A 230,686-nucleotide genomic window follows, 5' to 3' on the forward strand; every position below is an offset into this window, starting at 1 on the left:
CGTCCTGTGCGGCATCAACACGACGCGCCGCGGGGAGGGCCTTGGCGCCGACATCCGCCGTGCGGATTGCCAAGTGCTGCTGGTGGATCCGGTTCACCAGCCCCTGATCGAGGCGCTCGACCTCGCGGACGTCACGGTGATCGACGTGACGTCGCGCGCCTACGCCGATGTGGTCGCGGCCGCGCCGCCGCTGGTGCCGTACCGGGAGGTCACCGCCACCGACCCGCTGATGCTGATCTTCACCTCGGGAACCAGCGGCGACCCCAAGGCGGTCCCGTTCGCGCACGTGATGGCGGTGCTCAGCGGAAGCAGCCTCGTGCTCCAACTCGACGTCACCCCCGACGACGTCTGCTACCTGTCGATGCCGCTGTTCCACTCCAACGGCGTGGCGGCCGGCTGGGCCGTTGCCGTCTGCAGTGGCGCGGTCATGGTGCCTGCCAGGTTCTCGGCATCGGGCTTCCTGCAGGATGTTCGGCGTTACGGCGCCACCTACATGAACTACGTCGGCAAGCCACTCGCCCTGCTCCTCGGCACCCAGGCTCGGCCCGACGACGCCGACAATCCGCTGCGCGTCGCGTTCGGCAACGAAGCCGCCGACCGCGACATCGACGAGTTCGCGCGTCGCTTCGGCTGTCGGGTGATGGACGGTTTCGGTTCCAGCGAGTTCGCCGTGATCGTGGTCCGCGAGGACGGCTGCCCGCCCGGGTCGATCGGGAAGGGGTGGGACGGCGTAGCGGTCTACCACCCCGACAGCGTGACCGAATGTGCCACCGCGGTCTTCGACGACACGGGTGCACTGACCAACTTCGACGACGCGGTGGGCGAACTGGTCAACACCACCGGGGGCGGCGCCTTCGGCGGTTACTACAACGATCCCGAGGCGACGAATGAGCGGATGCGCCACGGCATGTACTGGTCCGGTGATCTCGCCTACCGCGATGCCGATGGCTGGATCTACCTCGCCGGCCGCACCGCCGACTGGATGCGGGTCGACGGCGAGAACATGGCGGCGGGACCGATCGAACGAATCCTGTTGCGGCTGCCGACACTCAATCAGGTCGCGGTGTACGCGGTACCGGACGCCAACGTGGGTGACCAGGTGATGGCGGCGGTGGTGTTGAACGACGGGGCGCACCTCGAGCCGGCCGAGTTCGAAGCCTTCCTCGCCGACCAGCCGGATCTCTCCCCGAAGGCGTGGCCGCGGTTCGTGCGGATCGAGACCCGGCTGCCGCAGACGGCCACGAACAAGATCCTCAAGCGCGAGCTCATCAAGGCGGGGGTGACCGCCGACTCGGGTGTGCTGTGGGAGCGGGCGGCGCGGGCGCGGTCGTATGTGCCGGTGCCGGTCCCGAGGGCGTCGGTGTCGGCATGAGTACGGTCGATGCGCTCCTCGAGGGTCAGCGCGCCGCGTTCCTTCGCGACGGAATACCCGACGCGGCAACCCGTTTCGACCGGGTGACGCGCCTGCAGGCTCTCGTGCTGGAGCACGCCGAGGAATTCGCCCTCGCGCTGGCGCAGGACTTCGGCACCCGGCCGCGTGAAGTGTCCATGCTGACCGACGTCATCGGCTGCATCGGCGATCTTCAGTACCAGAAGAAGCACGTCGCCAGGTGGATGAAGCCCGAGCCGCGGGCACCGGGGCTGGCCCGCACGGGACTGCGCCAACGGCTCCGGCACGATCCGCTCGGCGTGGTCGGTGTGATGGGACCGTGGAACTTCCCCCTCCAGTTGACCGTGTTGCCGGCGGGAACCGCGTTGGCGGCGGGCAACCGCGTGATGCTGCGACCCTCCGAGGTGACCGCCCGCACCGCGGCGTTGTTGGCCGCGCTCGCGGGCCAGTACTTCTCACCCGAGGAACTGGCCGTCGTCACCGACGAGCAGGCCGACGGCCCGACCTTCGCGGCGCTGCAGTTCGACCATCTGTTCTTCACGGGCTCACCCGACGTCGGCGCCAAGGTGGCCGAGGCGGCGGGGCGCAATCTGGTTCCGGTGACCTTGGAACTCGGCGGCAAGAACCCGGTGGTGGTCGATCGCAGCGCGGACCTGGTGCGCGCCGCCACGCGGATCGCGGCGTCCCGGATGGTCAACGGTGGCCAGGTGTGCATGTGCCCGGACTACGTGCTGGTTCCGGAGGAGTTGCAGGACGGGTTCGTCGACGAGGTGTTGGGGGCGTGGCGCCGAAGCTTCGCCAGCGTCGCCGACAACGCCCAGTACACGTCGTCGATCAACGAACGCCACTTCGACCACGTCACCCGACTGATCGACGACGCGGCTGCGCGTGGTGCCCGGGTGAGATGTCATGTGCCGGAGGGGGAGTCGCTGCCGGATCGGGAGCGTCGCAAGGTCGCGCCCACCGTCCTGACCGGTGTGCCACCGGACGCGGCGATCAACCACGAGGAGATCTTCGGCCCCGCCCTGGTCGTCCACCCGTACCGTCGGCTCGCCGACGCCATCGCCCATGTCAACGCCCATCCGCACCCGCTGACGGTGTACTGGTACGGCGCCGACAACGACCGCTACCGGCAACTCCAGGCGCAGACCCGCTCGGGATCGGTCAACGGCAACGACTTCACCGCCAACTTCCTCGGCAGCGCCCTGCCGTTCGGCGGCGTCGGCCGCAGCGGCAGCGGCGCCTACCGCGGGCGCGCCGGTTTCGAGACGTTCACCCATGCCCGGGCAGTCGCCTACTCGCGCTGGCCGCTGAGCCTCGCGGAGGTGATGGCGCCGCCGTACCTGGGCCGGCACGCGCGGGCCGTCGACGTGCAACTGGCCGTCCTGCGTCGACGGATCCGGCGCGACCGCGCGAGGGCGCCACGGTGAAGACCGTCGGGGCGTTGTCATGGGGCCCGGGGGAGCCGTGGTCGGTCGAGGAGATTTACCTCGGCGATCCGCGCCGCGACGAGGTGACCGTGCGCATGGAGGCCGCCGGGCTCTGCCACTCCGATCACCACGCCGCCACCGCGTCGATGCCGGCTGACGGCTTCCCGATCCTCGGCGGGCACGAGGGAGCGGGTGTCGTCGTCGAGGTCGGTGCCGACGTGGACGACGTCGTCGTCGGTCAGCATGTCGTGCTGTCCTGCATCCCGTCCTGCGGGAGGTGTCACCACTGCTTGGCCGAACAGCCGAATCTCTGTGACCGCGGGGCGTTCCTGCAATCCGGGCGGGCGATCAGCGATGCCTCGTTCCGGGTACGGGCCCGAGGACGCGGCGTTCGGCCGGTGGCACTGCTGGGTGCTTACTCCCCCTATGCAGTGGTGCACCGCGCGTCGGTGGTGCCCATCGATCCGGCGGTGCCGTTCGAGGTGGCGTGTCTACTCGGTTGCGCGATCGTCACGGGCTGGGGCTCGGTGACGCGGGTGGCCAGGGTCCGGCCGGGGGAGGACGTCGTGGTGATCGGGCTGGGCGGGGTGGGCATGGCCGCGCTGCGTGGGGCGACGGCCGCCGGGGCACGATCGGTCGTCGTGATCGACCCTGTCGAGTGGAAGCGCGATCTCGCGCTGGAATGGGGTGCCACGCAGGCGTATCCGGACCTCGAGTCCGCCACGGCCGGGCTGGCCGAACTAACCCGAGGGCTGATGGCCAACGCGGTGATCGTGGCCGTCGGACGGCCGCGTGGGCAGGACCTGGATGCCTGGATGACGTTGACGGCCAAGGGCGGGATGTGCGTGCTCGCCGCCGTGGCCGACATGCACTGTCACGACGTCAACGTCAACCTCGTCATTCACATACTGATGCAGAAGCGTCTGCAGGGCAGCCTGCTGGGCAATGGTGACATGCGCCATGACATCGGGCTGCTCGCCTCGATGTACCTGGCCGGGAAGCTGGACCTCGACGGGTTCGTCACCGCCCGGTATCGGCTCGACGAGATCAACGAGGGCCATCGCGACATGTTGGCCGGCAGAAACATTCGCGGGGTGATCCGCTATACCGAGGCCGACTGGGTGCGTTGATCCACCCCCGAGTAGTCCACCTGCCAGTGCTTGATGCCGTTGATCATGCTCGATCGCAGACGTTCTGGCTCACCGATCGGACGTAGATTGGGCAGGTGGTCGGCGATCGCGTTGAACATCAGGTCGATGGTCATCCTGGCGAGGCTGGCGCCGATGCAGTAGTGAATGCCCGTGCCGCCGAATCCCAGATGGGGGTTCGGACTTCGCCGAATGTCGAAGCGCAGTGGGTCCTCGAAGACGTCCTCGTCGAAGTTCGCCGAGCGGTAGAACAGCACCAGGCGCTGGCCCTTCTCGATCGCGACGCCGCCGAGTTCGGTATTCGTCAGGGCCGTGCGCTGAAATGCGTTGACCGGCGAAGCCCATCGGATGATCTCGTCGGCAGCGGTCTTGGGCCGTTCGGCCTTGAACAGCTCCCATTGCTCGGGAAAGTCGGTGAACGCCATCATCCCCTGGGTGATCGATTGGCGTGTCGTCTCGTTGCCGGCGATCGCCAGGGTGACGACGAACATCCCGAATTCGGCGTCGGTGAGCTGCCCATCGTCATCGGCGTCGATGAGGGTGCTGACGATGTCGTCGCCCCTCCTACCGCTCTTATCGGCGGCCAATTGCATGGCGTACCAAATCAACTCGGCGGCCGAGCCCAGCGAGTCGTACTCGGCGAACTCGGGATCCTCGTTCCCAATCATTTGATTGCTCCAGTCGAAGAGCTTGCCGCGGTCCTCCAGCGGCACCCCGAGCAGCCCGGCGATGGCTTGCAGCGGGAGCTCGCAGGCGACGTCGAGAACGAAGTCACCGGAGGGTCTCGTGGCGGCGTCGGCGGCGATGCGCTGTGCGCGTTCGTCGAGTTCGGCACGTAGTCGCTCGATGGCCCGCGGGGTGAAGCCGCGCGAGACGATCTTGCGAAGGCGGGTGTGTTCGGGCTCGTCCATCATGATCATCGAGGCGCGGCCTGCTTCGATCTGTCCGCCTCCGCCGGTCACCTTGTAGCGCGGGACCACCGACTTCTCGGCCGAGGAGAAGACGTCGTGGCGCCGCGATACCTCGCGCACGTCGCGGTGCCTGCTCACCACCCAGAAGCCGCCGTCACCGAAACCGCCTACGTCGGTCGGCTGGGCATTCCACCACAGGGGCGCTGAGCGGCGTAGCTCGGCCAGCTCGTCCATCGGCATGCGGTGCGCATATACGTCGGGATCGGTGAAGTCGAAGCCGGGCGGCAGTAGCGGAGAAGGCATGTGGGCGTTCCTTTGTCACTCGTCTACACAGGCATACCGCAGACCGCCGACGACGGTGGCTGATTGGCCCGTCCCACCGCCGGGTAGTCGCACCTTCATGACGCAACCCGCTGGAGATCGGCGCGAGGAGCACCTCGACGCCTCCGAGGACGACGGATCGGCCCAACTCGAGCCGGAGGACGGGGGCATCGAGTCCGCCGCACCCGAAGGCGGTGCCACCCAGGGGCAGCACTGAGTCCAGAACTCAGGCAGGCCCGTCGGCCGGGTAGGCGTGGACGAGCGCCGAGGACAGCTTCGGCACCGCGTGGGTGAGCGAGTGTTCGGCGTCGTGGGCGATGCGGTGCGCGTCGGAAAGGCTTACGGCGGGATCGATGTCGAGCTCGGCGTCGGCGTGCAAGCGGTGTCCGATCCACCGCATCCGCACGCTGCGGACCGCGGTGACGCCCGGTTCTGCGGCCAGCGCGGCTTCGGCGGCGTCGACGAACGCCGGGTCGATGCCATCCATGAGCCGGCGGAAGACGTCACGGACGGCGGTGCGTAGGACCGCGAGGATGGCGACCGTGATGACGAGGCCAATGATGGGGTCCGCCAAGGGAAACCCCAGGGCGACACCGCCGGCGCCGATCAGCACGGCCAGTGAGGTGAAGCCGTCGGTGCGGGCGTGCAGACCATCGGCGACCAGCGCTGCCGAGCCGATCCGCCGTCCGACTCGAATGCGGTAGACGGCGACCAGTTCGTTTCCGATGAAGCCGATGAGCCCGGCCACCGCCACCCACCCGACGTGTTCGATCGGCACCGGGTCGACGAGACGGCGGACGGATTCGACGCCGGCGACGATCGCGGACAGCGTGATCATGGCGACGACGAACAGCCCTGCGAGGTCTTCGGCGCGTCCGAAGCCGTAGGTGTAGCGCCGGGTTGCCGCCTTGGTGCTCAGGGCGAAGGCAATCCACAACGGGATGGCAGTGAGTGCGTCGGAGAAGTTGTGGACCGTGTCGGCGAGCAGCGCGACCGATCCGGACACGGCGACGATGACGATCTGCGCGGTGGCCGTGACACCAAGTGCGACCAGGCTGATCTTGACGGCCCTGATGCCGGCGGCGCTGGATTCCAGTGCGCCGTCGATGCTGTCGGAGGCGTCGTGGCTGTGCGGGGCGAAGACTTCGCGAAGGGCCGCGCCGAACTTGCCGCCACGGGCGTCGTGGATGTGATCGTGGCCGTGGATGTCGTCGTGGTCGTGGTCGTGTTCGTGGGCCATGGTCAGTGCTCCGTCTGTCGTCGCGCGGCTGTCGGCGCGGTCTCGGGATGAAGGGCTCGCAGTTGACCGTTGGTGGCGTGGTGTCCGGGTACGCCCGGGCCGGAGTGTTCGGCGTTGAACACGGCGTCGGTCACCAACTGGGCGATGTGGTCGTTCTCCAAGCTGTAGAAGATCGTCGTGCCGTCGCGACGGGTGCGAACCAACCGAGCCATCCGCAGCTTGGCCAGATGCTGCGACACCGACGGCGCCGGCTTGCCCACGTGGACGGCGAGCTCGTTGACCGACATCTCGCGGTTCACCAGCGCCCAGAGCACCTGCACGCGGGTCGTGTCGGCGAGCATGCGGAACACCTCGACGACGAGGCCGACCTGATCATCGGGCAGCCGGCGCCGGCATCCGCCGTTATCTGCATTCATACGCAGATACTCTACGGGCTTCGACCGGGAGGTGTGGAGGTGCGGAGAGAACCGAGCGCCCCCGGCAGGGATCGAACCTGCGACCAACCGCTTAGAAGGCGGCTGCTCTATCCGCTGAGCTACGGAGGCAGTCCGCATACCTTAGCGGAATGACGCGACCGGTGGACGAGTCATCCCTTACTCTGAAGCCAATGGCCATGCACCCTACGAAGGAGAAGGGGGACCTCGGTGTCGCGAAGGCGCATGCCGACTTGGCCGGTAAGGGCTTCATCGTTCTCTTCCCCGTCACGGAGCATGCCCCGTTCGATCTCGTTGCCTACGCGAGCGGCGAGTTCCATCGCCTTCAGGTGAAGTACCGATCAGCGCGGTCAGGAGCGATCAAGGTCCAGTTCCGGTCGATGTGGGCGGACCGGCATGGGACTCATACGACGTTGATGGACAAAGCGGCGATCGATGTCGTCTGCATCTACTGCCCAGAGACCGACCGGTGCTACTACGTGCGACCCGACGAATACGGCACGTCGGTCACTCTCCGGATTGCGCCAAGCAGGAACCGCCAGCAAGCCGGGGTGTTGGACGCAGAAGCATTTCGGCAACTACCGACCTCAGCCAACGACTAAACCCCACCTGGCAACCGCGGCACAACAGGGGTATTGCAACCCGCGGTACCGGTCGTCGGACTAGCGTGGACTCCGCACTCGGCGACGACGGCAGGAGATCGAAAGACGATGAGCGACGTGCCGGGGACCGAGGCGTCCGGGCTTCCCGAAGAACTGAGTGCGGTCGACCAGCTTTTGCACCGCGGGGAGGCCAATCCGCGTACCCGCTCGGGAATCATGGGCGTCGAGTTGCTCGATGCGACGCCGGACTGGGACCGCTTTCGGGCACGCTTCGAGCACGCATCGCGCAAGGTGCTGCGGCTGCGGCAGAAGGTCGTCATGCCGACGCTGCCGACGGCCGCGCCGCGGTGGGTCGTCGACCCCGACTTCAACCTGGACTTCCACGTCCGTCGCGTCCGCGTGCCCGCGCCGGGCACGCTGCGCGAGGTGATGGATCTCGCCGAGGTGGCTCTGCAGTCGCCCATGGACATCTCGCGGCCGTTGTGGACGGCGACGCTCGTCGAGGGGCTCGCCGGTGGGACGGCCGCGACGATGCTGCACCTGAGCCATGCCGTCACCGACGGAGTCGGCGCCATCGAGATGTTCGCCAACATCTACGACGTCGAGCGCGACCCCGCACCGACCCGCGAGGCACCGCTGCCCATCCCGGAGGATCTCTCGCCGAACGACCTGATGCGGGAAGGCTTCACCAAGCTCCCCGGTTCGATTGCGAGCGGCGTCCTCGGCGCGATCGGGGGAGCCGCGTCCCTGTTCGGCAAGGCCGTCAGCGATCCGTTCTCCGCATTCGGCGGCGTCGTCAACTACGCCAGATCGAGTGCCCGCGTGATGGGGCCGGTGGCCGACCCGTCGCCACTGCTGCGCAGGCGCAGCCTGTCGTCGCGCACCGAGGCCATCGACATCAAGTTCAGCGATCTGCACAAGGCATCCAAGGCGGCCGGCGGCTCGATCAACGACGCCTACCTCGCCGGGCTGTGTGGCGCCCTGCGCCGCTACCACGAAGCCAAGGGCATGCCCATCGCCACGCTGCCCATGGCAGTCCCGGTCAACCTGCGCTCTGACGACGATCCCGCGGGCGGCAACCGTTTCGCCGGAGTCAACCTCGCGGCGCCCGTCGGCGTGGTCGACCCGACGAAGCGCATCCTGAAGGTGCGGGCGCAGATGATGATCAAGCGCGAGGAGCGGGCGATCGACATGGTGGGCGCCATGGCGCCGTTGATCAGTCTCCTGCCGGACAGCATCCTCGAATCGGTGGCGGGATCGGTCGTCAACTCCGACGTGCAAGCGAGCAACGTGCCCGTCTACCCCGGCGACACCTTCATCGCGGGCGCGAAGATCTTGCGCCACTACGGAATCGGGCCACTGCCCGGTGTGGCCATGATGGTGGTGCTGGTCTCGCGGGCAGGGTACTGCACGATCACCACCCGCTACGATCGCGCGGCCATCGCCGACGAGGCGCTGTGGGCCCGATGTCTGCAAGCAGGATTCGACGAGGTGCTCGCGCTCGGGGGTGAGGGACGGTCGACGCCGGCCTCGTTCGCCCCCGAGCCCGCCGCCAGTACTACTACTTCGGTGTCCACCTCGGCCAATGGGAGTGCCACGCAATGAGTTCGCAGAACGGACAACCCACCCGTCCGGGTAACAACGTAATCCTGCGGTTGCCCGGCTCGGTCGCCGAGATCGACGCCAGCCCCGAGGGGCCCGAGGTCGGCGCGTTCTTCGATCTGGACGGCACGCTGGTCGCGGGTTTCACCGGCGTGTTGATGACGCAGGACCGCTTGCGGCGCAGGCAGATGAGCGTGGGCGAGTTCATCGGAATGGTGCAGGCCGGGTTGAATCACCAACTCGGCCGGTCGGAGTTCGAAGACCTCATCGGCAAGGGCGCCCGCATGCTGCACGGCAACTCGATCAGCGATCTCGACGAGCTGGGAGAGAGGCTGTTCGTCCAGCACGTCCAAAAGCGCATCTACCCGGAGATGCGCGCCCTGGTCCGCGCCCACATGGCGCGCGGCCACACCGTCGTGCTCAGCTCGTCGGCGCTCACGGTGCAGGTCGAGCCCGTAGCCAGGTTCCTCGGCATCGACAACGTGCTGAGCAACAAGTTCCAGACCGACGACGACGGCCTGATCACCGGTGAAGTGCGCACCCCGATCATCTGGGGACCCGGGAAGGCGCGCGCGGTCCAGGGTTTCGCCGCCAAGAACGGTGTCGACCTGGCCAAGAGCTACTTCTACGCCGACGGCGACGAGGACGTCGCGCTGATGTACCTCGTCGGCAACCCACGGCCGACCAATCCCGCAGGGAAGCTGGAAGCGGTTGCGGTCAAACGTGGTTGGCCGATCCTGAAGTTCAGCAGTCGCAGCGGCAGCAGCCCGGTCTCGCAGATCCGCACCGTCGCTGGAATCGCCTCGGTGTTACCTGCCGCAGCCGGCGCGATCGGGCTCGGGTTGTTGACCCGCAACCGCCGCACCGGGGTCAACTTCTTCACCGCCACGTGGACCCGGCTGCTGATGACGTCCATCGGCATCGACCTCAACGTGCTCGGGGCGGAGAACCTCACGGCCAAGCGTCCCGCCGTCTTCCTGTTCAATCACCGCAACCAGGCCGACCCGTTCATCGCGGGCCGACTCATCAGCGACAACTTCACCTCGGTCGGCAAGAAGGAGCTCGAGAAGGACCCGCTGATGGGGACGGTCGGCAGGGCGTTGGATGCGGCCTTCATCGACCGTGACGATCCCAAATCCGCCGTCGAGAGCCTGCGCAAGATCGAAGAACTTGCGCGCAAGGGTCTTTCGGTCCTCATCGCCCCCGAGGGTACCCGGCTGGACACCACCGAGGTCGGAGAGTTCAAGAAGGGCCCCTTCCGCATTGCCATGGCAGCGGGTATTCCGCTGGTGCCCATCGTGATCCGCAACGCGGAAGTCATCGCCGAGCGCAACTCGAGCACGTTCAATCCGGGGAGCGTCGACGTCGCGGTGTTCCCGCCGATCCCGATCGACGACTGGACGACCGAGAACCTCGGCGAACGCATCGCCGAGGTCCGCCAGCTCTACCTCGACACGCTGAAGGACTGGCCGACCGGGAAACTCCCCAGCGCTCCGCTCTACGAGCGCAACGCCAAACCGAAGAAGGCTGCCGCGAAGAAGGCACCCGCCAAGAAGGCACCCGCGAAGAAGGCTGCCGCGAAGAAGGCTGCCGCGATAAAGGCACCCGCCAAGAAGGTGCCCGCCAAGAAGGCTGCCGCGAAGGTGCCCGCCAAGAAGGCTGCCGCGAAGAGGGCGCTCGCCAAGAAGGGGCGTCCGTGAAGGTCACCGCCGACGCGCTGCACAGCTTCACCCCCACCGACGACGCGCTGGTGCTCGCGTCGGTGGAGACGCCCGCTGAGGTCGAGATGCTCGACGACTGGCTGGCCGTTCAGCGACAGGCCCACCCCGACGCCCGCATCGAGGTGCTACAACTCCCGACCGAGGGCGATCCGCCGCCCGCCACCCTGGCTCGCCTCGTCGAACTCCTCGACGTCGACGAGGACCGCTCCGTCGTCCCGGTCCGCGTGTTCTGGGTCCCCGGCGGTCTGCCCACGCGGTCGAAGGTGGTGTCCTTCATCAGTGGTCGGGATACCTACCGGCCACCGAAGCTATTGCAGCGCAACATCCTTCACAAGGACCCGTCTCGCGCGCGGGTGGTGGCCGGTGAACCGGCCAAGGTGTCCGAGCTGCGCCAGAACTGGAGCGACACCACCGTCGCCGAACACCCGCGCGACTTCGCGCACTTCGTCGTGCGGCGGGCGGAGCTGGCGATCGGACGCGTCGAGCTGCGGCTGCTCGGCCCGGAGTACAAGTCACCGCGGTTGATCAAGCCGGAGATGTTGGCGTCGGCCCGTTTTCGGGATGGCCTCGAGAAGATTCCCGGCGCCACGCTGGAATCGGCGGGGGACATGCTCGACGAGCTCTCGACGGGCTGGAGTCGGTTCTCCGTCGACCTGATCCCGTCGCTGGGCCGGGCGATCTTCAGTCGGGGATTCGATCCCAACATCGACTACGACCGCGCCGAGATCGAGTCGATGCGCACGGCTCTCGAGAATCATCCTGCGGTACTGCTGTTCTCGCACCGGTCCTATCTCGACGGCGTGATCGTACCGGTGGCGATGCAGGAGAACCGGCTGCCGCCCGTGCACACTTTTGCCGGAATCAACCTGTCGTTCGGGTTCATGGGTCCACTGATGCGCCGATCGGGTGCGATCTTCATCCGCCGCAAGCTGGACGACCCCACCTACAAGTACGTGCTGAAGGAATTCGTCGGCTACATCGTCGAGAAGCGGTTCAACCTCAGCTGGGCCATCGAAGGTACCCGCTCGCGTACCGGAAAGATGTTGCCGCCCAAGCTGGGTCTGCTCGCGTACGTCGCCGATGCCTACCTGGCCGGCCGCAGCGACGACATCCTGCTGCAGCCCGTCTCCATCAGCTTCGACCAGCTCCACGAGACGGCGGAGTACGCGGCCTACGCCCGCGGCGGTGAGAAGACACCCGAGGGAGTGTCCTGGCTGTACAACTTCATCAAGGCGCAGGGCGACCGCAACTACGGCAAGATCTACGTCCGCTTCCCCGAAGCGGTCTCGATGGCCAAGTACCTCGGTGAGCCGCACGGGCCCATGACCACCGACGAGGCGGCCAAACGTCTGGCGATGCAGAAGATGGCCTTCGAGGTGGCCTGGCGCATCCTGCGTGTAACGCCGGTCAACGCAACGGGTTTGGTGTCGGCGCTGTTGCTGACCACCAATGGCGTGGCGCTGACCCTCGGGCAGCTGCACCACACGGTGCAGGACGCGCTGGACTACCTCGAGCGCACGAAGACCCCGATGACCAACAGTGCCATTCGGTTGCGCACCACCGAGGGTGTGAGGGCCGCCGTCGACGCACTGTCCGGGGGTCATCCCGTCACGCGGGTGGACGGTGGCCGGGAGCCGGTGTGGCGCATCTGCCCGGACGACGAACACGAGGCCGCCTTCTACCGCAACAGCTTGATCCACGCGTTCCTCGAGACGTCGATCGTGGAGCTGTCGCTGGCCTTCGCCGGACGCGCGGCGGGTGATCGGATCGGTGCGTTCTGGGCGCAGGCGATGCGGCTCCGCGACCTGTTGAAGTTCGAGTTCTACTTCGCCGACTCGGCGGCGTTCCGCGAGCACATCGCGGAGGAGATGTCGTGGTTCGACGACTGGGAGCAGCACGTCACCGCCGGGGGTGACGAGGTCGACGCGATGCTGCGGGCCAAGAGGCCACTGATCGCCGGCGCCATGCTGCGGCCCTTCATCGAGGCCTACGAGATCGTCGCCGACGTGCTCAGGGACACGGCACCGGAGATCAGCGAGAAGGACCTGACCAAGCTCGCGCTCGGAGTCGGTGGTCAGTACATCGCCCAGGACCGGGTCCGCAGCAACGAGTCGGTGTCGGCGCTGCTGTTCGCCACCGCGCGGCAGGTGGTCGCCGATCAGAATCTGCTCAAGCCCGCAGCGGACCTCGAACCACGCCGCTCGGCGTTCCTCGCCGAACTTCGCGGCGTTCTCGGCGACATGGACAAGGTCGAGCAGTTCTCCCGGGAGCAGTTCTTCGTCCGCGAACTGATGAAGCGCAAGGACGGCGCATAGGCGGTCGGTCGGGAACGCGCCATACGCTGTTGTCATGACCACCACCGAGGCGCCGGCCACGACCCGCGCCAGCGCGGTCTGGCCCATCCTGGTCGGCGTCGGTCTGCTGGCCGGGGCGACCGCCGCCGGCATCGCCGGGCTGTCGTTGGCCGACGCGCTCACTGCGACCGGCTTGCCCAACCCCGGCCCCGTCACCAACTACGGACTGCCGTTCGTGCGCGCGGCGGGGGAGATCGCCGCGGTCGTGGCGGTCGGGTCGTTCCTCCTCGCCGCCTTCCTGGTGCCACCGCAGCGCAACGGTGTGCTCGACGCCTCGGGCTACCGGGCGCTGCGGTTGGGCACTGTCGCTTCCGGTGTGTGGACCGTGTGTGCGGCGCTGCTGGTCCCGTTGACCGTCTCCGACATCACGGGCCAACCGCTGACGAGCCGCCTCGACCCGTCGGCGATCTGGTCGGTGGCGAGCCTGATCGACGTCGCGGGGTCGTGGCGCTGGACCGCCCTGCTCGCCGCGATCGTCACGGTGGTGAGCATCCCGGTGCTGCGCTGGTCGTGGACCCCCCTGCTCTTCGCGGGCGCGCTGGTCACCCTGCTCCCGCTGGTGCTCACGGGCCATTCGTCGTCCGGCGGGTCGCATGACCTCGCCACCAACAGTCTCTTCATCCACCTGGTCGCGGGCGCGGTCTGGGCGGGTGGTCTGCTCGCGCTGCTCGCCCATGCCCTCCGCGGGGGCGAGCACGCCGACCTGGCCGCGCGTCGCTTCTCCGCCATCGCGCTGTGGTGCTTCCTGGCGATGGCCGCCTCCGGCGTGGTCAACGCCCTGGTCCGCATCCGGCCCGAGGACCTTGTGCACACCAGTTACGGGTGGCTCGTCGTCGGCAAGGCGCTGGCGCTGTCCATCTTGGGTGTGCTCGGTTGGCAGCACCGCCGCCGCGGTGTGGCCGCCCTGCACGCCGATCCGGAAGAGCGCGGCCCCTTGATCCGGCTGGCCCTCGTCGAGGCCGCCGTGTTCGGCCTGACGTTCGGCATTGCCGTCGCGCTGGGGCGCACCCCGCCTCCGCCTCCGACGGACGTCAATCCGTCGGTGACGGCCGTCGAGATCGGTTACGACCTGCCGGGTCCGCCGACGGTGGCCCGGATCCTGTTCGACTGGCGGTTCGACCTCCTCCTCGGCACGGCCGCCCTGGTGTTCGCCGGGCTGTACCTGGCCGGGGTGTGGCGATTGCGCCGCCGCGGTGACGCGTGGCCGACGGGGCGCATCGTGGCCTGGCTGTGCGGGTGCGCCGTGCTGCTGTTCGCGACGTCGTCCGGCATCGGTCGCTACATGCCTGCGATGTTCAGCATCCACATGGCGGCGCACATGCTCCTGTCGATGCTGGTGCCGGTCCTTCTGGTGCTCGGCGCGCCCGTCACGCTCGCCCTGCGGGCCCTGCCCGCCGCGGGCCGCGACGGTCCGCCCGGCCTGCGGGAGTGGCTGTTGGTGGCGCTGCACAGCCGGGTGTCGAAGTTCCTCACCAACCCGATCGTCGCGACGGTCATCTTCGTCGCGGGCTTCTACGGCCTGTACTTCGGCGGCATCTTCGACGTCGCAGTCGACAGTCACGCCGCTCACGTGGCGATGAACGTGCACTTCCTGCTCACCGGCTACCTGTTCTACTGGGTGGTCATCGGGGTGGACCCGACGCCGCGGCCGATTCCTCCGATCGCCAAGCTGGCGGTGGTGTTCGGGTCGCTGCCACTGCACGCCTTCTTCGGGGTGGTGCTGATGGGAACGAAGGCCGTGCTGGCCGGTGACTTCTACCAGTCGTTGCAGTTGAGCTGGCACTCCGACCTGCTGGCCGATCAGCGGCTCGGGGGCGGAATCGCTTGGTCGGCAGGCGAAGTCCCGCTGGTGCTGGTACTCATCGCGCTGCTGGTCCAGTGGCGCCGCAGCGACCAGCGCACGTCCGTGCGGATGGATCGCGCCGCCGACCGCGACGAAGACGCCGATCTGGCGGCCTACAACAACATGCTCGCCAGACTGTCGAAGATCGAGGACCGCTAGCCGCCGTGATCGAACTCAGGACCGCTCACGAGCTGGACCAGATGGCGATCACCGGCGCCTTCGTCGCCGAGACCCTGGCCGCGTTGTCGACCGCCGCGCAGCCCGGCGTGAACCTGTTGGAGCTTGAGCATCAGGCCCGCGACTTGGTCAGCGCTCGCGGGGCGACCTCGTGCTACTGGGACTACGCGCCGTCCTTCGGCCGTGGTCCGTTCCGCAACGTCATCTGCCTGTCGGTCAACGACGCAGTGCTGCACGGGATGCCGCGTCACCACGTGCTGCGGGACGGAGACGTGTTGAGCCTGGACTTCGCGGTGTCGATCGACGGTTGGGCGGCCGATTCAGCGGTGACGGTCACGGTGGGCCAGAATCCCGACCCGGCCGACATCGCGCTGATCTCCTCGACGCGCCGAGCGCTCGACGCGGGTATCGCCGCCGCGGTGCCCGGTGGTCATCTCGGTGACGTCTCGGCGGCGATCGGCGAGGTCGCTGAGGCGGCCGGCTACCGCGTGAACGTGGAGTTCGGCGGCCACGGGATCGGGCGCACCATGCACGAAGACCCCCACATCCCCAATCGCGGGCGCCGCGGTCGCGGCATGACGTTGAGGCCCGGCATGACGTTCGCCCTCGAACCGTGGTGGTCACGGGGCAGCGACCGGCTGGTCCTCGATGCCGACGGCTGGACGCTCCGGTCGGCCGACGGCTCGAATACCGCGCACTCCGAGCACACCATCGCCGTCACCGAGAACGGGCCTCGCGTCCTCACCCGCGTCTCCTAGGGCCTGCCCTTCATCCACAGTCCGCGGTTCATCCACAGGCCGCTGCCCGATCGCTCCCCGTGGTCGATCCATGTCGGCGGCCGGACGGTGAATGGCTTCAGCAGCGAATCACGCGCTGCCGAACCGAAGAACCGATGAAGGGACACGAAATGTTCGAAACACCGTTCGCCTTGGTGGGCACCATCGTCACCGACCCCATCCACCGCCGGGTCGGCGACCAGCAGGTGGTCAAGTTCCGGGTCGCGAGCAACTCTCGCCGCCGCACCGCCGAGGGCACCTGGGAGGCGGGCAATTCCCTGTTCGTCAACGTGAACTGCTGGGGGCGACTGGTCGGCGGCGTCGGCGGTGTGCTGACCAAGGGTGATCCGATCGTCGTGGTCGGCCACCTCTACACCAGCGAGTACGACGACAAGGAAGGCAATCGGCGTTCGTCGGTGGAGGTCCGGGCCACCGCCGTCGGGCCGGACCTCGGTCGGTGCAACGCCAGCATCGTGCAACGCAGGCGCGCCGACACCGACACCGACACCGAAGCCGAAGCCGGATCCGTCGGTGTCGATGCCGACACGACGTCCACCGGTGACGAGGCCGACGACGACGGCGATCTCGGGGACGGCGGCCTGCCTCTGACGGCGTAGCCGTAATCGGCCACCCCTAGGATGGATGCTTGAGCAGTACCCCAAGACCGGAAAGGCACTACCCAAAGCATGGCTGAGTTCATCTACACGATGAAGAAGGTCCGCAAGGCGCACGGTGACAAGGTCATCCTGGACGACGTCACGCTGAACTTCCTCCCCGGAGCCAAGATCGGCGTCGTCGGTCCCAACGGTGCAGGCAAGTCGAGCGTCCTGAAGATCATGGCCGACTTGGACAAGCCGAACAACGGCGACGCGTACATCGCCACCGGCGCCTCGGTCGGCATCCTCATGCAGGAGCCGCAACTCGACGAATCGAAGACGGTGAGGGAGAACGTCGAAGAGGGTGTGCCGATCAAGGCCAAGCTCGCCCGGTACAACGAGGTGGCCGAGTTGATGGCCACCGACTACACCGACGAGCTCATGGAGGAGATGGGCCAGCTGCAGGAAGAGCTGGACGCCGCCGACGCCTGGGATCTGGACTCGAAGCTCGAACAGGCGATGGACGCGCTGCGCTGCCCGCCACCCGACGAGCCCGTCACGCACCTCTCCGGCGGTGAGAAGCGCCGGGTGGCGCTCTGCAAGCTGCTGCTGTCGGAACCCGACCTGCTGCTGCTCGACGAGCCGACAAACCACCTCGACGCCGAGAGCGTGTTGTGGTTGGAGAAGCATCTCGCCGACTACAAGGGCGCCATCCTGGCCGTCACCCACGACCGGTACTTCCTGGACAACGTCGCCGAGTGGATCCTGGAGCTCGACCGCGGCCGGGCCTACCCGTACGAGGGCAACTACTCGACGTACCTCGAGAAGAAGGCCGAGCGGTTGGCGGTCCAGGGACGCAAGGACCAGAAGCTGCAGAAGCGTCTGGTCGAGGAGCTCGCCTGGGTGCGTTCCGGTGCCAAGGCGAGGCAGGCCAAGAACAAGGCTCGCCTCGGTCGGTACGAGGAGATGGCCGCCGAAGCGGAGAAGACGCGCAAGCTCGACTTCGAGGAGATCCAGATCCCGACGGGCCCGCGGTTGGGCAACATCGTGGTGGAGGTCGAACACCTCGACAAGGGCTTCGACGGACGCATTCTGATCAAGGACCTCTCATTCACGTTGCCGCGCAACGGCATCGTCGGCGTCATCGGCCCCAACGGCGTCGGCAAGACGACGTTGTTCAAGACCATCGTTGGCCTGGAGGCGGCGGACAGCGGCATCGTGAAGGTCGGTGAGACCGTCAAGTTGAGCTACGTCGACCAGAACCGTGGCGGCATCGACCCGAAGAAGAACGTCTGGCAGGTGGTGTCCGACGGTCTCGACTACATCGAGGTCGGCCAGAACGAGGTGCCGTCGCGGGCCTATGTGTCGGCGTTCGGATTCAAGGGTCCCGATCAGCAGAAGCCGGCCGGCGTGCTGTCCGGCGGCGAGCGCAACCGGCTCAACCTCGCGCTCACGCTGAAGGAGGGCGGCAACTTGATCCTGCTCGACGAGCCGACCAACGATCTGGACATCGAGACCCTCAGCTCGCTGGAGAACGCGCTTCAGCAGTTCCCCGGCTGCGCCGTGGTCATCTCCCACGACCGGTGGTTCCTCGACCGCACCTGTACCCACATCCTGGCGTGGGAGGGCGACGTCGACAACGAAGCGAAGTGGTTCTGGTTCGAGGGCAATTTCGGTGGCTATGAGGAGAACAAGCTCGAACGGCTGGGTGCGGACGCGGCCCGACCACACCGGGTCACGCACCGCAGGTTGACGCGCGACTGATCCGGCGGGTTTGACCGCAGCGGCTCGGGGGCCAACTAGTGTCACATCCGCGCGTGCCAGCGTCGGTGCGCGGGCGTGAGGCAGGAGCGATCGGCATGACGACGGTGAATCCTGGGGCTCCAGGTCGGCAGCACGGCGATGGTCCGTCCGAGACCGCCGTGATCGACACCGGGGGCACCAGAGACCTCGCGGAGGCGTATCTCGCGACGCGTCGGGGGCCGCTCGGTGACGCCGCTGTCGTCGACACCACGCTCTCGGTGCCGCTGGACTCCTCGAGTCGATCCGTCTCGTCTGCGCTGCTCGCCGCACACGCACGCGTTGGCAGGCAACGCTCCACGGGTGACACCAAGGTCGAGGTCTACCCGGCCGGGGATGCCGACGGGGTCGGCCCGGCCATCCAGCTCGTCACCGATCAGGACGCGATGCTGATGGACACCGTCACGGTGCTCCTGCACCGGCTCGGCGTCGCGTACACCGCGATCATGAACCCGGTCCTCCGCGTGCGCCGCAACCCGGCCGGGGGACTGCTGGACGTCCGTCCCGCGTCTGCTCCGGACGCACCGACGGACGGCATCGACGAGACCTGGATTCACGTGCAGCTGTCGCCGTCGGCGGATCCCAAAGCCGTCGCCGAGGCGGTCGCGCTATTGCCGAGCGTGCTGGGTGACGCCCGTCAGGTGGCGCTGGACTCCGCGGCTCTCAACGCCGCGCTGGTCGTCCTCGCCAGCCAGTTGGACTCCGACCGCGACGGGCACTTCCCGTCCTACGACCGGCGGGACGTGGCGGCGCTGCTGCGCTGGCTCGCCGCCGGCCACTTCGTCCAGCTCGGATACCAGCGTTGTTCGGTCGCCGACGGCGTGGCCACCGTCGAACCGTCCAGCCGGCTGGGCGTACTCCGGCTGCGGACCGACGTGCTCCCACAGCTCACCGGGCCCGACGATCTGCTGGTGCTGGCCCAGGCGACCATGCCCAGCTATCTGCGCTACGGCGCGCATCCCCACATCGTGGTGGTCCGCGAGACGGTGCCCGGCGAGACCACCGCCATCGAGCACCGGTTCGTCGGGCTGTTCACCGTCGCCGCCTCCAACGCCAATGTGCTCGAGATACCGCTGATCTCGCGTCGTGTCCACGAGGCCCTCGCCCTGTCCCACGGCGACAGCAGCCATCCCGGTCCACTGACGCTCGACATCATCCAGACGATCCCGCGCTCCGAACTGTTCTCGCTCAGTTCCCGGCAGCTCCTCGACATGGCCACCGCGGTCGTCGACCTGGGGTCGCGCCGCCGCGCACTGCTGTTCCTGCGTACTGACCAGCTCTCGCACTTCGTCTCGTGCCTGGTGTATCTGCCCCGCGACCGATACACCACGGTGGTCCGACTCGGGATGCAGGACATCCTCGTCCGGGAACTGGGTGGCGAGAGCATCGAGTACACCGCGCGGGTCAGCGAATCACCTTGGGCCGTGGTGCACTTCACGGTCCGGCTCCCCGACGCCACCAGAGCCGGTGACGTCGACACGTCGCTGGACAACGAGACCAGAATCCAGAATCTGCTGACGGAGGCCTCGCGCACCTGGGCCGATCGCCTGATGGGCGCGGTCCCGACGGGCGCCATCGCCCGCGCCGATGCCGAGCATTACGCGGCGGCCTTCCCCGAGGTCTACCGCCAGGCGTTCAGCCCGCACGACGCGATCGGTGACATCGCGATCATCGAAGAGCTGCACGATGATTCGGTCAAGCTGGTCTTCGCCGACGGAGGTGAGGGCCAACCGGCGAACCTCACGTGGTATCTCGCCGGCAGATCGGCGTCGCTGAGTGTGCTGCTGCCGATGCTGCAGTGCATGGGCGTGGTCGTGCTCGAGGAGCGTCCGTTCTCCGTCACCCGGGCCGACGGGGTGCCGGTGTGGATCTATCAATTCAAGATCTCGCCGCAGAAGTCGATGTCGGAGGAACGGGACCCGGCCGAGCGCGAAGCGACCGCCACGCGTTTCGCCGATACGGTCACCGCGATCTGGCACGGCAGGGTGGAGATCGACCGGTTCAACGAGCTGGTGATGCGCGCCGGCCTGACCTGGCAGCAGGTCACGGTGCTCCGGAGCTACGCAAAGTACCTGCGGCAGTCGGGTTTTCCCTACAGCCAGTCCCACATCGAGGCCGTGGTCAACGACAACCCGAAGACGGCGCGGGCGCTCGTCGAGCTCTTCGAGGCACTCTTCGATCCCGAGGACGCCGCCCCCGATGGAGACAAGAAGCGCGATGCCTCGGCAGCCGCCAACGCCGTCGCCGTGGGCATCGACGCGCTCGTCAGCCTCGACACCGACCGCGTGCTGCGGGCGTTCGCATCGATGATCCAGGCCACGCTGCGCACCAACTACTTCGTCACCCGACCCGGGTCGGCCCGCAGTCAGGACGTGTTGTCCATCAAGGTGAATCCCGGCCTGATCGACGAATTGCCGCTGCCGCGGCCCAAATACGAGATCTTCGTGTACTCACCGCGGGTCGAGGGCGTGCACCTGCGGTTCGGAAACGTGGCCAGGGGTGGTCTGCGGTGGTCCGACCGCCGTGAGGACTTCCGCACCGAAGTTCTCGGATTGGTCAAGGCGCAGGCCGTGAAGAACGCCGTGATCGTGCCCGTCGGCGCGAAGGGCGGCTTCGTCCTGAAGAACCCGCCGGCCCCGACGGGCGATGCCGCCGTCGACCGCGACGCGCACCGTGACGAGGGCGTGGCCTGCTACCGGCTGTTCATCTCCGGACTCCTCGACGTCACCGACAACGTGGACACGGCATCCGGGGTCGTGACGCCGCCCGCCGGTGTCCTCCGTCGCGACGGCGATGACGCCTACCTGGTCGTCGCCGCCGACAAGGGCACCGCGACCTTCTCCGACATCGCCAACGAGGTCGCCAAGTCCTACGGCTTCTGGCTCGGCGACGCCTTCGCCTCCGGCGGGTCGGTCGGCTATGACCACAAGGCGATGGGCATCACCGCCAAGGGCGCGTGGGAGTCGGTGAAGCGGCACTTCCGCGAGATGGGGCTCGACACCCAGACCGAGGACTTCACCGTGGTCGGCGTCGGCGACATGAGCGGTGACGTCTTCGGCAACGGCATGTTGCTGTCCAAGCACATTCGACTCGTCGCGGCGTTCGACCACCGTCATGTCTTCCTCGATCCGAATCCCGATGCGGCTTCGTCGTGGGCAGAGCGGGAGAGGATGTTCGCGCTGCCACGGTCCAGCTGGGACGACTACGACCGCAGCCTGATCAGCGAGGGCGGCGGCGTATACAGCCGGGAGCAGAAGTCGATCCCGATCAGCGCGCAGGTACGCACCGCGCTCGGCTTGGCGGACGACGCCGAGGAGATGACGCCGCCCGCGTTGATGAAGGCGATCCTGCAGGCGCCGGTCGACCTGTTCTGGAACGGTGGCATCGGCACCTACGTCAAGGCGGAGATCGAGTCGGACGCCGACGTCGGCGACCGCGCCAACGATGCGGTTCGCGTCAACGGAAATCAGATGCGCGCCAGGGTAATCGGCGAGGGCGGCAACCTCGGGGTGACTCAGCGCGGCCGCATCGAGTTCGAGCTCAACGGTGGTCACATGAACACCGACGCCCTCGACAACTCGGCCGGGGTGGACTGCTCCGACCACGAAGTCAACATCAAGATCCTCGTCGATTCCCTCGTCACCGGAGGGCAGGTGGGTGCCGAGGAGCGCACCCCGCTGCTGATGTCGATGACCGACGAGGTCGGTGCGCTCGTGCTCGAGGACAACGCCGCCCAGAACGACCTGATGGGCACAAGCCGGGCCAATGCCGCCCTTCTCCTGCCGGTGCATGCCCGGCAGATCAGGGCACTCGCCACCGAACGCGGGTTGAACCGGGAGCTGGAGGCGCTGCCTCCGGAGAAGGAGATCCGCAGGCGCCGCGAGACCGGGTTGGGGCTGACGACGCCCGAGCTCTCGACCCTGATGGCCTACGTGAAGCTCGCGCTCAAGGATCAGTTGCTGTCCAGCGAACTGCTCGACCAAGAGGTGTTCGCCGCCCGGCTGCCCGAGTACTTCCCACGACAGCTGCGGGACCGATTCGGCCCCGAGATTCGTACCCATCAGCTGCGCCGGGAGATCGTCACGACGATGTTGGTCAACGACCTCGTCGACACCGCGGGCATCAGCTACGCGTACCGCGTGGCGGAGGACGTCGGGGTCGGACCGGTCGACGCGGTGCGGGCCTACGTCGCCACCGACGAGATCTTCCGGGTGGGCGACGTCTGGCGGCAAATCAGGGCCGCGGGCGCCGCCGGGGTGCCGGTCGCCGTGACGGACCGGATGACGCTCGATCTGCGCCGCCTGATCGACCGCGCCGGACGGTGGCTGCTCAACTACCGGCCGCAACCACTGGCCGTTGGCGCGGAGGCCAACCGCTTCGCCGCGAAGGTGGCCGACCTGACCCCGCGGATGATGGAGTGGCTGAGGGGTGACGACCGCGCCATCGTGACCAAGGATTCGGGCGACTTCATGGCGCAGGGCGTCTCCGAGGAACTGGCGATGACGGTCGCGACGGGGCTGTATCAGTACAGCCTGCTCGACGTCATCGACATCGCCGACATCGTCGATCGGGATCCCGTCGAGGTCGCGGATACGTACTTCACGCTGATGGATCATCTGGGGGCCGACGGCCTGCTCACCGCGGTGTCTCGCCTGGCCCGAGACGATCGTTGGCATTCGTTGGCGCGCTTGGCAATCCGCGATGACATCTATGGCTCGCTGCGGGCCCTGTGCTTCGACGTCCTCGCCGTGGGTGAGCCCGACGAGACCGGCGAGCAGAAGGTCCAGGAGTGGGAGTTGTCCAACAGTTCCCGAGTCGCCCGGGCGCGTCGCACGCTCAACGAGATCTACGAGGACGGCGAGAAGGACCTCGCGACGTTGTCGGTCGCTGCCCGACAGATCCGCAGCATGACCAGGACGAGTGGAACGGGAACGACGGGTTGATGGATGAGCCGCTTGCGCGAAGACAAGACGGCCCCGTGAGGTTCACGACGCCGGTGCCCGTGCGCTGGTCGGATATCGACATGTACCAGCACGTCAACCACGGCACCATGGTGACGATCCTCGAAGAAGCGCGGGTGCCCTTCCTCACCGAACCCTTCGCAGATGACTTCGACACCATTGGGTTGTTGATCGCCGAGGTCCGCGTCATCTACAAGGGTCAGCTACGACTCGCGGATTCGCCTCTCCAGGTGACGATTTGGGTGAATCGCCTGCGTGCCGTCGACTTCACCCTTGGCTATGAGGTGCGGTCGGTGCTGGCCGATCCCGACTCCAAGCCCGCCGTGATCGGTGAGTCGCAGCTGGCGGCGTTCCACATCGAGGAGCAGCGCCTGGTCCGACTGGCGCCGCACCACCGCGAGTATCTGCAGCGTTACCAGCGATGAATGGCGAGCGCGGGCTGTGGCTCGACGATGCCGCCCACCGGGAGGACCTGGCGACGTTCGTCGAGAGGGCGATCCGTCTCGACACCGCCAGCGTGGTGCGATTGCGTGAGCGCGAGGCCGGGCAGGTCGTCGCTTGGCTCGCAACGGGTTTCGACGTGCTTGCGAGTCGCGTGGTGGGGGGCCGGGTGTCGCCCGCCGATCTCTCCGCCGGCGCCGATGCGCTCGCGTTGGCGCTGCAGTCGATGGACCGCTCCGGATACGTCGATCCAGGCTTCGCGATGGACTCCGCCTGGCGCGGAATGCTGCCCCCGGCAACGGGCTTCGTACACCTGGACGACGTCCCCGCGCGCGTGGTGCTCGATCTCGCGCAGCGCGGCGTCGCACTGGCCAAGGAGTACGGCAGCGCACATGGACCGCCCGCGTCGTTGCTCGACCAGGAAGTCGTCTCGGTCAGCTCCGGGGACACCCAGGTCGGCATCCCAATGCGCTGCGTCTTCACCTTGACCGCAATGGGCTTCCTGCCTCAGGCGAAGACGGCCGACCAGTTCGCGCCCGAGTCGGTGGCTCCCGACGAGGTGGTGCGGGTGCGGGTGCACCCGACGTGGCTGCGCGTCGACGCCCGCTTCGGTACGGTCTACCGCCGTCGCGGCGACCCCGCCGTCGTCCTGCGCTAGCGGGGCTGGGGCGTCAGAACGGCGAGTTGACCATCGAGTGAGCGGCCATCTCCAGGTAGTTCAAGAGCACCTGGCGGTGGGCTTCGTCGAGGGTCTGGGCATCGATCTCCCCGACGGCGGTGTGCATGCACCTCAGCCAGGCGTCGCGCTCGAACGGACCGACCTTGAACGGCGCGTGGCGCATGCGCAGACGCGGATGGCCGCGTTGATCGGAGTAGGTCCGTGGCCCACCCCAGTACTGCTCGAGGAACATGCGAAGTCGCTCCTCGGCACCGTCGAGATCGTCGTCCGGGTACAGCGGTCGCAGGATCTCGTCATCACGCACGAGTTGGTAGAACCGCGACACGAGGGTCCGGAACGTCTCGGCACCGCCGACTTCGTCGTAGAACGACGTGGTTTGTTCCGTCACGGGTCCATTGTCCCTTCCGGTGGGCAGGAGCGTAGCGACCGGGGCGATGGCCGCACGAATCGCGGGGCGTGTCATCGGATGTTCACCGAGGTGACCAGCGAACACGGGCAAAATTGTCGTGCGGTCGGCGCCAAATCATGGTGCACTGTGTCACGGAGGATCTATGTCGCAGCGAAGGAGGAGCCGCGGACATTTGACCGCGGCGGGTTCAACTGGCGCCTCGGTGCTTGCTGCGCAGACCCTGCCCCTCGCGGGCGTCGATACCCGTCCGCCGACCCATGACAGCAGCGTTTGGGGCCGACGCAGGGTCTTGTTGCTGAATTCCACCTACGAGCCACTCGCGGCGTTGCCCGCTCGGCGCGCCGTCGTCATGCTGCTGTGCGGCAAGGCCGACGTCGTCCACGCCGACCCGACGGGTCCGGTCATCCACTCCGCGACGCGGGCCATCCCGTTGCCCTCGGTGATCCGGTTGCGTTCCTTCGTGCGGGTGCCATACCGGGCGCGGGTGCCCATGACCCGGGCGGCCCTGATGCACCGCGACAGGTTCCGCTGCGCGTACTGCGGAGCCAAGGCCGACACCGTCGACCACGTGGTCCCGCGCAGCCGCGGCGGGGCCCACTCCTGGGAGAACTGCGTGGCCGCGTGTGCGGGGTGCAACCACCGCAAGGCCGACAGGATGCTCTCCGAGTTGGGCTGGGCGCTGCGGACGACACCGCTCCCGCCGAAGGGCCAGCACTGGCGACTGCTGTCGTCGGTCAAGGAACTCGACCCCGCTTGGGTGCGATATCTGGGTGAGGGCGCGGCCTGAGGGCCCCTTGCGATACGGTTTGCGACGTGAGCACTGCACTGACCCACTCGCTGCTCGGCGGAGTTCCGCTGTTGGTCGCGCTGGTACTGGCCGCACTGATATATCGGCGCAAGGGTCCGCACCCCGTGACCTACAAGCTGTCCGAAGAGTGGACCCACGAACCGATCCTCTGGGCCGCCGACGAACCGGCCGATCACGGCCATGGATCTCATCTGACCGTGGGAGGTGGCGCAAGTGGTAAGTGGTAGTGAGTCCTCGACCGAGATTGCGAAGAGGGAATCAGAGGTCCTTCCCTACGGATACGCCTACACCTCGAGTGGGCGGATCTCCGGCGTCACCGAACCCGGTGAGCTGTCGGTGCACTACCCGTTTCCCGTCAAGGACCTCGTGGTCCTCGACGATGCGTTGAAGTACGGCTCGCGTGCGGCCCAGGCCCGGTTCGCGGTGTACCTCGGCGGACTCGGTGACGACACCGCCGCCACGGCCAGGGTGATCTTGGCGAAGGTGCCCACGCCCGACAACGCGGTGCTGCTCGCCGTGTCGCCGAACCAGCGGGCCATCGAAGTGGTCTACGGCTCCGAGGTCAAGGGCCGCGGAATCGAAGAGGCGGCCCCGTTGGGCGTCTCAGCCGCTGCCGCGTCCTTCGCCGAAGGCAACCTCATCGATGGGTTGATCAGTGCGGTGCGGGTGCTCAGCGCTGGCGTCTCGCCCCGCTGACCGGCACCCTGCACGCTCAGCGACTGCCCCGGAGACGACGAAGCCGGTGACCTCGGCGGTCACCGGCTCGGAAGAACTCGTCGTATCTCAGGCGTTCGCGTCGTGGCGCTGTGCGATCGCCAGCAGTTCTTCGCGAACCGTCGAGTCGGGAAGGGCGTAGATCCGCGCGTAGAGGCGGCGCCGGTTCATCGTGCGGGTCAGGTCTTCACGAATCTGCGCGAAGGACATCGTTTTACTCCTTTGTTGTGCTCCGGATCACAGAGCAGGGTTTGCTGTGTGCCAGCCGACATGGGATCGTCCTACCGGCTGACTACTCGATGATCCCGTGTTAACTCCATGTAAATCAAGCCCTGACGTGTGATCTTGCGCTCACTCGGCGCGCTCGAGGCGACGGCGCGTAGCTCCTCGGCCGCGAAAGTTGCCTGAATTGAGCAGGTTGGGACGTTTGCTAGAAGTCCGTCGCAGTCAGGTCGGTTGGTGTCTGCGCGAGTAAATCGGCCCTGATCCGCACATAGCGTTCGAGGAACGCGCGCTCGTCGAGTCGCTTGCGGCGGAGCCACCCGGTCACCTCGTCGTTGCACTTGCTGGCATTGCAGGCAGCGCAGGCGGGTACGACGTTGTCCACGGTGTACCGCCCACCACGGGAGATCGCCATGACGCAGTCCCGCTGCAACGGACGATCGGTGGCACCGCAGTAGGCGCAACCGCCCCAGGCCTCCTTGGCGGCGGTCCACTGCGCGGGGGTGAGGTCGTTCACCACGGCCGCGACGCGTCGGGTCCGTCGGCGCGCGGCACGCGCCCTGCGACTATTGGTGGCCGCCATGGCGCGAGCCTAGGCGACGAAACGCCGAAATCCGGTTAGGCCAACCGTCTCAGGCGATGTCGAACGCGCGCGCCCGCAGCGCCCGCTCCACTCCTGCCCGTCCCTCTACGACGAGTCGACGCAGCGCAGGCGGCACCTCACCGGCGAGGAAGGCCTCGGCGGCGTCCAGCCCGGCTTGGCTCACGTCCGACGAGGGATACAGCCCGATCACCACGGTCTGGGCGACCTCGCTGGATCGCCGCTCCCAGACGCCGAGGATGGCGTCGAAGTACTTGGCGGTGAACGGCTGCAGCAACGCGGCCTGGCCAGGCTGGCCGAACCCGTTGACGATGGCTCTGGTGGTGATGTTGGCCAACGTGTCGTCCTCGATCACCTGCTCCCACGCCGCGTTCTTGACCGCTTCCTGCGGGCGTGCGGCCGACGCCGCTGCCGCGTTGCGCCGTCCGGCAGCGGTCGGGTCACGCTGGGCCTCGGCGTCGATGAACGGTGTGGCCGTTCCGTCGTCGTCGATGTCGCCGCCGGCGGCCAGCGCGGTCACGATGCGCCACCTGAGGTCGGTGTCGATGGTCAGGCCGGGGAGACCGCTGTCCGCGGGGTCGGTCACAGGCTCTTCGCGCGAGCGCTCATCGACGTCGAGCAATCCCGCCAACACCGCGGTGTGGCGCAGCGACAACGCCGACGTGCACAGGGCATTCACGTATGCCAGCTGGAAGTCCGAACCCGGCTCGGCCGCGCGGGCCAACTCGAGGAGCCGGTCGGCGAACGCCGGCCAGCCCTGCGAGCAGGCCCAGTCCGGGTCGGCGTAGGCGTTCAGCGCGGTCTGCGCCTGCAGCAGCAATCGCTGGGCCACCCCGACCTCGGTCTCGGCCTGCACGCCGCCCTTGACCAGTTCGACGAAGTCGCGGGCCTTCATCTCGGCCTCGCGGGTCATCTCCCAGGCGGCCGACCACGCGAGCGTGCGCGGCAGGGAGTCGGCGATGTCGGCGACGCGGGTCAACACCGTCTGCAGCGACTCGGGGTCCAAGCGCAGCGAGCAGTACGTCAGGTCATCGTCGTTGACCAGGATCAGCTGACCCCGCGAAACTCCTTGCAGTGCAGGGACATCAGTGCTCGAACCTTCGACGTCGAGCTCCTCGCGGTGGGTGCGAACCAGCTTTCCCGAGCCGTCGTCGTCGTAGATGCCGACCGCGAGCCGGTGCACGCGGGTCTCGCCAGCACCCGGCGCCGCGCCGCTCTGGTTGATCGCGAACCGGGTGAACCGACCGTCGCCGTCGACGTCGAAGTCTGCGCTCAGGGTGTTGAGGCCGGTGGTCTTGAGCCACTGCCGGCCCCAGTGCGAAAGGTCGCGTCCGGACGACTTCTCCAGCGCGCCAAGCAGATCGCCGAACGTGGCGTTGGCGAACGCGTGGTCGCGGAAGTAGTCACGCAGGCCGGCGAGGAATGCCTCGAGGCCGACGTACGCGACGAGTTGCTTCAGGACGCTCGCGCCCTTGGCGTAGGTGATGCCGTCGAAGTTGACCTCGACGGCGTGCAGGTCCGGGATGTCGGCAGCCACCGGGTGGGTCGACGGCAACTGGTCCTGCCGGTACGCCCACGACTTCTCGACGTTGGCGAAGGTGGTCCACGCCGCGGTGTATTCCGTTGCCTCGCTTTGGCACAACACCGAGGCGAAGGTCGCGAACGACTCATTGAGCCACAGATCGTCCCACCACTGCATCGTGACCAGGTCGCCGAACCACATGTGCGCCATCTCGTGCAGCACGGTCTCGGCCCGCCGCTCATAGCTGTAGCGCGTGACCTTGCTCCGGAAGACGTAGTCCTCCAGGAACGTGACGGCGCCGGCGTTCTCCATGGCGCCCGCGTTGAACTCGGGAACGAACAACTGGTCGTACTTGCCGAAGGCATAGGGCACGCCAAAGTTCTGGTGATAGAAGCCGAATCCCTGCTTGGTCTCGGTGAACAAGCGCTCGGCGTCCATGTATTCGGCGAGTGACCCGCGGCAGAAGAGGCCGAGCGGGATGTCGCCGTGCTCGTCGGTGTAGACGTCGTCCCACCGGGCGTACGGACCGGCGATCAGGGCCACCAGGTAGGTACTCATCCGCGGCGTGGTGGCGAACGTGTGCACTGAGACATTCCCAGCCGACTCGACGTCACTGGTGGCGCCGTTGGAGATGACCTGCCAGTGCGCGGGCGCGGTGACCGCCACGTCGAAGGTGGCCTTCAGGTCGGGCTGGTCGAAACACGCGAACATCCGCTTGGCGTCGGCGGTCTCGAACTGCGAGTAGAGGTACACCTCCTCGTCGACCGGGTCGACGAAGCGATGCAGGCCCTCACCGGTGTTCGAGTAGCGGCAGTCCGCCTCGACGACGAGCACGTTGTGCTCGGCCAGGCCCACCAACGGGATGCCCGTGGCTTCGTCGTAACCAGAGACGTCGACGTCGATGCCGTTGAGCGTCGCACTGCGCACCGCGTCGGCGGAGATGTCGATGACGGTGTCCGCGCCCACGAGCGCGTCGAACGTCACTGTCGTCGTCGATCGGAACGTCCGCTCACCAGGCCCGCCGGAGCCATCGGTCAGATCGAGCCCGATCCGGTAGTTGTCGATGGTGAGGAGCGCCGCGCGCTCGGCCGCCTGGTCGCGGGTGAGGTTGGGAAGTGCCACGTCGAACAACACTAGCCGGGGTCCGACCTGCACCCGCGTCGTCAACCGACACCGGGCCAACGCCGTCGGCCTGCGGCCGGAGACGTGGGCGGCGTTCGCGCGGGTCTACCGGCCCTTGGGGCGAGCACGTCGCCCGCAGCGCCGCGCATCTCGACGAGCCGACCCGAGCGGCCGTCATCGTTGCGCTCGACGCGATGGCCGGCGCGTTCGACACGGTGCGGGCCGCCGTTGACGGTGAGTAGACGCAAAACGGGAACACAGTCGGGGAGTGCATGGTTACGCCAGACGGAAGTCTGTCCCCGTGCCTCCCGAGAGGATCTGATGATGGCCAAGAAGGATGTCGCCGGTTTCTGGTTCGACCCCCTGTGCCCGTGGTGCTGGATCACCTCACGGTGGATCCTCGAGGTCGAGAAGGTGCGTGACATCGACGTCGAGTGGCACGTCATGAGCCTTGCGGTGCTCAACGAGGGGCGCGACCTGCCCGACGAGTACAAGGAAATGATGAAGACCGCGTGGGGCCCCGTCCGGGTCGCGATCGCAGCCGAGCAGGCCAGGGGCAGTGAGATCCTCGCGCCGCTATATACCGCTATGGGCAGCAGGATTCACGACCAGGGCTACCGCGAGTCCGATCCCGACTTCTCCTGGGTGATCCTCGAGTCGCTCGAAGAGGTGGGATTGCCCGCCGAGCTCGCCGAAGCCGCTACCAGCGAGAAGTTCGACGACACCCTCCGCAAGAGCCACCACGCCGGGATGGACGCGGTCGGCGATGACGTCGGCACGCCCACGATCCACGTCAACGGCGTGGCGTTCTTCGGCCCCGTGCTGTCGCGCATCCCGCGCGGCGAGGAGGCGGGCAAGCTGTGGGACGCGTCGGTGACCTTCGCGGCGTATCCGCACTTCTTCGAGCTGAAGCGCACCCGGCACGAGTCGCCCGAGTTCGACTGACGCGCCTCGGGTCAGCGTCAGGCGACGGTGAAGATGATCGACTGCCATCCGGTCGAACCGTCCGGCACGGGCCCGGGGTTGATCAGCCGGAGGCGTTCCTGCGCTTGGGGCACGCCGTCCCCGTCGTAGGCGCGGCAGGTCACGGTGTGCTGCCCGGGTGACAGCGGGGTCGTCAGCCGGAACATGCGCCACGTGTAGGGATTCACCTCGGTGGCCAGTTCGGCGGGGCGCCAGTCCGTCGAGTCGAACTTGATCTCGACACGGCTGATTCCACGGCCCTGCGCCCACGCCGTGCCAGCGATCGTGACCTCGGGCCCGGACACCTGTTGGAACGATCCGGGTGCGTCGATGCGCGAGGAGATCTTGATGGGGACGACGCCGGGTGGCTGGCCGTCCCAGCCCCTCTCCACCCAGTACGGCTTGACGTCGTAGGTCGCCAGTTCCAGCTCCTCGACCCACTTCGTGGCCGACACGTACCCGTAGAGACCGGGGACGACGGTGCGCATCGGGAAACCGTGTTCGGGCAACAGCGGTTCCCGGTTCATGCCGATCGCGAGCATCGCGTCCTTGCCCGTGGCGCGCAGGAGGTCCAGCGGGGTGCCGAGGGTGAAACCGTCGGCGGAGTGCCCGACCAACTGCTGCGCCCCGCCCTTAACCCCGGCGCGGTCGAGCAGGTCCAGCAGCGGCACGCCGATGAAGTTGGCCGTCGAGACGTAGGGCCCGCCGACCTCGTTCGAGACGCACGTCATCGTGATCGTCTTCTCCACCAACGACATCGAACGGATGTCGTCGAAGCTGAACTCGAGCGGCTCGTCGACCATTCCCGAGATGCGCAGCGTCGCGTCCTCGGCCCGCAGCTGTGGCACCTCGAGGTTGATGTCGATGCGGTAGAAGTCCGCCACGGGCGTGATGAACGTCGGTGTCCCGAGTTCGGGGAAGGCCGCGCCGTTGGGGATCGCGGGGGCGGGCGTCGTCGGGACGAGGGCGCCGACACCGCGCCGGGACGCCGCCACGTCGATCCGTCGCGTCAACGCGACACCCCCGGCGCCTGCGACGAGAGCGCCGAGCGCGGCCACCACCGATCCGAGCACGAAGCGTCGCCGTCCCAGCGAGGCGCGGGGCGCCTGCTCCGCGTCGGGTTCGACGGACGCCGGCCGTGGCCGCGCGAGCCGGTGCAACCACCAGAACGTCCCCACTCCGGCGACCACCGAGGCCGCGGGAGCCAGCAGGCTCAACGAGCCGGTCGATTGTTCGTGCACGGCAAGCGCACCTGCGAGTCCTACGACCACCACGGCGATCACCCCCGGCACCGGGCTGCGCCGGGAGATGAGCCCGACGCCGATACCGACGAGCGCAAGCACCACAGCCATGCCGATGAGGAGGGCGGGCTTGTCGTTGGTCCCGAAATTCTCCACGGCGAAGTTCTTCAACGACGTGGGTGTGCGGTCGATGAAGGCGTTGCCGACCGCGAAGAACGGCGACGCCGCCGGCAGTAGAAGCGCCCCCGCCATCAGGTGCCCAGCACCCAGAGCAGCGGTGACCGCGAGGAATCCGGCGGCTGCGGCCCGGGCTGCGGGCAGGTGCGACGTCGTGGTCATGACAGTGATTCGTTGCTGAGGCTCCTTCGGACGTCAATCCAGAGCTCGATTCCGGTTGCGGAGAGGCGCACCTCGGGCGACGGTGTACCCATGACGACGGCCGAGCCCACCACTGACGGTTCCTACCGCGACAAGATCGTCGCGGTCGAACCAGGCGGAAACGAGTTCATCGCCGAGGCCGATCGCCACGGCAAGCCGAGCCAGCTGTTCTGGACGTGGACGTCGCCCAACCTCGAGTTCGCGACGATCTTCGTCGGGATGCTGGCGGTCCTGGCGTTCGGGATGAGCTTCTGGCAAGCGGTCGTCGGCATTGCAATCGGCACCGGGCTCGGGGCGATCGCGCACTTCCTGCTGTCCGCGCGCGGTCCACTGCACGGCGTCCCGCAGATGGTGCTCGGCCGGATGGCGTTCGGCTTCAAGGGCAATGCCGTGCCCTCGGTGCTGATGTCGGTGACCGCCGGCGTCGGCTGGTTCGCCACGAACAGTGTCAGCGGCGCTTTCGCGCTCTCGACGCTGTTCGGCTTCGGACCTCTGGTGGGCCTGATCATCATCGTGCTGCTGCAGACCGGGTTCGCCTTCTTCGGTCACAACCTGGTGCAGGCGTTCGAGAAGTACTCGTTCCCGTTGCTCGCGGTGGTCTTCATCGCCGCCTCCGCGGCCATCTTCATGCACGCCGACCTCGGTGCGCCCGTGGGCGCCGGTGGCGTCGGCGGCATGGGCGGCTTCCTGCTCACGGTCGGCACGTCATTCGGCTACGCGGCGGGCTGGACCCCGTACGCCGCCGACTACACCCGGTACCTGCCGTCGACCGTCTCCACGGCGCGCACCGGCATGTTCGCGTCCGCAGGGCTGTTCATCTCGTGCTTCGTGCTCGAGATCGTCGGCGCGGCATCGGTGACCACCGGTGAGGCCAACCTCGGCGATCCGACCGGATCGTTCACCAGCGAGCTGGCCTCACCCCTGGCCAAGGCGACGCTGCTGGCGATCGCGATCGGCGCCATCGCCGCCAATTCGATCAACATCTATTCCGGCGCAATGGCTTTCGTGACGATCGGGATCAAGCTGCCCGCGCACGTGGCCCGAGCCCTGGTCACGGTGTTCTTCGGGGTCGCTGGGTTCCTGATCGCCTGGTGGGCGCTCCCGGACGCCGCCCACAGCTACGAGGCCTTCCTCTTGATCATCGCCTACTGGATCGGGCCGTGGCTGGGCGTCGTCTTCGCCGACCAGTACCTGCGGCGCGGCCAGAAGATCGCCGGGTACCTGTATGACCGTTCCTACGCCAACTGGGGTGGGTTGGCGTCGTTCCTCTTCGGGCTCATCGTGTCGGTGCTGCTGTTCTCCAACCAGGAGAAGTTCGTCGGTCTGGTGGCGAAGGGCTTACCGGAACTCGGGGACATCACGTTCTTCGTCGGCTTCGTGCTGGCCGGAGGGGCGTACCTGTTGGTCTGCCGCTCCAAGATCGCAGCCGAGCGCGCCCTCGCCACCACATCCGTATGACGCCGCAGGAAATGCTCGACGTTGCCGTCGAGGAGGCTCGAAAGGGTTTGGCGGAGGGCGGTATTCCCATCGGCGCCGCACTCTTTCGCGCCGATGGCGTCCTGCTGGGCAGCGGCCACAACCGGCGGGTGCAGGACGACGACCCGTCGGTACACGGGGAGACCGACGCCTTCCGCAGAGCGGGTCGCCAACGTGACTACCGGTCAACGATCATGGTGACGACGCTCTCGCCCTGCTGGTATTGCAGTGGTCTGGTGCGACAGTTCAACATCGGCGCCATCGTCATCGGCGAGGCGCAGACGTTCAGCGGCGGGCATGATTGGCTGGCCGAGAACGGCGTCGCCGTCACGCTTCTCGAAGATCAGCGCTGTATCGGGATGATGACGGACTTCATCGCGGCGCAGCCGGAGCTGTGGTTGGAGGACATCGGGGAATGATCGGGTGGGCGAAGCTGGATGGGCGACGATGATTGCGACAGTTGATCTCTCGCGTTGGCATGAGGGGGGAGCGGCCGCCGACGCGGTCGCCGCCGAGGTGGACGAAGGTCTGCAGCAGGCGGGGTTCATCCTCGTCACCGGTCACGGCGTCGACAAGGGGCTGGCAGGGGCGGTGCGCCAGGCCAGCCGGGACTTCTTTGCGCAACCCGAGAACGTCAAGCAGCGCTACGGCGTGCCGGTCGGCGGTCACGGCTGGATCGGGCCCGGTGCCGAGGCCAACGGCTACGCCGAGGGCACCGAGACGCCGCCCGATCTCAAGGAGAGCTACAGCCTGGGGGCCGAGACGGCGACCGGTGATCCCGATGTCGACCGAATCTGGTTCGCGCCCAACGTCTGGCCGGCCGAGGTCCCGCACCTGCATGCACTGGTGACCGAGTACACCGCCGCGGTGCGCCGACTCTCCGACGAACTGCTCGCGCTGTTCGCTCGTGCGCTGGGTATGCCGGCCAATCCGTGGGCACTGCTGGCGAACCGACCCACCTGGACGATGAACATCAACCACTACCCGCCCGTCAGCGTCGTCGGGACACCGGAGCCCGGGCAGTTCCGGATTGGTCCGCACACCGACTTCGGCACCGTCACCGTGCTGGACCGTGAACCGGGAGCCGGTGGCCTGCAGGTGTATTCGGAGGTCGGGGGATGGGAGGACGCCCCGTACGATCCCGACGCGCTGACGGTGAACATCGGCGATCTGCTCGAGTACTGGAGCGGGCGACGATGGCCGTCGGGTCGGCATCGCGTGCTCCCGCCCCAGCCCGAGGCGCCCGAGGAGGATCTGGTCTCGCTCATCTACTTCTACGAGGCCAACCATGACGCGATCGTGGCCCCGCTGGAACCGCCGATCGGGAAGGTCGCGGGGTTGCCGCCCGTCACCACGTCGGACTTCATCAAGGAACGGCTCGACGCCATCACGGTCGGCTGAGTCGCCCAGTAAGGTGACCGCCATGCGCGTCTACCTCGGCTCCGATCACGCCGGTTTCGAACTCAAGCAGGCCGTCATCGAACACCTCGAGTCCAGCGGCGACGACCCCGTCGACTGCGGTGCCTTCGCCTACGACGCCGAGGACGACTACCCGGCGTTCTGCATCGCCGCGGCGGAGCGCACCCTTGCCGACCCGGACAGCCTCGGCATCGTCATCGGCGGCTCCGGCAACGGAGAGCAGATCGCGGCGAACAAGGTGCCCGGCGTGCGGTGTGCCCTGGCCTGGAGTGTCGAGACGGCGTCTCTGGCCCGGCAGCACAACAACGCCCAGGTATTGAGCATCGGCGGCCGGATGCACACCGTCGCCGACGCCCTTACCTTCGTCGACGCGTTCCTGACCACCGCGTGGTCGGAGGCGCCGCGGCACCAGCGCCGCATCGACATCCTCGCCGAGTACGAGAAGACGCACGTCGCACCGCCCGTGCCAGGCGCCTAGCCGATGCCCGAGGGGCACACTCTGCACCGGTTGGCACGCTTGCACCAGAAGCGGTTTCGCAAGGCGCCGGTCATCGTTACCAGCCCGCAGGGCCGCTTCGGTGACGCCGCCGAAGCGGTCAGCGGCCGGGTGTTGCGCAGCGCGACCGCCTGGGGCAAACACCTGTTCCACCACTACGAGGGCGGCGCGGTCGTCCACGTCCACCTCGGCCTGTACGGCAAGTTCACCGAGCGTCCGGTACCGATGCCCGACCCGGTCGGACAGGTGCGGATGCGGATGGTCGGCGCCGAGTACGGCACCGACCTGCGTGGGCCCACCGTCTGCGAGGTGATCCACCAGGTCGAGGTCGACGAGATCATCGACAGACTAGGACCCGATCCGTTGCGACGCGCCGCCGATCCGTCCCGCGCCTGGGTGCGAATCAGCAAGTCCCGCAGGCCGATTGGCGCCCTGATGATGGACCAGAAGGTCATCGCCGGGGTGGGCAACGTGTATCGCAGCGAACTGCTGTTCCGCCACCGCATCGAGCCGCACCGGCTCGGCACGGACATCGGCGAGGACGAGTTCGACGCCGCCTGGACCGACCTCGTCGCCCTGATGAAGGTCGGCGTCAGTCGCGGCAAGATCATCACCGTGCGCCGCGAGGACGACAAGGGTCCGCCGGCGAGCCGCCCCGGCCGACCGCGCAGCTACGTCTACCGACGGACCGGTGAACCGTGCCGGGTGTGCGGCACGCCGATCCGCACCGAGGTGATGGAGGCGCGCAACCTGTTCTGGTGTCCCACCTGCCAAGAATGAGTGGCGCGCATCGCCGGCGCTTTGACGGGACAATCAGCGGGTGGAACTCATCCTCGTCGTCGTCGGGGCGATCGTCGTCACTGCCATCGCGCACCGACGGGGGCTCGAACCGGCGCTCATCATCGTCCTCATCGGCATCGCGGTGTCGTTCCTGCCCGGTTTCGAGGCGCCCGAACTCGACTCGCACATCCTGCTGACGGTGGTGTTGCCGCCGCTGCTGTACTCGGCGGCGCTGGACTTCTCGTTCCCGACGTTCCTGCGGAACATCCGACCGATCCTCGGCCTGGGTGTCGGGCTGGTCGTGGTGACCGCGTTCGCCGTGGCCGCGGTCTCGTCGTGGTTGGTGGTGGTACCTCTGACCTTCGGCACGGCGCTGATCCTCGGTGCCATCGTGGCGCCGCCCGACGCCGTGACGGCCGTCGCGGTCGGACGCAAACTGGGGCTGCCGAAGAAGGTGATGGCAATCCTGACCGGGGAGAGCCTGATCAACGATGCCGCCGCCCTGACGCTGTTCTCCATTGCAGTGGCTCAGGTGGCGGGAAGTCACACGTTCATCGGCAACCCATTCCTGCTGTTCGGGTACAGCGCCGTGCTGGGCCCGATCGTCGGTGCGGCGCTCGGATTCGTGACGCTGTGGATCCGCAGGCGGCTGGCCAACCCCGGGTTGGAGACCGTCCAGGGTCTGGTGGTGCCGTTCGCGGCGTTCATCATGGCCGAGGAGTTGCATGCCTCGGGGGTGCTGGCCGTCGTCGTCGCGGGTTTCGTCGTCGGCAACGGCACCCTCGGCGCCGGGTATCAGACCCGGCTGCAGGAGCGATACGTGTGGAATTCGGTGGACGTGCTCCTGGAGGCGTTCGTGTTCGCCTACATCGGTCTGCACCTGCGGTTCGTGCTCGAGGACCTGCGCGAGGCGCACGAATCCCTCGGTGAGGTCGCGGTCGCCTCGTTGATCGTGCTGGCCCTGGTCATGTTGATCCGACCCCTTTCGGTGCTGGCGATGTTTGGTCGCAGCAAGCTGTCCGACCACGTCGAGAACCGGCTCAGCGTGCCGATCCCCGCGAGCGGTGGTCGGGGCGCGCTGGGCACCCGTCGGCGCGCCAAGCCGCCGGGCAAGTGGCGTTCGGTCATCGACCGGCGATCGTTGACGTGGCAGGAGAACGTCGTGGTGTCGTGGACCGGCATGCGCGGAGTGGTGACGTTGGCCGCGGCCGCGGCCATCCCCGTCACCACGGCGGCAGGGGAACCGTTTCCCGAGCGCGCCACCATTCAGGCCATCGCGTTCGTGGTCAGCGTCGGCACGTTGTTGATCCAGGGCGCCACCCTGCCCCTGCTGATCAGCCGGTTGCACCTGTCGGAGGACGAAGTCGCCTACGAGCGGGAGCAGACGCTGAAGGCCGAACGCGTCGTGTACGACGCGGCCGACAGTGTGCTCGCCGAGTTCCGGGCCAATCCGCCGGAGGGGCTGGATCCGCGCGTGTCGGCCGAGATCCGCAGCATTGTCGCCAGGCACTCACAGGATGCCGACGAGATGCCCGACCCGGCGACGCACACGTTGCGCGCCGAGGTCTTCGCATCGCTGTATCTGGAGGTGCTGCGGGCCCAGCGAGCCGCCCTCATCGCCGAACGCGACGAGGGTCGGATCGAAGACGAAGCCGCCCGCGCGATGCTCGAAAGACTCGACCTGCAGGAGGCTGGCGTGTCAGCCCGGTTGGAGAGCCGGCTCTAGCTCCTGCTCACGGGTGATTCCGGCTGGAAGGGTTGGTACCACCACCAGTCGGCGCGTTCGCCGGTCGGTCCGCGACAGGGCGCGACCCGTGGTGGGGGTCGGGTTGGTGGGCGGGCCAGCGATCCCGCGGTGAGCGTTCGGCCCTGGGCGTCGGTGACGACGAGGTGGTGGGCGGGTCCGGTGAGGGTGATGATCCCCCGGTGATGGAGGCGGTGGTGGTGGGGGCACACCAGGACCAGGTTGGCCAGCTCGGTGAGCCCGCCGTCCTCCCAGTGCTGCAGGTGGTGGGCGTGCAGACCGCGGGTGGCCCCGCAGCCGGGGACCACGCAGCAGCGGTCACGGTGCTCCAACGCCCGACGCAGCCGGCGGCTGATCAGCCGGGTCTCGCGGCCCGCCCCGATCGGCTGGCCGTGGCGTTGGAACCAGACCTCGCAGGTGGCGTCACAGGTCAGGTAGCGGCGGTCGGCGTCAGACAGCAGCGGACCCAGATGCAGCGCCGCGATGCGCTGCTCGACGTCCAGATGGACCACCACGGTGGTGCGCTGTCCGTGCGGGCGCCGCGCCACGTCGGCGTCCCACCCCGCCTCGATCAGGCTCAGGAACCCGTCGATGGTGCTCGGCACCGGCGGGCACTGCCCCCCGGCGCCGTCGGGGTGGTCGCGTTTCCACTGGGCGATCAGGGCGTCGGTGTGCGACTGCACCGCCGCGTCGAACGTCGCGGCCTCGGCGTGGGGCAGGGTGATCCGCCAGGTGGTGGATTCCTCGTCCTCGGTCTTGCTGAACGACCGCGGCGGTTCGGGGCGAGGCTCGGGCTCGGCATCGGCATCGGGATCCGGGTCGGGGTCGGGTGAGGGTTCGGGGTCGGGTCGGGGTTCCCACTTGACCGCGGTGCGGAGCTGGCTGACCGTGGCACTGGCCGCCAGCTCGGCGTAGTGCTCATCAGAACCTGCGGCGGCGCGGCCGGCGATGACGCCGACCTGATCCAGGGACAGCCGGCCCTCTCTCATGTCGGCCGCGCAGCGGGGGAACTCCTCGAGCCGGTGCGCGACCGTGGCGATGGTCTCCGCGTTGGCCGGGGTCACTCCGGTCTTCCAGGCCACCAACGCCGGAACCGAGCGGCACCCGGTGGCACCCCACAACTCGTCGCGGTCGATCTCGGCCACGACCTCCACGATGCGGCCATCGATCGCATTGCGCTGACCGGTCAACTCCGCCAACTCCTCGAACAGCACCTCCAACCGCTCACAGGGAGCGAGAACGGGTGCGGTCGAAGACATGACGTCATCATCACAGAGGGGTACGACAAGTCTCGTTGGCGACGTTTAGCGAGAAGGAGAGCCGGCTCTAGAAGCCGCCGAAGTCCCCGCCACCGAAGTCGCCACCGCCGCCGAAGTCCCAACCGCCGCCGCCACTGTCGCCGCCCCAGCCGCCGCCGTCGCCTCCGCCGCCATCCCAACCGCCGCCGCCGTCTCCGCCGCCGTCGCCGCCTCCGCCGTCGAGCTGACCCTGGTCCATGCCGTCCTGGAACCCGTCGCCGTAGCCGTTCTCGAAGCCCTGGGCGTCATATCCGACGCCGCCCATACCGGAGAACATCGCGCTGAACAGCAGTACCGAGCCGACGCCCCAGGCGCCTGCCACCAGAGCCGGCTTCCACCACGGCTCGGAGTACCAGCCGGCGGGCACGGGACGGCCTGCGACGCGTCCACCCGGGTAGTAGTTCGGGGTGCGTTCCGACGGCGTCGGCGAGGCTTCGATGTCGCGGCCCTCGTACTGCACGCGGCGATCCTCGGTGACGGTGCCGGCCGAATTCTGGCCCGAGAGCGTCTCGAGTTCGGGTCCGGGATCCATGCCCATCGCGACTCGTGCCGCGCGGACGTAGTACAGGCCCTCCATCGCGCTCTCCTTGGCGAGCTGCGCCTGCTTGGCGGTGGTGGCCTGCTCGATCTGCGACCCCGCTGCGGTGAACCGCTCGGACGCGTCGGCGAGGGCCTGACGCGAGGCGTCGTCGGTTCCGGTCAGGCTGAACACCTGGCCGCCGAGGCGGTCGATGGTGCGGCGCGCGTCGGCCTTCGCGTCCTCCAGTGAGGCGGCGTTGCGCTTGCCGGACGCCTTGGACGAGGCGTAGACGGCGAAACCGATCACGGCGACGAGGACAACGATGAGCACCAGCAGAAAGCTGTTCATGGCGTCCAGCGTACCGACAGGAAAGTGCGTCGACCGGGTCGGATGAGGGCCTTCTCAGGCAAGGGCGCGCACCCCGGCCTCGGCGCACGCAGCGTCGTCCTCGGCGCTGGCACCGCTGACGCCGACCGCTCCTACGATTCGGCCCTCGGACGTGATCGGCACCCCGCCGCCGAAGATGACGAAGCGGCCACCGGCGTTGGCGTGCAAGCCGAACAGTTCGCCGCCGGGTGCGGCGAGGACGGCGAGTTCGGCGGTGGAGATGCTGTTGGCGACCGCCGTGTAGGCCTTGTCGATCGCCAGCACTGGGCCGGCGATCTCGGCGCCGTCCATCCGGCCGAAGGCGATGAGGTGCCCGCCCGAGTCGACGACGCCGGCCGACACCAGGATCGACCGCTCGACCGCCTCGGCGTGGGCGGCGGCGATGATGCGGTGGGCGGTGGCGAGGTCGAGGGTCACCTCGTCATTCTGACCTAGCTGTCGGTCCCGGTCCCGGCATCGTTCGGCGGTGCGACTGCGGTCGGCTCGGTTTCGGCTGCCGGACCGGGGGCCTCCATGTCGTTGGCGTTCGGTTTCGGATGCGTCGTGTCTGCGACATCGGCTGGCTCGACCTTGTTGCCGGTCTTCATGACATCGGTGTCCGACGTGTTCTTGGGTTCGACGTCAGCTACGGGCTTGGGTGTGGCCTCTTGCTCGGAAAGACGTTGTGCGACCGGCCTTTCGGGCATCGTCGGGGCCGGTTCTGACACCGTCACGGCATGCGGGGGAGCGACCGCCGCGTCCGGGGTGATCGGTGGCAGCTCGCTGAGCGGTGTCCCGATCAGCGGCCCGCCTCCGATCAGGTGCTGAACCGCCACGACGGCGGGGTTCTCGAAGATTCCGTTCACCAGACCGATGGCGACGGGATTTCCCTTGGCGGCCGCAATGAGTCGCCGTTGCACGACGGCGATGGGTCCGCCGCGGTAGTCGGTGACCTCGTCGGGGAAGAACGCGATGATGGCCGCGCGCTGGTCGGGGTCGTTGGTTCCGTCGAGCAATCTGTTCCGCACGACCTGGACCAGACCTCCAGTGACGAAATCGCTGATGAACTGATGCTGATCGGCGTCGGCGAACAGTTGAAAGAATCGGTGCGCCTCCGACTGGAACACCCCGCCCTCGAAGAAGTCGTCGAGGATCTGGGTCTGGTCGGGGCTCTTCAGTCGCGACGTCGCCTGCTTCTTCAGTACGCCGGCGATCCCGCCGTGGAAGAAGTCGGTCAGCACCTCTCGTTGCTGCGGGTCTCCGAACGCGGCGAACAGCTGTACGTAGATCGCGCTGGAGACGTGCGCCAAGACGGGATTGACCCGAGGATCGAACAGGGTGCTTCCGGGGGCGGCGAGCACTGGCTGTAGTGCTGGCGGTGGCGTGAGTCGGGTCGACTGGGCGGCCAGTGCCACCCGGGTGGAGTCAACGATGCTAAGGGCATTGGGCGTCAGCGGGTTTGGTAGAGCGGTTGCCGACGCGACCGTCACGGAAGCGACGACGAGGCAGAGCCAGCGCGGCGCAGCACCGCCCGCGGCGGGGTATCGGTGGCGCGCGGTGGACGTAGTGCGGGCCTGTGTTGGACGGCTCACGATGGGCTCCCTCGCCGACAGATGTCAACAGTTGGTGACTTTACGGTAGGCCGACCCGACGGCCGTGTCGACGGTCGGTGACTTAGTCCCGAGGGAGTCATGGGCGATGGCGATCTGCCGACCACACCCTGGTAGTGGGCCGTGCCGACGCTCGTCGAGCGGCGACTACTGCATTTCCGCCCATGGACGGCCAACGGTACCTTCGAGCCTCGCTCGGACGGTGCCTTCACCTACGCGCCGGCCGCCAACTACAACTGCACCGATTAATTCACCTAACAGGTCAACGACGGGACCGTCGACAGCGCGATTGCGACTGTCACCCTCAACGTCAGCTAGTTAGGCGGCGTTGGCTTCTCCGGCTCCATCGTCGCCACCGGACTCGCCGGCACCGGTCCCCGTGGTCGATCCGTTTGTACCCGTCGTCGTCGTGGTGGTCGCGCCGCCGGTCGCCGGACCCGCCGGGTCGGTTCCGCCGCCGGGGACGGCCATGTTGCCGTCGGAGGTCACGGTCGGATGCAGACCGTCGCCGGTCGGCCCGGGACGCGATGTCGTCGAGGGCGGGTTCGACGCCGTCGTGGGGGGAGTGGCCGAAGCTGTCGACGACGGAGTGGCCGAAGCTGTCGACGACGGAGTGGACGACGTCGACTCGGTGCCCGTGGCGACGCTCGAATCCGGCGTGACGGTCGGGGTGGCCGTTGGAACGGACGACGCCGTCGGTGTCGGCGAGTTCTCGTTGCCCACCAGCGTCATTCGCGATTGGGCGCCCTGGATTTGTGGTGCGACCAACGGTGTCGGCGCGGCAGGCACCAGGTTGCCGAGCGGATCGGGCAGCGTGGTGGGCGCAGTCCCGCCCGACAACAGATTGGTTACGCCCTGGCTGATCGCTCCGGGCAGCCCGAGGAAGGCCCCGATGACGTTCTGCGGCGGGACGATCAGCGAGAACGCGATGGGTGTCGCTGGATCGGCGTTCACACGATCGGTGTAGCCCATGTCGACCAATAGGCGAAGCAGCGGTTCCACGGCGCTGATGAAGGGTTCGGCGAAGGGGGAAGTCCCTGTCTGCCTTGCCAATTCCCGCAGTGGTCCGAGCAGCGGGAGAGCCCTGTAGTAGAGAACGTAGGTGTCGGTACCGCCGGCGGTGTTGTGAACCTGAGTCACGTAGGCGGGGCTGGTACCGGGCACTAGCGGGTCATAGGCCTCGTCCGGATGCGAATACCGGAGCGACAGAACGGTGTTGAGCAGTGATAGCGGGTTGAAGTACGCGGGGAAGTCGCCGTAGGGGTCGTACTCGTTCGCGATGTAGGTCGTGTCGTACCTCGTCGCCTGGCCGGGGCACATCGCGTCGATGAGGCCTGGAATCGCGATGCCGGGGAAGCGTTGAAACAAGCCGCCATTGGGAGCGAAGGGATTTGCGATCTGGACGAAGCTGAGCTGAGTGGGCAACGGGGCCAGGGACGGATCGAGTTGCTGTAGGTTGCGTCGCACCTGCTCCACGGTCAGTGTCCCCGCCGAATAGGCCGTGACGACGATCAACGGTTCCGTGGCATACGTGTCGACGATTGCCTGGTTGAGCAGCGGTGTGCCGGCATCGCGGCTGGCCGCCAGATTGAGCCCGGAGTCGTACTGCAATCCGGCGTACTGGTAGCCCGCGGGCACGACAGTTCCGCTCAGCTTGTTCGGCAGGCGAACACCAGTGTTATCGCCGAGGCCCCCAACGCCGATCACGGTGTTGGCCAATTCGACCGCGGAGCTGGCGGCGGTGGTGTTCGTTGCGTGCCCCAGAACCAGTGCGCTGGAGATCCCCGCAGCGGCCGCGCCGGCCAGAACGGCCTTGCGCGCGCGACGCGACTTCGTCATCCGGTGCTTTGCCATGAGTACCCCCTAGTGCTCACACGGTGAGCGTCAGTGCGTCCACCTAGGACGGTAACTGCATAGCTGCCAAGATCACTACATCTTTCGATGATCGTCGTCATCCGGTACCAAGTAGCTGAGCACTCCGGCCACGGGGTCTGCGACCGTTGCCAACCAAGGACCCGGGAACGGCGGGACGACTACGCAACTTCATCCCTACCTCTTCTAAAGACCCCTCAGCCTCGTCAACATCGAGATCTCCGCCACCTACTCGCATACCCGGGCGAGTGCACACACCTTCTCGCAGGCGCTCACGACCGCCGTCAAGGGTGGGTACGCCTCGGCCCCTGACGTCCCGTCATTCGAGCGGCTGGACACGGAGCCGCCGGCGCGGACGTCTGACGTAGAAGTGTCAGTGTCGGAGCTGTCCGGCTTCTCCGCGGTCGCGGCGGGTGAACGTGGGTCATACGGCTGGTAGCCGGCGGCGGCGGCGTTCTCGCGAGTGGCCCACCCCGTGGGCGAGGCGTCCTTGGCCCGAAAAACAGGTGCGCAAGATCGAGCGGAGAAAAAGTGTGCGAAACGGATTCGCTCGCTTCCCTATTCGGTGAACGCAGCCCAAGAGGGCCGCGATTACCCAAGGAGACCAGCGTGACCACCAACCTCACCACCCCGCGCCGCCGGGCCATCGTCGCCAGCATGCTCGCCGCCGCAGCCGTCACCGGCGTACTCGGCTCCACGGCGCCGGCCGCCGCGGCCTCCGACAAGTACGTCGCTCTTTCCTACTCGCCCTCCTACCGGCACTACGCCTTCGGGATCAACGAGAACAAGGACGCCGCCGTCGGTCGATCGATGTTTGCGTGCAACGAACGTGCCGGAGCATGCCAGCTGTTGGCCTGGTCGAAGAACGGGTGCGTTGCGTTGGCGCAGGGAAATGGCGGCACCTACTACGGCTGGCACGGCGCGACCAAGACCGAGGCGCAGCAGGGGGCCAAGCAGCGGTCGGGTCCCGGAAGCTACGTGATCGACACCAAGTGCGTGTGAGTTTTCGGGCGTCGGCTCACCGTCTATGGACGGTGGGCCGACGCGTCATTCGACCCTGGCCTGCGTCGACGCGACTGAGGGGGACCCGTTTGGTGGTCCAGTCGCTATGCGACTTGGGGTTGGTGGGTCGTGGTCCACTGTAGAGCGAACTCGGCTGGAGTGCGTTCGCCGTGGGCGGAGTGCGGCCTGTTGGCGTTGTAGTCGCAGCGCCAATCTTCGATGATCACGCGAGCCTCCAGCAGCGAGTAGAAGCGCCACGAGTTGAGCAGTTCATCACGTAGCCGACCGTTGAACGATTCGATCCAGGCGTTCTGCCACGGCGAACCGGGATCGATGAAAAGCGAACCGGCACCGTTGAATCGGCACCAATCACTGACCGCGTGCGCCACGAACTCGGGACCGTTGTCGAAGCGCACGTAGTAGGGCGCCCCGTGGGCGAGGACCAGGCGATCCAAGACCTCGACGACACCGTCGGCGTCGATGGAGCGGTCGACTTCGATCGCGAGCGCTTCGCGGGTGAACTCGTCGATCACGTTCAACATCTTCATGGTGCGGCCATCGGCGGTGGTATCGAACTGAAAGTCCATCGCCCAGATCACATTCGGACGGATCGGTGACATCGCGCCCACGGCGACACCGATACCGGTCAGACGCTTCTTCTTGCGGCGTTGCGGGACCCGCAGACCCTCCTCACGCCACAGACGACGGATTCTCTTGTTGTTGACCTGCCAGCCAGCTCGGCGGGCCATCTTGGCTGCGCGCCGCCACCCCCAGCGAGGCCGGTCGGTGGAAAACCGGCGCAGCCAGGCACGTAACTCGGCCTCCTCCTCGGTGATCGGCGGTGGCGTCAGGCGCATCGTGGAGCGGTGGATGCCCACCACCGTGCACGCTCGGCGTTCGGATACCCCGAACCGGTCGCGCAGCACCTGGACGGCGCGGCGCTTGCGGTTCGGGGTTAGAAGTTTCCCGCCGAAAGGTCCTTGAGCATGTCAATGTCGAGGGCCTGGTTGGCGACCAGCTTCTTCAACCGGGAGTTCTCCGACTCGAGTTCTTTGAGCCGTTTGGCCTCGTTCGCCTTCATGCCGCCGTACTGGGCAAGCCAGCGATGCCACGTCGACTCAGCGATCTCCAGATGCCGGCACACCTCGTCGAGTGCCTGACCGCCGGCGAGGAGCTTGTGGCCCTCGGCGAGCTTGCGAATGATCTGATCCGGCGTATGCCGCCGGCGCTTGTTCGATGCCATGTCGTCGTCGATTCTTCCTGCCCGAACACTCGGGCAACAGAGTCGCACAACAACTGGACCACTACGACGGGCTCACCTCACGACGACCTGGTGGAGCGGGCGACGGGAATCGAACCCGCGTAGCTAGTTTGGAAGACTAGGGCTCTACCATTGAGCTACGCCCGCGTTAGCACTGCACTTCGAGACTGTACCGGCGCCGACGTAGTCAAATCCAATTGATGTCGTCGGAAGCTAAGCCCGTAGTATCTCGGCAGTGAAGCACGGGGTGTAGCGCAGCTTGGTAGCGCATCCGCTTTGGGAGCGGAAGGCCGCAGGTTCAAATCCTGTCACCCCGACCGGAACACGAACACCCCTCGAACGAACGACACAGACATGCAAGGAGCGCAGCAGTGAAGAGCACCGTCGAGAAGTTGAGCCCCACCCGGGTTCGCATCAACGTGGAGGTGCCCTTCACCGAGTTGAAGGGTGACTTCGACCAGGCGTTCAAGGAAATGGCCAAGACGATCCGCATGCCAGGCTTCCGGCCAGGCAAGGTTCCGGTCAAGCTGCTGGAGTCGCGCGTCGACAAGCAGGCCATGTTGGACCAGGTCGTCGGCGAGGCCGTCCCTGCCCGCTACAGCGAGGCCCTCGCGAGCTCGGACGTGCAGCCCCTCGGGCAGCCCGAGATCGAGGTGACGAACAAGGAGTACGGCGGGGACCTGAAGTTCACCGCCGAGGTCGACGTCCGGCCCGAGATCGAGCTGCCCGAGCTGTCGACGCTGGCGTTCTCGGTCGACGCGATCGAGGTCACCGATGAAGAAGTCGACGCCGAGCTGCAGAACCTGCGCGCCCGCTTCGGCACGCTGACGGGTGTCGACCGGGCCGCTGAGGACGGCGACTTCGTCTCGATCGACCTGTCGGCGACCGTCGACGGCGAGGACGTTCCCGAGGCCAAGACCGAGGGCCTGTCGCACGAGGTCGGCTCGGGTCAGCTGATCGACGGTCTCGACGACGCGATCAAGGGCCTCGTAGCCGATGAGACCCGCGTCTTCCCGACCACGCTGGTCGCCGGTGATCACGCCGGCCAGGAGGCTCAGGTCACCGTCACCGTCAAGTCCATCAAGGAACGCGAGCTTCCCGAGCCCGACGACGAATTCGCCCAGCTTGCAAGCGAATTCGACACAATCGACGAACTCAAGGAAAGCCTCGTCGAGCAGGTGCGCCAGACGAAGCGCGTCGGCCAGGCCGAGCAGATCCGCGACAAGGCATTGGAGGCCCTGCTCGAGCAGGTCGAGGTGCCCCTGCCCGAGGCGATCGTTCAGGCGCAGGTCGACGACACCGTGCACAACGCCATCCACGGCCTCGACCACGACGAGACCAAGTTCGAGGAAGCGCTGGTCGCCGAGGGCAGCACCCGCGAGGAGTTCGACGCCGACAACCGCTCCAACGCGGAGAAGGCCGTCAAGACCCAGCTGTTGATGGACGCCATCGCCGACAAGCTGGACATCCAGGTCGGCCAGAACGACCTCACCGAGCGACTGGTGCTCATGTCCCGGCAGTACGGCATCGAGCCGCAGCAGCTCCTGCAGGTGCTGCAGCAGAACAACCAGCTGCCCGCCATGTTCGCCGACGTCCGACGCGGCCTGACCATCGCCGTCGTGGTGCACGGTGCGACCGTCACCGACTCCGAGGGCAACGAAGTCGACACCACGGAGTTCTTCGGACCGTCCACGCCGCCCGCGACCGACGAGGTCGAGGGCGCCATCGAAGACGCCGAGGATGCCGGCGACGACGATGCCGACGAGGTCGAGGCCGACGAATCCAAGTGACGCTGTGAGCGAACGCCCCTCGTCCGAGGAGTGCTCGCCGCGCAGGTTTGGTTAGTGTCAGTTGAAACGAGTACGCAAACTCGAGAAAGCAGGTATTTCAGCCGTGACTGACATGCGTTCGGGCGCGTCGGGGCTCAACCTCATCGATTCCGTCTATGAGCGGTTGCTGGCCGAGCGGATCATCTTCCTGGGAACCCAGGTCGACGACGACATCGCCAATCGCCTCTGCGCGCAGATTCTGCTGCTGTCCGCCGAGGACCCCACCAAGGACATCAACCTCTACATCAATTCGCCCGGCGGATCAGTCACGGCGGGCATGGCCATCTACGACACGATGGTGCTCGCGCCATGCGACGTCGCGACGTACGCGATGGGCCTCGCTGCATCGATGGGTGAATTCCTGCTCGCCGCAGGAACCAGGGGCAAGCGCTACGCCCTACCGCACGCGCGCATCATGATGCACCAGCCCAGCGCTGGCATCGGCGGTAGCGCCGCGGACATCGCGATCCAGGCCGAGCAGTTCGCGCTCACCAAGAAGGAGATGAACCGGCTCAACGCCGAGTTCACCGGTCAGACTCTCGATCGCATCGAGACCGACGCGGACCGCGACCGCTGGTTCACGGCTCCCGAAGCGCTCGAATACGGCTTCGTCGACCACATCATCACCCACGCCAACTTCAACGGGAGTGCCTCATGACGCAACCTCAGGCGCGCTACATCCTTCCGTCGTTCATCGAGCACTCCAGCTTCGGCATGAAGGAGTCCAACCCGTACAACAAGTTGTTCGAGGAGCGCATCATCTTCCTCGGCGTGCAGGTTGACGATGCCTCGGCCAACGACATCATGGCGCAGCTGCTGGTGCTCGAGTCGCTGGATCCCGACCGCGACATCACCATGTACATCAACTCGCCGGGTGGCTCGTTCACCTCGCTGATGGCGATCTACGACACCATGCAGTACGTCCGCGCCGACATTCAGACCGTCTGCCTCGGCCAGGCCGCGTCGGCCGCCGCGGTGCTGCTCGCCGCGGGCACGCCGGGCAAGCGGCTGGCACTGCCCAATGCGCGGATCCTGATCCATCAGCCCGCGGTGGGCGGGGCGATCCAGGGCCAGGTTTCCGACCTGGAGATCCAGGCCGCCGAGATCGAGCGCATGCGCACGCTGATGGACACGACGTTGGCCCGCCACACCGGCAAGGACGCCGCGGTCATCCGCAAGGACACCGACCGCGACAAGATCCTCACCGCGGCGGAGGCCAAGAACTACGGCATCATCGACACGGTGCTGGAGTACCGCAAACTGTCCGCCCAGCCCGCCTGATCAACCGCCGCGCCCCGCGAGATTCGTGCCGGTCGCGCCTCGCTGGGCGCGAGTACGGTGGTCGCAGAACGTCTCATGTTGGTTGCGACGGCGACACGCCAGTGGCGCGAGGTGCGTTCCGGAGGGTCGCTGGCGATGGCAGGAGATATGTTCTCCATCAACGCAGGCAAATATCAACGGCGCGAATCGGCTTTATCGGTCGCAAGGTGCCGGAACATACGGGTAGCGTCGGGTCCACACCCGAGGTGAACCACCCAACCCAGACTTACCGACGGCGATCAGGAAAGTAGGGCCGCACGACAATGGCGCGCATCGGAGACGGCGGTGACCTGCTGAAGTGCTCTTTCTGCGGGAAGAGTCAGAAGCAGGTCAAGAAACTCATTGCCGGACCCGGCGTGTACATCTGCGACGAGTGCATCGATCTGTGCAACGAGATCATAGAAGAGGAACTCGCCGACGCCGACGACGTCAAACTCGACGAGCTGCCCAAGCCTGCCGAGATCCGCGAATTCCTCGAGGGCTATGTCATCGGACAGGACACCGCCAAGCGCACCCTCGCGGTCGCGGTCTACAACCACTACAAGCGCATCCAGGCACAGGAGAAGTCCCGCGATTCGCGGGCCGAACCCGTCGAGCTGGCCAAGTCGAACATCCTGATGCTCGGCCCCACCGGTTGCGGTAAGACCTACCTCGCGCAAACGCTCGCCAAGATGCTCAACGTCCCGTTCGCGATCGCCGACGCCACCGCGCTGACCGAAGCCGGCTATGTCGGTGAGGACGTCGAGAACATCCTGCTCAAGCTGATCCAGGCGGCCGACTACGACGTCAAGCGCGCCGAAACCGGCATCATCTACATCGACGAGGTCGACAAGATCGCCCGCAAGAGCGAGAACCCGTCGATCACGCGCGACGTGTCCGGTGAGGGCGTGCAGCAGGCGCTGCTGAAGATCCTTGAGGGCACGCAGGCGTCGGTGCCGCCCCAGGGCGGCCGCAAGCACCCGCATCAGGAGTTCATCCAGATCGACACCACGAACGTGTTGTTCATCGTGGCGGGTGCGTTCGCCGGCCTGGAGCGCATCGTGTCCGACCGGGTTGGCAAGCGTGGCCTTGGCTTTGGCGCCGAGGTCCGCTCGAAGGCCGAGATCGACACCCAGGACCACTTCGCCGAGGTCATGCCCGAGGACCTGATCAAGTTCGGGCTCATCCCGGAGTTCATCGGCCGCCTTCCGGTCGTGGCGTCGGTGACGAACCTCGACAAGGAGTCGTTGGTCACCATCCTGTCGGAGCCGAAGAACGCCCTGGTGAAGCAGTACAACCGGCTGTTCGAGATGGACGGCGTGGAGCTGGAGTTCACTCCCGACGCATTGGATGCCATCGCCGAGCAGGCCATCCACCGGGGCACCGGCGCCCGCGGTCTGCGTGCCATCATGGAAGAAGTCCTGCTCCCGGTGATGTACGACATCCCCAGCCGGGACGACGTCGCCAAGGTCGTCGTGACCAAGGAGACCGTCGAGGACAACGTGCTCCCGACGATCGTGCCCCGCAAGCCCCCGCGCACCGAGCGTCGCGACAAGAGCGCCTAGCTCTCGACTGCCGGCGTGCACTCGGTTCACTCGGGTGCGGAGTTCCACTCATAGCCGAGGAACTTGCCGTCCAACGTCACCACGACGCGGTCGCCGCCGGGATGCGGTTTCCGCTCGACGTCGATGCTGAAGTTGATCGCGCTCATGGCCGACGTCGTCCACACCACGGGGCGGTCGACCGCGTCGGCGAGCTGTTGCCAGGTGAGGCCCTTCACCAGCCGGGCCTCGATGATCTGGTTCGTGATGTCGTCTCGCGTCATGCCTCCAGCATCCGCTGTGGCTGTTTCAACGATGTGACGGTTCGTACCGGAATTCACCACCAGCATGCAGAATTGGCGGGACCTTGCGCGGCCGCGCGTTCGGCGATGACTTCGTCGAGCAGGGCGGCGACTTCGGCGACACCGTCACGACGGGCGTAGGCCTGCTGAAGGTTTCGCGCGGCGGTGCGGTAGGCGTCGTCTTCGAGTACCTCCCGTACCGCGCGCCGCACCACACCCGCGGTTGGGACACCGGTCCTCAGATTCACTCCGGCGCCGAACCATTCGACGCGTGCGGCCACCTCGGGCTTGTCCTCGGTGTTGCCTGCCACGATCAACGGGACTCCGGTCATCAGTGCCCGCTGCACCGCGCCGTAGCCACCGTTGGTGATCATCACGTCCACTAGCGGCAGGAGCACGTCGTGGGGGATGTACTCCGCGACGAAGGTGTTCGAGGGCACCGGCCCGCGCAGCTGCGAGACTGGTCGCCCGCCGGTGCTCACCACGACGGTCACGTCCTCGTCGGCCAGCGCCTCGATGGTCGGTTCGATCAGCCGGCCGAGGTCGGCGTTGTCGATGGTGCCCTGCGTGACGTGGACGACCGGACGGTCGCCGGTGAGCTCGTGCCACCACGGCGGCGGGACGAAGCCGTTGGCCGGCTCGGGGGTTACTGCACCGACGAACCGCACGTGCTCGGGCAGGTCGCTGCGATGGTATTCGAATTCCGGAATGGTGGGAACGATCAGTCGATCCGCGAGGATGGCCGAATCGAGCAGGAAGACGGGCAGTTTCGGCAAGATCAGCGCCTCGAGCATGGTCTCGGCGGCGCGATGGGAGGCGCGCAGCAGGACCTTCTGGGCAACGACGTTCAGCGCGCGGTTGCGTAGGCGTCCCAGCGCACCCGTGCCCGGCAGCATGCCGGTGCCACCGGGTGCGGTGTCCCGGCTGGACAGGAACAGCGGCGTCGTCGTGTAGGTGAGCACCGGCGGCCGGGAGGCATTGTCGTCCAACAGCATTGGAAGAATGCCGAGAAAGAAGGCGTCGGCGAGGATGGCGTCGAACCGCGTGACGGCCATCAGTTCGTCCAGCGCGGCGGCCTGATACGGCAACGGTCGGACGAATACGTGCCTGACGTCGAAGTTGACGCGGGCGACCCCCGACGTCTCGGCGCGTCCGGGCAGATCGTCCAAGGAGTTGTCGTCGTAGTCGGCGCTCAACGGCAGGGGATGTGGTGTCGCGCCCGTGGCACGGACCCGGTCGGCGTGCCGCGCCGAGGTGAGGAAGGTGACGTCATGGCCGCGGCCGACGAGGTCGCGCGCGACGTTCAGCAGGGGGGCGACGTGTCCGATGGGTGGGCAGGCGGCGATCAGGATGACTGACACGGTGGTGGCTCCTCGTTGATGGGTTCGACGGGAGTCGATGTTTCGCCACGAGGAGGCGTGCGGCTTGGAGGTTGTGTGGAGATTGGGTGGAGAACGCGGGCAGACGGGTCAGTGCTCCACGCGGTCGGGCCGGGTGTAGACGTTCATCGACTCACCGCGCAGGAAGGCGACCAGGGTCAGACCCGCCTGCCCCGCGAGGTCGACGGCCAGGGAGGACGGTGCGGACACGGCGGCGAGGATGGGGATGCCTGCCATCACCGCCTTCTGCGTCAGCTCGAACGAGGCGCGCCCGCTGACCAGGAGGACCGCGCCCGTCAACGGAATGCGATCGTTCTCCACCGCCCAGCCGATGACCTTGTCGACGGCGTTGTGTCGGCCGATGTCCTCGCGGACGACGAGCATGGTGCCGTCCGCATCGAACAACGCGGCCCCGTGCAACCCGCCGGTGGCGGCGAAGATCCGCTGCGCACCGCGAAGTCGATCGGGCATGGCGCACAACGTCTCCGAGGTGACCACGGTGGGGTCGTCACCGGGGGAGTGCCGGCTGATCAGCCGGATGGCATCGATCGAGCCCTTGCCGCACACTCCGCAGGACGACGTGGTGTAGAAGTTGCGGGTGACGTCGAGACTGGGCATCGGCACGTCGTGCGCCAGACGGACGTCGAGGACGTTGTAGGTGTTCATTCCATCATCACCTGCACCGCGGCAGTATTCGACCCGGGCGATGTCCGCGCGCCCGCCGATGACGCCCTCGGTGAGCAGGAACCCTTGGGCCAGTTCGACATCGGAGCCGGGGGTGCGCATCGTGACGGTGATCGCGGCGCCGTTGATGCGAAGCTCGAGCGGCTCCTCCACCGCCAGGGTCTCCGGCCGGGTGGTCGTGGAGTCGGCGGCGATGTGACTAGCACGCCGCCGCGTCGTCACTCGTCCCATGACGCCCCACTGACGAGATCCTGGGGTGGCGTGGCGGGCTCGAGTCGGATGACGACGGCCTTCGACACCGGCGTGTTCGACTTGGTGGCCACGTTGTCCAACGCGACCAGCGCATTGGTCTCCGGGTAGTAGGCCGCGGCGTTGCCGATCGGCGTCGAGTACGGCACCACCATGAAGTCCCTGGCCCGACGCTCCTGCACTCGGCCGTCGGCGTCGGGAAACTCCGAGACCAGGTCGACGCGGGCGCCTTCGGTCAGGCCGAAGGTCTCGACGTCGGCGGGGTTGACGAACACCACCCGACGGCCACCCTTGACTCCGCGGTAGCGATCGTCGAGGCCGTAGATGGTGGTGTTGTACTGATCGTGGCTGCGCATCGTCTGCAGCACCAGTCGGCCCTCGGGCACTGGAACCCATTCAAGGGGGTACACCGAGAAGTTGGCCTTGCCCGTGTGCGTGGGGAATTCGCGCGAATCGCGCGGTCCGTTGGGAAGCTGGAAGCCGTCGGGTGCGCGCACTGCGGCGTTGTAGTTCGCACACCCTGGCACCACGGCAGCGATCGCGTCGCGGATGGTGTCGTAGTCGTCGGTGAACTGCTCCCAAGGCACGGGGTGCCCGGCGCCGAGCAGTTCGCGGGCGAGCTGGCAGACGATGGCCACCTCGCTGCGAACCTCTTCTCCGGGCGGGTGAAGGCTCCCGCGCGACAGATGCACCATGGACATCGAATCTTCAACGGAGACTTGTTGTTTGCCGGTGGCCTGGACGTCGCGGTCGGTCCGTCCCAGCGAGGGCAGGATGAGGGCGTTCCTACCATGCACCACGTGGCTGCGGTTGAGCTTGGTCGACACCTGAACGGTCAGCGAGCAACTGCGCAGAGCGTCTTCGGTGACGGCGGTGTCCGGTGTCGCGAGCGCGAAGTTGCCGCCCATGCCCATGAAGACCTTCGCCTTGCCGTCGCGCATGGCCCGAATGGCGTCCACGGTGTCGAGGCCGTGCTTGCGGGGACTGGTGATGCCGAATCGGTGATCCAGTGCCGACAGGAACGTCTCGGGCATCTGCTCCCAAATGCCCATCGTGCGGTCGCCCTGGACGTTGGAGTGTCCGCGGACGGGGCACAGGCCGGCGCCGGGCTTGCCGATCATGCCGCGCATCAGCAGCAGGTTCGTGACCTCGGCGATCATGGCCACCGCATGCCGGTGCTGGGTCAGTCCCATGGCCCAGCAGGCGATGGTGCGCTCGGAGTCGATCAACATCTGAGCGACCCTTTGGAGTTGCACCGCGTCGATGCCGGTGGCTTCCATCACCGTATCGAGATCGACTGCGCGCGTTCGCTTCTCGTACTGTTCGAAGCCGGCGCAGTGGGTGGCGATGAAGTCGCGGTCCACCACCGTGCCCGGTGCGCGATCGTCGGCCTCCAGCAGGAGCCGGCCCAGACCGGCGAATAACGCCATGTCACCGCCGAGGCGGATCTGGACGAACTCGTCTGCGATGGGGACGCCATGGCCGATGACGCCGTTGACCTTCTGCGGGTCCTTGAACCGTATCAGTCCGGCCTCGGGCAGCGGGTTTATCGCAATCACCTTGGCGCCGTTGGCCTTCGCCTTCTCCAGCGTCGACAGCATTCGCGGATGGTTGGTGCCGGGGTTCTGGCCGGCGACGATGATGACGTCGGCCTCGGTGAGGTCGGCGACCGTCACGGACCCCTTGCCGATGCCGATGCTCTCGGTCAGCGCGGCACCGGAGGACTCGTGACACATGTTCGAGCAGTCGGGCAGGTTGTTCGTGCCGAAGCTGCGCACGAACAGCTGATAGAGGAAGGCAGCCTCGTTGCTGGTGCGCCCCGAGGTGTAGAAGACGGCGCCGTCGGGATCGCCGAGGCTTCGCAACTCGTCGGCGATCAGCCGGTAGGCGTCGGCCCAGTCGATGGGCCGGTAGTGGTCGTCCCCCTCGCGCAACACCATCGGGTGGGTGAGGCGGCCCTGCTGCGACAGCCAGTACTCCGGCCTGCCCTCGAGGTCGTCGATCGAGTGCCTGTCGAAGAAGTCGGGGGTGACGACGCGTTTGGTGGCCTCCTCGGCGACGGCCTTGGCGCCGTTCTCGCAGAACTCGGCGAACTTGCGGCCGTCGTGCTCCTCGGGCCATGCGCAGCCCGGGCAGTCGAAGCCCTTGCGTTGGTTCAGCCGCACCAGCGCAGCGGCGGTTCGGAACGGACCCATGGACTTCAGGCCGCGCTGCATCGACACCATGACGGCCTTGACGCCCGCCGCCTCGTGTTCCGGCCCGGTCGCCGTGGCCTCGTGCTCGTCGTAATCGACTTCGATGTCCCGCGTCACACCGCGTCCCCGCCGCAATCGAAGTGCCATGGCTCGAGCCTAGGCCGCGTCGCGTGGGTCGATGATCTGCACCACCCCTGCGGTGACACCCGCGATGAACAATCGTCCGGTCGTGGAATCGACGCCGACGGTGTACGGGTTCTGCACCGTCGCAATGCGCTGCACTTCGCGGGGCGTGTCCTGCGTCATGTCGTAGCCGACGACTTCGTTGGTGGCCGACGACGCGACCCACAGCAGGTCGCGGGTGGCGTCATAGGTGATGCCGTACGGGCCACCGGGCTGCGGCACGCTGGCCACCTCCCTGGGCTCGGTATTGAAGACGCGGACGGCGTCACCGCGGGTGTCGGTGGCGATCAACCGGCCGTGCTTGTCGGCGACGAGGTGGGTGGGGCCGGCCCCGGCGGGTGTGGTGCCCACGATGGTGAGCTTGTCCGCGTCGTAGACCGTCAGATCGTTCTTCCGTACGTCGAGCATGCCCATCAACTCGCCCACCGGCGCCATACCGGCGGGCTGCACGCTGTCGGTGAACACCTTGACGATCTCATCGCCACGCAGCACCGTCGTCGTCCCGCCCAGTTCGTTCGCGACGAAGACGGTGCCGCCGGGTGTCTCGGACGCGTCGTGAGGGACGGTGCCGGTGATGATCTGCGGTTCGGCGGCCCCGCCAGGGAGTTCGACGCGGACCAGCGCATTCGCGCTTTCGACGGGCACCAGGACGGGTCCGCCGGGCTTGGCCAATTGCAAGTGGCGGACGAATCCCGGTAGCGGGACGCGTCGTACGACGTCGCCGGTGTCCGCGTTGAGCAGCACCAGTTCGTTCGGGTTGCGCTTGGCGACGGCGACGGTCCGGGTGACCGCGTCGACGACCACGCCCTCCGGTGCATCGCCGACCGGCACGATGCGACCGGGCGGAGTGCCGGTCGGTGCGGGCGCGCGGCCCGGTTCGGCGGGCGGGGGAAGGGCGTCCGCAGGGGGCCGGGTGCCTTCGGTGGGGACACCGGTCGGCAGCAGTCCTGTGGTGGTGGGTGTCGCCTGCGGTGCTTGCGTCGGTTGTGTGGGTTGCTCCTGTGGCGAGGAACATCCAACGGCCAGGAGGGCGGCGGCTACCAGTGGCACCATGCGGTTCATACAGCCCTGCTTACCCCTCGCGCCGAGTGTGAACTCCCCGGCGACGGAGAGGTAAGAATTGCGCCACACCGCACACACTCGGCGCTCCTAGATAGGGCAACCGGCAGCGCGCAGTTTGGCCAGCACCCGCTCGACGATCACGTGCGGCCGCGCGAGCATCTCGGCGCTCACGCGGACGACCGTCCAGCCCGACGCCTCGAGCAGCGCGATCCGCTCGATGTCCCATGACCGTTGTCGAGGGTCGGTCCAGTGCTGCACACCGTCGTATTCGACCGTGACCTTCCACTCGCGCCATCCCATGTCCGTGCGCACACAGACCCGTCCGCGCTTGTCGCGGAACTCGATCTGCGTCTCCGGGCGAGGCAGTCCGGCATCGACGAGGATCAGTCGAAGCCGCGTTTCCTGCGGCGACTCGGCCCCGCCGTCCACCCGCTCGAGAATCGACCGTAGCTGCCGTACCCCGCGGGCGCCTGGCCGAGCGTGCGCGACCGCGAGTATCTCCACCGGCGTTACTCCCGTAGCGCCAAGCAGTGCATCGATGATCGGAATTGCGTTGTCTGGCGGACGGCTTCGCCCGATGTCGAACGCCGTCCGTGCCGGTGTCGTCAAGCGGATGCCACGCACGTCGCAGACCTCGTCGTCAGTCAGGTCGAACGTGTGCACGACGACGCCGGGCTGATGACGACGGTTGACGCGGATGACCTCGGCGGGCGCGGCCGGACTCAGCCACTTTGTGCCGTACACGGCTGCTGCCGAGACACCCGCCAAGGTCGTGCCCTCGCCCATCGACAGCCGTGCGGCAATGGCCCGCATTGCGGCGTCGACGACATCTTCGCGCTTCACGTATACGTCGCGATACAGCGTTCGGTAGTTGGTGCGCAGCTGGTGTCGGGTGAGCTGCCCGCAGGCCATCGCGGCGCTGCCGGAGAAGGGTTCCATGACGTCACGATGCGACCGCGGACCGACGGATTCGGAGCGCCGAGACCGGGTTCTCCACAGATGCGGGTCTCGAGTGTGTGCCCTGTGGATGAATGTCGGAGGTTCTGGCGCCACACGGCACACACTCGGCGGCCGACGCACCCGACTTCTGTCCTTGACGCGCGCGTAACAGTCCCGGAACGTGGCATTTCTAGTGTGGGCCGGTCTAGCCCACGATTCCGAAGTGGGCTCACAGGAAAAGAGAAGTCCTTTGAGCGGAAATGCGGCCCGGCTGCAAGCGATCAACGATGTCGAGGCCTACGTGCCTCCTCCCATCAGCTTCGATCCGGGTGAAGCGCCGGGCGAGATCTTCGGCGCCAACGTCTTCACCCTGGCCGAGATGCGTCTGCGGCTGCCCAAGTCCGTCTACAAGTCCGTGGTGGCCACCATCGAGAAGGGCGCCAAGCTGGACCCGGCCGTCGCCGACGCCGTCGCCTCGGTCATGAAGGACTGGGCGCTGTCCAAGGGTGCGACGCACTACGCCCACGTCTTCTACCCGATGACCGGCCTGACCGCCGAGAAGCACGACAGCTTCCTCGACCCGGTCGGCGACGGAACCACCCTGGCCGAGTTCGCGGGCAAGACGCTCATCCAGGGCGAGCCGGACGGCTCCAGCTTCCCCTCGGGTGGCCTGCGCAGCACCTTCGAGGCGCGGGGCTACACCGGGTGGGACGTCACCAGCCCCGCCTACATCCTGGAGAACCCGAACGGCAACACGCTGTGCATCCCGACGGTGTTCGTCTCGATGACCGGTGAGGCGTTGGACTACAAGACCCCCCTGCTGCGGAGCCAGCAGGCGATGGGCGGCCAAGCGGAACGCATCCTCAAGCTGTTCGGGCACGAGGACTTCGACCACATCGTGTCGTTCTGCGGGCCCGAGCAGGAGTACTTCCTGATCGACCGGCACTTCTTCCTGGCGCGTCCGGACCTGATCAACTCTGGCCGGACGCTGTTCGGCGCCAAGCCCCCGAAGGGGCAGGAGTTCGACGACCACTACTTCGGGGCCATTCCGGACCGGGTGCTGGCGTTCATGATGGACACCGAGCGTGAGCTGTTCAAGCTCGGCATCCCGGCCAAGACGCGGCACAACGAGGTTGCGCCGGGCCAGTTCGAGATCGCGCCGATGTTCGAGCGGGCCAATATCGCCGCCGACCATCAGCAGCTGCTCATGACGACGTTCAAGAACATCGCCAAGAAGCACGGCATGGAATGCCTGATGCACGAGAAGCCGTTCGCCGGCGTCAACGGCTCGGGCAAGCACGTCAACTTCTCGCTGGGCAACTCTCAGTTCGGCAGCCTGTTGGTGCCCGGTGACACCCCGCACGAGAACGCGCAGTTCCTGGTGTTCTGTGCCGCTGTCATCCGTGCGGTCCACAAGTTCTCGGGCCTGCTGCGGTTGTCGGTGGCATCGGCCACCAACGATCACCGCCTCGGTGCCAACGAGGCTCCGCCCGCGATCATTTCGATCTTCCTCGGCGATCAGCTGGCCGATGTCTTCGAGCAGATCGCGAAGGGCGCCGCGACGTCGTCCAAGGGCAAGGGCACCATGATCATGGGTGTCGACACGCTGCCGACCCTGCCGACCGATCCGGGCGACCGCAACCGCACCAGCCCATTCGCGTTCACCGGCAACCGCTTCGAGTTCCGCGCGCCGGGTTCGGGGCAGACCATCAACGTGCCGATGATCATCATCAACACGATCATGGCCGACTCGCTCGATTACATGGCCACCTCGCTGGAGAAGTCGGTCAGCGAGGGTGAGGACTTCGACGTGGCCGTCCAGAAGCTGCTCACCGAGATCATCACCGAGCACGGCGCCGTCGTGTTCAACGGTGACGGCTACTCGGACAACTGGCAGACCGAGGCGGCCTCCCGGGGCCTGCCGAACCTCAAGACGACCATCGATGCCATCCCGGAGTTGGTCAAGCCGGAGGCGATCGAGGTCTTCGAGAAGTACGGCGTGTTCAATTCGCGGGAACTGCACAGCCGCGAAGAGGTCCGCTACGAGACGTACATCTTGACCGTCGGCGTCGAGGCCAAGCTCACCCTGGAGATGGGCTCGACGGTGATCCTGCCGGCGGCGATCCGCTACCAGACCGAGTTGGCCGCCAACGTCGCGACGCTCAAGGCGGCCGGCATGGAGCCGGACACCACGCTGCTGGAGACGGTCTCGGCGCCGATCTCCGAGTTGACCGGTGCCCTGACCGCGCTCAAGACCGCGATGGGTGAGCACGGTGGCGAGTCCGCTGCCGAGGAGGCTGCGCACGCCCAGAGCCTGCTGCCATTGATGGATGCGGTGCGGGCCGCGGCCGACACGTTGGAAGGTGTTGTGGCCGACGACCTCTGGCCGCTGCCCACCTACCAGGAGATGCTCTACATCCTCTGATCGGCCGTGGCATTCCCTCCTTGCGCGAGCGTGCGTGTTTGCAGCCGACACGCCGAGTAGCGGTCGCAGTCTGCGCACGCTCGCGCCAGGTGGTTTCGTCGCTCTAACGACCGGTGTAGGTGGCCTTGCCCGGTCCGACGTCGAGAAAGCTGACCACCGCGCGCTGGAGATCGTCGGTGGCGAACAACGCACCGGACACCTCCGGGGTGACGCCGTCGGCGTGACCGACACCGCCGGAACGCCACGCCGCGATGATCTCCTTGGTCGCCGCGTGCGCCTTGGTCGGTCCATCGGCGAGCCGGTCGGTCAGGGTGCGCGCGGCGGTGTCCACGTCGTCGTGGATCGCATTGACCACACCCCACGCAGCCATCGTCGCGGCGTCGTACACGTCTCCGGTCATGACCAGTTCGCGGGCGCGACCCGATCCCGCGCGCTCGGCCAGCCGCTGCGGCCCGCCCATCGAGGGCGTCAGGCCGACGACGGTCTCGACCAGCCCGAACTTCGCCCGCGGGGACGCCAGGATGAGGTCGCACGCCAACGCGATCTCGAATGCCGCGGTCAGCGTGAGGCCGTGCGCCGCGAAAACGACCGGGCACGGCAGGGCCTCGAGCGGATCGACGATCCCGGCGAACAGCGTGCGCCACAGCTCGGCGCCCTGTGTCGGGGTCAGCCCTTGGAACACGTGCACGTCGACGCCCGCCGAGTTGACCTTGCCCTCCGCCCGGAGCAGCAGGGCGCGGGGCGGGTGGGCCGCGAGATCCCCGATCCCCGCGGTCAGCGCGTCGAACATGGCCTGATCGAACAGGTTCAGCGGGCCGTGGTCGAAGGTGAGGGTGGCAACCTCGGCGCCCGCGGGAGTCATGGAGCGCGTGACGGTGATCGGTTCACTTTGCATGGCGCTCAGCGTGTCATGAGGCCGGCATGCCTTGGCTGCGACCCGCCTCATCGCCGGGTGAGGGCGAACACCCGAAGATCGCGTGCCGTCCGAGTGCGATATGACTGGTACATCGGATAGGCCAGGAACCGCTGCAGCGCGCGATCTCCCTCCGGACCCGTCAGATGTGTTGCGGTCACTGGGATCTCGATGCCGTTGATCGCGACCGTCGCCTCGGGTTCTGCCAACAGGTTCGACGACCACTCGGGATGGTGCTGCTGGCCAAAGTTGCTGCCGATCACCAGAAGCCGGTCACCGTCGCTGAGGTAGCTCAGCGGCGCCGTGCGCTGCCGGCCTGTTCTCCGACCGGTGGTGGTCAATAGCAGTTCGGGCAGCGAGGTAGGTCCAAACAGGGTGTACTTGCCCTTGGTCGCCTGAAGGACGCGCCGGTCCAGCGGCACCAGCAGCCGGATGAAGCGCGAGCCGACTGGCGAGGAGATCGCGGCGTAGAGCGGTTTGAAGATGGGCGAGATGTCTTCTTTGCCCCAGTGGGGTTCTGGGAAGGTCGGCGGCACGAATGCCATAGTGCCCGATTCCGGCAGATCGCTCAGGGGCTCGCCGATGTTCAAAACCGGTTTCGCAACAGCGTCGCTTCGTAGCTGAATGGGATACGAGAACCTACGGTCACCCCGAACGTCGATGAGGGCACAATGAGGCGGATGCGGAGTGAACGCCTGCGCACGTGGTTCTTCTGGGTGCTGCAACACACCATCAACCCGTTGGCGACCGCTGCCGCTCGGTCGGGGCGTGGCCCGTTCTCGTTGGTGCGGCACGTCGGGCGCAAGACGGGCAGGGTCTATCAGACGCCCCTGATCGTGGCGCGCGTGCCCGGCGGTTTCGTCGCCGAGTTGACCTACGGGCCAAACGTGTCCTGGTACCGGAACGTCATGGCCGCCGGCCGTTGCGTGCTGATCGTCGAGAACGTGGAGTACGACATCGGCGCGGTGCGCGCGTACTCCACCGAGGCCGGCTTGGATGCCTTCGGGTATCCGCAGAAACTGATCTTGAAACTGTTGCGACGCCAGGAGTTTCGCCTTCTGGAGCTGGCACGGGCCTAGTCGTCAGAGGGGCGAACGAAGGGCCGCTGGATCTTCTTCCAGTCCGTATAGGTCTGATAGGCGGTTTGCGTGGATTCCAGCGTGGACGTCTCGGATACCGGTACGTCCCACCACGACTCGCTGTCCGGTGCGGCGATCAGCGGGTCGGTCTCGACGTGGATCACGGTGGTCCGATCGCTGGCCTTGGCCACCTTCACCGCATCGGTGAACTCGGCGGCAGTGACGACGCGAATGACGTCGGCCCCGAGGCTGGCGGCGTTGGCGGCCAGGTCGACCGGCAGCTTGTCGCCGTCGAGGCGACCGTCGTCGCTGCGGTACCGATAGGCGGTGCCGAACCGCTGAGAGCCCAACGCCTCGGACAGCCCGCCGATGGAGGCGAAGCCGTGGTTCTGGACGAGCACCACGATGACCTTGACGTTCTCCTGTACCGCGGTGACCAGTTCGGTGGCCATCATCAGGTAGGAGCCGTCGCCCACCATGACGAAGACGTCGCGATCGGGCTCGGCCATCTTGGCGCCGATACCGCCGGCGATCTCGTATCCCATGCAGGAGAAGCCGTATTCGACGTGATAGCCCTTGCGGTCGCGGATCCGCCACAGCTTGTGCAGATCGCCCGGCATCGAGCCGGCCGCGCAGACCACCACGTCACGGGCGCCGGACAGCGTGTTGACCAGCCCGATCACCTGGCTCTGGTTGAGCGCGGCACCGTCGTCGAGCTTGTAGGCGGCGGCCACGGTGTCCTCCCACTCGGCCGCGAGTTCTGCTGTCCGGGTACGGTATTCGTCACTGACCGAATAGTCGCCCAGGGCGACTCCCAGGGCTTCGATCGCCTCACGCGCGTCGGAGACGACGCTGACGCCGCCCTGCTTGACGGAGTCGATGGAGGCCACGTTGACGTTCACGAAGCGGACGCCGGGATTGTTGAACGCCGTTCGCGACGCGGTGGTGAAGTCGCTGTAGCGGGTACCGATTCCGATGACGACGTCGGCCTCGGTGGCCAGCGCGTTCGCCGCGGTGGTGCCGGTGGAGCCGATCGCGCCGACCGACTGCGGGTGGTCGTAGGGGAGTGCACCCTTGCCCGCCTGACTCTGTCCGACGGGTATGCCCGTCTTCTCGCAGAAGGCGGCGAGCGCGTCGGTGGCGTCGGAGTAGATGACGCCGCCGCCAGCGACGATCAGTGGCTTGCGTGCGGTGCGAATGACGTCCGCCGCTCGGGCAATGACCGAACGCTCCGGGAGCGGGCGAGAAACGTGCCAGGTGCGTTGCGCGAACAGCGATTCCGGCCAGTCATGAGCCTCGGCCTGCACGTCCTGCGGGATGGCGACGGTCGCTGCCCCTGTCTCGACGGGGTCGGTGAGCACGCGCATCGCGCCGAGCAACGCGGCGGGCAACTGCTCGGGACGCCACACGCGGTCGAAGTAGCGTGACAGCGGCCTGAACGCATCGTTGACGGTCACGTCCCCGGACGACGGCAATTCCAGTTCCTGCAGCACCGGTGAGCTCACCCGGGTGGCGAAGGTGTCGGCGGGCAGCAGCAGGACCGGCAACCGGTTGATCGTCGCGAGCGCCGCGCCGGTCAGCATGTTGGTCGACCCCGGTCCGACGCTGGCGGTGACGGCCCAGGTTTGCAGTCGGTCCTTCTGCCGGGCGAAGGCGACTGCACTGTGCACCATGGCCTGCTCGTTGCGGCCGAGGACGTAGTGCAGCGAGGGCTCCGTGCCTGCTTCGAACGCGGTGATCTCGTCCTGAAGCAAGGCTTGGCCGAGCCCTGCCACATTGCCGTGTCCGAAGATGCCGAAGGCGCCCGCGAAGAACTTGGTGCGCACCCCGTCATGTTCGACGTACTGGTTGCCGAGGAACCGAATCGTGGCCTGCGCGACGGTGAGTCGCACGGTCGCCTCGGTCTCGGGTGTCTTCTCCGCCTTCTTGGGCGCGGTGGAAACCACGGTCATGCTCCCGTCTGGCGGAGGGGTAGGCGGGGGTCGACGGCCTGGCCCTCCCAGGTACCGCGAAGCCAGGCGTGTTCGGGGTCGTCGACGATCTTCCAGGCGCGTTCGATACCCGGTCCGGCCATCACGTTGAGGTAGTACATGTGGTAGCCGGGTGCGGCGACCGACGGGCCGTGATAGCCGTGCGGCACCAGCACCACGTCACCGGTCCGAACTTCCTCGAGGACTTCGATCGGGCGGTCTGGTGTGCCATACACGCGGTGATAGCCGAAGCCGCGCGAACCGTCGGGGCCACCGTCGATCTCGAAGTAGTAGATCTCCTCGAGCTCGGACTCGGTCGGGGTGTTCTCGTCGTGCTTGTGGGCGGGGTAGCTTGACCAGTTACCGCCGGGGGTGATGACCTCGCAGGCGATCAGCGAGTCTGCCTCGAACACGCCTGCGGTGCCGAAGTTGTGCACCTGTCTGCTGCAGTTGCCCGCGCCGCGCAGTTCGACGGATACGTCGGCCGCGGCCACACGGCGGTTGGGGAACGAGTTCTTCGCCCGCGCACCGCAGATCGCGAACCGGCCCTCGCCGGAGAGCGTGTACGTCTGGTCGATGCCGAGGTACACCATGTCGGACGGTCCGTCGAAGACCGAAGCGCGCGGCGCCAATTCGAAGGTGTCGCGACCACTTTCGACGGTGCCGCCACCGGTTAGCGGCAGGATCATCACCTCGGTGGCGCCCGTGGCGAGTTCAGCGCTCTGGGTGTCGTCGAGTTCGATTACCTGCAAGGAGGATTCGGACCAGCCGGCCGACTCGGGTGTTACGTCGACGGTGAACGGCAGGGTGGCACTGCGCGCCGGTATGTAGAGCTTGCTGTGCATGTCAACGCACCATCGAGACTGCGGTGGCGACCGCCGAACTCACGTCGTCGTCGGCGGGATACAGAAGCGTGCGGCCGACGATGAGGCCGCGGACGGACGGTAGGCCGAGCGCCTTCTCCCAGGAGGCGAAGGCCTCATCCGGATCGGGCGGATCGCCACCGAGGAGCAGCGTCGGCAGCAAGGTCGCATCCATCACCCTGTCCATTTCGGGGACCACGGGCAACTTCATCCACGTGTATGCCGAGGTGGAGCCAAGGCCCTGCCCGATGTGGACTGACTTGATCACCGCATCGGGGCTGAGGTCGTTGCGCACCTTGCCGTCGACGCGGCTGGACATGAAGGGCTCGACCATGGCGATGAGGCCACGCGCGGCCAGCTCGTCGACGGCCTGGGCGCAGGCGGTCATGGTGTTGACGGTGCCTGGGTCGTCGAGGGCGATGCGGCACAACATCTTTCCGCCGTTCATCTTGGCGGCGGCCGTCGATTCGGCGGTCGCGCCGGTCATCCGGTCGTCAAGTTCGAAGGCCGCGCCCGCCAGTCCGCCACGATTGAACGAGGAGAAGACCACCTTGTCTTCGAGCGCTCCAAGGAGCAGAAGATCGTCGAGGATGTCCGAGGTCGCGAGCACGCCGTCGACGCCGGGATCGGCGAGCGCGGCCCGCAGGCGGTCGAGCAGATCGGTACGGCTGTTCATGGCGGTGGGACGGTCGCCGACAGCCAGCGCGCCGCGGGCGGCATGGTCGGCGGCGACGATCATTAGCCGTCCGTCGCCCCGGATGGTCGGGCGGGTGGTGCGGTCGTTCCAGGCGCGGGCGACGGCGCCCGGATCAGCGGCCCGCAGGTCGGTGACCGCGGCGTAATCGGAGCACTTCGCGGTGAGCGAAGCGACGGGGGAAACGTCTGCGCTAGACATTGACGGCCTCCACTGCGGTCTGTTCGGCCAACGTCGCCACTTCGGCGGCGGTGGGCATGGCGGTCGAGCATTCGAGTCGCGATGCGACGATGGCCCCGGCGGCGTTCGCGTAGCGCAGTGTCTTCTCCAGCGGCCAGTTGCGCAGGAGTCCGTGAATCAGGCTGCCGCCGAAGCTGTCTCCGGCACCCAGCCCGTTGACGACGTCCACGTCGTTGGGTGCCACGGTGACCGACGAGTGCTTCGTCTTGCCGAGCACGCCGCGGGGGCCCTGCTTGACGATCGCCAACTCGATGCCGAGGTCGAGCAGGGCGTCCGCGGCCTTGTGGGGGTTGCTCTCGCCGATCGCGATCTCGCACTCCTCGCGGTTGCCGACCGCGACGGTGACGTGTTGCAGGGCGCGCTGGACCTGTTCGGTCGCGGCCGCGGGGTTCTCCCAAAACATCGGCCGGTAGTCGAGGTCGAGGACGGTCAAGGGAGCGCGGCGTGGTCCTTCCCCCGTCGCTTCGCTCGCCCCACGGGCCTCCCAGGCGGCGAAGTGCGCACTGCGGCTGGGCTCTTCGGATAGACCCGTGACCGTCGACCAGAACAGCCGTGCCGACCGGACGGCGTCGGCGTCGATCTCGCCCGGCGTGATCTGGAGGTCGGGCGCGCTCGGCTTGCGGTAGAAGTACAGCGGAAAGTCGTCGGGCGGGAAGATCTCACAGAACGTCACGGGCGTCGGGTACTCGTCATGGGTGAGGACGTATCGGTTGTCCACGCCCAGGCGCGCGAGCTCGGCTCGGACGAACCGCCCGAAGGGATCGTCGCCGACCCCTGAGATCAGGGCGGTGTCGTTGCCGAGGCGGGCTGCCGCCACCGCGACATTTGCGGCGCTTCCGCCGAGGAACTTCCCGAAGGACTCGACGTCCTCCAGTCCGACACCGACCTGCAGTGGGTAGATGTCGACGCCGCTACGCCCGATGGCGAGGACGTCGAACGGCTGTGTGGTGGGCAAGTCAGCTCCCGGGGCGGTAGTCGATGGGCTTGCCCAAGACTGTGCCCCCCGTCGCGCGGCTCTGTCAAGAGTTTGTCCTGACATTCTGACTTGCGGTCATGTCGGTGTTACCCTAGGGCAAATATTGCCTGGTCACCCGAGATCGGAGGCGACGTGCCACTGGAGGTCGAGCTCGACCGATCGAGTCCCGTCCCGCTGTATTACCAACTCGCGCAAGCAATCGAGGCGTCGATCAGGGATGGCCATCTGGTTCCGGGTGATCGATTCGAGAACGAGTTGGACTTGGCCAAGCGGCTGACCCTGTCGCGGCCGACGACCAGACGTGCCATCCAGGAGATCGTCGACAAGGGCCTGTTGGTGCGCAAGCGAGGTGTCGGCACCCAGGTGGTGCAGAACCCCGTGCACCGTCGGGTCGAGCTGACCAGCCTCTTCGACGATCTCGCCCGTGCGGGCCAGGAGCCGACCACCGAACTGCTCGACTACCGGGTCGGTCAGGCCGACGACGAGGTTGCGACCCAGCTGAGCCTGGCCGACGGCCACGAGATCGTCACCATCCAACGCCTTCGGCGCGCCAACGGTGAACCTCTTGCCGTCATGGTCAACTACCTTCCGGTCGAGTTGGCACCGGAAGCCGACGAGCTCGAGCGCAGTGGCCTGTATCAGGCGTTGCGCGCCCGCGGCGTGCACATCCGACTCGCACGGCAACGGATTGGCGCGCGACCGGCAACCAAGGCCGAGGCAAAGCTGTTGAGCGAGAAGCCTGGTGGCCCTCTGCTCACGATGAGCCGCACGGCGTTCGACGACTCGGGCAAGGCCGTGGAATACGGCGACCATTGCTATCGTGCCTCGCGCTACTACTTCGAGACGACGCTCGTCGATCGTTAGTCGATGCGGCAGCAGCCACCCGTTCGGCGGGTGGCCAACTTCTACGCGCCGTTACATATGACTTGCAGTCCTAATGTCCAGACAAAGTCTTGACTTTCTTCTGTGACCCGTATTACATCTTCTTCAGGGCCGTGTCCTACGGCATCCGCAGACGGGAGAGACGATGAAGTTTGTTCGGCTGGCAGCCGCCGCTGGAGCAGGGGTAATCGCCCTTGGCCTCGTGTCGTGTTCGAGCACGGGTGGAAAGCCTGCCGACGCCGGTGGCGCCGGTGGAAGCGGTGGCGGAGTCAACACCCCACGCGTCACGATCGCCATGGTGACCCATGCTGCCCCTGGAGACACCTTCTGGGACCTCATCCGCAAGGGCGCGCAGGCCGCTGCGGACAAGGACAACATCGAGCTCAAGTATTCCTCGGACAAGGAAGGCCCGAATCAGGCCAACCTGGTCCAGAATGCGACCGACAGCAAGGTGGCCGGCATCGCCGTCACGCTGGCTCAGCCGGACGCGATGGAAGGCGCAGTGAAGGGTGCCGTCGCCGCTGGCATCCCCGTCGTCGCCCTCAACGCCGGGATCGAGCAGTGGCAAGCCATGGGCGCAATGGAGTACTTCGGCCAAGACGAGCGGATCTCCGGGGAGGCAGCCGGTAAGCGGCTGGCCGCCGATGGCGCCAAGAAGGCGATCTGCGTGGTCCAGGAGCAGGGTTCGGTATCCCTCGAGGCGCGCTGCGCCGGCGTGAAGGCCGGAATGGGTGGAGGTTCGGTAGAGAACCTCAACGTCAACGGGACGGACATGCCCTCGGTGGAGTCGACCATCACCGCGAAGCTGCAGACGGACCCCGCCATCGACCACATCGTGACGCTCGGCGCCCCGTTCGCCCTGAGCGCCGTGCAGTCGGCCAAGACGGCGGGAAGCAGCGCCAAGGTCGCGACGTTCGATACGAACGCCGCGCTGGTTGCGGCCATCAAGGACGGCAGCGTGCAGTGGGCCATCGACCAGCAGCCCTACCTGCAGGGCTACCTGGCCGTCGACTCGCTCTGGCTGTACCTCAACAACAAGAACGTCATCGGCGGCGGCCAGCCGACGTTGACCGGCCCTTCCTTCATCGACAAGACCAACATCGATTCCATCGCGGCGCTGGCTGAGGCCGGAACCCGCTAGTCGGGCTCGAAAGGTAGAACATGACAACTCAAGCAGATCTCGACCTCGGGACCCACAAGGTCGTCACCGATGAGCGGGTCAAGGAACAGAACAAACTGCAACGCTTGCTGATTCGCCCCGAGATGGGTGCATTGGTCGGCGCGATCGGAATCTTCATCTTCTTCGCGATCGTCGCACCGCCGTTCCGCAGCCCCGAGGCATTGGCCACGGTGCTGTACGCCAGTTCCACGATCGGCATCATGGCGGTTGCGGTGGGGCTGTTGATGATCGGCGGCGAATTCGACCTCTCCGCCGGTGTCGCGGTCACCACCAGCGCGTTGGCAGCGTCGATGATCTCCTACAACCTGCACCTCAACCTTTGGGTAGGGGCCGCGCTGGCGCTGGGCGTGTCCTTGGGGATCGGCTTCCTCAACGGCTATCTCGTGATGAAGACCAAGATCCCATCGTTCCTGATCACGTTGAGCTCGTTCCTGATGTTGACCGGTATCAACCTGGCGGTGACCAAGCTGATCACGGGTCAGGTGGCGTCGTCGAACGTGGCCAACATGCAGGGCTTCGATTCCGCGAGAACGGTGTTCGCGTCATCGTTCAACATCCTCGGAGTCTCGGTCAGGATCACCGTGCTGTGGTGGATCCTGTTCACCGTCATCGCCACCTACGTGTTGTTCAAGACCCGGGTGGGCAACTGGATCTTCGCCGTCGGCGGCAATCTGGAGAGTGCGCGCGCCGTCGGGGTCCCGGTGAACAAGGTCAAGATCGGGTTGTTCATGTGCGTCGGCTTCGCGGCCTGGTTCGTCGGCATGCACGTGCTTTTCTCGTTCAACACGATTCAGTCCGGCCAGGGTGTAGGCAACGAGTTCCTCTACATCATCGCCGCGGTCATCGGTGGCTGCCTGCTCACGGGTGGGTACGGCACCGCGATCGGCACCCTGATCGGTGCCTTCATCTTCGGCATGACCAACCAGGGCATCGTCTACGCCGGTTGGAATCCCGACTGGTTCAAGTTCTTCCTCGGCGCGATGCTCCTGTTCGCGGTCATCGCCAACAACGCCTTCCGTAACTACGCGGCGAAGAAGTAGGGACACGACCATGACCACGACCACTGAAGCTCCCATCGCCGAGACTCCATCGGGTGGCGAGGCGCCACTGATCGAGCTCAAGTCCGTCGGGAAGAGCTACGGAAACATCATCGCGCTCAAGGACATCAACCTCTCCGTGAGTGCCGGACAGGTCACCGGTGTGCTGGGTGACAACGGTGCGGGCAAATCCACCCTCATCAAGATCATCGCCGGCCTGCACCAGCCCACCGAGGGCGAGCTGCTGGTCGATGGGCAGGCCATGACGTTCAACTCTCCGAAGGACGCGCTGGCCAACGGGATTGCCACGGTGTACCAGGACCTCGCGGTCGTGGCGCTGATGCCGGTATGGCGAAACTTCTTCCTGGGTCAGGAACTCCGGAAGAAGGGGATTCTGAAGTCGTTGGACATCCACGCGATGCGTGCGACCACGATCTCGGAGCTCAAGAAGATGGGCATCGATCTGCCTGACGTCGACGCCCCCATCGGCTCGTTGTCGGGTGGCCAGCGCCAGTGCGTCGCGATCGCACGCGCCGTGTTCTTCGGGGCCCGGGTGTTGATTCTCGACGAGCCGACGGCGGCATTGGGTGTCAAGCAATCCGGTGTGGTGTTGCGCTACATCACCGCAGCCAAGGAGCAGGGGTTCGGCGTCATCTTCATCACGCACAACCCCCACCACGCGCACATGGTGGGCGACCACTTCGTGTTGCTCAACCGCGGCAGGCAGAAGCTGGACTGCACCTACGACGAGATCACCCTGGAGCACCTCACGCAGGAGATGGCCGGCGGCAACGAGTTGGAAGCCCTCAGCCACGAACTCGGTCGCAAGTAGCACGTCCCCGGACTCAGAACCCCGTCGGCTGCACAGTCGGCGGGGTTCTGTCACGCGGGCCCGGCTGCTAGCCGCGGCGAGAGCTCCTCGCGACGACGTCACTCGCGGCCAATTACGTAGTCTCGTACGCCTTCGGGATCCTCTGCCCCGCGCAGATCTGGCAATTGCGGAACTCAGCGGCGGGATATCGTCCGCCCGCGGCATGACGACACGGCTGTTCGAGTGGGAGTCTTGACCCAGCACACGGCCCTAGGCCGAGGGCGCCGAGGTCAGGGGGCGCGCCGCTTACTCAGCCCAAGCCGAGTGAGCGGGCGCTGTGCTCCCGCATCTCGACCTTGCGGACCTTGCCAGTCACGGTCATCGGGAACTCGTCGACGATCTCGACGTAGCGGGGGATCTTGTAGTGCGCCAGCTTGTCCGTCGCGAAACCCCGGACCGCATCTGCACTCAACGGCGGGCGACCCGGTTTCATTCGGATCCACGCGCAGATCTCCTCGCCGTAGCGCGGGTCGGGCACCCCGATGACTTGGGCGTCATCGATGTCCGGGTGGGTGTGGAGGAATTCCTCGACCTCTCGCGGATAGACGTTCTCGCCGCCTCGGATGACCATGTCCTTGATACGGCCAACCACGTTGCAATAGCCGTCTTCGCGCATGACCGCCAGGTCGCCGGTGTGCATCCAGCCCTCGTCGTCGATCGCCTCGCGGGTCCTGGCGTCCTCGCACCAGTAGCCCAACATCACCGAATAGCCGCGCGTGCAGATCTCGCCGGATTGCCCGCGCGGCAAGACCTTCCCGGTCTCCGGACTGATGATCTTGATCTCGACGTGCGGATGCGCCCGACCGATGGATGCGGTGCGTCGCTCCAAGTCGTCGTCGATCAAGGTTTGGCAGGACACCGGCGAGGTCTCGGTCATCCCGTAGGCGATCGCCACCTCGGACAGGTGCATCTCCTTGATGCAGCGCTTCATCACCTCGACCGGACAGACCGCGCCGGCCATGATGCCGGTGCGTAGCGAACCCAGGTCCCTCTCGTGGAACTCGGGATGACCGAGCATTGCGATGAACATGGTCGGCACGCCGTACACCCCGGTGCAGCGTTCGGTTTCGATGGCGGCCAGGGTGAACCCCGGATCGAAGCCGGGTGCCGGGATCACCATGGTGGCCGCGTGCGTGACGCAACCCAGGTTGCCCATGACCATGCCGAAGCAGTGGTAGAACGGCACCGGGATGCACAACCGGTCGTCCGGGCCGAGGTTGATCAAGTCGGTGACGAAGAACCCGTTGTTGAGGATGTTGCGGTGTGACAGCGTCGCGCCCTTCGGGAATCCCGTTGTACCCGAGGTGTATTGGATGTTGATCGGGTCGTCGTTGCGCAATGTTGCGATTCGATCGCGCAGTTGGTCATCGGTCACGGACCGTCCGGCGACCATTAGCGAGTCCCAGTCGCCGCTGTCGAGCAGGATCACGTCGCGCAGGGCGGGTGCGTCGTGGCGCACCTCCTCGATCATCGTCACGTAGTCGGAGCTCTTGAACGCCGTCGCCGAGATCAGGGTGCGAATACCCGACTGCGCCAGTACGTAGCCGAGTTCATGGCTGCGGTAGGCGGGATTGACGGTCACCAGGACGGCGCCGATGGTTGCGGTGGCGAACTGCACGATGGTCCATTCGGCACAGTTCGGCGCCCAGATGCCAACCCGGTCTCCCCGCTGTACGCCGAGGTCCATCAACCCTCGAGCGATCGCCTCGACGTCGGCATTCAACTCGCGGTATGTCCAGCGCCTGCCGGTGGCCACCTCGACGAGCGCCTCGACATCGGGATGAGCGGCTGCCGCGGCCCGAAAATGCTCGCCGATGGTGTGCTCGAGGATCGGCGTATCGGTGGGACCCGCGTCATAGGACTCCATCAAATGCCTCCGGATGTCTGCGTGACGCCGTACGCGAGGCGTAACTGGGCCTTGAGCACCTTCCCGCTTGCGTTGCGCGGCAACGCATCGACGATCACCACATGGCGCGGCCGCTTGTAGGCGGCAAGGTGCGCGCGGCAGTGCGTCTCGATTTCGGCGTCGGTCGGTGGGGCGGTGGGGTCGTGCGCGACGATCACCGCCATCGGTGTCTCCCCCCACTTCTGGTCGGGCACGGCGATGATCGCCACCTCGCTGACGTTGGGATGGGCCGCCACGACGTTCTCCACCTCGGCACTGTAGATGTTCTCACCACCCGAGATGATCATGTCCTTCTTTCGGTCGACCACGTAGATGTAGCCGTCTTCGTCCTGCCGGACGAGGTCACCGGAGTGGAACCATCCGCCGTGGAAGGCCGCGGCGGTCTCGGCAGGTCTGTTCCAGTACTCCCGCATCACCAACGGACCGAGATACACGATCTCGCCGACCTCACCGACCGCGACGTCGGTCATGTCCTCGTCGACGATGCGGACCTCGACGTTGAGCATCGGGGTACCGACGGAACCGATCTTGCGGATCGAGTCCGGCCCGCGCAGCAGGCAGGTGATGGGACTGCACTCGGTCTGGCCGAACGCCGCGATGATCTCGGCGCCCTCGAACGCGCTGGCCATGGCGCGAAGCAACGTGGAGGAAGCGGGCGCCGCACCCCACCACACGCGACGCAGGCGGGACAGGTCGTAATCGGCCAGATCCGGTAGCTCGCATACCAGCTGCCACTGCGCCGGGGTCATCCAGCAGGACGTGACCCGCTCCTCGGCGATGGTGTTCAGCGCGGCCGCCGGGGCGAACCCGCCCGACGGCGGAATGACGACGGTGCCGCCGGTGAGGAACGTCGGCAGCATCCCCGAGACGCCCGCGGTGTGGAACAGCGGCGCCATCGCCATCCAGCAGTCGTCGTCGGAACGGTGCCCGAGGGTGGCGATCGAACTGAACGCATGCAGATACAGATTGCGATGGGTGATCACAGCGCCCTTGGGCATGCCCGTCGTCCCCGAGGTGTACATGAGGAACGCGGGCTCCTCGTCGCCGACCGACACCTCGGTGGTGTACCCGGGGTCGGCGGCGCGGGTCAGTTCGTCCAGGTCGTCGCCGATGGTGAGGACGGTGTAGACGTCCTGGGCGCGGGTGAGCGCCCGTGGCACCGCGTCTTCTAGCGCCGTGTCCACCACCACCGCGGTGGCGCCGCAATCGGCGAGCACCCCGGCGATCTCGTCGGGAACCAGTCGGAAGTTGATCGGAACTGCGATCGCGCCCAATGTCAATGTGGCGAACCAGGTCTCGACGAGTTCCAGGCTGTTGACGCCGAGAGTGGCCACCCGGTCACCGGGCCGGACACCGCGGGTTGCCAGGACGCTCGCCAGTCGCCTGACGGAGGCGTTCAATTCGGCGAAAGTGCATCGTCGCCGGGGATCGACGAAGGCTATCTGGTTCGGCCGGATCAGCGCGTGCCGGGACAATGCATCGGGGAGTGAGATGCCCGCATGCGGCAGTGCCGAGCCGTCCGCAAGCGCTGCGCCGGAGAAGGTTTCGGTGAACACGGCTGGCTCCTCGGGGTTTCAGATTCCGACGCGGTCGGCGAGTAACGCCCGGTGTTGGGCGCTGCTGCCGAACAGCGCTGCGGTGGTCCTGGCGCGTCGGAAGTACAGGTGCAGGACGTGTTCCCAGGTGAAACCGGTACCGCCGTGCACCTGGATCGCCGATCCCGCGCATGCCAGGTAGGTGTCGGTGGCCTGCGCCTTCACCAGTGGGGCCACGGTCGCCAGCTCGGGGTCGCGGCCAGCGCTCATCGCCGCATACATGACCGCGGCACGGGTCGCATCGATCTCGATCATCATGTCGGCACACGAATGCTTGACTGCCTGAAAGGATCCGATCGGCCGGTTGAACTGGCGCCGGTTCTTGGCGTGATCGACCGCCAGCGTCAGGCATGCCTCGGCGCCGCCGAGCATCTCGGCGGCCAACAACACTCGCGCCACGTCGAGTACCCGCTCGAGGCCCTCGGTCGAGGAGGCCGAGAGCACCTCGGCGCGCGCGTCCTTCAACCGCAGTCTCGCCACGGGGCGGGTGTGATCGAAGGATTGCAGCGGCTCGACGACGACGCCGGGCTGGGCTGCCGTGACGATGCAGACGACGACGGTTCCGTCGAGCACGGCGGGCACCACGAACAGGTCGGCGACGTGGCCGTGCAGGACGGGGCAGCACTCGCCGGTCAGGATGACGTGACGGCCTTGCCCAACAACCCAGACCGTAGCTGCCGACGGGTCGGCCGCACCGGGTCCGGTGGCTGCGAACGCGCCGATTCGTCTGCCGCAGAGCAGCTCTGGAAGCAGTCGGCGGCGCTGCTCGTCGTCACCCATCCGCAAGACGGCCTCGATGGCGAAGGCCGTCGTCGCCAGGGGAACGGGTGTGAGTGCGCGGCCGAGTTCGGTGAACACGAGGGTTGTCTCGACCAGCGTCGCTCCTTCCCCGCCATATTCCGCGGGCACGCCGAGCCCCGGCAGGTCCAGTTCGCCGCACAGTCGCTGCCATAGGCGGGGGTCATGCCCATCGGAGTCGGCCACCTCGCGCAGCGCCGACGGCGGCGCGTGATGCTGCAGGAACTGGCGCAACGACGCGCGGAACTCCTCCTGCTCGACGGTGTAGCGGAACTCCATCTCAGTGCTCCGCGCGCGCGACGGCAGGCTCCTTGGGGAGCCCCAGCAGCTGCTCGCCAATGACGTTGCGCTGGATCTGCGAACTACCGGCGTAGATCGTCGCCGCGCGCGCGTACAGCAGCTCGTCCATCCAGCACGCGGCGGAGTTCGGCGTGCCCGCGTCTGCAGCCATGAGTGCTGCACCGTTTCCCGGGCCGTCGGGATGCAGCGCCTCCAACCCGAGGATCTCGGCGGCGAGCTCGGTGTATCGCTGGAAGTACTCACTCCAGATCACCTTGGAGATGGCGGCGTCGGCCCCCGGTCGCTGCCGGTTCGACAACGTCGTCAGTTCGCGGTACCCGCGATAGCGCATGATCTGTACGCGGGAATGGCACCAGGCCAACTCGTCCCGGATTCGCGCGTCGGCGTTCAGTCCGCGGTCCCTGGCCAGATCACACAGCCGTTCCAGGTCCCGGCCGAAGTCGATCGCGGCCGTGGTGACCTGCGATCCGCGCTCGAAGCCGAGCAGTGCCATGGCAATCGGCCATCCGTCACCTGGGTCGCCAACCACGTTGCGGGCTGGAGTGCGGGCATCGGTCAGGAACACCTCGTTGAACGAGGCGTGCCCGGCGGCGTTGACGATCGGCCGGACCGCCACGCCGGGCTGGTCCATCGGCATCAGGACGAGGGAGAGCCCCCGATGTTTCGGTGCCTGCGGGTCGGTGCGTGCCAGCAGGAACATCCAGTTCGCGGTCCCGCCGGCCGATGTCCAGATCTTCTGACCGTTGATGACCCACTCGTCACCTTCGAGCACCGCCCTGGTCCGCACGGAAGCTAGGTCCGATCCCGCCTCCGGCTCGGAGAAACCCTGGCACCAGCGATCTTCCGCGCTGAGAATGCGAGGCAGGAAGACCGCCTTCTGTTCGACTGACCCGAAGGCGATCAAGGTGTTGCCGAGCAGATCGATGCCGAATCCGTCGTGCTCCGCCCGGGCCGGTGCGCCGACCTTGGCGAATTCCTCTGCGAGCACGACCTGTTCGATGGCCGATAGTCCGGGCCCGCCGTATTCCCTCGGCCAGGAGACCGCGACCAGGCCGGCCGTTGCCAGCGACTGCCGCCACTGGTGGGTCATCAGCTCTCGTGCCCCCGCCGCCAACGCCCCGACCCCAGTCCAGTCGGCGGGAAGGTTATTGGCGAGGAAGTCGCCTATCCTGCTGCGGAATACCTCGGCTTCTGGTGGGTAATCGATGTCCACGCCGGCCCGCCTATGGATGCCGCTTCGCGGCCGGCCGGATCTCGGGCGAGATCCGCCAATCCTCGAGCCCGTTCTCGACGGTCCCGTAGCACAATTCGCCGCCGGTCACCTCACTCCAGTACGCATGGTTGAGCTGGTGCAGGGAGAAGCAGCTGTCCAATGCGGTCGCGAACCCCATGGCGTCGACGCTCTTGTTGACCGAATCCTTGATGAGGAGTGCCGCCATTGTCGGCAACTTTGCCACCCGCCGGGCGAATTCAATTGTGCTCGAGGATAATTCATCGTTGGGGAAGACCTTGCTAACCATGCCGAGGACGTGTGCTTCGTCGGCACCTAGGGAGTCGCCGGTGAAGAGGAGTTCCTTGGCCTTGCGCGGGCCGAACTCCCAGGGGTGGCCGAAGTATTCCACGCCGCACATGCCGAGTCGGGTGCCGACGACGTCGGCGAAGATGGCGTCCTCGCCGGCGACGATCAGATCACAGCACCAGGCCAGCATCAGGCCCGCCGAGAGCACCTTCCCGTGCACCTCGGCGATGGTGACCTTGCGCAGATTGCGCCACCGCTTGGTGTTCTCGAAGAAGTAGTGCCACTCCTGGCGGTACCGCGATTCGACACCGCCGTACGTGGCGCCGTTGCAGCCGTAGGTGGGGTGCTGGCCCGGCCCGGCCGTGCGTTCTCGCACGTCGTCGAAGGAGCCCAGGTCGTGTCCGGCCGAGAATGACGGGCCCTCTGCCCGCAGGATCACCACCCGCACGGTGTCGTCGGTCTCGGCGCGTTCGAATGCCGCGTCCAGCTCGACCAGTAGCCCCCGGTTCTGCGCATTGTGCTGCTTGGGGCGATCGAGGGTGATGACGGCGATTCGGCCGTCGTCCACGCGCTCGTACCCGATGTAGTCGAAATCCTGCACAGGATGCTCCCTTCTCACTCGGCTACACCTGCGAAGCTACGCGGCTCCAGACCATTATGTCCATAGACGATACGCACGGAAGGACCATTAGAGCAGGCGATGTATCGAGTAAAATGCAACTTGTGTTTGAACTATGTATCTTGCTAGTACTGTGTTGTACATTACTAATTGACGGCCAGCGGATACCGTCGCGGTCGCCTTCCTGGCGACGGTTTCGCCGCTGGTGCCCACCACCACCGAGGAGTGTTGAAGATGGAGATCGGGTTGTTCCTGATGCCGGCGCATCCGCCGGAGCGAAGCTTGTACGACGCGACCCAGTGGGACCTCGACATCATCGAGCTGGCCGACCAGCTGGGCTATGTGGAGGCGTGGGTAGGCGAGCACTTCACCGTGCCGTGGGAACCCATCTGTGCGCCGGATCTACTGCTGGCGCAAGCACTGTTGCGCACCACCAACATCAAGCTGGCCCCCGGAGCGCACCTGCTGCCGTACCACCACCCGGTCGAGCTCGCCCATCGGGTGGCGTATTTCGACCATCTCGCTCAGGGCCGGTTCATGCTCGGTGTCGGAGCCAGTGGCATCCCCGGCGACTGGGCGCTGTTCGACGTGGACGGAAAGAACGGCGAGCATCGCGACATGACCCGCGAAGCGTTGGAGATCATGCTGAAGATCTGGACCGAGGACGAGCCGTGGGAACATCGCGGCAAGTACTGGAATGCCAACGGAATCGCCCCGATGTTCGACGGGCTGATGCGGCGCCACATCAAGCCTTTTCAGAAACCGCACCCGCCCATCGGTGTCACGGGATTCAGCGCAGGATCGGAGACCCTCAAGCTGGCCGGTGAACGGGGCTATCTCCCGATGAGCCTCGATCTCAACGCCGAATACGTTGCCACGCATTGGGATGCAGTGCTGGAAGGTGCCGCCCGTAGCGGCCGCACACCTGACCGGCGCGACTGGCGGCTGGTCCGCGAGGTCTTCGTCGCCGAGACCGACGAGCAGGCCTTCCGCCTCGCCGTCGACGGCATGATGGGGCGCAACATGCGCGAGTACGTGCTGCCCACCTTCAAGATGTTCGGCATGACCAAGTTCTACAAGCACGATTCGGACGTCCCCGACGCCGATGTCACGCCGGAGTACCTGGCCGAGAACACCTTCGTCGTCGGATCGGTGGACACCGTCATCGACAAACTGGAAGCCACCTACGACCAGGTCGGTGGTTTCGGACATCTCCTGACACTGGGCTTCGACTACAGCGACAACCCGGGCCCGTGGAAGGAATCGATGCGGCTGCTCGCGGAGGAAGTCATGCCCCAGCTGAATGCCCGTCTCGCCAAGAAGCCCGCCGGAATCGCGCTCGTCTAACCGATCGACCGTCCTGGGAAGGGAACGTCGTGGTTGTTCATCAGGTCACCGTCCGCTACTCGGACGGGACGCACAGGCAGATGCCGGTCACGTCCGATCAGACCATTCTCGAGGCGGCCGAAGAGCACGGTGTCGCGATCGTCAATGAATGCCAGAGCGGGATCTGTGGAACGTGCGTTGCCACCTGTGCGCTGGGCGACTACGAGATGGGGCGCACCGAAGGCCTCTCCGACGTCGAGCGCGACGAGCGAAAGGTTCTGACCTGTCAGACCTTCACCGAATCCGATTGTCTGATCGAACTGCAGTACCCGGCCGACGACAACGCGGCGCGGCTTGTTACCGGGACCGGTGTGGTGGCGTCCGTCGAGCACGTCTCGGCCAGCACCGTGCTCCTGCGCGTCGACGTGTCGTCGATGGCCGACGCTCTGGTGTACCAGGCGGGCCAGTTCGCCCAGTTGAAGGTGCCCGCCACCACGTCGTGGCGCAACTACTCCTATGCCCATCCGGCCGACGGTCGCAGCGAAGTCGAGTTCATCATCCGGTTGCTGCCAGAAGGCGTGATGTCGGACTATCTGCGGGACCGGGCCAAGCCAGGGGATCGGATCGCGGTGCGTGGGAGCAAGGGCAGCTTCCACCTTCGTCAGGTCGTGCGGCCGGTGGTCTTGGTCGCCGGCGGCACGGGCCTGTCGGCCATCTTGGCGATGGCGGAGGAGTTGGCGGCCAATGCCGACGGCGGGACCTCCGGGCTCCCGGTCCATCTGCTCTACGGGGTCACGGCCGTCGAAGAGCTCTGCAAACTCGACGAGTTGGAGTCGCTGACACGTCGGGTGCCCGGCCTGCAAGTGCGAACGATCGTTGCTCGGGCTGATGAGAACTGGGATGGGCCAGTCGGATTCGTGACCGATCTGCTCGATGACGACATCCTCAACGGCGGTGACGCCGACCTCTACCTCTGCGGCCCGAGTGCGATGATCGAAGCCACCCGGAGCTGGCTGGACGACCATGACGCCCAGCGGGCCGGTCTGTACTACGAGAAGTTCGTGTCAAGTGGTGCGGCCCGGCGGTGCATCCCGCCCTTTCTGGACTACGCCGACCTGGACCTTCCGCGACTACGCGAACGCGGTCGGGGCACGGCGGTGGTCATCGGCGGCAGCATTGCCGGCATCACCGCGGCCAAGATGCTCACCGGGGCCTTCGATCACGTCATCGTCCTGGAGAAGGACGGTCCGCACACGCGCCGGGAGGGCCGCCCGGGTGCCGCGCAGGGCTGGCATCTGCACCACCTGCTCACCGCGGGTCAGCTCGAGTTGGAACGGTTCCTTCCTGGCATCGTCGACGACATGGTCCGCGAGGGTGCGTTCAAGGTCGACATGGCCGCGCAGTACCGCATCCGGTTGGGCGGAGCCTGGAAGAAACCGGGCACCAGTGACATTCAGATCGTGTGCGCGGGGCGTCCGCTGCTCGAATGGTGTATCCGGCGCCGACTCGACGGCGACCCGCGCATCAGCTTCCGCTACGAGTCCGAGGTGGTCGACCTGGTCTACGACCGCGACGGCAACGCGGTGATCGGCGTGGCTCTGGCGAATCCGGACGCCGGCCCGGCCGAGCCGGCGTTGGAGATCGTGGCCGCCGAATTCGTCGTCGACGCCTCCGGCAAGAACACCCGGGTGCCGGAGTTCCTGGACCGCATCGGCATCGGCGCCCCGGAGCAGGAGCAGGACATCATCAACTGCTTCTACTCGACCATGCAACACCGGGTACCGCCGGATCGCCAATGGCAGGACAAGGTGATGGTGATCTGCTACGCGTACCGCCCCTATGAGGACACCTACGCCGCGCAGTACTACGTCGACAGTTCGCGCACCCTGCTGTCCACCTCACTGGTGGCCTACAACTGCTACTCACCGCCGAGAACCGAAAGGGAATTCCGAGAGTTCGCCGACCTGATGCCCTCACCGGTGATCGGTGAGAACATCGACGGGCTCGAAGCCGCCTCGCCGATCTACAACTTCCGCTATCCGAACATGCTGCGGCTGCACTATGAGAAGAAGCGCAACCTGCCTCGCGGGCTGGTGGCGGTCGGTGACTCCTTCACCAGCGCTGATCCAGTATCCGGGTTGGGAATGACGTTGGCGCTCAAAGGAGTCCGTGAATTGCAACTGTCGCTGGCAAAGTATGGGCCGGGCCATCCCGACCTGCCCCGGCGCTACTACCGGGCGATCTCGAAGTTGGCCGACACCGCCTGGTTCGTCATTCGCGAACAAAATCTGCGCTTTCCGTGGATCAAGGACGTCGGCAAGAAGCGTCCGTTCTACTTCGGCGTTCTGACCTGGTACATGGACCGCTTGTTGGAACTCGTACACGACGACCTAGATGCCTATCGCCAATTCTTGGCCGTCGTCCATCTGGTGAAGCCGCCATCGGCGCTGATGACGCCCAGAGTCGCCGGCCGGGTGATCGGCAAGTGGGCGCGGACACGACTGTCGGGTCAGCAGACCCTCATAGCCCGCAACTACGCGAACCGTTCCGGGCCGCCGCAGGAAGTGTCGACCCGCTCCGAGATCATCCAGGCGGCCACCCACACGGAGATGTTCACGCACTGAGTGTTCGGTGAACACCGAACGGAGAGAGGCGAAGATGACCCAGCTTCATCGAAACCTGAACTGCCGGGGCACGCGCATCCATGCCGTGGAGGAGGGTGAAGGCCCGCTGGTGGTTCTGATCCACGGTTTCCCGGAATCCTGGTATTCCTGGCGCCACCAGATTCCGGTGCTCGCCGCGGCGGGCCATCGCGTGGTAGCCATCGATCAGCGCGGATATGGACGGTCGTCGAAGTTTCGAGTCCAATCCGCTTATCGCATCGGTGAATTGGTCGATGACATCTGCGGTGTGCTGGATGCCTACGGTGCCGACGAGGCCGTGGTGATCGGTCATGACTGGGGCGCCCCGGTGGCCTGGACGTTTGCCTGGTTGCATCCGGAGCGCTGCACCGGTGTCGTCGGGATCAGCTGTCCCTTCGCCGGCCGCGGTGTGATCGCACTGCCGGGCAGTCCGTTCGGCGAGCACCGTCCCAATGACTACCATCACGCGCTTGCCGGGCCCGGCAAGGTCTGGTACCAAACCTATTTCTCCGAGCAGGACGGGATCATCGCCGAAGCGGAGGAGGACGTGCGCCGCTGGCTGCTCGGGCTGACCTACACCGTCTCCGGGGACAACATGATCGCCGCAACCCGGGAAGCCGCTGCGGCGGGCGTCGACCTGGCAGCCATGGATCCGATCGACGTGATCCGGGCCGGCCCGCTGTGCATGGACGCCGGCGCACGACTCAAGGATGCGTTCGTCTATCCCGAGCGGATGCCCGACTGGTTCACCGTTGCCGATCTCGACTTCTACGCAGGGGAATTCGAGCGTTCCGGCTTCGGCGGCCCGTTGAGTCTCTATCACAACATCGATGCCGACTGGCACGACCTCGCGGATCAGGCAGGTAAGCCATTGACGCCGCCGGCAATGTTCATCGGCGGTCAATACGACGTCGGCACCACATGGGGCGCCGAGGCTGCGGCTCGCGCTCACGAGGTGATGCCCAACTATCGCGGCACCCACATGGTGGCCGACGTCGGGCATTGGATACAGCAGGAAGAGCCCAAGGAAACCAACCGCCTGTTGCTCGACTTCCTGGCCGGGCTCGGTTAGTGCGGACCACCGACGTCCGGGTGCGCCGCGCGGTCGCCGCGGTGGCGGCGGGCCGGCCCGTCGTGGTCACCGCTGGTACCGACGGTGCCGGGCAGGGCTATCTGGTCTTCGCGGCCGACGCGGCCACGCCGAGACTGCTTGCCTTCACCGTCCGGCACACCTCGGGCCTGGTCCGTATCGCGTTGCCCGTCAGCGAATGCGAGCGCCTGAACCTTCCGGCAATGTGCCTGCGGCCGGCAGCGGGCTCCGACGCCGCCGCGCAACGGGTGACCGTGGACTGGCGAGGCACCGGTACCGGGATCTCGGCGACTGACCGGGCCCGAACGATCGCGGCGCTGTCCGCACCGCAATCCGACGCCTCGGATTTTCACCGACCGGGCCACGTACTCCCCGTGATGGCCGAACTCGGGGGAGTGCTCGCTCACCCGGGACCGGCCGAGGCTGCGTTCGACCTGGCCCGGCTCGCTGGTCGGGGGAGGGCAGGGGCGTTGTGCGACATCGTATCCCGCGATCACCCCACCGAGATGGCCGGTCGCGCCGAGTCGGCCGAGTTCGCCGATGAGCATGGACTTGCCCACGTTTCGACCGCGGACCTTGCGGCGTACCGGCGGCGCACCGAACCGCAGGTCACTCGGGTAGCCGAGACGATTCTGCCGACCCGCAGCGGTGACTCCCTCATCGTCGGCTTTCGCGGTGTGTCCGACGACCGCGAGCACTTGGCGATCGTCGTCGGGGCGGTGGGCGTCGACCAGCCGTTGCAACTGCATGTCCACGTCGAGTGCCTCACCGGGGACGTATTCGGCTCGACCGCGTGTCGATGTGGCGGCGACCTCGATGGTGCGCTGGCGTCGATGGCGGCTCACGGCGGCGGTGTGGTCATCTACCTGCGCCCGCAGGGACCGGCACGCGGCTGCGGACTATTCGAAGGTGAAGCACCCGCGGCAGACCTCGTGGCGGAGACGGTGGAATGGATTCTCCGCGATCTCGGGCTGTACACGATCAAGCTGTCCGAGGACGCCCCTGCGCTTGGTCTGGTGATGTTCGGGGACATTCGAGACACGAAATGGCACAACGGGTATCGAGGTCTTCCCGCCATGGCCGCAGAAGGGGCATGACCTGATGACGCATGAAGACCTAGCCGGCAAGGCCGCGATCGTTACCGGAGTCGGCGCGGGGATCGGCCTGGCGGTGGCGCAGCGACTCGCCGGCGAGGGCTGCCGCGTGCTGTGCGCGGACATCGACGGTGCCGCGGCCGAAGCCGCGGCGGCGAAGATCGGTGGTGGCGCGGTCGGCCACACGGTAGACGTCAGCGACGAAGGGCAGGTAATCGGCATGGTGGCGGCCTGTGTCGCCGAGTTCGGTGGACTCGACAAACTGGTGTCGAATGCGGGCATCGTGCACTTCGCCTCGATTGCCGACACGACGGTGGAGGATTTCGACCGGGTGTTGCGCGTCAACCTGCGCGGTGCCTGGCTGTGCACCAAGCACGCCGTACCCCGGATGGTGGAGCGCGGCGGCGGCGCCGTCGTGAACATGTCGTCGTTGGCGGGGCACATCGCGGCAGCGGGCAGCGCCGCCTACGGTATGTCGAAGGCGGGGATCATCCATCTAAGCCGGATCACCGCCGCCGAATTCCGTTCTGTCAACGTGCGATCCAATGCGCTGCTACCGGCCTTCGTGGATACACCAATGCAGCAGACCGCAATGGCGGCATTCGACGAAGTGCTCGGCGACGGGGGTGCGGCCACGATGGTCGATCGTCTTCAGGGCCGGATGGCCAGTCCGGACGAGATGGCGGGTGTGGTGGCGTTCCTACTGTCCGATGACGCGTCGATGGTGACCGGCACCGCCCAGTTCGCCGACGGCGGGACCAGTTGCGCGATTTGGTGACGATGGCGTCAGGACGGTTCGCCCGCCGGCGATCGGCTAGTCAGAATCGACAGCGCGATGGCGGTGATCTCCTCGGCCACCCCGACGTTGCGGGTCAGGTGCCAGGTCCGGGCGACGTCCTCGATGAAGCTGGTCGCCGCCGCGACGAGCAGTCGCGCCTCGGCGACCGTCGTCCGCGGGACGAGCTCCCGGATCAGGTTGAGCCACTCGGCTTCCCGATCGGCCCGGTTCCTGGCAAATGCTTCGCTGACATCCGCAGAGGCGTGCGACAGTTCGGTGATCGACACGGCGACGAGATCGGGGTCGTCCAGACTGATGCGGACGTGGCCCTCGACGAAAGCGCGGAGCCGTTCCGACGGTCCTAGACTTGCGCGCAGGACGCGGATGCACTCCAGGCTCCGCCATTCATCGAGGCGCCGGATGAGCGCGTCGAGGATCGCCTGTTTGGAGGCGAACGAGCGATACAGTCCCGGGCCGGCTATCCCGGCTCCCTTGCCGATGTCACTGGTGCTGACCGCGGGGTAACCCCTGGCGCGGAACAGGTGCGCACCGGTGGCCAGCAGAGTCTCCCGTCGGGAGTACGGCGAAGAGTCACCAATGGGCAGTCGATCGTCGGCGTTCAGCTCGCGCACTGGCGGCGTGCGGGCGGCTGCCATACATGCTTGGTAGAGAAGGGCATTCAGCTCCTCGCCCGGCAGGCTCAGGTTGTGCAGTCCCAAGCTGGTGACCGTGCTGGACACCGCCCAGGCCCGCAGTTCGGAGTGCTGGGGACTTAGGTCCGGTATCTCCAGACAGACGGCGTCGTCCATGCCCGCGACGATCGCATTGATGCGACGTCGGACGTCGGCGCGCTCGCCGTCGTCGAGGTAGCGGGCTTCGCGCTGCCACAACACCGTCAACGACCGTGTGGCGATGGCCGCGGCGATCAAATTGGGTAGCTCGACACTGAGCGGCGGTGTTGGCGAGTCCGTTTCGTGGTTCCTGGGCCGGGTGGCGTTCTGGTACTCGTTCTGTCCGGCGAGGATCGCCGCCGCCAGCAGTGCCTGTTTGTTGTCGTAGTGGCGGTACAGCGCACGCGCGGTGACGCCGGCCGCCTCGGCGATCTCTTCGAGCGTCACCGAATGGAAGCCGCGGTCGATGAACAACCGAACGGCCTGTTCGAGGATCTGGTCCTTGCGGTCTTTCGGCCGGCGTCGGACGCGCGGTACGACGGTCTCCGCCACCGACGTCACCTCCCCTCCGGCCCGCTCCGAACCCTCCGACGAATCCTGCCAGAACCATCCCTGGGCGCCGCCCTGGGTGGCCGCGCGCCGCACACCTGTTTCAGCCCGGTCCTGAAGTCCCGAACAATCCGGCAACCAGCCACATCCAGGTAGTCGTGAAATACATGATGAGCTGAGAATAGCCGCTGGCGTGCGGGCGGGAGCAGGATTGCGCAAAATCAACCCGTATCGGCTATGGACATAGATCAGGCCGTCGGCGTACTCTCGTCGACGTCGACCATTGCGCGTCAAGGAGCGGCCCATGAAGCAGTCGGGCTCGGCTAGCAAATTCCGAGTCAGGTGCGGGAGCCAAGCCAACGGCTAATACCAAGGGAACAGTTACGTACCTCGAAGGGGAGATAAGCAGGCCTAAGGGCGCAGAGTTCACCACCGGCAGGGGTACGTTCCGTCCGAATCGGCAAGGTCCAAACCGTCATCTTCATCGTCGTGAGCAATGCGATCACGGCCACGTCTGGTGGGAGGAGCGATCCGTGTGCAATGTCCTCGATCGTCCAGCAACCTCACTGGCAGGAGTGATGTAGTGACGACCGGTGTACGGACAGCTTCCAAGCCGTTGGTGGCCGTGGGCGGATTCTTCGCCATGTCGCTCGACACCTTCGTCTTCATGGTCAAGCCGCCGTTCGCGTGGCGTGAATACGTGCTTCAGTCCTGGTTCGTCGCGCGGGTCTCGGTGCTCCCGGCGTTGATGCTGACGATGCCGTATTCGGTGTTGCTGGTGTTCACGTTCAACATTCTGCTCAAAGAGTTTGGCGCCTCGGACTTCTCGGGTACCGGGGCAGCGATCGGCACGGTCAATCAGATCGGTCCCATCGTGACGGTGCTGGTGGTGTCGGGGGCCGGTGCGACCGCGATGTGCGCCGACCTCGGAGCGCGCACCATCCGCGATGAACTCGACGCGCTGCGGGTGATGGGTATCAACCCGATTCAGGCGCTGGTAGTTCCGCGTGTGCTGGCAGCGACGACGGTGGCCTTGGCGTTGTCGGCAACGGTGATCATCGTCGGGTTGGCGGGGGCGTTCTTCTTCTGCGTCTTCGTGCAGCATGTGTCCGCAGGTGCGTTCATCACCGGGATGACGTTGTTGACCGGCGCGGGTGATGTCATCGTATCCCTCACCAAGGCAACCCTCTTCGGGCTATCTGCGGGGTTGATCGCCTGCTACAGGGGCATTTCGGTGCAGGGCGGGCCTGCTGGCGTCGGCAACGCGGTCAACGAGACCGTCGTCTTCACCTTCATGGTCCTGTTCGCCATCAACGTCATCGTGACCGCCGTCGGCATTCAGTTCACGGTGTAGAGGTCGAGATGAGCCTGACACTTCCCAGCACGCAGCACCCGCGATTGGCGCGGTCGGTGAACCACATCGTCGGAGGGTGGAACCAGATCGGCGCTCAGGCGCAGTTCTACGCCAAGACGGTCGGTGCGATTCCCGACGCCGTCATCAACTACCGCACCGAGCTGCTGCGCTTGATCGCCCAGATGGGTTTGGGCACCGGTGCTCTCGCGGTGGTCGGCGGAACGGTGGCGATCGTCGGCTTCCTGACGATGACGACCGGCGCCTTGGTGGCGGTGCAGGGTTACAACCAGTTGGCGTCGGTGGGGTTCGAAGCGCTGACCGGTTTCGCCTCGGCGTTCTTCAACGTCCGACTCATCGTGCCGGGGACCACCTCGGTGGCGCTGTCGGCCACCATCGGCGCAGGCGCCACCGCGCAATTGGGGGCGATGCGGATCAACGAGGAGATCGACGCGCTCGAGGTGATCGGCATCCGCAGTGTGTCCTACCTGGCGTCGACGCGCGTGGTGGCCGGTGTGATCGTGGTGATCCCGCTGTACTGCATCGCCGTGATGATGGCGTTCCTGGCGGCACGGCTGGGCACCGTCGTGGTCTATGGGCAGGGCTCGGGAGTCTACGACCACTACTTCAACACGTTCCTGAACCCGACGGACCTGATCTGGTCGTTCGGGCAGTCCGTGGCGATGACCGTCGTCATCATGCTGGTACACACCTACTACGGCTTTACGGCGAGCGGCGGACCGGCTGGCGTCGGGGAGGCCGTCGGTCGCGCCGTGCGCACTTCGATGGTGGTGGCTTCCGTTGAGATCGTGATGATTTCGTTGGCCGTCTATGGGCAGTCCGGCAACTTCAACTTGGCGGGCTGACGTGTTGCCACCCAGAGCCGGCGAGGCACGCATCCACACCGCCTGGTGGACCGTGATCCTGTTGGCGGTGATCGTCGCGTTCCTGGTCGTCACGGCTGGGGTCTTCGCTGGAGTGGGCAAGTCCTACGTGCCCGTGACGCTCGAGTCGGACCGGTCGGGTCTGGTGATGGAGACCGACGCCAAGGTCAAGATGCGCGGTGTCGAGGTCGGCCGGGTCCGGGACATCGTCGGTCGCCACGGGACCGCTGAGCTGCAGTTGGACATCTATCCGGGACAAATTCAGTTCATCCCCGCCAACGTCGACGCTCGGATTCAAGCCACGACGGCGTTTGGTGGCAAGTTCGTCGACCTCGTCTACCCGGCCGAGCCCAGTACCGAGAGCCTCACGGCGGGTGCGGTGTTGACGTCGGCGAACACCAGCACCGAAGTGAACACGGTGTTCGAGAACGTGGCCGATCTGCTGCAGATGGTCGATCCGGCCAAGCTGAACGCGGTGCTCACCGCGGTCGCCGAAGGGGTGCGCGGCAAGGGCGAGCGGATGGGCGAGGCCATCACCGCACTCAATCAGGTTCTCGCGGCGTTGAACTCGCGAAGCGACACCATCCGCGAGGATTGGCGCTCCTTCGCCGACTTCAACGCGACCTACGCCGCGGCGGCCGACGACATCGTCGAAGTTCTAGATGCCACGAGCACGACGGCGACGACCGTGGTAAACCATGCGCAGCAGTTGGATGCTCTGTTGCTCAACGCCATTGGCCTGTCGACCTCCGGTACGAGTCTCCTGGCAGCGAGCAAGGATGACTTCGTCGGGGCGATCAACACCCTCGCTCCCACCACGGATCTGCTGCTGAAGTACAACCCGGTCTACACCTGTTGGCTCCAGGGCTCGACGTGGTTCCTCGACAACGGCGGCTTCGATGTGTGGGGCGGCGCCAACGGTCGTTCGATTCAACTCGACGTCGGATTGCTTCTGGGCAACGACCCGTACAGTTACCCCGACAACCTGCCAAGGGTGGCGGCGAAGGGCGGCCCTGGCGGACAGCCCGGCTGCGGATCGCTACCCGACGCGACGAAGAACTTTCCAGTGCGGCAACTCATCACCGATACCGGCTTCGGCACCGGCCTGGACATTCGGCCCAACCCCGGGATCGGCAGGCCGTGCTATGCCGACTACTTCCCGGTGACACGGGGCACCCCGCGGCCACCGTCGATCCGCCAGTGTCTACCGGGACCCGCACCGGGGCCGATTCCCCATCCGGGTGCGCCGCCCTTCGGTGCCGCGCTCTACGGACCGGGTGGTGTCCCGCTGTGGCCGGGTGTGCCGCCTGCCGAACCCGGACCGGCAGCGCCACCCCCGGCGCCGTGATCGCCGAGCGCTACCAGGAGAGAGGACGGACACCATGAAGGACGACTTCAAGGGAGCGGCGTGGCGTCTCGCCGTCTTCCTGACGGTGTGTGCACTCGGTGCGTTTTTGCTGTTAACGGTGTTCGCCCAGTTTCGATTCGACGGCGGCAAGAGTTACTTCGCGGAGTTCACCAGTGTGTCGGGCCTGAAGGACGGTGACATGGTGCGCGTCGCGGGCGTGGAGGCAGGTCAGGTCAAGGAGATCTCCTTCAACCCGGATGCGACTCTGCGGGTCGAGTTCTCGGCCGACGACACGCTCGTCATCACCGAGGGGACCCGCGCGGCCATCCGCTACGACAACGTGATCGGTGGCCGGTACCTGGCGCTCGAGGAGGGGCCGGGCGGAATGCACGCGATGCAGGCGGGCCAGACCATTCCGGTGGCCCGCACGGCGCCGGCACTGGACCTGGACTCGGTGATCGGTGGATTCAAACCGCTGTTCCGGGCGCTGAATCCCGAGCAGGTCAATGCGCTCAGCGGTCAGTTGACGGCGGCGTTGCAGGGCCAGGGACCCAACATCGGGTCATTCCTGAATCAGGCTGCGGCCGTGACCAACACGTTGGCCAACCGGGATCAGCTGATCGGTCAGGTCATCGACAATCTCAACGTGGTACTAGGCTCTCTCGGTAGTCAGAGTGACCGGCTCGACACAGCCGTGACGTCGCTTTCGGAGCTGGTTCACGGACTCGCCGACCGCAAGGCCGACATCTCCAACGCGGTCGCCTATACCGACGCCGCCGCCGAGTCGATCGCCGACCTCCTGGCGCAGTCGCGGGAACCCCTCACGAAGGTGGTTCACGAGACCGACCGGGCCGCGTCAATCGCGGTCGCCGATCACGAATATCTGGACAAGATCCTGAACACGCTGCCGGACAAGTATCGAGCGCTCGCGCGCCAGGGGATCTACGGCGACTTCTTCAGCTTCTACCTGTGCGAGATCGTGCTGAAGGTGAACGGCAAGGGAGGTCAGCCGGTGTATGTGAAAGTGGCGGGCCAGGACTCGGGGCGGTGCACACCGAAGTGAAGTCATTCAGCGAGCGCAATCCACTCATCATCGGGGCGATCGGCGCCGCCCTGGTGGCCGTGCTGGTGCTGGGTGCACTGAACTACCAGAAGCTTCCGATTCTCAACCAGACCAAGAGCTATTCGGCCTACTTCGCCGATGCGGGCGGACTGTTCACCGGTGCTGGCGTCCAGGTGTCGGGTTACCCCGCAGGCAAGGTGTCGAGCATCAGCCTCGACGGAGCGCAGGTGCTCGTCACGTTCACCGTCGACGACAGCGTACGGATGGGAGAGGACTCGGAGGCCGCGATCAAGACGAAGAGTCTGCTCGGCACCAAGGTCCTCGACGTCACGCCGCGTGGCGGTGGGTCGCTCAACGGGCCGATCCCGCTGAGCCGGACGGTGTCGCCGTACCAATTGCCCGACGCCCTCGCCGATCTCGCGAAGACGATCAGTGGTCTCGACACCAATCAGCTATCCGGTTCCCTGTCCACCTTGTCGGACACGTTCGCCGACACGCCTGACGAACTGCGCAATGCGGTGCAGGGAGTAGCCCGGTTCGCCGAGACGATCAACACCAGGGACTCGCAATTGCGTTCGCTATTGGACAACGCCGCGAAAGTCACCGGTGTGCTGGCGAAGCGCACCGATGCGATCGTGAGCCTGGTCGGGGACACCAACGCGTTACTCGCGCAGCTTCGCATCCAGAGCGCGGCGGTGGACCGGCTATGGGACAGCATCTCGGCGGTGTCCCAACAGCTCAAGGCGTTCATCGGGGAGAACAGGGAGCAGCTCCGCCCGGCACTGGACAAGCTCAACGGCGTGTTGGCGATCGTCGACAATCGCAAGGGACGCCTCCAGGAGGCCGTCAAGCTCCTCAACACCTACGCGATGTCGCTGGGGGAGTCGGTGTCCTCCGGGCCGTTCTTCAAGGCATACGTGGCGAACCTGCTGCCGGGCCAATTCGTGCAACCGTTCGTCGACGCGGCCTTCTCCGATCTGGGTCTGGATCCCAACGTGCTGTTGCCCTCGCAACGGACCGATCCGCAAACCGGCCAACCGGGTACTCCGCCGCTCCCCGTTCCGTACCCGCGGACCGGTCAGGGCGGAGATCCCAATGTGACTCTGCCGGAGGCGATTACAGGCAACCCCGGTGATTCCCGCTACCCGTATCGCGAGCCGCTACCCGCGCCGCCCCCCGGCGGGCCGCCGCCGGGACCACCGGCCGATGTGCCGCCCGCACCGACTCCGTCAGCCGTGTTCGTTCCCGCCCCAGGCGAAGTCGGTCCGGACGGTCAGCCATGACGACGCGCCCCAGACTGGCCAGGGCCGCCCTGGCGATTGCACTGACCCTCACCCTGATCGGCGGGGTCGCCATCACGGTGCGCGGGATGGACCGCGAGGCGCGGACCTGGGTCGTCGCCTACTTCGAGAACAGCAACGGACTATTCGCCGGCGATGACGTCCGCATCCTCGGGGTGCCGGTGGGGCAGGTCGAGAAAATCGAGCCACAGCCGCAGCGGGCCAAGATCACGTTCTGGATCGACTCTGCCTATGAGGTTCCCGCGGATGCCAAGGCGGTGATTCTCTCGCCGCAGTTGGTCACCGGTCGCGCCATCCAACTGACGCCGGCCTATGCCGGCGGACCCGCGATGGCGAGTGGCACGGTGATACCGCAGGATCACACCGCGGTGCCCGTCGAATGGGACGACGTACGCGTGCAACTCGAGAGGTTGACCAAGCTGTTGGCGCCCACCGAGCCCGGCGGGGTGAGCACGCTCGGCGGCTTCGTCGACACCGCTGCCGACAACCTGCGCGGCCAGGGTGCCAACATCCGCGACACGATCGTCAAACTGTCACAGACGATTTCGCTACTGGGCGATCACAGCGACGACATCTTCACGACCTTCCGCAACCTGTCGACGTTGGTGTCGGCCCTGCACGACAGCGCGGATGTGCTGGAGTCCCTCAATGAGAATCTGGCATCGGTGACGTCTTTGATGGCCGACGACCCGCAAGAGGTCGGACAGGCCTTCGAGGACTTCAACGGCGTCGTCGATGACGTGAAGGACTTCGCCGCCGACAACCGGGACGCCATCGGCACCGCCACCGACGAGTTGGCCTCGATCTCCACGGCGCTGGTCGAGAGTCTCGACGACGTCAAGCAGACGCTGCACATCGCGCCGACGACGGTGGGCAACTTCTACAACATCTACGAACCCGCCAACGGCTCCCTGACCGGAGCGCTGGCGGTGAACAACTTCGCCAACCCGATCTCGTTCATCTGCGGGGCCATTCAGGCGGCATCGCGGCTCAACGCCGAGACGTCCTCGAAGCTGTGCGTGCAGTACCTGGCACCGATCGTAAAGAACCGGCAGTACAACTTCCCGCCGATCGGCGAGAACTTCTTCGTCGGAGCCCAGGCTCGACCGAACGAGGTGACCTACAGCGAAGATTGGATGGCGCCCGACTTCGTCCCGCCCGCCGTCACTGACGTCTCTGCGAGCCCGCCGTTGGCCGCCGAAGGGCCCACACCCGACAGCGCCGCTGTCGCCACGGATCCGGCGGCGGGTCTACCCGGCCTTATGCTTCCTCCTGGCGGTGGATCATGAGGTGTCGGCGCGTCGTGATCGCGCTGGCCGTCGCGGTTCTCACCGCAGCGCTGGCCGGTTGCGCCGATTGGCGTGGCTTGAACACGCTCCCGATGCCCGGCACGAGGGGCGATGGTCCCGGCGCGTTCGTCATCACTGCAGAGATGCCCGACGTCAACAACATTCAACCGAACTCGCGGGTGCGGGTCGCCGACGTCACCGTCGGCACGGTGACCAAGATCGAGCGGCAGGACTGGCACGCGCTGGTCACGATGCGCCTCGACGGTGACGTCGACGTACCAGAGAACGCGACGGCGAAGATCGGTCTCACCAGCCTGCTCGGTTCGCTGCACATCGAGCTCTCGCCACCGGTCGACGAGCCGCCGCACGGGAGGCTACACGAGGGATCGGTCATCCCGCTGTCGCACGGTGCTGCGTACCCGAGCACGGAGCAGACCCTGGCCGCCCTCTCGATGGTGCTCAACGGTGGCGGCCTGGGCCAGGTTCAGGACATCACGGAGGCATTCAGCACCGCGTTCCGCGGTCGCGAGCAAGACTTACGCGGACTGATCGGCCAGTTGGACACCTTCACCGCCAACCTCGACGACCAGACCGGCGACATCATCGCCGCCGCAGAGCAACTCGACGTTCTGGCCGGTAAGTTCGCCGCTCGGCAACCCGTTCTGGACCGTGCCTTGGAGACGGTTCCGCAAGCCTTGGCCGTGCTCAACGACGAGCGGAGCAATCTCGTCGAGGCCGTCGACAAGCTGGGGAAGTTCAGCGCGTTGACGGTCGACACGGTCAACCAGTCCAAGGAGAACCTGGTCAAGGAGCTGAAGGACGTCGGCCCGGTGTTGGAATCGCTGGCCAACGCCGGCCCGAGCATGACTCGTGCGCTCAGTCTGATCCCGACCTTCCCGTTCCCCAACGAGACCATCGAGAAATGGCAGCGGGGCGATTACGCGAACCTGACGGCCATCGTCGACCTGACGCTGAGCCGGATCGACAGCGGTTTCTTCACTGGCACTCGGTGGGAGGGCGACCTGACCGAGCTGGAATTGCAGTGGGGGCGCACGATTGGTCAATTCCCGAGCCCGTATACGGCCGGCAATCCCCTTACGGTGCCCTACAACCCGAACCAGGGCCGTTAGATGCGACTCAACGGACGGATGAAGTTCCAGCTCGCGCTGTTCACCGTGATCGCACTGGCCGCGGTGTCCCTGATGGCACTTCACTTCATGAAGTTGCCCGCCAAGTTGTTCGGCGTCGGTCGCTACACCGTGACCATGGAGCTCGACCAGGCCGGCGGCCTCTACAGCGGCGGAAACGTTACCTACCGGGGTACCGAGGTGGGCCGGGTCGAATCCGTGCGGCTGACGCGGACGGGTGTGGAGGCGACGCTGTCACTGAAGTCGGGGATCGCGATCCCGTCCAATTTGCGTGCAGAGGTGCACAGCCAGTCCGCGATCGGGGAGCAGTACGTCGCTCTGCTGCCTCGCGGTGACGCACGACCGCTCCGGGGCGGCGACGTGATCGCGCTGCCCGATACCTCCGTCCCGCCGGACATCAACTCCCTTCTCGCCGCCGCCAATACCGGGCTACGTGCGATCCCGCACGACGACCTCAAGACCGTCGTCGACGAGTCCTACACCGCTGTGGGTGGACTCGGTCCCGAGCTGTCGCGCATCGTGACGGGCACGTCGGATCTGGCGATCGACGCCCGTAAGAATCTCGATCCGCTGCTCACCCTGATCGATCAGTCCCAACCCGTCTTGAACTCTCAGGCCAACACCTCAGATGCCATCCGGCAGTGGGCCTCTCACGTGGCGACGGTGACCAGCCAGCTCAAGACCCACGACCAGGCCGTCACGGGGTTGATCACCAACGGCGGGCCCGCTGCCGCCGAAGTTCAGCTACTCCTCGAGCGGGTGCGACCCACTCTGCCGGTCTTGATGGCCAACCTGGTCAGCATCGGTCAGGTCGGCATCACCTACCGCAACGACATCGAGCAGCTACTGGTGCTGTTCCCCCAGGTCGTCTCCGCGGGACAGGCTGGACTGGTGGCCAACCTCGACACCAAGCAGGCCTACAAGGGGCAATACCTGAGCTTCAATCTCAACATCAATCTGCCTCCGGCCTGCACCACCGGCTTCCTGCCCGTCCAGCAGCAGCGCACCCCGACCTTCGAGGACGCGCCCGAACCGGTCGACGGCAGCCTGTACTGCCGGGTGCCGCAGGACTCCCCGTTGAATGTCCGTGGTGCTCGCAACATTCCATGCGAAGCCGTGCCTGGCAAGCGGGCACCGACCGTGAAGATGTGCGAGAGCGAGGAAAGCTATGTGCCGCTGAACGACGGCTTCAATTGGAAGGGTGACCCAAACGCCACGCTGTCTGGTCAGGCCGTGCCGCAGTCCGACCCGGGATCGCCACCGAGTGTCGCGGCGCGACCGGCAGCACCGGAAGTTGCGGTGGCACAATATGACCCGGCCAATGGCGGCTTCGTCGGTCCGGACGGGAAGGTCTATTCGCAGACGGACCTCTCCGTAGGAGCTCAGGGAGGAAAGACGTGGCAATCGATGCTCATACCGCCGACGGGTTGACGTGATGGCTTCGCAACCCAACGCCTTCCGTGTGGCCGCAACGGTGGCGGCGGGCACTACGCTCGTGCTAACCGGCATGGCGATCGCGCCTCCCGCCGGTGCCGACAACGCGCGGCTAAACAATGCGGTGGTCTCCAACTTCTACACGGTGCAGCACCGCGCCGGATGTACCAACGACGTTCGCGTCAACCCCCGGTTGCGGCTCGCCGCACAGTGGCACACGGACGACGTCCTGAACGACCGGACCCTCGACGGAGACATCGGTTCCGACGGCAGCACGCTTCAGGATCGCGCCGCGCGCGCAGGCTTCGGCGGAGTGGTCGCCGAGACGGTCGCCATCAACCCCGCCCTCGCCATCAGCGGCGTCGAGCTGATCAACCAGTGGTACGGCAATCCGGCCTACCTGGCGATCATGCGTGACTGTGCCAACACGGAGATCGGGGTGTGGTCGGCGAACAGTGTGGATCGCACGGTCGTCGTCGCGGTATACGGGCAACCGCGCAAGACCTAAGAGTGTCGCCCTCGTCGTCGGCGGGTATGGGTACCGACATGGCAATTGCAACTGTGTCCAAGGTCGACGTCGGTCCAAAGCGCGTCGGGCGACGGGTCCTGGTGACGGCACCCGCGGCCGAGATCTTCGCACTCGTCGCCGATCCTCACCGCCACCCCGAACTCGACGGCTCCGGAACGGTGCGTGACGTGGAGGTCAAGGGGCCGCATCACCTCGCGGTGGGTGACAAGTTCACCGTGGGGATGACGCAGTACGGCCTGCCCTACAAGATCACCTCGACGGTCACCGAGCTCCAGGACGGCAAGGTCATCGAGTGGCAGCACCCGCTCGGGCACCGCTGGCGCTGGGAGCTGACCGAGGCGACGCCGGGGGACACCACGGTCACCGAGGTCACCGAGATCTTCGATTACAGCACCGCCAAGGTGCCGTTGATGATCACCGCCTTCGGCTTCGACAAGAAGAACGGCGACGGCATGGCCTCGACGCTGGAGCGACTCGCGGGCCGTTTCAGCTCCTAGCGACAGGCGCGAGCGTGCGCATTCTCCGCTTTTGCGTCGGCGTGTTGTCCGCAGACGCGCACGCTCGCGCGAGAGCGGGGGGACGGGGGGCGGGGGGACGGGGCCGCTAGAGCGAGACCGTCCCGTACGAGCCGAGGCCGTCCATCAGCGTGTGCAGTTGGTCGTCGGCTGCCCCGAGCGTCTGATCGATCGCGGTGAGGCGGGCGGCGTAATGGCCGACCGGATACTCCGCAGTGACGCCGATACCGCCGTGAAGCTGGATCGCCTCCTGCGCGATGTGTCGACCCGACCGGCTGATCTGCAGCTTGGCGCGGGCGGCGATGAGGGGATCGAAGTTCCCGTCGGCGATCGAGATGGCGGCGTAGAAGCTCATGCTGCGGGCCAACTCGAGCGAGACGTACATGTCGGCGGCACGCTGCGTGAGCGTCTGGAAACTGCTGAGCGGCACGCCGAACTGCTTGCGGCTCTTGAGGTATTCGGTGGTCAGGCGCAGGGCCTCGTCCATGGCGCCGACTGCCTCGGCGCACAACGCGGACTGGTACCGGACCAGTGCGTTCCGCAGCGGCAGCGTCGCATCGCCACCCGCGCCGAGCGGCTGCGCGGCCGCCGCATCGAGGGTCACCTGTGCGCCGCGTTGGCCGTCGAACGTGCGGAAGGCGCGCCGGGTGACGTCACCGGCGTCGACGAGGAACAGGCCAACCCCGCCGTCGGGTAACGAGGCGCTGGTGACGAGGACGTCGGCGCAGTCGCCGAAGAGTACGGGGTTCTTGATCCCGGTGATGGTCCACGAATCACCTTGGCGCTCAGCGCTCGTCGTGACACGCGTCGACAGGCCACGGACGGCGGGTTCCTGATGCGCCAGGGCGAGTAGCGTCTGGCCCTCCGCGACGGCGTCGAGCAGGTCGCGTTGTCCGTCGTCGCCGTACTCGGCGATCAGACCGCCTGGAATGAGGGCGGCCTGGGCGACCGGTTCGAGGGCCAGCCGCCGACCGATCTCGGTGAGGACCACCATCAGCTCGATCTGACCGGACTCCTCCGGAGCGAAACCCAGACCGAGTATTCCGGTTTCGGCCAATTGCGACCAGACGTCGCGGCTCCAGCCGAGGTCGGTGTCGGCGAACTTCAGTCGCGTGTCGACGTCGTAGGTGCGTGCGAGTAGTTCGCGGGTGACGTCGCGCAGCAGGCCCTGCTCGTCGGTCAGGTCAAAGTTCATGGCGCGTCCTCACAGTCCGAGAATCGTCGAGGCGATGATGGTGCGTTGCACTTCGTTGGTGCCGCCGTAGATCGAGGTCTTGCGGTAGTTCAGGTACTTCGGGGCGGCGAGCTGCGCCCACGAGGGTGAGCTGATGTCGTCACCGGCACCGAACGGGAGTGCGTCGGGACCCGCCACGTCGACGAGCAACTCGGTGACCGTCTGTTGTAGCTGGCTGCCCTTCAACTTGAGGATCGACGACGCCGGGTTCGGCTTGCCGTCGGCCTCGGATCCACTGACCCGCAGCTGCGTCAATTCCAGTGCCAGCAACTCGTTCTCGGCCACCGCCACGCGGGCAGCGAATAGCGGATCGTCGAGCAGGGTGCCGCGGTCGGTGAGTGTCTTCGCGGCCCGTTCCTTCACCTGCGACAACCACACCTTGGTGGTACCGATCCTGGCGATGCCGGTGCGCTCGTTGCCCAGCAGGAACTTCGCATACGTCCACCCGTCGTTCTCCTCGCCGACGAGCTGATCAGCGGGGACGCGGACGTCTTCGAAGAACACCTCGTTGACCTCGTAACCGCCGTCGATCAGTTTGATCGGGCGCAACGTGATGCCTGGCGTCGACATCTCCGCGAGCAGGAACGAGATGCCCGCCTGCCGCTTGGGGGCGTCCGGATTGGTGCGGGCAAGGAGGAAGATCCAATCGGCGTGCTGACCGAGCGTGGTCCACGTCTTCTGCCCGTTGATCACGTAGTCGTCGCCATCGCGGACTGCCGTGGTGCGCAGAGACGCCAGATCCGAGCCGGCTTCCGGCTCGGAAAACCCCTGGCACCACCAGATGTCGAGGTTGGCGGTGGCCGGCAGGAACCGCTCCTTGAGCTCTTGGGAACCGAAACGGGCGATCACCGGGCCGACCATGCTGGCGTTGAAGGCCAGAGGTTCGGGCACGCACGCCAAACGCATCTCGTCGGACCAGATCTGCCGCTGAAGCGGAGTCCAGTCCTGGCCGCCCCATTCGACCGGCCAGTTCGGAACGGCGATGCCGCGCGCGTTCAGGAGACGCTGTGCGGTGACGATGTCCTCTGGCATGCGGAGCTCGCCGTCGCGCATGCGACTGCGGAGGTCGGCCGGTATCTGCGTGGTGAAGAACTCGCGCATCTCGTCACGAAATGCGGTTTCGGCGTCGCTGAGCGCCAACTTCACGGTGAAACCTCCAAGGACGTGCGTGCACGGCGCCATCGCCGGTACCGGGAGTCCCCGGTACCACTGAAACTACCGCGCCGCTCTGACGCACCGTCCGCAGCTAGACGGTGAACGCCGCCCGGAACGCCTCCAGCGCATCGACGTCGTCGCCCGAAGCGTAGCCCTCCAAACCAACGGTGCCGCGATAACCCATGTCGTGCAGTGCCTTTGCGACAGCGGGGTAGTAGATCTCGCCCGTTCCCGGTTGGCACCTGCCCGGCACGTCCGCGACCTGAATCTCGCCGATGGCGGGCCCGCAGCGGCGGACCAGCTCGATGAGGTTCCCCTCGCCGATCTGGGCGTGGTAGAGGTCGAGCATCATCTTGACGTGGGGGTGTCCCACTCCTTCGATCAGCGCGAGGACGTCCTTGGCCCGTGCCAGCGGTACGCCCGGGTGGTCGACGATCGTGTTGAGGTTCTCGACGACGAACGTCACACCCGACGACGCGCCCAGTTCACCCAGCTTCTCGAGTGTCCGCACCGCGGTGGTCCACATCGCCCCCGTCGCGCGAAGTCGAGGACGCGCAGGTAGGCCGTCGACCAGCTCGGCCGTGTGCAGGTTCAGGCGCGTCACGCCAAGTGTCTCGGCGGCCTTGACGCTCAACTCGGCGGTGCGAACGACCTCGTCGGCGGTCTGCGGGTCGATCAGGTCGCCATGGAGGTAGCCGGTCATCGAGGTAAACGTCGCACCGGTGGCGGCGAGGGCGTCGAGGTCCTTGTCGTGCCAGCTCCAGATCTCGGCGGCAAAGCCCAGATCGTGGATCCGCCTGACCCGCTCGACGATCGGCAGGTCGGTGAACACCATCTCGGCGCTGACCGCCAGTTCGAACTCACTCATACGCGTCAGTCTCGTGGAGATCTGCACCGGTTTCAACAGCGAAAACGCGGCAAAAACCCCTCATCGGGACATCGGCGAAACCGCCCACGTTGGTCGCCCATTCACCGGGACGACGCCGGATGGTGGCGCGCGCCACCATGCTCGATGTCCGGTTGCGCGGCACAATCGACACGTGGACATCGATCGCGAACGAGCGGCGCGCACGTCGGCCTGGCGTGACCCGTTGAGCCTGTCCTTCCGCGCACACCGCCAGGTGCTGCTGCTGCGCCTGCGCTGGCACGAACGCTCCACGGCGACGCGACCGCCGACCAGGCGCAGCAGGCGGCGGCCCTAGCGCCTGGTCAGTTGAAGGTGAAGATGCAGTGCGCGTCGCCGCCGACCGGCTGCTCCACGACGACCGTGCCATCTACCTTGATCCGGCAGCCCGGAGCCGTGTCGCCCCTAGCGACGGCGACGACCTGCAGCATGTCCTCGTCGGCCGTGACGTTCATGGTGCGTGACCACGGGATCTTGGTGTGGTCGGGCACCAATGGGCCCCCCGGATCGGTGTCGATGCTGAACACCTCGCCGGACCCGGTGACCTCGAAGACGACCGAGTGCCCGCTCGGGCCGTCGGCGGGCTTCTGCGTCACTGAACCGGGCTGGTTCGCTTGCTTGCGGGACGCGGCTGCTGCGTTGTCGGCCAACGTCGCAGACCGGACCGCAGGGGTGACGCAGATGGTGTCGCCGTCGAACGCCTCACGCCAGACGTAGCCCTGTGAGCAGGACTCTGGTCCGGAGGCTTGGCTGGGGTCCTTGTTGGCGCCGGCGTTGGCGTTCTGCGCTGCGATCTGGCCCCGGGTCGCGGGCGTGACGCAGACGGTGTCGCCGCTCCTCGCCTCGCGCCACACGAAGCCGTTGACGCAGGTGTCCGGACCATAGGGGAGTGGATCGGCGAACACCGGCGCCGGGAGGACGACGGCGAGGATGCCGAGTGTTGCGGATAGTGGAAGGGCTGACATGGCTCTCATCGGGGTTCCTTCGTGCGGGTTGGAGTGCTGCGAACACCGCAACCCTGGCCCGATGTGCACGCGCTCGGCGCGAGTAGTCGACTACCCGAAAACAGCGGAGGTTGCCACGGTTCGCCTCGTCAACGCGGTTGCATGCGCGCCGCGCGGTACGCGTCGTCCACGAAGGCCATGTTGGCCACCGCGTCGGCGATGCCGAACGGCAGTGCGGCGCCATGTTGCACGTGTGCGGCGAAGGCCTCGAGCTGGTACGTGTAGGACGCCCGGGTGCCGAGGTGTTCGACGGTGGTGCCGTCGGGTGTGTCGACCGTCAGACGGTCGTCGCTGCTCGGGCTGATGAAGTCGTGCACCACGACCTGACCCTTGGCGCCCGCGATGCGGATCGTGAACGAACGGTGATCGGCCACCATCGAATTGGCGGCGAGGCCCGTGGCGCCACCGGGGAAACCGATCTCGACGTCACACCAGGCGTCCACTCCCGGAGTGCGCTGCTCGGCGTGCGCGCGCACGACGGACGGCCGCCCCTCGATCCCGGGTGGGGCGAGGCGCCCCAGCGAGCGCATGACGTGCAGTCCGTAGCAGCCCAGGTCCATCAGGGCACCGCCTGCCAGATCGAGGGACCAGCGGGGGTCGTCGTCGGCGGGTGGCGGCATCGCCATCCGCACCTCGACGTGGGTGATCTCGCCGATGGTGCCGTCGGTGGCGAGTTCGAAGGCCCGCTTGGTGACGGGATGGAAGAAGTAGTGAAAGCCCTCGAGCACGCTCACGCCGGATGCACCGGCGGCCTCGGCGACGCGACGCGCCTCGGATTCGTTGCGTGCGAAGGGCTTTTCGCTGAGCACCGGCTTGCCCGCGGCGATCGCCGCAAGGTTCCACGGCGCGTGCAGCGAGTTGGCCAACGGGTTGTAGACGACGTCGACTTCGGCGTCGTCGATGACCTCCTGATAGCCGTCCAGCACCCGCTCCACGCCGTATCTCTCGGCGAATGCCTCGGCACGCGACCGGTCCCGCGCCGCTACCGCCACCAGTCGGTGGCCGAGGTCGGCTGCGGGGCCGACGAAGGCCGCTTCGGCGATTCGCGACGCGCCGAGAACTCCGATGCGGAGGGGCTCGAAGCTCATGCGGTGACGGAGCGAAGGTAGGCGACGCTGGCGAGCACATCGCGAACCGGACCTTCGCCGGTCGGCTCACCGTCGAGAATCGTGTCCTGCTCCAAGACGAACCACCCGTCGAAACCATTGTCCCGCAACACCGAGACGATCCCGGCGATGTCGACGTCACCGGTGCCGAGCGGGGTGTACATTCCTGCCTTCACGGCCTCGGTGTACGTCAGCTCACCGGACTGCACCTTCGCCGCCAACGCCGCGTCCACGTCCTTGAGGTGAGTGTGGGCGATGCGATTCGGGACGGCCTTGGCGAGCTCGAGCGGATCGGTGCCACCGATGAGCAAGTGCCCGGTGTCGAGACACAGCGGAATTGACGAGCCGTTGAGCACCCGGTCCACCTCGGAGCGAGTCTCGACAAGAGTGCCGACGTGTGGATGGAGCACGGCCAGCAGACCCCGGTCCGCGACGATGGCCGCCAGCCGGTCGAGGTTGGCCAGCAGCGTTGCCCACTGGGCCTCGTCGAGGACTGGGCGAGAGTCGTAGCCGTCGGATCCGGTGGTTGCGGCGAGCACGACGACACCGGCTCCCGCGGCGATGAGCGACTCGAGTGGACCGGCGAGGTCGTCGGCGGGGTCATGGTCGTCCTTGAACAGCACGGCTGGGACGAATCCGCCGACACACGTCAGATCCTTTTCGTGCAGAACCGATTTCAGTTCGTCGGTGCTGGTTGGCAGGAAGCCCTCGGGGCCTAGCTCGGTAGCGGTGAGCCCCGCGCCACGCATCTCGGTCAACACGCGGTCGGGGTCTAATTGATGGCCCCAACCGGGCACCTCGCAGACGCCCCACGAGATGGGTGCACCGGCAATGCGAATGGCGCTCATTCCCCTTCCCGACTCGCTTCGCTCCTGCCCGCCGCTCATGCGTTGCGCACTTCGTCGATGCGCACCGGGAGGCCCCGGCGGAGGGACTCGGTGGCGGCCTCGGCGAGGTAGGCCACCTCGACGGCATCGGCGACGGTGGCGCCCAGGATCGGGCCGCCCTTGGCGACCTCGACGAACGCAGCCAATTCGATCCGGAATGCATCGGTGAAGCGGTCCATGAAGAAGTGGTGCGGGGGTCCGGCGGGGAAGTCCTCCGCAGATCCGAAGCGCGGATCGGTGTTTCGCACCGGAACGCCCTGATCCCAGCCGGCGGCGACGCTGTCGTCGAATCCGTGGACCTCCAGGCGGCAGTCGTAGCCGCGGGCGTTGTACCTGGCGGCCGAGACGAGACCCATTGCGCCACCATCGAACGTGACGATGGCGGCGGCGGTGTCGACGTCGTCGTACTCGGCGAACAGCGGGTCACCCTGGACGGTTCCGGTGGCGTACACCTCGACGGCGCGCTGTCCGGTGATCCAGTTCAGCACGTCGAAGTCGTGCACGGCGCAGTCGCGGAAGATGCCACCCGATCCCTTGATGTAGGCCATCGGCGGGGGAGCGGGGTCCATCGTCGTGCTGCGCACCGTGTGCAAGGTGCCGAGCGAGCCGTCGTCGACCGCGCGCTTGGCCGCCGCGAATGCCGCGTCGAACCGGCGCTGGTAGCCGACCTGGACCGGCACCCCGGACGTGAGGATCACCTCGGCGACGCGCGCACTCTCGGCGGCCGTGGCGGCGATGGGCTTCTCGCAGAAGGTCGGGATGCCGCGTTCGACCGCGGCCAGGGTCAGCTCCGCGTGGGCGGGGGTGGCGGCGGCCACGACGACTCCGTCGACGCCGGAGGACAGCAGCTCCTCCACCGTCGCGACGAATTTGACGCCGTGCTTGGCGGCGACGGCCTCGGCCACGTCGGTGCGCTCGTCGGTGATCACCAACCCATCGAGACCGTCTAGGGCACTGAGGGTTTCGGTGTGGAAGGCGCCGATGCGGCCCAATCCGATGACGCCGAGGGTGGTCATGGGTTTCTCCTTGTCGTGTGGTTCGCGAGTGCGATGTCTAGTGCGTCGGGGGTGAGTCCGTCCGCCAGGGCGGCGAGGACGGTGTCGACCTGGCTCGGCGGCGCCAGGCTGCCGATGGGTTGGTCGTGGTCGAGGTTGGTGGGGAAGGCGTAACCCTCTGCCGTCGCGTTCACGGCGTTGCGGATCTCGCGGTCCGAGCGTCCGGCGGCCTGCATCGCCTGGAGGGCGGGATAGATGGCCCGCACCATCGCCGTGCGGTCCAGCGATTCCATGGCCCGCCCGAACGGCGATGAGACCTGCAACAGGTTCGCCATCCGGCGGATGTCGGTCGAGGTGTTGACGCCCGCGCCGTGCATGAGGGCGGGGTTGAAGAACACCGCGTCGCCCGTGCGCAGCGGTACCTGCACCTGCACCGTGGCGAAGAAGTCGATGAACTCTTTGCGGTAGAACGCGATGTAGCCGCCCACGAACTTCTGCGAATGGGGCAGCAGCATCGTCGGCCCACTCTCCACTGGCATGTCGGAGTGCGCGACGGCGCCCTGCAGGGTTAGGGCCGCCGACATGCGGTGCATGTGCGCCGGGTAGGCCGTCAGCTGGTCCTCGTCGACGAAGCCGAGGTGGTAGTCGCGGTGCGGAACCTGAGCGGCGCCACCGGGATTGACGACGTTGACCTGCGACGTGACCTGGTAGCGGGGACCCAGCCAGGCCTGGCAGACCAGCGCCAGCGCGTCGTTCGAGTAGTACTCCGCGAACACCTCCGGGGCGCGCAACGCAAGCTTCTGCGCGGCATTCCAGACCCGGTCGTTGGCGCCGGCCTTGCCAAAGTGGTCGCCGGCGGCGGCGCCCGTCGCGAGCTGCTCCTCGATGATCGCGGTGAACGCGGCGCTGGCCCGGTCAACGGTGTCGTGATCGAACGCGTCCTCGAACACCACGACACCGGGTCCGTCGGCAAGCGCGTGGATCAACTCCGTCTGCAGCGCGTGCCGGTCGGCGCCCGAGACGGTCCGCGCGGAGTAGACGAGGGCGCCCAGGCGAACGTCGCTGGCGAGCGGATAGTCGGCGAGATGGGTGTCAGCCGAGACGAGGGTGCGGAAGTCATCGAGATCGCAATCCCGCGCTTCGATCCACGCGCGGTGCGTATGTGAGATCGGCGCGGCCATGCCCGTTAGTCTTGTTGTGACTTGCGCCGCAATCAACACCAAAAAACCGTCAAAATAACCTCACCTCCGGGCGATTTCGGCGCGTTAACGTTCGGCCAGCGATCGTTTTCGCGCCGAAATCGCGAGAGGGAAGGAGGGGCATGCCGCACCGGTACAAGGTCCGCGAGATCGCACAGCAGTCGGGCCTGAGCGAGGCGACGGTGGATCGCGTGCTCAACGATCGCCCCGGCGTGCGGGAGAACACCCGCGCCGAGGTCGCCCAGGCGATCGACGACCTCGACAAGCAGCGAGCACAACTGCGACTCAACGGCCGCCGCTTCTTGATCGACGTCGTCATGCAGACCCCGCAACGGTTCTCCGATGCCTTCCGCGCCGCCGTCGAGGCCGAACTGCCCGCCTTCGCACCCGCGATGCTGCGGGCGCGGTTCCATCTGTGGGAATCGGGTTCCACCCGGCAGATGGCCGACGCATTGTCGAAGATCCGCGGCAGCCACGGCGTCGTGCTCAAGGCGCAGGACGCCCCCGAGGTGGCCGAGGCCGTCGACCGACTCGTGGGTGCGGGCGTACCCGTCGTGACCTATACCACCGACGTGCCCACCAGCGCCCGCTGCGCCTACGTAGGCATCGACAACCATGGTGCGGGCGTCACCGCCGCGTACCTGATGGATCAGTGGCTGGGCGCGGCGCCGTCAACCGTTCTGATCACGCTGAGCGGCACCGTGTTCCGCGGTGAGGGTGAGCGCGAGGTCGGCTTCCGCTCGGCGCTGCGGGGCTCCGGCCGGGAGGTCATCCGAGACGTCGTCGAGGTGAGCGACAGCGACGGCATCGATGCGACCACCGAGCGACTGGTGCTCGATGCGCTCGAACGGCACCCGTCCGTCGAGGCCGTCTACTCGCCGGGCGGCGGCAACACCGCGACCGTCGCCGCGTTCGAGAAGATCGGACGGGTCTGCAGGGTCTTCATCGCCCACGACCTCGACGCCGACAACCGCCGGCTGCTGCGTGACGGACGGATTTCGGTGGTCCTGCACAACGACCTGCGGGCCGACGCGCGCCTGGCCATGCGGCAGATCCTGCAGCGCCACGGCGCCCTGCCCGCGGAGGCGGTGCGACCCACGCCCATCCAGGTGATCACCCCCTTCAACCTGCCCGCCTGAGCATCAGGTCGTCGATTCGCGACCTCGCCGGATACCATTTCGCCTCACGGCGACTCCGGCGCGCCGACCGACAGCAGGAGACTCGAACGGTGCGGCCAGGGCTCGTCAATGGTGTGACCGTGCTCGGCAACCTCGCGATTGACGTCATCGACGGGGCGGCGCCGAGCCCGGGTGGCTGCGCGTCGTTCGCCGGTGTGGCCCTGGAGCATGCCGGCGGGTCCGGCCAGATCGTGGCGATGGGCGCCCCGCAGGACCACCAGTTGTTCGCGGGCGTGCTCGAACGGTTCGGTGCCCTCGTCAGGATCATCGACTCGGACCGGACGGCGGGGTTCCGGCTGGATTACGTCGACGTCGACCACCGGGCGATGTCGGTCGCAGCACTCGGACCCATCTGGGGTGCACCGCAGATCGAGGCCGCCGACCCGCAGACCACCTGGGTGCACCTGGCCCCGCTGCTGCGGGCGGACTTCCCCGCGAGCACGCTGGCGCTGCTGGCGGAACGCGGGCATCGCGTCGCCTACGACGGCCAGGGGCTGGTCCGCGCTGACCAGCTGGGTCCGCTCGTCGTGGACCGGGACTACCCGCACAGCCTGTTGCGGGACCTCAGCGTTCTCAAGCTGGCCGAGGACGAAGCCGTGATCGTGGCCGACGGCGAGTTCGACGAGGCGACGGCCGAACGGCTCGGCGTGCCGGAGATCCTGGTGACGCTGGGCTCGGAGGGCTGCGACATCTACACCGACGGCGCCGTCGTGCGGGTACCCGCCGCGTGGCGGGTCACGGGCGTCCAGGCGACGGGCGCGGGGGACATGTTCACGGCCTGTTACGTCGCCAACCGGGCGGCCGGGGCCGAACCCGTGGCGGCAGCCGAACGGGCCAGCGAACTCGTCGCGCGCGAGCTTCAGAAGCGCGTGACGATCACCTCACCCGACCGGGTATAGGCGCAGCTACCGGCGCGGCAGTCGACACGTGTCAACTCGCGGTCCGCGAGCGCTGGCCGCTCGCCTACCGGCCGGTAGCTTGGTTCTTGGTATTTGTGCCCCAGCGAACGTGATGAAGACCACAAATCCGGTGATCGTTCATCGCCGCTACGTCGTTGATCTGCGCGTTTGAAAGCACTTAACATGCAGGACACGCGGCCGCGCGGTAAAGGACACCCTAAGGCCAGTGCAATAATCGGTACTGCCAGTGACAGATAAGGACAGGTTGCCGTCCATCAGGTGGCGCGGGCGCGAGAAGCGCCCTCCTGCGACACGGATTCACCCCGCAACCTCGTGATGCGTGAAAGGCAGGGGTCGTGACGTTGAGCGGCAGCGAAGCCGGGACCAATTCCACCCCGCAGAAGCTCGAAAAGGTCGTGATCCGGTTCGCGGGCGACTCGGGTGACGGCATGCAGCTGACGGGCGACCGGTTCACCACCGAGGCCGCACTCTTCGGCAACGACCTTGCTACCCAACCGAATTACCCCGCCGAGATCCGCGCACCACAGGGCACGCTGCCCGGTGTGTCGTCGTTCCAGATCCAGATCGCCGACTTCGACATCCTCACCGCGGGCGACCGTCCCGACGTGCTCGTCGCCATGAATCCGGCCGCACTCAAGGCCAACGTGGGCGACCTGCCGCGTGGCGGTCTGGTCATCGCCAACTCCGACGAGTTCACCAAGCGCAACCTGGCGAAGGTCGGCTACGACTCGAACCCGCTGGAGACCGACGAGCTCTCCGACTACGTCGTGCAGGCCGTGCCGATGACCACGCTGACGCTGGGAGCCGTCGAAGAGATCGGTGCCTCGAAGAAGGACGGTTCGCGAGCCAAGAACATGTTCGCGCTCGGACTGCTGTCGTGGATGTACAGCCGCGAGCTCCAGCACAGCGAGAGATTCATCCGCGAGAAGTTCGCCCGCAAGCCCGAGATCGCCGAAGCCAACGTCCTCGCGCTGAAGGCCGGCTGGAACTACGGCGAGACCACCGAGGCGTTCGGCACCACCTACGAAGTGGCACCCGCCAAGCTGAAGTCCGGTGAGTACCGCCAGATCTCCGGCAACACCGCGCTGGCGTACGGCATCGTCGTCGCCGGTCAGCTGGCCGATACGCGGGTGATGCTCGGCAGCTACCCGATCACCCCGGCGTCGGACATCTTGCACGAGCTGTCCAAGCACAAGAACTTCAACGTGCTCACCTTCCAGGCGGAGGACGAGATCGCCGGTATCGGCGCGGCCCTCGGGGCGTCCTACGGCGGCGCGCTCGGCGTCACCAGTACCTCGGGTCCCGGCGTGGCCCTCAAGGCGGAGGCGATCGGCCTCGGCGTGATGGCCGAACTCCCGCTGCTCGTCGTCGACGTCCAGCGTGGCGGACCGTCCACCGGCCTGCCGACCAAGACCGAGCAGGCGGACCTGCTGCAGGCGCTGTACGGGCGCAACGGTGAATCGCCGGTGGCGGTGCTCGCACCGCAGTCGCCGTCGGACTGCTTCGAGATCGCCGTCGAGGCGGCCCGGATCGCCCTGACCTACCGCACGCCCGTGATCCTGCTGTCGGACGGCGCAATCGCCAACGGCTCGGAGCCGTGGCGCATCCCGGACGTCACTGATTCGTCCACGTTCGCACCGATCGACCACACCTTCGCCAAGCCGGACGAGCCCTTCCAGCCGTACGCCCGCGACCCCGAGACGCTGGCGCGCCAGTTCGCGGTTCCCGGCACGCCGGGCCTGGAGCACCGCATCGGCGGTCTCGAATCGGCCAACGGCTCGGGCAACATCTCCTACGAGCCCAAGAACCATGACCTGATGGTCCGTCTGCGCCAGGCCAAGATCGACGGCATCACCGTTCCCGATCTGGTGGTCGACGATCCGAGTGGTGCGGCGGAGCTCCTCATCGTGGGCTGGGGCAGCTCTTACGGCCCGATCGGCGAAGCGTGCCGACGCGCCCGGCGCCAGGGCATCAAGGTCGCGCACGCCCAGATCCGCCACCTCAACCCGCTGCCCGCCAACGTCGGCGACGTCCTGCGGAGTTACTCCAACGTGGTCGTGCCGGAGATGAACCTGGGACAGCTCGCCTTGCTGCTGCGGGGCAAGTTCCTCGTCGACATCCAGTCGGTGACGAAGGTGGAAGGCATGGCGTTCCTCGCCGAGGAGGTGGAGGGCATCATCGAATCCGCCCTCGACGGGACGCTGCGCGAAAAGGAAAGTGACAAGGCCAAGTTCGCCCGGTTGGCAGCCGCCACCGTGGAGACGGGCGTAGGAGCGGAACAATGACTGACCTAATCGGTACCGACCTGGGTCTCACGAAGGTCAGCGGCGTGCCGACGACCAACGAGCCGCAGAAGTCCAAGGACTTCGCCAGCGACCAGGAGGTGCGTTGGTGCCCGGGTTGCGGTGACTACGTCATCCTCAACACCATCCGCAGCTTCCTGCCCGAGCTTGGGCTCAAGCGCGAGAACATGGTGTTCGTCAGCGGTATCGGCTGCTCCAGCCGGTTCCCCTACTACCTCGAGACCTACGGCCTGCACTCCATCCACGGACGCGCCCCGACCTTCGCGACCGGCCTCGCGCTGGCCCGCGACGACCTGTCGGTCTGGGTCGTCACCGGTGACGGCGACGCGTTGTCCATTGGCGGCAACCACCTGATCCACGCCCTGCGGCGAAACGTGAACATCACGATTCTGCTGTTCAACAACCGCATCTACGGTCTGACCAAGGGCCAGTACTCACCGACCTCCGAAGTCGGCAAGGTCACGAAGTCGACGCCGATGGGTTCGCTGGACTACCCCTTCAACCCGGTGTCGCTGGCGCTGGGCGCGGAGGCGTCGTTCGTCGGTCGCGCGTTGGATTCGGACAAGAAGGGCCTGACCGAGGTGCTGCGGGCCGCGGCCAGCCACCGCGGCGCTGCGCTCGTCGAGATCATGCAGGACTGCCCGATCTTCAACGACGGTTCCTTCGACGCGCTGCGCAAGGAGGGCTCCGAGGAGCGGTTGATCAGTGTGTCTCACGGTCAGCCGATCACGTTCGGGATCGACGGCGAGTACTGCGTGGTGAAGTCCGGGTTCGGCCTCGAGGTCGCCAAGACCGCCGATGTGTCCGTCGACGAGATCGTCCTGCACGACGCGACCACTCAGGATCCGGCCTACGCGTTCGCGCTGTCGCGGTTGAGTGAGCAGAACCTCGAACACACCGTCATGGGTATCTTCCGTCAGGTGAGTCGGCCGACCTACGACGAGATGGCGCACGATCAGGTGACCTCTGCGAGGGAATCCAAGCCCCATGACACCGAAGCTCTGCAATCCTTGCTTCGTGGCAAGGACACCTGGAACGTCGAATAGCAGCGAGGTTCTCGAAACCTCCACCGCTCCGCTGGCAGCCATCGTGCTGGCGGGTGGTGCCTCCCGGCGCATGGGCCGAGACAAGGCGATGCTCGAATTCTCCGGGCGGACGTTCGTCGAGCAGATCGTCGCGACGCTGGCCGGCCGCTGCGCGCCCGTCTTCGTCGTGGCTGCGCCGGGGCAGCCGCTGCCTGCCCTCGACGCCGAGGTGCTGCGCGACGACGTCCGTGGTGTCGGCCCACTGCTGGCGACGGCCAGGGGATTGCGAGCCGCAGCCGACGCCGGCGTGGAACGGGCCTTCGTCTCCGCCGTCGACATGCCCTACCTGACCGCTGATCTGATCGACCTGCTGGTCGGTCCCTCGGTGCGGTTGGGGGCCGACGTGGTGTTGCCATGGGACGGGCGCGATCACTATCTGGCCGGCGTCTACCGCACCGATCTCGCGTCCCGCGCCGAGGAACTGGTCGCTGCGGGGGAGCGCAGCATGCGTGCCCTGGTGGATGCCGTCGACACGCAGCGCATCGTATTGCCGGAACAGCGCTCGCTCACCAACGTGAACGCGCCCTCCGACTGGGGTTAGTCGCAGCAAACGGCCGCTGTCATCGTCGCTCGACGCCAGTCGACGGGTGACCGGCAAGTCGACGCCAACGAGACGGTATCGACCTTCGAACATGCTGTCGCACAGCTGATCTCATCGGTGCCGATGGGGGGATCTCGGAGATGCGGACAGCGAAAACGGTTTTCACGCGGCGCCATGCTCCTGGGCCGGCGACAGCACCAAATCTGTGAGCCAATCAGTCAAAGTCATTGCGGGACAACAACGTGCGTCGACTGCCGCAGATCCTCCACTTGCAACTCGGTTTGCCGCCACCGCGGCGTGCCATCGATGAAGCGTTGTAGGACAACACGTGTCATTCAGGGCGACCGGGACGGCCCCGTCGGCTGCGCGTAGCAACTTGCGGTCGGTGAACGGTGCCGGTGGTCAATATTGCTGTCAGAGAACCGAACTCAGTTAAGGATGTGGCGCATGTGGTCACTCCATCGTGGGTCGGATCACATTTTAACCGTGAGATGGCTCACCATGGCGCGGGCTAGCCGCACCCTCGATTCGCCAGCTGAATACCCGGGATGACCTGGGTAAACAGTGAACGACGGCACCGTTATCCGTCCGTTACCAAATCGCGACTTACCCATTTCGGCATGTGACTTTCCTGAGAAGGGTTTGTACCTTCCATATGACTCCTCAACCGGAGCAAACAATTAAAACCACGAACCTGCGTGTGAGTGGGGCGGCCACCGGCCCGGCAACTGATCCGGAGTCGGGGCTGCCGTCGGGCGATGCGCCCGACGTGGTCTGTCTGGCCACCCGCTGCCGTACCCGACCGAGACGGTGCGGCCCAAAACTCTCCCGTCTGCTCTTGCAGGCTTCACGCCCGCCTATGCGCGGGTGTCCTTGGTGCGCGCTTGGCGAAAGGATCGACATTGAAGAACATCCGCAGAACCTGTGGTCTGGCCACCATCGCCGGGGCGCTCGTCGTGGCCCCGATGGTTTCGACGGTGATGGGCGCCGGCATCGCTCATGCGGACGGTGGCGTGAACTGGGATGCCGTTGCGGCCTGCGAGTCGGGCGGCAACTGGAGCACCGCGACCGGGAACGGTTACTACGGCGGCCTGCAGTTCGCGATGGGCACCTGGCGAGCCAACGGTGGCAGCGGCTCGCCGCACCACGCGAGCAAGGAAGAGCAGATCCGCGTTGCCAACAACGTGTTGAAGTCTCAGGGCATCGGCGCATGGCCGGTGTGTGGCCGACGCGGCTGATTTCCTCAGACTCAGAGAGAACGGCGCCGGGCGACACGCCCGAGCGCCGTTTTCTCTTTCACCCCTTCTACCTCAGCATTCCCTTGATTCCGTCACGCCCCGATAAAGAACTTTCGTCGCTTGTGTAACACGTGAGATCGATCACCCGAATTACCGGTTGACCGCGTCAATTTTCTCAGGAGTAGCCGCGGTCCTCGTGTCAACCGGTCGGGGAAGGACCGCACTCATGAAGATCAACGGCATCGCCAAGACCATCGCCGGCAGCGTCAAGCTGATCGTGCTCACCGGCGCCTTCGCCATCCTCGCGATGGCCATGGCGACCGGTATGTCGACGGGCACCGCGCACGCCGACTCGATGAACTGGGATGCCGTGGCCAAGTGTGAGTCGGGCGGCAACTGGGCCGCCAACACCGGCAACGGTAATTACGGCGGACTCCAGTTCAAGCCGGCCACCTGGAGCTCGCACGGCGGCGTCGGATCGCCCGCGACGGCCTCACGTGAGGAGCAGATCCGCGTGGCCGAGAACGTCCTGGTCAGCCAAGGCCCCGGCGCATGGCCGACATGCGGCGCCAAGGGCGGCACTCCGACGATCTGGAACGCCTCGACGACGACCGCCCCGACAGCGCCGGCCGCGACCGGCTGCCAGGCGATGCCGACCAAGGGACTGCTCGGCTTCATCAACCCCCGCCAGATGTGCACCGCCTTCCTCAACCCGCTGGGCGCCCTGACCGTTCAGCGCTGACGCCGCGGCACCTCGGGCAACGCGAAGGCCGAGCGCCCGGCGACCGACGCCAGATGGCGCATCAAGACCACCTCCGGCACGAGTGACGAGGCCCGTACGGCTGCCGCCCCCAGCAGGGCGGGTCGCGCGTTGACGACCCGGCCCACGATCCGCGACTCCCGCGCCAGTGCACGCGTCCGCGGCTTCCGAAACTCCGCGTAGCGGGCGAAGGCTGCGGACAGATCGTCACCCGAGGCGACGCAGTGCGCCAGGACGGCGGCGTCCTCCAAGCCCTGACAACCGCCCTGGCCCAGGTGCGGCCTCATCGGATGGGCGGCATCACCCACCAGCACGACGGGTCCGCGGGACCATCGTCGAGCCGCCTCGCGGTCGTACAGGTCGTTGCGCAACACGTCGTCGGGTTGAGTGGCGGCCAAGAGGGCGGGGATGGGATCGGCCCAGCGGCCGTACTTCGTCCGGAGGTGGGCCAACTCGCCGTCGGGGGAGGCGGTGCCCTCGGGCCGGCGTTCGGTGCCGAACCAGTAGGTGTGGGAGGGGCCGAGCGGTACGTGACCGAACTCGGTTCCGGTGCCGACGGTCTCGCCGGCCAACTGAGGATCGAGGGCGTACTCGGCGACTCCCCGCCATGCGGTGTAGCCCGCGTAGCGGTGGCGCAATGCGCCATTGAGATGGCGTGCCACCATCGACCCCACGCCGTCCGCGCCGACGACGGCCGCCGCCTCGCGTGTGCTCCCGTCCGTCAGGGTGACCCGGACCCCGGCGGCGGTGACCACGAGTTCGCTTGCTGCCAAACCGGTTTCGATGGTGCCCGGCACCAGCGCCTCGGTCAGGAGTTTCGTCAGCGTGGAGCGGCGCACCACCACCAGCGGCTCGCCGAGCGCCGTGACGATGCGTTCGGCTTCCGGACGGCGGAGCCATGCGCCGTCGGACCACCGCATGGCCCCCGCTGCGACCCGGCCACCCGAGGCGCGGACGGCGTCGCCGAGGCCGATCTCGTCCAGCGCGGCCAACGCGTTGGGCCAGAGGCTGATTCCCGCGCCCGACGAGGTGTCCGCCCGCTCCTCGACGATGGTCACCCGATGCTGGCGGCGTTGCAGGGCCACCGCGGTCGCCAACCCCGCGATGCCCGCCCCGACGACGAGGATTTCTGACGTCACCACACGACGCTAGCGTCGCCACCGGTGACCCGGGTTTCACACCCGCGAAACGCATCTGTGGTTTCCTCGGAGGAGATTCCCATGAGAACCGCCATCGAGTTGACCAGTGTGCCTGCCTGGGCGATTGCGCCCAGTCATCCGGACGTCGACCTGTCCGGGCGGTACTGGACGATCGTGGCCTTCGACGGGGACGCCGAGACCGCGCAGATCGTCGCCGGCTGGCTCACCCGAATCGCGGCGCACCGCCCCGCGGCGACTCCGCGCGTCCACCATGTTCGCGACGACGCCGCGGCGCGTTCCGAGGTCTCCGAGGACATGGCCACCGCCGTCGTCGGATGGCGGCTGATGATTGCCGGGCCGGCCGACGCGTGCCTGCGCCTGCGGGCGCACGCCGTCGGGAATCACGTCGGCGACGACGAGATCACGGTGGCCACCACCGGCATCGCGGACCGTGACGTGCAGTGTGCGCATTGCCGTGCGGTGACACGCGCTGCGGTCGAACTCGACGGTGTCCTGCCGTGCCGGGGCTGCGGACGCCAGCTCGTCGTCCAGCGACATGTGTCACGTCGCCTCGGCGCGCATCTTGGGACCATGGCGTGAGCACCGCGGAGTTGGTGGTGGTCGCCCTCGACGACCGGATCCCCGGTGTCCGGAGTCTGCGATTGGCGCGACGCGACGGCGGACCGTTGCCGTCGTTCACACCGGGCAGTCACCTCGTCGTCGAATGCGGACCCGTCCTCAACGCGTACTCGCTCACCAGCGACGGGGTCGCACCGACCGGCTATGAGATCTCGGTCCTGGAGCGCCCGGACGGTTCCGGTGGGTCCGGATGGATCCACCAACTCGACGTGGGCGACACCGTCGCCACCCGCCCACCCCGCAGCGCCTTCGCCCCCGTATTGCGGGCCACCAGGCACCTGCTGGTGGCGGCGGGAATCGGCATCACGCCGATGGTGTCGCATCTGCGCAGCGCCCGCCGCTGGGGCAGGGACGCCGAACTGCTGTACGTCCACCGGCCCGGGCGCGGGGCCCACGTCCAGGACGTCGAGCGGCTGACCGCAGCCGTCTCGATCTTCACCGACCGTGCGGCGTTCACGTCGGCGCTTGCCGGTGCGCTCGCTCGGCAGCCACTCGGCACACACCTCTATCTCTGCGGCCCCGCAGCCTTCATGGACGACGTGACCGCCATGGCCACCGATCTCGGATGGCCTCCGAGCCGTGTGCACGTCGAGCACTTCGGGACCGCCGCGTTCGACCCCGGCGAGCCGTTCGAGGTGCATCTGACCATCTCCGGTGACCGATTCACCGTCGACGCCGGGGTCTCGCTGCTCGCGGCGCTGCAGGCGCGCGGCCACGCCGTTCCCCACCTGTGCAGGCGGGGTGTGTGCGGCGAATGCCGGATCGCGGTGACCGGCGGCGAGATATTGCACCGTGACCTCTACCTGAGCGAGTCCGAGCGCGACATCGGGGACTCCATGATGTGCTGCGTCTCCCGGGCGGCCGGAGACCGATTGGAGTTGGCCCTATGACCGTCTCGGCTCCAGACCTGTTGGCCACCTTCCCCTTTCCGTTCTCGGCCGACAGCTACCGGTACAGCACCAACCTGGCGCCCGCGGGCACCGCGGTGACGACCTCCACCGGACAATGGGGCGACCGGATCGTCGACGTGGATAGCGAGTACGAGGCCGAACTCGCCGAGCGGGCCGCGATCCTGGCCGTAGATCCCACCCGCCACGCCGTCCTGCCCCACATGCGGCCCGCGGCCTGGGACACGATGCTGACCCTCATGCGCGAACTGGCGACCGCCCATCCGGAGAGCATGTCGCTGGATCGGAACGGCGCCACCTGGCACTGGCGCAACTCCCGACTCGGGGTGAGCCAGGACTTCGTGTACGGCGACGAGTCGACGCTGCCGGTCGAACCGCTGCTCTACATCGCGGGGCAGGTGCAGGAGGACATCGTCCTTCTGGATCAACGCGGCGGCGAGTTGTTCGTCGATGCCGGCGTGGTCACCTTCGCCGCGGCCTGGTCGTTCGGCTTCGACCTCGGGATGGAGTTCCTCGAGGTCCACGGCCCCGTGCCGCGGCTACGCGAGAGCGGCGTCATCACCCGCGCCCGTGACTTCATCCTGCGATTGCAACCGAACGACGCCTTCCGGCGCACCAACTGGTCGATGGCGATCGGCCGCCGCCTCGACCTCTCGCTGGAGCGCTATCCCGAGTGGGCACCCGATCGGGACCTGGCCGCCGCCGCCGACGACGACGAGTTCGGGCGGCTCATCCACCTTCGGGTCGAGGCGCAACACCTGATCAGGCTGCCGGAGTCCGGCGCCGTCTGCTTCTTGATCCGCACGTACATGCTGCCGCTGTGCGACCTCGCCACCGTCGAGCCGTGGCGGCTGCGCATGGCGGCGGTGCTCGCCGAACTCCCCGAGGACCTCGCCGACTACAAGGGCATCACCGCTTACCGCGACCGCGTCGTGCAGTGGCTGCGATCGCACGGACCGTCGTGACGGGCCACCCCTTCGCCGATCTCGACGCGTTCCTCGCGTGGCCGCGGCTGTCCGGTCTCGCCGTGTCCGCCGACGGGACCCGTGCGGTCACCACGGTCAGCGAACTCGACGCGAAGCGCACCGAATACGTCACCGCGATATGGGAACTCGACGTCACCGGGGAGCGGCCGGCCCGGCGCCTGACGCGAGGCGTGAAGGGTGAGTCATCGCCGGTGTTCAGCGCCGCCGGTGACCTCTACTTCGTCGCCACGCGCGACGTCGCCGGTGCCGATCCGGGTGACGAACCGACCGCATCGCTGTGGCAGCTGCCCGCCGCCGGGGGCGAGGCGGTGTGCGTGCTGGAACTCCCGGGCGGGGTGGACGCCGTGCACACTGCGCGTACGGCCGACGTCACGCTGGTCACGGCGGCGCTGATGCCTTCGGCCAGCAGCGTCGAGGACGACGAGCGGATCCGGGCGCTGCGCAAGGACGGCAAGATCACCGCCATGCTCCACACGGGTTATCCGGTGCGGCACTGGGATCACGACATCGGGCCGGCCGAGCCGCATCTCATCGACGTCGCCGGTGTCCACGACCTCGTCCCCGGCCCTGGCCAGGGTCTTCGCGAGGCAGGGGTCGACGTCAGCGCCGACGGCCGGTTCGCCGTGACGTCCTGGTCGGTGGCCGGGCCCGGCGCCTCGCTCCGCAACGTGCTGATGCGGATCGACATCGCCACCGCCGAGCGCACGACGATCGCCGACGATCCGCTGGCCGATCTCGGCGCCCCGGCGATCTCACCCGACGGCACCACGGCGGCATTCATTCGCGAGACGCATTCGACCCCAGTGCAGGCACCTCGAATGACGTTGTGCCTCATGACGTTCGGGCACGACTTCGTCGAGATCATCACCGACTGGGACCGCTGGCCGTCCTCCGTGGCGTGGACGGTGGACGGCTCGCGGCTGATCGTCACCGCCGACGACGCGGGTCGCTGCCCGGTGTTCCTCGTCGATCCCGCCGACTCCTCGGTGACCCGGCTGACGCCCGACGACTTCAGCTACTCCAACGTGTGCCCCGCGCCAGGTGGGGTGATCTTCGCGCTGCGCAGCTCCTACCGGTCGCCGTCGCACCCCGTGCGCATCGATCCCGACGGCGCCGTCACACCGCTGCCGTGCCTCGACGCGCCGCCGCTGCCGGGCGAGCTGACCGAGGTCACCGCCGTCGCCGACGACGGCAGCCGGGTCCGGTCCTGGCTGGTGTTGCCCTCTCGCGACCAGCTCGCCCCGCTGGTGCTGTGGATCCACGGCGGGCCGCTGGCCAGTTGGAACAGCTGGCACTGGCGCTGGAACCCCTGGCTGCTGGCGGCGCGCGGGTACGCGGTGTTGTTGCCCGACCCGGCGCTGTCGACGGGCTACGGCCAGGAGTTCATCCAACGTGGCTGGGGTGCTTGGGGATTCGCGCCGTATACCGACCTGATGGTGGCCACCGACGCGGCGCTGGAGCATCCGCGGGTCGATGCGACCCGCACCGCGGCGATGGGCGGGTCGTTCGGCGGCTACATGGCCAACTGGATCGCCGGCCACACCGACCGGTTCGAGGCGATCGTCACCCATGCCAGCCTGTGGGCGCTCGACCAGTTTGGGTCGACCACCGACGCCGCCTACTGGTGGGCTCGAGAGATGTCGGCGGAGATGGCCGAACTCAATTCCCCGCACCGAAGCGTGGGGAAGGTGTCCACCCCGACGCTGGTGATCCACGGGGACAAGGACTATCGCGTGCCGATCGGCGAGGGCCTGCGGCTGTGGTTCGACCTGCTGACGGCGTCGGGCTTGCCCGCCGCCGACGACGGCACCAGCCCGCACCGGTTCCTGTACTTCCCGACCGAGGGGCACTGGGTGCTCGCGCCGCAACACACCAAGATCTGGTATCAGGTCGTCCTGGGTTTTTTGGGCCAGCACCTAATGGGCGACGCCGTCGAGCTTCCGGAAGCGCTCGGGTGAGGCACCGGTAGCTTGGGTTCATGACCGAACCGCAGCGTGAATTCGACATCGTGCTCTACGGGGCGACCGGCTTCGTCGGCAAGTTGACGGCCCAGTACCTGGCCGCGGTCGGCGGCCAGGCCCGCATCGCCCTGGCCGGCCGATCGGTGGCCAAGCTCCGCGACGTCAAGGAATCACTCGGGCCTGCAGCGCAGTCGTGGGAGCTGATCGAGGCCGAGGCCGGCCAGCCGTCCCAACTCAACGACATGGCCGCGCGCACGCGGGTGGTCGTCGCCACGGTCGGGCCGTACACGAAGTACGGGTTGCCGGTCGTCGCGGCGTGCGCCGCCGCCGGCACCGACTACGCGGACCTCACCGGTGAGACGATGTTCATCCGCGACAGCATCGACACCTACCACAAGGAAGCGGCCGACAACGGTGCCCGCATCGTGCACTCATGCGGATTCGATTCCGTCCCATCGGATCTCACGGTCTATGCGCTCTACAAGCGGGCGCTGGCCGACGGCGCGGGCGAACTCGGAGAGACCAACTTCGTGCTCCGCGGCTTCGCCGGTGGCGTGTCGGGTGGCACCGCCGCCTCGATGGTGGAGGTGATGCACACCTCGTCGACCGACCCCGAGGCGCGGCGGGCGATGAGTGACCCCTACACGCTGACGACGGACCGGGGCGCCGAACCGGAGTTGGGCCACCAGTCCGACACCCCGTGGCGGCGTGGCCGCGACATTGCCCCCGAACTCGACGGCATCTGGACGGGTGCGTTCGTCATGGGCGCGCCGAACGCCCGCATCGTGCGACGCAGCAATGCACTGCTCGACTGGGCGTACGGCCGCACCTTCCGCTACACGGAGAACATGAGCGTGGGGTCGTCGGTGGTGGCGCCCGTCGCCGCCGCCCTAGGCACCGCGGCCAACGCCGCCGTGCTGGGGCTCGGCAGCCGGTACTTCGACAAGCTGCCCCGCAGCCTTGTCGAGCGCGTACTGCCCAAGCCCGGCAGCGGTCCCAGCGAGCAGGCCCGGGAGAACGGCCACTACCGGGTGGAGACGTACACCACGACGTCCAGTGGCGCGCGGTACCGGGCCGTCATGGCGCAGCGTGGTGACCCCGGATACAAGGCGACCTCGGTGTTGTTGGGGGAGTGCGGGCTGGCGCTCGCGTTCGATCGCGACGCCCTCTCCGAGCTCCGCGGCGTGCTGACACCCGCGGTGTCGCTCGGTGACGCGCTGCTAGCGCGGCTTCCCGTCGCAGGCGTGACGATGACGACCGAACGGCTGTAAGTCAAGATCATTCGCGTTAATGTCGCAACGCGATCGTGCACACCCAACGACGAAGGCGGACAGGCCATGGCTGGTCTCGATGAACTCCTCAACGAGATTCCCACACAACAGATTGCCAGCAAACTAGGTGCCGACGAGGGCGAGGTGAACAGCGCGATTCAGACGCTGGTGCCGCTGCTCGTCGGTGGCCTGCAGCAGAACGCGCAAGACCCGGGCCACGCCGCCCACATCGAGAGCGCGGCCTCCAATCACGCCGCCAGCGGTCTGCTCGATGGAGGGGTCAGCGTCGACCAGGTCGACGAGGCCGACGGCTCTAAGGCGGTCGCGAGGATCTTCGGTGGCAACGACACCGGCCAGGTCGCGGCAGCGCTTGCCGGCGGCGGCGCAGGCAACGGGGACCTGATCAAGAAGTTGCTGCCCATCCTCGCGCCGATCGTCCTCGCCTACCTTGGCAAGCAGCTGACGAAGGGTTCGGCGCCCGCCGCACAGCAGCCGCAGGCCGCCTCCGGTGGCGGGATCGGCGACATCCTCGGCAGCATCCTCGGCGGCGCGGCCGGCGGCGGTGGCGGTGGCGCTGCCAACAACAACCCCCTCGGCAGCATCCTCGGGAGTGTGCTCGGCGGCGGCAACAGTGGCGGCCTCGGCGACATCCTCGGCGGCTTGCTCGGCGGCAAGAAGTAATCCCGCGAGCAGTCCGCGAGCAGACGCAAATGGCCCTGAAATTCCGCGATCGAGGGCCTTTTACGTCTGCTCGCGGGTAGTTCCTAGACTGTCGAGGTGACCGTCAGCCCGATATCTGCAGAGAGCCCAGGGGTGCAGTCCCTACCGAAGTCGTGGGATCCGGCTGCCGTAGAGACCGAGCTGTATCAGGGCTGGGTCGACGCGGGTTACTTCACGGCCGACGCGTCGAGCGACAAGCCGCCGTATTCGATCGTGCTGCCGCCGCCGAACGTGACGGGCAGCCTGCACATGGGGCATGCGCTCGACCACACGTTGATGGATGCCCTCACCCGGCGCAAGCGCATGCAGGGCTACGAGGTGCTGTGGCTGCCGGGCATGGACCACGCGGGTATCGCGACCCAGAGCGTCGTCGAGAAGCAGCTCGCGGTGGACGGCAAGACCAAGGAGGACTTCGGTCGGGAGCTGTTCATCGACAAGGTGTGGGACTGGAAGCACGAGTCCGGTGGCACCATCGGCGCGCAGATGCGGCGTCTCGGTGACGGCGTCGACTGGAGCCGGGACCGCTTCACCATGGACGAAGGGCTGTCCCGCGCGGTCCGCACCATCTTCAAGCGTCTCTACGACGCGGGTCTGATCTACCAGGCCGAGCGGCTGGTCAACTGGTCGCCGGTGCTGGAGACCGCGATCTCCGACCTCGAGGTCAAGTACTCCGACGTCGAGGGTGAGCTCGTCTCGTTCCGGTACGGGTCGATGGATGACGCGCAGCCGCATCTGGTGGTGGCCACCACCCGGATCGAGACCATGCTCGGTGACACGGCGATCGCCGTGCACCCCGACGACGAGCGCTATCGGGCGCTGGTCGGCCAGAGCCTGCCGCATCCGTTCCTCGACACGCAGGTAATCATCGTCGCCGACGCGCACGTCGACCCCGAATTCGGTACTGGCGCAGTCAAGGTCACGCCCGCGCACGACCCCAATGACTTCGAGATCGGCGTCCGTCACGACCTGCCGATGCCATCGATCATGGACACCAAGGGCCGCATCGCCGGCACCGGGACGCGCTTCGACGGCATGGACCGCTTCGAGGCGCGCGTCGCGGTGCGTGAAGCGCTGGCCGCGGAGGGCCGGATCGTCGAGGAGAAGCGGCCCTACCTGCACAGCGTTGGCCATTCCGAGCGCAGCGGCGAGCCCATCGAGCCTCGGCTGTCACTGCAATGGTGGGTCAACGTCGCATCGCTGGCGACGGCCGCGGGTGACGCAGTCCGCAACGGCGACACAGTGATTCACCCCGCCAGCCTCGAACCGCGGTGGTTCGGCTGGGTCGACGACATGCACGACTGGTGCATATCGCGGCAGCTGTGGTGGGGGCATCGCATCCCCATTTGGCACGGCCCGAACGGCGAGAAGGTGTGTGTCGGCCCGGACGAGACCCCGCCCGACGGCTGGGAGCAGGACCCCGACGTGCTGGACACGTGGTTCTCCTCGGCGCTGTGGCCATTCTCCACCATGGGCTGGCCCGATCGGACACCTGAGCTCGAGAAGTTCTATCCGACCAGCGTTCTCGTCACCGGGTACGACATCTTGTTCTTCTGGGTGGCCCGGATGATGATGTTCGGCACCTTCGTCGGAGACGATGACGCCATCACCCTCGGCGGCAACCGCGGGCCGCAGGTGCCATTCGAGAACGTCTTCCTGCACGGCCTCATCCGCGACGAGTTCGGCAGCAAGATGAGCAAGTCCAAGGGCAACGGAATCGATCCGTTGGACTGGGTCGACGCGTACGGCGCGGACGCACTGCGGTTCACCTTGGCGCGAGGGGCCAGTCCCGGCGGCGACATGTCGATCGGCGAGGACTACGCACGGGCCTCGCGGAACTTTGCGACGAAGCTCTTCAACGCCACCCGGTTTGCGTTGATGAACGGGGCGGCACCCGCGCCGCTGCCCGGGCTCGACGAGCTCACCGATGCCGACCGCTGGATCCTGGGCAGGCTGGAAGAGGTTCGGGCCGAAGTGGATTCGGCGTTCGACGGTTACGAATTCAGTCGGGCCTGCGAATCGCTCTACCACTTCGCCTGGGACGAGTTCTGCGACTGGTACCTCGAGCTCGCCAAGGTGCAGCTGGCCGAGCAGCCCGACGGGCCGACCAACGCCGTGTTGGCGGCCGTCCTCGACAGCTTGCTGAAACTGCTGCACCCGGTGATGCCGTTCGTCACCGAGACGCTGTGGAAGACGCTCACCGGTCGCGAGTCACTGGTGATCGCCGAATGGCCGCATCCCTCGGGCATCGGACTCGACGCCCGGGCGAGCAGTCGCATCGCCGACATGCAGAAGCTCGTCACCGAAGTCCGTCGCTTCCGCAGCGATCAGGGGCTCAACGACAGGCAGCGCGTGCCTGCGCGGCTCGTCGGCATCACCGAGGCCGATCTCGGCACCCAGGTCGCCGCCACCACGTCGCTGGCCTGGCTCACCGAACCGGCCGACAGCTTCACCCCGTCGGCCGCCGTCGAGGTCAGGCTGTCCCACGGGATGGTGCTGGTCGAACTCGACACCTCCGGCACCGTCGACGTGGCTGCCGAGCGGAGGCGCCTGGAGAAGGATCTCGCCGTTGCGCAGAAGGACCTGGCGCAGACCGCCGCGAAGCTCGGCAACGAGGAGTTCCTGGCCAAGGCGCCCGACGCCGTCGTCGACAAGATCCGTACCCGGCAGCGGGTCGCGGGGGAAGAGGTCGAGCGGATCACGGCCCGGCTGGCGTCCCTGTCGTGACCGAGCCGCTGCCTGATCTGACACCCGAGCCCACACTCGACGAGATCGCCGCCCTGCTGCAGGTCGAGCATCTTCTGGATCAGCGCTGGCCCGAGACGAAACTCGAGCCGAGCACTACGCGGATCGTGGCGCTGCTGGAACTCCTGGGATCGCCGCAGCGCGCCTACCCGAGCATCCACGTCGCAGGCACCAACGGGAAGACGTCGGTGGCGCGGATCATCGACGCGCTGCTGACCGCCCTGCACCGGCGCACCGGGCGCACCACCAGCCCTCATCTGCAGTCGGCGGTGGAGCGCATCTCCATCGACGGCAAGCCGATCACCCCGGCCGTTTACGTCGACACCTACCGCGAGCTGGAGCCATTCATCGAGCTGGTCGACCGGCAGTCCGAGTCGGCCGGTGGTCCGCGGCTGAGCAAGTTCGAGGTCGTCACGGCGATGGCCTTCGCGGCGTTCGCCGACGCGCCGATCGACGTGGCCGTGGTCGAGGTCGGCATGGGTGGCCGATGGGACGCCACCAACGTCGTCGACGCTCCCGTCGCAGTCATTACGCCCATCGGCGTCGACCACACCGAGTATCTGGGCGATACCATCCCCGAGATCGCCGCGGAAAAGGCAGGCATCATCGTCAAACGAGACGGCGCCGGTCCGGGCACCGACACGGTGGTGATCATCGGACGACAAGTCCCCGAGGCAATGGAAGTGGTTCTAGCGGAAGCGGTTCGGGCTGATGCGGCAGTGGCTCGCGAGGGTTCGGAGTTCGCGGTGCTCCGCCGCCAGGTGGCCATCGGCGGGCAGCTGCTCGAACTACAGGGCCTCGGCGGCGTCTACCCCGAGGTCTTCCTGCCGCTGCACGGTGAGCACCAGGCGCACAACGCCCTGCTCGCGCTCGCCGCGGTGGAGGCGTTCTTCGGCGCGGGTGCACAGCGGCAGCTCGACGTCGACGCGGTGCGCGAGGGTTTCGCTTCGGCGATGAGCCCGGGCCGGCTGGAACGCATGCGCAGTGCCCCTACGGTATTCATCGACGCGGCGCACAACCCCGCAGGCGCCGCGGCGCTCACCCAGGCCCTGGCCGACGAGTTCGACTTCCGGCACCTGGTGGGCGTCGTCTCGGTGATGGGCGACAAGGACGTCGACGGCATTCTGGCCGCCCTGGAACCCGCCTTCGACCAGATCGTGGTGACGCACAACGGTTCTGCGCGAGCGATGGACGTCGAAGGGCTGGCCCTGCGCGCCGAGGACCACTTCGGGCCCGACCGGGTCCTCACCGCGCCGACGCTGCCCGACGCCATCGAGACGGCGACCGCGCTGGCCGAGGAGAGCGTCGACGACGGGGCGTTCCCCGACGGCTTCTCGGGAAGCGGCATCGTCATCACCGGCTCGGTGTTCACCGCGGGTGCCGCCCGCACCCTCTTCGGACGGGATCCCTCGTGAGCGAACCCGTGACACCGCAACCGGCCGGCCCCGATCCGTGGAAGAGCTTCCGCGGGGTGATGGCGGGCACCCTCATCCTCGAAGCGATCGTGGTTCTGCTTGCGCTGCCGGTGGTTTCGGTCTCTCAGGGCGGCCTGACGTGGGTCAGTGGCGGCTTCCTCATCGGCATCACGGGAGTGCTGATCCTGCTCGCGGGTGTCCAGGGCAAGCCGTGGGCGCTGAAGGCGAACCTGGCCGTACAGGTAGTGCTGATCGGCGGGGTGGTCATCTCCGGGGCGATCGCCTTCATCGGGGTGGTGTTCGCCGCGGTGTGGGGGCTGATCGCGTATCTGCGCGCCGAGGTGAAGCGCCGTCAGGACCGTGGGCTGCTGCCCGGTCAGCAGCCCCCGCCTACTGACGGGTAGGCTTCCTCGCCGTGACTGAGCGGACGCTGGTGTTGGTGAAGCCCGACGGCGTGAAACGCCTCCTGGTGGGGGAGATTCTCAGCCGTATCGAACGCAAGGGCCTGACGATCGCGGCCCTGGAACTGAAGGACGTCAGCGAGGACGTCGCGCGGCAACACTATGCCGAGCACGAAGGCAAGCCCTTCTTCCCCTCGCTGCTCGAGTTCATCACCTCGGGACCCGTCGTGGCCGTCATCGTGGAGGGCCCCAGGGCCATTGCGGCGTTCCGGCAGATCGCCGGCGGCACCGATCCGGTCGAGAAGGCCGCGCCCGGCACCATCCGCGGTGACCTGGCCCTGGTGACCCAGGACAACCTCGTCCACGGCTCCGACTCGCCCGACTCCGCGGCCCGCGAAATCGAGCTGTGGTTTCCCGGACGCTGACTGTTCGAGGGGCCTAAACCGGCACCTCGTCCGGGATTGCCGCTGCGGTATGGGATACTGGCTGAGGGTGACCTGCTTCATAACGGAGCGGGACACCCGGATGAAGACTTGGGCGAGCGCGACCACCTAGGACGTTCTCCGAGTGCGGCGCGGAGTCCAGTCGTCATTCAGCCAGGCACTGAGGGTTCGTCACGAGCCGCTCGGAGCGAGACCATGACAAGCCCGGGAAGAGTTCCACGGGTCCATAGCGAGAGCCCTCGCGTGGCCGCGTCACCACGACGCGCCCGGGGGCTTGAGGAGAGTACGTGGCTGACCGTGATATTTCCGCCCCATTCGATCTGTCTGAAGACGCGCGGCGCAACGAGGACCCTCCGGCGCAACTGAACCGCGATCCCGGCGCGGTCTTCACCGAGACCGTCGCAGCTACCGTTCCGGCGGCCGCCGAAGCGCTCGAAGTGGATCCCGAGCCGCCACCGGTGCCGGAACCGCTGCCCGAGACGGCAACGCCTGCTCCCTACATGCCGCTGTTCGTCGCGCCGCAGCCCGTCGCGTTCGTCCCACCGAAGCCAGTCGTCATCGCCGAGGACGACGAGGATGAGGACGACGAGGACGACGAGGACGATGACGACGTCCAGGGCGAGGGTGACGACGAGCAGGGCGATCGCCCCGCCAACCGCCGCCGCCGCCGCGGGCGACGCGGACGTGGGCGTGGGCGTGGTGAGCAGAGCGCCGACGACGATGGCGACAGCGAGGCGTCCGACCAGGGCGACTCCGATGACACCGCGGACGACGAGGACGCCGACGACGACGACGGCTCCGACGACGAGAACGCGGGCGGGGACGGTGCCAACCGTCGCCGCCGGCGCAGGCGTCGTCGCAAGACCACCGGCGCGGACGGCGACGAGCCCAGCTCGCCCGACGACCCCCCGAACACCGTCGTCCACGAGCGTCAACCGCGGGCCGCCAAGGCGGCGAAGGCCGAGAACAACGAGATCCAGGGCATCGCGGGGTCGACCCGTCTGGAGGCCAAGCGCCAGCGCCGTCGTGACGGTCGCGACGCAGGCCGGCGTCGTCCGCCGATCCTGAGCGAGGCCGAGTTCCTGGCCCGGCGCGAAGCGGTGCAGCGGATGATGGTGATCCGCGACAAGGTCCGTTCCGAGCCGCCGCACGAAGGCGACCGCTACACGCAGATCGCGGTGCTGGAGGACGGTGTGCTCGTCGAGCACTTCGTGACCAGTGCGGCGTCGGCGTCCCTGGTCGGCAACGTCTACCTCGGCATCGTGCAGAACGTGCTGCCCTCGATGGAGGCGGCGTTCGTCGACATCGGTCGCGGGCGCAACGGCGTGCTGTACGCCGGCGAAGTCAACTGGGAGGCCGCCGGCCTCGGGGGCGCGCAGCGCAAGATCGAGCAGGCGCTGAAGCCCGGCGACTACGTCGTCGTGCAGGTCAGCAAGGATCCCGTCGGCCACAAGGGCGCCCGATTGACGACGCAGGTGTCGTTGGCGGGGCGCTATCTGGTCTACGTTCCCGGTGCCTCGTCGACGGGCATCAGCCGCAAGTTGCCCGACACCGAGCGTCAGCGGTTGAAGGAGATCCTCCGGGAGGTCGTCCCGGCGGACGCGGGCGTGATCATCCGCACCGCGTCGGAGGGTGTCAAGGAAGACGACATCCGGACCGACGTCAACCGACTGCAGGAACGCTGGGCGCAGATCGAGGCGAAGGGCGCGGACATCACCGCGAAGGCGGCGGGCGCTGCCGTTGCCCTGTACGAAGAGCCCGACGTCCTGGTCAAGGTCATCCGCGATCTGTTCAACGAGGACTTCACCGGCCTCATCGTCTCCGGTGAAGACGCCTGGAACACCATCAGCGACTACGTGACGTCGGTGGCGCCGGAACTCCTTCCGCGGATGAGCAAGTACGAGCCCGCCGCGACCGAAGGCCCTGACGTGTTCGCCGTGCACCGAATCGACGAGCAGTTGACCAAGGCGATGGATCGCAAGGTGTGGCTGCCGTCCGGCGGCACCCTGGTCATCGACCGCACCGAGGCGATGACCGTCGTCGACGTCAACACCGGCAAGTTCACCGGTTCGGGCGGAAACCTCGAGCAGACCGTCACGCGCAACAACCTCGAGGCCGCCGAGGAGACCGTCCGGCAGCTTCGGCTGCGCGACATCGGCGGCATCATCGTCATCGACTTCATCGACATGGTTCTGGAGTCCAACCGGGACCTGGTGCTGCGCCGACTCACGGAGGCCCTGTCGCGCGACCGCACCCGACACCAGGTGTCCGAGGTGACCTCGCTGGGCCTCGTCCAGTTGACGCGAAAGAAGCTGGGCACCGGCCTCATCGAGGCGTTCTCTACCACGTGCCCGCACTGCGCCGGGCGCGGAATCATGCTCCACGGCGATCCCGTCGACTCGAACTCGACGGCAGGGCGCAAGAACGAGCCGGGGACCGGCCGTCGCAGCAAGCGCGGCAAGAAGGGTGGCCGCACCGAAGAAGAGGTTCAGGTCGCCAAGGTCCCTGTGCACGCTGCCGGTGAGCATCCGATGTTCCGGGCCATGGCCGCGGCGACCGGCCGCGAAGAGGGCGATGAGGACGAGGTCGCCGAAGACGTCGAGGGTGCCGAAGACATCGTCGTCGAGGGCGCCGAGGGCCTGGCGACGCGTGAGCCCGTCGAAGAGGTGCTGGCGGAGGAGTCCGACGACTCCGACGACGACGAGGACGATGAGGACGACGACCTCGAAGACGAGGACGACGAGGACGACGAGGACGACGACATCGAAGTCATCGACGTGAATGCGGACGACGACTCCGATGACGAGGACGACGAGGATGACGACGAGGACCTCGATGACGATGACGACGACGACTCTGATGACGACGATGACGAGGATGACGAAGACGACGACGAGGATGAACCCCTCGTCGCCGTGACCAGCCGTCCCCGGCGCCGTCGTGCGGCCGCTCGCCCCGCAGGTCCACCGGTTTCATGATGGCGGTTTGACCCTCTACCCGCTGGTCACGTAACCTTGCACAGTTGTCTGCAGGCCCCTTGACGACGGGGGGTCGGTGACAGGCGGGCATTCGACCCCGCACCCCAGATCCGCGTTCGCAGCCTTCGGGTGGCGCGCGCCCGCAAGTGAAGCAGAGGAAGACGACAACGATGGCGACATACGCAATCGTCAAGACCGGCGGCAAGCAGTACAAGGTCGCGGTCGGTGACATAGTCAAGGTCGAGAAGCTGGAGCTCGAGGCGGGCGACTCCGTCTCGCTGCCGGTGGCGCTGGTCGTCGATGGCGCGAACGTGACCACCGCGGCCGATGCTTTGGCGAAGGTTGCCGTGACGGCCGAGATCCTCGAGCACACCAAGGGCCCGAAGATCCGCATCCACAAGTTCAAGAACAAGACCGGCTACCACAAGCGGCAGGGCCACCGGCAGAAGCTGACGGTCGTCAAAGTCACCGGAATCAAGTAGTAGAGGGAGCGAACCAACATGGCACACAAGAAGGGCGCTTCCAGCTCGCGCAACGGTCGCGACTCCAACTCTCAGCGCCTCGGCGTGAAGCGGTTCGGCGGTCAGGTCGTCAAGGCGGGCGAGATCATCGTTCGCCAGCGTGGTACTCATTTCCACCCCGGCACGAACGTCGGACGTGGTGGCGACGACACCCTGTTCGCCACGGCTCCCGGCGCCGTGCAGTTCGGTGAGAAGCGCGGCCGCAAGACCGTCAACATCGTGCGCACCGTCCGCGCGGAGGCCAACGTCACCGCCGGAGCGGCTCCGGAGGCCTAACTCCAAGTCGAGATCGACGTTTTGCAGCTCGGCTCTCGCACAAGCTCTGCAAAACGTAGATTTCTTCATGGGAAGGACGTCCGATGCCTCGATTCGTCGACCGCGTCATCATTCACGCGCGGGCTGGTAACGGCGGTAGGGGCTGCGCCTCGGTACACCGCGAGAAGTTCAAGCCCCTCGGCGGGCCCGATGGCGGCAACGGTGGGCGCGGCGGCAGCATCGTCTTCGTGGTCGATCCGCAGGTGCATACGCTCCTCGACTTCCACTTCCACCCGCACGTCGATGCGCCGTCCGGCAAGCAGGGGATGGGCAACAACCGCGACGGCGCGTTCGGTGCCGACCTGGAACTGAGGGTGCCCGACGGCACCATCGTCCTCGACGAACAAGGCCGGCTGCTCGCCGATCTCACCGGAGAGGGCACCCGCTTCGAAGCTGCCGCTGGCGGACGCGGCGGGCTTGGCAACGCCTCGCTGGCATCGCGGGCGCGCAAGGCCCCTGGCTTCGCCCTGCTCGGCGAGCCGGGCCAGGCCCGTGACCTCACCCTCGAGCTCAAGACCGTCGCCGACGTCGGCCTGATTGGGTTCCCGTCAGCGGGCAAGTCCTCACTGGTCTCGGTGATCTCGGCGGCCAAGCCGAAGATCGCCGACTATCCGTTCACCACCTTGGCGCCCAACCTGGGCGTCGTGGCGGCCGGCGAGAACACGTTCACCGTCGCCGACGTGCCCGGCCTGATTCCCGGCGCCTCGCAGGGCCGCGGCCTCGGGCTGGACTTCCTGCGCCACATCGAGCGCTGCGCCGTTCTGGTGCACGTCGTCGATTGCGCCACCATGGATCCCGGGCGTGACCCGATCTCCGATATCGACGCGCTGGAGGCTGAGCTGGCCGCCTACACCCCGACGCTGCAGGGCGATTCGTCGTTGGGCGATCTCGCCGACCGGCCGCGCGCGGTCGTGCTGAACAAGATCGACGTTCCCGATGCCCGCGAATTGGCCGACTTCGTCCGCGACGAGGTCGCCGCCAAGTACGGCTGGCCCGTCTACGAGATCTCCACGGTAAGCCGAGATGGGTTACGGCCGTTGATCTTCGCGCTGTGGGACATGGTGGCGGCCTACCGTGCGGCCCAACCCGTGGCGCCACCCCGGCGGGCGGTCATCAGGCCCATCGCGGTCGACGAGAGCGGCTTCACCGTCACCTCAGACGGCGAAGGCGGCTTCGTGGTCCGGGGTACGCGGCCCGAGCGCTGGGTCGGCCAGACCGACTTCGCCAACGACGAGGCCGTCGGATACCTGGGCGACCGGTTGGCGCGCCTCGGTGTCGAGGACGAACTGTTGAAGCAGGGCGCGAAAGCGGGCTGCGCGGTGACCATCGGCACCATGACCTTCGACTGGGAGCCCCAGACCCCGGCGGGTATCGACGTCACCATGTCGGGACGCGGGACGGACCTGCGCCTCGAGCAGGACGACCGGGTCCGCGCGGACGAGCGCAAGATCGCCCGCAAGCAGCGACGGGAGAGTCGCGAACACCTAGGTTCTGCGGGCGACGAGCCGTCGTGACCAGCCCGCACCGCGATGCCATCCGAACGGCCCGCAGCGTGGTCGTCAAGATCGGCACCACTGCGCTCACCACGTCGTCGGGCATGTTCGACGCGAGCCGGCTGGCGTCGTTGGCCGAGGCCATTCAGGCCCGGATGAAGGCGGGCTCGGACGTGGTGATCGTCTCGTCGGGGGCGATCGCGGCGGGCATCGAACCGCTAGGCCTGACCCGTCGGCCCACCGATCTCGCCACCAAGCAGGCCGCGGCCAGCGTCGGACAGGTGGCCCTGGTGAACGCGTGGAGTGCGGCGTTCGGCCGGTACGGCCGCACGGTCGGGCAGGTGCTGCTCAGCGCCCATGACATCTCGATGCGCGTCCAGCACACGAACGCCCAACGCACGCTGGACCGGTTGCGTGCGTTGCACGCCGTCGCGATCGTCAACGAGAACGACACCGTCGCCACCAACGAGATCCGGTTCGGTGACAACGACCGCCTGTCGGCCTTGGTGGCCCATCTCGTCGGAGCCGACGCCCTGATCTTGCTGTCGGACATCGATGGGTTGTACGACGGTGATCCGCGAAAGGCGTCCTCCGACAACCCAGCCCGCTTCATCTCCGAGGTCGCGGGCGCCGACGACCTGGACGGTGTCATCGCGGGCGGTGGCAGTCGGCTGGGCACCGGCGGCATGGCGTCGAAGTTGTCCTCGGCGCTGTTGGCGGCCGATGCCGGGGTGCCCGTGCTGTTGGCGGCAGCCGCCGACGCGGCCGACGCGCTGGCCGACGCATCGGTGGGAACGGTGTTCGCACCCCGGCCCGAACGCATGACGTCGCGCCGGTTCTGGGTCCGCTATGCGGCCGAGTCGACGGGAGCGCTGATGCTCGACGACGGCGCCGTGCGCGCGGTCGTCGACCGGCGACGCTCGCTATTGCCCGCAGGCATCACCGAGGTGTCCGGTCGCTTCCATGGCGGTGACGTGGTCGAACTCCGCGGTCTGGACGGCACGGTGGTGGCCAGGGGCGTAGTGGCCTATGACGCAACGGAATTGGCCACCATGGTGGGTCGCTCGACGTCTGACCTACCCGCCGAGATGCGCCGACCCGCGGTGCACGCCGACGATCTCGTCGCCGTCTAGGGCGTTTCGAGATACAGGGCGCCCCAGACGATCTGGGTCAAGGTGGCGGCTAGTTCCTGGTCATATGACGGCGGTCGGCCCGGCAGGCTCTGCTGGCAGGTCCGCTCGGTCATCCACGTCAACGTGGAAGCGACGACGTCCGCCGACAGCTCGCGCCGGATGGAGCCGTCGGCTTGGCCCGCCTCGATGACGGTTTCGAGGCGGCCCGCGATCGACTCCAGGGCCTCGCGGTAGGTGGCGCCGACCTGTGGGTCGTAGGCGGCCATCTCGTTGAGCGCCACCAGCAGTGGTTGATGCGTGCGATAGCCGGCGACGAGGGCGGTCATGCACGCCAGCACGTCGGCGGGGTCGCGTCGTGAGGAGACGCCCCACCAGAGTTCGGCGGCCGCCCCCAGATCATCGAAGATCTGGCCGGTCAAGCGCCGCAACAGATGGCCCTTGTCCTCGAAGTAGATGTAGAAGCTCGCGCGGGAGATGCCCGCCTCGGTGGCCAGCCGGTCGACGCTGAGCGCGGTGAAGCTGGCCCCGCCCGCCATCAGGCGCTCCGTCGCGTCGAGCAGGCGGCGTTCGACCTGCTCGCGCCGCTGCTGCCGGTTGGCCTGCGGTTTCCTGGTGACCGACGGCATGGGCAAAGCGTAGCCGGACCGTCGGCACCTTGACTAGACATAGTGTCTAGACTTATCGTCACTGTCATGTTTGTGTCGCCGCTCACACCCGCTCCGCCGCGCCCGTACGATTCCATCGACCTGTCCTCGCGCGCGTTCTGGTCCACGACCGCCGCCGACCGCGAGAGGTCGTTCGCCGAACTGCGCAAGAGTCGACCGGTCAGTTGGCATCCACCCGTCGAGGACGCGCTGATGCACGATCCCGCCGACCGCGGCTTCTGGGCGGTGACCCGCCACGCCGACATCGTCACCGTCAGCCGCGACAGCGACACCTTCCTCTCGGGTAGGGGTGTGCTGTTCGAGAACGTGCCCGAGGAACTGCTCGAGGCGTCCCAGTCCTTCCTCGCCATGGACCCGCCGCGTCACACCATGATTCGCAAGGTCGTGCACGCCGCCTTCACCCCGCGGCAGGTCCGCCGCATCGAAGATTCGATCAAGGCCAACGCAGCCGCCATCGTCGACGAGTTACGCGACGCGGGCAGCGGTGCCGACTTCGTCGAACACTGCGCCAAGGAACTGCCGATCCGCACGCTGTCGGACATGGTGGGCATCCCCGAATCCGAGCGGATGCAGGTAGCCGACGCCGCCGACGCGATGGTGTCATGGGGTGACCCGGTGTACCTGGACGGACGAAACCCGTTGGAGGTACTGGTCGGAAGCCAGATGTACCTGCACCAGGTGGCGGGTGAACTGGCGGCCGATCGGCGCGCGCACCCCGGCGACGACCTCATCAGTGCGCTGGTTCAGGCGGAGGTCGACGGGAACCGGCTCACCGACGCCGAGATCGCCGCCTTCTTCGTGCTGCTGGCCGTGGCGGGCAACGACACCACGCGCCAGACGGCGAGCCATACCGTGAAGGCGCTCAGCGACTTCGGGGATCAGCGATCGTGGCTGATGGCGGACTTCGAGGACCGCATCGGCGGCTCCGTCGAGGAGTTCCTCCGCTGGGCCACCCCGGTGATGACCTTCCGCCGCACGGCCGCGATCGACTGCCGGCTCGGCGAGCAGGACGTCGCCGCCGGCGAGAAGGTCGTGATGTTCTACGCCTCCGGCAACTTCGACGACTCGGCCATCGTGGACCCGCACCGCTTCGACCTTGCCCGCAAGCCCAATCCGCACCTCGCCTTCGGAGGCGGCGGCAGGCACTTCTGCCTGGGCGCGCACGTCGCCCGGGCTCAGTTGCGCGCGCTCTTCGGCGAACTGCTGGCCCAGTTGCCCGGGATCGAGGCCGGTGATGCGTCGTACGTCCCGGGCAACTTCGTCCACGGCGTCCGCTCGTTGCCGGTGACCTTCTAGCGGGCGGAGATCGGGGAGAGTTCGTCAGCGAGGAGCACCAGCAGCTCCGAGCAGCCGGCGTCGAGCTTGACGGTCGCCAGGGGGTCGCCGCGCGTGGGTCCGCGGTTGACGATCGCGACGGGCTTACCCGTGGCCACGGCATGGCGGACGAATCGCAGTCCCGAGAACACCGTCAACGACGAACCGGCAACGAGGAGCGCGTCCGCCGCGTCGACCATCGAAAAGGATTGCGCAACGCGCAGTTTGGGCACGCTCTCACCGAAGTAGACGATGTCGGGCTTCAGCATGCCCCCGCAGCGCGGGCAGTCGACGTAGCGGAACGACGACGTCTGCTCGACCATGGCGTCGGCGTCGGGCGCTACGGCGATGCCGCCGACCCGTTCGGCGCGTTCGGCGAAGCCGGGGTTCAACGCCTCGAGTTCGTCGGCCAGCTGCGCGCGCGCGAGCGTGAACCCGCATGCCAGACATATGACCTGCGCGTACGTGCCGTGCAGGTTGATCACGGCCCGACTGCCGGCCTTGGTGTGCAGTAGGTCGACGTTCTGGGTGATGAGTCCCGTGACCACGCCCGCGCGCTCCAGCTCGGCGAGGGCGCGGTGCCCGGCGTTGGGCAGCGTGTCGTGCATGTGCCGCCAGCCGACGTGATTGCGCGCCCAGTACCGCTGCCGGTAGACGGGGTCGGACGTGAACTGGCGGATGGTCATGGGGTTGCTCGGCGGCGAGTCGGGACCGCGGTAGTCGGGGATGCCCGAATCGGTGGACATGCCGGCGCCGGTGAGCACGGCCAGCCGCCGACCTGCGAGCACGTTGACCAGTTCTGGAGCTCCTGCGCCGTTCATCTCCATCCAGGATAGGCGGTGCCGTCGACGTGTGATCGGGTGTCGACGGCTCAGTGCCGCGTTATCGTGCCTGCATGGACGTGACCGTGCGGAAGCTCCGCTACTTCGCGGTCGTTGCAGAGGAGCGCCACTTCACCCGGGCAGCGGCCCGACTGTTCATGGCCCAGCAATCACTGTCGCGGCAGATTCGCGATCTCGAAGGGGAGGTCGGTGCGCTGCTGTTCTACCGGACCACCAGGTCCGTGGAACTGACGCCCGCGGGCGCAGCGTTTCTCGTGGGCGTGCAGTCTGCGCTGGCCAGCCTCGACGCGGCGATTGAGGAAGCCCGGCGCCACGACGTCGGTGCGGTCGGCCATCTCCGCATCGGGTTCGGGTTGGGAGCAGCGCTGGAGCTGACGCCCTTCATCGTCGAGGAATTCTCGCGGCAATTTCCCAACGTGGAGATCGAGATGCGTGAGTTCGGGCTCCCGGACCAGAGCGCCGGGTTGTCGAACCATTGGGCGGACGTCGCGATCATCCGGCCGCCCCTGGCCGACTCCAGCATCGTCGCTCACACACTCTTCGTGGAGCCGCGGGTGCTGACGGTGTCCGTACGTCACCCTCTCGCACAACGAACGACGTTGTCGGTGAACGACATTCTCGACGTGCCGCTTGCCGTGGGTCGTTCCGGCGACGAGGAATACCGGCGCTTCTGGTCCCTTCAGGACTTTCGCACCGGGATGACCGACCCGTTGCTCACGCCGACGACCAGCAACACCGAGGAGATCGAGCTGATCGCCGCCGGGCTGGCCTGCACCGTCAACCCGGCCGCGATCATGCGTTACATACCGCACACGGGAGTTCGCTACATCCCGATCGTGGACGTTCCGGGTTCTGCAGTGGCCATCGCCTGGCGACGGGACCGGGTATCGCCGCTCGCCGTCGCCTTCAATCGGGTTGCCCAAGAAGTCCGCAGCCGTGAGGTGGAGACGGTCGAGGGCATCGAAAACCCTTTCAAGGGAGTTCAATTCACGCTTGCCGCACCGTGTCCTCGAACTTCGCCACCCCGGACTCGCCCCGTTTGATGCGACCCCGCAACACCAGAACGTGCCACAACACCGCCAGGACGGTCGCTCCTGCTACCACCTTCACTGCGCCGTGGAAGTCAGCGGGGATGGTCAGGATCAGCAGTGCGCTGACGATCCACAGCAGTCCGACGACCATCAACGGCACACCCCATCGCCCGAGGTTGAAGGCACCTGGCGCGGCCGCCAGGGTCGGGCGTCGGCGCATGTACGATCCGACGATCAGAAGGTAGACCAGGTACGGCGCGATGGAGGTCGCCCCGACGAGCGTCGTGAACGAATCCGTTTGCAGGAAGCCGTAGATCATGAACCCGACGCTGACCACGCCTCCCACGATGAGTGCTCGCATCGGCGTCTGGGTCCGAGGGTTGACCAAGCGGAAGTGCCGTGAGAACGGCAGCATGTTGTCCCGCCCCATCGAGTACATCAGTCGAGCCTGGGCGGCCTGGTTGGCGATCACCAGCGCGATCATGGAGAACGCCACCACCACGATGAAGACCTTCACCAGAGTGGTCGGCAGATAGAACTCGGCGATCGTCACGATGGGGGCATCAGATGCCTGTGCCGCTTCCAGATTCGGCATGGCGACGGTGAAGCAGATCAGCGCCAACATGCCGAGCACCGCGGAGCCGATGACGCCCATCAGGACCCCCCGCGGCACGGCCTTCTGCGAATCGACCGCCTCCTCGGTCAGGTCGGCGGAAAGCTCGAAGCCGACCATCGTGTAGATGCCCAGCAGGCCGGCAAGGACGAAGTGGCCGATGCCCGAGCCCGCCGTTCCGGTGCTGTCCGTCAGATTGGCGACCGAGCCACCGTCGTCCCCGGCATACAACCCGAACGCGACGACCACCGTGATGGCCAGCAATACCGTGCCGACGATTTCGGCGATCACCGCGGTGTTGTTGACCCTGGCTGCCAATTGAACGCCCACGATGTTGATGAGGACGGTGAACGCGAGGATGGCGATCGCGACACCGAGCAACACGCCGTCGGGTGGACTCGTGCCCAACGCCTCGAACAACAGCGGGGTGGCGCCCAACAGGATGATCGCACCACCCGTGATGCTCATGTACAGCAGACCGAAGAAGCCCGTGTACCAGCCATAGGTCGAGCCGACCAGCCGAGCTCCCCACTGGTAGGCGTAACCGGCCAACGGGATCTTGGTGCTCAGTTCGGCGATGAGCAGTGCCATCACGATCTGGCCGGCCGCGGCGATGGGCCACGTCCAAATCGACGCGCCGCCAAACTGATTGATGGCGAAGCCGTAGTTCAGGAAGATGCCCGTCGAGATGGACACGATCGAGAAGGAGATTGCGAACAGCGAGAAGAAGCGCAACGTGCGCTTGAGCTCCTGGGTGTAGCCGAACGACGCCAGCGTCGCGTCGTTGGGGTTCGCTTCGGGTCGCGACGCGGCATTGCGCCGGGCGGCGGGGCGGTCGAGTTCGGTCATGGGATCTCCTTGATGGGTGCGGCGAGGTCAGTTGGTGCCGAATTGCCTTCGCACGGCGGCGAACGCGGGCTCGGTGCCGCGCAAGGCCCGGTCGACGACGGCGTCCTCCATCGCGCAGGACATGAACCAGTTGTGCTTGGGATGCAGGTAGACGCCAGCGGCTAGGGCAGCCTCGGCGAAGCACGTCATCCGGGCGTGATGGACGTCTCCGGCGAAGGTCATGTAGGGCATCACGTCGGGACCGGTGTAGGCGATCACGAGCCCGTTGTCGGCGGCCTGCGCGAGCAGGCCCTCCCGCAATCGGGCGCCGGCCCGCCGCATCAACGAGACCCCGTCGATCTCCCCGAGCCGTGTGATGGTGGCAAGTGCTGCCGCCATCGGTGTCGCGTTCATCCAAAATGACCCGGTGAGGAACACCGTCGAGGCCGCATCGCGCAAGGCCTCGCGGCCCGTGACCGCCGCCAGTGGATAACCGTTCGCGATGGCCTTGCTCCACGCACTCAGGTCCGCAGCCACGCCGAGCGGTTCCCAGCTACCGCCGTAGGCGAGCCGGAACCCGCAGCGCACGTCGTCGAGGATGAGGACGGCGTCAAGGGCGTCGCATCGTCGTCGGACGTGCCGCGCGAACTCTTGGTCGACGAGTTCCTGATCCTCGCCCTCGACGTGGCGGAAGGGGGTCAGCATGACCCCGGCGAGATCCTCGCCCGCCGCTTCCACGGCCCGGTCGAAGTCGGCCTGATCGTTGTAGTCGAAGTACCCCATTGCGGCTCGATCGCTTGGCAGGGTTCCGGTTGGAACGGGCGAACACCACGGCGCAGCGCCGTGGTAAACGCCGCGGGCGACCAAGATCACCGACCGTGACGTATGGGCCCGGGCGATGGTCAGGCACGCGGTGGTGGCATCGGTTCCGTTCTTCCCGAACAGAATCCAGTCGGCGTCGGAGATGACGCGGACCAGGGTCTCGGCCAGGTCGACCAGCACGGGCCCCGGTCCGTCGAGACAGTCGCCGACCTCCATCTGAGCCTGCACCGCCTGCGTGACGACCGGATCGCGGTGACCCAGCACTATGGGTCCCCAACTGCACACGAGGTCGACGTATTCGTTCCCGTCGACGTCGGTAATCAACGCCCCATCGCCAGCTGCGAAGAACTGCGGGTAGGCCGACGACATGTGACGAACCGCTTGGTGCCCGTACATGCCGCCGGGCACGACCTTGGCCGCGCGTCGGCTGAGTTCGACGTCGATGCTCCTGGCGGCGGCGACTGAAGTCACGTACTGCTCCTTGTTTGGCATGGGCCGATTCGCCCTGCGGCCATGATTGGCCATCGCGGTCCTGGGGAGAAACACCCGTTGCGCAGGTATTCACAACGAAATGGTTGTGAAACGGCGCGGCACGGCGACTGCCACTTCCGATACGTCGTTGAGACCACCAAACGGGCTCGTGCGTCACCTGCTTTGGAATGATGACCCCGTGGACTTCTATTCGGCCTATCGGCACGACTTCGTGCGGGTGGCCGCCTGCACCCATCACACGACACTCGCCGACCCGCAAGCGAACGCCGAGTCGGTGCTGCGGCTGGCGCGCGAATGCCATGACGAGGGTGTCGCCCTGGCGGTCTTTCCCGAGCTGACGCTGTGCGGGTACTCGATCGAGGACATCCTCCTGCAGGACACCCTGCTGGACGCCGTCGAGGAGGCCATCGACGGGTTGGTGTCGGCGTCGGCCGACCTGCTGCCGGTGCTGGTGGTCGGCGCGCCCCTGCGGCATCGCCACCGGATCTACAACACCGCGGTCGTGATTCACCGCGGCACAGTTCTCGGGGTGGCGCCGAAGTCCTACCTTCCGACCTATCGCGAGTTCTACGAACGGCGCCAGGTCGCGCCCGGCGACGATCAGGGCGGCGTCATCCGCGTCGGCGGTAGCGAGGCACCGTTCGGACCCGACCTGCTGTTCACGGCGACCGATCTGCCCGGTTTCGTGCTGCACGTCGAGATCTGCGAGGACATGTGGGTTCCCCTGCCGCCCAGCGCCGAAGCCGCGCTGGCCGGTGCGACCGTGTTGGCGAACCTCTCCGGCAGCCCCATTACCATCGGGCGGGCCGACGACCGCAAGCTCCTAGCGCAGTCGGCGTCGTCGCGGTGCCTGGCAGCCTACGTCTACGCCGCCGCGGGGGAGGGCGAGTCGACCACCGACCTGGCCTGGGATGGCCAGACGATGATCTACGAGAACGGCGTGCTGCTCGCCGAGTCCGAACGGTTCCCGAAGGGTGAACGCAAGTCGGTCGCCGACGTGGACACCGAACTCCTCCGCGCCGAGCGGTTGCGCATGGGCACGTTCGACGACAACCGCCGCCACCACCACGCTCTCACCGACCGCTTTCGTCAGGTCGAGTTCGTCGTCGACCCACCAGCGGGTGACATCGGGCTGCGGCGCACGGTCGAACGTCTTCCCTTCGTACCGTCCGATCCCGCTCGGCTGCAACAGGATTGCTACGAGGCCTACAGCATTCAGGTGTCCGGACTGGAACAGCGACTTCGCGCGCTGAACTATCCCAAGATCGTCATCGGCGTGTCCGGTGGGCTCGATTCAACCCACGCGCTGATCGTCGCGGCCCGGGCGATGGACCGCGAGGGTCGTCCGCGCAGTGACATCCTGGCGTTCACGTTGCCCGGCTTCGCCACCGGGGACCGCACCAAGGGCAATGCGGTCGCGCTCGGCGCGGCGCTCGGCGTGACGTTCGCCGAGATCGACATCCGTGACACGGCAGCACTGATGCTCACCGAGATGGACCATCCGTTCGCGCGCGGTGAGGAGGTCTACGACGTCACGTTCGAGAACGTCCAGGCCGGCCTGCGGACCGACTACCTGTTCCGGCTGGCCAATCAGCGCGGCGGCATCGTGCTCGGCACCGGAGACCTGTCCGAGCTCGCGCTCGGCTGGTCGACGTACGGCGTCGGTGACCAGATGTCGCACTACAACGTCAACGGCGGAGTGCCGAAGACGTTGATTCAGCACCTGATTCGCTGGGTGATCGCCTCCGGCGAGTTCTCCGACGACGTCAACACCGTGCTGCAGTCGGTGGTCGACACCGAGATCACCCCGGAACTGGTACCCGCCGGGGAGGACGAGGAGATCCAGAGCAGCGAGGCCAAGGTGGGACCCTATGTGCTGCAGGACTTCTCACTGTTTCAGATGCTCCGTTGGGGGTATCGGCCGTCGAAGGTCGCCTTCCTGGCGTGGCACGCTTGGCACGACGCAGAGGCGGGTGAGTGGCCGGCGGGTTACCCGGTGGACAAGCGACCGGAGTACACCCTGAGCGAGATCCGGCACTGGCTCCAGGTCTTCGTGCAGCGCTTCTACTCGTTCAGCCAGTTCAAGCGTTCCGCGCTGCCGAACGGACCCAAGGTGTCAGCGGGCGGGGCACTCTCACCGCGCGGTGACTGGCGCGCGCCGTCGGACATGTCGGCGCGGGTGTGGCTCGAGGAGATCGAGCGCAACATACCGGAAGGCTGATCGGGGCTGCGCCCGGCATGGTCAACCGTCACCAACCGGCGTAGCGTCATTTCCCGAGCGTGCCAACCTGGAATCGGGGCACTCATGGCCGACCCGTGGGAACTCATCCTCCATCACGCCTACGTCGGCACGCCGGGCGTCGTCTTCGACCAGTCACCCGGCCGCGGCAGTCACGGGGTAGCCGTGAACGTGCCCGACGCCGACTTCCTGAGCGATGGTGCACAGCCGGGCTCCGGAGCAATCAACCTCCAGCGCACCAGCATGATTCGCGTACGTGCCACGAAGGCCTGGAATCCGCTGAGGGCCGTTCGCGCCGAGGTGGTATGCATCCGCGACGTCGCCGGGGGTACCGACGTGATGATCGACGCCGACTCGTTCACGTTCTCGCTTCGTGGTGACGGCTTCGGTGCGCGCTTCAGCTCGTATCCTCACTACGCCGAGATCTGGACGCACTTCAACGCCTTCGATCCGACGTTCGAAGTGCCCACCGGGCGATGGATGACGCTCGGGTTCCTCCACGATGGCGTGTCCACGATGGAGCTGTACGTCGACGGTCAGACCGTAGCTCGACTCAGCAGGCCCCTGTGGCCGATCAATACGACCACCGCCGTGACGATCGGCAACTTCACCAGCACGCCCACTTTCGGGCTGGCCGGCCGAATCGACGACGTGAAGGTCTGGCGAATCGATCCCCATCGGGTCGACCAAGAGTTCACCGGCCGCCCCGTGGACGACAGCGTGAAGACCTGCTGGGCGGAATGGAGTCACGCCTTCGGCGAGGTCCTCGACGAGCATCGGGACTGTGAGATACGGCTGCGCCAGATGCTCGTACGAGCGGTCGACGGCATCCTTCGCGATGGCCTCAACCACGGTGATCAAACGCGAGATCGCTGGCGATCGGTCGCAGATGACTACCGGCGACTCTGGTCGGCCGGCACCCTTGCAGACATCGTTCCCATCCTGGCCGATCTGATCTCCTTCCTGCAGCTCGCCGGGCTGGATCCACTCCAGAATCCCGACGTCATCGCCCTTCTGGGCGAGCCATGCCTCAAGACCATCGCCGACCAGGTGCCGCCGATGTACTGCGACGACCAGTTCAGCGACATGATCGAGAATCTGACGAAGACCGTGGAGAAGCGGAACCGGAATCAGCACGTCACGACCAAGGTCCGCGGGACGGAGAACCGTGGCACGTAGGAAGCTCACGGCCGGCAACTCCATCGGTGACGGCAGCCTGTACCAGACGGCGATCGTCCAGCCGGGCGCAAATACCCTGGTGCTGCTCTTCGTCGCGAACACCAGACCGGGAAACCCAGGTGGGTTGGCGATCGCGCCGACGGTGAGCGGCAACGGCCTGACGTGGACCGTGGTCAGGACCGTCACTACCGGTGGTGGCGACAACCGGCGTCTGACCTGCTTCCGAGCCATGGCGCCGGCTCCGTCAGCCGGGCAGGTCCTCATCGACTTCGGCGGCCAGACACAGGATCTGTGTGCCTGGTCGGTGTTCGAGTACGACGACGTCGATACGACCGGCGCCGACGGAGCCACGGCCGTTGCCCAGAGCAACACCGCTACCACGACCGCCACGGCGTTGACCGCCAGCCTCGCTCCGTCCGCAGATCCTTTGCGGAACTTCACCGTTGGCGGCATCATGCTCGATCTCTTCAACGATCCACTGCGACCGGTGACTCCGGGTGTCGGCTTCACCGAGATCGACGAACAGACACCGAACCAGTTCCTGGGCAAGGGAGCGACGCTGCAGACCCAGGACTCAGCCACTGCCCTGTCAGGAGTCGGGTGGACGTGGAACGCCGCCGAGAACGCCGCGGCTGTCGTGCTCGAGGTGAAAGTCGCTCCCCTGAGCGTGATCACGCCGGAATCTCCGGTGGATCCCACGGAGGCGTTGATTCGTCGCTTCGAGCCCGTGTTGTTCTGTCATCCCGACGAGCCCTTCTTTCCGGTGGACGCCAAACGATTCGTCGAGCACGCCGCGCTGTGGTCATCGCAATCGGCGTTCGACGACAAGGAGAACTGGGGCGGCAACCCCGGTGACCCGTTCCCCCGCGCGCCGCTGGCGGGCCCGGGCCTGGCCGCCACCGACGGCGAGCCCGGCGCACGCCTGAGCACACCGTCGTTCCTTCTCGATGGCGAGCGTGATCAACGCTTCCTCGAATTGGGTGGGTGGAAGGACAAGAACGGCCAGCACGAACCCGACGTCACGACGTCGAGTGCCGACGTCTACGCCGACAGAAACGAGATTGCGGCCCGGTACTCGGCCGACCTGGAACTGGCGGCCAGTCGATTCTGGTATCACGCAGAGGTTTTCGACCCCGACAGGTTGGTTCGGCTCGCCGCCCGAGTCAACGCACCCGACCTCGGCAAGGTCCTCGCGCGGTTCAAGAATCCGATCCTGCTCTGCTACTACCTCTTCTTCCCCGCCCACGAGCAGTCGCTGAACGTGGTGTCCTGCCAGAATGTCGAGGCAACGGAGGCGTTGTGTCGGGCCGGCGACTGGCAGTGCATAGCGATCCTGCTCGACGGTGACGGCAAACTTCCGTCCGCCATGCCGCGGTTCTTCGGACATACGGGAGCCCGGCCCAGTCCGGTGCTGATCAACGGGACGTGGACCTACCGGCCCTACGAGTTCGACGCCGACGGCCTCACGGTGATGAAGGTGGAGGGTTGGCGACCCGAGACAGGGATGACCGCGGGCCAGCCGGAAGTCGTCGGCGAGCACCCTCGGCTCTACGTCGCCCGTGGATCGCACGGCCTCTACACGACACCCGGCAGCCATATCTTGGAACCGTTTCAGAACGGCGAACGGCCCACTCACTGCGGCCTTTACGACACGGCGAGTGTGACGCCCGACGCCGACAGTGACTTCGCCGAGGACGCGGGCGCCTTCATCGCCAAGATCGTCGCCGGTTGGTCACTGGGGCCCTGGGGCCTCGTCGCCGGGGTGGTCAGCGCCGCCGTCGAAGGTCTGATTCCGGAACCATCTGGCTTCGACGGGGTCGCCACGGGGGACGGCGCCGAGCCCGACGTGGCGCCCGCGGCGGGGGACGGCAAGACGATACGGCCCGCCGGTCTGGCCATCGCCGACGGTGGTGGCGACGTGCACGACTGGGCTGCACGACAGAACCTGAGCGTGAACGGCCGCCGGTACGACTTCATCGTCGACCGGGCGACCCAGGTCTGGTGGCCGTCCGATGGCGGCGAGACGGGCTTTCGCGGTCGGTGGGGTCAGCAGGTGACGTCGGACCCGCTCGGGCGGCGATCGGGGCCCCGCTTTCCCGACTACGTGACGATGTTCTTGAAGGCCCTCGCCGCCGGTGACGCCGCCGGGCAGCTCGACCTCAGCCGTTAGAGCCGGCCGTCGACCCGGAGAGCCGGATGCACCCACTCGGGTGAGCGCCTGCCCTTGAACGCGAGGAAGCCCTCCCTGGCCTCGTCGCCGCTGTAGCTGGCCTTCATGCCGATCCGGTCGAACAGGCCCAGGTAATTGTCCAGGCTCGACTTCACCACCGAGCGGGCACGCGGTGCGGTGCGGCAGCACTGGGTCAACACCTCGCGGGCGGCCGCGGCGAGATCGTCGTGGGGCACCAGCCGGCCCACCATGCCCCAGTCGACGGCCTCCTGCGCGGACAGCGTGCGCCCGGTGAACATCAGGTCCCTGGTCCGGACCGGCCCAATGATCCGCGCCAACATCTGGCTGTAGTAGGTGTCGGCGATGCCGCGGTACAGCTCGGGCACCCGGAACGTCGCGCGATCGCTGACGACGGCCATGTCGCTGCACATCGCGATCTGCAAGCCGCCGCCCTAGCAGAGCCCGTTGACGGCCGACACCACCGGTTTGACTGACTGACGCAGGGTTTCGAACGGTGTTACGTCCATCGACAGCGCGGCGCCGAAGCTCATCCAGTCGTCCACGCCGTCACCACCACCCAGATCGCCACCGGGGGCGAAGACGTCACCGGTACCCGTGATCAGCAGCCCGGCGAGGTCGTCGTCGGCCTCGACGTGGGTGACGGCGTAGCGGATACCGAAGTACATGGCGGGCGTCATCGCGTTGCGTGCCTCGGGCCGGTCGAGGGTGACCACGGCGAACGGTCCCTCGCGTTCGAATCTCAGGAAGGGCGTGCCCAGCCAGTCTCCGTCGGGTGGACGGGGGGCGTGCGCAGCGGTGGTCATGGGTCTCCCTGGTCGTCGTCGAGTACGTCGTCGATGGCTTCGGCCGTTGGGGCACAATCCCCGGCGCCGGTCGTCAGGGTGGCCAGGGCGCCCGCCGCACACGCGCGTCGCAGTGCGCGTTGCGGACCGGAAAGCCACTCGGCCGCAAGGACTCCGGCGAAGACGTCACCCGCGCCGGTGGTGTCGACGGCCTCGACGGGGGGAGCGGGAACATCCAGGCTGATCTCGCCGGCCTGGTACCGGGCGCCGGCCGCTCCCCGGGTGACGACGAGATGTTCGACCGGCCAACGCCATTGCGCGGCCTCGACGTCGTTGACCACGACGACGTCGACCACCTGGGCCAGGGCGGCGAGCGCCGCGGGGTCGGCGCCCGACGGTGACGCGTTCACGATCACGAGGGCCCCTGCGTCCCGAGCCAGGCGAGCGCCCGCCAGCACCGTCGCCATGGGGATCTCCAACTGCAGCAACACCACCTCGGCGCTGGACACCACGCGCCTGGCCGCAGCCGACGCCATGGACAGGTGCTCATTGGCTCCCGGTGCCACCACGATGACGTTCTCCGCCGTGGCATCCACGACTATCGCCGCCGCCCCGCTCGGTCCCGGCACCGTCACCGTGCCGTCCAGCCCAACGTCGTTGTCGTGAAGGTGGGAGCGCAATCTCGACGCCGCGGCGTCATCGCCCAGCGCCGCGACGAGTTGAACCGAGGCGCCCGCCCGGGCGGCGGCGACGGCCTGATTGCCGCCCTTGCCGCCGGGAGACGACGACGACGAGGAGGCCAGTACCGTCTCGCCCGGCTGTGGCAGCCTGGCCACGGCGAACGACTGGTCGAGGTTCACGCTTCCGATCACGCATACCCTCGCCACGCCGCTACCGTAACCCCAACCGGGCCGTTCGCGGGATACCTCGATAAGCTGCACTAATGAGCGTCGAGGCTCCTCCCCAGACCGATCTGCGCCAACAGGTCCACGACGCGGCCCGTCGGGCCCGCGTCGCCGCGCGCAGCCTCGGGTCGCTGAACACCGAGACCAAGAACCGGGCGCTACACGCCGCCGCCGACGCCGTGCTGGCCCACGCCCACGACGTGCTTGCCGCCAACGTCGCAGACCTCGACGCCGCGCGTGCGACAGGCACTCCCGAGGCCCTCCTGGATCGGCTGGCCCTCAACCCCCAGCGCATCGACGGCATCGCGGCGGGTCTGCGGCAGGTCGCCGGGCTCCCCGACCCGATCGGCGAAGTACTCCGCGGCCGCACCCTGCCCAATGGTTTGCAGATCCGGCAGCAGCGCGTGCCGCTCGGCGTCGTCGGCATGGTCTACGAGGGCCGTCCCAACGTCACCGTCGATGCCTTCGGGCTGACGCTGAAGTCCGGTAACGCGGTGCTGCTGCGCGGGAGTTCGTCGGCCGCCAGGTCCAACCACGCCTTGGTGGTCGCACTGCGGGCCGCCCTGCTCGGTGAAGGCCTGGTGGAGGACGCCGTACAGCTGCTGCCCAGCGCGGACCGGGCCAGCGTCACGCACCTCATCCAGGCCCGCGGTCTGGTCGACGTCGTCATCCCGCGCGGGGGAGCCGGGCTCATCGACGCGGTCGTGCGCGATGCCACGGTGCCCACCATCGAGACCGGTGTCGGCAACTGCCACGTCTACGTGCACGCTGCGGCGGATCTCGACACCGCCGAGCGAATCCTGTTGAACTCCAAGACCCGTCGCCCCAGCGTGTGCAACTCCGCCGAGACGCTGCTGATCGACTCCGGGATCGCCGACGTGGCGTTGCCGAGGTTGGTCGGCGCACTCGAGACGGCGGGCGTCACCGTGCACCTCGACCCCAGCGAAGAGGAGTTGCGCGCCGAGTTCCTGTCGATGGACATCGCGGTGGCGATCGTCGACGGTGTGGATGCGGCCGTCGAGCACGTCAACGAGTACGGCACCGGTCACACCGAGGCCATCGTCACGACCGAACTCGCTGCCGCGCAACGGTTCAGCGAACGGGTCGACGCCGCCGCGGTGATGGTCAACGCCTCGACGGCGTTCACCGACGGCGAGCAGTTCGGCTTCGGCGCCGAGATCGGCATCTCCACCCAGAAGCTGCACGCCCGCGGACCGATGGGCCTGCCGGAGTTGACCTCGACCAAATGGATCGTGTGGGGTGACGGCCACACCCGTCCTTCCTGACAGGAGAACACCTCGCGTGAGTGCCCCCGCCCAGCCGACGCCGCTCTTCACCGACATCGACGATGTCGCCAAGCGGCTTGCCGAGACCGGTTATCTGCCCGATACCGCCACGGCCACAGCCGTCTTCCTCGCCGACCGGCTGGGCAAGCCCCTGCTCGTCGAAGGTCCGGCCGGTGTCGGCAAGACCGAGTTGGCGCGCGCCGTCGCGCAGTGCACGGGTTCCGGTCTGGTGCGACTCCAGTGTTACGAGGGCGTCGATGAGGCGAGGGCGCTCTACGAGTGGAACCACGCCAAGCAGATCCTGCGGATCCAGTCTGGGTCGAGCGACTGGGATCAGACCAAGATGGACGTGTTCAGCGAGGAGTTCCTGCTGTCGCGGCCGCTTCTGACGGCAATCCGCCGTACCGAGCCGACCGTGCTCCTGATCGACGAGACCGACAAGGCCGACATCGAGATCGAGGGCCTGTTGCTCGAGGTGCTGTCCGACTTCGCCGTCACCGTGCCGGAATTGGGCACCATCACCGCGACGCGAAAGCCGTTCGTGCTGCTGACGTCCAACGCGACGCGCGAGCTGTCCGAGGCGCTGAAGCGTCGTTGCCTGTTCCTGCACATCGACTTTCCCGACCCGGAGCTGGAGCGGCGCATCCTGCTGTCCCGCGTTCCGGAGCTCCCGGAGAAACTGGCGGAGGAGCTGGTTCGGGTCATCGGAGTGCTGCGTGACATGCAACTCAAGAAGGTGCCCTCGGTGGCGGAGACCATCGACTGGGGTCGCACGGTGTTGGCGCTCGGCATGGACACCATCGACGACGAGATGATCGCGGCCACCCTCGGGGTCGTGCTCAAACATCAGTCCGATCAGGTGAAGGCCAGCGGGGAGCTGAGGCTCAACTGATGGCCGTCCGTCGCACGCGCCCGCCGCAACCCCTTGCGCCGCATGGCATTCCCGGACACCTGGTGGAGTTCGTCGAAGCCCTGCGCAGTGTGGGGATCGCCGTGGGACCGTCTGAGACCGTCGATGCCGGACGGGTGATGACCGTCCTGGGTCTCGGTGACCGCGAGGTGCTGCGCGAGGGTCTGGCGTGTGCGGTGCTGCGGCGTCCGGACCACCGCAGCACCTATGACGCGATGTTCGACCTGTGGTTCCCTGCGGCCCTCGGTGCGCGCACGGTGGTGTCCGACGACGACGGCGACACAGACTCCAACGGCGAGACCGACGGGCTGCCGAGCCAGGACGTCGAGGGGCTGCGGGCCGCTCTGGTGGAAATGCTCTCGAACAACGAGGGCATGGCCAACATGGACGCTCGGCTGGCCGCGATGATCACCCAGATCGTCGAAGCGTTCGGCAAGTACAGCTCCAGCCGCGGACCGTCGTATTCGTCCTATCAGGCGCTCAAGGCGATGGCCCTCGACGAATTGGAGGGCAAGCTGCTGGCCGGGCTGCTGGCACCCTATGGCGAGGAGCCCACGCCCACCCAGGAGCAGATCGCCAAGGCGATCGCCGCCAAGCGCATCGCCCAGCTGCGGCAGATGGTGGAGGCGGAGACCAAGCGCCGCACCGCCGAGCAGCTCGGGCGCGAACACGTCCAGACCTACGGCATCCCGCAGCTCGCCGAGAACGTGGAGTTCCTCCGTGCCTCAGGCGACCAGCTTCGTCAGATGCGCCGCGTGGTCGCCCCACTGGCCAGGACGCTCGCCTCGCGGCTGGCCGCCCGCCGCAGGCGTTCTCGAGCCGGTGAGATCGACCTGCGAAAGACGCTGCGCAAGTCGATGTCCACCGGCGGCGTGCCGATCGACGTCGTGCTGAAGAAACCGCATCCCGCCCGCCCGGAACTCGTCGTGCTCTGCGACGTGTCGGGGTCGGTGGCCGGGTTCAGCCACTTCACGCTGCTGCTGGTGCACGCCCTGCGCCAGCAGTTCAGTCGGGTTCGCGTCTTCGCCTTCATCGACACCACCGACGAGGTGACCGAGTTGTTCGGGCCGGACTCCGACCTGGCCGTCGCCGTGCAGCGCATCACCAGGGAGGCCGGCGTGTACACCCGCGACGGCCACTCGGACTACGGGCACGCGTTCGTGTCGTTCCTGGAGAAGTACCCCAGCGTGCTGTCGCCGCGAAGCTCGCTGCTGGTGCTCGGCGACGGGCGCAACAACTACCGCAACCCGGAAGTGGACCTGCTCACCCACATGGTGACCGCCAGCCGCCATGCGCACTGGCTCAATCCCGAGCCCAAGCACCTGTGGGGCAGCGGCGACTCGGCGGTACCACGGTACGAAGACGTGATCACGATGCACGAGTGCCGGTCGGCCAAGCAGCTGGCCTCGGTGATCGATCAGCTGCTGCCCGTCTAGGCCGCCTCTCCGCCGCCGCCGACTGTGCGGTGTCATACGAGACACGCCGGTGGGGCCGGATGAATCCGCACGTTCGAGCGTTGGTCGCTGAGCGGCAGCGCTGCTGGCCGCTCCCGTAAGCTGCCTATTCGTGACGAGACGCAGGCTGGGGGTGATGGGCGGGACGTTCGATCCCATCCATCACGGTCACCTGGTCGCCGCCAGTGAGGTGGCCGCCCTGTTCGATCTCGACGAAGTCGTGTTCGTGCCCACCGGCCAGCCCTGGCAGAAGCGCGCCCGCGCCGTCACCGCCGCCGAGGACCGATATCTGATGACCGTCATCGCGACCGCGGCCAATCCGCGCTTCTCGGTGAGCCGCGTCGACATCGATCGCGGCGGCCCCACCTACACCAAGGACACCCTGCGCGACCTCGGGGCGCTCAACCCCGACGCCGACCTGTACTTCATCACCGGCGCAGATGCCCTCGGGTCGATTCTGTCCTGGCAGAACTGGGAGGACCTCTTCTCCATGGCCAACTTCGTCGGCGTGAGCCGGCCCGGCTACGAACTGGACGGCGAACACATCCAGGCGGCGATGAACGAGCTGCCCACGGATGCGCTGAAGCTCGTCGAGGTCCCAGCGCTGGCCATTTCGTCGAGCGACTGCCGCCAGCGGGCCGAAGAGGGCAGACCCATCTGGTACCTGGTGCCCGATGGCGTCGTGCAGTACGTCACCAAGCGGGGTTTGTATCCCGCGACCGTTCTTGCGACAGGGGATTCTCGATCATGACCGCCTCCGAAGAAGCCGTCGCCATGGCGACGATCGCCGCCAGGGCCGCGTCCGACAAGCTCGCCGACGACGTCGTCGTCATCGACGTCTCGGAGCAACTCGTCATCACCGACTGCTTCGTCGTCGCGTCGGCGTCCAACGACCGACAGGTCAACGCCATCGTCGACGAGGTCGAGGAGAAGATGCGGCTCGCGGGGTACAAGCCCGCCCGCCGTGAGGGCACCCGCGAGGGGCGCTGGGTGCTGCTCGACTACGTGGACGTCGTGGCGCACATCCAGCATCAGGACGAACGCAACTTCTACGCCCTCGACCGGTTGTGGCGGGACTGTCCCCTCGTCCCCGTCGATCTCGCCGATGAGCCGCTTGCGCGAAGAGAAAAGGACGGTGAAGCGCAGTGAGGGTCCGCCGCCTGGTGCTGCTGCGGCACGGTCAGACGGAATACAACGCCGGCAGCCGGATGCAGGGCCAGCTCGACACCGACCTCAGCGATCTCGGCCGGGAGCAGGCCGCTGCCGCCGCCGAGGTACTGGCCAAGCGGTACCCGCTGGTGATCGTGTCCTCTGATCTGCGTCGCGCCCTCGACACTGCGACCGCGCTCGCCGAGCGCAGCGGCGTCCCCGTATCGGTCGACATCCGGCTTCGCGAAACGCATCTCGGCGACTGGCAGGGCCTCACGCATCTCGACGTGGACGCCACCGCACCCGGTGCACGGCTCGCGTGGCGCGACGACGCCCGGTGGGCACCGCACGGCGGGGAGAGCCGGGTCGACGTGGCCGAGCGCAGCATGCCGCTGGTCGCCGAACTGCTCGACCAGCTGGGCGATTGGGGCTCGGACGGCGCGGGGGACGCATCGGATCGGCCGGTCGTCCTGGTGGCTCACGGCGGGCTGATCGCGGCGCTGACCGCCGCACTGCTGGGCTTGCCGGTGGACAACTGGCCCGTGCTGGGAGGGATGGGGAACGCCAGCTGGGTGCAGCTGTCCGGGCATTCGGCGGACGAAGCGGCGCCCGAGGACGTCAACTGGCGCCTCGACGTGTGGAACGCCTCGGCTCAGGTCGCCAACGATGTCCTCTAGCGAGCCCCGCCTCGATGATCCCCCGAGTCACTCCGCTCCAGCCCGCCGGACCCTGCTCGTCTTCTGCGACTCGCTCTCCTACTACGGCCCGGCCGGCGGGTTGCCTGCCGATGACCCCAGAATATGGCCGAACATCGTTGCCTCGCAATTGGATTGGGACGTCGAGCTGATCGGACGAATCGGGTGGACGTGCCGCGACGTCTGGTGGGCGGCGATTCAGGACCCTCGCGCGTGGGCTGCGCTGCCTCGAGCGGGCGCGGTGGTGTTCGCGACCTGCGGGATGGACTCCCTGCCCTCGCCGCTGCCCACCGCCGTGCGGGAACTGATCCGCTACGTGCGGCCCCCGCTCCTTCGGCGCTGGGCACGGGACGGATACGGCTGGTTGCAGCCCAGGTTGTCACCGATCGCCCGACCCGCCCTGCCGCCCCACTTGAGTGCTTACTACCTCGAACAGACCCGCGCGGCAATCGATTTCAACCGTCCCGGCATTCCCTTCGTGGCGTGCATCCCGTCGGTCCACGTCGCGGACACCTACGGTAGGTCGCATCGGTGGCGCGATGGCACGGTGGCCGCGATCACCGACTGGGGACGCGAGCACGACGTGCCGATCGTCGACCTCAAGGCAGCGGTCGCCGATCAGGTGCTGAGCGGGCGCGGGAACCCCGACGGCATCCACTGGAACTTCGAGGCCCACCGCGCCGTGGCCGACCTGATGGTGAAGGGGCTCGCCGAGGCGGGAGTGACCGCCGTGGGCACCGGCGGCTGAGGATGGCCGTCATCGTGGTGACCGATTCGTCGGCACGTCTGGATTCAGAAGAGTTGCAAGAGTTGGGGATTCGGCAGGTGCCACTGCACGTCCTGATCGATGGCACCGATCTGCGGGACGGCGTCGACGCCGTGCCCCGTGACGTCCATGCGCACGCACACGTCACCACCGCGGGAGCCGCACCCGTCGACCTCGCCGAGAGCTATCGCAAGGCACTGGCCGACAGCGGTGGCGACGGGGTGGTCGCCGTACACCTGTCCGCTGCGCTGTCGAGCACCTTCAGCTCGGCGGTCGGGGCGGCCCGGGAGTTCGGACCGGCGGTGCGCGTGGTGAACTCGCGATCGGCCGCGGCCGGGGTGGGGTTCGTGGCGATGGCTGCGGCCCGCGCGGCCGCCGCCGGTGACGACCTCGACGCGGTCGAGGCGGCAGCGAGGGCGATGGTGCCCCGCGGCCACGCCTTCATCGTCGTGCACCGGCTCGACAATCTGCGGCGCAGCGGCCGAATCGGCACCGCCGCTTCGTGGTTGGGCACGGCGCTGTCGCTCAAGCCGTTGCTCTGCCTGGACGTCGACGGACGGCTGGTGTTGTCCCAGCGCATCCGCACGGTCACCAAGGCGCGGGCGGCGCTGGTGGAGGCGGTCGCCGACGTCGTCGGTGAGCATCCGGCGACGCTGGCCGTCCACCACGTCGACAATCACGAGGGGGCGGTCGAGGTGGCCGAAGCGCTGACGGCGCGCCTGCCCCAGGTTGATTCGCCGTCCATCACCGACATGGGCCCGGTGCTCTCGGTGCACGTCGGCGGCGGGTCCGTCGGGGTGTGCGTGACCGTGGCCGACTGAGGAGACCCGTGTCGTACGTCGACCTGGTGCGCGCGGAACGGCGGGACTTCGCCGACCTGCTCGCGGACCTCACCTCCGAACAGTGGGCCAGCCCGTCGCTGTGTGCGGGATGGTCGGTGCGCGACGCCGCTGCGCATTGCGTGAGCTTCGAGGGCCTGACGCCGCGGGAGCTGACGTCACGCTTCGTGAGGGGCCGCCTGCGGACCGACCGGATCAACGCGATCGCCGTCGAGGATCTCGCGGACCGCTCGACCGAACAGGTCATCGCGCTCTTCCGCGACCATACCGAGCCGCATGGCCTGACCGCCGGCTTTGGCGGGCGGATCGCCCTCACCGACAACATGATTCATCACCAGGACATCCGACGGCCGTTGGGTTTGGTGCGGTCGATCCCGCCCGAACGTCTCCGTGTCGCACTGGACTTCGTGCGCTACGCGCCGACCATCCGCGGTGCCTGGCGCGCCCGCGGGGTGCGGCTCGTCGCCACCGACCTCGACTGGTCGCACGGAAGCGGACCCGAGGTGCGAGGCACCGGTGAGGCGCTGCTGATGATCATGGCGGGCCGTCCGAACGCGCTGGCCGACCTCGACGGACCGGGTGTCGCTACCCTCGCCGCGCGCGTCCGGTGACCGGCGGTAGGTCCTTCAGAGTGACGATGCCGGGCGACGCGGCCACCACGGCGGGTACGGCATTGGTCACCGGCATCGCGGTGTAGATCATGCCGAGGCCCATGAAGCCGGGCTCCTGCCAGTCGCGGGGCGGCAGGCAGTGCAGCACGGTCCGCATGTTGGGTGTGCCAAACACCTGGATGACGTGGCCGTGTTCCAGCGGCTTCGGCGGCGTGACGTGGTTACCCATGGTCCAGTTGAAACCCACACTGACGACGTTCTTCTCGCCGACCCACCCGCGGTGATAGCCGAAGACGCCTGCGACGGTGTCGGTGGGAATCTGCATGAAGCCGAGGTCGGTGTCACCCGTGGCGGCCGTGAACTCGACGTCGAACGTCAGCCTGTCCAGCGTGGCGCCGATCGCGTCGGCCATCATGGCTGCCGACTCGGCGAACACCTCGCTCTCGCGACGGACGCTCTCGGCGAGATCGGGCGTGTTCGGATCCCGACCGAACCCCATCGCCGACTGGGTGCCCGCCGACTCGTAGGTGGAACAGTCCACCGACTCGGTGATCCGGATCTCGTCGACGTTCTCGCAGGCGCCGGAGAGCACCATGCCGACCATGTTCGTCATGCCGGGATGTGCTCCGCTGCCGAAGATCGTGGACTTCCCTGTCGCACAGGCCTTTCGGATCCGGTCGAGGTCTTCGGGCGTCTGCTTTCCGCCGGTGATCCACGCGGCGCTGGAGCAGACGTTCACGCCCGCTTCGAGCAACCTGGTGAGCTCGTCGACGTTCGGCCACAGCGGGTTGTAGCAGCACGCGTCGGGCCGCAACGCGATTAGCGCCTCGATGTCATCGGTCGCGGTCACCCCGGTGGGCGTCGGCCAGCCGGCCAGTTCCGCGGCGTCGACCCCGACCTTGTCCGCGCCGTGGGCGTACACCCCGACCAACTCCATGTCGTCACGTCCGATGATGGCGTGAAGCGAACGCCTGCCGATGTTGCCGGTGGTCCACTGGATGACGCGGAGGGGTCGGTCGGTGATCGGTGAGGTCATGGGGCAGACACTATTCGCCATGTGTGCACCCGGCGGGCCAAATCCTCCAGTCCGTCGCCGCGCCGACCCGCTCGTCCGCTGGCATGATCGCCGGATGCACCACTTCCTCCCCGCCACGCCGTCGACGGTGCACTGGGGTTTCTTCGATCCCAGACTCGAGCCGGTGATCACCGTCGCCTCGGGGGATCTCGTGCAGCTCGAGACGCTGACCCACCACGCGGGCGACGCCCCCGACCTCCTCATGGACCCCGGCATCGCCGCCGTCTTCGATGAGGTCACCGACCGCGGGCCAGGACCACACCTGCTCACCGGGCCAATCGCCGTGGAAGGTGCCCGACCGGGTGACGTCCTGCAGGTGGACATCCTCGAGGCGGTTCCACGGCTGCCCTACGGATCCAACCTGGCCGCGCACTGGGGCCACCTCTACGACGCGGTGCCGGGCGAACGAGTCACGGTCTACGAGTTCGACGCCCATGCCCTCACTGGCCGCGCACTCTTCGGCTACGACTGGACGGTGACACCGCTGGCCGATCAACCCGGGACCATCGTCGCTCCGGATCCCGCGACGCGCGAACCTGCGCTGGCAGGCGTCGTCATCCCGCTGCGCCCGCACTTCGGGACCATGGGGGTGGCTCCTCGCGAACCGCAGCGGGTGTCGTCGGTGCCGCCGGGGGATCACGGCGGCAACGTCGACAATTGGCGCATCGGCGCGGGCGGGCGCATGTACTACCCGGTCCAGGTTCCCGGGGGACTGCTGTCGGTGGGGGACCCGCACGTCTCGCAGGGCGACGGGGAGATCAGCGGCACGGCGTTGGAAGCGTCCCTGAACGGGTTGCTGCGCTTGACCATTCGACGCGATCTGCCGTTCACCGTCCCGGTGCTCGAGACGGCGACGGAGCTGTTGGTACACGGTTTCGGCGACACCCTCGACGCGGCGATGAAGGCAGCGGCGCTGCGGACCCTCGGCGTCCTCGAGCGCAGTTTCGGCCTGTCGCGCAAGGATGCGTACTCGTTCATGTCGGTGGCCGTCGACTTCACGGTCACCCAGGTCGTCGACCAACGTCAGGGTGTCCACGGTCGCATCGACAAGCGGTGCTTCCCGAGTTGGCCACTCGTCGCGTGACCGGCATCCGCGCCTTTACGTTCAGCCCGGCGGACGGTGTGCCGCCGGGCGTCGCGCCGTTCGTCCACGCCACCGCGGCGGGCCAGACGCTGTACGTCACCGGGCAGATGCCCACCGGGGTGGACGGCGCGGTGGTCGGTGCCGACGTGGACGCGCAGACGGATCAGGTGCTGCACAACCTCTCTCGCGTCACCGAGCTGTGCGGGGGAGGGCTGGCCGACGTCGTCTCGGTGCGTGCGTACCTGATGGACTGGGCCGACTACGACGCCTTCAACGTCGCCTACGCCGCATGGTTTCCGGAACGGCTGCCATCGCGGACGTGTGTCGGGGTGACGGGCCTCGCCGTCGGTGCGCTGGTCGAAATCGACTGGGTGTGCTGGCGCGAAGCCGGGTGGGGTTAGACACGTTCATCCACAGAGCGACTTTCATCCACAGCCCATGACCGATGGCCGTGGGAAGCGCCGGTGGTGTCCACCGCCCCGCCTACCGTCACGGCATGCGTACCGAACGACCGGTCGACAGGGCAGAGCGCCGCCTGGCCGGACCACGAACCTCCGACGAGACTGCCTCCGAGGCCTCCGCCGACGGCGAGGAGTCCGACACCTCGCTGTCACGATGGCTGCCGGAGACCACGGGGGGTGGGGCGGCCGGTTGGCTCGCGACGGTGCGCGCCGACCCGGGTCGAGCCGGGGTCGTCGGACTCGGGGTCGTCGGGGTGGTCGCTGTGCTGGTCACGGTATTCACGCTGATGCGGGACGACGGTCCCGCGGTCACCTCGGCGAAGTTTCCTCCGGTGCAGATGATTTCGTCGACACAGCCAGCCGCACCGACGGGCGAGCCGGCGAACGGGCAGGTCGTCGTCAGCGTGGTCGGCCTGGTGCACCAACCCGGTCTGGTGACCCTCGGGGCGGGTGCCCGCATCGCGGATGCGCTGACCGCTGCCGGCGGTCCGCTGGACGGTGCCGATCTGGTCGGCATCAACATGGCCCGGCGACTCGGTGACGGGGAGCAGATCGTCGTCGGTCTGTCGTCGCCGCCCGGTGCGCCGCCGGCCATGGGCAGTTCCGTCACCTCACCGCCCGAGGCGGCGCCGGCCTCGGCCGTGCCCGGCGAGAAGCCCTCCGCCCCAGACGGTTTGGTGGATCTGAACACGGCGACCCTCGACCAGCTCGACACCCTGCCGGGCGTTGGTCCCGTCACCGCCGCGGCGATCATCGCGTGGCGGGACGCCAATGGGCGGTTCGCGGGCGTGGATCAACTCGGTGAGGTCGACGGTATCGGCCCGGCCCGGCTGGAGAAGTTGCGTGCGCTGGTCAGGGTGTGACGACGAACCCGTCTGTCACCACCACGCCCGACGTGCGTCTGGTGCCCGCCGCACTGACCAGTTGGGCGGTCACCGCGGCGGGCATCGTGTGGAGTCCGTCGGTGTCCGTGGCGGTGGCGATGGTCGCGGTATTCGCAGCGGCGGTGCTCGGGTGGCGACTGCGTTGCCGCTCGACGGTCGTCGTCGCCACGTGGCCGGCCGTGCTTGCCGTCGGGGTGGTCGGGGCATCGTTCGCCGCGGCCGTGGCCCTCCGGGTGGACGACGTGCGGCACCACCCCGTCGCCTCGCGGTACGGCACGACGGCGCTGGTCGTCGTCGTACCCAGCGAGTCGCCCCGGTCCCTCGGCGCCACCCGAATGATGTTCCGCGGCACGTTGTCCTGGCTCGATGGTCAACAGACCGGTGGTCGCGTCGTGGTGTTCGCGTCGGCCACCGACTACGAGGGTCTGACGGCGGGTCGGCCGGTGGCCTTCCTGGCGGGGATCTCGCGGCCGACGCGGCGCGATCTGTCGGTGGCGGTGTTGATCGCCGCCGGCAGGCCGACACTGGGGACGGCGAGCGCGATCCAACGCGCAGCGGCCGGGGTGCGGTCCGACTTCGCCGTCGCGGCACGGTCGGTGCTGCCCGCCGACCAGGCGGCGATGTTGCCCGCCCTGGTGCTGGGGGACACGTCCGCTCTGAGCAACGACGCGGTCGGCGAGTTCCGGGCGGCGGGGTTGACGCACCTGACGGCCGTGTCGGGGGCCAACGTGACGATCGTGTGCGGCGCGGTGCTGCTGGCGGCGGGGCTGGCCGGTCCGCGGATGGCCGTCGCGTTGGCAGCCGTGGCACTGGCGGCCTTCGTCGTGGTGGTGGAGCCGTCGGCGAGTGTGCTGCGCGCTGCGGTGATGGGTGCGATCGCCCTCTTCGCGGTGGTCTCGCGGCGGCGGCGACAAGCGATCCCCGCGTTGTCGGCGTGCGTTCTCGTGCTCCTGGTCGTGGCCCCCGAACTCGCCGTCGACCTCGGGTTCGCGTTGTCGGTATCGGCCACCGCCGCGTTGGTCGTCATCGCGCCGGTGTGGTCGCGTCGACTCGTCGATCGCGGCTGGCCGGAACCGCTGGCGGCCGGGGTGAGCGTCGCGATGGCGGCCCAGCTCGTCACGGCACCGCTCGTCGCGGGGATCTCGGGCCAGGTCAGCATGGTGTCGGTCCTCGCGAATCTGGCTGTTGCCATGGTCATTCCGCCGATCACCGTGATCGGTACCGCGGCGGCCGCGCTGACGGTGCCGTGGCCCGCCGCGGCGGAGCTGATGATCCGGTTCACGGGGCCGGAACTGTGGTGGCTGGGCAGGGTCGCGCACTGGACGTCGGCAGTCCCCGGTGCGGTCGTCACGGTGCCGTCGGGCTGGCCTGGCGTGGTGACCGTCGCGACCGCCTGCGTGGCCGCGGTGGTGTCGTGGCGCTGGAGGTGGGGACGCGTCATGGTGGGTGCGGCGGCGGCATGTCTGATCGCGTGGTCGCTGTCGGGGCACGATGTGAATCGCGTCGGTGCGGCGTGACACCATCGGGGCGTGAGCCAACTGCACCTGGTGCTGGGTGATGAAGACCTCCTCGTCGACCGCGCCATCGCCGACGTGCTGCGCGCCGCTCGCAAGGAGGCCGGTACCCAGCAAGTACCCGTCGACCGCATGCGGGCCGGTGAGGTCAGCACCAATGAACTCGCCGAACTGCTCAGCCCCTCACTGTTCGCCGACGAACGGGTCGTGGTGCTCGAGGCGGCCGCCGAGGCGGGCAAGGACGCCGTGGCGCTCATTGCCGGCGCGGCCGCCGACCTTCAACCGGGCACCGTGCTCGTCATCGTGCACTCCGGCGCGGGCCGCGCCAAGGCGCTAGCCGATCAGTTGAAGACGCTCGGCGCCGAGGTGCACCCCTGCGCGAAGATCACCAAGGCCGGTGAGCGGGCCGACTTCGTCCGCCGCGAATTTCGCACCCTCAAGGTCAAGGTCGGAGACGACACGGTCACCGCGGTGCTCGACGCCGTGGGCTCCGACATCCGCGAACTCGCCGCCGCCTGCTCACAGCTCGTCGCCGATACCGGCGGCGAGGTCGATGCCGCGGCGGTGCGCCGCTATCACAGCGGAAAGGCGGAGGTGAAGGGCTTCGACATCGCCGACAAGGCGGTGACGGGTGACGTCGCGGGGGCGGCCGAGGCGCTGCGCTGGGCGATGATCGGCGGGGAACCGCACGTCGTGCTGGCCGATGCGTTGGCCGAAGCGGTGCACGCCATCGCGCGGGTGGGTCCGCTGTCGGGCGATCCGTACCGGCTGGCCGGTGAACTGGGCATGCCGCCGTGGCGGGTGCAGAAGGCGCAGAAGCAGTCCAGGCGCTGGTCGCGGGACTCGGTGGCCGAGGCGATGCGGCTGGTGGCAGCGTTGAACGCCGACGTCAAGGGCGCAGCAGCCGACCCCGACTATGCGCTGGAATCAGCGGTGCGGAAGGTGGCCGAACTGGCCGGGGGGCACTAGCTCAGAGCTTGTGGAGCGCAGTCGCCAGCGCGGACTTCTTGTTCGCCGCCTGGTTCTTGTGGATGACGCCCTTGCTGGCGGCCTTGTCCAGCTTGCGGCTGGTGGTGGCCAGCAGTTCGGCGGCCTTGTCCTTCTCGCCGGCGTCGATCGCCGCGCGGAAGCCGCGGACAGCCGTGCGGAGAGCGGACTTCACCGACTGGTTGCGCAGACGCGCGCGCTCGTTGGTGAGAATGCGCTTCTGCTGCGACTTGATGTTGGCCACGCGTAAGTTCCTTTGCGAATATCAGCTGGGTTTACCAAAGTGTTGCGGGCGCCCGGCAGGAGAGCCAGCGGGCAGCAAGGGATGAGGTTACCAGCGCGGTAGGGAAATCCCCAAAGCGGCGTGGCCTGGCCTGCCGAAACGAAATGGTTGGGGCAGCATGTCCATCGTGAGCCTTCGAACCCTGCCTGCGGATGGTGCCCGTTCGGGGCGCAAGACCGCGTCCGCGTCCACACGTCACGATGGCATCTTCGTTGGGTACAACAACGTCGGCGACTATTCCAAGGCGTTCGACGAGATGTTCGACGCGCAGGGCAACGTCCGCGGCCCCTACAAGGGCATCTTCGCCGAGCTCGCGCCGTCGGACGCCTCCGAACTGGCGGCCCGATCCGAGGCGCTGGGACGCGCGTTCATCGACCAAGGCATCACCTTCTCGCTGTCGGGCCAAGAGCGTCCGTTCCCCCTGGACCTGGTCCCGCGGGTGATCTCGGCCGCCGAGTGGTCCCGGCTCGAGCGCGGTATCAAGCAGCGGGTCAAGGCGCTGGAGATGTTCCTCGACGACATCTACGGCGAGCAGGAGATCCTGCGCGACGGTGTCATCCCCCGACGCTTGATCACCTCCTGTGAGCACTTCCACCGCGAGGCGGCGGGGATCGTCCCGCCCAACGGGGTGCGCATTCACGTGGCGGGCATCGACCTGGTGCGTGACGGCCAGGGCACCTTCCGGGTGCTCGAGGACAACCTGCGGTCTCCCTCGGGGGTGTCCTACGTGATGGAGAACCGCCGCACCATGGCGCGGGTGTTCCCCAACCTGTTCGCCACGCATCGCGTACGGGCGGTCGGCGACTACGCCTCGCACCTCCTGCTCGCGTTGCGCAAGGCCGCGGCGTCGAACGAGGCCGACCCCACGGTCGTCGTCCTCACTCCCGGCGTCTACAACTCGGCCTACTTCGAGCACTCGCTGCTGGCCCGCCAGATGGGTGTCGAACTCGTCGAGGGGCGCGATCTGTTCTGCCGCGACAACACCGTGTACATGCGGACCACCGAGGGTGAGCGGCAGGTCGACGTCATCTACCGGCGCATCGACGACGAGTTCCTCGACCCCATGCACTTCAAGCCCGACTCGGTCCTCGGGGTGGCGGGCCTCCTCAACGCCGCCCGCGCCGGCAACGTGGTCATCTCCAGCGCAATCGGCAACGGGGTCGGCGACGACAAGCTCGTCTACTGCTACGTCCCGACGATCGTCGAGTACTACCTCGGCGAGAAGCTGGCGTTGGCCAACGTGGACACGTTCCGCTGCTGGCTCGACGACGAACGGGAGGAGGTGCTCGATCGGATCGACGAACTCGTCATCAAACCCGTCGAGGGTTCTGGCGGGTACGGCATCGTCTTCGGTCCGAGCGCCACGGAGAAGGAACTCGCGACGATCACCAAGAAGGTCCGCAACGACCCGCGCGGTTGGATCGCCCAGCCCGTCGTGCAGCTGTCCACGGTGCCGACCCAGATCGGTGACAACCTCGCCCCACGCCACGTCGACCTCCGACCGTTCGCCGTCAACGACGGTGACGACGTCTGGGTGTTGCCCGGCGGCCTCACGCGGGTGGCGCTACCGGAGGGGTCGCTGGTGGTGAACTCCAGCCAGGGCGGCGGCTCGAAGGACACCTGGGTGCTTGCGTCGCGGACGTCGGTGGCCGACCGTGAACTCGCGGCGGCGGAGGTGGTGCGCGCCCTACCGAAGACGGGCAAGGGGTCCAAACCGGAGAAGAACGGCGACGGCTCGCCACAGCAGCAGCAACAGCCCCAGGCCACCAGCCCCCAGGAAGAGCAGCAACAGCAGCAGCAACAGCAACAGGCGGTGAACTGATGCTCGCCCGCAACGCGGAATCGCTCTACTGGATCGGCCGCTACGTCGAACGCGCCGACGACACTGCCCGCATCCTCGACGTCACGGTCCACCAGCTGCTCGAGGACTCCAGCGTCGACCCCGACCAGGCGTCGCGAACGCTGTTGAACGTGCTCGGCATCGAAGCGCCGGAGAACGAGGCGCTCGACCTCTGGTCACTGACCGACCTGGTGGCGTTCAGCCGAGATAGCCACGGCGGCTGCTCGATCGTCGACTCGATCTCTGCTGCACGCGAGAATGCCCGCGGCGCAAGGGAAGTCACGTCGACCGAGATCTGGGAGTGCCTCAACACCACCTACAATGCGCTCCCCGAGCGGGAACGCGCCGCCAAGCGCCTCGGGCCGCACGAGTTCCTGTCCTACGTCGAGGGGCGCGCCGCCCAGTTCGCCGGCTTGGCCGACTCCACGCTCTCCCGCGACGACGGCTACCGCTTCATGGTGCTGGGACGCGCCATCGAACGCGTCGACATGATCGTGCGGTTGTTGCTGTCCCGCGTCGGCGACAGCGCATCCTCACCCGCGTGGGTGACGGTGCTGCGGTCCGCGGGCGCCCACGACACCTACCTGCGTACCTACCGCGGCGTCCTCGACGCCACCCGGGTGGTCGAGTTCATGATGCTCGACCGGCTGTTTCCCCGGTCCATCATGTACTCGCTGCGGCTCGCCGAGCACAGCCTCGACGAACTCCACCACCGCAGGCTGAATCGCGTCGGGGCGACGGCGGAGGCGCAGCGTCTGCTGGGCCGGGCCCGCAGCGAGTTGGAGTTCCTGCGACCGGGGGTGCTGCTCGAATCGCTCGAGGAGCGACTCGGTGCGCTGCAAACCACGTGCGCCGACGTCGGAGAAGCCTTGGCGCTGGAGTACTTCTACTCGGCGCCGTGGGTGGCCTGGACCGATGCGGGTCGCGACGGCTTCGCCGTCATCGAGGAGGGTGAGGTCTGAGATGTGGCGTATGCGCGTCATCCACGCCACCGGCTACGCCTACAAGTCGCCGGTCACCGCGTCGTTCAACGAGGCCCGACTCACCCCGCGGTCGGACTCCCGCCAGAACGTCGTCCTCAATCGCGTCGAGACCGTCCCGGCCACGCGGTCCTACCGATACGTCGACTACTGGGGAACCGCCGTCACGGCCTTCGACCTGCACGCCCCACACACCGAGCTGGAGGTGACGGCCTCCTCGGTCGTCGAGACCGACAAGGGTGAGCTGCCGAAGGATCGGGTCGGCTGGGAGGAGTTGGGCTCGGAGGCGGTGAAGGACCGCTTCGACGAGTACCTGGCGCCGTCGGCGTACACGCCTGTCAGCAAGCGCATGGCGCGCGTGGGCGAACGGATCGCCAAGTACCAGGATCCCCAGGCGGCGATCATCGAGGCGTCGCAGTGGGTGCACGCCGAGCTGGCCTACGTGCCGGGGACCACCGGTGTGCACTCATCGGGTCTCGACGCGCTCCGCGAGGGTAAGGGCGTCTGCCAGGACTACGCCCACCTCACGCTGATTCTGTTGCGCAGCATGGGGATTCCGGCGCGCTACGTGTCGGGCTACCTGCATCCGAACGCCAAGGCGAAGGTGGGCGACACCATCGACGGTCAGAGCCACGCCTGGATTCAGGCCTGGACCGGTGGCTGGTGGAACTACGACCCCACCAACGACAAGGAGATCAGCGAGCAGTACATCAGCGTCGGCATGGGCCGGGACTACCACGACGTCACGCCGCTCAAGGGCATCTACTCGGGGGAGGGATCCACCGACCTCGACGTGGTCGTGGAGATCACCCGGCTGGCGTGACCGCCGTGCGCGCGGTGACGTCGACCCGGTGCAGATCGTCCCCGAGTTCGACTCTGCCGCCGAAGACGCTGGCCGCCAAGGCCCGCCAGGCCTCCTCCTGACCGGGCGCCAGCGGTGGCACGTAGTGCGTGAGGATCAACGTGTCGACGCCCGCGCGCTCCGCGGTGGCCGCAGCCTGTTCGACCGAGGAGTGATAGTCGAGGATGTCCTTGAGTCGCTGCTGCTGCACCATCGCGATGAGATCCGCGCGGATCACGGTGTGCACCAACGCGTCGGCGCCGGCGGCCAACTGATCGAGGGTCGCGCACGGCACCGAGTCACCGGCCAATACCACTGCGGCGCCCTCGAATTCGATCCGGAAGCCGATGGTGGGCTCGACCGGGCGGTGATCGGTGGGGGCGACCGCGATCCGGACGCCGTCGCGTCCCCACACCACGCCGTCGGTGACCTCCTCCACCTCGATGCTCGGCGGTTCGGTGATGTCGGCGTGGTGGCCGATCCGGTAGCTGATGTCGGGCGCCAGAGCGTCCAACGTGGCGTCCACGACGGCCGCGGTCCCCGGCGGTCCGATCACCAGTAGGGGAGTGCGGACGAACGTGGTGACCCATCGGGTCGTGATGACGTCGGAGAGATCGGTGATGTGGTCACTGTGCAGGTGTGTCAGCAGCAGCGCCGTGATGTCGGCTGCGCCGACGCCGACCGCCGCGGCCCGCATCAGCACTCCGCGGCCGCAGTCCACCAGGAAGGTTTGATCACCCGCCCGCACCAGGGTCGACGGGCCGGCGCGGTTCGGATCCACCATCGGGCTGCCGGTGCCCAGCAGCGTCACATTGATCATGACGTCATCCCTACCCGCTTCGGTGCGGCCGCGCAGCCCTACCGCCCGATCGACTGAGTTCGCCGCGTTACTCGCGGCCGGCCGACACCCAGGCCAGATCGGCGAATCGGTTGCCGGACACCGCCTTCGCCGCCTCGTCGAGCCGTGCGAGCTGTTCCTCGCCGAGGGCCACGTCCAGCGAGCCGAGGTTCTCCTCGACGCGTCCGGCGCGGCGGGTGCCGGGGATCGGCACCGACGCCACCGCGAACTCGTCGGCCCGGTACCGCAGCCAGGCCAGGGCGATCTGGGCCGGGGTCGCCTCGCGTTCGTCGGCGACCGTGCGAATCACCTCGACGACCGCCAGGTTGGCCTCGAGTGCCTCCTCGGAGAAGCGCGGCAGGTTGCGGCGAAAGTCCGACGACTCCGTCAGATCGGCCGCCGACGTCACCGTGCCGGTCAGGAAGCCCCGCCCCAGTGGCGAATACGGGACGAAGCCAACGCCGAGTTCGGCGGCCGTCGGGACGACGCGACGTTCGACGTCGCGGCTCCAGATCGACCACTCGCTCTGCACGGCGGCGATGGGGTGCACCGCGACGGCGGCGCGCAGCTCGTCGGCCGTGACCTCGGACAAGCCGAGATGGCGGACCTTCCCCGCGGTCACTAGCTCGGCCATCGCGCCCACGGTCTCCTCGATCGGCACCGTCAGATCGCGCCGGTGCATGTAGTAGAGGTCGACGACGTCGATCCCGAGGCGACCGAGACTCTCGTCGATGCACTGCCGCACGTAAGGGGCATCGCCGCGGGCGGCCGGCTTGCCCGACGCGCGGTCGGCGGGATTTCCGGTGATGCCGAACTTCGTCGCGAGGGTGACCTCGTCGCGTCGATCGGCGAGCAGGCTCGCGATCAGTCGCTCGTTCGCCCCGCCCCCGTAGACGTTCGCGGTGTCGACGAACGTCACGCCGAGGTCGATGGCGCGGTGCAGGGTGGCCAGCGACTCGGTGTCGTCAACGTCGCCGTAGACCGGCGTCAACGCCATGGCGCCGAAACCGATGGCGCTCACGGTCAGATCGTCGCCGAGCGTGACGGTGTCGTTCACATTCATCCCCTTGGTTTCAGCGGCGCCGACCGGCCCGCTACCGCTACCAACGGACGTCGTCGGCGATGTGTTCCGCCGAAGGGCTTCGAGCGCCGGACGACGGACGTAGCCTAGTGTGAGCCAGGTCACGCAGGAGGCCCCGATGCGCATCGCCGACGTGTTGAAGAACAAGGGCGCGGGGGTGTTGACGATCACCCCGGACACCCTCGTCAGCGACCTGCTCGCCGGGTTGGTCACCCGCAACGTCGGCGCGATGGTCGTCGTCGGCGCCGACGGGGTAGTCGGCATCGTCTCCGAACGCGACGTCATCCGAATGCTGCACGATCACGGCGCGCGCGCGCTCGGCCGGCCGGTGGCCGACATCATGACCAGTGAGGTGATCACCTGCTCGCCCGACGATTCCGTGGACAGCCTGAGCGTCCTGATGACCACCCATCGGGTTCGGCACGTTCCCGTCGTGGAGAACGGCCAGCTGGCCGGCATCGTCAGCATCGGTGACGTCGTCAAGACGCGGATGGAGGCGTTGCAGGCCGAACGCGAACAGTTGGCGGCGTACATCACCCAGGGGTGAGACGATGACCAGCGTGCTGGCCAGACCTGCGACGCGTACCGACGTCGGCGCCATGTCCACGACCCTCGGGCGAGCCTTCTTCGACGACCCCGTCATGTGTTGGATGCTGCCCGACGCCGAGCGCCGCAGGCGGAAGCTGCACGAGCTGTTCGCCGCGCTCACGCGCTACCACCACCTGGCGCGGGGCGGAGTCGAGGTCGTCCCCGACGGTTCCGGCGGCATCGGCGGCGCTGCACTGTGGGACCCGCCCGGCGAGTGGCGGCAGACCCGCCTCGAGGAGCTGCGCGCCATGCCACGGTTGCTGTGGGCGTTCGGCCGGTCGCTACAGCGCGGGCTGGTCCTCGAGGAGCTGATGAAGAAGGCTCATCCCGAGGAGCCGCACTGGTACCTCGCGATCATCGGCAGCGATCCCGAGGTCCGCGGCAAGGGTTACGGACAGGCGTTGATGAGCTCGCGCCTCGACCGCTGCGACGCCGAGCACGCGCCCGCCTACCTGGAGTCGAGCAATCCCGACAACGTGCCCTACTACCAGCGGTTCGGCTTCGAGATCACCGGCGAGATCACCCCGCCGGGGGGCCCCACGCTGATTGCGATGTGGCGCGCGCCGCGCTAGCTCCAGGAGAATTCCGCGCGCAGCCGCCTCGCCACGACCTCGAAGGTGTCGCGATCCAGGATCGCCCCCTCGCGGCGAATGCCCTCCTCCGGAACGTCCAGGACCCGGTCGAGCCGCACCCAGCTGGCGCGCCCCTCGTAATCCCAACTACCGCTTCCGATTCCGACCCAGGAGAGGTCGCCGAGGTGGCGTTCCTGGCTGGACAGCATCAAGCCCAGCAGAGTGTTCCGGTCGCGGCCGACGACCAGCACGGGGCGGTCCTTGCCACGCGAGGGGTCCTCCTCGTAGGCCACCCAGGTCCAGACGATCTCACCCGGATCGGCCTGGCCGTCGAGATCGGGTGCATAGGACACGGCGCGCGCCCGATGTGCCGTGGGAACGCCGCTCTTGGTGACCGGCCGGCCCGCGGCGATCGCCCGCTGCGGCTCGGGCGCCGCGCCCATCAGAACACTGAGGCCGACGTCGATCCCCATCTTGATGCCCTGCTGCAGGGTGCGCGGCCGGGTGTCCGGACTCTGCAGTTGGCGGATGATCTTCGGCGCCTCTCCGAACACCAGGTTCTCCGTGGTCTTGATGATTCGCTGCCACGGACTCCGCTGTGAAGCCATGCGACGAGCATAAGCACGATTGTGTCGACACGACGTTTGGTCGATACGCTGGCAATGCAGGTAACACGGGCCGACACACGTCGGGGCCCCACCCCATCAGGAGATTCCCATCAGCAGCTTCGCCGACAAGACGTTCACTGCGCCGGCGCGGATCCGGAACTTCTGCATCATCGCCCACATCGATCACGGCAAGTCGACCCTGGCCGACCGGATGCTGGGGATCACCGGGGTGGTCGCCGACCGGGACATGCGGGCGCAGTACCTCGACCGGATGGACATCGAGCGCGAGCGCGGCATCACCATCAAGGCGCAGAACGTGCGTCTGCCGTGGGTGGTTAACGACGAAGAGTTCGTGCTGCACCTCATCGACACCCCGGGCCACGTCGACTTCACCTACGAGGTGTCGCGTGCGCTGGAGGCCTGTGAAGGCGCCGTCCTCCTCGTCGACGCCGCCCAGGGCATCGAGGCGCAGACGCTGGCGAACCTCTACCTGGCGCTCGACCGCGGGCTGACCATCATCCCGGTGCTGAACAAGATCGACCTGCCTGCCGCCGACCCGGACCGCTATGCCGGTGAGATCGCCCACATCATCGGCTGCGAGCCCGAGGAGGTGCTGCGGGTGTCCGGCAAGACCGGCGTCGGCGTCCGCGAACTGCTCGACGAGGTGGTCCGGTTGGTTCCCGCGCCGGTCGGCGATCCCGACGCACCGGCCAGGGCGATGATCTTCGACTCGGTGTACGACATCTACCGCGGCGTGGTGACCTACGTCCGCGTGGTGGACGGCAAGCTGACCCCGCGCGAGAAGATCAAGATGATGTCCACCGGAACCACCCACGAACTCCTGGAAGTCGGCATCGTCTCACCCGATCCGAAGCCCAGCGTCGGCCTCGGGGTCGGTGAGGTCGGATACCTCATCACCGGGGTGAAGGACGTCCGGCAGTCGAAGGTCGGCGACACCGTGACCTCCTTCCGAAATGGCGCTACCCAGGCGCTCACCGGCTACCGGGAGCCCCGGCCGATGGTCTACTCCGGCCTCTACCCGGTCGACGGTTCGGACTACCCCAACCTGCGCGATGCGCTGGAGCGGTTGCAGCTCAACGACGCGGCGCTGGTGTGGGAGCCCGAGACGTCGGTCGCGTTGGGTTTCGGTTTTCGGTGCGGGTTCCTCGGCCTGCTGCACATGGAGATCACCCGCGAGCGTCTGGAACGCGAGTTCGACCTCGATCTGATCTCCACCGCACCCAACGTGGTGTACCGGGTGGTCAAGGACGACGGCGCGGAACTGATCGTGACCAACCCCTCGGACTGGCAGGAGGGCAAGGTACGGGCGGTCTTCGAGCCCATCGTGAAGACCACGGTCATCGCGCCGAGTGAGTTCATCGGCACCATCATGGAGCTGTGCCAGTCACGGCGCGGTGAGCTCGGCGGCATGGATTACCTGTCGCCGGAACGTGTCGAGCTTCGCTACACGATGCCCTTGGGCGAGATCATCTTCGACTTCTTCGACTCGCTGAAGTCGCGTACCCGCGGCTACGCCAGCCTGGACTACGAGGAGGCGGGCGAGCAGGAGGCCGACCTGGTCAAGGTCGACATCCTCCTTCAGGGCGAGGCCGTCGATGCGTTCAGCGCCATCGTGCACAAGGACGGCGCCGCTGCGTACGGCAACAAGATGACGACCAAGCTCAAGGAACTCATTCCGCGCCAGCAGTTCGAGGTGCCGATCCAGGCTGCGATCGGATCGAGAATCATTGCGCGCGAAAACATTCGGGCGATCCGCAAGGACGTCCTGAGCAAGTGCTACGGCGGTGACATCACCCGCAAGCGCAAGCTGCTGGAGAAGCAGAAGGAGGGCAAGAAGCGGATGAAGACCATCGGTCGCGTCGAGGTTCCGCAGGAAGCCTTCGTCGCGGCCCTGTCCGCCGATGCTGCCAGCGACAAGCCGAAGAAGTAGCACCCGCCCATGCGCTGGCTGGCGGGAGGCCTCTCGATCGTCTTGCTGCTGGCAGGCTGCGCCCAGACCGTCGAGGGTGCGGCCCGAGCCGCCACGACCGCAACGAAGCTACTTCCCTCCGAGGACGAGATCACCTCGGCCGCCCAAAGTCCGTTGAGCACCTTCGGTTTTCAACCCTTTAGTGGTGGCGTGGAAATCCTGCCGGACGGTTACCGCACCGACGCCGACGCCTCGCCGATCAGCTGCGCCGCCGTGACCGACACCGCGCCGCGCATCGTCTACGAACCCCTTCCCGTTCTGGAAGCCGCGAGGCAGAGCTACTTCAACTGGGACGAAGGCGTCGACACCTCGGGTGCGGACGTGGCGGTGGTGCGCCTGGCGACCTCTGAGGCGGCCATCGCGACGTTCGACACGTTCGCCGCGCAGTGGCAGCAGTGCTCGGGCACCACCGTCGTCAAACACGTGGGGGAGTCGGTGATCGACGCCGACCTCTCCGATGTCGCCATACGAGATTCGGTGGTCTCGGCGACGGTCCGCACGACGCAGCGCCCGAATGCCCCCGCCTCCCGATACGAACGCGCACTCGGGGTGCGCGGTGACGCCCTGGTCGAGGTCTCGCTGGCCATCACCTCGACGGGTGAGGGGCAAGCGGACCCGCAGGCCGCGGCCGTCCGCATCGTCGAATCGATCCTCGCCAAGACCGGGGGATCGGCGTGAACGGGATGACGGCCCGCCTGCGGACGGGTGCGGCGCTGGCCCTCACCCTCGTCGTGGTGTCGGGCTGCACCACCACGGTCACCGGCGTGCCCGTCCGCAATGCCGACTCCGGCCCGACGGGGGTGCAGCCGCTGCGGCCGTCGCAGCTCGACGACGTCCTGCTGAGCATCGACCGGCTCAACGAGATCTCCGGTGCCACCGACATGGAAGTCGTCCTGGAGGGCGAGGAGATGTCGGACAACAGCGAGGCCGTGTCCGACCCGGACTGTCTCGGCTCGATCTTCGGCGCCGAGGACCAGGTGTATCGGCTCAGCGACTGGACCGACGTGCGGGACCAGGTCGCGCGGGAGCCCGATGACGACAACGACCACTGGGTGGAGCAGACCGTCGTGCGCTACGCGACGGAGGCACAGGCCCTAGACTTCGTCGAGAAGTCGACGTCCGCGTGGCGGGACTGCGGCGGCTTCTCCGTCGCCGTCGACGACGGGACGACGAGCTCGATCTGGGAGATCGACGACGCCGTGGTCGACGACGACATGCTGACACAGGTGATCGCGCAAGAGGATTCGGACGGCTGGGAGTGCCAGCACGCCATGTCGGCGGTGGCGAACGTCTCCGTCGAGGCCATCGCCTGTGCGTTCGGCATCTCGGACGAAGGCACCACGATGGTCAGGGCGCTCGTCGCGAACGCGGCCAGGCGCTAACCGAGTCAGCTCAGCGCGGTGTCGTCACGGCTGACCACGTCCTCCACGGCGCTGCGCAGTGTCTCCAGCTCGCGGCGTTGCTCTGCCGAGTAGTCGCGGGCCGCGTCGTCGAGCACGCAGACGGTGCCGACCACGTTGCCCGCCGGGTCGTGGACCGCGAGCCCCAGGTAGTTGTGCAGCCCGAACTCGACTTCGTCCTCGTTGCCGGCGAAGGTCTGATCCTCGCGCGAGTCCCGGCGGTTCGGTTCAGAGGCCATGGGTAGATCATGACGTGTGGTGGGTGGTCCTACCGCACGGTCACTACATCGGGGCGTTCGCCGGCTGGAACACGCCGGTGCTGTCGGCTTCCTCCTCGGCACGGATCACGTGCACCACGGCGTTGATCAGCGCGAGGTGGGTGAAGGCCTGCGGGAAGTTGCCGAGGTGCCGACCGGTGCGCGGCTCGATCTCCTCGGCGTAGAGGTGCAACGGACTGGCGAACGACAGCAGCCGCTCGCACAGGTGCTTGGCGCGGCTGATCTCGCCGATCTCGACCAGCGCGGACACCAGCCAGAACGAACAGATCGTGAACGAACCCTCCTCGCCGGACAGTCCGTCATCGGTCTCCTCGGTGCGGTAGCGCAGCACCAGGCCGTCCTCGGTCAGTTCGTCGGCGATGGCGAGCACGGTGGCGCGGACGCGCGGATCATCCGACGGGAGGAACCGCACCAGCGGGACGAGCAGCAGCGAGGCGTCCAGGGCGTCGTCGCCGTAGCGCTGCGTCAGCGCGCCGCGATGATCGACGCCGTGGGCGAGGATGTCGGCCTTGATCTCCTCGGCGAGCGCCCGCCACTGCTGCGCATAGCTCTTCTCACCTTGCAGATCAGCCAGTTTCGAACCACGGTCCAGCGCCACCCAGCACATCACCTTGCTCGAGGTGAAGTGTTGCGGTTCGCCGCGCACCTCCCAGATGCCTCGATCGGGTTCGCGCCAGTGCTTGATGGCCTCCTCGACCTGAAGCTTCAGCACCGGCCACAGCATCTCCGGGATCTGTTCGCGTGATTTCGCGTGCAGATACACCGAGTCGAGCATGGTGCCCCAGATGTCGTGCTGCATCTGGTCGAACGCCCCGTTGCCAATGCGCACCGGCCGCGAATTGTCGTACCCCGAGAGGTGGTTGAGCTCCTCCTCGGTGAGGTGGCGCTCACCACCGACGGCGTACATCACCTGAAGTGGATGGCGCTCACCGTTGTTCGCCCCCGACACGTCGGCGATGAACGAGAAGAAGTCGTCGGCTTCGCGGTCCAGGCCCAACGTGTAGAGGCCCCACAACGCGAACGTGGAGTCACGTACCCAGGCGTAGCGGTAGTCCCAATTGCGTTCGCCCTGAGGGGTTTCCGGCAGTGAGGTGGTGCTGGCCGCCAGGAGTGCGCCGGTCGGCGAGTACGTCAGTCCCTTCAACGTCAACGCGCTGCGCTGGAGGAATGACCGCCAGGGGTGGTCGGGGAAGTCGCCGATGTTGATCCACTGCCGCCACGACTCGCTGGTCTTCCACATCTTGTCGGACGCCTCTTCGAACGTCTGCGGCGCCGGGTGCCCCGACCAGCTCAGCGCGACGAAGACGTTGTCGCCCTCCGTCAGCCGGGTGCGCGCCCGCGCTTCGTGACCCTCGAGACCGATCCGGAGGTTGGTCGTCAAGCGCAGCGTTGGATGAGCCTCGGGGTTCTTGCTGGCCCGCGCGATCGCCTCGCCGTAGGCCGCCGCCGAGTACTCCCACGTGGCCGACTCGCGGTGGTAGTCGAAGGACGGCTCACAGCTCATCACCAGTTCGACCACACCGCTGACGCACCGCACGGTGCGCAACAGGATGTGCTCGGCGTCCCAATCCATCGGCGTGCGGCGGTGCGTGCGCGACCGGGCGTCCAGATCGTGCCATGGCCCCATCACCAGCGCATCGCGGACGATCAGCCAGCCCGTGTGGGTCTGCCACGTGGTCTCCATGATCAGGCTGCCCGGGAGGTAGCGACGCGCCGCCGGCACCGTCACGCCGTAGGGGCCCAGCCGGAAGTGACCGGCCCCGCGGTCGAGGATCGCGCCGAACACGCTGGGCGAATCGGGTCGGGGCACGCACATCCACTCCACCGAACCCGCCGACGACACCAGGCAGGTGTTCTCACAATCCGAGAGGAAACCGTAGTCCGCGATTGGCGGGAACGGGTTGCGCAAGGGTCCTCCCGTCGCATACGGGACGGGGGCGGTCACCGTATACGGCGCCTCGGGGACGTGGTCGGTCGTGGTCGTCTCACCATTGGAACCGGCTTGCTGCAGAACCATCCCGACATCATCGACTGCCCGGGTACCCGGCGTCTACTCGTGCGGGGCGTTTCCGGGCGCCAGGTTGGGGCGCCTCGCCCAGGCGGGCGCACGCTCGGGAAGTGGCCCGATCGCCACGGCATACCCGGCCACCGTCCGCAGTAACGGCACCCGGTTGACGACGCGTACGCCGAGCGGCGGAGCGGCCGCGGCGCGACCGGACACCGCCGTGGCGATGACGCTGGTGTGGATCATCCTCTGCATCCCTTGGATGAGGGCGGTCGGAATCCAGCGCCTGGCCTGAATCTTGGCCAGGTCGCGGGTGGGTGCCCGGCCCGAGCGCAGTGGTCCCGCCAGGGTGCGCGCCGCCGCCACCGCGTCTGCCACCGCCAGGTTGATGCCGACCCCGCCGACGGGTGACATCGCGTGTGCGGCGTCACCGATTAGCAGCAGGCCGTCGACATACCAGCGAGACAGCCGGTTGAGCTGGACGTCGAGCAGCTTGACGTCGTCGAACGAGGTCAGCCCGGCGACCCGGTCGGCCAGTCCGGGGACGAGCGAGGCGATGGCGCGCTGAAGTGACGCGATTCCCTCGGCGCGCAACTGCGCATCGGCGCCCTTGGGGATGATGTAGGCGCACTGGTAGTAGTCACCGCGATCGATGACGATCAAGGCGTGGCCCGTCGTCAACACCCCCTCCAGACCCGGCGGATCGTCATCGGTGCGCGGTAGCCGGAACCACCAGACGTCCATCGGGGCGCCAAAGGTCCTGGGTTGCAACATCATCGCGTCGCGCAATACCGAGCCGCGGCCGTCACAGGCCACCGTCAGGGCGGCATGCATCTCGCCGATCGAGCCGTCCGAACCCCGATACCGGACCCCGACGACCCGGTCCCCAACGCGCAACGGCTCCAGCACCTCGGTGCTGCGCAGCAGCCGGAACGACGGCTCCTTCTCCGCCGCCGTCGCGAGCAACTCGAGGAAGTCCCATTGGGGGACCAGGGCGATGTGTTTGTGCGGACCGGGGATCCGTCGCAGGTCGATGTCCACGGCGAGCCCCTGCACCTGCATGCCGATGGTCTCGATGACGCGATGCGTCATCACCTCGAAGTCGTGGCCAAGGCCGAGGTCGTCGAGCAGTCGCAACGTGCTGGCGTGCACGGTGTCACCGCGGAAGTCGCGGAGGAAGTCGGCGTGCTTCTCCATCACGGTCACGTCGACCCCGCCGCGGGCGAGCAGCAGCCCGAGCATCATGCCGGCCGGTCCACCCCCCGCGATCAGGCATGTGGTGGAGGCGGCGGGCGTACTCATGGGTTGATCGTAGGGTGGAGTGGGTGAGCGGCATCCTGAGTTGGTGGGACGGCGTCGAACTGTGGCTCTCAGGCCTAGGCTTCGTCGCCCAGACGGTCGTGGTGATGCCCGTCGTGCTGGTGTTGGCCTACGCCGTGGCCGTGGTGCTCGACGGCGCCCTCGGCAACGGGATCCGCCTGATCCAACGGGCCAGGCACACCGACGAGGATCCGTCGTGACCGGCATGCCTCGCTCGCGCGTGACATTGGTGCTGGTCGCGCTGCTCGCACTGGTCGTCGTGATGTGGCTGTTCGCCCGATGACGCACCGATCGGCGGGTCTGTTAGGCTTCGGCCCGTGTACGCAGCCCCGGGCACTACGGAGAGCCATGTCCTGGCCCTCATTGCCGTGGGTAATTGCGCTGTCGCCGATGTGCACTGTTGTCGCTGACCCCCATTCCGTTGCGCGGTGTGGTGTCGGTCGTGGCAAATTCCCTGCCTGAGCACTGATTCGTCCCCTTTCCGTCGTGACGGGCTCAAAACCCCTATGTCACTCCACGAAAGGCACCCCGCATGTCCGTGCACAAACCAAAGTCGCGTCGGTCGCTGACCGCAGTCGGCGCCATCGCCGTCACGGCCTCCCTGCTCGCCGCGTGCGGCGGAGGCTCGAGCGACGTGGCGGGTGGTGGTGATCAGCCAGAGGCCGACACCACGCTGACCCTCGTCGCCTACGCCGTGCCCGAACCAGGCTGGAGCAAGATCATCCCGGCGTTCGCCGCCACGCCGGAGGGCAAGGGCGTCGCCGTCACGGCGTCGTACGGCGCGTCCGGAGACCAGTCCCGCGGTGTCGTAGACGGCAAGCCCGCCGACGTCGTCAACTTCTCCGTGGAGCCCGACGTCACGCGTCTGGTCAAGGCCGACAAGGTGGCGAAGGACTGGAACACCGACGCCACCAAGGGCATCCCGTTCGGTTCCGTGGTGACCTTCCTCGTCCGCAAGGGCAACCCGAAGAACATCAGGGATTGGGACGACCTTCTGAAGCCGGGGGTCGAGGTCGTCACCCCCAGCCCCCTGAGCTCCGGCTCGGCCAAGTGGAACCTGCTGGCGCCGTACGCCGCGAAGAGCAACGGCGGCAAGGACTCTCAGGCTGGACTCGACTTCGTCAACACGCTGGTGAGCGAGCACGTCAGGGCCCGTCCCGGATCGGGGCGCGAGGCGACCGACCTGTTCATCCAGGGCAGCGGTGACGTGTTGCTCGCCTACGAGAACGAGGCGATCAACACCGAGCGGCAAGGCAAGCCCGTCGAGCACGTCACCCCGCCGCAGACATTCAAGATCGAGAACCCCGTAGCAGTGGTGTCGTCGTCGCAACACCTGGAGCAGGCCACCGCACTGAAGAATTTCCTCTACACCCCGGAGGGCCAGAAGCTCTGGGCCGAGGCGGGCTTCCGACCGGTCGACCCGACGGTCGCCGCCGACTTCGCCGCCGACTTCCCGACCCCGGAGAAGCTCTGGACGATCGCCGATCTCGGCGGCTGGGGTGACATCGACCCCGCGCTGTTCGACAAGGAGAACGGCACCATCACAAAGATCTACAAGCAGGCCACTGGATGACAGCAGTGCTCGACGCGCCAGGACGGAAACCGCGCAAGGTGCGCGGTACCACGTCGTTGCGGGTGGGCGCGGCCACGCTCTGGCTCAGCGTCATCGTGCTTCTGCCGCTGGCGGCGATCCTCTGGCAGGCGGTGGGCGGCGGCTGGACCGCGTTCTGGAACGCGGCGACCTCCAACGCCGCCGTGGAGTCATACAAGGTGACGCTGAGCGTGTCCGTCAGCGTGACGGTGGTGAATCTGGTGTTCGGTCTGCTGGTCGCCTTCGTGTTGACCCGCGACGACTTCCCCGGCAAGCGGCTGGTGGATGCCGTAATCGACCTGCCGTTCGCCCTTCCCACGATCGTCGCGAGCCTGGTGATGCTCGCCCTGTACGGGCCGAATAGCCCTGTTGGACTTCACCTTCAACAAACTCGGTGGGGTATCGGCATTGCGCTGCTGTTCGTCACGCTGCCGTTCGTCGTGCGGTCGGTGCAGCCGGTCCTGCTGGAACTCGACCGGGAGGTGGAGGAGGCCGCTGCGTCGCTGGGCGCCAACAACTGGACCATCTTCACGCGGGTGATCCTGCCTGCGCTCTTGCCGGCTCTGCTGTCGGGTGCGGGACTGGCGTTCTCGCGGGCCATTGGCGAGTTCGGGTCCGTCGTGCTGATCGGTGGAGCGATTCCGGGGGAGACCGAGGTGTCCTCCCAGTGGATTCGCACCCTGATCGAGAACGACGACCGGACGGGCGCCGCGGCGATCTCGATCGTGCTGCTGGCGACGTCCTTCCTGGTGCTGTTCGTCCTGCGGGCGGTCGGCTCGCGGGCCGCGAAGCGGGAGGAGTTGGCCCAATGATCCTGTCGCGGACGGCGCGTCTACTCCTGCGCTACGTCGCCCTGCTCTACATCGCGGTCCTGGTCATCGTGCCCGTGGGGCTGATCCTGTGGCGCACCTTCACCCCGGGCATCGCGACGTTCTTCGCATCGATATCCACGCCCGCCGCGATCTCGGCGCTGCAGTTGTCGCTCCTGGTGGTGGCGATCGTGGTGCCGCTCAACGTGCTCTTCGGCGTACCGACCGCACTAGTTCTGGCGCGCAACAGGTTTCGCGGCAAGAGTTTCCTGCAAGCAGTCATCGACCTCCCCTTCGCCGTATCGCCGGTGGTCGTGGGCGTCGCCCTGATCCTGCTGTGGGGTACGGCGGGCGCGTTCGGCTTCGTCGAGAACGACCTGGGCTTCAAGATCATCTTCGGGCTGCCGGGAATCGTGCTGGCCAGCATCTTCGTCACCCTGCCGTTCGTCATCCGCGAGGTCGAACCCCTGCTGCACGAACTCGGCACCGATCAGGAGGAGGCCGCCTCGACCCTGGGTTCGCAGTGGTGGCAGACGTTCTGGCGGATCACACTGCCGTCCATCAGGTGGGGCCTCACGTACGGGATCGTGCTGACCATCGCGCGAACACTGGGTGAGTACGGTGCGGTCATCATGGTGTCGTCGAACCTCCCCGGCACCTCGCAGACCCTGACGCTTCTCGTCTCCGACCGCTACAGCCGCGGTCAGGAGTACGGCGCCTATGCCGTTTCGACCTTGCTCATGACCGTCGCGGTCCTGGTGCTGGTCGTCCAAGTGATCCTCGACGCCCGGCGTGCCCGGGCGGCAAGATAGAGCTCGACGAACAAGGACCCATGACATGACTTCCGATGAGCGCTTGCGCGAAGAGCGACCAACCACCAATGCGATCACGGTGCGCGGCGCCAACAAGCGCTACGGGGACTTCGCCGCTCTCGATGACGTCGACTTCGACGTCCCGGAGGGCTCGCTGACCGCTCTGCTGGGCCCCAGCGGCTCCGGCAAGTCGACGTTGCTGCGCGCCATCGCCGGGCTCGACCTGCCGGATACGGGAACGATCACGATCAAGGGGCAGGACGTCACGGCCGTCCCGCCGCAGCGGCGGGGCATCGGCTTCGTCTTCCAGCACTATGCCGCGTTCAAGCACCTGACCGTGCGGGACAACGTGGCGTTCGGACCGAAGATCCGCAAGATGCCCAAGGCGGAGATCAAGGACAAGGTCGACAACCTGCTCGAGATCGTCGGGCTTGCCGGCTTCCAGACGCGCTATCCCAGCCAGCTCTCCGGTGGTCAGCGGCAGCGCATGGCACTTGCGCGGGCGCTGGCGGTCGACCCGCAGGTACTCCTGCTCGACGAGCCCTTCGGCGCGCTCGACGCCAAGGTGCGCGAGGACTTGCGGGCGTGGTTGCGCCGGCTGCACGACGAGGTCCACGTGACCACCGTGCTGGTGACGCACGATCAGGCCGAGGCGCTGGACGTGGCCGATCGCATCGCGGTCCTCAACAAGGGCCGGATCGAGCAGGTCGGCTCGCCCACCGAGGTGTACGACAACCCGGCCAACGGGTTCGTCATGTCCTTCCTCGGCGCGGTCTCCTCGCTGAACGGGACCCTGGTGCGGCCCCACGACATCCGGGTGGGCCGCAGTCCCGACATGGCGATCGCCCAAGCCGACGGGAGCGTGTCGTCCACGGGTGTCATCCGCGCCACCATCGACCGGATTGCAATGCTGGGCTTCGAGGTTCGCGTGGAACTCACGGCCGCAACCGACAACGCGCCGTTCACCGCGCAGATCACCCGGGGCGACGCGGAGGCGCTCGCCCTGAAGGAGGGTGACACGGTGTACGTCCGTGCCACCCGGGTGCCGTCGATTCCCGGTGGCACCGAGTTGCCTGCCACCGCAAGCGGACTCAGCGCGGCGGGTCTCCCCGCCAGGTGAAGCTGTTGACGTACTTCGCCATGTCCAGGGCGAGGAAGAAGTTCGCCCCCGACGGGTGACCGGAGCCAAACTCGGGGCTGAATTCGCGGTAGGGGCCGGCCGCGGCGGCGATCAGCGCGTAGTCGTTCTTCACCGCCACCATGATCAGCACCCGGTTGCGGCCGTCGTCGCCGATGGCATCGGCCGGGTAGTCGTCGGCGACCTCGCCGTACCCGAGTTGATAGCCCACGAAGGCGTTCGGAATCTCGTAGTCGAACGTCGCGTCCGGATAGTGGTCCTGCAGGAGGTCGTCGGCGATCTGCTTCGGGGTCTGACCGTTCGCAGGCTGGCCGAACAGCCGTAGCGTCCCGCCATCCCCGGCCTGAAGATCGAGCACCACGCCGTTCGGCTCGAACGTTGCGTCGTAGGCCGTCTCCGGGCCGGGATAGGACACCGAGAACTCGCCGCCGTCCGGCGTGAAGCGGGGATTGGTCGCGACGGGTTTGCTGATGGGCGGCTGGCCGCAGTCGGGCGGACAGACGACCAGCGCCGGGGGCGGAGTGAGCCACGTCGACACGGCGACCGAGGCGGCGATCACCACGGCCGCACCGGCCCCAACGATGACGGTCAACCCGGAGAGGGAAGGGGTGCGCCTGGCAGTGGCACCGGCCGCACGGCCGCAGCCGGGGCAGAACGGGAGATTCGAGTTCGCAAGGCCACACTCTGGACACGCGGTCCGGTGAACGACGACCTCTGGCGCCTCGTGGAGCAGCGTGGCGTGCACGACGACACGCGCGACGTAGAGCGCCACGACGGCGAGAACGGCGTACACCACCATCTCGACCTCATTGGGCGGGGTGAAGAAGTCGAGCAGTCCGAGCCCGAGATAGACGACGATGCCGAACGCGATCGCGGGGGCAGGTGAGGTCAACCTGGACCACGGCGGCCGGTCGGGGGAATCAGCCCGCGGGACGAACCAAAGGGTGGCGCCGATCGCACCGGCCACTGCGGCCGCCGTCAGGGGAATCGCCAGGCCTTCGATGAGGCCCGCGACCACGAGATAGCCCGGCGAGCGGCCGTTGTCGTCGATCGGGCCCTCGGCGAGTTGGGGCGCCAGCCGGGTGAGGCTACCCGCGCTCACGAAGCAGAGCGCACCGAAGGATCCAATGGTGTAGCCGCTCAACGACCTTCGAACACCCGAGCGCCACACCCGCACCACGATCATGGGTGCCAACAGCAGGATCACGAATCCCAGCGGGATGGCGAGGCAGGTGACGAGCAGTCTCAGCGTCGTCACCGGCAGACCCAGGGCATCGTCCTCGGTGCCCGCGGCGAAGGCATCCGTCGCGAGCCCCCATCCGACTCCGAAGGCGATGCCCAACATGGCGGTGACGATGATGGTGCCGACCGACAGTTCGGCGAGTGCGCCGGTCTCGCGAAGGTACGCCAGGAACAGCAGCGGAACTCCGAAGGCGGCCACCCCGATCAGTGCCGCTTGCCAGGTCAGCATGGCCGAGCCCACGATCAGGGCGATGACGACGACGAGTGCGACGCCGAACGCCGTCCGGGACCGCCGCGGCAGGGCAGGGAAGATCGTGCTCGTCACCCGGGGGCTCAGCACGCGTTCGCGCGGTGCCGCCGCAAACGCCGACAGGCGAATCCACGGCGGTCCGTCACCATGTCGAGGGGAGGCCGTGGCGCCGCAGTCGCCGCAGAACTCACCGGACGGGACGGCGTCGTCGCAGATGCGGCAGGTCATCGTCTCGGCCGTCACCGAGGAGCCGTGCCCTTCTGAATGTCGAGCAGGTCGCTGGCGAGCGGCGCCACGTTGGGGCTCCCGAGTCCGGTCACCAGGTCGTAGCCGGGGATTGCGACGTCGACCGCGTTGCCGCCGAGGGTGACGTCGCGGAACCCGGGCGACTTCGCACCTCTGGCCACCCGGTACAGCAGCGGGTTGATGTCACCGAGCAGCCGTCCGCCGTTGGCCAGCAGGTACTGGTTCATCAGAGCCGTCATGCCGACCCAGATCGGCGCCGCCTGGGACGTGCCCGCGCCCACCAGGTCCTGTTGATCGAATCGAATCTTGACGCCGGTGAACGGATCGGCGACGGCGGAGACGTCGGGTGTCAGCCGGCGCTGCCGCTTGCCGTCGTCGCGGTCGATCACCATGCTGCGCTGCCAGGACGGTCGCGGAAAGAGCTTCGACACGCCACCGCTGGTGCCCTGGGACAGCGGCGAATCGATCCAGGCCTGTTCGGCCAACCACTGGCCGTTCTCGTCGGTCGACAGCGTGGTACCGCCGACCGACGTCATGCCCGGCAGCGACGCGACGGCGTCCAGTCCGATGTCGTCCGGGCCCGGCGGCGCCGACCAGCCATCGCCACCCTTGCATTCGAGTCCGCCCGTGTCGCCGCTGGCATCGAAGGCGGCCGTCCCGTTGCGGTGGGCACGTTCCAGCGCCGACTGCACGGGCTTGAGGTCCGTCGCGGTGATCAGCGCGTCACAACCCCATCCGATCGACAGGCTCCACACCGCGCCGGGGAACTCCTCGTTCGTCTGGTCGAACATCTCGGCGATCCGCTCATAGGTGCGGCCGCCCTCGAGGGTGGGGCGCGCGTTGACGACGACCATCCGGGCTTCGGGTGCAATCGCATGTGCGACTTCGAGATCCATCACGGTTTCGGCGCGCGACTCGCTGGGTTGGCCACCGACGAGGATCGGCTTGAGCGGTGGCAGCCCGGACATTGCGGCGAAGTCGTCGAGGTCGCCCTGGTCGAAACCGCTGAACGCGAAGAAGACGATGGTTTGGCCCTTGCCCCTAATGCCTTGGGCGACAAGCGGAGTCGCGTTGTAGGCGGTGAGCAGGCCGGTGGGCGTCAGCCCTTCGCGCGAGACGTCGAGAGGAAGGAAGTCCGGCCGGGCCTCGCGGTGCGGCGTGTAGCCAAGGATGCGTCCGAGATCGCTCACGCCTGCGCGGACCGCCGCGGGTACCTGAGGCTGCTCGGCGGAGGCGTAGAAGACCTGGCCCTGCATCCCGCGATAGTCGTGCACGGGAACGTCGAATGCCTCGGCGACGTCGGGCGGTGCGCCTTCGACGATCGCCCACTCCTCGCCGGGCTGCCATCTCACGGCGAGGCTCTTGGTGGCTGCCCACTGCTGCAGCTGGACGGGAGGCGTCGAATCCCGAAGTCCGACAGTCAATTGCGCGTGCTCGAACCGGGACGGACCGAGGTCGGTAGAGCTGGCCAGGAGATTCGCGTACGGTCCGTCGATGGTCACCGTGGGTGGCGACGGAAGCTCGGTGCGGTGGTCCCGCGCGACGAGTGAGGCGGCCGCCACCAACGACAGGGTCAGGCAGCAGCCGAGAAGGCGGGTCGAGGTACGCCTCGACGGTCTGGTGGTGGGCATGAATGCTTCCGAGTCAGTCGCGGGGGCGCCAATTCCTTGGCGCCCCCGCGACTGAACGTCGTGTGTGAAGCTCCCGGCCTATCCCTCGCCGCCGCTGCGGTGGGTGCCCGGCTCGCCCGTCGGTGCAGGCGGTGCCTTGACGGGCGGTGAGAAGCTGTTCGGCCCGCCCGGGGTCAGACTCTTCTCCGTCGGGGTGACCGACGACGTCGTCGTGGTGGTGCTGGTTGACGGGCTTGGCGATTCGGTACTGCTACAGCCGGCGGAGAGCGCGGCCATCGCAACGACCGCGCTGCCACCGGCGACCAACGCCAGCCGACGACCCAAACGACTTGACTTCATGCTTCTGTCCAATCCAATCCCCGTGATTGATGAATGCGTGCATTCCGGACATCGGACGCAGAGACGCCGACGTCAATATCATGCCACACGTCGAGCAAACTGCTTGACCAAGCAAAAGCACCGCGCGTCCGCCAGTGGACCCGTGATCGTCAGGCGGCGACTAGCGCCGACCCCGTGTCGTCGAATCGGTCGAGAAGTGCGGCAGCGACCAGATTGTGAGCTCCGAGCGGGTCGGCCATCGGGACGCCGAGTTCTGCGGCGACCACGGCCACCCGGTCGGTGATCCGGCCATGGGCCAGGAACCACGGGGCGACGATCAGGCGGCGAGCCCCGCGGCTGCGCAGTCGCGCAACCGCCTCGGTGACGGTCGGATGAGGGCCGGTGGCGTAGGCCACCTCCACGCCTGCCCACCGCGTGCGGGCCTCGAGCGCAGGAGCCAGTGCCGCGGTGCGCGCGTTGGCCGCTTCGTGCGACGAACCCACCGCCACGACCACGACGCCGACGTCTCGCCGATCTGGCGACACGCCGGCTTGCGTCAGGCGTTGGCCGAGCAGCGTGATCAGCGCGGGGTCCTCGCCGAGCACCTCGGCCTGCAGCGCGGTAGCGCCGGATTGCTCGATCACCTCGGGCAGGTCGACTCGGGCGTGATGGGCGCTGGCCAGCAACATCGGCACCACGACGGCCGACCCGTCGCACCGCGCGACGTCGGCGAGCACGTCGCCCACGTGGGGCGCCGACTTCTCCAGGAACGCGGCCCGCACGTCGAGACCGGGCCGCAGCCGGCGAATCCTTCCGGCGAGGGCTTCGGCGACCGCCGACGAACGGGGATCGACACTGCCGTGTGCCGCCAGGATCAAAGACGTCACGACGCGTGCAGTCCGCATTCGGTCTTCGACTGGCCCGCCCATCGGCCACTGCGTGGGTCGGCACCCGCGATGGGCTTCGCCGTGCACGGGGAGCAGCCGATCGACGGGTAGCCCTCGAAGACCAATGGGTTGACGAGGATGTCGTTGGCGTCGATGTAGGCCTGCATGTCGTCGTCGGTCCACGCGGCGAGCGGGTTGATCTTCACCAGGCCGAAGGCCGAGTCGTAACTGATCAGCGCCGCATTGGCCCGGGTCGGCGCCTCGACGCGACGGATCCCGGTCACCCACGCCGAGTAACCCTTGAGTGCCTTGCCCAGTGGCTCCACCTTGCGCATCCGGCAGCAGGCGGCCGGATCGCGCGCGAACAGATCCTTGCCCAGCAACTGATCCTGCTCGGCCACGGTGTGCTCAGGCTCGACGTTGACCACGTTGACGCCGTAGACGGCCTCGACGGCGTCCCGGGTGCCGATGGTCTCGGCGAAGTGGTAACCGGTGTCCAGGAACAACACGTCCACCCCGGGGCGCACCTTCGCGGCCATCGCCACCAGGACTGCGTCCTGCATGTTCGACGCCACCACGTACCCCGACGTCGCAGGCAGCCCGGCACCGCCCTCGCCGCCGAAGTGCTCGTCGGTCCAGCGCAACAACTCCTCCGCGCTAGCGCCCGACAGTTCGGCCGCACCGCGTTCGGCCAGTGCGATCAGATCGCGCTCGGTCGTCACCACGTCAGTCACCTCAAATCCGCCTCGTCTGCTCTAAGAGCCCAGACAGCGAAACGCTCGTCGGCCTCTCGTTGTTTCACGAAGTTGCGAACCACCCGCTCGATGTAGTCACCGAGCTCCGCCGAGGTGACCTTGTGCTGGCGCAGTTTCCGACCGAAACCACTGTCCAGGCCGAGGCTGCCGCCGAGGTGCACCTGGAATCCCTCCACGGGGTCGGCGTCGCCGTCGCCGTCGTCGATCATCTGACCCTTGAAACCGATGTCGGCGACCTGGATGCGCGCGCACGAGTTGGGGCAGCCGTTGATGTTGACGGTCACCGGGACGTCGAGTTGGGTGTTGATGTCCTCGAGTCGCTGCTCGAGCTCGGGGACCAGCGTCTGGCTGCGCTTGCGGGTCTCGGCGAACGACAGCTTGCAGAACTCGATTCCGGTGCAGGCCATCAGGTTTCGCCGCCAATGTGACGGCCGCGACGGCAGACCGAGGGCGTCCAGCCCGACGGTGAGCTCGCTGATCTTGTCGTCCGGCACGTCGAGGATGATCAACTTCTGGTACGGCGTGAAACGGATGCGGTCCGAGCCCACCGATTCGGCGAGGTCGGCCACCTTGGACAGGATGGTGCCCGAGACCCGCCCGGCGATCGGCGCGACGCCGACGGCGTTCAGGCCGTTCTTCAGCTTCTGCACGCCGACGTGGTCGATCGGACGAGCCACGGGTGCCGGCGCAGGCCCGTCGAGCAGGGGTCGCTTCAGGTATTCCGTTTCGAGAACTCCACGGAATTTCTCGATGCCCCAGTCCTTGATCAAGAACTTCAGCCGCGCCTTGGCCCTCAGCCGCCGGTAGCCGTAGTCGCGGAACGCCGAGACCACTGCCTCCCACACGTCCGGCACCTCGTCGAGCGGCACCCACGCGCCGAGCCGCTGACCCAGCATCGGGTTGGTCGACAGGCCGCCACCCACCCAGACGTCGAAACCGGGGCCGTGCTCCGGGTGCTCGACACCGATGAACGCGACGTCGTTGACCTCGTGCACGACGTCCTGCAGGCCCGAGATCGCGGTCTTGAACTTCCGCGGCAAATTGGAGTACTCCGGCTTGCCGATGTACCGCTTGACGATCTCGTCGATCGCGGGCGTGCCGTCGATCACCTCGTATTTCGAGTCGCCGGCCAGCGGGGAGCCGAGCACCACCCTTGGGCAGTCACCGCAGGCCTCGGTGGTCTGCAGCCCGACGGCGTCCAGCCGGTTCCAGATCTCCGGCATGTCCTCCACGCGGATCCAGTGGTACTGAACGTTCTCGCGGTCGGAGATGTCGGCGGTGTCCCTGGCAAACTCAGTCGAAATCGTCCCGAGGGTGCGCAGCGCGGCGGCGCTGAGGGCACCGCCGTCGCAGCGGACGCGCAACATGAAGTACTCGTCCTCGAGCATGTCGGTGTTGTCGTCGCCGGTCCAGGTGCCGTCGTAGCCCGGCTTCCGCTGGGTATAGAGCCCCCACCAGCGGAACCGGCCGCGGAGGTCTCCCTTGTCGATGCTCTCGAAACCGCCCTTGGCGTAGATGTTCTCGATCCGCGCCCGCACGTTGAGCGGATTGTCGTCCTTCTTGGCCTGCTCGTTGGCATTGAGCGGCTCGCGGTAACCGAGCGCCCACTGGCCTTCACCCTTGGGCCGCTTGGCGGGCTTGGGCGTCGTCGTGGGCTTCGGGTCTGCCTGGGTCATGCGATGGCCCCTTCAGGAGGGAGCCGGCGTGGGAATCGCGTGGTCACCGGGGGCTGTCCGGCGGCGCAGATCCGGAGGCCAGCTGAAAGTTCAGGATGGACAGTTCTCCGCTATCAAAACGCAGTCAAGGCAGACAGCAACAAGTGCATACGCGCATGAAGTCGACATGCCGCCGGACCACGAGCGCGATGCGAGTGGTCGAATTGCGGACGGCAGTCACTCGCGCCATTCTGCCACGAAAGCCCCTACCGGCCGTAATCGGGCCATTCTTTCGCTCACGGTGCGCAAGAGTCGGCTCTGCAAGACTGGTCGGATGACTGCTGGACCCCGCGCCAGGCCCTTCGGCATCTACGTCCACGTGCCGTTCTGCGCCACCCGCTGCGGGTATTGCGACTTCAACACCTATACGCCCGCCGAACTCGGTGGCGCGAACCCCGACGGCTGGCTCGAGGCGTTGAGGATCGAGTTGGCGCTGGCTGCCGCCGGGTTGGCCTCGTCCCGGAGGGCGGTGCCCGAGGTGTCGACCGTGTTCGTCGGCGGCGGCACCCCGTCGATGCTCGGCGGGGAACGGCTCGCCGCGGTGATGGACGCGATCCGCGCGCACTTCGTCCTGGTTCCCGGCGCCGAGGTGACGACGGAGGCCAACCCGGAGTCGACGTCGCACGAGTTGCTCGGACGCCTGCGGGAGGCCGGCTTCACCCGGCTGTCGCTCGGCATGCAGTCGTCGGCACCGCACGTCCTCGCCGCGCTCGACCGGGTGCACTCGCCGGGGCGTGCGCTCGCCGCAGTCGCCGACGCCCGCGACGCAGGTTTCGAACACATCAACCTCGACCTCATCTACGGCACGCCGGGAGAGACCGACGACGATCTGCGGCGCTCGGTCGACGCGGTCCTCGGCGCCGGCGTCGACCACGTCTCGGCCTACGCGCTGGTGGTCGAAGAGGGCACGGCGCTGGCAAGGCGGGTGCGCCGTGGCGAGCTGCCCGCCCCCGACGACGACGTGCTCGCCGCGCGCTACGAACTGCTCGATGCGCGGCTGTCCGCGGCAGGCTTCGACTGGTACGAGGTGTCCAACTGGAGCCTGTCCGGCGGAGAGTGTCGGCACAACCTCGGCTACTGGGACGGTGGCGAGTGGTGGGGTGCGGGACCGGGCGCACACGGCTACGTCGACTCGACGCGATGGTGGAACATCAAGCACCCCAACGCTTATGCGCAATCGCTGGCCGACGGACGTCTCCCCGTCGCGGATTCCGAGACGCTCGATGACGCGGCTCGCCACACCGAGGACGTCATGCTGGGACTTCGCCTGCGGCGCGGACTGCCACTGGACACGCTCAGCGCCGAGGAGACCACGCGGGCGCAGCTGGCGGTGTCCGACGGACTGGTCGCCCGGCAGGACGACCGGTTGGTGCTCAGCGATCGCGGCCGCTTGCTGGCCGACGCCGTGGTGCGCGATCTACTCGACTGACGGGATCTAGGTCTGCTGATCCAGCGGGAGGTCCATGTCGTACACCCGGGCGTGCAGCACCGGCCGGTTGCGCAACGCAGCCCGAACCGCTTGGTGCACACCATCTTCGAGGTAGATGACGCCCTCCCACCGCACGGCGTGCGGGAACAGGTCGCCGTAGAAGGTCGAGTCCTCCGACAGCAGGCGATCGAGCGCCAACACGGTCGTCGTGGTCACCAGTTCGTCGAGGCGGATCTGCCGGGGCGGGATCTGAGCCCATTGCCGGTAGGACAGGCCATGATCCGGATACGGCTTGCCGTCACGCACGCCCTTGAAGATCATCGGCGGGTCCCGGGCATGCAGTGAGGTTAACCAAACGTGCGGCGCCGCGGGGCGTCGGTGCTGCTGGTGGACGTAAAATGACCGAGACTAGGAGGTGAACCGATGGGTACTGCCGACGACCGGCGCTTCGAGGTGCTGCGCGCCATCGTCGCCGACTTCGTGTCCACCAAGGAGCCCATCGGCTCGAAGAGCCTCGTGGAGCGCCACAATCTGGGCGTGTCGAGCGCGACCGTGCGCAACGACATGGCCGTCCTCGAGGCCGAGGGCTACATCGCGCAACCGCACACCAGCTCGGGTCGGGTGCCCACCGAGAAGGGGTACCGCGAGTTCGTCGACCGACTGGACGAGGTCAAGCCGATGTCGTCGAGCGAGCGTCGCGCCATCCTGACGTTCCTGGAGTCCGGGGTCGATCTCGACGACGTGCTGCGCCGCGCCGTGAAGCTGCTCGCCCAGCTCACCCGCCAGGTGGCGATCGTGCAGTATCCGACGCTGTCCACGTCGTCGGTACGCCACCTCGAGGTCGTGGCCCTCACACCCGCCCGGCTCCTGCTGGTGGTCATCACCGACTCGGGTCGGGTCGACCAACGGATCGTCGAGCTCGGTGACGCCATCGGTGAGATCGAACTGGGGCAGCTGCGTGAGCGACTGGGCCAGGCCCTCGAGGGCAAGGCCATCACGACCGCCTCCATTGCGGTATCGGACCTGGCGTCGCAGCTGGTCGGTCACGGCAGGCTCGGAGACGCCGTCGGACGGGCGGCGACCGTCCTGGTCGAGACGCTGGTCGAACACAGCGAGGAACGTCTGCTCCTCGGCGGGACGGCGAACCTGACCCACAACACCGCCGACTTCGGCGGTTCCCTGCGATCGGTGCTCGAAGCGCTCGAGGAGCAGGTCGTGGTACTGCGACTGCTCGCCGTCCAGCAGGAGGCCGGTAAGGTAACGGTGCGAATCGGACACGAGACCGCGGCCGAGCAGATGGCCGGAACTTCGGTGGTGAGCACCACGTATGGCAGCTCGGGCAAGGTGTTCGGCGGCATGGGTGTGGTGGGCCCCACTCGAATGGACTATCCGGGAACCATTGCCAACGTCGCCGCAGTTGCTCTGTACATAGGCGAAGTCTTGGGCGCCCGCTAGGGCGTTGGCACGGGCCGCGACTGCGGATCGTCAAGGATTGAGAAGGGTTTGGCGTGGCACGCGATTATTACGGCCTGCTCGGTGTGAGCAAGGGTGCGAGCGACTCGGAGATCAAGCGCGCGTACCGCAAGCTCGCCCGCGAACTGCATCCCGACGTCAACCCCGACGAGGAGGCGCAGGCCAAGTTCAAGGAGATCAGCGTCGCCTACGAGGTGCTGAACGATCCGGAGAAGCGCCGCATCGTCGACCTCGGCGGCGACCCGATGGAGGGCGCCGGGGCCGGGAACGGCTTCGGCGGCGGCTTCGGCGGTGCCGGCTTCGGTGGCCTCGGCGACGTCTTCGAGGCGTTCTTCGGCGGCGGTGGCGGTGGCCGCGGACCCGTCGGCCGGGTACGCCCGGGCTCCGATTCGCTGCTGCGGATGCGGCTCGACCTCTCGGAGTGCGCGACCGGAGTCACCAAGCACGTCACGGTCGACACCGCGATCCTGTGTGACCTGTGTCAGGGCAAGGGAACTCACGGCAACTCCACACCGGTGACGTGCGACACCTGCAATGGCCAGGGTGAGGTCCAGTCGGTTCAGCGGTCGCTCCTCGGCCAGGTGATGACGTCGCGACCGTGCCCGGTGTGCGCCGGCGTCGGCGAGGTCATTCCGGATCCGTGCCACCGCTGCGGAGGCGACGGCCGGGTGCGGGCCCGACGGGACATCAGCGTGAAGATCCCGCCCGGCGTCGGTGACGGCATGCGGGTGCGCCTGGCGGCCCAGGGCGAGGTCGGTCCCGGCGGTGGCCCCGCGGGCGACCTGCACGTGGAAGTCCACGAGCAGGCCCACGACATCTTCATTCGCGACGGCGACGACCTGCACTTCAGCGTGTCGGTGCCGATGGTCGACGCGGCGCTGGGCACCAAGGTGTCGGTCGACGCGATCCTCGACGGGCTTACCGACATCGACGTCGCCCCCGGCACCCAGCCCGGCGCCGTCACCACGCTGCGCGGTCATGGCATGCCCAACGTCCGGACGGGCGTCCGCGGCAACCTGCACGCCCACATCGAAGTCGTGGTGCCGTCGCGTCTCGACCACCAGGACACGGAGCTGTTGCAGAAGCTCAAGGAGCAGCGCGTCCGCGACGTGGCCGAGGTCAAGTCCACGCAGGCCGCACCGTCGGGCGGTGGGCTGTTCAGCCGGCTGCGCGAGACGTTCACCGGCCGGTAGGGCTCGGGCCGCGCTCGGAGCGGGATTGCCATGAGTCGTGCGTTGTTCTACGTCGACGCGCTGTCCGACGTCGGTGAACTCACCGTCGTCGACGGTGACGAGGGGTTCCACGCCGCCAACGTGCGGCGCCTGCGCGTCGGGGAGGAACTCGACCTCGGCGACGGCGCAGGAACGGTCGCGCACGTCATCATCGAGTCCGTCGCCAAAGGCAGCCTGACCGCTCGCGTGCTGAGCCGGCACACCGTCGCTCCGCCGTCACCCGCGGTCACCGTCGTGCAGGCACTGCCCAAGTCCGACCGGTCCGAGCTGGCGATCGAGCTCGCCACCGAGGCCGGCGCCGACGCCTTCGTGGCCTGGCAGTCGGAGCGCTGCGTGGCGCGCTGGGACGGGATGACGAAGGTGGAGAAGGGGCTACGCCGGTGGCAGGCGGTCGCGCGGTCCGCCGCTCGCCAGTCCCGCCGGCCGTACGTCCCGCCCGTCACCACCCTGGTGTCCACCGGCGGGCTGGCCACGCTGGTCGCCGACGCCGTCGCCGGCCAGTCGGTCGTGCTGGTGTTGCACGAATCCGCTTCCCGGCCGCTGGCCGCGGTGGAGTTGGACGGCGTTGAAGCGGTGATGTTGATCGTGGGTCCCGAAGGCGGTATCGGTGACGACGAACTGAGCCGGTTGACGGGTGCGGGTGCCGTGGCCATCCGGCTGGGCCCCAGTGTGCTGCGAACCACATCCGCGGCAGCAGTGACGCTTGGCGCACTCGGCGTGCTGACCCCTCGCTGGCGGATCTGACCTTGATCCTGCCAGCGGTCAACTAATTACCGCCAGCGGAATTAAAAAGCCTGAGCTGGGCGTTTGATCTGTCAGACCGGATGGACGGCTCTACCGCCGGTCGACTGACACCACAGAGGGCACGAAAGAAGAGATGAAGAAGATGAAGAAGTTCGGATTTGCCGCCATCGTTGCCAGCGGGCTCGCCGCCGGGGTTCTCGGCGTGGCGTCTCCGATCCTGTCCACCGCCTCAGCCGAGGCTCTGCCGGTCGCAGAACTGCCCGGCTACTCCACCGGCGTAGACCACAACCAGTGGATCGACACCCTCCACCCGGACGTCACCGTCCCGCATGTCGACACCACGGTGCAGCAGAGCCGCTGACGTCGTTCGACTGGAGAAGGGGCACCCCGCGGGGTGTCCCTTCTTCTGTGCGATCTTCCTTGCCGATGCGACTTTCACTTTGGGACACGCTGAGTACCAGCGGTAAGCTGACGCCAGCAAGCTCGACGACCTGAGCACGGAAAGCAGGCACTGAACACCACGTGACTCCCCGCGAGACGAACGCCGCCTCGGACAGCACCGTGCGAAGCAACAGCGAGGTACGTAGCAACATCAACGTGCCACCCGACCTGGTGGTGGGGCTGCTGGGCTCGGCCGACGAGAACCTCCGTGCGCTGGAGCAGCTGCTCACCGCCGACGTCCACGTGCGCGGCAACGCCGTGACACTCTCGGGTGAGCCGGCTGACGTCGCCCTGGCCGAGCGGGTCATGACCGAGCTCATCGCCGTGGTGGCGGGCGGACAAGCCCTGACACCCGAGGCCGTGCGCCGCAGTGTCGCCATGGTGACCGGCGTCGGCAACGAATCCCCGGCCGACGTGCTGACGCTGGACATCCTGTCCCGGCGCGGTAAGACGATCCGGCCCAAGACGCTCAACCAGAAGCGGTACGTCGACGCGATCGACGCGCACACCATCGTGTTCGGCATCGGCCCGGCGGGCACCGGCAAGACCTATCTGGCGATGGCCAAGGCCGTCAACGCCCTTCAAACCAAGCAGGTTTCGCGCATCATCCTGACCCGCCCCGCGGTGGAGGCTGGCGAACGCCTTGGCTTCCTCCCTGGGACGCTGAGCGAGAAGATCGACCCCTATCTGCGGCCGTTGTACGACGCCCTGCACGACATGATGGATGCGGAGCTGATCCCGAAGCTGATGAGCGCCGGGGTCATCGAGGTCGCGCCCCTGGCGTACATGCGGGGTCGCTCGCTGAACGACGCGTTCATCATCCTCGACGAGGCGCAGAACACCACCCCCGAGCAGATGAAGATGTTCCTCACCCGTCTGGGTTTCGGGTCGAAGATCGTCGTGACGGGTGACTCCACGCAGGTCGACCTGCACGGCGCCAAGTCGGGTCTGACTGCGGCAACGGAGATCCTCGATCACATCGATGACATCCACTTCTCCGAGCTCACCAGCGCCGACGTCGTTCGCCACCGTCTGGTCTCCGAGATCGTCGACGCCTACGCGAAAGCCGAAGCGCCAGGACTGAATCGGGCCGAGCGGAGATCTGGCACCGGTAGGTCGCGTCGGTGAGCATCGAGGTCTCCAACGAGTCGGGCATCGACGTGTCCGAGAACGAACTGATCAGCGTCGCGCGGTTCGTCATCGCGAAGATGGACGTCAACCCCGCCGCCGAGCTCTCGATGGTGTTGCTGGACACCCCCGCGATGGCCGACCTGCACACCAGGTGGATGGACCTGCCCGGCCCGACGGACGTGATGAGCTTCCCGATGGACGAGCTCGAGCCCGGTGGCAGGCCCGACGCGCCCGAGCCGGGTCCGGCGATGCTTGGCGACATCGTGCTGTGCCCGGAGTTCGCCGCGAAACAGGCTGAGACGGCTGGACATTCGCTCGGTCACGAGCTGGCGCTGCTGACCGTGCACGGCGTATTGCACCTGCTGGGCTATGACCACGCCGAACCCGACGAGGAGAGGGAGATGTTCGCCCTACAACGCGAGCTACTCGAGGAGTGGGTCGCCGACCAGGTCGCCGCCTACCACCAGGACCGGCAGAGCGAGAAGGATCGCCGACTGTTGGACAAATCGCAGTACTTCGACCAATCGTGACCGGATTCTCTTCTCTCCTCGGCGCTCTCGCCCTGATCGCCCTCGGTGGCGTATTCGCCGCAGTCGACGCCGCGATCAGCACCGTGTCCATCGCCCGGGTCGACGAGCTGGTGCGCGACGAGCGGCCCGGGGCGGCCCGGCTGGCGCGGCTGATCGACGATCGGCCGCGCTACATCAACCTCATCGTGCTGTTGCGCATCACGTGCGAGACCGCCGCAACCGTTCTCCTGGTGGCCTTCCTGTACGAGGACCTCGGCCTGACCTGGGGTCTGCTGGCCGCGGCCGCCATCATGGTGGTGGTCAGCTTTGTCGCCATCGGGGTTGGGCCCCGCACCCTCGGCAGGCAGCATGCCTACACCATCGCGTTGGGGGCAACCCTTCCGCTGCAGGCGATCTCGGTCCTGCTGACGCCCATCAGCCGGCTGCTGGTGCTGATCGGCAATGCGCTGACGCCCGGGCGCGGCTTCCGCAACGGCCCGTTCGCCTCCGAGATCGAACTGCGTGAGGTCGTCGACCTCGCCGGGCAGCGCGGCATCGTCGCCGACGACGAGCGCAGGATGATCCAGTCGGTGTTCGACCTCGGGGACACCGGCGCGCGCGAGGTGATGGTGCCGCGCACCGAGATGGTGTGGATCGAATCGGACAAGACCGCGGGTCAAGCCACGTCGCTCGCGGTACGCAGCGGGCACTCCCGCCTGCCGGTGATCGGTGAGAACGTCGACGACATCGTCGGCGTGGTCTTCCTCAAGGACCTCGTCCAGCAGACGTACTACAGCAACGGTGGGATCGACACCAGGGTCGGTGAGGTGATGCGCCCGCCGGTCTTCGTGCCGGACTCCAAGCCGCTGGATGCACTGCTGCGCGAAATGCAGCGGGACCGCAACCACATGGCCCTCCTCGTCGACGAGTACGGCGCGATCGCGGGTCTGGTCACCATCGAGGACGTCCTGGAGGAGATCGTCGGTGAGATCGCCGACGAGTACGACACCGACGAGGTGGCTCCCGTAGAGGACCTGGGCGACAGACACTTCCGCGTCTCGCCGCGGTTGCCACTGGAGGATCTCGCGGAACTGTACGAACTCCATCTCGACGAAGACCTGGACGTCGACACCGTCGGCGGTTTACTCGCTCACGAACTGGGTCGCGTGCCGCTGCCCGGCGCCGCGGTGTCGTGGGATTCGCTGCAGCTGCTCGCCGAGGGTGGTCGCGACCATCGCGGCCGAGTCCGCATCGAAACCGTGCTGGTCAAGCCGATCGAGACCGACGACGAGGATGCGGAAGAGGGCAGGGCATGAGTCTTGATGCCGAGGACGCCAAGCTGGTCACGTTGGCGCGTGGCGCCATGGGCCGCGCCGAGGCCGGTAACGGCGCGGCCGTGCGCGACCTGGACGGCCGGACCTACGCCGGTGCTCCGGTGACGCTCGAATCACTGACGTTGACCGCGCTGCAGGCGGCGGTCGCCGCGGCGGTGTCGAGTGGGGCGACGGGTCTGGAGGCCGCCGTACTGGTGGCCGGCGCGGCCGACGACGCGGGGGTGGCCGCCGTCCGCGAGATGAGCGCCGACGCCGCCGTCATCGTCACCGACCGGGCCGGGAAGCCGGTCTCGTGAGCGCCGAGACGGAATACCACTCCGGCTTCGTCTGCTTCGTCGGACGACCCAACACCGGGAAGTCGACGCTCACCAACGCCCTCGTCGGGGCGAAGGTGGCGATCACGTCGAATCGACCACAGACCACCCGGCACACCATCCGCGGCATCGTGCACCGCGAGAACTTCCAGATCATCCTCGTCGACACCCCCGGACTGCACCGGCCTAGGACGCTGCTCGGCGAACGGCTCAACGAACTGGTCAAGGCCACCTACTCCCAGGTCGACGTCATCGGGCTCTGCATCCCCGCCGACGAGACCATCGGACCCGGCGACCGGTGGATCTATGAGCAGATCCGTGCGGTCGCGCCGCGTACCACGCTGATCGTGGTCGTCACCAAGATCGACAAGGTGTCCAAGGAGAAGGTGGCCGCACAACTGATGGCCGCCAGCGAGCTCACCGGCGGCACCGCCGAGATCGTGCCCGTGTCGGCCACCACCGGGGAACAGGTCGACCTGCTGACCGGCGTGCTGGCAGGGCAGCTGCCCCCGGGCCCGGCGTTCTATCCCGACGGTGAGCTGACCGACGAGCCCGAGGAAGTGCTCATGGCCGAGCTGATCCGCGAGGCCGCGCTGGAGGGCGTTCGCGACGAGTTGCCGCACTCGCTGGCCGTGGTCATCGACGAGGTGGAACGGCGTGAAGGCCGCTCCGAGGAGCAGGGTGAGCTGATCGACGTGCGCGCGATCCTCTACGTCGAGCGGGACTCGCAGAAGGGCATCGTCATCGGCAAGGGTGGTGCCCGGTTGCGAGAGGTGGGCACCGCCGCACGTCATCAGATCGAGACGCTGCTGGGCACGAAGGTGTATCTCGACCTCCGGGTCAAGATCGCGAAGAACTGGCAGCGCGACCCCAAACAGCTTGGGCGGCTCGGCTTCTGAGCGCTTGCGCGAAGAACATCGGGCTGGGTCAAGACTCTTCGGGCGTGTCCCACCAGACGTCGGGCTGGTCGGCCCGCCAGGCGCCGAGTGCCTCCAGCGCGGCAGCCAAGGAGATCAGCAAGGGTTCGCTGTTCGCGGGCCCCATGAGCTGAACGCCGATTGGCAGGCCGTCGGAGGTGAAGCCGGCGGGGATGTTGATCGACGGCCAGCCGAGCAGGTTCCACGGCCACGTGACCGGACACGCGCGGATCATCGCGCGATCGGTGGACAGTCCGCCGCGGCGGTCGAAGTCATGGACCTTCGGTGGCGGCTGGGCCGTCGTCGGAGCCAACACCACGTCGGCGAGGTTGAAGATCCACCCGATGCGACGCTGGGATTGCGCCTCGTGGCGGCGGGCGTCGCGCAGCACCTTCTCCGACAGCAACCGCCCCATCCGCATGTTGCTCTTGGTGCGTTCGTCGAACGTCACACCCGGACCCAGCCGGTGGGCCCAGTCCAGCAGGCCGGACGTCGAGCGGGACAGGAAGTTCCACGACGTGCGCAGGCCGTAGTCGGGGTCGGCGAGCCGCACGGTGTGCCCGAGCTCCTCCAACCGTCCGGCCATCGTCTCCATGGCGGCGAGGATCTCGGGGTGGAGCTTGGACCGGAAACCCGTGAACGGGAACTTCGTGGACATGGCCACGGTCAGCGGACCAGGGGCCTGGCTGACGTACTCGGACACCGCCACCGGTGGCGGGCGGTGCCGGTCGCCGTCGACGTTGCCGGAGGCGGCGTCGAGGACTAGGGCCGCGTCGATGACGGTGCGGGCCAGCACGCCGTTGACGGTGATCCCGTTGAATGCCTCGGGCAGCGGCCAGGTCGAGATCCGGCCACGCTGAGGCTTGATGCCGACGAGATGGGTCCAGGCCGCGGGGATGCGGACGCTGCCCGCGCCGTCCGAGCCGATGGCCGCAGGCACCAGCCCGGCCGCCACGGCCGCCGCGCTGCCGCCCGACGAACCGCCGGGGGTGTGCTCCGCCGACCAGGGGTTGCGCGTGTGGCCAAAGGCCGGCCCGCTGGTGAACGGCCACTGGCCCAGCTCGCACGTGTTGGTCTTGCCGACGATCACCGCCCCCGCCGCGCGCAGCCTGCGTACCACCTCCGCGTCCGCGGTGGCGGCGGGGACCTCACCCGATGTGCCGAATCGCGTCGGAACGCCTGCCACGTCGACGTCGTCCTTGACTGCGATCGGAATGCCTAGCAATGGAAGATGTTGTCCCGCAGCACGTTTACGGTCAGCCGCGGCCGCGTCGGCCAACGCCTGATCGGTCATCACCACGCGGAACGCGTTGAGCGTGGACTGGCTGGCCTCGATCGCCCGAAGGGAGCGCTTGGTCAGCTCGGTGGACGTGACCTTACCGCTGGCGAGGCGGTACTGCAGCTGGGTCAAGGTCGGTAGGGAGGTGCCGGCGTTCCGCTTCCGCAACCCGTTGGATGAAGTGTCTGCCATTTGAATCGAGAATATCCGGACGTGCCTTCGGGGTGTGGTCGGTGGGAGGTGGGAGACTGGGCCGATGCGGCTGTACCGGGATCGAGCTGTCGTGCTGCGCCAGCACAAGCTCGGCGAAGCCGACCGCATCGTGACTCTGCTCACCCTCGAGCACGGGTTGGTCCGTGCCGTGGCCAAGGGTGTGCGGCGTACCCGGAGCAAGTTCGGGGCGCGGCTCGAGCCGTTCGCCCACATCGACGTTCAGCTGTACCCGGGCCGCAATCTCGACATCGTCACGCAGGTGCAGGCCATCGACGCGTTCGCAAGTGACATCGTCAGCGAATACGGCCGCTATACCTGTGGGTGCGCGGTGCTGGAGACCGCCGAGCGGTTGGCCGGTGAGGAACACGCGCCATCACCCGCCCTGCACCGGCTCACCGTCGCGGCGCTGCGCGCCGTGGCCGACGGCACCCGACCGCGCGAGCTGGTGCTCGATGCATACCTGTTGCGGGCCATGGGAATTGCAGGGTGGGCCCCGGCGCTCACCGAATGCGCGCGCTGCGCCGCACCTGGGCCGCACCGGGCGTTCCACGTCGCCGCGGGCGGAAGCGTATGCATGCACTGCAGGCCGTCCGGATCGGTGACGCCGCCCCAGGGCGTGCTGGACCTGATGTCCGCCCTGCACGACGGGGACTGGCCCGTCGCCGAGGCGTCCACGTCGTCGCACCGCAGCCAGGCCAGTGGACTGGTGGCGGCGCACCTGCAGTGGCACCTCGAACGCCAGCTGCGGACGTTACCGCTGGTGGAGCGGGCCTATCGCGTCGATCGCACGGTCGCCGACCGGCGAGTCGCCCTGTTCGGGCAGGATGTGGCGCATGGCTACGAAGAGGGGCAAGGAGACTTACCCACAGCTGCCTCCGGCGCCTGACGACTATCCGACCTTCCCGGACGAGTCCACGTGGCCGGTGATCTTTCCCGAGCTCCCGCCGGGGACCAACGGCAGGTTCTCCCGCCCCCCGCAGCACACGTCGAAGGCGTCGGCGCCGCTCATTCCGGCAGGTCAGGTGCCCAGTCACGTCGCGGTCGTGATGGACGGAAACGGCCGCTGGGCGACGCAGCGGGGTCTGGGTCGCACCGACGGGCACAGGATGGGTGAGGCCGTGCTGATCGACATCACGTGCGGCGCCATCGAGCTCGGCATCAAGCACCTGACCGTGTACGCCTTCTCTACGGAGAACTGGAAGCGCAGCACCGAAGAGGTGCGCTTCCTGATGGGATTCAACCGCGAGGTGGTCCGCCGCCGCCGCGAGAACCTCAACGCGATGGGGGTGCGCATGCGGTGGGTCGGGTCCCGCCCGCGCATGTGGAGCAGCGTCATCAAGGAATTCGACATCGCCGAGAAGATGACCGTCGGCAATGACGTGATCACCATCAACTACTGCGTCAACTACGGCGGCCGCACGGAGATCGTCGAGGCGGCGCAGGAGTTGGCCCAGCTGGCCGTCGACGGCAAGCTCAAGCCGAACCGGATCAACGAGTCGACCTTCGCCAAGCATCTGCACCGCGACGACATTCCCGACGTCGACCTGTTCATCCGGACGTCGGGGGAGCAGCGGGCCAGCAACTTCTTGCTGTGGCAGGCCGCCTACGCCGAGTACGTGTTCCAGGACAAACTGTGGCCCGACTACGACCGTCGCGATCTCTGGGCGGCGTGCGAGGAGTACGTGCAACGCAACCGCCGCTTCGGGAGGGCGTGATGTCCGGAGGGCAGGAGCAAGGCGACCGGGGAATGTCCACGTTGTTGGAGCGGCTGACCTCCGCGCTGGGCGAGGTGACGACGCTCGTCGAGGAGTCCGACGGTGCTCTCACGGTCACGGTGGACGGGATGGTGGCCTCACTGCGGGTCGTGACCATCGCCGAGGGCCTCGAGATGGTGTCGCTCACGCAACCATTGGCGTGGGATTTGCCGCTGGACAACAAGATTCGTGGACGCGTGGCCGAGCAGGCGGGGCGGACGATGCTCGGCACCGTGGCGCTCGTCGAGAAGGTCGCCGATGGTCCACCCGCACCCACGAACGGGTCGTCGGGCCGGGCGGCGCGCAAGCCCGCGGTCAAGAAGGTCGGCGAGGTGATGCTGCGCTACAACTTTCCGGCCAGCGGTCTCACCGAGGACGCGTTGCGCACGTTGATCCTGCTGGTGCTCACGACGGGCGCCGACGTGCGCACCGCGCTGACCGGCTGACGCTCAGCCGAGCGCGCAGTCACCGCACACCCCGAAGATCTCGATGGTGTGGCTGACGTCGGAAAAGCCGTGCTGGGCAGCGACTTCGGCGGCCCAGGCCTCCGCGGCTCCGCCCTCCACCTCGACGGTGGAACCGCAGGCCCGGCACACCAGGTGATGATGGTGGTGTTGCGAACAGCGGCGGTAGACCGATTCGCCGGTGTCGGTCCGCAAGGTGTCCAGCAGCCCGGCCGATGCCATCGCCTGGAGCGTGCGATACACGGTGGTCAGGCCGATGCCCTCGCCACGGCGGCGCAGTTCGTCGTGAAGTTCCTGGGCGGACCGGAATTCGTCGACGTTCTCCAGCAGTGCGGAGATGGCGGTGCGCTGCCGCGTGGAGCGGATCGCGGTGCCGCTCATCGTGGCTCGTCGGCGGTGGACTCGCCGGCGTGGGCGATGGCCGCCAGCACGATGTCGCTGAGGTGATCGTCGACGAGTCGGTAGCGCACTTCGCGGCCGGTGCGCTCCCCGGCGACGACTCCCGCAGACTTCAGGATGCGCAGGTGTTGGCTGACCAGCGGCTGCGGCAGGGCGAGCGCATCGACGAGTTCGTGAACGCATCTAGATGATTCACGAAGCTGAAGCACGATCGCGATGCGGACCGGGGCGGCCAGCGCACGCAGGAGGTCACCGGCGGTCTCGAGGACGTCATCGGCGTGTGCCACCGCAGCCACATTGGAAATCGTTTTCATTACCAGTCAGATTACATGCAGGTTTTCGCATGTCAATCGTGCGGCAGTCGCCCGCTACGCTGTTCATCCGTGGCCTCCATCATCGACACCATCGCCAATCTCGCGAAACGCCGTGGCTTCGTCTACCAGTCGGGGGAGATCTACGGTGGCACCAAGTCGGCGTGGGACTACGGGCCACTGGGCGTCGAGTTCAAGGAGAACATCAAGCGGCAGTGGTGGCGGTCGGTGGTCACCGCCCGTGACGACGTCGTCGGCCTCGACAGCGCGATCATCCTGCCGCGCGAGGTGTGGGTGGCCTCCGGACACGTCGAGGTGTTCAACGACCCGCTGGTCGAGTGCCTGAACTGCCACAAGCGCCACCGGCAGGACCACATGCAGGAGGCATACGCACTCAAGAAGGGCCTCGACGATCCCGACGCGGTCGCGATGACGGAGATCGTCTGCCCGGACTGCGGCACAAAGGGGCAGTGGACCGAGCCGCGCGACTTCAACATGATGCTGAAGACCTATCTCGGACCGATCGAGACCGAAGAGGGCATGCACTACCTGCGCCCGGAGACGGCGCAGGGCATCTTCGTCAACTTCGCGAACGTCGTGACCACGTCGCGTCGCAAGCCGCCGTTCGGAATCGGCCAGATCGGCAAGAGCTTTCGCAACGAGATCACCCCCGGCAACTTCATCTTCCGCACCCGCGAGTTCGAGCAGATGGAGATGGAGTTCTTCGTCGAGCCCTCCACCGCCAAGGAATGGCACCAGTACTGGATCGACACCCGACTGCAGTGGTACGTCGACCTTGGCATCGATGCCGACAATCTTCGGCTGTACGAGCATCCGAAGGAGAAGCTGTCGCACTACTCCGACCGCACGGTCGACATCGAGTACAAGTTCGGCTTCTCGGGCAACCCGTGGGGTGAGCTCGAGGGCGTAGCCAATCGGACTGACTTCGACTTGTCAACGCACTCAAAGCATTCCGGCACCGACTTGTCGTTCTACGAGCAGGCGACCGATACCCGGTTCACGCCGTACGTCATCGAGCCCGCAGCCGGTCTGACGCGGTCGCTGATGGCGTTCCTGGTCGACTCGTATCACGAAGACGAGGCGCCCAACGCCAAGGGCGGCGTCGACAAGCGCACCGTGCTGAAGCTGGATCCGCGGCTCGCGCCGGTCAAGGCCGCCGTGCTGCCGCTGTCGCGCAATGCCGACCTGTCACCCAAGGCCAAGGATCTGGCTGCAGAGCTTCGCAAGTCGTGGAACGTCGAGTTCGACGATGCGGGCGCGATCGGTCGGCGGTACCGCAGGCAGGACGAGATCGGCACGCCGTACTGCGTGACGCTGGACTTCGATTCGCTGGAAGACCACGCGGTGACCATCCGCGAGCGCGACGCGATGACCCAGGAGCGGGTGGCGATCGACGCGGTCTCCGACTACCTGGCCGGCCGCCTCAAGGGCTGCTAACTTTTCTCCCGCGAGCGTGCGTGTCTGCGGGCGACACGCCGCGCCCAAATCAGAGTTCTCGCACGCTCGCCGCGGCTCGTTATCCACAGACGAGTCTTCATCCCCAGATGTCGCGAGGGGGCTCGCCGAAGCAAGCGAGCTGATCGACGATCGTCTGTGTGCCAAAGAGTCTCGACGTCGTCTTCGACGGGCAAGGTGGCGTAGCGACGACTGCGCAGCTGCTGTCAGCCCTGAGCCGTAGCCAGCTCGACACCAGGATCGCGCGAGGCGACCTGATCAAGGTGTGGCCCGGGGTCTACGGCCGTGAGGAGCCCGACGCGCACGTCCGGCTTCGCGGTCTCGACCTTCGAGCCGGCGAACCCGTGGCAGTCTGCCTGTCCACCGCGGCGGCGGCCCATGGCTTCGACACCGAAGGCGTCGACGATCTGCATGTGTTGACGCCGGCCCGGCATCAACTTCGAAACTCCGATGGACTCGTGGTTCACCGGCGCGACGGAGCGCCTGTGGTTCAGGTCGAGAGCAGGCCGGCAACGGCACCGGCGTGGACGGCGGTCGAGGTGGCGCGCGCCTTGCGGCGGCCGCGGGCGCTCGCGACGCTCGATGCGGCGTTGCGCAGCGGCCACTGCGATCGTCGCGAACTAGGTCTCGCCGCGATCGCTCAAGCCGGTAGGCGTGGCATCGTCGCGGTGCGCGACCTCATTCCGTTGGCCGACGCGGCCGCCGAGTCGCCGATGGAGAGCGAATCGAGGCTGATGATGATCGACGGCGGGCTGCCCATGCCGGAGCTCCAATACGAGGTCATCGATCTCAGCGGGCGGCTGTGGCGACTGGACTTCGCATGGCCCGACGCCAAGGTGGCCGTCGAGTACGACGGGTTCGACTTCCACAGTGACCCCGACGCTCTGCGGCGCGATCGACAGAAGCGGGCAGCCTTACTCGAACTTGGCTGGACCGTGATCTCGATCGTCTCCGACGACGTCCGACGAAGGTCCTACGAGACCGTGCGTTGGATCGCGATGGAGTTGGAGAACGAACGCGCGGCGTGAGCGTGCGTCGACTCCGATTTCGACACGGCGTGTCGCCCGCAGACACGCACGCTCGCGGGAGGGTTACGGGCGTTACGGGAGCTAGAAGCGGCCGCCGCCGCCGCCCCAGTCGCCACCGGAGCCGCCGAACGACCCGGGGCTCCAGCCGCCTCCGCCGCCGATGCTCCCACCGATGCCCCCGCGCAACGCGCCCGAGAGAAGGTTGCCGATGAGGATGCCGCCGAGGATGGCGCCGGTGTTTCCGCCTCCGCCGCCGAACCCGCCGCCACCGTAGCGGCCGGTGTACTGGCGCTGCGCCGCGGCGAGGTCCGTATTGGCCATCGACTGCGCCTGTCCCGCCAGCATCGCGGCGCCGTTGGCGTGCTGGATGGCCTCCGAGAGGTTGGTCGACCTGAGGGCCTGCGCCGCCTCCAGTTGGCGCACGGCCTCTGCCAGCCGGGTGCGCGCCTCGGGTCCGACGCTGCCTCTGCGGGTGTCGATGAAGTCAGATACCGAGCGCACCTGCGACTGAGCGCCGAACAGTGCCTGATCGAACGCGCGGTTCAAGCGCGCTGCCGTCTCGACTTCTTCACTGACCGCCTCCAGTAGCCGGTCGAGTTGCGCGTCGGCCTGCGTCAGTTTCGTGAAGGCGCCCAGCGGATCCGAGGTGCCCGCGTTCTGCGCATGCGCGACGGCTGCTGCGGCGGCGTCGCGCGCCGTCGTCAGCTCGGACGCGCGTGGAACGTTGCCCCGCGCGAGCTGGGCGCCGGCGGCGTTGATGCCATTCTGGATGTCGGCGATCGCCGCCGGGAGCGCGGCAACCGCCCGGTTGATGTCGGTGGACGCGCTGTCGACCGCGTCGAGCAGGGTGCGGGCCTGGCCCAACGCGGATTCCGCTGCCCGGATCGCGTCGACGAGCCCGCCCTGGCTGCCCGCTGGCTTGGCGACGAGCGCCCGACCGTTGGTGATGTTCTGGTCGGCGAACGCCAAGCGTTGCTTGGCGGTATCGACATTGCCTGCGACGGACGCCAGCGCGGTCTCGGAGAACTGCGAGTGCAGTGCCGCGAGAGTCTGCCCCGCGGGTTCGATGCGCGCCGTCAGGTCGACCATCTGCTGGGTGAGGGTGTCCAGTCGGTCCGGCGCATTGATGATCAGGTCGCGCAGCTTGCCGAAGGCCTCGCGCTGCGCCTCGAGCTCGTCGTCGGCCCTGGCAGCCGCGACGATGACGCGGGTGAGAAGGTCGCGGCGTTGCGCAGGCGTCTCGGGGATGGTGTCATCGAGGATCTGCCGCACGTTGAACGCTTGCGCCAGCGCGGTTTTGGCGCCTGCGACGGCCTGGACGAACGGGGCGGTGTCCCGCTCGCCGAACTCCTCGACCGCCAGGGTCAGCTCGTTGTCGCTGGTGCGTACGGCGTTGTCGACCTCGACGACGATCGACTTCGACAGGTCATCGAGCGCGTCCGGGGACAGTGACGTCAGCGCGTTGGGATCTGCCGGGTCGACCCGCTTCGCAGCGGCCAATTCGGCCTCGCGGCGCTTGCGTCGCCTGCGCCCACGCCACATCAGCAATGCCAGGAGGGCCACGCCGATGATGGCGAGGAAGACGACCATGCTGACCCAGGAGACGCCTCCGGTCGAGGAGCCCTCGTTCTTCAACCCGGTGGCAGCAGCAGTTGCCGCACCCGCCCAGTTGCCTTGCCGCAGGGCGGGTTCGACCTCGTTGCGGCGGAGATTCGCCTGATCGGAATCGCTCAGGATGTCGGTTCCGGCCAACAGTGCGTAGTCGCGGTCCTGGGTGGCAACCGCCAGCACCGCGTCCTGGTCCGGCTGGAAGTTGTTGATCTGCATGGTGCGTTGTGCCCAGGCCACTCCCGTCTGACCGGAGAAGCTGTCGACGTAGACCACCCACAGCCGAACGCGCCGGGCGGTGTAGAGATCGTCGACGGCCGTCTTGACCTCGCTGAGGCCACTGGCGTCCAACACACCCGCCTCGTCGGTGACGTAGTCGGTCAACCGGGTGGGGGGAGAGGCGCTGGCGGTCGGCAGGTTCGGCGCCAACAGTGTGCCCACGGTCAGTACCGCGAGTAGAAGGCTCAGGAAGCGGACGATACGCATGACGCCAATGTAGTGACTGTCTCCTGGGCTCGGTGCCACGACGTCCGAACGTCCCCCGCCTGAACTGATCCAAAGTCCGTTCCGCTGAGGTCTTCGGTGTTAGTTTCGGACGGAGCGATTCACGTCGGCCCGGGAGGTCGAAATGGCCATGCGATCCGCACGGCTCTCTGGTGATCCCGTCTTGAATCAGTGTCAGGCCGGCACCCACCGGATGCTGGAGCCCGAGGCCAACCTCTCCGTGATGCGCGTCCAAGAGGGGCTCAGCGTGCTCGGCTTCTTCGACGGCGAGTTCGACGGGTTCTTCGGGCCGGTCACTGGGAACGCCGTCTCCGACTACAAGGTGGCCCGGTCACTGTCCCCGTCCGACCCGGTCGTCGGGCCCGGTACCTCGAGCTCTCTCGATGACGAACTGTTCAGTGACCCACCCTCGCTGGATCCGGCGTTCGGCGAGGTGTCCAGCTTCGTGGCCCGCCACGTCGTCGAGCCGTTCATTGGCTTGACGCTCGCACCGCTCATCAGCGCGCCGCTCAACTCCCAGCGGCACGATGTGGGCTCGTTCATGTTGGCCGCCTTGAATTCTGGCTTCCTCGTGGGGATCGTGGCCGCCAGCCGGGTGAGCGACCTTCTCGGTGACAACCGAATACCGCCGGACGTGAAGGCCGCACTCGCCGATCTGGGACCGGCCGCCGGTCAGGGCCGTCAGTTTCTCGGTACCGACGGCAACCTTCACGAGGTCGTCGTCGTCGACGACCTCAGCGTCCGCGGGCTGCGCATCCTGATCCACCGTCCCAGCGGCCGCACGCATCGAGTCGAGCTGATCGAATTGCTCTGCCACGAACTGGCCCACGTGCGAAACGCCGGCCTGAATCTGGATCTCACGCCGGCGTTCGACACCGATACGTTCCTCGACCCCGCATTGGCCCAACAACTCTCGGTTGCTACGGGGCACGACACCCCGCGGGTGTTCAACCAGTTCGTCGAGGAGATGTGCGCGCGCCACGTGGCCTGGATCGTCCAACGCGAACGTGATGGCGACCCGTTTGCCTTGAGGTTTCTGCAACCCGTCGCATTGGCCGAGGCCGCGCACTTCTACTTCGCCGAAACCGACCCGGTGTTCATGTTCGACGACAACGGCTACATGCAGACGATCCGCGATCGTGGTCACGCTGCCACCTTCCAGCAGATCGCGTTGTGGCTGCGGCGTACCTCCACGATGACGTTCAGCGGCAACCCGCAGATCCAGCAGGCATCGGCCCTGGTGTTCCGGGACGCCGCGGACTCGGCGGAATTGACCGCGCTCAACCCGGGGCTGGCCCGTCCAATCGACGACGGGCTGTTTCCGGGAACTCGCGACATGCACTAGCGGCTGGGTTCACAAGCTGAAGTCGGTGGCGAAGACCAGCCTCCGGGCCGCCGGTTTGGAGTCCACCTCGCCGACTCCGCCCGGTGGCCGCTTGACCCAGCATTCTGCCGTCGACTCGTCGGTCTCGAACAACTCGTACTCCGTCAGGACCAATCGTTGATCGTCCTCATCGACGGCTGGCTGCACCGAAATGCCTCCATCCCAATGGATGTCGGCGAGGCTGGTGCCCGAGGCGCGCAGACGAGCGGACTTACCCCATGGCCGCCAGTCCAGGTCGGACCCGCCCTTTGGTCGCACCTGGACCTCTGCGGTCACCTCCCGCGAAGAATCCACCTGCGCGGCGATGGGCGAGCCGTACATGAACTGCTGACCAAGCCGGTTGAACCCGGACGGCCCGCGCAGCGACACCAGCAGCGTTCGGTCGGTCGATCTGGTCACCGCGGCGGTACGGTCGGGAAGAACCTGGATGAAGCCGGGCTTCACCACCGATGAACAATGGTATCCGGCAACGGAATAGGGCTGGTAACGGACTAGAGCGAGGTCGACGAACGGTTGGTAGGCGTCGCCGACGTCCAGTTGAAGGTCGCAGAACCAGAGGCCGCGAGTGGCGTCGAACTGTACCGGGTGGCCGACGACGACGGCGTGTTTCTCCTGACCGGGAATCGACATGTCGGTGCCGACCGCAGTGCGCAGGGGGAACTGGTGGATGTAGGGCCCGCGCGGAGTCCGCTCGGAACTCCACGCCGGATCGCTGCCCCACTTCGAGGTGAGCGGACCCGACGCACCGAGCACACCGTCGATGAGCTCGCCGGTGCCCAGGTCGGCGCCGGCGGCAAGTTCGTCGAGCACCGCGGTGAGGAACCGGTTCCGCTCGGCCAAGCCGCGGGTGTCGGTGTTTCGACGGACGCCGCCGAGGACGGCAAGGTGTGACGCCAGCTGCGCCTGGGCCAGGTCGACGTCTGCCCCCAAGCCAATCGGCCGCTGCACCGGCGCGGGCGTGACGCCCGCGAGCAATCGCGCCGCAGGGCCGAGGCCGGAACTCGCGGTATCGTCGACCAACCCGGCGTCGAGGATCCGCTGCGCGGCCAGATCGGCTGACAGCTGAGCGCCTCCGGCGGCGAGCACGTCGGCGTCGAGATCCGGCGGTGCGGTGAGCCACGGTTGACTTCGGATTACGACGCCCAGCAGCTCGTCCTCACCCGAGGAGAACCAGGGCCGGGCCAGGTACACCCGCAGGCCACCGCCGACCCGCGTCCTGATCTGCGTGACGCCGAGGTTGGGCATCAGTGGCCCCTCGATGCCGACGCCGAGGTGGTCGTCCCACGACCAGGTGGGGACCACGTAGGCCACCTGCGCCGGATCGGGACGGTGCGAGGACGGGATGGAGAGCCGTCGCTTCGGCCCGACGTGACGGATGAGGGTCTTGTCGGCAGTGATTGCCGTCGGAAAGTACTCACGGAATCGCGTGGTGGCCATCGGTGTGTATTCGACCCAACGATGCTTCGTGTCACCGAACTCGTGCCGGACTTCATGTGTCGCAGGGCGTCCCGGGGTCGGCGCCAGATTCTTGCTGCCGATCCGGCAGGCGTCCTCGGTAGCCTCCAGCAGGAAGTCGACGACGTGAGATTGCCCGTGGCGTACGAACCAAGACGGCTTGGTGACGTCGTCGATCGGTTCGGTCCAGGCGGCGTCCACGTCGAGGCGGCCGGTGCTCTTCGCGTGGTTGCCGATGGTTCCGGCAAGCCAGGCGTGGGTGTTGCCTGGATAACGGAACACCCCGGAGTTGTAGACGGCCGGCTCGGAGACGTTGACAACCGGTGCAGCGATGGGCTTTTCGACGGCATGTACCAGCTCGAGCGTGGCCCACGGGGTCAGCATCCAATGCCGACCCGACACCGCGTCGGCTTCCTGCGAGGCCTGGGCGGCGGGACGTTCCAGCATCCACACTCCCATCAACGGCAGAGCGTCCTTCGGCAGGATCGAGCTCATGGCCACCCGAACTTGTTCGGCGGGTCGGAGGAATACTCGTAGGACTCGGGTGTTCTCGTCCCAGTCCGGCGGCCCGCTGCCGTCTTCGATGCGTAGCAGGATGGGGCGCCGGTCGAACCAGGTTGCGTGTCCGGGCCACGTCAGTTCCCACGTACCCGCCGTTCCGGGCAGCGCTGTGAACGATGCGGCTACGGCCAGCGGGTCGGGCAGGTAGGGGAGCGTCAGCAGGTCCACGTCGTGCAGGACGTATTCGCCCTCGCCGAGGTTACCGGTGCGCGAATCGGCAAGGAGGTTCTGCTCATTCAGGACTACGGGACGCGGAGGCGCCTTGCCATCGGTGATGACCCCCGCATCGGCGGGCGACAGAAAGCTGCCTGCCGAACGGGTGGCCACGTCGAACGCCGCATCGCGCTCAGCAGTCGACGACGATTGGCGAACGGCTGCGTCGAACTGCCCGTGCATCTCGGCCAACTGTTGGGATCCGGCGGGCGCGGCGAGGTGGCGGTCGTTCATGGCACGGTACTGCAGATCGTCGCGTTCGTGCCCTGGCAGCGCGCGGATCCTTCCGAGGGCAACGTAGTCGGCGGCGGGAACACCCAGTGTCGACCGAATCACCATGCGCAACAACGATTCACCCTCGGTGAACGGCCGTCGTGGGATGAGTGTGGGTGGCGGTACCGGGTCCCAACGGCGAAATGGCGTGAATGGCGTGACGTGTCGTGGATCGAGGTCGTCCACCGAAACCGAACCTCCGGCCATGTCGACCAGGCGGCTCCGCATCCGGTAGGACCGGCCGAATCTCAAGGCGGGCAGGGAGCCTGCAGTGGGTCGGAAGCTCACCTCGAGCGGCAACTCGAAGCCGTCGGGTTCGTCCCCGGGGGCAGTCGGCCCTTCGACCTCCAACAACCCGATTCGGTTGCCGGGCCTCGGCGCCGACAAACTCCAGCCCTCCCACCCCGCGACTGCCTCGTGCAGGTAGGCCACCTTGGGTTCGGCGACGTTCTTGGTCAGGCTGGCCGCCTTGACGTAACCCTCGTCGGGCCCGATCGGCTCGGCCAGAGGCAACGGCTCACGCTCGCCAGGGATCCCGGTCCGAAGCAGATACGTCCCGGTGCGCGCGTGCAAGGTATACCAGGTGTCCGGTTCCGACTCCTCGGCGACGTCGATCCGGTACCCGCGGGTGACGTCCTCGGCGGTGAGCTCCGGCACGTTGCCGCCGACACGCGAATCGTCGAGCTTCTTGGCGGCGTCCCAGGTGCGGACGATCTTCTCGGCCCGCCCGTTGCGGTAAAGGGTGAGTCCCATGCCTCGCAGCGCAGGCAGCGACGAGGCGTCCGGCGTCATCGATGGCGCCACCGTCTCGCTGCCCGGCAGCTTGGACACGACCTCGGCGGTAACGGCCACGGACGCGGCGGTCCCCGCCAACTTGAGCGCGCCACCATCGACGTCGATCTGCTCGAGCTGGAACAGCCGGTCGGATTCCACGCGCAGCGAGCCGTCGACCAGTTCGTCCTCGTCGCTGCGCGGCCGGGCGATGAAACGGCGTCCTCTGATCTCATAGCTGGTCCACGGCCGTGACACCTCTGCGCGTGCCCAATCCACCGGCAGCTCAACGGGTTCGAATCGAATCTGTCCGACCTCCCCGGGAAGTTCCTCGGCGAGCAGGAAATCCATGGCGAGACCGAGATGCCGCAACAGTTCGGGATAATCGGCCATTGCGGAGACGAAGGCGTGGAACTCAAGGTGAGGCCGCTTGGGCGGGTCGGGGACGCGATCGGGGCCCAGTGGGTCCGCGGCCCCGGGGCGGTCGTAGAAGCGCTGCGCCTCGACGAGCGTTTGATAGCCGCCGGTCACCGAGGTCGGCGGCTGGAGCGTTGAACGGTCGACGTGCCTGCCCGGCGCGCCCGGCGGGCCGCCTGGCCGCGGTGACGCAAAACGCGGCAGTCCGGCGCTGGGTTGCTCGGCGGCAGGGCCCAGTTCCCGACGCCGCAGCCGATCGCCGATCGCCCTCAACCCGACGAGGGGTCCCGTGGTGGTCGGTGGGAAGACGCCAGGGGACTGTTCGGCGACCAGGGCGTAGGTCGTGCGGATCAGTTCGGAGACCGCTTGAGCCGGGAACGAGGCGACGGTCTGGTCGGACAGGTCCTGGAAGGTGCCCGATCCGACGTGGACGTCATCGAAGAGCGTGCGCCACAATTGGCCGTCGGGGCGTGGAGCGGAGGGATCAGGCTGTAGGGCAATGGTTCCCGTGGCCACACCAGATTGGTAGACGAGTGCCAACCGGACTTGCCCGCTGATGGCTCCCCAATCGGAGAAGGTCGGGCAGGTCGATAGCGGGACGGGCGGCACGTCGCCCGTCACGTCCACCCGCGCGGTGACGAAGGCCGTCACCCGCAGCCGCCCGGTCTCGGGATCGCGTCCACGGGGCAGCGCGGTCAGTAGGCCGTCTTCGTCCATGCCATCGTCTCCGTTGACTTCAGCCCGCGAAGGCGTCGCAGTAGGCGTCCCAGGGCCGGCCGGTACCAGGCAGGGCGTCCGGGTGGGTACCCATGACTTGCGCGAACGTGGGGTCGCCAGCGCTGCCCGCGAATTTCTTCTCGACGCTGATGGACACCGAGAAGGACAGCATGCACACCGACACCTCGACCGAGATACTGGCGCGGCCAACCGCCTTGCCCGACGCCGTCTCGTAACTGAGTTCGAGGTAGATCTCGATGGACGCGGTGATGAGACCCAGCACGTCGACTTCGCCGCGCGCCCGGAAGTAGCCCGCGAGGAGCGCGCTGGTCTTGCCTGATTCGGTGCGCAACCTGAAGTAGATGCCGGCCATCACCGACACCGAACCGCTCGCGACGCCAAAGTTCAGCTCGACCGCGGCACCGAATTCGAGAGCCGCCTCGAGTTCGCGTACCTCCTGCGGCGTGATGACGATACCGAAGAACCCGCCGCCGGCGAATAGCGAAATTGACAGGCGGAAGGGATTTTCCCGTGTGCTGAACCCGAAGCGCACGGCGATCGACTCGCCGATGAATGGCACCTCGAACGCCGCGGACAGGCTGATGTTGGTCAGCGCGAAGATACCGATCGCCACGCTGGGGATCGGCAGGTCGAACCCGGCGCGGATACCCGAGGCGCTGACGTCGAGATACGGCGGATCACTGAAGCCGTCCATCGGGATGATCGACCGCAGCGTCTCGACGAACGCCAGCGGTCCGCCGAACACGACGCCGTCGGATCTGTCGAATTCGACGTTCACGTCGGTCTTCTGGCCCGGTACCGAGGAGAATTCCAACTTGGCGAAGTGAAGCGTGACGAATGGTGTGTCACCGATCAGGCGCAGCTTGAACGGCGAGATCGCGCACGACACCAGGGCGCTTGGCTCGCCTCCCGGCGTGGTCGGCGCCTGGACGTCCACCGCGACCGTGAGCCTGCCGTTGCCCCCACCGTCCGGAACGAAGATGGAACCGCTCTTCGGCCATGGGCGTAGTTCGGCGGCCCAGTCCAGTCGGCCCCGCATGGTCTCGGGCAGGATGTCACCTGCAGCCGCGCGTGCCACCAGGTCGACGAGCGTGCCGAGTTGGATTGCGCCGGTGCCTAGTTGGTCGGTGAGCCGGTCGACGATGGTGTCGAGTACTTCCCGGTCTGCGCGCAGCGCGGCGGCTTCTCCCGCGATGGCGGGAACGACCGCCGACATGGCCGCAGTCAGCTGCCCCAGCGCGGCAATCGCGGAAGTGCGTCGCGCCTCGACCGACGGCCCGCCGGACGTGGGAGCGAGTGCTGCGAGCGCGGCCGCTCCCGCGGCGGCGGCGGTGGCGGTGGTTTGCAGTTGTGCGGCCGCTGCGCCGGCCGGAAGCTGGACCGCAAGACGTGCGCAGAGGTCCTGCAGCCGTTCGACATTGGTGGCGAACATGGTGGCGGCGTCGAAGCCCTGTGCCACGAATCGAGGCAGCGAGGCGACGTTCAGACCGCTCACGACGAGGTCGCCAAGGCTGACCAGGCCGAACAACTTGGCCGACGACGAGAAGAAGTTCGCGATGTCGAAGTCCGGCGCGCCCCCGCCGGAAAACAGTGCGGCGGGGGGCCCGCCGACCGGACCCAATGCCCGCGAAAGGGCTGTGACGTTCAGCGATGGTGCCACGAACCCGCCGGACCGGTGTGACTGAGTGCCAAAGTCGAGGGCAGCCGGCGACGTCAGTTCCAAGAACACTTCGGTGGGATTCCCGGAGAACTGCGCCTCGATGTACCGGGCCGGGTACTTCACGGTGACGGGGGTGTTCGCGCTGGCCAGCATGTTCATCGCGGGCACCACCGTGTCAGCGGTGCGAAGCTTTGGCTCCCAATGGGTTTGCGCTTGATCGGGCCGCTTGGTGAAGACCCCGATTGGCGCGCCGACGTCGAACGTCATCGATGTGGTGGCCAGGGTGGTGTCGTCGGGTTCGACCGATGGTGCGTAGGCCACCTTCTGCCCGCGTAGGTCGAAGCTGACGGGGCTCGCGTTGAATGCGTTCGACGTGGTCTGGACGGTAGCGGGGTTGGCGTTGTGGTCGTATTCGGCGAACACCAGCGGCCCGTCGAATTCGACCAGCCTGCCCACCAGGTCGACCCCGACCATCTTGAATCGGAACGCCCGTCCGTCGATGCTCGGGACGAACATGAAGCCCGCGATCGACGGCGTCCGGTCGACGGGGCCATCCAGATCGGGTGTTGACTCGGTCGCGATCTGCACCGACGTGAACGGCATCGTCAGGTCGAACGTCGGATCACCGGTGGCGCCGTAGCTACGCATCCGTTCGCGGACCACCACGTACATGCGTTGAAACAGGTACGCAATTCCCGACTTGACCTTGCGCTCGGTGACCTTCACGAGGGAGGCCCGGTGTCCGAACGGCATGAGGAAGCCCGCGTAGACGACCTTGACGAAGCCATCCCGGCCGAGCGCGGCGTGATGCACCCACTCCTCGATCGTCGTGTTGCCCCGCGGTGGGGTGGTGCTGAACGCCGACGATAGCCAGCCGCCCATGGCGGACAGCATCAAGCGGTCGACGTGCACCGACGGTGGCACGTAGCGGCCTCCTGCCGAGTTGGCGAGCCGGAAGTTCGACGATTCGTGGACCAGCATCATCCGATCTCGACTGTTCAGCGGGCTGCGCCACCGAGGCTGATCGTCGGACTGGTCGGGGTTGGGAAACTCCGTTCCGGCGTCCGAGCCGCGCTGCGGTTGTGCGTGGAAGCCGAAGTCGGGTGTCTCGTCGAAGTCTCTCGCCCACACCGCGCGTACGGTCCGGTCGGTCCGTGGACCCTCGTCGATCCCCATGGGGGTGCGGACGCCGAACCGCGTGTGCCACAACTCGACCTGGCCGCTGACCGACTTCGCCGGCAAGGTGGCATGTGCGAATCCCCCCTCGTCGTGTGGGCTCAGCTGCAGCCGGAAGGGAAGCTCGAGCGCGGTTTCGGTGGACGTTGGCGCGCGGGGGGATGGGGGACGCAGATCGACGACCACCTGGGGTATGACGCGCCGGGCGCCGATCGCCTCTGCCGCGAGCCTGCTCAACTCGAACGATCCGAGCGCGACACTGGCGGCGGTGAGCGCTTCGGCGGCCGCGGCGTCGCCGAAGCGGGCTTGGATGACCGCGGCGGCGGCCAGAGTGCGGCCGGCGGTCTGCAGGGTCGCGGAGATGCGACGTAGTGCGTCAGCCCCGAGTGAACCTGCGATTGGTGCGAGCAGGCGGTCGGTTCGGAGGACGATCAGCCCGCCGGCGGAGTCGACCGCGTGTGGCACCACATTCAGCGGCAGGGTTCGCATCGCTGCGAGGAGTCCGGCCGGGGTGTAGGGGACGTGCTCGTCGGTGACCTTGAAGGCCAACCGCGAGCGGGCGGCGATGCGGGTGCGCACCGGTGGGAGAGTCGGTGGTTCGTTACCCAGGGGGGCGGCCGGAGTGCGTGGGAAGGGGATCCCGTCCGCCTTCTCGAAGAACGCCTCCTCGTGCAGATGCTGACCGCTGAAGTGTGCGCACAGATAGCCATCTCGAGCGGCGTCCGTGCGCCGGAGAATTGGGCCGTTCGCTTGGTGATCGATGGAGAGATTGACGAAGGACATCGTGACGTCGAGCAAATCGGTGGAGCGAAATAGTCTGACCCGCGGCAAACTCTCATGAGGGCCGGTTTGACCTGCGGTGAGAAGCGTGTGCGCCAACCGCACTTGAGCAACTGACGACTGAAGAAATCTCGTTATGTCGAGTCGATCGGCACCCACGATGTCCCCCTGCGAGGTGGTGGTGGACGGGTATGTCCCGAATTGTCGACCCACACCGACATTCGAGTTCGACTTTCAACGCATTCGCTCGATATCCACGGCTGGCCCGCTTCTCGGAGAGGCGAGCCGGACCGTCCTGGCAGACTGTGCGTCGGTGGCGCACTATCAGGATGTCCCAGGGGATCTCTACGACGACTTCGACCGACAACGCATGGTGGTCGAGGCGCCGAAGGGTGCTGCCCTGCCGGGGACGGACACCGAACACCGCACCGATTTCGCCAGGGACCGTGCGAGGGTCCTGCACAGCGCCGCGTTCCGTCGGCTGGCCGACAAGACGCAGGTCGTTGGGCCGCGGCAAAGCGAGACGCCCCGCACCCGGTTGACCCACTCGCTGGAGGTGGCCCAAATCGGTCGCGGGATGGCCGTGGGGCTGGGCTGCGACCCCGACCTGGTCGACCTCGCGGGCCTGGCGCACGACATCGGCCACCCGCCCTATGGGCACAACGGGGAGCGGGCGCTCAACGAGCTGGCCGAGGACTTCGGCGGGTTCGAGGGCAACGCCCAGAACTTTCGCATCCTGACCAGAATGGAACCCAAAGTACTTGACCGACAAGGCCTCAGCGCAGGCCTGAACCTCACTCGAGCGGCGCTGGACGCGGTGACGAAGTACCCGTGGTCGCGGTCCCCGAGCAGAAGCAAGTTCGGCTTCTACGCCGACGACGCGGTGGCGGCGACCTGGGTCCGCGAGGGCACGCCCGACCGCAAACCGTGCCTGGAGGCTCAGGTGATGGACTGGGCCGACGACGTCGCGTACTCCGTGCACGACGTCGAGGACGGTGTGGTGTCGGGCCGGATCGACCTGCGCGTGCTCGCCGACGAGGACGCCGTGGCCGAGCTCGGCCGGCTCGGGGCGGCCAGCGGTATGGGCGGCGGTCTCGCTGCGGACGATCTGGTCGCCGCGGCAGAGAGATTGTCGGCGCTTCCGGTGGTCGCCGCCGTCGGCAAGTACGATGGCACCCTCGCCGCGTCGGTGGCACTGAAGACGCTGACCAGCGAGTTCGTCGGCCGATTCGCGTCCGCCGCGATCGCCGCGACCCGCGAGCGGACCGGCCCGGGACCGTTGGTCCGCTATCGCAGTGACCTGTCGGTGCCCGCGACCGTGCGGGCCGAGGTGGTGCTGCTCAAGATCCTCGCGCTGCAGTTCATCATGTCGGATCCGCCACACCTGGATTTGCAGGCGCGGCAACGGGAGCGCATCCACGCCGTGGCCCATTTCTTGGTGGCCGGGGCGCCCGGCACGCTCGACCCCATCTTCGTCCCCGAGTTCAACGCCGCGGCCGACGACGGCGCCCGGCTCCGCGTGATTCTCGACCAGATCGCGTCGTACACCGAGGGGCGAGTGGAGCGGCTCGGGCCGGTCTGAGCGCGCATACACTGGGCCGGTGGCGGCAGCGGGCAGGAGTGATGCAACCCGGGGTGGAAGGATCCCCGACCGGGACATCGCCGCGATTCGCGAGAGCACCCGCATCGAGGACGTCGTCGGCGACTACGTGCAGTTGCGGCGCGCGGGGGCCGATTCGCTGAAGGGGTTGTGCCCATTCCACGACGAGAAGTCGCCGTCGTTCCACGTCCGTCCCAACCACGGCCACTTCCACTGCTTCGGCTGCGGTGAGGGCGGCGACGTCTACGCCTTCCTGCAGAAGATCGAGCACGTCAGCTTCGTCGAGTCGGTCGAGATGCTCGCCGACCGCATCGGCTACACCGTCACCTACACCGGCGCATCGGCCACCAACGTCCAGCGGGACCGCGGCAGCCGCAGTCGGCTGATCGCCGCAAACGCCGCGGCGCAGGCCTTCTACGCCGAGGCGTTGCAGTCGGCCGAGGCCGCGCCCGCCCGGCAGTACCTGCTCGAACGCAACTTCGATGCCGATGCCGCCAAGCTGTTCGGCTGCGGCTTCGCGCCGTCGGGGTGGGACACGCTTACGAAACACTTGCTGCGCAAGGGTTTCGAGTTCAAGGAGCTGGAAGCCGCCGGCCTGTCGCGGGAAGGCCGTCGTGGACCGATGGACCGGTTCCACCGACGGTTGCTGTGGCCCATCCGGGTGTCCAGCGGCGAGGTAATCGGCTTCGGGGCGCGTCGGTTGTTCGACGACGACCAGATGGAGGCGAAGTACGTCAACACCCCCGAGACGGTGCTCTACAAGAAGTCGAACGTCCTCTTCGGGCTCGACCTGGCCAAGCGTGACATCGCCAAGGGGCATCAGGCCGTCGTCGTCGAGGGCTACACGGACGTGATGGCGATGCACATGGCCGGGGTGACGACGGCCGTCGCGTCGTGCGGTACGGCATTCGGTGAGGAACACCTCTCGATGCTGCGGCGACTCATGATGGACGACAACTTCTTTCGCGGTGAGCTGATCTACGTGTTCGACGGTGACGCCGCCGGGCGCGCCGCCGCGGTCAAGGCCTTCGAGGGTGAACAGAACCTCTCCGGGCAGTCCTTCGTCGCGGTCGCGGACGAGGGGATGGATCCGTGCGACCTGCGCTTGAAGTCCGGCGACGGCGCGCTGCGCGACCTAGTGGCGCGACGAACCCCGTTGTTCGAGTTCGTGATTCGTACCGCGCTGGCCGATCACGATCTCGACAGCGCGGAGGGTCGGGTCGACGCGCTACGGCGCTGCGTGCCGATGGCCGCCAGGATCAAGGACCCGACGCTGCGCGACGAGTACGCCCGCCAGCTGGCCGGTTGGGTGGGTTGGGACGACGTCGCCCAGGTGATCGGGCGGGTGCGCGAGACCGCGAAGGCCGGCGGCGCCGCGCCCCGGCGTGACAACCGCCGGGCGGCGAGCACCGCCGCCGGACCCGCCGCCGCCGTGGCCCGGCCGGATCCGCGCGATCCGACGCTGTGGCCGCAGCGCGAGGCGCTGAAGGCGGCGCTGCAGTATCCCGCGATCGCCGGACCCGTCTTCGACACGTTGACCGTCGAGAGCTTCACCCATCCGGGCTACGCCGCGGTGCGCACGGCGATCGCCGCCGCGGGCGGCATGTCCTCCGGCGGATCGGGTGGGCAGTGGATCGACGCGGTGCGCGAGAAGACGGGGTCGGATCAGGCCGCGAACCTGGTGAACGAACTCGGGGTGGAGGCGTTCCGGGTCGACGACGACGAGCGCCTCGCCCGCTACATCGGCGGGGTGCTGGCCAGGTTGCAGGAAGTGTGGGTCGGCAGGCAGATCGCGGAGATGAAGTCCAAGCTGCAGCGCATGTCGCCGGTGGACAACGACGACGAATACAACGCGTTGTTCGGCGATCTGGTCGCCATGGAGACCTACCGCCGCAGCCTCTTGGAACGGGCGAGCGGCGACGACCTTACTGCGTGAACCGGCCCGTCGCGCTATGGTGAGTTCGCTAGAAGACCAATGGAGGGGCCCGACATGATCATTCGAGCACGCCGACTCGTCACCGCGGGAGCGCTGGCCGTAGCCGCCGTCGCCGCGCCGCTCGCCGTCGCCTTCGCCAGTACGACGAGCGACAGTGTCGACGCCGCACCCTGCCTGGCCTGGTACGGCAATAAGGAAGACGGCGTCTGCCTGGGCTACTCGAACGGCAATCCGACCAACATCGGCACTCCGTTCGGCACGTACGGCCCCAACGGGACCGGCGGCATCTCGACGGGCCCGCTGCTGCCCGGCCAGACGTGGCGACAGCCGGTCAGCTAGCGGTTGTTCACCCCGGGTTCCCACACCGCGGTTTGCGCGTCGATCGGCGTCAACGTTCCCACCGTCGAATCGGGTGATACCCGGTCGGCGATCTTTCGGCGTCCGGCATCCAGCACGGCCTTGGTCGCCGGGCTGCTCGTGACCGCCCGGTAGGTGCTGGCGATCTGCTCGTAACGGCGTCGGCCGGCCTTGGCGCCGAAGACGTAGCCGACGGCCATGACGGCGGCGATCCGGATCACGGGGCCCCTCTTCCCTCTAAGTGCATCGTCTCCATCCTGCCTCGTGTCGAGCGGTCGCGGTGGACGGAGGGGCGGTCTGGCACCCCCCGCCCGATACGAAGGTTCAGGAGCCGATGCGCTAAAGTCAACGCTCGGTCCGCGGGCATGTCTCGGGACCGACGAGCAGTCCCCTGTAGCTCAATTGGCAGAGCAGCCGACTGTTAATCGGCAGGTTCGTGGTTCGAGTCCACGCGGGGGAGCTTTCACTATTCGGCGTTCTGCTCCCGGTGTTCGTCGGCGTCGGGGATGTGCTCCGGGTGCAGCATCTCGGCGTAGCGCAGTTGCTCGGGAATCCCGAAACCGTCGACCAGCAGCTCGGCATGTGGGCGCAGCTTGCGGCATCGGTCGTTGATACCCCTCGTCACGGCCTTGGAGCGCTCAGTGGACAGGAATCGATGTTCCACGTACCACGCCTTGTCGTCCTCGATCACCGACAACGCGTAGAGGTCGCACACGAGGCCGAGGATCTCGCGGGCCGCCTCGTCCTCACAGGCGTCGATACCTGCGACGAACGACTCCAGGATGACTCGGTCGATGTGCGCCTTGGCGGCGTGCAACACGTGGTCCTGGACGGCGTTGAACGCGTCGAACGCCGACATCTCCTTGGACTTGCCCTGCAGCCGACGCGCGACGGACGCGAGCATGTACTCCTCGCGATCCTCGAACATCTTTACCTGGGTACCGCGGTTGAACAGCGAGCCCTCCTCCTCGTTGTCCTCGCGGGAGTCGACGATCGTCTGCATGATGGTCTGCGCCGCGGTCCGCTTGATCACCCGCTCGCCGGCGAAGTTCGCCGCGAACCGCACCCACTGCGCGGGGCTCATGCCCTTGACGTCGTCGGCGTAGGCCGTGAGCAGTTCCTTGGCGACCAGCTGCGTGAGAACGTGGTTGTCACCCTCGAACGTGGTGAACACGTCGGTGTCGGCCTTGAGTGCGATCAGCCGGTTCTCAGCGAGATAGCCTGCGCCGCCACATGCTTCGCGCGCCTCCTGGATGGCGCGAGTGGCGTGCCACGTGTGGGCTGCCTTGAGCCCCGCGGCCCGGGATTCGAGTTCCCGCTGCTCCTCGGCATCGGGGTCGTCGGCGGTCTGCAGCTCGTGGCACTTGGCCACCAGCTCGTTCTGGGCGAACTGCAGGGCGTAGGACTTGGCGATCAGGGGGAACAGGCGGCGCTGATGCACCAGGTAGTCCATGATGAGCACCTCATCCTCGGCGCCGGGGGCCTCGAACTGCCTGCGCTGCAAGGCATATCGCGTCGCGATGTCAAGTGCCACCCGCGCCGCGGCGCCGGCGCTGCCGCCGACGGTCACCCGGCCGCGGATGAGGGTGCCGAGCATGGTGAAGAAGCGGCGGCCCTGGTTCTCGATCGGTGAGCTGTAGGTACCGTCCTCGGCGACGTCGGCGTACTTGTTCAGCAGGTTCTCGCGCGGGACCCGCATGTCGTCGAACTGGATGCGGCCGTTGTCGACGCCTGGCAGACCGCCCTTGTACTGGCAGTCCGACGTCGTGACGCCGGGCAGGTCGTTGCCCTCGTCGTCCCGGATGGGCACCACCAGGCAGTGCACGCCGTGGCCCTCGCCGTTGGTGATGAGCTGGGCGAAGACGGCTGCCACCCGGGCCGTGTTCGCGGCGCCGCCGATGTAGTCCTTCCGCGAGGACGGGGTGGGGGAGTCGATGACGAACTCCTGGGTATCGGGGTCATACGTCGCGGTGGTCTCGAGCGCCTGCACGTCGCTGCCGTGCCCGGTCTCGGTCATGGCGAAGCAACCCAGCAACTCCAGATCGATGAGCTTCTTGACGTAGGCCTGGTGGTGGCGCTCGGTGCCGAGATTCTCGATGGCGCCGCCGAACAAACCCCATTGCACGCCGGCTTTCACCATGAGGGACAGGTCCGACATCGCGAGCATCTCGATCTGCGTGACCGCAGCGCCGACGTCACCGTTGCCGCCGTGCTCCTTCTTGAAGCCGTCCTCGGCGGCGCCGTTGGCGGCCATGATCCGCATCTGCTCGGTGACCTTGGTGCGGGCGATGACGGTGTTCGGCGTGTAGTGCGGTCTGAAGACCTCGGAGGAGAGCTCCTGTCGCATGCGGTTCTTCATGTCCCGCCAGCGGCCGTCGAGGGCGTTGCGAACGTGATCTGCGGTGCTCGTCATGTTTTCACGTTAACCCGCGAAAGCGATCGTGAAACTGTGATGTGGCAAACCCAGGTCAACCTCATGGGAACGGGCCGTTCGGCCTCGCGTTGAATCTTCGGCATGACCGCTCCGGACCCCTCGCAGCCGCCGCCCGGGCTGCCCCTCGAGATCGACCATCGGCACGCCGACGTCACGGGCGGCTGGCTAAGGGCCGCCACGTTCGGCGCGATGGACGGGCTGGTGAGCAACACGGCCCTCATCGCCGGTGTCGCAGCCGGCGCGAACGCGGGCGCCGTCGTGGTGTCCGGCGTGGCGGGCCTTCTCGCGGGTGCGTTCTCGATGGCGTTGGGCGAGTACACCTCGGTGACGACGGCCAACGAGCAGATCGAATCCGAGGTGCGGGTCGAGCGACGGTCGTTCAAACGCAATCCCGATGCCGAACGCAATGAGCTCATCGGCATGCTGGTGGCGATGGGGATCACCGAGGAGACGGCCACCGCCGCCACCCACGAGATCCACCGTGACGAGACGCGCGCGCTGAACTTCCACCTCGTCCAGGAGTTGGGCATCGATCCGAACGAGAAGCCGTCGCCGTGGGTGGCGGGCGGCTCGTCGTTCGTGATGTTCGCGATCGGCGCGATCATCCCACTGATCCCGTACCTGTTGGGCTTCACGTCGCTCTGGTTCGGCTTGGCCTGCGGTGGTGCGGGCTTGCTCATTGCCGGCGGGGTGGCCGCCTACTTCACTCGCCGGGCGGTCTGGTTGGGGTCGTTGCGGCAGTTGGCCTTTGGCGGAATTGCGATCGCGGCGACCTACGTCGTGGGGTCTCTGATAGGTGCGTCGGTGGCCTAGGCATCGACGGTGTAACCGCCCCGAAGGTCCTTGTGGGCGGCCGTCAAGATGCGGTTGCACAGCGCGAGCAACTCATCGACGTCGAGGCTCGATTCATCGCCGAGCCGCTTGAGCCACGACGTCTCCTCGTCCCTCAGCTCGGTCCACCGACGCTGTCCTTCGATCACCGTCTGCTCGTCGGGGGTGTCGGTGGTGGCCTTGACCAATTGCTTCTTGCACGTATCGAGTTGCACCAGCGAGTACCCGTGCTCGCGGAATTGGCGGTCCCATTCGTCGAGCATCATTTCGGTGACGTCGCGAACCGGTTCCGCCGCATAGATCAGCAACTCGGCGATCCCGTCGTCCAAACCGAGGCGCGCGCGGAATTCGTAGAGCTGCCGAATGGCTTCGGCCCGTCTGTCGCTTACGCTCACCTCGGCGCCTGCGAGACGCTCGGCACCGCGCTTGACGTGCATGGTCGCCGAGATCAGCGACTTCAGGACAGCCTTCTTGTCATCCCCAGCTCGCTTCTCGTAGTCGAGGCGAAGTTCGTGCGCCCTGTCGTCCCGCTTGTTTCTGGCGTCGATGCGCTTGGTCCAAATCGCCACTGCCGCAGTCGATAGAACGGACACCACCGGTACTAGCGTCGTCGAAACCACCGTCAGCACAGTCATGGTGGTTCAGTCTGCCCGAACCGGCCGCCCCAAATGTGGCTGTCGCCGAGTTCGATTCAGCTGTCGCTGCCGACGGTGAGTGCGGCGGCCTCGTCGCGCGCCTCGTCGTCGGGTGTCTCGATGTCGTCGATGTGGGTCAGGTGCGGCCGGGTCGCGACCAGCACGCCCGCCGCCAACAGCACCGCGGCGGCGCCCACCCAGAACGGCAGGTGGGCGTTGAACCTCTCGCCGAGGACGCCGGCCAGCCACGGCGCGACGGCGCCACCGCCGAAGCGCAGGAAGCTGTAGGCCGCCGACGCGACTCCGCGTTCGACGGGGGCGGCCTTCATGACGGTCTCGGTGATGAGCGTGTTGTTGACGCCGATGAACAGGCCCGCGATCACGACGCACGTCGCCAGGACGGTCTTGCTGTCGGCGCCGACCGCCATCACGGCCAGGAGCGCGGAGAACGCCAGCAGGTTGAGGATCAGCACGCGCACGGTGCCGAACTGGTGCTGCAGTCGCGGTGCCACGACCACCGAGGTGAACGCCAGGGCCAGGCCCCAGCCGAAGAAGATCAGCCCAATCTGATGGGCGTTCATGTCGAGCGGGAACGGCGTGAACGCCAGCAGCGTGAAGAAGCCGAAGTTGTACAGCAGCGCGGTGATTCCCACGCCGAGCAGGCCGCGATGACGCAGCGCGCGCAGCGGATCGGCCAGGCTGGTGGCGCGCGTAGCGGGAGGCGTCGAGGGCAGCAGGAACGTGGTGACCACCAGGGCGACGGCCATCAGGGCGGACACGCCGAAGAACGGTCCGCGCCAGGAGATCGAGCCGAGCACGCCGCCGACCAGCGGGCCCACGGCGATGCCCACCCCCAGCGCGGCCTCGTAGAGGATGATCGCCTGCGCCACGGAACCGCGGGCCGAGTTGACGATGGTCGCCAACGCGGTCGCGATGAAGAGGGCATTGCCCAGGCCCCACAGCGCGCGCCACCCGACGATGCCCATGACCGTGTCGGACATCCCGGCCAGGCCAGCGCCGACGATGATGATCACCAGTCCGATCAGCAGCGTGCGCTTGGGTCCAATCCGGCTGGACACCACGCCGGTGATGAGCATCGCGACGCCCATGACGGCCATGTAGCTGGTGAACAGCAACGAGACCTGCGACGGTGTGGCGTCCAGGTTGTCGGCGATGGGCTTGAGGATCGGATCCACCAGGCCGATGCCCATGAAGGCGACGACGGAGGCGAACGCGACGGCCCAGACGGCCTTGGGTTGGCGCCACATGGGCGGCTGCTCCTCTTCGTAGTGGGTGTTCTAGTGGTCGCGGGCGTCGTCGAGGATCGCGCGCATGACGCGAACGGCCTCGGTAAGCGACTCGCGGTCGGCCGGACCCAGGCGGTCCAGGTACGGGTCGACGACGGCGCCACGGTCGGCGCGCACGCGAGCCAGGACTTCCCGGCCCCGCGGGGTGATGCTGATCAGCACGGCGCGAGCGTCGACCGGATCGGTGATGCGAGACACCAGACCGCCATCCTCGAGGCGACGGACCTGCATGGTCATCGTCGGCTGTGAACAGTGATCGAAGGCGGCGAGGTCGGAGATGCGCGCCGCGCCCTGGTCCTCGATCGTCGACAGCAGTCGGGCTTGGGCGTACGGCAATTCCAACTTGACGCGTTGCGTCGCGAGTCGATTGAGCCGGGCTACCACGGACAGCAGATCCCCGGCGAGCGAGGTGTCGGCAGTGGGTGGCGTCGGAGGCGGAAGGGCCATGCTTGCGAGTTTACATAGGAGTCCTATGTACATCAACGCGGGCCGATCGTGGCGATGGTCACCACCGCGTGAGAATTCTCCTCACACGCAACTGGCAGAATCGTGAAATGGTCCGGACCGGTAGCGCGACCGGCGGCGGCGTGCCTCGACGGGCTGGCTCGATGAAACCCGACGAGTTGGCGCACGCCGCCGTGATGGCGGCATTGTGCGCCGCTACCGCGATCATCGCGGTGGTCGTCCCTTTCGCCGCAGGTCTCTCGGTACTCGGCACGGTCCCCATGGCACTTCTGGCGTACCGGCATCGCTTCCGGGTGCTCTTCGCCGCCCTCGTCGCCGGCGGCATCATCGCCTTCCTGATCGCCGGGTTCGGTGGTCTGATGACGGTCGTCAACTGCGCCTACATCGGCGGTCTGGTCGGGACGGTCAAGCGCCGTGGGCGCGGCACGGCGACGCTCAGCGTCGCGGCGGTGCTCGCGGGCGCGGCGTTCGGCGTGGTCGGCGTCGGTTTCCTGATGATCTTCTACCGCATCCGCGACCTGATCTTCGAGTCGATCACCGCCAACGTCAACGGCGTGGCGGCGATCCTCGAGCGCATCGCCGGCCTCGACACCGCCGCGGAGCGACTCCGGGACGACTTCGCGACGGTGCTGACCTACTGGCCCGTGCTCATCATCGGCTCGAGCATCCTCAGCATCGGCTCCGTCACCCTCGTCGGCTGGTGGGCGCTGTCGCGAGTGCTCGCGCGCCTCTCGGGCGTCCCCGACGTGCACAAGCTCGACGGCGTCGACGCTGCCGGTGCGCCCATCGGCCCGGTGCCCGCCCACTTCCGCGACGTCCGATTCCGGTACGACGGCGCCGGTCACGATGCGCTCGGACCGGTGTCGCTGACCATCGACGAGGGTGAACACGTGGCCGTCACCGGCCCCAACGGGTCGGGGAAGACGACGCTCATGCTCCTGCTGTCGGGCCGTCCCCCGACCGCAGGCACCGTGGACCGGCCGGGAGCGGTCGGCCTCGGACGCGTCGGCGGCACCGCGGTCGTGATGCAGCACCCGGAGAGCCAGATCCTCGGCACACGCGTCGCCGACGACGTCGTGTTCGGGCTTCCGCCCGGTGCCGTCACCGACGTCGAGCGACTGCTCGGCGAGGTCGGGCTCGACGGGCTGGCCGAACGCGACACCGGCGGATTGTCGGGCGGCGAACTCCAACGCCTCGCCGTGGCAGCCGCGCTGGCGCGGGAGCCGTCGCTGCTGATCGCCGACGAGGTCACCAGCATGGTCGACCAGCAGGGCCGCGAGGCGCTCGTCGCCGTGCTGTCGGGGCTGACCAAGAGGCACCGGATGTCGCTGGTGCACATCACGCACTACAACGACGAGGCGGCCTCGGCCGACCGCGTCATCGACCTCACGGGCAGCGGTGGCGCCGCGGACAACGTCGAGATGGTCGACACTGCACCGGCGCCTGCACCCACCAGCGCGAAGACCCACCGCGGCGGGTCACCGCTGCTGGAGCTCCACGGCGTCGGACACGAGTACGGGCAGGGAACGCCGTGGGCGTCGACCGCGCTGCGTGACATCGACCTCGTCGTCAACGAGGGTGACGGCGTCCTGATCCACGGGCTCAACGGGTCGGGCAAGTCGACGCTGGCGTGGATCATGGCGGGCCTGGTGACCCCATCGTCCGGCACCTGCCTGCTGGACGGTCAGCCGGTCGCCGAACAAGCTGGCGCCGTTGCCATTTCGTTCCAGGCGGCCAGGTTGCAGTTGATGCGCGGGCGCGTCGACATGGAGATCGCGTCCGCCGCCGGCCTGGACTACTTCGACCACTCGCAGATCGTCGCGGCGCTGGCCATGGTGGGGCTCGACCCGGCCATCGGGCTGCGGCGCATCGATCAGCTCAGCGGCGGGCAGATGCGCCGGGTGGTGCTGGCCGGGCTGCTGGCGCGCAAGCCGCGGGTGCTGATCCTCGACGAACCGCTCGCCGGTCTGGACGCGGCGAGTCAGCGCGGGCTGCTCGGGCTGCTCTCCGCGCTGCGCCGGGACGCCGGGCTGACCGTCATCGTCATCTCCCACGACTTCTCCGGTCTCGAAGAGCTCTGCCCGCGGACGTTGCATCTGCGCGACGGCGCCGTCATGCCCGCCCCCACGACCGCAGGAGACATCGCGTGACCGCGCCCCGTCGCCGCCAATCCCGACCCGTCGTGCTGCTGCGACCGGTTCCGGGCCGCAGCGCGATCCACGAACTGTGGGCGGGTACGAAGCTGCTCGCCGTCGCCGTCATCGGCGTCCTGTTGACGCTCTATCCAGGCTGGGTGCCCATCGCGTTGATCGGCGCCCTCGTCCTGGTGACGGCGAGGATCGCCCGCATTCCGCGTGGCGTGCTGCCGTCGGTGCCTCGCTGGCTGTGGGGATTGCTGTTCCTGGGCGGGCTGACGGCGTCGTTTGCCGGGGGGAGTCCGCACATCGTCGTCGCGTCGGTCGACCTCGGGCTCGGCGGGCTGCTGAAATTCCTGCAGATCACGGTGCTGTCGATCGTTCTGCTCGGGCTCGGCGGGTTGATCTCGTGGACCACGAACGTCGCCGAGATCGCGCCTGCGGTGGCGAAGATCGGCAGACCGCTGCGGTGGTTCAAACTTCCGGTCGACGACTGGGCGGTGACGCTTTCGCTTGCGCTGCGGGCGTTTCCGATGCTGATCGACGAATTCCGCGTGCTGGTGGCCGCTCGAAAGCTCAGACCCCGCGATGTCGCGACCACGGGGCGGGAACGTCGGAACCGCGTGTTCGGGGAGATCGTGGACCTGCTGGCCGCCGCCGTCACCGTGACCCTGCGTCGCGCCGACGAGATGGGTGACGCGATCACCGCGCGCGGTGGTGCCGGTCAGATCTCCGCCCTGCCGTCCCGACCGGGATGGAACGACGCCGTCGCCGGTGCGGTGATCATCGGATTGTCTGCGGTGTCGGTCTACGTCGAGCTGTTCAGCCCACTGGCGACCAGCACCTAGCAGCTAGTTGCTCGACGGCGGTGATTCCGGCTGGAAGGGTTGGTACCACCACCAGTCGGCGCGTTCGCCGGTCGGTCCGCGACAGGGTGCGACCCGTGGTGGGGGTCGGGTTGGTGGGCGGGCCAGCGATCCCGCGGTGAGTGCTCGGCCCTGGGCGTCGGTGACGACGAGGTGGTGGGCGGGTCCGGTGAGGGTGATGATCCCCCGGTGATGGAGGCGGTGGTGGTGCGGGCACACCAGGACCAGGTTGGCCAGCTCGGTGCGCCCGCCGTCCTCCCAGTGCCGAAGGTGGTGGGCGTGCAGACCGCGGGTGGCCCCGCAGCCGGGGACCACGCAGCAGCGGTCACGATGCTCCAACGCCCGGCGCAGCCGGCGACTGATCAGCCGGGTCTCCCGGCCCGCCCCGATCGGCTGGCCGTGGCGCTCGAACCACACCTCGCAGGTGGCGTCACAGGTCAGGTAGCGGCGGTCGGCGTCAGACAGCAGCGGACCCAGATGCAGCGCGGCGATGCGCTGCTCGACGTCCAGATGCACCACCACGGTGGTGCGCTGTCCGTGCGGGCGCCGCGCCACGTCGGTGTCCCACCCCGCCTCGACCAGGCTCAGGAACCCGTCGATGGTGCTCGGCACCGGCGGGCATTGCCCACCGGCGCCGTCGGGGTGGTCGCGTTTCCACTGGGCGATCAGGGCGTCGGTGTGGGAGTTCACCGCCGCGTCGAACGTCGCCGCCTCCGCGTGGGGCAGGGTGATCTTCCACGTGGTGGTGCCGTCGTGGTTGTCGGTGCGGGTGAACGACCGTTCCGGCTCCGGCTCGGGGTCGGGTGGTTCGGGGCGGGGTTCTTGTCTCACCGCGGTCCGGATCTGGCTGACCGTGGCGGTGGCCGCAAACTGGGCGTAGTGCGCATCGGATCCGGTGGCCGCGCCTCTGGCGATGACGCCGACCTGATCCAGCGACAGTCGGCCTTCCTGCATCCCGGCCACACACCGGGGGAATTCCTCGAGGCGTTCGGCGACGGTGGCGATGGTCTCCGCGTTGGCCGGGGTCACTCCGGTCTTCCACGCCACCAACGCCGGGACCGAGCGGCACCCGGTGGCACCCCACAACTCGTCACGGTGTATTTCGGCCACGATCTCCACGATCCGGCCGTCGATCGCATTGCGCTGACCGGTCAACTCCGCCAACTCCTCGAACAACACCTCCAACCGCTCACAGGGAGCGAGAACGGGTGCGGTCGACGACATGACGTCATCATCACAGAGGGGTACGACAAGCATCCTCGCGCTGATCGGCGATCTCGCGTGGACCAGAGGCACACCCTCGAGTCATTGGCGCAATGGTCTGGCCTCAGGCCGCGACGCCGGCCCGGCAGACGGGTCGCGTCATCACGGTGCCACTACGGTAGAGCCGTGACAGCGCGCCGACGTGTCGATGCCGATTTTCTCGAGTTGCCGCGGCATCAGCTTGCCGACGCCGCGCTGACGGCGGCCACGTCCGCCGGCGCCAGCTACGCGGACCTACGCATTCACCGCATCACCACCGAGATGATCCAGCTGCGCGACGGTGAGTTGGAGACGTCGGTGGTCAGCCGGGAGGTCGGCCTCGCGGTCCGCGTCATCGTGGACGGCACCTGGGGTTTTGCCTCGCACGCCGAGCTGGACCCCGTGGTCGCCGCGGAGACGGCGCATCGCGCGGTACGGGTCGCCGCCACGCTGGCCCCGTTGAATGCCGAACGCATCGAGCTCGCGCCGGAGCCGGTGTATTCCGACGTCACCTGGGTATCGGACTACGCCGTCGACCCGTTCGACGTCCCGACCGCCGACAAGATCGGTGCGCTCGACGAGTACTCGGGTCGGTTGCTCGCTGCCGACGGGGTCGACCACGTGTCCGCGGGCCTGTACGCCGTGAAGGAGCAGACGTTCTACGCCGACACGTTCGGCTCATCGATCACCCAGCAGCGGGTCCGCCTGCAACCCACGTTCGAGGCGGTCGCCGTCGACCCGGCAGCGGGCACGTTCGAGAGCATGCGCACCCTGGCACCGCCAATGGCGCGAGGCTGGGAGTTCGTGGCGGGCAACGAGGTCTGGGACTGGTCGACCGAATTGGCCGGCCTACCGTCGCTGCTGGCGGAGAAGACCAAGGCGCCGAGCGTGGTCGCCGGTCCCACCGATCTGGTGATCGATCCGTCCAACCTGTGGCTCACCATCCACGAGTCCATCGGCCATGCCACCGAGTACGACAGGGCGATCGGGTACGAGGCCGCCTATGCCGGAACGTCATTCGCCACGCCGGACAAACTCGGTGTCATGCAGTACGGGTCGTCAGTGATGAACGTGACCGCCGACCGCACCGTCGAGCACGGACTGGCGACGATCGGGTTCGACGACGAGGGCGTGCGCGCGCAGAGCTGGGATCTGGTGCGCGACGGCGTCTTCGTCGGCTATCAGCTCGACCGGGTGTTCGCTCCTCGGCTCGGTCTGGCCCGGTCGAATGGCTGCTCGTATGCGGACTCGCCGCACCACGTGCCGATTCAGCGGATGGCGAACGTGTCCTTGCAGCCGGCTGCCGAGGACGTCAGTACCGACGACTTGATCGCGCGCGTGCAGGACGGGATCTACGTGGTCGGCGACAAGTCGTGGTCGATCGACATGCAGCGGTACAACTTTCAGTTCACCGGTCAACGGTTCTTCCGGATCCGCGACGGGCGGCTCGACGGGCAGCTCCGCGACGTCGCCTATCAGGCCGTCACGACGGACTTCTGGGGGGCCATGGAAGCGGTCGGCGGCGCGTCGACATGGCGGCTGGGCGGAGCGTTCAACTGTGGTAAGGCGCAGCCAGGCCAGGTCGCGGCCGTGAGCCACGGCTGCCCCTCGGCGCTGTTCCGCGGGATCAACGTATTGAACACCCGGGAAGAGGCGGGGGGATCGAGATGATCGCCGCGTCGGACGTCGCCGGACTGGTGCTCGCCGAGGCCGCCCGCCGCGGGATGGCCGACGAGACCATCGTCGTGGTCACGGACCGCTCCACGGCGTCACTGCGGTGGGCGGGTAACTCGATGACCACGAACGGTGAGTCGCTCGGTCGGGACACGACGGTGATTTCGATTGTCCGCCAAGGCACTGGTGCACACGTGGGTTCGGTGAAGTCCAGCGAGGTCGATCCGTCGGCGATCGCCGGCCTGGTGGCGGCATCGCAGGACGCGGCGCGCTCGGCGCCGGAAGCCCGCGACGCGGCGCCGATGCTGGCCGGCGACGAGACTCCCTACGACTGGGATGCGCCGGTGCCCGAGACGGCCGCCGACGTCTTCGCGAGTGTCGCGAAGACGCTGGCGAGGGGCTTTCGCGGCGCGGACCGCCTGTACGGCTTCGCCCGTCATGAAGTGGAGACGACGTTCGTCGCCACGTCCAGCGGACTGCGTCGGCGCTACACCCAACCGACTGGATCGGTGGAGATCAACGCCAAGCGCCGCGGTGCCAGCGCCTGGGTGGGCGTCGGTACGCCTGACTTCGCCGACGTACCAACCGATTCCATGCTCGAGCAGCTGTCCACCCGGTTGGATTGGGCCGACCGGACCGTCGAACTGCCCGCCGGCCGCTACGAGACGCTGATGCCGCCGTCGACGGTGGCCGACATGATGATCTACCTCAGCTGGACCATGGATGGCCGTGGGGCCCAGGAGGGCCGCACTGCACTGTCGGCGCCGGGCGGCACGCGGGTGGGGGAGAAGCTCACCGATCTGGGTTTGACCTTGTACTCCGATCCGACGGCGACGGGTCTGGAGTGCGCTCCGTTCGTGGCGGCGACGAGTTCCTCCGAGCGGGCGTCGGTGTTCGACAACGGGATGGACGTCGACCGGGTGGAGTGGATCCGCGACGGGACGATCAACGCGCTCGCCTACCCCCGTGCGGCGGCGGCGGAGTTCGGCGTGCCCGTGGCCGTCCCGGCGGACAACATGTTGATGACGGGCGGTTGGGCGAGTCTGCCGGACATGATCCGGCGCACCGAGCGTGGGCTCTTGCTGACCACCCTGTGGTACATCCGCGAAGTCGACCCGACCGTGCTGTTGCTGACCGGTCTGACGCGCGACGGCGTCTATCTGATCGAGGATGGCCAGGTTACGGGCGCGGTCAACAACTTTCGCTTCAACGAGA

General features: G+C 67.4%; 205 protein-coding genes, 4 tRNA genes and 1 pseudogene (2 of these 210 running past the window's edge). 133 read left to right on the forward strand and 77 right to left on the reverse strand.

All coding sequences use genetic code 11. The features are described 5' to 3' along the window. The 3 genes in view from fadD1 to QUE68_RS08985 are tightly spaced (each overlapping or abutting the next) and all read left to right on the forward strand, a layout consistent with a single transcriptional unit that may run on beyond the window. Positions 1–1,372 carry the 3' portion of a fatty-acid--CoA ligase FadD1 gene (gene fadD1, locus QUE68_RS08975; RefSeq protein WP_284225638.1) on the forward strand. The gene continues 230 nt to the left of window position 1, outside the view, so only the last 1,372 of its 1,602 coding nucleotides appear in the window; its start codon lies beyond the left edge, outside the window; the stop codon is at positions 1,370–1,372. Continuing rightward, positions 1,369–2,820, forward strand: a complete 1,452-nt coding sequence (locus QUE68_RS08980) for an aldehyde dehydrogenase family protein (protein WP_284225639.1) — start codon at positions 1,369–1,371, stop codon at positions 2,818–2,820. Before fadD1 ends, QUE68_RS08980 begins: the two co-directional genes overlap by 4 nt. Beyond that, positions 2,817–3,950 carry an NDMA-dependent alcohol dehydrogenase gene (locus tag QUE68_RS08985; protein WP_284225640.1) on the forward strand — a complete coding sequence of 378 codons (1,134 nt, stop codon included), beginning with the start codon at positions 2,817–2,819 and terminating at the stop codon, positions 3,948–3,950. Before QUE68_RS08980 ends, QUE68_RS08985 begins: the two co-directional genes overlap by 4 nt. On the opposite strand, the gene QUE68_RS08990 is transcribed toward QUE68_RS08985, so the two are convergent. Continuing rightward, positions 3,923–5,182 (reverse strand): cytochrome P450, encoded by a 1,260-nt coding sequence (locus tag QUE68_RS08990; RefSeq protein WP_286275435.1) that lies wholly within the window; start codon positions 5,180–5,182, stop codon positions 3,923–3,925. The genes QUE68_RS08985 and QUE68_RS08990 overlap by 28 nt on opposite strands. Before the next feature lie 97 nt (positions 5,183–5,279). Here QUE68_RS08990 and QUE68_RS08995 point away from each other — a divergent pair, with 97 nt between their 5' ends. After that, the gene (locus QUE68_RS08995) at positions 5,280–5,417 is read left to right on the forward strand and encodes a hypothetical protein (protein ID WP_286275437.1); all 138 of its coding nucleotides are present in this window, start codon (positions 5,280–5,282) and stop codon (positions 5,415–5,417) included. 9 nt (positions 5,418–5,426) lie between these two features. Here the strand turns inward: QUE68_RS08995 and QUE68_RS09000 are convergent, their stop codons facing one another. From QUE68_RS09000 to QUE68_RS09010, 3 genes are all read right to left on the reverse strand, one after another. After that, positions 5,427–6,440 carry a cation diffusion facilitator family transporter gene (locus QUE68_RS09000; RefSeq protein ID WP_286275438.1) on the reverse strand — a complete coding sequence of 338 codons (1,014 nt, stop codon included), beginning with the start codon at positions 6,438–6,440 and terminating at the stop codon, positions 5,427–5,429. A 2-nt stretch (positions 6,441–6,442) separates the two neighbouring features. Continuing rightward, positions 6,443–6,856 (reverse strand): ArsR/SmtB family transcription factor, encoded by a 414-nt coding sequence (locus QUE68_RS09005; RefSeq protein ID WP_284225646.1) that lies wholly within the window; start codon positions 6,854–6,856, stop codon positions 6,443–6,445. Between the two features lie 56 nt (positions 6,857–6,912). After that, positions 6,913–6,985, reverse strand: a tRNA-Arg gene (locus QUE68_RS09010). A 62-nt stretch (positions 6,986–7,047) separates the two neighbouring features. Here QUE68_RS09010 and QUE68_RS09015 point away from each other — a divergent pair. The 6 genes from QUE68_RS09015 to map all read left to right on the forward strand — a co-directional run bounded on the left by QUE68_RS09015 (position 7,048) and on the right by map (position 15,931). Continuing rightward, positions 7,048–7,476, forward strand: a complete 429-nt coding sequence (locus tag QUE68_RS09015) for a group I intron-associated PD-(D/E)XK endonuclease (RefSeq protein WP_284225647.1) — start codon at positions 7,048–7,050, stop codon at positions 7,474–7,476. 108 nt (positions 7,477–7,584) lie between these two features. Beyond that, on the forward strand, positions 7,585–9,081 hold the full coding sequence (locus QUE68_RS09020; protein WP_286275440.1) for a wax ester/triacylglycerol synthase family O-acyltransferase: 1,497 nt from the start codon (positions 7,585–7,587) through the stop codon (positions 9,079–9,081). Beyond that, positions 9,078–10,778, forward strand: coding sequence for an HAD-IB family hydrolase/lysophospholipid acyltransferase family protein (locus tag QUE68_RS09025; RefSeq protein ID WP_286275441.1), 1,701 nt, complete (start codon positions 9,078–9,080; stop codon positions 10,776–10,778). The genes QUE68_RS09020 and QUE68_RS09025 overlap by 4 nt, the downstream gene beginning before the upstream one ends. After that, positions 10,775–13,114, forward strand: coding sequence for a glycerol-3-phosphate 1-O-acyltransferase (locus QUE68_RS09030; RefSeq protein ID WP_286275442.1), 2,340 nt, complete (start codon positions 10,775–10,777; stop codon positions 13,112–13,114). Before QUE68_RS09025 ends, QUE68_RS09030 begins: the two co-directional genes overlap by 4 nt. Positions 13,115–13,148: 34 nt before the next feature. Then, on the forward strand, positions 13,149–15,155 hold the full coding sequence (locus tag QUE68_RS09035; protein WP_286275443.1) for a cytochrome c oxidase assembly protein: 2,007 nt from the start codon (positions 13,149–13,151) through the stop codon (positions 15,153–15,155). Between the two features lie 5 nt (positions 15,156–15,160). Next, the gene (gene map, locus QUE68_RS09040) at positions 15,161–15,931 is read left to right on the forward strand and encodes a type I methionyl aminopeptidase (RefSeq protein ID WP_286275444.1); all 771 of its coding nucleotides are present in this window, start codon (positions 15,161–15,163) and stop codon (positions 15,929–15,931) included. On the opposite strand, the gene QUE68_RS09045 is transcribed toward map, so the two are convergent. Further along, the gene (locus QUE68_RS09045; protein WP_286275445.1) at positions 15,928–16,077 is read right to left on the reverse strand and encodes a hypothetical protein; all 150 of its coding nucleotides are present in this window, start codon (positions 16,075–16,077) and stop codon (positions 15,928–15,930) included. The two genes, map and QUE68_RS09045, sit on opposite strands and share 4 nt — an antisense overlap. A gap of 3 nt (positions 16,078–16,080) precedes the next feature. On the opposite strand from QUE68_RS09045, the gene ssb reads away from it, so the two are divergent. The 5 genes from ssb (at position 16,081) to QUE68_RS09070 (ending at position 24,405) form a co-directional block, all read left to right on the forward strand. Next, positions 16,081–16,566, forward strand: coding sequence for a single-stranded DNA-binding protein (gene ssb / locus QUE68_RS09050; RefSeq protein WP_286275446.1), 486 nt, complete (start codon positions 16,081–16,083; stop codon positions 16,564–16,566). 69 nt (positions 16,567–16,635) lie between these two features. After that, positions 16,636–18,309 carry an energy-dependent translational throttle protein EttA gene (ettA, locus tag QUE68_RS09055; RefSeq protein ID WP_284225654.1) on the forward strand — a complete coding sequence of 558 codons (1,674 nt, stop codon included), beginning with the start codon at positions 16,636–16,638 and terminating at the stop codon, positions 18,307–18,309. A 95-nt stretch (positions 18,310–18,404) separates the two neighbouring features. Next, the gene (locus QUE68_RS09060) at positions 18,405–23,288 is read left to right on the forward strand and encodes an NAD-glutamate dehydrogenase (protein WP_286275448.1); all 4,884 of its coding nucleotides are present in this window, start codon (positions 18,405–18,407) and stop codon (positions 23,286–23,288) included. Then, the gene (locus tag QUE68_RS09065) at positions 23,288–23,731 is read left to right on the forward strand and encodes an acyl-CoA thioesterase (protein ID WP_455013054.1); all 444 of its coding nucleotides are present in this window, start codon (positions 23,288–23,290) and stop codon (positions 23,729–23,731) included. Before QUE68_RS09060 ends, QUE68_RS09065 begins: the two co-directional genes overlap by 1 nt. Then, positions 23,728–24,405, forward strand: coding sequence for a hypothetical protein (locus QUE68_RS09070; RefSeq protein ID WP_286275449.1), 678 nt, complete (start codon positions 23,728–23,730; stop codon positions 24,403–24,405). Before QUE68_RS09065 ends, QUE68_RS09070 begins: the two co-directional genes overlap by 4 nt. Positions 24,406–24,418: 13 nt before the next feature. Here QUE68_RS09070 and QUE68_RS09075 read toward each other — a convergent pair whose 3' ends face one another. Then, entirely contained in the window at positions 24,419–24,814 is a 396-nt protein-coding gene (locus QUE68_RS09075; protein WP_284225660.1) for a globin, read from the reverse strand. Between the two features lie 163 nt (positions 24,815–24,977). Between QUE68_RS09075 and QUE68_RS09080 the strand changes: the two genes are divergently transcribed. Genes QUE68_RS09080 through QUE68_RS09090 form a run of 3 tightly spaced genes read left to right on the forward strand, consistent with a single transcriptional unit; the run spans position 24,978 to position 26,339 of the window. Further along, positions 24,978–25,622, forward strand: a complete 645-nt coding sequence (locus tag QUE68_RS09080; protein ID WP_284225661.1) for an HNH endonuclease — start codon at positions 24,978–24,980, stop codon at positions 25,620–25,622. Between the two features lie 26 nt (positions 25,623–25,648). Further along, entirely contained in the window at positions 25,649–25,870 is a 222-nt protein-coding gene (ctaJ, locus tag QUE68_RS09085) for an aa3-type cytochrome oxidase subunit CtaJ (protein WP_284225662.1), read from the forward strand. 16 nt (positions 25,871–25,886) lie between these two features. Beyond that, positions 25,887–26,339: a DUF5130 domain-containing protein gene (locus QUE68_RS09090; protein WP_284234709.1), complete on the forward strand. Its 453-nt coding sequence runs from the start codon at positions 25,887–25,889 to the stop codon at positions 26,337–26,339. A gap of 87 nt (positions 26,340–26,426) precedes the next feature. Here the strand turns inward: QUE68_RS09090 and QUE68_RS09095 are convergent, their stop codons facing one another. From QUE68_RS09095 to pepN, 3 genes are all read right to left on the reverse strand, one after another. Continuing rightward, positions 26,427–26,567 (reverse strand): hypothetical protein, encoded by a 141-nt coding sequence (locus tag QUE68_RS09095; protein WP_284225664.1) that lies wholly within the window; start codon positions 26,565–26,567, stop codon positions 26,427–26,429. A 220-nt stretch (positions 26,568–26,787) separates the two neighbouring features. Next, positions 26,788–27,162, reverse strand: a complete 375-nt coding sequence (locus tag QUE68_RS09100; RefSeq protein ID WP_284225665.1) for an HNH endonuclease — start codon at positions 27,160–27,162, stop codon at positions 26,788–26,790. A 49-nt stretch (positions 27,163–27,211) separates the two neighbouring features. Next, positions 27,212–29,824 (reverse strand): aminopeptidase N, encoded by a 2,613-nt coding sequence (pepN, locus tag QUE68_RS09105; RefSeq protein WP_284225666.1) that lies wholly within the window; start codon positions 29,822–29,824, stop codon positions 27,212–27,214. Positions 29,825–30,148: 324 nt separating this feature from the next. On the opposite strand from pepN, the gene QUE68_RS09110 reads away from it, so the two are divergent. After that, a complete protein-coding gene (locus tag QUE68_RS09110; protein ID WP_284225667.1) occupies positions 30,149–30,769 on the forward strand; it encodes a mycothiol-dependent nitroreductase Rv2466c family protein in 621 nt (206 codons plus the stop codon). Positions 30,770–30,786: 17 nt separating this feature from the next. Here QUE68_RS09110 and QUE68_RS09115 read toward each other — a convergent pair whose 3' ends face one another. Then, complete coding sequence (locus QUE68_RS09115; RefSeq protein WP_284225668.1) at positions 30,787–32,367, reverse strand: molybdopterin-dependent oxidoreductase; 1,581 nt, start codon at positions 32,365–32,367, stop codon at positions 30,787–30,789. Between the two features lie 90 nt (positions 32,368–32,457). Between QUE68_RS09115 and QUE68_RS09120 the strand changes: the two genes are divergently transcribed. Genes QUE68_RS09120 through QUE68_RS09145 form a run of 6 tightly spaced genes read left to right on the forward strand, consistent with a single transcriptional unit; the run spans position 32,458 to position 38,303 of the window. Then, a complete protein-coding gene (locus tag QUE68_RS09120; RefSeq protein ID WP_284225670.1) occupies positions 32,458–33,864 on the forward strand; it encodes a purine-cytosine permease family protein in 1,407 nt (468 codons plus the stop codon). Beyond that, positions 33,861–34,301 (forward strand): nucleoside deaminase, encoded by a 441-nt coding sequence (locus QUE68_RS09125; RefSeq protein ID WP_284225672.1) that lies wholly within the window; start codon positions 33,861–33,863, stop codon positions 34,299–34,301. Before QUE68_RS09120 ends, QUE68_RS09125 begins: the two co-directional genes overlap by 4 nt. A 28-nt stretch (positions 34,302–34,329) precedes the next feature. Next, positions 34,330–35,283 carry an isopenicillin N synthase family dioxygenase gene (locus tag QUE68_RS09130; protein WP_284225673.1) on the forward strand — a complete coding sequence of 318 codons (954 nt, stop codon included), beginning with the start codon at positions 34,330–34,332 and terminating at the stop codon, positions 35,281–35,283. A gap of 22 nt (positions 35,284–35,305) precedes the next feature. Beyond that, positions 35,306–35,779 (forward strand): ribose-5-phosphate isomerase, encoded by a 474-nt coding sequence (locus tag QUE68_RS09135; RefSeq protein WP_286275450.1) that lies wholly within the window; start codon positions 35,306–35,308, stop codon positions 35,777–35,779. A 3-nt stretch (positions 35,780–35,782) separates the two neighbouring features. Further along, positions 35,783–36,577, forward strand: coding sequence for an Fpg/Nei family DNA glycosylase (locus QUE68_RS09140; RefSeq protein WP_286275451.1), 795 nt, complete (start codon positions 35,783–35,785; stop codon positions 36,575–36,577). A gap of 40 nt (positions 36,578–36,617) precedes the next feature. Next, positions 36,618–38,303, forward strand: coding sequence for a cation:proton antiporter (locus QUE68_RS09145; protein WP_286275452.1), 1,686 nt, complete (start codon positions 36,618–36,620; stop codon positions 38,301–38,303). On the opposite strand, the gene QUE68_RS09150 is transcribed toward QUE68_RS09145, so the two are convergent. The 5 genes from QUE68_RS09150 to QUE68_RS09170 all read right to left on the reverse strand — a co-directional run bounded on the left by QUE68_RS09150 (position 38,300) and on the right by QUE68_RS09170 (position 43,969). Further along, on the reverse strand, positions 38,300–39,580 hold the full coding sequence (locus tag QUE68_RS09150; RefSeq protein WP_286275453.1) for an HNH endonuclease signature motif containing protein: 1,281 nt from the start codon (positions 39,578–39,580) through the stop codon (positions 38,300–38,302). The genes QUE68_RS09145 and QUE68_RS09150 overlap by 4 nt on opposite strands. 67 nt (positions 39,581–39,647) lie before the next feature. Beyond that, positions 39,648–40,487 carry an intermediate filament family protein gene (locus QUE68_RS09155; RefSeq protein ID WP_286275454.1) on the reverse strand — a complete coding sequence of 280 codons (840 nt, stop codon included), beginning with the start codon at positions 40,485–40,487 and terminating at the stop codon, positions 39,648–39,650. 54 nt (positions 40,488–40,541) lie between these two features. Further along, a complete protein-coding gene (locus tag QUE68_RS09160) occupies positions 40,542–40,943 on the reverse strand; it encodes a GlcG/HbpS family heme-binding protein (RefSeq protein WP_286275455.1) in 402 nt (133 codons plus the stop codon). Between the two features lie 14 nt (positions 40,944–40,957). After that, a complete protein-coding gene (locus QUE68_RS09165) occupies positions 40,958–42,097 on the reverse strand; it encodes a hypothetical protein (RefSeq protein ID WP_286275456.1) in 1,140 nt (379 codons plus the stop codon). A 336-nt stretch (positions 42,098–42,433) separates the two neighbouring features. After that, positions 42,434–43,969, reverse strand: coding sequence for a PE-PPE domain-containing protein (locus QUE68_RS09170; RefSeq protein WP_286275457.1), 1,536 nt, complete (start codon positions 43,967–43,969; stop codon positions 42,434–42,436). Between the two features lie 627 nt (positions 43,970–44,596). Between QUE68_RS09170 and QUE68_RS09175 the strand changes: the two genes are divergently transcribed. Further along, the gene (locus tag QUE68_RS09175; RefSeq protein WP_284233658.1) at positions 44,597–44,989 is read left to right on the forward strand and encodes a DUF4189 domain-containing protein; all 393 of its coding nucleotides are present in this window, start codon (positions 44,597–44,599) and stop codon (positions 44,987–44,989) included. Between the two features lie 104 nt (positions 44,990–45,093). On the opposite strand, the gene QUE68_RS09180 is transcribed toward QUE68_RS09175, so the two are convergent. Next, a protein-coding gene (locus QUE68_RS09180; protein ID WP_286274290.1) for an IS3 family transposase occupies positions 45,094–46,232 on the reverse strand; the annotation gives its coding sequence in 2 pieces (ribosomal slippage) (positions 45,094–45,962 and positions 45,962–46,232; 1,140 coding nt in all). A 91-nt stretch (positions 46,233–46,323) separates the two neighbouring features. Further along, positions 46,324–46,397 (reverse strand) — tRNA-Gly (locus QUE68_RS09185). 96 nt (positions 46,398–46,493) lie between these two features. Between QUE68_RS09185 and QUE68_RS09190 the strand changes: the two genes are divergently transcribed. The 5 genes from QUE68_RS09190 (at position 46,494) to clpX (ending at position 50,943) form a co-directional block, all read left to right on the forward strand. After that, positions 46,494–46,567 (forward strand) — tRNA-Pro (locus QUE68_RS09190). A gap of 54 nt (positions 46,568–46,621) precedes the next feature. Next, positions 46,622–48,040, forward strand: a complete 1,419-nt coding sequence (tig, locus tag QUE68_RS09195) for a trigger factor (protein ID WP_286275458.1) — start codon at positions 46,622–46,624, stop codon at positions 48,038–48,040. A 112-nt stretch (positions 48,041–48,152) separates the two neighbouring features. Further along, a complete protein-coding gene (locus QUE68_RS09200) occupies positions 48,153–48,737 on the forward strand; it encodes an ATP-dependent Clp protease proteolytic subunit (RefSeq protein WP_284230794.1) in 585 nt (194 codons plus the stop codon). Then, positions 48,734–49,360 carry an ATP-dependent Clp protease proteolytic subunit gene (locus QUE68_RS09205; protein WP_284225688.1) on the forward strand — a complete coding sequence of 209 codons (627 nt, stop codon included), beginning with the start codon at positions 48,734–48,736 and terminating at the stop codon, positions 49,358–49,360. The genes QUE68_RS09200 and QUE68_RS09205 overlap by 4 nt, the downstream gene beginning before the upstream one ends. A 302-nt stretch (positions 49,361–49,662) precedes the next feature. Beyond that, positions 49,663–50,943, forward strand: coding sequence for an ATP-dependent Clp protease ATP-binding subunit ClpX (gene clpX, locus QUE68_RS09210; RefSeq protein WP_286275459.1), 1,281 nt, complete (start codon positions 49,663–49,665; stop codon positions 50,941–50,943). 26 nt (positions 50,944–50,969) lie between these two features. Here the strand turns inward: clpX and QUE68_RS09215 are convergent, their stop codons facing one another. The 6 genes from QUE68_RS09215 to QUE68_RS09240 all read right to left on the reverse strand — a co-directional run bounded on the left by QUE68_RS09215 (position 50,970) and on the right by QUE68_RS09240 (position 57,912). Beyond that, entirely contained in the window at positions 50,970–51,203 is a 234-nt protein-coding gene (locus tag QUE68_RS09215; RefSeq protein ID WP_286275460.1) for a cyanase, read from the reverse strand. Between the two features lie 53 nt (positions 51,204–51,256). Continuing rightward, on the reverse strand, positions 51,257–52,582 hold the full coding sequence (locus QUE68_RS09220) for a glycosyltransferase (RefSeq protein WP_286275461.1): 1,326 nt from the start codon (positions 52,580–52,582) through the stop codon (positions 51,257–51,259). A gap of 108 nt (positions 52,583–52,690) precedes the next feature. Beyond that, a complete protein-coding gene (fdhD, locus tag QUE68_RS09225) occupies positions 52,691–53,515 on the reverse strand; it encodes a formate dehydrogenase accessory sulfurtransferase FdhD (protein ID WP_284225693.1) in 825 nt (274 codons plus the stop codon). Further along, positions 53,503–55,875, reverse strand: coding sequence for an FdhF/YdeP family oxidoreductase (locus tag QUE68_RS09230; protein WP_286275462.1), 2,373 nt, complete (start codon positions 55,873–55,875; stop codon positions 53,503–53,505). Before QUE68_RS09230 ends, fdhD begins: the two co-directional genes overlap by 13 nt. Positions 55,876–55,884: 9 nt before the next feature. Then, complete coding sequence (locus QUE68_RS09235) at positions 55,885–56,973, reverse strand: NHL repeat-containing protein (RefSeq protein WP_286275463.1); 1,089 nt, start codon at positions 56,971–56,973, stop codon at positions 55,885–55,887. Positions 56,974–57,060: 87 nt separating this feature from the next. Beyond that, entirely contained in the window at positions 57,061–57,912 is an 852-nt protein-coding gene (locus QUE68_RS09240) for a DUF559 domain-containing protein (RefSeq protein ID WP_286275464.1), read from the reverse strand. A 250-nt stretch (positions 57,913–58,162) separates the two neighbouring features. Here QUE68_RS09240 and QUE68_RS09245 point away from each other — a divergent pair, with 250 nt between their 5' ends. Continuing rightward, positions 58,163–60,337, forward strand: coding sequence for a glutamine synthetase III family protein (locus QUE68_RS09245; RefSeq protein ID WP_286275465.1), 2,175 nt, complete (start codon positions 58,163–58,165; stop codon positions 60,335–60,337). Positions 60,338–60,440: 103 nt separating this feature from the next. Here the strand turns inward: QUE68_RS09245 and QUE68_RS09250 are convergent, their stop codons facing one another. Both QUE68_RS09250 and QUE68_RS09255 read right to left on the reverse strand, forming a co-directional pair. After that, positions 60,441–61,232, reverse strand: a complete 792-nt coding sequence (locus QUE68_RS09250; protein ID WP_286275466.1) for an enoyl-CoA hydratase/isomerase family protein — start codon at positions 61,230–61,232, stop codon at positions 60,441–60,443. Between the two features lie 47 nt (positions 61,233–61,279). Next, a complete protein-coding gene (locus QUE68_RS09255) occupies positions 61,280–61,786 on the reverse strand; it encodes a nitroreductase family deazaflavin-dependent oxidoreductase (RefSeq protein WP_454786241.1) in 507 nt (168 codons plus the stop codon). Positions 61,787–61,930: 144 nt separating this feature from the next. Here QUE68_RS09255 and QUE68_RS09260 point away from each other — a divergent pair, with 144 nt between their 5' ends. After that, positions 61,931–62,329 carry a nitroreductase/quinone reductase family protein gene (locus QUE68_RS09260; RefSeq protein WP_286275467.1) on the forward strand — a complete coding sequence of 133 codons (399 nt, stop codon included), beginning with the start codon at positions 61,931–61,933 and terminating at the stop codon, positions 62,327–62,329. On the opposite strand, the gene iolD is transcribed toward QUE68_RS09260, so the two are convergent. Genes iolD through iolC form a run of 4 tightly spaced genes read right to left on the reverse strand, consistent with a single transcriptional unit; the run spans position 62,326 to position 67,051 of the window. Further along, positions 62,326–64,275 (reverse strand): 3D-(3,5/4)-trihydroxycyclohexane-1,2-dione acylhydrolase (decyclizing), encoded by a 1,950-nt coding sequence (gene iolD / locus QUE68_RS09265; protein WP_286275777.1) that lies wholly within the window; start codon positions 64,273–64,275, stop codon positions 62,326–62,328. The two genes, QUE68_RS09260 and iolD, sit on opposite strands and share 4 nt — an antisense overlap. A 2-nt stretch (positions 64,276–64,277) precedes the next feature. Next, entirely contained in the window at positions 64,278–65,144 is an 867-nt protein-coding gene (gene iolB, locus QUE68_RS09270) for a 5-deoxy-glucuronate isomerase (RefSeq protein ID WP_284225702.1), read from the reverse strand. Between the two features lies 1 nt (position 65,145). Continuing rightward, positions 65,146–66,057, reverse strand: coding sequence for a Cgl0159 family (beta/alpha)8-fold protein (locus QUE68_RS09275; RefSeq protein WP_286275468.1), 912 nt, complete (start codon positions 66,055–66,057; stop codon positions 65,146–65,148). Then, the gene (gene iolC / locus QUE68_RS09280; protein WP_286275469.1) at positions 66,050–67,051 is read right to left on the reverse strand and encodes a 5-dehydro-2-deoxygluconokinase; all 1,002 of its coding nucleotides are present in this window, start codon (positions 67,049–67,051) and stop codon (positions 66,050–66,052) included. Before iolC ends, QUE68_RS09275 begins: the two co-directional genes overlap by 8 nt. A gap of 153 nt (positions 67,052–67,204) precedes the next feature. Here iolC and QUE68_RS09285 point away from each other — a divergent pair, with 153 nt between their 5' ends. From QUE68_RS09285 to QUE68_RS09300, 4 genes are all read left to right on the forward strand, one after another. After that, complete coding sequence (locus QUE68_RS09285) at positions 67,205–67,936, forward strand: GntR family transcriptional regulator (protein ID WP_286275470.1); 732 nt, start codon at positions 67,205–67,207, stop codon at positions 67,934–67,936. A gap of 163 nt (positions 67,937–68,099) precedes the next feature. Next, the gene (locus QUE68_RS09290; RefSeq protein ID WP_284225708.1) at positions 68,100–69,095 is read left to right on the forward strand and encodes a substrate-binding domain-containing protein; all 996 of its coding nucleotides are present in this window, start codon (positions 68,100–68,102) and stop codon (positions 69,093–69,095) included. A 20-nt stretch (positions 69,096–69,115) separates the two neighbouring features. Further along, a complete protein-coding gene (locus QUE68_RS09295; protein WP_284225710.1) occupies positions 69,116–70,174 on the forward strand; it encodes an ABC transporter permease in 1,059 nt (352 codons plus the stop codon). 10 nt (positions 70,175–70,184) lie between these two features. Next, entirely contained in the window at positions 70,185–71,003 is an 819-nt protein-coding gene (locus QUE68_RS09300; RefSeq protein WP_286275471.1) for an ATP-binding cassette domain-containing protein, read from the forward strand. Between the two features lie 289 nt (positions 71,004–71,292). Here QUE68_RS09300 and QUE68_RS09310 read toward each other — a convergent pair whose 3' ends face one another. Genes QUE68_RS09310 through QUE68_RS09330 form a run of 5 tightly spaced genes read right to left on the reverse strand, consistent with a single transcriptional unit; the run spans position 71,293 to position 77,779 of the window. After that, on the reverse strand, positions 71,293–72,909 hold the full coding sequence (locus tag QUE68_RS09310; RefSeq protein ID WP_286275472.1) for an AMP-binding protein: 1,617 nt from the start codon (positions 72,907–72,909) through the stop codon (positions 71,293–71,295). Next, on the reverse strand, positions 72,909–74,504 hold the full coding sequence (locus QUE68_RS09315; protein ID WP_286275473.1) for a long-chain-fatty-acid--CoA ligase: 1,596 nt from the start codon (positions 74,502–74,504) through the stop codon (positions 72,909–72,911). Before QUE68_RS09315 ends, QUE68_RS09310 begins: the two co-directional genes overlap by 1 nt. An 18-nt stretch (positions 74,505–74,522) precedes the next feature. Then, positions 74,523–75,620, reverse strand: a complete 1,098-nt coding sequence (locus tag QUE68_RS09320; RefSeq protein WP_286275474.1) for an acyl-CoA dehydrogenase family protein — start codon at positions 75,618–75,620, stop codon at positions 74,523–74,525. A gap of 1 nt (position 75,621) precedes the next feature. After that, positions 75,622–76,854 carry an acyl-CoA dehydrogenase family protein gene (locus tag QUE68_RS09325; RefSeq protein ID WP_284225715.1) on the reverse strand — a complete coding sequence of 411 codons (1,233 nt, stop codon included), beginning with the start codon at positions 76,852–76,854 and terminating at the stop codon, positions 75,622–75,624. Between the two features lie 10 nt (positions 76,855–76,864). Beyond that, positions 76,865–77,779: an enoyl-CoA hydratase gene (locus QUE68_RS09330; RefSeq protein ID WP_286275475.1), complete on the reverse strand. Its 915-nt coding sequence runs from the start codon at positions 77,777–77,779 to the stop codon at positions 76,865–76,867. Between the two features lie 234 nt (positions 77,780–78,013). Between QUE68_RS09330 and QUE68_RS09335 the strand changes: the two genes are divergently transcribed. From QUE68_RS09335 to QUE68_RS09355, 5 genes are read left to right on the forward strand one after another with little or no spacing between them, the layout of a single operon-like run. Further along, complete coding sequence (locus QUE68_RS09335; protein WP_284225717.1) at positions 78,014–79,126, forward strand: LLM class flavin-dependent oxidoreductase; 1,113 nt, start codon at positions 78,014–78,016, stop codon at positions 79,124–79,126. Between the two features lie 29 nt (positions 79,127–79,155). Beyond that, positions 79,156–81,729: an FAD-binding oxidoreductase gene (locus QUE68_RS09340; RefSeq protein ID WP_286275476.1), complete on the forward strand. Its 2,574-nt coding sequence runs from the start codon at positions 79,156–79,158 to the stop codon at positions 81,727–81,729. A gap of 34 nt (positions 81,730–81,763) precedes the next feature. Beyond that, the gene (locus QUE68_RS09345) at positions 81,764–82,819 is read left to right on the forward strand and encodes an alpha/beta fold hydrolase (RefSeq protein ID WP_286275477.1); all 1,056 of its coding nucleotides are present in this window, start codon (positions 81,764–81,766) and stop codon (positions 82,817–82,819) included. After that, entirely contained in the window at positions 82,819–83,934 is a 1,116-nt protein-coding gene (locus QUE68_RS09350) for a 3,4-dihydroxy-2-butanone-4-phosphate synthase (RefSeq protein WP_286275478.1), read from the forward strand. Before QUE68_RS09345 ends, QUE68_RS09350 begins: the two co-directional genes overlap by 1 nt. Positions 83,935–83,938: 4 nt before the next feature. Then, positions 83,939–84,709: an SDR family oxidoreductase gene (locus QUE68_RS09355; protein WP_286275479.1), complete on the forward strand. Its 771-nt coding sequence runs from the start codon at positions 83,939–83,941 to the stop codon at positions 84,707–84,709. A gap of 8 nt (positions 84,710–84,717) precedes the next feature. Here QUE68_RS09355 and QUE68_RS09360 read toward each other — a convergent pair whose 3' ends face one another. Further along, positions 84,718–85,932, reverse strand: a complete 1,215-nt coding sequence (locus QUE68_RS09360) for a TetR/AcrR family transcriptional regulator (RefSeq protein ID WP_286275778.1) — start codon at positions 85,930–85,932, stop codon at positions 84,718–84,720. Positions 85,933–86,572: 640 nt separating this feature from the next. Here QUE68_RS09360 and QUE68_RS09365 point away from each other — a divergent pair. From QUE68_RS09365 to QUE68_RS09410, 10 genes are all read left to right on the forward strand, one after another. Further along, a complete protein-coding gene (locus QUE68_RS09365) occupies positions 86,573–87,283 on the forward strand; it encodes an MlaE family ABC transporter permease (RefSeq protein ID WP_286275780.1) in 711 nt (236 codons plus the stop codon). Positions 87,284–87,291: 8 nt separating this feature from the next. Then, positions 87,292–88,146: an ABC transporter permease gene (locus QUE68_RS09370; protein WP_286275480.1), complete on the forward strand. Its 855-nt coding sequence runs from the start codon at positions 87,292–87,294 to the stop codon at positions 88,144–88,146. 4 nt (positions 88,147–88,150) lie between these two features. Next, entirely contained in the window at positions 88,151–89,512 is a 1,362-nt protein-coding gene (locus QUE68_RS09375) for an MCE family protein (protein WP_286275782.1), read from the forward strand. Positions 89,513–89,546: 34 nt separating this feature from the next. Beyond that, positions 89,547–90,575, forward strand: a complete 1,029-nt coding sequence (locus QUE68_RS09380; protein ID WP_286275481.1) for an MCE family protein — start codon at positions 89,547–89,549, stop codon at positions 90,573–90,575. Beyond that, entirely contained in the window at positions 90,560–91,858 is a 1,299-nt protein-coding gene (locus QUE68_RS09385; RefSeq protein WP_286275482.1) for an MCE family protein, read from the forward strand. Before QUE68_RS09380 ends, QUE68_RS09385 begins: the two co-directional genes overlap by 16 nt. Then, on the forward strand, positions 91,855–93,165 hold the full coding sequence (locus QUE68_RS09390) for an MCE family protein (RefSeq protein WP_286275483.1): 1,311 nt from the start codon (positions 91,855–91,857) through the stop codon (positions 93,163–93,165). Before QUE68_RS09385 ends, QUE68_RS09390 begins: the two co-directional genes overlap by 4 nt. Continuing rightward, a complete protein-coding gene (locus QUE68_RS09395) occupies positions 93,162–94,295 on the forward strand; it encodes a virulence factor Mce family protein (RefSeq protein WP_286275484.1) in 1,134 nt (377 codons plus the stop codon). Before QUE68_RS09390 ends, QUE68_RS09395 begins: the two co-directional genes overlap by 4 nt. Further along, positions 94,296–95,744: an MCE family protein gene (locus QUE68_RS09400; RefSeq protein ID WP_286275485.1), complete on the forward strand. Its 1,449-nt coding sequence runs from the start codon at positions 94,296–94,298 to the stop codon at positions 95,742–95,744. Positions 95,745–95,820: 76 nt separating this feature from the next. Next, entirely contained in the window at positions 95,821–96,255 is a 435-nt protein-coding gene (locus QUE68_RS09405; RefSeq protein ID WP_286275784.1) for a CAP domain-containing protein, read from the forward strand. A 38-nt stretch (positions 96,256–96,293) separates the two neighbouring features. After that, a complete protein-coding gene (locus QUE68_RS09410; protein WP_286275487.1) occupies positions 96,294–96,773 on the forward strand; it encodes an SRPBCC family protein in 480 nt (159 codons plus the stop codon). A gap of 106 nt (positions 96,774–96,879) precedes the next feature. Here the strand turns inward: QUE68_RS09410 and QUE68_RS09415 are convergent, their stop codons facing one another. The 3 genes from QUE68_RS09415 to QUE68_RS09425 form a co-directional block, all read right to left on the reverse strand. Next, a complete protein-coding gene (locus QUE68_RS09415; protein ID WP_286275488.1) occupies positions 96,880–97,986 on the reverse strand; it encodes an acyl-CoA dehydrogenase family protein in 1,107 nt (368 codons plus the stop codon). Positions 97,987–97,995: 9 nt separating this feature from the next. Further along, positions 97,996–99,171, reverse strand: a complete 1,176-nt coding sequence (locus QUE68_RS09420) for an acyl-CoA dehydrogenase family protein (RefSeq protein WP_286275489.1) — start codon at positions 99,169–99,171, stop codon at positions 97,996–97,998. A gap of 100 nt (positions 99,172–99,271) precedes the next feature. Continuing rightward, positions 99,272–100,048, reverse strand: a complete 777-nt coding sequence (locus tag QUE68_RS09425; RefSeq protein WP_286275490.1) for a TIM barrel protein — start codon at positions 100,046–100,048, stop codon at positions 99,272–99,274. Positions 100,049–100,220: 172 nt separating this feature from the next. On the opposite strand from QUE68_RS09425, the gene QUE68_RS09430 reads away from it, so the two are divergent. Beyond that, positions 100,221–100,382 carry a hypothetical protein gene (locus QUE68_RS09430; RefSeq protein ID WP_286275491.1) on the forward strand — a complete coding sequence of 54 codons (162 nt, stop codon included), beginning with the start codon at positions 100,221–100,223 and terminating at the stop codon, positions 100,380–100,382. Positions 100,383–100,389: 7 nt separating this feature from the next. Here QUE68_RS09430 and QUE68_RS09435 read toward each other — a convergent pair whose 3' ends face one another. The 5 genes from QUE68_RS09435 to QUE68_RS09455 form a co-directional block, all read right to left on the reverse strand. Next, the gene (locus QUE68_RS09435) at positions 100,390–101,058 is read right to left on the reverse strand and encodes an MmpS family transport accessory protein (RefSeq protein WP_286275492.1); all 669 of its coding nucleotides are present in this window, start codon (positions 101,056–101,058) and stop codon (positions 100,390–100,392) included. 119 nt (positions 101,059–101,177) lie between these two features. After that, positions 101,178–102,176, reverse strand: a complete 999-nt coding sequence (locus QUE68_RS09440; protein WP_286275493.1) for a Gfo/Idh/MocA family protein — start codon at positions 102,174–102,176, stop codon at positions 101,178–101,180. Further along, the gene (locus QUE68_RS09445; RefSeq protein ID WP_286275494.1) at positions 102,173–103,042 is read right to left on the reverse strand and encodes a sugar phosphate isomerase/epimerase family protein; all 870 of its coding nucleotides are present in this window, start codon (positions 103,040–103,042) and stop codon (positions 102,173–102,175) included. Before QUE68_RS09445 ends, QUE68_RS09440 begins: the two co-directional genes overlap by 4 nt. 35 nt (positions 103,043–103,077) lie before the next feature. Continuing rightward, positions 103,078–104,097, reverse strand: a complete 1,020-nt coding sequence (locus tag QUE68_RS09450; protein WP_286275495.1) for a Gfo/Idh/MocA family protein — start codon at positions 104,095–104,097, stop codon at positions 103,078–103,080. Then, positions 104,094–105,257 carry a phytanoyl-CoA dioxygenase family protein gene (locus QUE68_RS09455; RefSeq protein WP_286275496.1) on the reverse strand — a complete coding sequence of 388 codons (1,164 nt, stop codon included), beginning with the start codon at positions 105,255–105,257 and terminating at the stop codon, positions 104,094–104,096. Before QUE68_RS09455 ends, QUE68_RS09450 begins: the two co-directional genes overlap by 4 nt. Positions 105,258–105,397: 140 nt before the next feature. Between QUE68_RS09455 and QUE68_RS09460 the strand changes: the two genes are divergently transcribed. The 7 genes from QUE68_RS09460 to QUE68_RS09490 all read left to right on the forward strand — a co-directional run bounded on the left by QUE68_RS09460 (position 105,398) and on the right by QUE68_RS09490 (position 113,282). Beyond that, positions 105,398–106,414 carry a LacI family DNA-binding transcriptional regulator gene (locus tag QUE68_RS09460; protein WP_284225743.1) on the forward strand — a complete coding sequence of 339 codons (1,017 nt, stop codon included), beginning with the start codon at positions 105,398–105,400 and terminating at the stop codon, positions 106,412–106,414. An 89-nt stretch (positions 106,415–106,503) separates the two neighbouring features. Then, the gene (locus tag QUE68_RS09465) at positions 106,504–107,352 is read left to right on the forward strand and encodes a PfkB family carbohydrate kinase (RefSeq protein WP_454786242.1); all 849 of its coding nucleotides are present in this window, start codon (positions 106,504–106,506) and stop codon (positions 107,350–107,352) included. Positions 107,353–107,708: 356 nt separating this feature from the next. Then, entirely contained in the window at positions 107,709–109,658 is a 1,950-nt protein-coding gene (locus tag QUE68_RS09470; RefSeq protein ID WP_284225744.1) for a 2-oxoacid:acceptor oxidoreductase subunit alpha, read from the forward strand. Further along, a complete protein-coding gene (locus QUE68_RS09475; RefSeq protein WP_284225745.1) occupies positions 109,655–110,722 on the forward strand; it encodes a 2-oxoacid:ferredoxin oxidoreductase subunit beta in 1,068 nt (355 codons plus the stop codon). The genes QUE68_RS09470 and QUE68_RS09475 overlap by 4 nt, the downstream gene beginning before the upstream one ends. A gap of 70 nt (positions 110,723–110,792) precedes the next feature. Further along, positions 110,793–111,302, forward strand: a complete 510-nt coding sequence (gene mobA / locus QUE68_RS09480) for a molybdenum cofactor guanylyltransferase (RefSeq protein ID WP_286275785.1) — start codon at positions 110,793–110,795, stop codon at positions 111,300–111,302. A 902-nt stretch (positions 111,303–112,204) separates the two neighbouring features. After that, entirely contained in the window at positions 112,205–112,540 is a 336-nt protein-coding gene (locus tag QUE68_RS09485) for a transglycosylase family protein (RefSeq protein ID WP_284225747.1), read from the forward strand. Positions 112,541–112,766: 226 nt separating this feature from the next. Next, positions 112,767–113,282, forward strand: a complete 516-nt coding sequence (locus tag QUE68_RS09490; RefSeq protein WP_284225748.1) for a transglycosylase family protein — start codon at positions 112,767–112,769, stop codon at positions 113,280–113,282. Here QUE68_RS09490 and QUE68_RS09495 read toward each other — a convergent pair. Then, positions 113,273–114,439, reverse strand: a complete 1,167-nt coding sequence (locus tag QUE68_RS09495; protein ID WP_286275497.1) for an FAD-dependent oxidoreductase — start codon at positions 114,437–114,439, stop codon at positions 113,273–113,275. The genes QUE68_RS09490 and QUE68_RS09495 overlap by 10 nt on opposite strands. 81 nt (positions 114,440–114,520) lie before the next feature. Here QUE68_RS09495 and QUE68_RS09500 point away from each other — a divergent pair, with 81 nt between their 5' ends. The 15 genes from QUE68_RS09500 (at position 114,521) to proB (ending at position 132,365) form a co-directional block, all read left to right on the forward strand. Further along, positions 114,521–115,039: a dimethylamine monooxygenase subunit DmmA family protein gene (locus QUE68_RS09500; protein WP_286275499.1), complete on the forward strand. Its 519-nt coding sequence runs from the start codon at positions 114,521–114,523 to the stop codon at positions 115,037–115,039. After that, on the forward strand, positions 115,036–115,968 hold the full coding sequence (locus QUE68_RS09505; RefSeq protein WP_286275500.1) for a PDR/VanB family oxidoreductase: 933 nt from the start codon (positions 115,036–115,038) through the stop codon (positions 115,966–115,968). The genes QUE68_RS09500 and QUE68_RS09505 overlap by 4 nt, the downstream gene beginning before the upstream one ends. Continuing rightward, positions 115,965–116,951: a heme-dependent oxidative N-demethylase family protein gene (locus tag QUE68_RS09510; RefSeq protein ID WP_284233695.1), complete on the forward strand. Its 987-nt coding sequence runs from the start codon at positions 115,965–115,967 to the stop codon at positions 116,949–116,951. Before QUE68_RS09505 ends, QUE68_RS09510 begins: the two co-directional genes overlap by 4 nt. After that, positions 116,924–118,930, forward strand: a complete 2,007-nt coding sequence (locus QUE68_RS09515; RefSeq protein ID WP_286275502.1) for a S9 family peptidase — start codon at positions 116,924–116,926, stop codon at positions 118,928–118,930. Before QUE68_RS09510 ends, QUE68_RS09515 begins: the two co-directional genes overlap by 28 nt. A gap of 20 nt (positions 118,931–118,950) precedes the next feature. Beyond that, on the forward strand, positions 118,951–120,204 hold the full coding sequence (locus QUE68_RS09520) for a saccharopine dehydrogenase family protein (protein WP_284225758.1): 1,254 nt from the start codon (positions 118,951–118,953) through the stop codon (positions 120,202–120,204). 66 nt (positions 120,205–120,270) lie between these two features. Further along, entirely contained in the window at positions 120,271–120,885 is a 615-nt protein-coding gene (locus tag QUE68_RS09525) for a DUF937 domain-containing protein (RefSeq protein WP_284225760.1), read from the forward strand. Positions 120,886–120,981: 96 nt separating this feature from the next. Beyond that, positions 120,982–123,648 carry a valine--tRNA ligase gene (locus QUE68_RS09530; RefSeq protein ID WP_286275503.1) on the forward strand — a complete coding sequence of 889 codons (2,667 nt, stop codon included), beginning with the start codon at positions 120,982–120,984 and terminating at the stop codon, positions 123,646–123,648. Further along, positions 123,645–125,081 carry a bifunctional tetrahydrofolate synthase/dihydrofolate synthase gene (gene folC / locus QUE68_RS09535; RefSeq protein WP_286275504.1) on the forward strand — a complete coding sequence of 479 codons (1,437 nt, stop codon included), beginning with the start codon at positions 123,645–123,647 and terminating at the stop codon, positions 125,079–125,081. The genes QUE68_RS09530 and folC overlap by 4 nt, the downstream gene beginning before the upstream one ends. Before the next feature lie 59 nt (positions 125,082–125,140). Further along, positions 125,141–125,485 carry a DUF4233 domain-containing protein gene (locus QUE68_RS09540; protein WP_284230808.1) on the forward strand — a complete coding sequence of 115 codons (345 nt, stop codon included), beginning with the start codon at positions 125,141–125,143 and terminating at the stop codon, positions 125,483–125,485. Positions 125,486–125,496: 11 nt separating this feature from the next. Beyond that, positions 125,497–125,907, forward strand: coding sequence for a nucleoside-diphosphate kinase (ndk, locus tag QUE68_RS09545; protein WP_284225767.1), 411 nt, complete (start codon positions 125,497–125,499; stop codon positions 125,905–125,907). A 305-nt stretch (positions 125,908–126,212) separates the two neighbouring features. Continuing rightward, positions 126,213–128,903: a ribonuclease E gene (gene rne / locus QUE68_RS09550; RefSeq protein ID WP_286275505.1), complete on the forward strand. Its 2,691-nt coding sequence runs from the start codon at positions 126,213–126,215 to the stop codon at positions 128,901–128,903. A gap of 170 nt (positions 128,904–129,073) precedes the next feature. Then, positions 129,074–129,385, forward strand: coding sequence for a 50S ribosomal protein L21 (gene rplU, locus QUE68_RS09555; protein WP_284233703.1), 312 nt, complete (start codon positions 129,074–129,076; stop codon positions 129,383–129,385). An 18-nt stretch (positions 129,386–129,403) separates the two neighbouring features. Then, positions 129,404–129,700, forward strand: coding sequence for a 50S ribosomal protein L27 (rpmA, locus tag QUE68_RS09560; RefSeq protein ID WP_286275506.1), 297 nt, complete (start codon positions 129,404–129,406; stop codon positions 129,698–129,700). A gap of 83 nt (positions 129,701–129,783) precedes the next feature. Beyond that, entirely contained in the window at positions 129,784–131,253 is a 1,470-nt protein-coding gene (obgE, locus tag QUE68_RS09565; protein ID WP_284225775.1) for a GTPase ObgE, read from the forward strand. Then, complete coding sequence (gene proB, locus QUE68_RS09570) at positions 131,250–132,365, forward strand: glutamate 5-kinase (RefSeq protein ID WP_286275507.1); 1,116 nt, start codon at positions 131,250–131,252, stop codon at positions 132,363–132,365. The genes obgE and proB overlap by 4 nt, the downstream gene beginning before the upstream one ends. Here proB and QUE68_RS09575 read toward each other — a convergent pair. Beyond that, positions 132,362–132,991, reverse strand: coding sequence for a TetR/AcrR family transcriptional regulator (locus QUE68_RS09575; RefSeq protein ID WP_286275508.1), 630 nt, complete (start codon positions 132,989–132,991; stop codon positions 132,362–132,364). The two genes, proB and QUE68_RS09575, sit on opposite strands and share 4 nt — an antisense overlap. 66 nt (positions 132,992–133,057) lie before the next feature. Between QUE68_RS09575 and QUE68_RS09580 the strand changes: the two genes are divergently transcribed. After that, entirely contained in the window at positions 133,058–134,326 is a 1,269-nt protein-coding gene (locus tag QUE68_RS09580; protein WP_286275509.1) for a cytochrome P450, read from the forward strand. Here the strand turns inward: QUE68_RS09580 and QUE68_RS09585 are convergent. Then, entirely contained in the window at positions 134,323–135,165 is an 843-nt protein-coding gene (locus tag QUE68_RS09585) for an SIR2 family NAD-dependent protein deacylase (RefSeq protein WP_286275510.1), read from the reverse strand. The two genes, QUE68_RS09580 and QUE68_RS09585, sit on opposite strands and share 4 nt — an antisense overlap. A gap of 74 nt (positions 135,166–135,239) precedes the next feature. On the opposite strand from QUE68_RS09585, the gene QUE68_RS09590 reads away from it, so the two are divergent. Then, a complete protein-coding gene (locus QUE68_RS09590; RefSeq protein WP_286275511.1) occupies positions 135,240–136,229 on the forward strand; it encodes a LysR family transcriptional regulator in 990 nt (329 codons plus the stop codon). On the opposite strand, the gene QUE68_RS09595 is transcribed toward QUE68_RS09590, so the two are convergent. Both QUE68_RS09595 and QUE68_RS09600 read right to left on the reverse strand, forming a co-directional pair. Then, positions 136,174–137,679, reverse strand: coding sequence for an amino acid permease (locus QUE68_RS09595; RefSeq protein WP_286275512.1), 1,506 nt, complete (start codon positions 137,677–137,679; stop codon positions 136,174–136,176). The two genes, QUE68_RS09590 and QUE68_RS09595, sit on opposite strands and share 56 nt — an antisense overlap. 27 nt (positions 137,680–137,706) lie before the next feature. Then, complete coding sequence (locus QUE68_RS09600; RefSeq protein ID WP_286275513.1) at positions 137,707–138,951, reverse strand: aminotransferase class III-fold pyridoxal phosphate-dependent enzyme; 1,245 nt, start codon at positions 138,949–138,951, stop codon at positions 137,707–137,709. A 199-nt stretch (positions 138,952–139,150) separates the two neighbouring features. On the opposite strand from QUE68_RS09600, the gene QUE68_RS09605 reads away from it, so the two are divergent. The 3 genes from QUE68_RS09605 to QUE68_RS09615 all read left to right on the forward strand — a co-directional run bounded on the left by QUE68_RS09605 (position 139,151) and on the right by QUE68_RS09615 (position 144,560). Then, positions 139,151–141,193 (forward strand): NAD(+) synthase, encoded by a 2,043-nt coding sequence (locus QUE68_RS09605; RefSeq protein WP_284225787.1) that lies wholly within the window; start codon positions 139,151–139,153, stop codon positions 141,191–141,193. A gap of 84 nt (positions 141,194–141,277) precedes the next feature. After that, entirely contained in the window at positions 141,278–142,390 is a 1,113-nt protein-coding gene (locus QUE68_RS09610) for a LamG-like jellyroll fold domain-containing protein (RefSeq protein ID WP_286275514.1), read from the forward strand. Next, positions 142,380–144,560: a hypothetical protein gene (locus QUE68_RS09615; protein WP_286275515.1), complete on the forward strand. Its 2,181-nt coding sequence runs from the start codon at positions 142,380–142,382 to the stop codon at positions 144,558–144,560. The genes QUE68_RS09610 and QUE68_RS09615 overlap by 11 nt, the downstream gene beginning before the upstream one ends. Here the strand turns inward: QUE68_RS09615 and QUE68_RS09620 are convergent. Continuing rightward, positions 144,557–145,384: pseudogene (locus QUE68_RS09620) on the reverse strand (enoyl-CoA hydratase/isomerase family protein). The gene QUE68_RS09615 and the pseudogene QUE68_RS09620 overlap by 4 nt on opposite strands. Beyond that, positions 145,381–146,250, reverse strand: coding sequence for a ribokinase (locus tag QUE68_RS09625; protein ID WP_286275517.1), 870 nt, complete (start codon positions 146,248–146,250; stop codon positions 145,381–145,383). Before QUE68_RS09625 ends, QUE68_RS09620 begins: the two are co-directional and overlap by 4 nt. A 56-nt stretch (positions 146,251–146,306) precedes the next feature. Here QUE68_RS09625 and QUE68_RS09630 point away from each other — a divergent pair, with 56 nt between their 5' ends. The 9 genes from QUE68_RS09630 (at position 146,307) to QUE68_RS09670 (ending at position 153,978) form a co-directional block, all read left to right on the forward strand. Continuing rightward, complete coding sequence (locus QUE68_RS09630) at positions 146,307–147,554, forward strand: glutamate-5-semialdehyde dehydrogenase (RefSeq protein WP_284225796.1); 1,248 nt, start codon at positions 146,307–146,309, stop codon at positions 147,552–147,554. A gap of 16 nt (positions 147,555–147,570) precedes the next feature. Then, positions 147,571–148,446, forward strand: a complete 876-nt coding sequence (locus QUE68_RS09635; RefSeq protein WP_284225798.1) for an AAA family ATPase — start codon at positions 147,571–147,573, stop codon at positions 148,444–148,446. After that, a complete protein-coding gene (locus QUE68_RS09640; protein ID WP_286275519.1) occupies positions 148,446–149,900 on the forward strand; it encodes a vWA domain-containing protein in 1,455 nt (484 codons plus the stop codon). Before QUE68_RS09635 ends, QUE68_RS09640 begins: the two co-directional genes overlap by 1 nt. Before the next feature lie 154 nt (positions 149,901–150,054). Continuing rightward, the gene (gene nadD, locus QUE68_RS09645) at positions 150,055–150,669 is read left to right on the forward strand and encodes a nicotinate-nucleotide adenylyltransferase (protein WP_286275786.1); all 615 of its coding nucleotides are present in this window, start codon (positions 150,055–150,057) and stop codon (positions 150,667–150,669) included. After that, entirely contained in the window at positions 150,666–151,067 is a 402-nt protein-coding gene (rsfS, locus tag QUE68_RS09650; protein ID WP_286275520.1) for a ribosome silencing factor, read from the forward strand. Before nadD ends, rsfS begins: the two co-directional genes overlap by 4 nt. Then, positions 151,064–151,744, forward strand: coding sequence for a glucosyl-3-phosphoglycerate phosphatase (gpgP, locus tag QUE68_RS09655; protein ID WP_286275521.1), 681 nt, complete (start codon positions 151,064–151,066; stop codon positions 151,742–151,744). Before rsfS ends, gpgP begins: the two co-directional genes overlap by 4 nt. Further along, entirely contained in the window at positions 151,734–152,510 is a 777-nt protein-coding gene (gene octT, locus QUE68_RS09660; protein WP_286275522.1) for a diglucosylglycerate octanoyltransferase, read from the forward strand. The genes gpgP and octT overlap by 11 nt, the downstream gene beginning before the upstream one ends. A 2-nt stretch (positions 152,511–152,512) precedes the next feature. Further along, positions 152,513–153,349 (forward strand): DegV family protein, encoded by an 837-nt coding sequence (locus QUE68_RS09665; RefSeq protein ID WP_286275523.1) that lies wholly within the window; start codon positions 152,513–152,515, stop codon positions 153,347–153,349. An 8-nt stretch (positions 153,350–153,357) separates the two neighbouring features. Beyond that, positions 153,358–153,978, forward strand: a complete 621-nt coding sequence (locus QUE68_RS09670; protein WP_286275524.1) for a maleylpyruvate isomerase family mycothiol-dependent enzyme — start codon at positions 153,358–153,360, stop codon at positions 153,976–153,978. On the opposite strand, the gene QUE68_RS09675 is transcribed toward QUE68_RS09670, so the two are convergent. Then, on the reverse strand, positions 153,953–155,014 hold the full coding sequence (locus tag QUE68_RS09675) for an NAD(P)H-dependent amine dehydrogenase family protein (RefSeq protein WP_286275525.1): 1,062 nt from the start codon (positions 155,012–155,014) through the stop codon (positions 153,953–153,955). The genes QUE68_RS09670 and QUE68_RS09675 overlap by 26 nt on opposite strands. 94 nt (positions 155,015–155,108) lie before the next feature. On the opposite strand from QUE68_RS09675, the gene QUE68_RS09680 reads away from it, so the two are divergent. The 5 genes from QUE68_RS09680 to holA all read left to right on the forward strand — a co-directional run bounded on the left by QUE68_RS09680 (position 155,109) and on the right by holA (position 159,965). After that, complete coding sequence (locus tag QUE68_RS09680; protein ID WP_286275526.1) at positions 155,109–156,137, forward strand: acetamidase/formamidase family protein; 1,029 nt, start codon at positions 155,109–155,111, stop codon at positions 156,135–156,137. After that, a complete protein-coding gene (locus QUE68_RS09685; protein WP_286275527.1) occupies positions 156,134–156,538 on the forward strand; it encodes a RidA family protein in 405 nt (134 codons plus the stop codon). The genes QUE68_RS09680 and QUE68_RS09685 overlap by 4 nt, the downstream gene beginning before the upstream one ends. 95 nt (positions 156,539–156,633) lie before the next feature. Beyond that, positions 156,634–157,461: a ComEA family DNA-binding protein gene (locus QUE68_RS09690; protein ID WP_286275528.1), complete on the forward strand. Its 828-nt coding sequence runs from the start codon at positions 156,634–156,636 to the stop codon at positions 157,459–157,461. Then, the gene (locus tag QUE68_RS09695; protein WP_286275529.1) at positions 157,458–158,999 is read left to right on the forward strand and encodes a ComEC/Rec2 family competence protein; all 1,542 of its coding nucleotides are present in this window, start codon (positions 157,458–157,460) and stop codon (positions 158,997–158,999) included. Before QUE68_RS09690 ends, QUE68_RS09695 begins: the two co-directional genes overlap by 4 nt. Before the next feature lie 12 nt (positions 159,000–159,011). Beyond that, positions 159,012–159,965 carry a DNA polymerase III subunit delta gene (gene holA, locus QUE68_RS09700; protein WP_286275530.1) on the forward strand — a complete coding sequence of 318 codons (954 nt, stop codon included), beginning with the start codon at positions 159,012–159,014 and terminating at the stop codon, positions 159,963–159,965. A 1-nt stretch (position 159,966) separates the two neighbouring features. On the opposite strand, the gene rpsT is transcribed toward holA, so the two are convergent. Beyond that, positions 159,967–160,227, reverse strand: a complete 261-nt coding sequence (gene rpsT, locus QUE68_RS09705) for a 30S ribosomal protein S20 (RefSeq protein ID WP_284225814.1) — start codon at positions 160,225–160,227, stop codon at positions 159,967–159,969. 157 nt (positions 160,228–160,384) lie between these two features. Here rpsT and QUE68_RS09710 point away from each other — a divergent pair, with 157 nt between their 5' ends. The 3 genes from QUE68_RS09710 to QUE68_RS09720 are packed head-to-tail and all read left to right on the forward strand — an operon-like array spanning position 160,385 to position 163,909. Continuing rightward, positions 160,385–162,088 carry a circularly permuted type 2 ATP-grasp protein gene (locus QUE68_RS09710; RefSeq protein ID WP_286275531.1) on the forward strand — a complete coding sequence of 568 codons (1,704 nt, stop codon included), beginning with the start codon at positions 160,385–160,387 and terminating at the stop codon, positions 162,086–162,088. Next, entirely contained in the window at positions 162,088–163,068 is a 981-nt protein-coding gene (locus QUE68_RS09715; RefSeq protein ID WP_284225816.1) for an alpha-E domain-containing protein, read from the forward strand. The genes QUE68_RS09710 and QUE68_RS09715 overlap by 1 nt, the downstream gene beginning before the upstream one ends. Position 163,069: 1 nt before the next feature. Then, positions 163,070–163,909: a transglutaminase family protein gene (locus QUE68_RS09720; RefSeq protein ID WP_284225817.1), complete on the forward strand. Its 840-nt coding sequence runs from the start codon at positions 163,070–163,072 to the stop codon at positions 163,907–163,909. Here QUE68_RS09720 and QUE68_RS09725 read toward each other — a convergent pair. Both QUE68_RS09725 and QUE68_RS09730 read right to left on the reverse strand, forming a co-directional pair. Continuing rightward, positions 163,893–164,747, reverse strand: coding sequence for a ribonuclease Z (locus QUE68_RS09725; protein WP_284225818.1), 855 nt, complete (start codon positions 164,745–164,747; stop codon positions 163,893–163,895). The genes QUE68_RS09720 and QUE68_RS09725 overlap by 17 nt on opposite strands. 67 nt (positions 164,748–164,814) lie before the next feature. Further along, positions 164,815–165,828 (reverse strand): aldo/keto reductase, encoded by a 1,014-nt coding sequence (locus QUE68_RS09730; protein ID WP_284225819.1) that lies wholly within the window; start codon positions 165,826–165,828, stop codon positions 164,815–164,817. 136 nt (positions 165,829–165,964) lie between these two features. Between QUE68_RS09730 and QUE68_RS09735 the strand changes: the two genes are divergently transcribed. Together QUE68_RS09735 and QUE68_RS09740 are read left to right on the forward strand one after the other, a co-directional pair. Beyond that, a complete protein-coding gene (locus QUE68_RS09735) occupies positions 165,965–166,393 on the forward strand; it encodes a CBS domain-containing protein (RefSeq protein WP_284230810.1) in 429 nt (142 codons plus the stop codon). 4 nt (positions 166,394–166,397) lie between these two features. Then, positions 166,398–167,006 (forward strand): GNAT family N-acetyltransferase, encoded by a 609-nt coding sequence (locus QUE68_RS09740; protein ID WP_284233707.1) that lies wholly within the window; start codon positions 166,398–166,400, stop codon positions 167,004–167,006. Here the strand turns inward: QUE68_RS09740 and QUE68_RS09745 are convergent. Next, complete coding sequence (locus tag QUE68_RS09745) at positions 167,003–167,614, reverse strand: type II toxin-antitoxin system PemK/MazF family toxin (protein ID WP_284225821.1); 612 nt, start codon at positions 167,612–167,614, stop codon at positions 167,003–167,005. The two genes, QUE68_RS09740 and QUE68_RS09745, sit on opposite strands and share 4 nt — an antisense overlap. Positions 167,615–167,717: 103 nt before the next feature. Between QUE68_RS09745 and lepA the strand changes: the two genes are divergently transcribed. Genes lepA through QUE68_RS09760 form a run of 3 tightly spaced genes read left to right on the forward strand, consistent with a single transcriptional unit; the run spans position 167,718 to position 170,986 of the window. Then, a complete protein-coding gene (lepA, locus tag QUE68_RS09750; protein ID WP_284230812.1) occupies positions 167,718–169,565 on the forward strand; it encodes a translation elongation factor 4 in 1,848 nt (615 codons plus the stop codon). A gap of 9 nt (positions 169,566–169,574) precedes the next feature. Continuing rightward, the gene (locus tag QUE68_RS09755) at positions 169,575–170,282 is read left to right on the forward strand and encodes a sensor domain-containing protein (protein WP_284233708.1); all 708 of its coding nucleotides are present in this window, start codon (positions 169,575–169,577) and stop codon (positions 170,280–170,282) included. A 5-nt stretch (positions 170,283–170,287) separates the two neighbouring features. Continuing rightward, positions 170,288–170,986: a sensor domain-containing protein gene (locus QUE68_RS09760; protein ID WP_284234711.1), complete on the forward strand. Its 699-nt coding sequence runs from the start codon at positions 170,288–170,290 to the stop codon at positions 170,984–170,986. 5 nt (positions 170,987–170,991) lie between these two features. On the opposite strand, the gene QUE68_RS09765 is transcribed toward QUE68_RS09760, so the two are convergent. Genes QUE68_RS09765 through QUE68_RS09775 form a run of 3 tightly spaced genes read right to left on the reverse strand, consistent with a single transcriptional unit; the run spans position 170,992 to position 174,589 of the window. Continuing rightward, the gene (locus QUE68_RS09765; RefSeq protein WP_286275532.1) at positions 170,992–171,243 is read right to left on the reverse strand and encodes a hypothetical protein; all 252 of its coding nucleotides are present in this window, start codon (positions 171,241–171,243) and stop codon (positions 170,992–170,994) included. 43 nt (positions 171,244–171,286) lie between these two features. Beyond that, positions 171,287–173,299 carry a glycoside hydrolase family 15 protein gene (locus QUE68_RS09770; protein ID WP_284233712.1) on the reverse strand — a complete coding sequence of 671 codons (2,013 nt, stop codon included), beginning with the start codon at positions 173,297–173,299 and terminating at the stop codon, positions 171,287–171,289. A gap of 33 nt (positions 173,300–173,332) precedes the next feature. Further along, a complete protein-coding gene (locus QUE68_RS09775) occupies positions 173,333–174,589 on the reverse strand; it encodes an FAD-dependent oxidoreductase (protein ID WP_284233714.1) in 1,257 nt (418 codons plus the stop codon). A 23-nt stretch (positions 174,590–174,612) separates the two neighbouring features. On the opposite strand from QUE68_RS09775, the gene QUE68_RS09780 reads away from it, so the two are divergent. The 6 genes from QUE68_RS09780 to QUE68_RS09800 all read left to right on the forward strand — a co-directional run bounded on the left by QUE68_RS09780 (position 174,613) and on the right by QUE68_RS09800 (position 178,939). Next, positions 174,613–174,807 (forward strand): hypothetical protein, encoded by a 195-nt coding sequence (locus QUE68_RS09780; protein WP_284225829.1) that lies wholly within the window; start codon positions 174,613–174,615, stop codon positions 174,805–174,807. Between the two features lie 117 nt (positions 174,808–174,924). Next, positions 174,925–175,017 carry an Ms4533A family Cys-rich leader peptide gene (locus QUE68_RS29470; protein WP_349816660.1) on the forward strand — a complete coding sequence of 31 codons (93 nt, stop codon included), beginning with the start codon at positions 174,925–174,927 and terminating at the stop codon, positions 175,015–175,017. Positions 175,018–175,139: 122 nt separating this feature from the next. Beyond that, positions 175,140–176,180 carry a sulfate ABC transporter substrate-binding protein gene (locus QUE68_RS09785; RefSeq protein ID WP_284233716.1) on the forward strand — a complete coding sequence of 347 codons (1,041 nt, stop codon included), beginning with the start codon at positions 175,140–175,142 and terminating at the stop codon, positions 176,178–176,180. After that, complete coding sequence (gene cysT / locus QUE68_RS09790; protein ID WP_284233718.1) at positions 176,177–177,010, forward strand: sulfate ABC transporter permease subunit CysT; 834 nt, start codon at positions 176,177–176,179, stop codon at positions 177,008–177,010. The genes QUE68_RS09785 and cysT overlap by 4 nt, the downstream gene beginning before the upstream one ends. Beyond that, complete coding sequence (gene cysW, locus QUE68_RS09795; protein ID WP_284233720.1) at positions 177,007–177,819, forward strand: sulfate ABC transporter permease subunit CysW; 813 nt, start codon at positions 177,007–177,009, stop codon at positions 177,817–177,819. Before cysT ends, cysW begins: the two co-directional genes overlap by 4 nt. Before the next feature lie 25 nt (positions 177,820–177,844). Beyond that, on the forward strand, positions 177,845–178,939 hold the full coding sequence (locus tag QUE68_RS09800) for a sulfate/molybdate ABC transporter ATP-binding protein (protein WP_286275534.1): 1,095 nt from the start codon (positions 177,845–177,847) through the stop codon (positions 178,937–178,939). Here QUE68_RS09800 and QUE68_RS09805 read toward each other — a convergent pair. The 6 genes from QUE68_RS09805 to QUE68_RS09830 all read right to left on the reverse strand — a co-directional run bounded on the left by QUE68_RS09805 (position 178,911) and on the right by QUE68_RS09830 (position 185,962). After that, entirely contained in the window at positions 178,911–180,692 is a 1,782-nt protein-coding gene (locus QUE68_RS09805; RefSeq protein WP_286275535.1) for a zinc ribbon domain-containing protein, read from the reverse strand. The genes QUE68_RS09800 and QUE68_RS09805 overlap by 29 nt on opposite strands. Then, a complete protein-coding gene (locus QUE68_RS09810) occupies positions 180,689–182,326 on the reverse strand; it encodes a S53 family peptidase (RefSeq protein ID WP_286275536.1) in 1,638 nt (545 codons plus the stop codon). The genes QUE68_RS09805 and QUE68_RS09810 overlap by 4 nt, the downstream gene beginning before the upstream one ends. A gap of 78 nt (positions 182,327–182,404) precedes the next feature. Continuing rightward, positions 182,405–182,665 (reverse strand): hypothetical protein, encoded by a 261-nt coding sequence (locus QUE68_RS09815; protein WP_284233727.1) that lies wholly within the window; start codon positions 182,663–182,665, stop codon positions 182,405–182,407. Between the two features lie 149 nt (positions 182,666–182,814). Then, positions 182,815–183,549 carry a sirohydrochlorin chelatase gene (locus tag QUE68_RS09820; protein WP_284233729.1) on the reverse strand — a complete coding sequence of 245 codons (735 nt, stop codon included), beginning with the start codon at positions 183,547–183,549 and terminating at the stop codon, positions 182,815–182,817. After that, positions 183,528–184,265 carry a phosphoadenylyl-sulfate reductase gene (locus tag QUE68_RS09825; protein ID WP_286275537.1) on the reverse strand — a complete coding sequence of 246 codons (738 nt, stop codon included), beginning with the start codon at positions 184,263–184,265 and terminating at the stop codon, positions 183,528–183,530. The genes QUE68_RS09820 and QUE68_RS09825 overlap by 22 nt, the downstream gene beginning before the upstream one ends. Then, complete coding sequence (locus tag QUE68_RS09830) at positions 184,262–185,962, reverse strand: nitrite/sulfite reductase (protein WP_286275538.1); 1,701 nt, start codon at positions 185,960–185,962, stop codon at positions 184,262–184,264. The genes QUE68_RS09825 and QUE68_RS09830 overlap by 4 nt, the downstream gene beginning before the upstream one ends. 313 nt (positions 185,963–186,275) lie before the next feature. Here QUE68_RS09830 and hemW point away from each other — a divergent pair, with 313 nt between their 5' ends. Continuing rightward, positions 186,276–187,430 (forward strand): radical SAM family heme chaperone HemW, encoded by a 1,155-nt coding sequence (gene hemW / locus QUE68_RS09835; protein ID WP_284233735.1) that lies wholly within the window; start codon positions 186,276–186,278, stop codon positions 187,428–187,430. A gap of 6 nt (positions 187,431–187,436) precedes the next feature. Here hemW and QUE68_RS09840 read toward each other — a convergent pair whose 3' ends face one another. Further along, complete coding sequence (locus QUE68_RS09840) at positions 187,437–187,751, reverse strand: type II toxin-antitoxin system VapB family antitoxin (protein ID WP_284225848.1); 315 nt, start codon at positions 187,749–187,751, stop codon at positions 187,437–187,439. 102 nt (positions 187,752–187,853) lie between these two features. Between QUE68_RS09840 and hrcA the strand changes: the two genes are divergently transcribed. The 9 genes from hrcA (at position 187,854) to era (ending at position 195,507) form a co-directional block, all read left to right on the forward strand. Continuing rightward, on the forward strand, positions 187,854–188,885 hold the full coding sequence (gene hrcA / locus QUE68_RS09845) for a heat-inducible transcriptional repressor HrcA (RefSeq protein WP_284225850.1): 1,032 nt from the start codon (positions 187,854–187,856) through the stop codon (positions 188,883–188,885). Between the two features lie 53 nt (positions 188,886–188,938). Then, entirely contained in the window at positions 188,939–190,096 is a 1,158-nt protein-coding gene (gene dnaJ / locus QUE68_RS09850; RefSeq protein ID WP_284233737.1) for a molecular chaperone DnaJ, read from the forward strand. A 30-nt stretch (positions 190,097–190,126) separates the two neighbouring features. Next, positions 190,127–190,879 carry a 16S rRNA (uracil(1498)-N(3))-methyltransferase gene (locus tag QUE68_RS09855; protein ID WP_286275539.1) on the forward strand — a complete coding sequence of 251 codons (753 nt, stop codon included), beginning with the start codon at positions 190,127–190,129 and terminating at the stop codon, positions 190,877–190,879. 133 nt (positions 190,880–191,012) lie between these two features. Next, on the forward strand, positions 191,013–191,240 hold the full coding sequence (locus QUE68_RS09860; RefSeq protein WP_454786436.1) for a hypothetical protein: 228 nt from the start codon (positions 191,013–191,015) through the stop codon (positions 191,238–191,240). 161 nt (positions 191,241–191,401) lie between these two features. Beyond that, positions 191,402–192,448, forward strand: a complete 1,047-nt coding sequence (locus tag QUE68_RS09865; RefSeq protein ID WP_284233742.1) for a PhoH family protein — start codon at positions 191,402–191,404, stop codon at positions 192,446–192,448. Beyond that, complete coding sequence (gene ybeY, locus QUE68_RS09870; protein ID WP_284225858.1) at positions 192,445–192,981, forward strand: rRNA maturation RNase YbeY; 537 nt, start codon at positions 192,445–192,447, stop codon at positions 192,979–192,981. Before QUE68_RS09865 ends, ybeY begins: the two co-directional genes overlap by 4 nt. Continuing rightward, positions 192,978–194,276, forward strand: coding sequence for a hemolysin family protein (locus tag QUE68_RS09875; RefSeq protein ID WP_284233744.1), 1,299 nt, complete (start codon positions 192,978–192,980; stop codon positions 194,274–194,276). Before ybeY ends, QUE68_RS09875 begins: the two co-directional genes overlap by 4 nt. Continuing rightward, on the forward strand, positions 194,273–194,590 hold the full coding sequence (locus tag QUE68_RS09880; protein ID WP_284225860.1) for a cytidine deaminase: 318 nt from the start codon (positions 194,273–194,275) through the stop codon (positions 194,588–194,590). The genes QUE68_RS09875 and QUE68_RS09880 overlap by 4 nt, the downstream gene beginning before the upstream one ends. Next, complete coding sequence (gene era, locus QUE68_RS09885; protein ID WP_284225861.1) at positions 194,587–195,507, forward strand: GTPase Era; 921 nt, start codon at positions 194,587–194,589, stop codon at positions 195,505–195,507. The genes QUE68_RS09880 and era overlap by 4 nt, the downstream gene beginning before the upstream one ends. A 28-nt stretch (positions 195,508–195,535) precedes the next feature. Here the strand turns inward: era and QUE68_RS09890 are convergent, their stop codons facing one another. Continuing rightward, on the reverse strand, positions 195,536–196,996 hold the full coding sequence (locus QUE68_RS09890; protein WP_284225862.1) for an amidase: 1,461 nt from the start codon (positions 196,994–196,996) through the stop codon (positions 195,536–195,538). Positions 196,997–197,060: 64 nt separating this feature from the next. On the opposite strand from QUE68_RS09890, the gene recO reads away from it, so the two are divergent. The 3 genes from recO to QUE68_RS09905 are packed head-to-tail and all read left to right on the forward strand — an operon-like array spanning position 197,061 to position 199,217. Further along, complete coding sequence (recO, locus tag QUE68_RS09895; RefSeq protein WP_284233747.1) at positions 197,061–197,903, forward strand: DNA repair protein RecO; 843 nt, start codon at positions 197,061–197,063, stop codon at positions 197,901–197,903. Beyond that, positions 197,851–198,732, forward strand: a complete 882-nt coding sequence (locus QUE68_RS09900; RefSeq protein ID WP_284233748.1) for a decaprenyl diphosphate synthase — start codon at positions 197,851–197,853, stop codon at positions 198,730–198,732. The genes recO and QUE68_RS09900 overlap by 53 nt, the downstream gene beginning before the upstream one ends. Positions 198,733–198,764: 32 nt before the next feature. Beyond that, positions 198,765–199,217 carry a hypothetical protein gene (locus QUE68_RS09905; protein ID WP_286275540.1) on the forward strand — a complete coding sequence of 151 codons (453 nt, stop codon included), beginning with the start codon at positions 198,765–198,767 and terminating at the stop codon, positions 199,215–199,217. A 3-nt stretch (positions 199,218–199,220) separates the two neighbouring features. Here QUE68_RS09905 and QUE68_RS09910 read toward each other — a convergent pair whose 3' ends face one another. Together QUE68_RS09910 and QUE68_RS09915 are read right to left on the reverse strand one after the other, a co-directional pair. Next, on the reverse strand, positions 199,221–199,616 hold the full coding sequence (locus tag QUE68_RS09910; protein WP_284233752.1) for a Fur family transcriptional regulator: 396 nt from the start codon (positions 199,614–199,616) through the stop codon (positions 199,221–199,223). Next, positions 199,613–199,948, reverse strand: a complete 336-nt coding sequence (locus QUE68_RS09915) for an ArsR/SmtB family transcription factor (RefSeq protein WP_284233755.1) — start codon at positions 199,946–199,948, stop codon at positions 199,613–199,615. The genes QUE68_RS09910 and QUE68_RS09915 overlap by 4 nt, the downstream gene beginning before the upstream one ends. A 69-nt stretch (positions 199,949–200,017) precedes the next feature. Between QUE68_RS09915 and QUE68_RS09920 the strand changes: the two genes are divergently transcribed. Together QUE68_RS09920 and QUE68_RS09925 are read left to right on the forward strand one after the other, a co-directional pair. Further along, entirely contained in the window at positions 200,018–201,403 is a 1,386-nt protein-coding gene (locus QUE68_RS09920; protein WP_284233757.1) for a glycine--tRNA ligase, read from the forward strand. A gap of 158 nt (positions 201,404–201,561) precedes the next feature. Further along, positions 201,562–202,449 carry a PDDEXK family nuclease gene (locus QUE68_RS09925; RefSeq protein WP_284233759.1) on the forward strand — a complete coding sequence of 296 codons (888 nt, stop codon included), beginning with the start codon at positions 201,562–201,564 and terminating at the stop codon, positions 202,447–202,449. 81 nt (positions 202,450–202,530) lie between these two features. Here the strand turns inward: QUE68_RS09925 and QUE68_RS09930 are convergent, their stop codons facing one another. Continuing rightward, a complete protein-coding gene (locus QUE68_RS09930; RefSeq protein WP_286275541.1) occupies positions 202,531–204,543 on the reverse strand; it encodes a TPM domain-containing protein in 2,013 nt (670 codons plus the stop codon). A gap of 142 nt (positions 204,544–204,685) precedes the next feature. Between QUE68_RS09930 and QUE68_RS09935 the strand changes: the two genes are divergently transcribed. Then, entirely contained in the window at positions 204,686–205,906 is a 1,221-nt protein-coding gene (locus QUE68_RS09935; protein WP_284225872.1) for a hypothetical protein, read from the forward strand. A gap of 9 nt (positions 205,907–205,915) precedes the next feature. Here the strand turns inward: QUE68_RS09935 and QUE68_RS09940 are convergent, their stop codons facing one another. Next, positions 205,916–210,352: a hypothetical protein gene (locus tag QUE68_RS09940; RefSeq protein WP_286275542.1), complete on the reverse strand. Its 4,437-nt coding sequence runs from the start codon at positions 210,350–210,352 to the stop codon at positions 205,916–205,918. A gap of 19 nt (positions 210,353–210,371) precedes the next feature. Then, positions 210,372–213,992, reverse strand: coding sequence for a hypothetical protein (locus QUE68_RS09945; protein ID WP_286275543.1), 3,621 nt, complete (start codon positions 213,990–213,992; stop codon positions 210,372–210,374). 367 nt (positions 213,993–214,359) lie between these two features. Here QUE68_RS09945 and QUE68_RS09950 point away from each other — a divergent pair, with 367 nt between their 5' ends. From QUE68_RS09950 to QUE68_RS09960, 3 genes are read left to right on the forward strand one after another with little or no spacing between them, the layout of a single operon-like run. Beyond that, the gene (locus QUE68_RS09950; protein WP_286275787.1) at positions 214,360–215,571 is read left to right on the forward strand and encodes a deoxyguanosinetriphosphate triphosphohydrolase; all 1,212 of its coding nucleotides are present in this window, start codon (positions 214,360–214,362) and stop codon (positions 215,569–215,571) included. 19 nt (positions 215,572–215,590) lie between these two features. Further along, a complete protein-coding gene (gene dnaG, locus QUE68_RS09955; protein WP_284225877.1) occupies positions 215,591–217,525 on the forward strand; it encodes a DNA primase in 1,935 nt (644 codons plus the stop codon). Between the two features lie 54 nt (positions 217,526–217,579). Then, on the forward strand, positions 217,580–217,864 hold the full coding sequence (locus tag QUE68_RS09960; RefSeq protein ID WP_286275544.1) for a DUF7155 family protein: 285 nt from the start codon (positions 217,580–217,582) through the stop codon (positions 217,862–217,864). Here the strand turns inward: QUE68_RS09960 and QUE68_RS09965 are convergent. After that, positions 217,861–218,103 carry a hypothetical protein gene (locus QUE68_RS09965; RefSeq protein ID WP_284225881.1) on the reverse strand — a complete coding sequence of 81 codons (243 nt, stop codon included), beginning with the start codon at positions 218,101–218,103 and terminating at the stop codon, positions 217,861–217,863. The genes QUE68_RS09960 and QUE68_RS09965 overlap by 4 nt on opposite strands. Before the next feature lie 166 nt (positions 218,104–218,269). Here QUE68_RS09965 and QUE68_RS09970 point away from each other — a divergent pair. Continuing rightward, positions 218,270–218,342: transfer RNA gene (locus tag QUE68_RS09970), tRNA-Asn, on the forward strand. Between the two features lie 6 nt (positions 218,343–218,348). Here the strand turns inward: QUE68_RS09970 and QUE68_RS09975 are convergent. Further along, on the reverse strand, positions 218,349–220,295 hold the full coding sequence (locus tag QUE68_RS09975) for an acyl-CoA dehydrogenase family protein (protein WP_286275545.1): 1,947 nt from the start codon (positions 220,293–220,295) through the stop codon (positions 218,349–218,351). Between the two features lie 102 nt (positions 220,296–220,397). Here QUE68_RS09975 and QUE68_RS09980 point away from each other — a divergent pair, with 102 nt between their 5' ends. Further along, positions 220,398–221,129, forward strand: coding sequence for a VIT1/CCC1 transporter family protein (locus QUE68_RS09980; RefSeq protein WP_286275546.1), 732 nt, complete (start codon positions 220,398–220,400; stop codon positions 221,127–221,129). Here QUE68_RS09980 and QUE68_RS09985 read toward each other — a convergent pair. From QUE68_RS09985 to QUE68_RS09995, 3 genes are read right to left on the reverse strand one after another with little or no spacing between them, the layout of a single operon-like run. After that, a complete protein-coding gene (locus QUE68_RS09985) occupies positions 221,126–221,782 on the reverse strand; it encodes a hypothetical protein (protein WP_284233767.1) in 657 nt (218 codons plus the stop codon). The two genes, QUE68_RS09980 and QUE68_RS09985, sit on opposite strands and share 4 nt — an antisense overlap. 56 nt (positions 221,783–221,838) lie before the next feature. After that, the gene (locus tag QUE68_RS09990; RefSeq protein ID WP_286275547.1) at positions 221,839–223,050 is read right to left on the reverse strand and encodes an MFS transporter; all 1,212 of its coding nucleotides are present in this window, start codon (positions 223,048–223,050) and stop codon (positions 221,839–221,841) included. A gap of 30 nt (positions 223,051–223,080) precedes the next feature. Then, positions 223,081–223,536, reverse strand: a complete 456-nt coding sequence (locus QUE68_RS09995) for a MarR family winged helix-turn-helix transcriptional regulator (RefSeq protein ID WP_284225890.1) — start codon at positions 223,534–223,536, stop codon at positions 223,081–223,083. 107 nt (positions 223,537–223,643) lie between these two features. Here QUE68_RS09995 and QUE68_RS10000 point away from each other — a divergent pair, with 107 nt between their 5' ends. Together QUE68_RS10000 and QUE68_RS10005 are read left to right on the forward strand one after the other, a co-directional pair. Beyond that, complete coding sequence (locus QUE68_RS10000) at positions 223,644–225,704, forward strand: DUF2232 domain-containing protein (protein ID WP_284233768.1); 2,061 nt, start codon at positions 223,644–223,646, stop codon at positions 225,702–225,704. Then, on the forward strand, positions 225,701–226,537 hold the full coding sequence (locus QUE68_RS10005; protein WP_284233770.1) for a CbiQ family ECF transporter T component: 837 nt from the start codon (positions 225,701–225,703) through the stop codon (positions 226,535–226,537). The genes QUE68_RS10000 and QUE68_RS10005 overlap by 4 nt, the downstream gene beginning before the upstream one ends. A 3-nt stretch (positions 226,538–226,540) precedes the next feature. Here QUE68_RS10005 and QUE68_RS10010 read toward each other — a convergent pair whose 3' ends face one another. Beyond that, positions 226,541–227,779 (reverse strand): HNH endonuclease signature motif containing protein, encoded by a 1,239-nt coding sequence (locus QUE68_RS10010; protein WP_284233773.1) that lies wholly within the window; start codon positions 227,777–227,779, stop codon positions 226,541–226,543. 165 nt (positions 227,780–227,944) lie between these two features. Between QUE68_RS10010 and QUE68_RS10015 the strand changes: the two genes are divergently transcribed. Together QUE68_RS10015 and QUE68_RS10020 are read left to right on the forward strand one after the other, a co-directional pair. After that, positions 227,945–229,468, forward strand: coding sequence for a TldD/PmbA family protein (locus tag QUE68_RS10015; RefSeq protein ID WP_284233774.1), 1,524 nt, complete (start codon positions 227,945–227,947; stop codon positions 229,466–229,468). Continuing rightward, positions 229,465–230,686, forward strand: partial view of a metallopeptidase TldD-related protein gene (locus QUE68_RS10020; protein ID WP_284233776.1) — the 5' portion only. Its footprint extends 149 nt past the window's final position; 1,222 of the gene's 1,371 nt are visible here — the first part of the coding sequence; the start codon lies at positions 229,465–229,467; its stop codon lies beyond the right edge, outside the window. The genes QUE68_RS10015 and QUE68_RS10020 overlap by 4 nt, the downstream gene beginning before the upstream one ends.

The sequence above is a fragment of the Mycolicibacterium sp. TUM20985 genome (genome assembly GCF_030295745.1).
GTDB lineage: Bacteria > Actinomycetota > Actinomycetes > Mycobacteriales > Mycobacteriaceae > Mycobacterium.

Bases quoted from the DNA above. Each gene is read 5' to 3' on its own strand.
- QUE68_RS08980 (WP_284225639.1), top strand. From the start codon at position 1,369: ATGAGTACGGTCGATGCGCTCCTCGAGGGTCAGCGCGCCGCGTTCCTT.
- QUE68_RS08990 (WP_286275435.1), bottom strand. From the start codon at position 5,182: ATGCCTTCTCCGCTACTGCCGCCCGGCTTCGACTTCACCGATCCCGAC.
- QUE68_RS08995 (WP_286275437.1), top strand. From the start codon at position 5,280: ATGACGCAACCCGCTGGAGATCGGCGCGAGGAGCACCTCGACGCCTCC.
- QUE68_RS09000 (WP_286275438.1), bottom strand. From the start codon at position 6,440: ATGGCCCACGAACACGACCACGACCACGACGACATCCACGGCCACGAT.
- QUE68_RS09005 (WP_284225646.1), bottom strand. From the start codon at position 6,856: ATGAATGCAGATAACGGCGGATGCCGGCGCCGGCTGCCCGATGATCAG.
- QUE68_RS09015 (WP_284225647.1), top strand. From the start codon at position 7,048: ATGGCCATGCACCCTACGAAGGAGAAGGGGGACCTCGGTGTCGCGAAG.
- QUE68_RS09020 (WP_286275440.1), top strand. From the start codon at position 7,585: ATGAGCGACGTGCCGGGGACCGAGGCGTCCGGGCTTCCCGAAGAACTG.
- QUE68_RS09025 (WP_286275441.1), top strand. From the start codon at position 9,078: ATGAGTTCGCAGAACGGACAACCCACCCGTCCGGGTAACAACGTAATC.
- QUE68_RS09035 (WP_286275443.1), top strand. From the start codon at position 13,149: ATGACCACCACCGAGGCGCCGGCCACGACCCGCGCCAGCGCGGTCTGG.
- ssb (WP_286275446.1), top strand. From the start codon at position 16,081: ATGTTCGAAACACCGTTCGCCTTGGTGGGCACCATCGTCACCGACCCC.
- ettA (WP_284225654.1), top strand. From the start codon at position 16,636: ATGGCTGAGTTCATCTACACGATGAAGAAGGTCCGCAAGGCGCACGGT.
- QUE68_RS09060 (WP_286275448.1), top strand. From the start codon at position 18,405: ATGACGACGGTGAATCCTGGGGCTCCAGGTCGGCAGCACGGCGATGGT.
- QUE68_RS09065 (WP_455013054.1), top strand. From the start codon at position 23,288: ATGGATGAGCCGCTTGCGCGAAGACAAGACGGCCCCGTGAGGTTCACG.
- QUE68_RS09070 (WP_286275449.1), top strand. From the start codon at position 23,728: ATGAATGGCGAGCGCGGGCTGTGGCTCGACGATGCCGCCCACCGGGAG.
- QUE68_RS09080 (WP_284225661.1), top strand. From the start codon at position 24,978: ATGTCGCAGCGAAGGAGGAGCCGCGGACATTTGACCGCGGCGGGTTCA.
- QUE68_RS09095 (WP_284225664.1), bottom strand. From the start codon at position 26,567: ATGTCCTTCGCGCAGATTCGTGAAGACCTGACCCGCACGATGAACCGG.
- QUE68_RS09100 (WP_284225665.1), bottom strand. From the start codon at position 27,162: ATGGCGGCCACCAATAGTCGCAGGGCGCGTGCCGCGCGCCGACGGACC.
- QUE68_RS09110 (WP_284225667.1), top strand. From the start codon at position 30,149: ATGGCCAAGAAGGATGTCGCCGGTTTCTGGTTCGACCCCCTGTGCCCG.
- QUE68_RS09115 (WP_284225668.1), bottom strand. From the start codon at position 32,367: ATGACCACGACGTCGCACCTGCCCGCAGCCCGGGCCGCAGCCGCCGGA.
- QUE68_RS09120 (WP_284225670.1), top strand. From the start codon at position 32,458: ATGACGACGGCCGAGCCCACCACTGACGGTTCCTACCGCGACAAGATC.
- QUE68_RS09125 (WP_284225672.1), top strand. From the start codon at position 33,861: ATGACGCCGCAGGAAATGCTCGACGTTGCCGTCGAGGAGGCTCGAAAG.
- QUE68_RS09130 (WP_284225673.1), top strand. From the start codon at position 34,330: ATGATTGCGACAGTTGATCTCTCGCGTTGGCATGAGGGGGGAGCGGCC.
- QUE68_RS09135 (WP_286275450.1), top strand. From the start codon at position 35,306: ATGCGCGTCTACCTCGGCTCCGATCACGCCGGTTTCGAACTCAAGCAG.
- QUE68_RS09140 (WP_286275451.1), top strand. From the start codon at position 35,783: ATGCCCGAGGGGCACACTCTGCACCGGTTGGCACGCTTGCACCAGAAG.
- QUE68_RS09150 (WP_286275453.1), bottom strand. From the start codon at position 39,580: ATGTCTTCGACCGCACCCGTTCTCGCTCCCTGTGAGCGGTTGGAGGTG.
- QUE68_RS09155 (WP_286275454.1), bottom strand. From the start codon at position 40,487: ATGAACAGCTTTCTGCTGGTGCTCATCGTTGTCCTCGTCGCCGTGATC.
- QUE68_RS09170 (WP_286275457.1), bottom strand. From the start codon at position 43,969: ATGGCAAAGCACCGGATGACGAAGTCGCGTCGCGCGCGCAAGGCCGTT.
- QUE68_RS09200 (WP_284230794.1), top strand. From the start codon at position 48,153: ATGCGTTCGGGCGCGTCGGGGCTCAACCTCATCGATTCCGTCTATGAG.
- QUE68_RS09205 (WP_284225688.1), top strand. From the start codon at position 48,734: ATGACGCAACCTCAGGCGCGCTACATCCTTCCGTCGTTCATCGAGCAC.
- clpX (WP_286275459.1), top strand. From the start codon at position 49,663: ATGGCGCGCATCGGAGACGGCGGTGACCTGCTGAAGTGCTCTTTCTGC.
- QUE68_RS09215 (WP_286275460.1), bottom strand. From the start codon at position 51,203: ATGACGCGAGACGACATCACGAACCAGATCATCGAGGCCCGGCTGGTG.
- fdhD (WP_284225693.1), bottom strand. From the start codon at position 53,515: ATGGGACGAGTGACGACGCGGCGGCGTGCTAGTCACATCGCCGCCGAC.
- QUE68_RS09230 (WP_286275462.1), bottom strand. From the start codon at position 55,875: ATGGCACTTCGATTGCGGCGGGGACGCGGTGTGACGCGGGACATCGAA.
- QUE68_RS09235 (WP_286275463.1), bottom strand. From the start codon at position 56,973: ATGAACCGCATGGTGCCACTGGTAGCCGCCGCCCTCCTGGCCGTTGGA.
- QUE68_RS09240 (WP_286275464.1), bottom strand. From the start codon at position 57,912: ATGGAACCCTTCTCCGGCAGCGCCGCGATGGCCTGCGGGCAGCTCACC.
- QUE68_RS09250 (WP_286275466.1), bottom strand. From the start codon at position 61,232: ATGCAAAGTGAACCGATCACCGTCACGCGCTCCATGACTCCCGCGGGC.
- QUE68_RS09260 (WP_286275467.1), top strand. From the start codon at position 61,931: ATGCGGAGTGAACGCCTGCGCACGTGGTTCTTCTGGGTGCTGCAACAC.
- iolB (WP_284225702.1), bottom strand. From the start codon at position 65,144: ATGCACAGCAAGCTCTACATACCGGCGCGCAGTGCCACCCTGCCGTTC.
- QUE68_RS09275 (WP_286275468.1), bottom strand. From the start codon at position 66,057: ATGTCTAGCGCAGACGTTTCCCCCGTCGCTTCGCTCACCGCGAAGTGC.
- QUE68_RS09290 (WP_284225708.1), top strand. From the start codon at position 68,100: ATGAAGTTTGTTCGGCTGGCAGCCGCCGCTGGAGCAGGGGTAATCGCC.
- QUE68_RS09295 (WP_284225710.1), top strand. From the start codon at position 69,116: ATGACAACTCAAGCAGATCTCGACCTCGGGACCCACAAGGTCGTCACC.
- QUE68_RS09300 (WP_286275471.1), top strand. From the start codon at position 70,185: ATGACCACGACCACTGAAGCTCCCATCGCCGAGACTCCATCGGGTGGC.
- QUE68_RS09310 (WP_286275472.1), bottom strand. From the start codon at position 72,909: ATGGAGTCCTATGACGCGGGTCCCACCGATACGCCGATCCTCGAGCAC.
- QUE68_RS09320 (WP_286275474.1), bottom strand. From the start codon at position 75,620: ATGGAGTTCCGCTACACCGTCGAGCAGGAGGAGTTCCGCGCGTCGTTG.
- QUE68_RS09335 (WP_284225717.1), top strand. From the start codon at position 78,014: ATGGAGATCGGGTTGTTCCTGATGCCGGCGCATCCGCCGGAGCGAAGC.
- QUE68_RS09345 (WP_286275477.1), top strand. From the start codon at position 81,764: ATGACCCAGCTTCATCGAAACCTGAACTGCCGGGGCACGCGCATCCAT.
- QUE68_RS09355 (WP_286275479.1), top strand. From the start codon at position 83,939: ATGACGCATGAAGACCTAGCCGGCAAGGCCGCGATCGTTACCGGAGTC.
- QUE68_RS09365 (WP_286275780.1), top strand. From the start codon at position 86,573: ATGTCGCTCGACACCTTCGTCTTCATGGTCAAGCCGCCGTTCGCGTGG.
- QUE68_RS09370 (WP_286275480.1), top strand. From the start codon at position 87,292: ATGAGCCTGACACTTCCCAGCACGCAGCACCCGCGATTGGCGCGGTCG.
- QUE68_RS09380 (WP_286275481.1), top strand. From the start codon at position 89,547: ATGAAGGACGACTTCAAGGGAGCGGCGTGGCGTCTCGCCGTCTTCCTG.
- QUE68_RS09390 (WP_286275483.1), top strand. From the start codon at position 91,855: ATGACGACGCGCCCCAGACTGGCCAGGGCCGCCCTGGCGATTGCACTG.
- QUE68_RS09395 (WP_286275484.1), top strand. From the start codon at position 93,162: ATGAGGTGTCGGCGCGTCGTGATCGCGCTGGCCGTCGCGGTTCTCACC.
- QUE68_RS09400 (WP_286275485.1), top strand. From the start codon at position 94,296: ATGCGACTCAACGGACGGATGAAGTTCCAGCTCGCGCTGTTCACCGTG.
- QUE68_RS09405 (WP_286275784.1), top strand. From the start codon at position 95,821: ATGGCGATCGCGCCTCCCGCCGGTGCCGACAACGCGCGGCTAAACAAT.
- QUE68_RS09410 (WP_286275487.1), top strand. From the start codon at position 96,294: ATGGCAATTGCAACTGTGTCCAAGGTCGACGTCGGTCCAAAGCGCGTC.
- QUE68_RS09415 (WP_286275488.1), bottom strand. From the start codon at position 97,986: ATGAACTTTGACCTGACCGACGAGCAGGGCCTGCTGCGCGACGTCACC.
- QUE68_RS09425 (WP_286275490.1), bottom strand. From the start codon at position 100,048: ATGAGTGAGTTCGAACTGGCGGTCAGCGCCGAGATGGTGTTCACCGAC.
- QUE68_RS09435 (WP_286275492.1), bottom strand. From the start codon at position 101,058: ATGAGAGCCATGTCAGCCCTTCCACTATCCGCAACACTCGGCATCCTC.
- QUE68_RS09440 (WP_286275493.1), bottom strand. From the start codon at position 102,176: ATGAGCTTCGAGCCCCTCCGCATCGGAGTTCTCGGCGCGTCGCGAATC.
- QUE68_RS09445 (WP_286275494.1), bottom strand. From the start codon at position 103,042: ATGAGCGCCATTCGCATTGCCGGTGCACCCATCTCGTGGGGCGTCTGC.
- QUE68_RS09450 (WP_286275495.1), bottom strand. From the start codon at position 104,097: ATGACCACCCTCGGCGTCATCGGATTGGGCCGCATCGGCGCCTTCCAC.
- QUE68_RS09455 (WP_286275496.1), bottom strand. From the start codon at position 105,257: ATGGCCGCGCCGATCTCACATACGCACCGCGCGTGGATCGAAGCGCGG.
- QUE68_RS09460 (WP_284225743.1), top strand. From the start codon at position 105,398: ATGCCGCACCGGTACAAGGTCCGCGAGATCGCACAGCAGTCGGGCCTG.
- QUE68_RS09475 (WP_284225745.1), top strand. From the start codon at position 109,655: ATGACTGACCTAATCGGTACCGACCTGGGTCTCACGAAGGTCAGCGGC.
- mobA (WP_286275785.1), top strand. From the start codon at position 110,793: ATGGGCCGAGACAAGGCGATGCTCGAATTCTCCGGGCGGACGTTCGTC.
- QUE68_RS09490 (WP_284225748.1), top strand. From the start codon at position 112,767: ATGAAGATCAACGGCATCGCCAAGACCATCGCCGGCAGCGTCAAGCTG.
- QUE68_RS09500 (WP_286275499.1), top strand. From the start codon at position 114,521: ATGAGAACCGCCATCGAGTTGACCAGTGTGCCTGCCTGGGCGATTGCG.
- QUE68_RS09510 (WP_284233695.1), top strand. From the start codon at position 115,965: ATGACCGTCTCGGCTCCAGACCTGTTGGCCACCTTCCCCTTTCCGTTC.
- QUE68_RS09520 (WP_284225758.1), top strand. From the start codon at position 118,951: ATGACCGAACCGCAGCGTGAATTCGACATCGTGCTCTACGGGGCGACC.
- QUE68_RS09525 (WP_284225760.1), top strand. From the start codon at position 120,271: ATGGCTGGTCTCGATGAACTCCTCAACGAGATTCCCACACAACAGATT.
- QUE68_RS09540 (WP_284230808.1), top strand. From the start codon at position 125,141: ATGGCGGGCACCCTCATCCTCGAAGCGATCGTGGTTCTGCTTGCGCTG.
- rplU (WP_284233703.1), top strand. From the start codon at position 129,074: ATGGCGACATACGCAATCGTCAAGACCGGCGGCAAGCAGTACAAGGTC.
- rpmA (WP_286275506.1), top strand. From the start codon at position 129,404: ATGGCACACAAGAAGGGCGCTTCCAGCTCGCGCAACGGTCGCGACTCC.
- obgE (WP_284225775.1), top strand. From the start codon at position 129,784: ATGCCTCGATTCGTCGACCGCGTCATCATTCACGCGCGGGCTGGTAAC.
- QUE68_RS09575 (WP_286275508.1), bottom strand. From the start codon at position 132,991: ATGCCGTCGGTCACCAGGAAACCGCAGGCCAACCGGCAGCAGCGGCGC.
- QUE68_RS09580 (WP_286275509.1), top strand. From the start codon at position 133,058: ATGTTTGTGTCGCCGCTCACACCCGCTCCGCCGCGCCCGTACGATTCC.
- QUE68_RS09585 (WP_286275510.1), bottom strand. From the start codon at position 135,165: ATGAACGGCGCAGGAGCTCCAGAACTGGTCAACGTGCTCGCAGGTCGG.
- QUE68_RS09590 (WP_286275511.1), top strand. From the start codon at position 135,240: ATGGACGTGACCGTGCGGAAGCTCCGCTACTTCGCGGTCGTTGCAGAG.
- QUE68_RS09595 (WP_286275512.1), bottom strand. From the start codon at position 137,679: ATGACCGAACTCGACCGCCCCGCCGCCCGGCGCAATGCCGCGTCGCGA.
- QUE68_RS09610 (WP_286275514.1), top strand. From the start codon at position 141,278: ATGGCCGACCCGTGGGAACTCATCCTCCATCACGCCTACGTCGGCACG.
- QUE68_RS09630 (WP_284225796.1), top strand. From the start codon at position 146,307: ATGAGCGTCGAGGCTCCTCCCCAGACCGATCTGCGCCAACAGGTCCAC.
- QUE68_RS09640 (WP_286275519.1), top strand. From the start codon at position 148,446: ATGGCCGTCCGTCGCACGCGCCCGCCGCAACCCCTTGCGCCGCATGGC.
- nadD (WP_286275786.1), top strand. From the start codon at position 150,055: ATGGGCGGGACGTTCGATCCCATCCATCACGGTCACCTGGTCGCCGCC.
- rsfS (WP_286275520.1), top strand. From the start codon at position 150,666: ATGACCGCCTCCGAAGAAGCCGTCGCCATGGCGACGATCGCCGCCAGG.
- octT (WP_286275522.1), top strand. From the start codon at position 151,734: ATGTCCTCTAGCGAGCCCCGCCTCGATGATCCCCCGAGTCACTCCGCT.
- QUE68_RS09665 (WP_286275523.1), top strand. From the start codon at position 152,513: ATGGCCGTCATCGTGGTGACCGATTCGTCGGCACGTCTGGATTCAGAA.
- QUE68_RS09675 (WP_286275525.1), bottom strand. From the start codon at position 155,014: ATGACCTCACCGATCACCGACCGACCCCTCCGCGTCATCCAGTGGACC.
- QUE68_RS09680 (WP_286275526.1), top strand. From the start codon at position 155,109: ATGCACCACTTCCTCCCCGCCACGCCGTCGACGGTGCACTGGGGTTTC.
- QUE68_RS09690 (WP_286275528.1), top strand. From the start codon at position 156,634: ATGCGTACCGAACGACCGGTCGACAGGGCAGAGCGCCGCCTGGCCGGA.
- QUE68_RS09710 (WP_286275531.1), top strand. From the start codon at position 160,385: ATGTCCATCGTGAGCCTTCGAACCCTGCCTGCGGATGGTGCCCGTTCG.
- QUE68_RS09715 (WP_284225816.1), top strand. From the start codon at position 162,088: ATGCTCGCCCGCAACGCGGAATCGCTCTACTGGATCGGCCGCTACGTC.
- QUE68_RS09720 (WP_284225817.1), top strand. From the start codon at position 163,070: ATGTGGCGTATGCGCGTCATCCACGCCACCGGCTACGCCTACAAGTCG.
- QUE68_RS09725 (WP_284225818.1), bottom strand. From the start codon at position 164,747: ATGATCAATGTGACGCTGCTGGGCACCGGCAGCCCGATGGTGGATCCG.
- QUE68_RS09730 (WP_284225819.1), bottom strand. From the start codon at position 165,828: ATGAATGTGAACGACACCGTCACGCTCGGCGACGATCTGACCGTGAGC.
- QUE68_RS09735 (WP_284230810.1), top strand. From the start codon at position 165,965: ATGCGCATCGCCGACGTGTTGAAGAACAAGGGCGCGGGGGTGTTGACG.
- QUE68_RS09740 (WP_284233707.1), top strand. From the start codon at position 166,398: ATGACCAGCGTGCTGGCCAGACCTGCGACGCGTACCGACGTCGGCGCC.
- QUE68_RS09745 (WP_284225821.1), bottom strand. From the start codon at position 167,614: ATGGCTTCACAGCGGAGTCCGTGGCAGCGAATCATCAAGACCACGGAG.
- QUE68_RS09755 (WP_284233708.1), top strand. From the start codon at position 169,575: ATGCGCTGGCTGGCGGGAGGCCTCTCGATCGTCTTGCTGCTGGCAGGC.
- QUE68_RS09760 (WP_284234711.1), top strand. From the start codon at position 170,288: ATGACGGCCCGCCTGCGGACGGGTGCGGCGCTGGCCCTCACCCTCGTC.
- QUE68_RS09765 (WP_286275532.1), bottom strand. From the start codon at position 171,243: ATGGCCTCTGAACCGAACCGCCGGGACTCGCGCGAGGATCAGACCTTC.
- QUE68_RS09770 (WP_284233712.1), bottom strand. From the start codon at position 173,299: ATGGTTCTGCAGCAAGCCGGTTCCAATGGTGAGACGACCACGACCGAC.
- QUE68_RS09775 (WP_284233714.1), bottom strand. From the start codon at position 174,589: ATGAGTACGCCCGCCGCCTCCACCACATGCCTGATCGCGGGGGGTGGA.
- QUE68_RS09785 (WP_284233716.1), top strand. From the start codon at position 175,140: ATGTCCGTGCACAAACCAAAGTCGCGTCGGTCGCTGACCGCAGTCGGC.
- cysT (WP_284233718.1), top strand. From the start codon at position 176,177: ATGACAGCAGTGCTCGACGCGCCAGGACGGAAACCGCGCAAGGTGCGC.
- cysW (WP_284233720.1), top strand. From the start codon at position 177,007: ATGATCCTGTCGCGGACGGCGCGTCTACTCCTGCGCTACGTCGCCCTG.
- QUE68_RS09800 (WP_286275534.1), top strand. From the start codon at position 177,845: ATGACTTCCGATGAGCGCTTGCGCGAAGAGCGACCAACCACCAATGCG.
- QUE68_RS09810 (WP_286275536.1), bottom strand. From the start codon at position 182,326: ATGCCCACCACCAGACCGTCGAGGCGTACCTCGACCCGCCTTCTCGGC.
- QUE68_RS09815 (WP_284233727.1), bottom strand. From the start codon at position 182,665: ATGAAGTCAAGTCGTTTGGGTCGTCGGCTGGCGTTGGTCGCCGGTGGC.
- QUE68_RS09820 (WP_284233729.1), bottom strand. From the start codon at position 183,549: ATGCGGACTGCACGCGTCGTGACGTCTTTGATCCTGGCGGCACACGGC.
- QUE68_RS09830 (WP_286275538.1), bottom strand. From the start codon at position 185,962: ATGACCCAGGCAGACCCGAAGCCCACGACGACGCCCAAGCCCGCCAAG.
- hemW (WP_284233735.1), top strand. From the start codon at position 186,276: ATGACTGCTGGACCCCGCGCCAGGCCCTTCGGCATCTACGTCCACGTG.
- QUE68_RS09840 (WP_284225848.1), bottom strand. From the start codon at position 187,751: ATGATCTTCAAGGGCGTGCGTGACGGCAAGCCGTATCCGGATCATGGC.
- hrcA (WP_284225850.1), top strand. From the start codon at position 187,854: ATGGGTACTGCCGACGACCGGCGCTTCGAGGTGCTGCGCGCCATCGTC.
- QUE68_RS09855 (WP_286275539.1), top strand. From the start codon at position 190,127: ATGAGTCGTGCGTTGTTCTACGTCGACGCGCTGTCCGACGTCGGTGAA.
- QUE68_RS09860 (WP_454786436.1), top strand. From the start codon at position 191,013: ATGAAGAAGATGAAGAAGTTCGGATTTGCCGCCATCGTTGCCAGCGGG.
- QUE68_RS09880 (WP_284225860.1), top strand. From the start codon at position 194,273: ATGAGTCTTGATGCCGAGGACGCCAAGCTGGTCACGTTGGCGCGTGGC.
- QUE68_RS09890 (WP_284225862.1), bottom strand. From the start codon at position 196,996: ATGGCAGACACTTCATCCAACGGGTTGCGGAAGCGGAACGCCGGCACC.
- recO (WP_284233747.1), top strand. From the start codon at position 197,061: ATGCGGCTGTACCGGGATCGAGCTGTCGTGCTGCGCCAGCACAAGCTC.
- QUE68_RS09900 (WP_284233748.1), top strand. From the start codon at position 197,851: ATGGCTACGAAGAGGGGCAAGGAGACTTACCCACAGCTGCCTCCGGCG.
- QUE68_RS09905 (WP_286275540.1), top strand. From the start codon at position 198,765: ATGTCCACGTTGTTGGAGCGGCTGACCTCCGCGCTGGGCGAGGTGACG.
- QUE68_RS09910 (WP_284233752.1), bottom strand. From the start codon at position 199,616: ATGAGCGGCACCGCGATCCGCTCCACGCGGCAGCGCACCGCCATCTCC.
- QUE68_RS09915 (WP_284233755.1), bottom strand. From the start codon at position 199,948: ATGAAAACGATTTCCAATGTGGCTGCGGTGGCACACGCCGATGACGTC.
- QUE68_RS09930 (WP_286275541.1), bottom strand. From the start codon at position 204,543: ATGCGTATCGTCCGCTTCCTGAGCCTTCTACTCGCGGTACTGACCGTG.
- QUE68_RS09935 (WP_284225872.1), top strand. From the start codon at position 204,686: ATGGCCATGCGATCCGCACGGCTCTCTGGTGATCCCGTCTTGAATCAG.
- QUE68_RS09940 (WP_286275542.1), bottom strand. From the start codon at position 210,352: ATGGACGAAGACGGCCTACTGACCGCGCTGCCCCGTGGACGCGATCCC.
- QUE68_RS09945 (WP_286275543.1), bottom strand. From the start codon at position 213,992: ATGTCCTTCGTCAATCTCTCCATCGATCACCAAGCGAACGGCCCAATT.
- QUE68_RS09950 (WP_286275787.1), top strand. From the start codon at position 214,360: ATGGTGGTCGAGGCGCCGAAGGGTGCTGCCCTGCCGGGGACGGACACC.
- QUE68_RS09960 (WP_286275544.1), top strand. From the start codon at position 217,580: ATGATCATTCGAGCACGCCGACTCGTCACCGCGGGAGCGCTGGCCGTA.
- QUE68_RS09975 (WP_286275545.1), bottom strand. From the start codon at position 220,295: ATGACGAGCACCGCAGATCACGTTCGCAACGCCCTCGACGGCCGCTGG.
- QUE68_RS09980 (WP_286275546.1), top strand. From the start codon at position 220,398: ATGACCGCTCCGGACCCCTCGCAGCCGCCGCCCGGGCTGCCCCTCGAG.
- QUE68_RS09985 (WP_284233767.1), bottom strand. From the start codon at position 221,782: ATGACTGTGCTGACGGTGGTTTCGACGACGCTAGTACCGGTGGTGTCC.
- QUE68_RS09990 (WP_286275547.1), bottom strand. From the start codon at position 223,050: ATGTGGCGCCAACCCAAGGCCGTCTGGGCCGTCGCGTTCGCCTCCGTC.
- QUE68_RS09995 (WP_284225890.1), bottom strand. From the start codon at position 223,536: ATGGCCCTTCCGCCTCCGACGCCACCCACTGCCGACACCTCGCTCGCC.
- QUE68_RS10000 (WP_284233768.1), top strand. From the start codon at position 223,644: ATGGTCCGGACCGGTAGCGCGACCGGCGGCGGCGTGCCTCGACGGGCT.
- QUE68_RS10010 (WP_284233773.1), bottom strand. From the start codon at position 227,779: ATGTCGTCGACCGCACCCGTTCTCGCTCCCTGTGAGCGGTTGGAGGTG.